Origin of the sequence: Kitasatospora albolonga, assembly GCA_002082585.1 — a bacterium.
In the GTDB taxonomy this organism is placed as follows: Bacteria; Actinomycetota; Actinomycetes; order Streptomycetales; family Streptomycetaceae; genus Streptomyces; species Streptomyces stephensoniae.
The window spans coordinates 7,405,139-7,635,824 of the sequence record CP020563.1; the positions used below are offsets into that span (position 1 = coordinate 7,405,139).

General features: G+C 73.4%; 132 protein-coding genes, 2 tRNA genes and 2 pseudogenes (1 of these 136 only partly in view). 74 read left to right on the forward strand and 62 right to left on the reverse strand.

Annotated features, from left to right (window positions below; all coding sequences use genetic code 11):
- The 3 genes in view from B7C62_32535 to B7C62_32545 are tightly spaced (at most 53 nt apart) and all read left to right on the forward strand, a layout consistent with a single transcriptional unit that may run on beyond the window.
- A protein-coding gene (locus B7C62_32535; GenBank protein ID ARF76489.1) for an acyl-CoA dehydrogenase crosses the window boundary here: on the forward strand, positions 1 to 350 show its 3' end. The gene continues 793 nt to the left of window position 1, outside the view; the window shows 350 of its 1,143 coding nt (coding positions 794–1,143); its start codon lies beyond the left edge, outside the window; the stop codon is at positions 348 to 350.
- A 53-nt stretch (positions 351 to 403) separates the two neighbouring features.
- The gene (locus B7C62_32540) at positions 404 to 1,618 is read left to right on the forward strand and encodes an acetyl-CoA acetyltransferase (GenBank protein ARF76490.1); all 1,215 of its coding nucleotides are present in this window, start codon (positions 404 to 406) and stop codon (positions 1,616 to 1,618) included.
- Positions 1,619 to 1,658: 40 nt separating this feature from the next.
- A complete protein-coding gene (locus B7C62_32545) occupies positions 1,659 to 3,836 on the forward strand; it encodes a 3-hydroxyacyl-CoA dehydrogenase (GenBank protein ID ARF76491.1) in 2,178 nt (725 codons plus the stop codon).
- Positions 3,837 to 3,860: 24 nt separating this feature from the next.
- Here the strand turns inward: B7C62_32545 and B7C62_32550 are convergent, their stop codons facing one another.
- The gene (locus tag B7C62_32550; GenBank protein ARF76492.1) at positions 3,861 to 4,592 is read right to left on the reverse strand and encodes a transcriptional regulator; all 732 of its coding nucleotides are present in this window, start codon (positions 4,590 to 4,592) and stop codon (positions 3,861 to 3,863) included.
- Between the two features lie 152 nt (positions 4,593 to 4,744).
- On the opposite strand from B7C62_32550, the gene B7C62_32555 reads away from it, so the two are divergent.
- The 3 genes from B7C62_32555 (at position 4,745) to B7C62_32565 (ending at position 7,391) form a co-directional block, all read left to right on the forward strand.
- Entirely contained in the window at positions 4,745 to 5,824 is a 1,080-nt protein-coding gene (locus B7C62_32555; GenBank protein ARF76493.1) for a cysteine synthase, read from the forward strand.
- 89 nt (positions 5,825 to 5,913) lie between these two features.
- Complete coding sequence (locus B7C62_32560) at positions 5,914 to 6,390, forward strand: Appr-1-p processing protein (GenBank protein ID ARF76494.1); 477 nt, start codon at positions 5,914 to 5,916, stop codon at positions 6,388 to 6,390.
- A gap of 128 nt (positions 6,391 to 6,518) precedes the next feature.
- Positions 6,519 to 7,391: a hypothetical protein gene (locus tag B7C62_32565; protein ID ARF76495.1), complete on the forward strand. Its 873-nt coding sequence runs from the start codon at positions 6,519 to 6,521 to the stop codon at positions 7,389 to 7,391.
- Between the two features lie 45 nt (positions 7,392 to 7,436).
- Here the strand turns inward: B7C62_32565 and B7C62_32570 are convergent, their stop codons facing one another.
- Complete coding sequence (locus B7C62_32570) at positions 7,437 to 9,008, reverse strand: peptidase (GenBank protein ARF76496.1); 1,572 nt, start codon at positions 9,006 to 9,008, stop codon at positions 7,437 to 7,439.
- 2 nt (positions 9,009 to 9,010) lie between these two features.
- Between B7C62_32570 and B7C62_32575 the strand changes: the two genes are divergently transcribed.
- From B7C62_32575 to B7C62_32585, 3 genes are all read left to right on the forward strand, one after another.
- On the forward strand, positions 9,011 to 9,247 hold the full coding sequence (locus tag B7C62_32575; GenBank protein ID ARF76497.1) for a hypothetical protein: 237 nt from the start codon (positions 9,011 to 9,013) through the stop codon (positions 9,245 to 9,247).
- Positions 9,248 to 9,325: 78 nt separating this feature from the next.
- On the forward strand, positions 9,326 to 10,711 hold the full coding sequence (locus B7C62_32580) for a carboxypeptidase (GenBank protein ID ARF76498.1): 1,386 nt from the start codon (positions 9,326 to 9,328) through the stop codon (positions 10,709 to 10,711).
- A gap of 73 nt (positions 10,712 to 10,784) precedes the next feature.
- A complete protein-coding gene (locus tag B7C62_32585; protein ARF76499.1) occupies positions 10,785 to 12,530 on the forward strand; it encodes a BCCT transporter in 1,746 nt (581 codons plus the stop codon).
- A gap of 234 nt (positions 12,531 to 12,764) precedes the next feature.
- On the opposite strand, the gene B7C62_32590 is transcribed toward B7C62_32585, so the two are convergent.
- A complete protein-coding gene (locus B7C62_32590; protein ID ARF77475.1) occupies positions 12,765 to 13,700 on the reverse strand; it encodes an amino acid oxidase in 936 nt (311 codons plus the stop codon).
- A gap of 241 nt (positions 13,701 to 13,941) precedes the next feature.
- Here B7C62_32590 and B7C62_32595 point away from each other — a divergent pair, with 241 nt between their 5' ends.
- The 3 genes from B7C62_32595 to B7C62_32605 all read left to right on the forward strand — a co-directional run bounded on the left by B7C62_32595 (position 13,942) and on the right by B7C62_32605 (position 17,940).
- Positions 13,942 to 15,138 (forward strand): sugar hydrolase, encoded by a 1,197-nt coding sequence (locus tag B7C62_32595; protein ARF76500.1) that lies wholly within the window; start codon positions 13,942 to 13,944, stop codon positions 15,136 to 15,138.
- Between the two features lie 130 nt (positions 15,139 to 15,268).
- The gene (locus B7C62_32600; GenBank protein ARF76501.1) at positions 15,269 to 16,003 is read left to right on the forward strand and encodes a carbonic anhydrase; all 735 of its coding nucleotides are present in this window, start codon (positions 15,269 to 15,271) and stop codon (positions 16,001 to 16,003) included.
- A gap of 299 nt (positions 16,004 to 16,302) precedes the next feature.
- The gene (locus B7C62_32605) at positions 16,303 to 17,940 is read left to right on the forward strand and encodes a heme ABC transporter ATP-binding protein (protein ARF76502.1); all 1,638 of its coding nucleotides are present in this window, start codon (positions 16,303 to 16,305) and stop codon (positions 17,938 to 17,940) included.
- Between the two features lie 69 nt (positions 17,941 to 18,009).
- Here the strand turns inward: B7C62_32605 and B7C62_32610 are convergent, their stop codons facing one another.
- From B7C62_32610 to B7C62_32620, 3 genes are all read right to left on the reverse strand, one after another.
- Positions 18,010 to 20,457, reverse strand: a complete 2,448-nt coding sequence (locus B7C62_32610; protein ARF76503.1) for an RNA-binding transcriptional accessory protein — start codon at positions 20,455 to 20,457, stop codon at positions 18,010 to 18,012.
- 195 nt (positions 20,458 to 20,652) lie between these two features.
- On the reverse strand, positions 20,653 to 21,519 hold the full coding sequence (locus B7C62_32615; protein ARF76504.1) for a hypothetical protein: 867 nt from the start codon (positions 21,517 to 21,519) through the stop codon (positions 20,653 to 20,655).
- Positions 21,520 to 21,733: 214 nt separating this feature from the next.
- Positions 21,734 to 22,501, reverse strand: a complete 768-nt coding sequence (locus B7C62_32620; GenBank protein ARF76505.1) for an enoyl-CoA hydratase — start codon at positions 22,499 to 22,501, stop codon at positions 21,734 to 21,736.
- A gap of 92 nt (positions 22,502 to 22,593) precedes the next feature.
- On the opposite strand from B7C62_32620, the gene B7C62_32625 reads away from it, so the two are divergent.
- Both B7C62_32625 and B7C62_32630 read left to right on the forward strand, forming a co-directional pair.
- Complete coding sequence (locus B7C62_32625; GenBank protein ID ARF77476.1) at positions 22,594 to 23,262, forward strand: HDED protein; 669 nt, start codon at positions 22,594 to 22,596, stop codon at positions 23,260 to 23,262.
- Positions 23,263 to 23,408: 146 nt separating this feature from the next.
- Complete coding sequence (locus B7C62_32630; GenBank protein ARF76506.1) at positions 23,409 to 23,864, forward strand: ATP-binding protein; 456 nt, start codon at positions 23,409 to 23,411, stop codon at positions 23,862 to 23,864.
- Between the two features lie 27 nt (positions 23,865 to 23,891).
- Here the strand turns inward: B7C62_32630 and B7C62_32635 are convergent, their stop codons facing one another.
- The 4 genes from B7C62_32635 to B7C62_32650 form a co-directional block, all read right to left on the reverse strand.
- Entirely contained in the window at positions 23,892 to 24,485 is a 594-nt protein-coding gene (locus tag B7C62_32635) for an isopentenyl-diphosphate delta-isomerase (protein ARF76507.1), read from the reverse strand.
- Between the two features lie 147 nt (positions 24,486 to 24,632).
- Positions 24,633 to 25,901, reverse strand: coding sequence for a transferase (locus B7C62_32640; protein ID ARF76508.1), 1,269 nt, complete (start codon positions 25,899 to 25,901; stop codon positions 24,633 to 24,635).
- A 282-nt stretch (positions 25,902 to 26,183) separates the two neighbouring features.
- Entirely contained in the window at positions 26,184 to 27,122 is a 939-nt protein-coding gene (locus B7C62_32645; protein ARF76509.1) for a cation transporter, read from the reverse strand.
- Between the two features lie 157 nt (positions 27,123 to 27,279).
- On the reverse strand, positions 27,280 to 28,269 hold the full coding sequence (locus B7C62_32650) for a UDP-glucose 4-epimerase GalE (protein ID ARF77477.1): 990 nt from the start codon (positions 28,267 to 28,269) through the stop codon (positions 27,280 to 27,282).
- A gap of 318 nt (positions 28,270 to 28,587) precedes the next feature.
- Between B7C62_32650 and B7C62_32655 the strand changes: the two genes are divergently transcribed.
- The 16 genes from B7C62_32655 to B7C62_32730 all read left to right on the forward strand — a co-directional run bounded on the left by B7C62_32655 (position 28,588) and on the right by B7C62_32730 (position 46,358).
- Positions 28,588 to 30,342: a transferase gene (locus tag B7C62_32655; GenBank protein ID ARF76510.1), complete on the forward strand. Its 1,755-nt coding sequence runs from the start codon at positions 28,588 to 28,590 to the stop codon at positions 30,340 to 30,342.
- Complete coding sequence (locus B7C62_32660) at positions 30,339 to 31,076, forward strand: nucleotide sugar-1-phosphate transferase (GenBank protein ARF76511.1); 738 nt, start codon at positions 30,339 to 30,341, stop codon at positions 31,074 to 31,076. The genes B7C62_32655 and B7C62_32660 overlap by 4 nt, the downstream gene beginning before the upstream one ends.
- Positions 31,064 to 32,125, forward strand: a complete 1,062-nt coding sequence (locus B7C62_32665) for a dehydrogenase (protein ARF76512.1) — start codon at positions 31,064 to 31,066, stop codon at positions 32,123 to 32,125. The genes B7C62_32660 and B7C62_32665 overlap by 13 nt, the downstream gene beginning before the upstream one ends.
- Positions 32,103 to 32,882, forward strand: coding sequence for a transferase (locus B7C62_32670; protein ARF76513.1), 780 nt, complete (start codon positions 32,103 to 32,105; stop codon positions 32,880 to 32,882). Before B7C62_32665 ends, B7C62_32670 begins: the two co-directional genes overlap by 23 nt.
- An 8-nt stretch (positions 32,883 to 32,890) precedes the next feature.
- The gene (locus B7C62_32675; protein ARF76514.1) at positions 32,891 to 33,763 is read left to right on the forward strand and encodes a glycosyl transferase; all 873 of its coding nucleotides are present in this window, start codon (positions 32,891 to 32,893) and stop codon (positions 33,761 to 33,763) included.
- Between the two features lie 101 nt (positions 33,764 to 33,864).
- A complete protein-coding gene (locus B7C62_32680; protein ID ARF76515.1) occupies positions 33,865 to 34,794 on the forward strand; it encodes an ABC transporter in 930 nt (309 codons plus the stop codon).
- Entirely contained in the window at positions 34,787 to 35,572 is a 786-nt protein-coding gene (locus tag B7C62_32685; GenBank protein ARF76516.1) for a teichoic acid ABC transporter ATP-binding protein, read from the forward strand. Before B7C62_32680 ends, B7C62_32685 begins: the two co-directional genes overlap by 8 nt.
- A gap of 433 nt (positions 35,573 to 36,005) precedes the next feature.
- Complete coding sequence (locus B7C62_32690; protein ID ARF76517.1) at positions 36,006 to 36,917, forward strand: squalene synthase HpnC; 912 nt, start codon at positions 36,006 to 36,008, stop codon at positions 36,915 to 36,917.
- A gap of 8 nt (positions 36,918 to 36,925) precedes the next feature.
- Positions 36,926 to 37,867, forward strand: coding sequence for a squalene synthase HpnD (locus tag B7C62_32695; protein ID ARF77478.1), 942 nt, complete (start codon positions 36,926 to 36,928; stop codon positions 37,865 to 37,867).
- Between the two features lie 118 nt (positions 37,868 to 37,985).
- A complete protein-coding gene (locus B7C62_32700) occupies positions 37,986 to 39,371 on the forward strand; it encodes a phytoene dehydrogenase (protein ID ARF76518.1) in 1,386 nt (461 codons plus the stop codon).
- Positions 39,368 to 40,471: a dimethylallyltranstransferase gene (locus tag B7C62_32705; protein ID ARF76519.1), complete on the forward strand. Its 1,104-nt coding sequence runs from the start codon at positions 39,368 to 39,370 to the stop codon at positions 40,469 to 40,471. The genes B7C62_32700 and B7C62_32705 overlap by 4 nt, the downstream gene beginning before the upstream one ends.
- Before the next feature lie 106 nt (positions 40,472 to 40,577).
- Positions 40,578 to 42,578 carry a squalene--hopene cyclase gene (locus B7C62_32710; protein ARF76520.1) on the forward strand — a complete coding sequence of 667 codons (2,001 nt, stop codon included), beginning with the start codon at positions 40,578 to 40,580 and terminating at the stop codon, positions 42,576 to 42,578.
- Positions 42,578 to 43,225 (forward strand): 1-hydroxy-2-methyl-2-butenyl 4-diphosphate reductase, encoded by a 648-nt coding sequence (locus B7C62_32715; protein ID ARF76521.1) that lies wholly within the window; start codon positions 42,578 to 42,580, stop codon positions 43,223 to 43,225. Before B7C62_32710 ends, B7C62_32715 begins: the two co-directional genes overlap by 1 nt.
- Positions 43,226 to 43,230: 5 nt before the next feature.
- Positions 43,231 to 44,250: a hopanoid biosynthesis associated radical SAM protein HpnH gene (locus B7C62_32720; protein ARF76522.1), complete on the forward strand. Its 1,020-nt coding sequence runs from the start codon at positions 43,231 to 43,233 to the stop codon at positions 44,248 to 44,250.
- Positions 44,247 to 45,644, forward strand: coding sequence for an aspartate aminotransferase family protein (locus tag B7C62_32725; protein ARF76523.1), 1,398 nt, complete (start codon positions 44,247 to 44,249; stop codon positions 45,642 to 45,644). Before B7C62_32720 ends, B7C62_32725 begins: the two co-directional genes overlap by 4 nt.
- Before the next feature lie 105 nt (positions 45,645 to 45,749).
- Positions 45,750 to 46,358: an XRE family transcriptional regulator gene (locus B7C62_32730; GenBank protein ARF76524.1), complete on the forward strand. Its 609-nt coding sequence runs from the start codon at positions 45,750 to 45,752 to the stop codon at positions 46,356 to 46,358.
- 276 nt (positions 46,359 to 46,634) lie between these two features.
- Here the strand turns inward: B7C62_32730 and B7C62_32735 are convergent, their stop codons facing one another.
- A complete protein-coding gene (locus B7C62_32735) occupies positions 46,635 to 47,447 on the reverse strand; it encodes a protein tyrosine phosphatase (protein ARF76525.1) in 813 nt (270 codons plus the stop codon).
- 575 nt (positions 47,448 to 48,022) lie between these two features.
- On the opposite strand from B7C62_32735, the gene B7C62_32740 reads away from it, so the two are divergent.
- Both B7C62_32740 and B7C62_32745 read left to right on the forward strand, forming a co-directional pair.
- The gene (locus B7C62_32740; GenBank protein ID ARF76526.1) at positions 48,023 to 49,033 is read left to right on the forward strand and encodes a peptidase; all 1,011 of its coding nucleotides are present in this window, start codon (positions 48,023 to 48,025) and stop codon (positions 49,031 to 49,033) included.
- A 194-nt stretch (positions 49,034 to 49,227) separates the two neighbouring features.
- Positions 49,228 to 50,055, forward strand: a complete 828-nt coding sequence (locus B7C62_32745; protein ID ARF76527.1) for an SGNH hydrolase — start codon at positions 49,228 to 49,230, stop codon at positions 50,053 to 50,055.
- Positions 50,056 to 50,058: 3 nt separating this feature from the next.
- Here the strand turns inward: B7C62_32745 and B7C62_32750 are convergent, their stop codons facing one another.
- From B7C62_32750 to B7C62_32775, 6 genes are all read right to left on the reverse strand, one after another.
- A complete protein-coding gene (locus B7C62_32750) occupies positions 50,059 to 50,979 on the reverse strand; it encodes a radical SAM protein (protein ID ARF76528.1) in 921 nt (306 codons plus the stop codon).
- A 7-nt stretch (positions 50,980 to 50,986) separates the two neighbouring features.
- On the reverse strand, positions 50,987 to 52,390 hold the full coding sequence (locus B7C62_32755) for a coproporphyrinogen III oxidase (GenBank protein ARF76529.1): 1,404 nt from the start codon (positions 52,388 to 52,390) through the stop codon (positions 50,987 to 50,989).
- On the reverse strand, positions 52,387 to 53,217 hold the full coding sequence (locus B7C62_32760; protein ID ARF77479.1) for a metalloenzyme domain-containing protein: 831 nt from the start codon (positions 53,215 to 53,217) through the stop codon (positions 52,387 to 52,389). Before B7C62_32760 ends, B7C62_32755 begins: the two co-directional genes overlap by 4 nt.
- A 31-nt stretch (positions 53,218 to 53,248) precedes the next feature.
- Entirely contained in the window at positions 53,249 to 54,355 is a 1,107-nt protein-coding gene (locus tag B7C62_32765) for a hypothetical protein (protein ARF77480.1), read from the reverse strand.
- Positions 54,356 to 54,476: 121 nt separating this feature from the next.
- Positions 54,477 to 55,430, reverse strand: coding sequence for a cytoplasmic protein (locus tag B7C62_32770; GenBank protein ID ARF76530.1), 954 nt, complete (start codon positions 55,428 to 55,430; stop codon positions 54,477 to 54,479).
- A 6-nt stretch (positions 55,431 to 55,436) separates the two neighbouring features.
- Positions 55,437 to 56,396 carry a cytoplasmic protein gene (locus B7C62_32775; GenBank protein ARF76531.1) on the reverse strand — a complete coding sequence of 320 codons (960 nt, stop codon included), beginning with the start codon at positions 56,394 to 56,396 and terminating at the stop codon, positions 55,437 to 55,439.
- Positions 56,397 to 56,616: 220 nt separating this feature from the next.
- Here B7C62_32775 and B7C62_32780 point away from each other — a divergent pair, with 220 nt between their 5' ends.
- Both B7C62_32780 and B7C62_32785 read left to right on the forward strand, forming a co-directional pair.
- Complete coding sequence (locus B7C62_32780) at positions 56,617 to 56,943, forward strand: hypothetical protein (protein ARF76532.1); 327 nt, start codon at positions 56,617 to 56,619, stop codon at positions 56,941 to 56,943.
- A gap of 76 nt (positions 56,944 to 57,019) precedes the next feature.
- Complete coding sequence (locus B7C62_32785) at positions 57,020 to 58,021, forward strand: hypothetical protein (protein ID ARF76533.1); 1,002 nt, start codon at positions 57,020 to 57,022, stop codon at positions 58,019 to 58,021.
- Between the two features lie 136 nt (positions 58,022 to 58,157).
- Here B7C62_32785 and B7C62_32790 read toward each other — a convergent pair whose 3' ends face one another.
- Entirely contained in the window at positions 58,158 to 58,769 is a 612-nt protein-coding gene (locus tag B7C62_32790) for a TetR family transcriptional regulator (GenBank protein ID ARF76534.1), read from the reverse strand.
- A 159-nt stretch (positions 58,770 to 58,928) separates the two neighbouring features.
- On the opposite strand from B7C62_32790, the gene B7C62_32795 reads away from it, so the two are divergent.
- Together B7C62_32795 and B7C62_32800 are read left to right on the forward strand one after the other, a co-directional pair.
- Complete coding sequence (locus tag B7C62_32795) at positions 58,929 to 59,372, forward strand: PPOX class F420-dependent enzyme (GenBank protein ID ARF76535.1); 444 nt, start codon at positions 58,929 to 58,931, stop codon at positions 59,370 to 59,372.
- Between the two features lie 117 nt (positions 59,373 to 59,489).
- The gene (locus B7C62_32800) at positions 59,490 to 60,698 is read left to right on the forward strand and encodes an MBL fold metallo-hydrolase (GenBank protein ARF76536.1); all 1,209 of its coding nucleotides are present in this window, start codon (positions 59,490 to 59,492) and stop codon (positions 60,696 to 60,698) included.
- Positions 60,699 to 60,873: 175 nt separating this feature from the next.
- On the opposite strand, the gene B7C62_32805 is transcribed toward B7C62_32800, so the two are convergent.
- A complete protein-coding gene (locus B7C62_32805; GenBank protein ID ARF76537.1) occupies positions 60,874 to 62,010 on the reverse strand; it encodes a hypothetical protein in 1,137 nt (378 codons plus the stop codon).
- 189 nt (positions 62,011 to 62,199) lie between these two features.
- A complete protein-coding gene (locus tag B7C62_32810) occupies positions 62,200 to 63,645 on the reverse strand; it encodes a glyceraldehyde-3-phosphate dehydrogenase (GenBank protein ARF76538.1) in 1,446 nt (481 codons plus the stop codon).
- Positions 63,646 to 63,935: 290 nt separating this feature from the next.
- Between B7C62_32810 and B7C62_32815 the strand changes: the two genes are divergently transcribed.
- Genes B7C62_32815 through B7C62_32835 form a run of 5 tightly spaced genes read left to right on the forward strand, consistent with a single transcriptional unit; the run spans position 63,936 to position 68,019 of the window.
- On the forward strand, positions 63,936 to 66,023 hold the full coding sequence (locus B7C62_32815) for an ATP-binding protein (GenBank protein ARF76539.1): 2,088 nt from the start codon (positions 63,936 to 63,938) through the stop codon (positions 66,021 to 66,023).
- Positions 66,024 to 66,028: 5 nt separating this feature from the next.
- A complete protein-coding gene (locus tag B7C62_32820; GenBank protein ARF76540.1) occupies positions 66,029 to 66,463 on the forward strand; it encodes a dynein regulation protein LC7 in 435 nt (144 codons plus the stop codon).
- Between the two features lie 2 nt (positions 66,464 to 66,465).
- A complete protein-coding gene (locus B7C62_32825; protein ARF76541.1) occupies positions 66,466 to 66,837 on the forward strand; it encodes a multi-component regulatory system-3 in 372 nt (123 codons plus the stop codon).
- The gene (locus B7C62_32830) at positions 66,815 to 67,438 is read left to right on the forward strand and encodes an ATP-binding protein (protein ARF76542.1); all 624 of its coding nucleotides are present in this window, start codon (positions 66,815 to 66,817) and stop codon (positions 67,436 to 67,438) included. Before B7C62_32825 ends, B7C62_32830 begins: the two co-directional genes overlap by 23 nt.
- Positions 67,435 to 68,019 carry a histidine kinase gene (locus B7C62_32835; GenBank protein ID ARF76543.1) on the forward strand — a complete coding sequence of 195 codons (585 nt, stop codon included), beginning with the start codon at positions 67,435 to 67,437 and terminating at the stop codon, positions 68,017 to 68,019. Before B7C62_32830 ends, B7C62_32835 begins: the two co-directional genes overlap by 4 nt.
- 74 nt (positions 68,020 to 68,093) lie before the next feature.
- On the opposite strand, the gene B7C62_32840 is transcribed toward B7C62_32835, so the two are convergent.
- Complete coding sequence (locus B7C62_32840; protein ARF76544.1) at positions 68,094 to 68,870, reverse strand: TetR family transcriptional regulator; 777 nt, start codon at positions 68,868 to 68,870, stop codon at positions 68,094 to 68,096.
- 257 nt (positions 68,871 to 69,127) lie between these two features.
- Between B7C62_32840 and B7C62_32845 the strand changes: the two genes are divergently transcribed.
- Positions 69,128 to 69,511, forward strand: coding sequence for a hypothetical protein (locus B7C62_32845; protein ARF76545.1), 384 nt, complete (start codon positions 69,128 to 69,130; stop codon positions 69,509 to 69,511).
- Between the two features lie 169 nt (positions 69,512 to 69,680).
- Here B7C62_32845 and B7C62_32850 read toward each other — a convergent pair whose 3' ends face one another.
- Complete coding sequence (locus B7C62_32850; protein ID ARF76546.1) at positions 69,681 to 70,583, reverse strand: transketolase; 903 nt, start codon at positions 70,581 to 70,583, stop codon at positions 69,681 to 69,683.
- Between the two features lie 66 nt (positions 70,584 to 70,649).
- Positions 70,650 to 71,360, reverse strand: coding sequence for a transketolase (locus B7C62_32855; GenBank protein ID ARF76547.1), 711 nt, complete (start codon positions 71,358 to 71,360; stop codon positions 70,650 to 70,652).
- Positions 71,361 to 71,487: 127 nt separating this feature from the next.
- On the opposite strand from B7C62_32855, the gene B7C62_32860 reads away from it, so the two are divergent.
- Positions 71,488 to 71,561, forward strand: a tRNA-Pro gene (locus tag B7C62_32860).
- 134 nt (positions 71,562 to 71,695) lie between these two features.
- Here the strand turns inward: B7C62_32860 and B7C62_32865 are convergent.
- Positions 71,696 to 71,872, reverse strand: a pseudogene (locus B7C62_32865) (integrase).
- On the opposite strand from B7C62_32865, the pseudogene B7C62_32870 reads away from it, so the two are divergent.
- A pseudogene (locus tag B7C62_32870) lies at positions 71,843 to 72,112 on the forward strand (IS5/IS1182 family transposase). The pseudogenes B7C62_32865 and B7C62_32870 overlap by 30 nt on opposite strands.
- Before the next feature lie 533 nt (positions 72,113 to 72,645).
- Here the strand turns inward: B7C62_32870 and B7C62_32875 are convergent.
- The 14 genes from B7C62_32875 to B7C62_32940 all read right to left on the reverse strand — a co-directional run bounded on the left by B7C62_32875 (position 72,646) and on the right by B7C62_32940 (position 107,668).
- Positions 72,646 to 73,515 carry a hypothetical protein gene (locus B7C62_32875; GenBank protein ID ARF76548.1) on the reverse strand — a complete coding sequence of 290 codons (870 nt, stop codon included), beginning with the start codon at positions 73,513 to 73,515 and terminating at the stop codon, positions 72,646 to 72,648.
- The gene (locus B7C62_32880; GenBank protein ID ARF76549.1) at positions 73,512 to 78,194 is read right to left on the reverse strand and encodes a hypothetical protein; all 4,683 of its coding nucleotides are present in this window, start codon (positions 78,192 to 78,194) and stop codon (positions 73,512 to 73,514) included. The genes B7C62_32875 and B7C62_32880 overlap by 4 nt, the downstream gene beginning before the upstream one ends.
- Positions 78,195 to 78,287: 93 nt before the next feature.
- Positions 78,288 to 78,512 carry an MbtH family protein gene (locus B7C62_32885; protein ID ARF76550.1) on the reverse strand — a complete coding sequence of 75 codons (225 nt, stop codon included), beginning with the start codon at positions 78,510 to 78,512 and terminating at the stop codon, positions 78,288 to 78,290.
- A gap of 65 nt (positions 78,513 to 78,577) precedes the next feature.
- A complete protein-coding gene (locus B7C62_32890; protein ID ARF76551.1) occupies positions 78,578 to 80,299 on the reverse strand; it encodes a hypothetical protein in 1,722 nt (573 codons plus the stop codon).
- Positions 80,296 to 82,398 (reverse strand): hypothetical protein, encoded by a 2,103-nt coding sequence (locus B7C62_32895; GenBank protein ID ARF76552.1) that lies wholly within the window; start codon positions 82,396 to 82,398, stop codon positions 80,296 to 80,298. The genes B7C62_32890 and B7C62_32895 overlap by 4 nt, the downstream gene beginning before the upstream one ends.
- Positions 82,104 to 83,303: a hypothetical protein gene (locus tag B7C62_32900; protein ARF77481.1), complete on the reverse strand. Its 1,200-nt coding sequence runs from the start codon at positions 83,301 to 83,303 to the stop codon at positions 82,104 to 82,106. Before B7C62_32900 ends, B7C62_32895 begins: the two co-directional genes overlap by 295 nt.
- Positions 83,304 to 83,440: 137 nt before the next feature.
- Entirely contained in the window at positions 83,441 to 84,433 is a 993-nt protein-coding gene (locus tag B7C62_32905; GenBank protein ARF76553.1) for a hypothetical protein, read from the reverse strand.
- 88 nt (positions 84,434 to 84,521) lie between these two features.
- Complete coding sequence (locus tag B7C62_32910) at positions 84,522 to 85,325, reverse strand: hypothetical protein (protein ID ARF77482.1); 804 nt, start codon at positions 85,323 to 85,325, stop codon at positions 84,522 to 84,524.
- A complete protein-coding gene (locus tag B7C62_32915) occupies positions 85,318 to 91,320 on the reverse strand; it encodes a hypothetical protein (protein ID ARF76554.1) in 6,003 nt (2,000 codons plus the stop codon). The genes B7C62_32910 and B7C62_32915 overlap by 8 nt, the downstream gene beginning before the upstream one ends.
- A gap of 37 nt (positions 91,321 to 91,357) precedes the next feature.
- Positions 91,358 to 92,533 (reverse strand): hypothetical protein, encoded by a 1,176-nt coding sequence (locus B7C62_32920; GenBank protein ID ARF76555.1) that lies wholly within the window; start codon positions 92,531 to 92,533, stop codon positions 91,358 to 91,360.
- Entirely contained in the window at positions 92,526 to 98,600 is a 6,075-nt protein-coding gene (locus B7C62_32925; GenBank protein ID ARF76556.1) for a hypothetical protein, read from the reverse strand. Before B7C62_32925 ends, B7C62_32920 begins: the two co-directional genes overlap by 8 nt.
- Positions 98,597 to 99,955 carry a hypothetical protein gene (locus B7C62_32930; protein ARF76557.1) on the reverse strand — a complete coding sequence of 453 codons (1,359 nt, stop codon included), beginning with the start codon at positions 99,953 to 99,955 and terminating at the stop codon, positions 98,597 to 98,599. The genes B7C62_32925 and B7C62_32930 overlap by 4 nt, the downstream gene beginning before the upstream one ends.
- Before the next feature lie 79 nt (positions 99,956 to 100,034).
- Complete coding sequence (locus B7C62_32935; protein ARF76558.1) at positions 100,035 to 106,676, reverse strand: hypothetical protein; 6,642 nt, start codon at positions 106,674 to 106,676, stop codon at positions 100,035 to 100,037.
- Between the two features lie 119 nt (positions 106,677 to 106,795).
- On the reverse strand, positions 106,796 to 107,668 hold the full coding sequence (locus B7C62_32940) for an L-proline cis-3-hydroxylase (protein ARF76559.1): 873 nt from the start codon (positions 107,666 to 107,668) through the stop codon (positions 106,796 to 106,798).
- Between the two features lie 632 nt (positions 107,669 to 108,300).
- Between B7C62_32940 and B7C62_32945 the strand changes: the two genes are divergently transcribed.
- Entirely contained in the window at positions 108,301 to 108,966 is a 666-nt protein-coding gene (locus B7C62_32945) for a hypothetical protein (GenBank protein ARF76560.1), read from the forward strand.
- Between the two features lie 209 nt (positions 108,967 to 109,175).
- Here the strand turns inward: B7C62_32945 and B7C62_32950 are convergent, their stop codons facing one another.
- Genes B7C62_32950 through B7C62_32960 form a run of 3 tightly spaced genes read right to left on the reverse strand, consistent with a single transcriptional unit; the run spans position 109,176 to position 112,242 of the window.
- The gene (locus B7C62_32950; GenBank protein ARF76561.1) at positions 109,176 to 110,054 is read right to left on the reverse strand and encodes a cobalamin/Fe3+-siderophore ABC transporter ATP-binding protein; all 879 of its coding nucleotides are present in this window, start codon (positions 110,052 to 110,054) and stop codon (positions 109,176 to 109,178) included.
- Positions 110,051 to 111,199 carry a hypothetical protein gene (locus B7C62_32955; protein ID ARF77483.1) on the reverse strand — a complete coding sequence of 383 codons (1,149 nt, stop codon included), beginning with the start codon at positions 111,197 to 111,199 and terminating at the stop codon, positions 110,051 to 110,053. Before B7C62_32955 ends, B7C62_32950 begins: the two co-directional genes overlap by 4 nt.
- 8 nt (positions 111,200 to 111,207) lie before the next feature.
- Entirely contained in the window at positions 111,208 to 112,242 is a 1,035-nt protein-coding gene (locus tag B7C62_32960; GenBank protein ID ARF77484.1) for an iron ABC transporter permease, read from the reverse strand.
- Between the two features lie 774 nt (positions 112,243 to 113,016).
- Here B7C62_32960 and B7C62_32965 point away from each other — a divergent pair.
- The 6 genes from B7C62_32965 to B7C62_32990 all read left to right on the forward strand — a co-directional run bounded on the left by B7C62_32965 (position 113,017) and on the right by B7C62_32990 (position 128,126).
- Positions 113,017 to 113,877 carry a hypothetical protein gene (locus tag B7C62_32965; GenBank protein ID ARF76562.1) on the forward strand — a complete coding sequence of 287 codons (861 nt, stop codon included), beginning with the start codon at positions 113,017 to 113,019 and terminating at the stop codon, positions 113,875 to 113,877.
- Positions 113,874 to 119,225 (forward strand): hypothetical protein, encoded by a 5,352-nt coding sequence (locus B7C62_32970; GenBank protein ID ARF76563.1) that lies wholly within the window; start codon positions 113,874 to 113,876, stop codon positions 119,223 to 119,225. Before B7C62_32965 ends, B7C62_32970 begins: the two co-directional genes overlap by 4 nt.
- Positions 119,222 to 120,457, forward strand: a complete 1,236-nt coding sequence (locus B7C62_32975) for an AAA family ATPase (protein ID ARF76564.1) — start codon at positions 119,222 to 119,224, stop codon at positions 120,455 to 120,457. The genes B7C62_32970 and B7C62_32975 overlap by 4 nt, the downstream gene beginning before the upstream one ends.
- Positions 120,458 to 120,832: 375 nt before the next feature.
- The gene (locus B7C62_32980) at positions 120,833 to 125,179 is read left to right on the forward strand and encodes a hypothetical protein (protein ARF77485.1); all 4,347 of its coding nucleotides are present in this window, start codon (positions 120,833 to 120,835) and stop codon (positions 125,177 to 125,179) included.
- Complete coding sequence (locus tag B7C62_32985; GenBank protein ARF76565.1) at positions 125,176 to 127,152, forward strand: hypothetical protein; 1,977 nt, start codon at positions 125,176 to 125,178, stop codon at positions 127,150 to 127,152. The genes B7C62_32980 and B7C62_32985 overlap by 4 nt, the downstream gene beginning before the upstream one ends.
- Positions 127,149 to 128,126, forward strand: coding sequence for a hypothetical protein (locus B7C62_32990; protein ID ARF76566.1), 978 nt, complete (start codon positions 127,149 to 127,151; stop codon positions 128,124 to 128,126). The genes B7C62_32985 and B7C62_32990 overlap by 4 nt, the downstream gene beginning before the upstream one ends.
- A gap of 124 nt (positions 128,127 to 128,250) precedes the next feature.
- Here the strand turns inward: B7C62_32990 and B7C62_32995 are convergent, their stop codons facing one another.
- Positions 128,251 to 128,745 (reverse strand): ATP-binding protein, encoded by a 495-nt coding sequence (locus B7C62_32995; GenBank protein ARF76567.1) that lies wholly within the window; start codon positions 128,743 to 128,745, stop codon positions 128,251 to 128,253.
- 298 nt (positions 128,746 to 129,043) lie between these two features.
- Here B7C62_32995 and B7C62_33000 point away from each other — a divergent pair, with 298 nt between their 5' ends.
- The gene (locus tag B7C62_33000; GenBank protein ID ARF76568.1) at positions 129,044 to 131,104 is read left to right on the forward strand and encodes a phospholipase C, phosphocholine-specific; all 2,061 of its coding nucleotides are present in this window, start codon (positions 129,044 to 129,046) and stop codon (positions 131,102 to 131,104) included.
- 92 nt (positions 131,105 to 131,196) lie between these two features.
- Here the strand turns inward: B7C62_33000 and B7C62_33005 are convergent, their stop codons facing one another.
- The 3 genes from B7C62_33005 to B7C62_33015 form a co-directional block, all read right to left on the reverse strand.
- On the reverse strand, positions 131,197 to 132,108 hold the full coding sequence (locus B7C62_33005) for a hypothetical protein (GenBank protein ID ARF77486.1): 912 nt from the start codon (positions 132,106 to 132,108) through the stop codon (positions 131,197 to 131,199).
- A gap of 109 nt (positions 132,109 to 132,217) precedes the next feature.
- On the reverse strand, positions 132,218 to 132,853 hold the full coding sequence (locus B7C62_33010) for a DNA-binding response regulator (GenBank protein ARF77487.1): 636 nt from the start codon (positions 132,851 to 132,853) through the stop codon (positions 132,218 to 132,220).
- 83 nt (positions 132,854 to 132,936) lie between these two features.
- Positions 132,937 to 133,890, reverse strand: coding sequence for a sensor histidine kinase (locus tag B7C62_33015; protein ARF76569.1), 954 nt, complete (start codon positions 133,888 to 133,890; stop codon positions 132,937 to 132,939).
- A 349-nt stretch (positions 133,891 to 134,239) separates the two neighbouring features.
- Between B7C62_33015 and B7C62_33020 the strand changes: the two genes are divergently transcribed.
- Complete coding sequence (locus tag B7C62_33020) at positions 134,240 to 134,548, forward strand: hypothetical protein (protein ID ARF76570.1); 309 nt, start codon at positions 134,240 to 134,242, stop codon at positions 134,546 to 134,548.
- A 163-nt stretch (positions 134,549 to 134,711) separates the two neighbouring features.
- On the opposite strand, the gene B7C62_33025 is transcribed toward B7C62_33020, so the two are convergent.
- From B7C62_33025 to B7C62_33035, 3 genes are all read right to left on the reverse strand, one after another.
- Positions 134,712 to 136,676, reverse strand: coding sequence for a hypothetical protein (locus tag B7C62_33025; protein ID ARF77488.1), 1,965 nt, complete (start codon positions 136,674 to 136,676; stop codon positions 134,712 to 134,714).
- Between the two features lie 180 nt (positions 136,677 to 136,856).
- Positions 136,857 to 137,207, reverse strand: a complete 351-nt coding sequence (locus B7C62_33030; protein ID ARF77489.1) for a hypothetical protein — start codon at positions 137,205 to 137,207, stop codon at positions 136,857 to 136,859.
- 295 nt (positions 137,208 to 137,502) lie between these two features.
- On the reverse strand, positions 137,503 to 137,982 hold the full coding sequence (locus tag B7C62_33035) for a hypothetical protein (protein ID ARF76571.1): 480 nt from the start codon (positions 137,980 to 137,982) through the stop codon (positions 137,503 to 137,505).
- Between the two features lie 111 nt (positions 137,983 to 138,093).
- On the opposite strand from B7C62_33035, the gene B7C62_33040 reads away from it, so the two are divergent.
- On the forward strand, positions 138,094 to 140,748 hold the full coding sequence (locus tag B7C62_33040; GenBank protein ID ARF76572.1) for a hypothetical protein: 2,655 nt from the start codon (positions 138,094 to 138,096) through the stop codon (positions 140,746 to 140,748).
- Positions 140,749 to 140,798: 50 nt separating this feature from the next.
- A tRNA-Pro gene (locus B7C62_33045) sits at positions 140,799 to 140,872 on the forward strand.
- 155 nt (positions 140,873 to 141,027) lie between these two features.
- Here the strand turns inward: B7C62_33045 and B7C62_33050 are convergent.
- Both B7C62_33050 and B7C62_33055 read right to left on the reverse strand, forming a co-directional pair.
- Positions 141,028 to 142,605, reverse strand: coding sequence for a long-chain fatty acid--CoA ligase (locus tag B7C62_33050; protein ARF76573.1), 1,578 nt, complete (start codon positions 142,603 to 142,605; stop codon positions 141,028 to 141,030).
- A 7-nt stretch (positions 142,606 to 142,612) separates the two neighbouring features.
- Positions 142,613 to 144,157 (reverse strand): amide synthetase, encoded by a 1,545-nt coding sequence (locus B7C62_33055; GenBank protein ID ARF76574.1) that lies wholly within the window; start codon positions 144,155 to 144,157, stop codon positions 142,613 to 142,615.
- 210 nt (positions 144,158 to 144,367) lie between these two features.
- Between B7C62_33055 and B7C62_33060 the strand changes: the two genes are divergently transcribed.
- The 10 genes from B7C62_33060 to B7C62_33105 all read left to right on the forward strand — a co-directional run bounded on the left by B7C62_33060 (position 144,368) and on the right by B7C62_33105 (position 208,821).
- A complete protein-coding gene (locus B7C62_33060; GenBank protein ARF76575.1) occupies positions 144,368 to 145,612 on the forward strand; it encodes a 5-aminolevulinic acid synthase in 1,245 nt (414 codons plus the stop codon).
- Positions 145,613 to 146,069: 457 nt separating this feature from the next.
- A complete protein-coding gene (locus tag B7C62_33065) occupies positions 146,070 to 160,751 on the forward strand; it encodes a polyketide synthase (GenBank protein ID ARF77490.1) in 14,682 nt (4,893 codons plus the stop codon).
- A 16-nt stretch (positions 160,752 to 160,767) separates the two neighbouring features.
- Positions 160,768 to 176,211, forward strand: a complete 15,444-nt coding sequence (locus B7C62_33070) for a polyketide synthase (protein ARF76576.1) — start codon at positions 160,768 to 160,770, stop codon at positions 176,209 to 176,211.
- A gap of 37 nt (positions 176,212 to 176,248) precedes the next feature.
- Entirely contained in the window at positions 176,249 to 188,143 is an 11,895-nt protein-coding gene (locus B7C62_33075; GenBank protein ID ARF76577.1) for a beta-ketoacyl synthase, read from the forward strand.
- Between the two features lie 130 nt (positions 188,144 to 188,273).
- Positions 188,274 to 198,869 (forward strand): polyketide synthase, encoded by a 10,596-nt coding sequence (locus B7C62_33080; GenBank protein ID ARF76578.1) that lies wholly within the window; start codon positions 188,274 to 188,276, stop codon positions 198,867 to 198,869.
- A 31-nt stretch (positions 198,870 to 198,900) separates the two neighbouring features.
- On the forward strand, positions 198,901 to 205,383 hold the full coding sequence (locus B7C62_33085) for a polyketide synthase (protein ARF76579.1): 6,483 nt from the start codon (positions 198,901 to 198,903) through the stop codon (positions 205,381 to 205,383).
- 17 nt (positions 205,384 to 205,400) lie between these two features.
- On the forward strand, positions 205,401 to 206,270 hold the full coding sequence (locus tag B7C62_33090; protein ARF76580.1) for a 3-hydroxyacyl-CoA dehydrogenase: 870 nt from the start codon (positions 205,401 to 205,403) through the stop codon (positions 206,268 to 206,270).
- A gap of 25 nt (positions 206,271 to 206,295) precedes the next feature.
- A complete protein-coding gene (locus tag B7C62_33095; GenBank protein ID ARF76581.1) occupies positions 206,296 to 206,577 on the forward strand; it encodes a methoxymalonate biosynthesis protein in 282 nt (93 codons plus the stop codon).
- On the forward strand, positions 206,570 to 207,685 hold the full coding sequence (locus tag B7C62_33100) for an acyl-CoA dehydrogenase (GenBank protein ARF76582.1): 1,116 nt from the start codon (positions 206,570 to 206,572) through the stop codon (positions 207,683 to 207,685). Before B7C62_33095 ends, B7C62_33100 begins: the two co-directional genes overlap by 8 nt.
- 35 nt (positions 207,686 to 207,720) lie before the next feature.
- Complete coding sequence (locus B7C62_33105; GenBank protein ID ARF76583.1) at positions 207,721 to 208,821, forward strand: hypothetical protein; 1,101 nt, start codon at positions 207,721 to 207,723, stop codon at positions 208,819 to 208,821.
- 42 nt (positions 208,822 to 208,863) lie between these two features.
- Here the strand turns inward: B7C62_33105 and B7C62_33110 are convergent, their stop codons facing one another.
- Entirely contained in the window at positions 208,864 to 209,526 is a 663-nt protein-coding gene (locus B7C62_33110; GenBank protein ID ARF76584.1) for an SAM-dependent methyltransferase, read from the reverse strand.
- A gap of 159 nt (positions 209,527 to 209,685) precedes the next feature.
- A complete protein-coding gene (locus tag B7C62_33115) occupies positions 209,686 to 211,569 on the reverse strand; it encodes an AfsR family transcriptional regulator (protein ARF76585.1) in 1,884 nt (627 codons plus the stop codon).
- A gap of 578 nt (positions 211,570 to 212,147) precedes the next feature.
- On the opposite strand from B7C62_33115, the gene B7C62_33120 reads away from it, so the two are divergent.
- The 4 genes from B7C62_33120 (at position 212,148) to B7C62_33135 (ending at position 215,578) form a co-directional block, all read left to right on the forward strand.
- Positions 212,148 to 212,909, forward strand: coding sequence for a thioesterase (locus tag B7C62_33120; GenBank protein ARF76586.1), 762 nt, complete (start codon positions 212,148 to 212,150; stop codon positions 212,907 to 212,909).
- Positions 212,910 to 212,943: 34 nt separating this feature from the next.
- Complete coding sequence (locus tag B7C62_33125) at positions 212,944 to 213,297, forward strand: LuxR family transcriptional regulator (protein ID ARF76587.1); 354 nt, start codon at positions 212,944 to 212,946, stop codon at positions 213,295 to 213,297.
- A 242-nt stretch (positions 213,298 to 213,539) separates the two neighbouring features.
- Positions 213,540 to 214,502 (forward strand): malonyl transferase, encoded by a 963-nt coding sequence (locus tag B7C62_33130; GenBank protein ARF76588.1) that lies wholly within the window; start codon positions 213,540 to 213,542, stop codon positions 214,500 to 214,502.
- Positions 214,499 to 215,578 (forward strand): arylcarboxylate reductase, encoded by a 1,080-nt coding sequence (locus tag B7C62_33135; protein ID ARF76589.1) that lies wholly within the window; start codon positions 214,499 to 214,501, stop codon positions 215,576 to 215,578. Before B7C62_33130 ends, B7C62_33135 begins: the two co-directional genes overlap by 4 nt.
- Before the next feature lie 45 nt (positions 215,579 to 215,623).
- On the opposite strand, the gene B7C62_33140 is transcribed toward B7C62_33135, so the two are convergent.
- Positions 215,624 to 216,187, reverse strand: coding sequence for a hypothetical protein (locus B7C62_33140; protein ARF76590.1), 564 nt, complete (start codon positions 216,185 to 216,187; stop codon positions 215,624 to 215,626).
- A gap of 257 nt (positions 216,188 to 216,444) precedes the next feature.
- Here B7C62_33140 and B7C62_33145 point away from each other — a divergent pair, with 257 nt between their 5' ends.
- Positions 216,445 to 217,563, forward strand: a complete 1,119-nt coding sequence (locus B7C62_33145; protein ID ARF76591.1) for a 12-oxophytodienoate reductase — start codon at positions 216,445 to 216,447, stop codon at positions 217,561 to 217,563.
- A 25-nt stretch (positions 217,564 to 217,588) separates the two neighbouring features.
- On the opposite strand, the gene B7C62_33150 is transcribed toward B7C62_33145, so the two are convergent.
- The 6 genes from B7C62_33150 to B7C62_33175 all read right to left on the reverse strand — a co-directional run bounded on the left by B7C62_33150 (position 217,589) and on the right by B7C62_33175 (position 222,350).
- Positions 217,589 to 217,993: a hypothetical protein gene (locus B7C62_33150; GenBank protein ID ARF76592.1), complete on the reverse strand. Its 405-nt coding sequence runs from the start codon at positions 217,991 to 217,993 to the stop codon at positions 217,589 to 217,591.
- 93 nt (positions 217,994 to 218,086) lie between these two features.
- Positions 218,087 to 218,596 (reverse strand): DNA mismatch repair protein MutT, encoded by a 510-nt coding sequence (locus B7C62_33155; GenBank protein ID ARF76593.1) that lies wholly within the window; start codon positions 218,594 to 218,596, stop codon positions 218,087 to 218,089.
- A gap of 82 nt (positions 218,597 to 218,678) precedes the next feature.
- On the reverse strand, positions 218,679 to 219,578 hold the full coding sequence (locus B7C62_33160) for a hypothetical protein (protein ARF76594.1): 900 nt from the start codon (positions 219,576 to 219,578) through the stop codon (positions 218,679 to 218,681).
- Positions 219,575 to 220,612: a hypothetical protein gene (locus B7C62_33165; protein ARF76595.1), complete on the reverse strand. Its 1,038-nt coding sequence runs from the start codon at positions 220,610 to 220,612 to the stop codon at positions 219,575 to 219,577. Before B7C62_33165 ends, B7C62_33160 begins: the two co-directional genes overlap by 4 nt.
- Positions 220,613 to 220,670: 58 nt before the next feature.
- Positions 220,671 to 221,468 (reverse strand): short chain dehydrogenase, encoded by a 798-nt coding sequence (locus B7C62_33170; protein ARF76596.1) that lies wholly within the window; start codon positions 221,466 to 221,468, stop codon positions 220,671 to 220,673.
- Between the two features lie 243 nt (positions 221,469 to 221,711).
- Entirely contained in the window at positions 221,712 to 222,350 is a 639-nt protein-coding gene (locus B7C62_33175) for a TetR family transcriptional regulator (GenBank protein ARF76597.1), read from the reverse strand.
- Positions 222,351 to 222,523: 173 nt separating this feature from the next.
- Between B7C62_33175 and B7C62_33180 the strand changes: the two genes are divergently transcribed.
- Together B7C62_33180 and B7C62_33185 are read left to right on the forward strand one after the other, a co-directional pair.
- A complete protein-coding gene (locus B7C62_33180) occupies positions 222,524 to 223,456 on the forward strand; it encodes a hypothetical protein (GenBank protein ID ARF76598.1) in 933 nt (310 codons plus the stop codon).
- Complete coding sequence (locus B7C62_33185) at positions 223,453 to 224,481, forward strand: hypothetical protein (protein ARF76599.1); 1,029 nt, start codon at positions 223,453 to 223,455, stop codon at positions 224,479 to 224,481. Before B7C62_33180 ends, B7C62_33185 begins: the two co-directional genes overlap by 4 nt.
- A gap of 3 nt (positions 224,482 to 224,484) precedes the next feature.
- On the opposite strand, the gene B7C62_33190 is transcribed toward B7C62_33185, so the two are convergent.
- The gene (locus B7C62_33190; GenBank protein ID ARF77491.1) at positions 224,485 to 225,015 is read right to left on the reverse strand and encodes a PadR family transcriptional regulator; all 531 of its coding nucleotides are present in this window, start codon (positions 225,013 to 225,015) and stop codon (positions 224,485 to 224,487) included.
- Between the two features lie 47 nt (positions 225,016 to 225,062).
- Positions 225,063 to 227,078, reverse strand: a complete 2,016-nt coding sequence (gene fadH, locus B7C62_33195; GenBank protein ARF76600.1) for an NADPH-dependent 2,4-dienoyl-CoA reductase — start codon at positions 227,076 to 227,078, stop codon at positions 225,063 to 225,065.
- A gap of 277 nt (positions 227,079 to 227,355) precedes the next feature.
- Here fadH and B7C62_33200 point away from each other — a divergent pair, with 277 nt between their 5' ends.
- Positions 227,356 to 227,913 (forward strand): RpiR family transcriptional regulator, encoded by a 558-nt coding sequence (locus B7C62_33200; protein ARF76601.1) that lies wholly within the window; start codon positions 227,356 to 227,358, stop codon positions 227,911 to 227,913.
- A 194-nt stretch (positions 227,914 to 228,107) separates the two neighbouring features.
- Entirely contained in the window at positions 228,108 to 228,467 is a 360-nt protein-coding gene (locus tag B7C62_33205; GenBank protein ID ARF77492.1) for a hypothetical protein, read from the forward strand.
- Here B7C62_33205 and B7C62_33210 read toward each other — a convergent pair.
- Positions 228,419 to 230,554 (reverse strand): hypothetical protein, encoded by a 2,136-nt coding sequence (locus B7C62_33210; GenBank protein ARF76602.1) that lies wholly within the window; start codon positions 230,552 to 230,554, stop codon positions 228,419 to 228,421. The two genes, B7C62_33205 and B7C62_33210, sit on opposite strands and share 49 nt — an antisense overlap.
- Positions 230,555 to 230,686 lie beyond the last annotated feature (132 nt).

Genomic DNA, 230,686 nt, shown 5'->3' on the forward strand with positions numbered 1-230,686 from the left:
ACGTCAAGGAGCGCGAGGCGTTCGGCCGCCCGCTGGCCAAGCTCCAGCACATCCGCTTCGAGATCGCCGAGATGGCTACCGAATGCGCGGTCACCCGCGCCTTCCTGGACCGCTGCATCATCGACCACTCGGACGGGACGCTGGACGCCGTCCACGCCTCGATGGCCAAGTGGTGGGCCACCGAACTCCAGAAGCGCACCGCCGACCGCTGCCTCCAACTCCACGGCGGCTACGGCTACATGAGCGAGTACAGGGTCGCCAAGGCGTTCACCGACGGCCGTATCCAGACCATCTACGGCGGCACCACCGAGATCATGAAGGAGATCATCGGCCGCTCGCTGCTCGCCTGAGCCCTCCCGGCTCCCCGTCTCTTCCTCACCACCACCCTCGAAAGGCAGCTGTCTTGAGTACCGAAGCATTCGTCTACGACGCGATCCGCACCCCGCGCGGCCGGGGCAAGGCCAACGGCTCCCTGCACGGCACCAAGCCGATCGACCTGGTCGTCGGCCTCATCCACGAGATCCGGAACCGCTTCCCGGACCTGGACCCGGCCGCCATCGACGACATCGTCCTCGGCGTGGTCAGCCCGCTCGGGGACCAGGGCTCCGACATCGCCCGGATCGCCGCCATCGCGGCCGGGCTCCCCGATTCCGTGGCCGGGGTCCAGGAGAACCGCTTCTGTGCCTCGGGCCTGGAGGCCGTCAACCTGGCTGCGGCGAAGGTCCGTTCGGGGTGGGAGGACCTCGTGCTGGCCGGGGGCGTCGAGTCGATGTCCCGGGTGCCGATGGGCTCCGACGGCGGGGCCTGGGCGATGGACCCGATGACCAGCTTCGAGACCGGCTTCGCCCCGCAGGGCATCGGCGCCGACCTCATCGCCACCATCGAGGGCTTCAGCCGCCGTGACGTCGACGAGTACGCCGCCCTCTCCCAGGAGCGCGCCGCCGCGGCCTGGAAGGACGGCCGCTTCGCCCGCTCCGTCGTCCCCGTCCGGGACCGTAACGGCCTCCTCGTCCTGGACCACGACGAGCACCTGCGCCCCGGCACCACCGCCGACTCGCTCGCCGGACTCAAGCCCTCCTTCGCCGCCATCGGTGACCTGGGCGGCTTCGACGCGGTGGCGCTGCAGAAGTACCACTGGATCGAGAAGATCGACCACGTCCACCACGCGGGCAACTCCTCCGGCATCGTCGACGGCGCCGCCCTCGTCGCCATCGGCTCGAAGGAGGTCGGGGAGCGCTACGGCCTCACCCCGCGCGCCCGGATCGTCTCCGCCGCCGTCTCCGGCTCCGAGCCCACCATCATGCTCACCGGCCCCGCCCCCGCCACCCGCAAGGCGCTCGCCAAGGCCGGGCTCACCATCGACGACATCGACCTCGTCGAGATCAACGAAGCCTTCGCCGGGGTCGTCCTGCGCTTCGTCAAGGACATGGGACTGAGCCTGGACAAGGTCAACGTCAACGGCGGCGCCATCGCGCTCGGCCACCCCCTCGGCGCGACCGGCGCGATGATCCTCGGCACCGTCATCGATGAACTGGAGCGCCGCGACCAGCGGTTCGGCCTGGTCACCCTCTGCGTCGGCGGCGGCATGGGCGTCGCGACCATCGTCGAACGCATCTGACCTGTTCCCGGCCCCACCTGTTTACGGAGAGAACACCGACATGACGACCGAGAGCACCACCATCCGCTGGGAACAGGACGAGACCGGCGTCGTCACCCTCGTCCTCGACGACCCCAACCAGTCCGCCAACACGATGAACCAGGCGTTCAAGGACTCCATCGCGGCCATCGCCGACCGCGCCGAGGCCGAGAAGGACTCCATCCGCGGCATCATCTACACCTCCGCCAAAAAGACCTTCTTCGCGGGCGGCGACCTCAAGGACATGATCAAGGTCGGCCCCGAGAACGCCCAGGCCGCCTTCGACACCGGCACCGAGATCAAGCGCTCGCTCCGCCGCATCGAGACCCTCGGCAAGCCCGTCGTCGCCGCCATCAACGGCGCTGCCCTCGGCGGCGGTTACGAGATCGCGCTCGCCTCCCACCACCGGATCGCGCTCGACGCCCCCGGCTCCCGCATCGGCCTCCCCGAGGTCACCCTCGGCCTGCTCCCGGCGGGCGGCGGCGTCACCCGTACCGTACGCCTCATGGGCATCGCCGACGCGCTGCTCAAGGTGCTCCTCCAGGGCACCCAGTACACCCCGCGGCGCGCTCTGGAGAACGGCCTCGTCCACGAAGTCGCCGCCACGCGCGAGGAGATGCTCGAAAAGGCCCGCGCCTTCATCGACGCGAACCCCGAGTCCCAGCAGCCCTGGGACGTCAAGGGGTACAAGATCCCCGGCGGCACTCCGTCGAACCCCAAGTTCGCCGCCAACCTCCCCGCGTTCCCGGCCAACTTGAAGAAGCAGATCGCGGGCGCGCCCATGCCCGCGCCGCGCAACATCCTCGCGGCGGCCGTCGAGGGCTCCCAGGTCGACTTCGAGACCGCCCTGACCATCGAGGCCCGGTACTTCACCGAGCTGGTCACCGGCCAGGTCTCCAAGAACATGATCCAGGCGTTCTTCTTCGACCTCCAGGCCGTCAACTCCGGCGCCAACCGCCCCAAGGACATCCCCGAGCGCCCGGTCCGCAGGGTCGCCGTGCTCGGCGCCGGGATGATGGGCGCGGGCATCGCCTACTCCTGCGCCAGGGCCGGGATCGACGTCGTCCTCAAGGACGTCTCCACCGAGGCCGCCGCCAAGGGCAAGGCATACAGCGAGAAGCTGCTCGCCAAGGCGCTCTCCCGGGGCCGTACGACGGAGGCCGAGCGCGACGAACTGCTGGCCCGGATCACCCCGACCGGTGACGTGGCCGACCTCGCGGGCTGTGACGCGGTGATCGAGGCCGTCTTCGAGGACACCGCCCTCAAGCACAAGGTGTTCCAGGAGATCCAGGACGTCATCGAGCCCGACGCGCTGCTCTGTTCCAACACCTCCACCCTCCCCATCACGGTCCTCGCCGAGGGCGTCTCGCGCCCGGCGGACTTCATCGGCCTGCACTTCTTCTCACCGGTCGACAAGATGCCGCTGGTCGAGATCATCAAGGGCGAGCGCACCGGCGACGAGGCGCTGGCCCGCGCCTTCGACCTCGTACGGCGCATCAAGAAGACGCCGATCGTCGTCAACGACTCGCGCGGCTTCTTCACCTCGCGCGTCATCGGCCAGTTCATCAACGAGGGCGTGGCGATGGTCGGCGAGGGCGTCGAGCCCGCCTCGATCGAGCAGGCCGCCGCCCAGTCCGGCTACCCGGCCAAGGTGCTCTCCCTGATGGACGAGCTGACCCTGACCCTGCCCCGCAAGATCCGCAACGAGACCAAGCGGGCGGTGGAGGAGGCGGGCGGCACCTGGCCCGGCCACCCCTCGGACGAGGTCATCGACCGCATGGTCGACGAGTTCGGGCGGCCGGGGCGCAGCGGGGGAGCGGGCTTCTACGACTACGACGAGGAGGGCAGGCGCACCGGCCTCTGGCCGGGCCTGCGCGAGCACTTCACCACCAAGGCCGACGCGGACGTCCCCTTCGAGGACATGAAGGAGCGGATGCTCTTCTCCGAGGCGCTGGACAGCGTCCGCTGCCTGGAGGAGAACGTCCTCATCTCGGTCGCGGACGCCAACATCGGCTCCATCATGGGCATCGGCTTCCCGCCGTGGACCGGCGGCGTGCTCCAGTACATCAACGGGTACGAGGGCGGCCTGCCCGGATTCGTCGCCCGCGCGCGGGAGTTGGCCGAGCGCTACGGCGACCGGTTCCTGCCGCCCGCGCTGCTGCTGGAGAAGGCGGAGAAGGGCGAGACCTTCCACGACTGAGGCCGTGGTGCGCCGCGTTCACCGTCACTCGGCGGTGAACGCGGCCCGCAGCTGCTCCTTGAGCGACCGCTGAAAGGCCGTCACCAGCGCCTGGACGACGATCGGTTGCATATGGGCCGACAGCGACTTCATCGCGGCCACATGCTCCGGATCGCCCTCCCGCTCCCGGTACGGATTCCACACCTCGTCCCGGAACAGCCGGGTCATCTCCTGGGCGGCGGAACGGGTGTGCTCCAGCAGGACGGTCCGGGCCGCGAGGATCGTCTCGTGCGCGATCGGCACGTCCAGCAGCTCCACGCCGAGCCGCAGCAGCCCGAGATCCACCCGGTACGCCGTGCCGTCCCCCTCGGGCCGCACCAGCACCCCCATCGCCGCCAGCCGGTCCACATCCGGCTCGGTGAGCGCCCGCCCCGCCCGCTTCTCCAGCTCGGCCCGGGTCAGGTCCTCGGCCGTGTCCGGCGCCCAGGACGCCACCAGGGCGCGGTGGATCGCCAGATCGTGGGCGCTGAGGTCGGGCGGCAGCTGCTCCAGATACCGTTCGATCGCGGCGAGCGTCATGCCCTGGCGCTGGAGCTCCTCGATCAGCGCGAGCCGCGAGAGATGGTCGGCCCCGTAGTGCCCGACCCGGCGCGGCCCGATGACCGGGGGCGGCAGCAGGCCCCGGGTGCTGTAGAACCGCACGGTACGCACGGTGACTCCGGCGCGCGCCGCCAGCTCGTCCACCGTGAGCGTGGGCTCGTCGGTCCCCGTCGCCATCTCTGCTCCCCGCGATCGAACCTCGTATCGGACAGTTCCACTGTCTCACCACTGCTGTGAAAGTCTCCGGCACCGGAGCCGCGCCGTCCACCCCGGTGCGTCGCGGTGCAGCGGCCGGGGCTCGCCCGAACCGGTGCGATTAAAGTCTGGTCATGACTGAGGAGCGCTCCGACGCGTGGGCCGCCGAGGCGATTCGGCGGGTGGGCATGCGGGGCCCGCAGACAGTGCCGACACCGCTGCGCAGACTTCCGCTCCCCGGGATTCGGGGCATCGAGGTCTACCTCAAGGACGAGTCCGCGCACCCCACCGGCAGCATGAAGTACCGCTTGGTGCGGGCCATGTTCCGCGAGGCGATCGCGGGCGGCGCCATCGAGGCAGGCACGCCGGTGATCGCGGCGACGAGCGGAGCGGTCGCCGTCGCCGGAGCCCACTTCGCGAGCCTGCTGGGCCTGGACTTCACAGCCGTCGTACCGGCCCGGACGCCCGGGGAAGTCCTGGCCAGGATCGAAGGGGAGGGCGGGCGGTGGCAGGTGGCGGAGCGGCCGCCCGCCGCCGTGCAGGAGGAGGCGAGGGCGCTGGCCGAGCGGCTCGGTGGCCACTTCCTCGACCACTTCACCGACGCGGAGCGGGCGGTGGCCGTGTGCGGTGAACCGACGATCGCCGACGAGATCTTCGTTCAGCTGGGCCGGGAGCGGCATCCGGTACCGGAGTGGATCGTCACCGGCGCCGGAACAGGAGCGACCTCCGCGACGGTCGGACGCCACCTGCGGCGACACGGCCATCCGACCCGGCTGACCGTGGTGGACCCGGAGAACTCCGCCTACTTTCCCGCATGGGCGAGCGGGTGCGGCGACTACACGACCGGGATGCCCTCGCGGATACCCGGCATCGGCCGTCCACGGACCGAACCCGGTTTCCTGCCGACGGTGATCGACCTGATGATTCCGGTACCGGACGCGGCGTCCGTCGCGGCCCTGCGGTGGCTCCGTACGGTTGCCGGGATCGAAGCCGGACCGGCGACCGGTACCAATGTCTGGGGGGTGTGCCACCTGGTGGCACGGATGCGCGAAGCGGGGGTGCGGGGCAGCGTCGTCACCCTCATCGGCGACACCGCCGGTCCGTACCTGAACACCCACCTCAGCCCGTCCTGGGTCCGTGCGCGGGGCCTCGACCCCGCACCGTACGAGGCTGACATCGAGCGTTTCTTCCGCACCGGGGAGTGGCCGATCTGAGAGCGGCGCAGGTGATGCCCAGGCGCGGACGGTTCTGCTGCTGACAGCCGCCCGGGCCCGTTGTCAGTGCCGGACCGTACGGTGAAGTCATGTCGGGGATCACGTATGTACGAGGGGACGCCACGGCCCCGCAGGGCAAGGGCGTCAAGGTGATGGCGCACGTCTGCAACGACCTGGGCGGCTGGGGCAAGGGGTTCGTGCTGGCCGTATCCCGCCGCTGGCCCGAGCCGGAGGCCGCCTACCGCCGCTGGCACCGCGAGCGCGCGGGCAACGACTTCGGCCTGGGCGCGGTGCAGTTCGTCCAGGTCGGACCGCATCTCTGGGTGGCCAACATGATCGGTCAGCGCGGGATGCGTACGGGCAGCAAGGGGGTGCCCGTGCGGTACGAGGCGATCGACGCGGCCCTCGGCACGGTGGCCGTCCGGGCGGGCGAGCTGGGGGCCTCCGTCCATATGCCGCGCATCGGCTGCGGGCTGGCGGGCGGCACGTGGTCGCGCATGGAGCCGATCATCGAGCGGCGGCTGATATCCGCCGGCCTGCCGGTGACGGTGTACGACCACGACTGACCGGGACACCGGCCGCCCCGGGCCCCGCCCCGGAGCCCCGCCCCTCCGCTCCTTCCGCCCGCGAGGGATCATGGAGGGGAGGAGACGGGCAGCGTACGGCGGGCCCGCCAGGATCTCGGGAGCACCGGATGAGCAGCGCGAACGACCCCCTGCCGCCACCGCCCGGCGGGGTGCTCTGGAGCCTGTCCGGCGACCTCCGGGCCCTGCTCATGCTGCCCGCCGCCCTCACCCTCCAGGTCGCCCACCCGGCCGTCGGCGCGGGCGTCGACGAACACTCCGTCTTCCGCACCGACCCGTGGGGGCGCGGCGAGCGCTCCCTGAGCTCGCTCCAGCTCTGGGTGTACGGCGGTACGGAGGCCGCCGAGGAGGGCCGCAGGCTGCGTCGGCTCCACCGGACCATCCGGGGCACCGACACCCGGGGCCGCACCTACCACGCGCTGACGCCCGCCAACTACGCCTGGGTGCACGCCACCGGCTTCCCCGTCTACCGGCACGCGGCGCGCTATCTGATCCGGCCGATGACCCCCGCCCAGGAACGCGCCCTGTACGCGGAGTGGCTCCAGGTCGGCCGCGTCCTCGGCATCCACGACCGGGACATGCCGCAGACCATCGAGGAGTTCTGGCCGTACTGGGAGAAAATGCTCGCCGGGGAGATCGAGGCGACCCCGGTCGTGCGCGAACTGGTCGACGTCGATCAGCCCGTGCCGCCGCCGGACCGTGGCCCGTGGCCGCTGCGGACGGTCCTGCGGGCCCTGTGGCCGGTGCTGCTGCCGCCGCTGGCCCGCGGTCGGCGGTTCGTCACCATCGGGCTCATGCCGCCGGACGCCCGCGCGGCGATCGGGCTGCCGTGGTCGGCGGCGGAGGAGCAGCGGTTGCGGCGGCTCTGCGCGGTGCTGCGGGTCGTCGTCCCCGTACTCCCGGAACGGCTGCGGTACCTGCCGAGGGCGCGGGCGGCCCGCGCCGCGCACGCCGCCGGGAACCGGAACCGTCGGAACGGCTGAACTCCGCCGCTCCGACGGCCCCTGATTCAGCGCGTGCGGCGCACATCAGCGGTGGTCGTGGCCCCCGTGATCCCGGTCCCCGTGGCCATGACCCCCGTGATCCCGCTCCCCGTGGTCGTGGATCGTGTTCGTCGCCGCGATCTTCTTCCAGGAGGCGGGGCGCTCGACCCGCGCCGCCGCCCGGGACGACAGCGCGTTCTCCGCGATGCCCGCCGAGGCCGCCGCCGGGAGCGCGGGCCGCTTCGGCTGGTACAGCCAGGTGTCGAACAGCGTGGCCAGCGGCTTGCCCGAGACCCGCTCCGCGTACCGCAGGAAGTCGCCCACGGTCGCGTTGGAGTGCGCCTTCTCCGTCGGCCACCCCTTCAGCAGCGTGAAGAACGTCTCGTCACCGACCTCGTTGCGCAGCGCCTGGAGCGCCAGCGCGCCCCGGTCGTAGACGGCGATGTCGAACTGCTTGTCCGGGCCCGGGTCGCCCGGCTTCACCTTCCAGAACGGGTCGTTCGCCGGGCGCTGGGCGTAGACGTAGTCCGCCAGCTCCTGCGCGGTGCCCTCGCCCTCCTTCTCCGACCAGAGCCACTGGCTGTAGCGGGCGAAGCCCTCGTTGATCCAGATGTCCTTCCAACCGCTCACCGAGACGCTGTTGCCGTACCACTGGTGCGCGATCTCATGGACGACGACCGAGACGTTGGCACCGTTCGCGAACTGCCGGGGGCTGTAGAAGGGCCGCGTCTGGGTCTCCAGGGCGAACCCGCTCGTCACGTTGGGCACATAGCCGCCGAGCGCGTTGAACGGGTACGGGCCGAAGACCTCCGTCAGCCACTCCGCGACCTCGGTGGTCCGCTCGATGCTGGCACGCGCGGCGCCCGCGTTGGCGCCGAGGTCCTTGCTGTACGCGTTCAGCACCGGCAGGCCGTCGGCGGTCCTGTCCGTCGTGATGTCGAACTTCCCGACCGCGAGCGTCGAGAGGTACGTGGCCTGCGGTTTGTCGGAGCGCCAGTTGAAGCGGGTCCAGCCGAGCCGGGAACTCTGCGAGACGAGGACCCCGTTGCTGATCGCCTGGGTGCCGTCGGGCACGGAGACCGAGATGTCGTACGTGGCCTTGTCGAGCGGATGGTCGTTGCTCGGGTACCACCAGACCGCCGACTCCGGCTCCTGGGCGGCCACGCCGCCGTCCGGCGTCCGGGCCCAGGCGGTCCAGCCGTTGATCTTCAGCTCGGAGGGCTTCCCGGCGTACCGGACGACCACCGAGACGTCCTTGCCCTGGGCCAGGCGGTCCGCCGGAGTGACCTCCAGCTCCTGGTCGCCGCTCTTCGCGAAGGCTGCCTTCCTGCCGTTGACCCGCACCTCGGAGACGGTGAGCCCGAAGTCGAGGTTGAAGCGGGTCAGCTCCTGCGTGGTGGTGGCGAGGATCGTCGCCGTGCCTTCCAGCAGGTCGGTCCTCGGCTCGTACTTCAGCCGCAGGTCGTAGTGGGAGACGTCGTAGCCGCCGTTTCCGCTGGCCGGGTAGTAGGGGTCGCCGATACCCGGGGCACCCACGGTGCCGGTGGCGGCCGATGCCGGGATCGCCAGCACAAGGGTGGCCGCCAGTGCGCTGGGGACGATGAATCTGCGGTGCACGCATGCTCCAAATCGTCGTGAGGGTCCGGCCGGTGGCGGAGGATGGTCCGCCGGGCCGGGAGGGCCGGACGGAGGTGTTCCGCCCGGTGGAGGGGACCGGGCGGGGGGTGGTTCCGACCGGTCGCTACGAGGCTAGACAGACCCCGGGGCAGGACGGTCGATTCCGGGCATCCCTGTCACACGATCGCCATGCCCTCGTCACGACTGGTAGTGATCGCCCCCTGTCGCCCAGGAGTTGACCGGGGTAACGTCCGCAACGCCGACAGACCGGCGGGCATCGCGGTGTCCGCAGCTCGCGCCCCGGGAGGCAGCCGCTGATGACCCCTCGCATCACCCGCGCGCTCCGTATGCTCAGCCCGCACCCCTGGCTCGGACCGGCCTCGGGACCCGGCCGCCCGCCGTCCGGTGCGCCGCGCCGGGGCCCGGCGGTCCTGCGCCGGGGCGCCGCCGCGGCGGTGCTCGCCGCGCTCGCCGCCCCCTTCGCGATCGCACCCGCCGAGGCCGCGCCCCACCCGCCGCGCACCGGGTTCGAGACGAGCCACGGGGCGCGCTGGACCGGGCCGGGGGAGGAGCAGACGTTCCTCGGCGCGGTCGACCGGGGGAGCGACCGGGTCGCCGTCGAACGGATCGGGACCACCAAGGAGGGCCGCCCCCTCCAGCTCGTACGGATCGGAAAGCAGCGCCCCGCCACCACCACCGTCCTCCTGGTGTGCAGTCAGCACGGCGACGAGCCCGCCGGGCGCGAGGCATGTCTGACCACCCTGCGCGACCTGGCCTTCGCCCAGGACCGGGCCACCCGCGCCTTCCTGTCCCGTACGACGGTGCTGGTGCTGCCCACCGCCAACCCGGACGGGCGCGCCGCCGATACCCGGGGCAACGCCGACGGCGTCGACGTCAACCGGGACCACATCGCCCTGAAGACCGCGGAGGGCCGGGCCATCGCGGCCGTCGTCCGCGACGAACGGCCCGATGTGATCTACGACTTGCACGAGTACGGCGCCACGCCCCCGTACTACGACAAGGACCTCTTCGTCCTGTGGCCCCGCAACCTGAACGTGGTGTCCCCCGTCCACGGCGTCTCGCGCGTCCTCTCGGAGCGGTACGTACGCCCCGCCGCGACCCGCGACGGCTACAGCAGCGGCCACTACGGCATCTGGACCGACCCGGTCACCGGCGACCCCATCAAACAGACGGCCGGTGACGGGCAGGAGCGCATCCTGCGCAACGCCTCCGGCCTCAAACACGCGGCCGGCCTCCTCATCGAGTCGCGGATCGACGCGCTGAGCGAGGCGGAGAAGGCCGACCGCTCCCTCAACCAGCGCCGCAGGGTCGACTCCCAGCGGACCGCGCTCGGCGGTCTCTTCGACTTCACCGAGGAGCAGCGCGCCCGCCTCCGGGCGGCCACCGTGCTTTCGCGCGCGGCCGGGTTCGCGGACCGGGGCCCCGTCTACCTGGGCGGCGCCGACAACGACCCGGCCGGGCCCGGCGAGATCCTCACCGACCCGCCGTGCGGCTACCGGCTGGACGCGGCCCAGTACGCCGGGGTGAAGGACGAGCTGGCGCTGCACGGCGTACGGTCCCACCGGGACGGAGATGGCGCATATGTGCCCCTGCGTCAGTCGGCCAGGAACCTGATTCCGCTGCTTCTCGACCAGCGAGCGACATATCCCCTCACATATGGTCAAGCCAACACCACTTGTTGATCCTTCTAGAACGTAGGCAGGTGTGGTACTGCCTACGAAGAGTGTTTTTCGGACTCGGTGAAAGGTGCCATTTGTGTCCCAGGACGACCAGTCAGCGGAGGGCCGGGAGGAGCTGTCGGTCACCGCGGACCTTCCCCCCGAACCGGTCAGCACCCGGGCCCCGACCACCGACCGGGTGGTGTTCGGCGTCACGGCGGTCCTCACCCTCGCCTTCGTCATCTGGGGAGCGACCGCCACCTCATCGCTGGAGACCGCGTCCGGCAAGCTGCTCAACGGGCTCATCCACAACGGCGGCTGGGCCTTCATGCTCGCCGCTTCGGGGTTCGTGATCTTCGCCCTGTGGCTGGCCATCAGCCGGTACGGGAAGATCTCCCTCGGCCAGGAGGGCGAGCAGCCGGAGTTCCGGACCATCTCCTGGGTCGCGATGATGTTCAGCGCCGGTATGGGCATCGGGCTGATGTTCTGGGGTGTGAGCGAGCCCCTGGCCCACTTCCGCACCCCGCCGCCCGGCACCGACCCCGCCGACCCGGCCGAGGCCATGCAGACGGCGATGGCCACCACCCTCTTCCACTGGACGCTGCATCCCTGGGCCATCTACGCGGTGGTCGGGCTCGCCATCGCGTACAGCGCCTACCGGATGCGCAGGCGGCAGACGATCAGCGCGGTGTTCGAACCGCTGATCGGCAAGCGCCACGCCCGCGGAGGCGTCGGGCGCTTCATCGACATCCTGGCCATCTTCGCGACGCTCTTCGGCTCGGCGGCCTCGCTGGGCCTCGGCGCGCTCCAGATCGGCAGCGGAATCCAGGAGCTGGAGTGGCTGGCGAAGGCGGGCACCGGCCTCCTCGTCGCCATCATCGCCGTACTGACAGCGGGCTTCGTCGCATCCGCGGTCTCCGGTGTGGAGAAGGGCATCCAGTGGCTCTCCAACATCAACATGGTGCTGGCCCTGCTGCTCGTCCTCTTCGTCTTCATCGCCGGTCCCACGATCTTCGTGCTCGACCTGGTGCCCACCTCGCTGGGCGCCTACATCAGCGACCTCGGCCAGCTCGCCGGACGCACCGAGGCGACCGGCGGCGGTGAGGTGGCCGACTGGCTCGGCGGCTGGACCGTCTTCTACTGGGCCTGGTGGATCTCCTGGACGCCCTTCGTCGGCATGTTCATCGCCCGGATCAGCCGGGGCCGTACGATCCGCCAGTTCGTCGGCGGCGTCATCCTGGTCCCCAGCACCGTCAGCCTGATCTGGTTCGCCGTCTTCGGCGGTACGGCCATGAAGCTGGACGAGGCGGGCAAGCTCACCGGCGCCGACACCCCCGAGGCCCAGCTCTTCGGTGTCCTCCAGGAGTACCCGATCGCCACCGTGACGAGCATCCTGGTGATGATCCTCGTCGGTATCTTCTTCGTCTCCGGCGCCGACGCCGCCTCGATCGTCATGGGCACGCTCTCGCAGAAGGGCGTCCTGGAGCCGAGCAAGTGGGTCGTCATCTTCTGGGGTGTCGTGACCGGGGCCGTGGCCGCGATCATGCTGCTCATCGGGGACGGCAAGGAGAACGCGCTCGAAGGGCTCCAGAACCTCACCATCCTGGTCGCTGCCCCCTTCGTCGTCGTGATGATCGGCATGTGCGTGGCTCTCATGCGGGACCTGCGCAGGGACCCGCAGATCGTCCGCCAGGAGTTCGGCGTCGAGGCGGTCGAGTCCGCGGTGATCGAGGGGCACGCCAAGTACGACGGCGACTTCGAGATCCGTATCGGCCCCGGCACGGCCGTCACCACGGACGAACGCCACAAGGAGGTCCGGATCGACAAGCGCCCCGAGAGCTGAACCGGGGCCGGGGTGCCGTCGGGCGGTGGCCGCCCGCCCGACGGCACCCTGCGCGGCGGCGGGCCTGACGGTGCGCCGCCGCGTGGCGGCGCACCGCGGGGCGGTATCGCGTACAGCGCCGCGTGGTGGTGTTCCGCGGGGCGGTATCGCGTACGGCGGTGGCGCGCCCGGCACCACCGAGCGCGCCGGCACCCCGTACGGCACACACCGCGCGGCAGCGGCGAACGCGGCGGCTCAGCCCACCAGGGCGGCCGCCGCCCGCGCGCAGCCCCAGGCCACGGTCACGCCCGCGCCGCCGTGCCCGTAGTTGTGCACCAGCAGACCGCCGCCCGGCAGGGCCTCCGCCCCGATCCGCACCCCGCCCTCCCGCACCGGCCGCAGCCCCACCCGGTGCCCCAGCACCCGGGCGCCCGCGATCTCCGGCCGGACCCGCGCACACCGCGCCACGATCTCCCGGGCCGTCACCGGGTCGGGCTCCCGGCGCTCGTCGTCCGCCTCGGCCGTACCGCCCAACACCAGACCGCCCGGCTGCGGGAAGAAGTACGTCGTCGCGGCCGACGCCGAGTCCGCCTCGGTGAACCACTCCTCGACGCCCGGGTTCTCCACCACGACCAGCTGCCCCCGCACCGCCCGCACCCCCGCGTCCGGCACCAGCTCGCGCGCCCCGAGCCCCGTGCAGTTCACCACCACCGGGCTCCGCTCCGCCGCCTCCCCGAACCCGGCCGCCGCCCGCCGCTCCACCGCACCGCCCGCCGCCACCAGCCGCCGCTCCAGCCAGGCCAGGTGCACCGGCATGTCCAGCAGCGGCAGCACCACCCGCAGCCCCTCGGCCACCTCCACCGCCCCCTTCAGCTCCGCCGCCCAGGGCCCCAGCGCCGCGAACCGCTCACCGGAGTGCACCCCCGCCACCAGCCGTACGCCGGTCTCCCCGGGCCCGGCCGCCGCCAGCTCCTCGTACACGGCAAGGGTCTCCAACGACCAGGCGCCGACGCGCTCGGCCGGCTCGATCCGGTACGGCCACCACAACGCGCCCGCCACCGCCGAGGTCGTCGCCCCGGCCGGATCGCGCGACCAGACCCGCACCCGCAGCCCGCGCTCCGCCAGCGTCACGGCGGTGGTGAGGCCGATGACCCCACCACCCACCACGATCGCATCCGCCTCCTGAGCCACTTCCGCCTCCACTGTGCCGACCGTCCTCTCGCTGCACGGACGCTAACGGAATCCGGAATCCCGGGGCCAGGGCGCGGTGGCAGGCACGGGACGGGTTCGAGGAGTTTCCGGCAGGCTCGTTGACAGTTGTTGGCGGCGGCGGGATTCTGAGAGCGCTCTCAGAATCCAGGTGATGTACCCCAGCTCCATCCCCGGATTTCCCCGTTCCACCCACGGATTTCACCCGATGAGGAGGACGAGCATGCCCGCTCCATGGAGAGGTCTCGCTTCGCTGACCGCCGCGCTGGCCCTGGCCCTCGGTCTGACCACCGGCCCCGGCGCGACGCCCGCCGAGGCCGCGGTGCCCGCCACCATCCCGCTGACCATCAAGAACGACTCGGGACGCGCCGACCAGATCTACATCTACAACCTCGGAACGCAGCTCTCCACCGGCCGTCAGGGCTGGGCCGACGCGAACGGCACGTTCCACCCCTGGCCGGCCGGGGGCAACCCGCCCACCCCGGCGCCGGACGCCTCGATCGTGGGGCCGCGCAACGGGCAGTCGGTGACGATCCGGATGCCGAAGTTCTCCGGCCGCGTCTACTTCTCGTACGGTCAGAAGCTCGTCTTCAAGGTCACCACCGGTGGCCTCGTCCAGCCCGCGGTCCAGAACCCGAGCGACCCGAACAGGAACATCCTGTTCAACTGGACCGAGTACACGCTCAACGACGCGGGCCTGTGGATCAACAGCACCCAGGTCGATATGTTCTCCGCCCCGTACGCCGTCGGAGTCAAGACGCCCAGCGGCTCGGTCAAGAACACCGGCCGGCTCAAGGCGGGCGGCTACAACGCCGTTCTCAACGGGCTCAGGAACCAGCCCGGCGGATGGTCCAACCTCATCCAGACCCGGCCCGACGGCACGGTCGTACGCGCCCTGTCCCCGGGGCACGGCGTCGGTGCCGGTGCCCTGCCGACGGGCATCATGAACGACTACATCAACCGGGTCTGGAGCCGCTACAGCAGCTCCGTCCTCACCGTGACCCCCTTCGCGCACGAGCCGAACACCAAGTACTACGGCCGGGTCTCCGGGAACGTCATGAACTTCACCAACGGCGCGGGCGCCGTCGTGACCTCGTTCCAGAAGCCGGACTCCGACAGCGTCTTCGGCTGCTACAAGCACCTGGACGCCCCCAACGACCATGTACGCGGCCCGATCTCCCGCACCCTGTGCGCGGGCTTCAACCGCTCCACCCTGCTGAACGGCACGAACCACCCCGACAACAACGCGGCGAACTTCTACCGGGACTCCGTGACCAACCACTACTCCCGCCTCATCCACGCGCAGATGGTGGACGGCAAGGCGTACGGCTTCGCCTTCGACGACGTCGGCGCGCATGAGTCGCTGGTCCACGACGGCAACCCGCAGGAGGCGTTCATCACGCTCGACCGGTTCAGCTGACCCCCGCTCCGGGGCGGGTGGTGTGACACGTCCGGCTGTGTCACACCACCCGCCCAAGAGATGGTCAAGGTGTGACCAAGGCATGCCAGGTGCCAACTCGCGGCGCCGGTAAGGGGGTTAGCGTCCGCTCGTGAACCTCGCCCGATCTGCCCGGACGGCGCCGACCACGCGCCGCACCCTTCTCCGTGCCTCCGCCGCCACCGCGGCGGCCGGTGTACTCGCCGCCGGGTCCTCGCCCGTGGGCGCCACCACGCGAGCGCCCGCCGCACCCCTGGCGAGACCCACGACCCCCGGCGCGGCGCTGAAGGAACTCGCCGCCGGAAACCGCCGCTGGCGCACGCTGCGCCAGCGCCATCCCCACGAGGCCGTCGCGGTGCGCCGCGCGCTGGTGTCCGGCCAGTCGCCCTTCGCGCTGATACTCGGCTGCATCGACTCCCGCGTCCCGCCGGAGCTGGTCTTCGACCAGGGGCTCGGTGATCTCATGACCGTCCGCTCGGCCGGTGAGGTGCTGGACGAGGCGGTGCTCGGCAGCATCGCCTACGGCGTCCTCGAACTGGGCATCCCGCTGGTCGTGGTCCTGGGCCACCAGTCGTGCGGCGCGGTCGCCGCCGCCGTACACGCGGAGGAGACGGGGGAGCACCTGCCCGCGCACATCCAGTACGTCGCCGACCAGATCAGGCCCGCGATCGACCACGCCCACCATGGTGCCGCCCGGGTGGACGCCACGGTCAGCGCCCAGGTCCGGCTGGTCCGGAACCGGCTGGCGCGCGAGGCCGACCTCGCGGCGAAGGTGGCCGCCGGAAAGCTGGCGGTGGTGGGCGCGCGGTACGAACTGAACACCCAGCTGGTCCACCGCATCGACTGACGGCCGGTCGTCGGGCGAGCGGCTGCCGCTGCCCGGCTCGGCCGGGAGCGGACCCGCAGCCGCCCGGCGCGGCCAGGCCCGGGACCGGGCTGCCACCGTCCGGCACGGCCGGCACAGGACCTGGACACGGCCGGGCGGCACCGGACGGCCGGGCGAGCCGCCTCCGCCCGGCCCGGCTGGGCGGCGATGACCGCGCGCCCGGCCCGGGCCGCGTCCCGGTGGCCGCGCGCCCGTGGCCGGGCAGCGCCCGCACCGCCCGGCGTGGACACGGGGACGCGGCCATTAGAATCGGCCCCCTGATGACTGCCACCCTCGTCGCCAAGGACCTCGCCGCCGGACACGGTGACCGCACCCTCTTCGCCGGACTCGACCTCGTCGTCGCGCCCGGGGACGTGATCGGTCTCGTCGGAGTCAACGGCGCCGGAAAATCCTCCCTGCTCCGCCTGCTCGCCGGGCTCGACCGCCCCGAGGAGGGCGAGCTGCGGCTCTCCCCGCCCACCGCCACCGTCGGCCACCTCCCGCAGGAGCCCGAGCGGCGCGAGGGCGAGACCGTGGCCGCGTTCCTGGCCCGCCGCACCGGGGTCGCCGACGCCCAGCGCGCCATGGACGAGGCGACGGAGGGCCTGGTCTCCGGGGTACCCGGCGCGGACGACGCGTACTCCGAGACCCTGGAGCGGTGGCTCGCCCTCGGCGGCGCCGACCTGGAGGAGCGGGCCGCGCAGGTTGCCGCCGAGCTGGGGCTCACCGTCAGCCTGGAGCTGCCGATGACGGCTCTCTCCGGCGGCCAGGCGGCGCGCGCCGGACTCGCCTCCCTCCTTCTCTCCCGCTATGACGTCTTCCTGCTGGACGAGCCCACCAACGACCTGGACCTCGACGGCCTGGAGCGCCTGGAGCGCTTCGTCTCGGGGCTGCGCGCAGGCACCGTCGTCATCAGCCACGACCGCGAGTTCCTGATGCGCACGGTCACCAAGGTGCTCGAACTCGACCTCGCCCAGCAGCAGATCAACCTGTACGGCGGTGGGTACGGGGCCTATCTGGAGGAGCGTGAGACCGCCCGTCGGCACGCCCGCGAGGGGTACGAGGAGTACGCGGACAAGAAGGCCGCCCTCGAAGCGCGCGGCCATATGCAGCGCTCCTGGATGGACAAGGGCGTCAAGAACGCCCGCCGCAAGGCCACCGACGGCGACAAGCTCGGCCGCAACGCCCGCAGCGAGGCGAGCGAGAAGCAGGCGGCGAAGGCCCGGCAGACCCAGCGCATGATCGAGCGCCTCGATGTCGTCGAGGAGCCGCGCAAGGAGTGGGAGCTGCGGATGGAGATCGCCACCGCCCCGCGCTCCGGCTCGGTCGTGGCGACCCTCCGCGAGGCCCAAGTGGTGCGCGGTGACTTCTCGTTCGGCCCCGCCTCGCTCCAGATCGACTGGGCCGACCGGGTCGCCATCACCGGCGCCAACGGGGCGGGCAAGTCCACCCTGCTCGCCGCCCTGCTGGAGCGGCTCCCGCTCGACTCCGGCCACGCCGCGCTCGGTTCGGGCGTCGTGGTCGGCGAGGTCGACCAGGCCCGGAAGCTCTTCCTCGGCTCCCAGTCGCTGCTGGAGGCGTTCTGCGCCGCCGTGCCCGACGAGGAACCCGCCGAAGTCCGCACCCTGCTCGCCAAGTTCGGGCTCAAGGCCGACCATGTGATGCGCCCGGCCACCAGCCTCTCGCCGGGCGAACGCACCCGCGCCGCCCTCGCCCTGCTCCAGGGCCGGGGCGTCAACCTCCTGGTGCTCGACGAGCCGACGAACCATCTGGACCTGCCCGCCATCGAGCAGCTGGAAGCGGCCCTGGAGAGCTACACGGGCACCCTGCTGCTGGTCACCCACGACCGGCGGATGCTCGAAGCGGTCCGCACCACGCGCCGCATCGAAGTGGCGGACGGCCAGGTCAAGGAAGTCTGAGCACGGTTACGGGGACCGGGAGGGGCGGACCGTCCACACGGCCCGCCCCTCCCGAGAGCCCACCGGAGCTCAGCGACCCCGGCCGCCACCGCCCTGCTTCGGGTCGGACGTCAGCCCGGCCCGCCGCAGCGCATCGGCCATCGCGCTGTTCGCCGGAGCCGGAGCACCCTGACCCTGCCGGGAGCCACCGCCGCCACCGCCGCGCCGGTCCCGGCCGCCGCCCTGACGGCCCTGGCCGCCGCCGGACCCCTGACCGCCCTGCCCCTGCCGCTGCTTCGGCGGCCGGGCGCCCCGATCGCCGCGCCCCTGACCACCGCCGGAGCCGCCGCCCGCGCCCGGCTCGTCGTCCAGCCGCAGCGACAGCGAGATCCGCTTGCGCGGGATGTCCACGTCCATGACCTTGACCTTCACGATGTCCCCGGGCTTCACGACCTCGCGCGGGTCCTTCACGAACGTCTTCGACAGCGCCGACACATGCACCAGGCCGTCCTGGTGGACACCGATGTCGACAAACGCGCCGAACGCCGCCACATTCGTCACGACGCCCTCCAGCACCATGCCGGACTCCAGGTCGCCGAGCTTCTCGACGCCCTCCTTGAAGGTCGCCGTGCGGAAGGCGGGCCGGGGGTCGCGCCCCGGCTTCTCCAGCTCCTTCAGGATGTCCGTCACGGTCGGCAGACCGAACGTGTCGTCCACGAAGTCCGCCGCGCGCAGCGACCGCAGGGTGTCCGTGCTGCCGATCAGCGCGGCGACCTCGCCGCCCGTCGTCTTCGCCATCGCCCGCACCACGGGGTAAGCCTCCGGGTGCACGCTGGAACCGTCCAGCGGATCGTCGCCGCCCCGGATGCGGAGGAAGCCCGCGCACTGCTCGTACGCCTTCGGGCCGAGCCGGGCCACGTCCTTGAGCGCCTTGCGGGAGCGGAAGGGGCCGTTGGTGTCACGGTGCGCGACGATGTTCTCGGCGAGCCCGGAGCTGATCCCGGAGACCCGTGAAAGCAGCGGTGCGGAGGCGGTGTTGACGTCCACACCGACGCCGTTCACACAGTCCTCGACAACCGCGTCCAGCGAGCGCGAGAGCTTCACCTCGGACAGGTCGTGCTGGTACTGGCCGACGCCGATCGACTTCGGGTCGATCTTCACCAGCTCGGCCAGCGGGTCCTGGAGCCGCCGCGCGATCGAGACCGCGCCGCGCAACGACACGTCCATGTCGGGGAGTTCCTGCGAGGCGAAGGCCGAGGCGGAGTACACCGAGGCGCCCGCCTCCGAGACCATCACCTTGGTGAGCTTCAACTCCGGGTGCTTGTCGATCAGTTCACCGGCGAGCTTGTCCGTCTCGCGGGACGCCGTACCGTTGCCGATCGCGATCAGGTCGACCGCGTGCTCCTTCGCGAGGCGGGCGAGGGTCGCCAGCGCCTGGTCCCACTTGTTGGCGGGCACATGCGGGTGGATCACCTCGGTGGCCACCACCTTGCCGGTGGCGTCGACGACCGCGACCTTCACCCCCGTACGGAAACCGGGGTCCAGGCCCAGCGTGGCCCGCGTCCCGGCCGGGGCGGCGAGCAGCAGATCGCGCAGGTTCGACGCGAAGACCCGTACCGCCTCGTCCTCCGCCGCCGTGCGCAGCCGCAGCCGCAGGTCGATGCCCAGGTGCACCTGGATACGGGTCCGCCAGGCCCAACGCACCGTGTCACCCAGCCACTTGTCGGCCGGGCGGCCCCGGTCCGCGACGCCGAAGCGGCGGGCGATCATGTTCTCGTACGCGGACGGGCCCGGCTGCCCGGCGGCCTCGGGCTCCTCCGGCTCCAGGACCAGATCGAGCACGTTCTCCTTCTCGCCGCGCAGCATCGCGAGCACCCGGTGCGAGGGCAGCGCGGTGAACGGCTCCGCGAAGTCGAAGTAGTCGGCGAACTTGGCGCCCGCCTCCTCCTGCCCCTCGCGCACCTTCGCCGCCAGCCGCCCCCGGGTCCACATGCGCTCGCGCAGCTCACCCGTCAGGTCCGCGTCCTCGGAGAACCGCTCGGTGAGGATCGCCCGCGCGCCCTCCAGGGCCGCCGCCGCGTCCGCCACGCCCTTGTCGCCGTCCACGAACGCGGCAGCGGCGGCGAGCGGATCGACCGACGGGTCCCCGAGCAGGCCGTCCGCCAGCGGTTCGAGCCCCGCCTCCCGGGCGATCTGGGCCTTCGTCCGCCGCTTCGGCTTGAACGGCAGATAGATGTCCTCCAGGCGCGCCTTGGTCTCGGCACCCCGGATCGCGGCCTCCAGCGCGGCGTCGAGCTTGCCCTGTTCGCGTACGGACTCGAGGATCGACGTCCGCCGCTCCTCCAGCTCCCGCAGATACCGCAGCCGCTCCTCCAGCGTGCGCAGCTGCGCGTCGTCGAGCGATTCGGTCGCCTCCTTGCGGTAGCGCGCGATGAACGGCACGGTGGACCCGCCGTCGAGCAGCTCGACGGCCGCCCTGACCTGTCGCTCACGTACGCCGAGCTCCTCGGCGATCCTGCCTTCGATGGACGTCGTCACGGTTCTTCCCGACTCGCCTTCTCGTACTGGCTGTGCTGGCCGTGCTCGCGGTGCGGTGAGCACGTTCTTACCGGGGGTGGTGATCCCCTTCGCCTGCATTGTGCCGGGTGGCCGGGGCCGATGTCGCCCGGCCTCGGCGAACACGCCCGGAGCCCCCGGTGCGGCGCGCTGGGGGCTCCGGTGCGGCGGCGGGGGTCAGCGCCCGGTCGCCCAGGCCGGGAACGCGCCCGCCGAGGCCGCCGCGAACAGGAAGCCGCGCGCCAGCTCGGTGAGCCGCTCCACGCCGTCCGCGCCCAGGTGCTCGTACGGGGCCCGGTCCATCCGGTCCGTGGCCTCCTCCACCTCCGCGCGCAGCGCCGTCCCCGCACCGGTCAGCGCCAGTTCCTCGCCCGCCGCCAGCAGACCGCGCTCCCGCAGCCGCTCGGAGCCCGCCTCCCAGTCGGTGCGGCGCCAGCCCCGCGAGGAGAGGAGCCAGCGGATCGCCATGCCCTTGCCGGTGGCGGTGTGGCTGACGAGTGACTCCAGCGGGTCCAGACCGGCGGCGAGCAGCGCGGCGAGGTGCGCGTCGCCCCGGTGTTCGCGCAGCAGCGTCGCCGCGTGCCAGAACGCCAGGTGCGGTTCATCGGGCACCGGCAGTTCGGCGTGGGCGGCGTAGAGCGGCCGGGCGTGCGGGGTGCAGGCTTCGGTGGCGCGCAGCGCGAGCCGGGCCGCCTCCGCCATCTCCTCGGAGGCGACGGCCTCCTCGCCGAGCAGCCGCCGCAGTGTCGCGTCCGCCGCCCGCCACCGGGCTTCGAGCACCTGCTCGGGCGTGGCCACGGACCAGACGGCGGGCACGTGCCGCGCCACCAGGGCGGGGTTGAAGTTGTAGAACGTGGCGGTGACGGTGCCCGCCCCCACCGCCCCGAAGGCGGCGGCACGGGTGGCGAAGTAGACGGCGCTCGGGTCGTCGAGGCCGAGCTTGCCCATCTCGGCTCCCAGGTCGGGGGAGAAGAAGAGGCACGAGTGCAGCGGGTTGACGGCGTTGTGACAGCGGCGTTCCGCGCGGGCCGGGAGAGTACTCATACCCGCACGTTACCGACTGGTCGGTACGGCGAGAACCCCGGGGACCGGGACCGTGACCGGAACCGCGACAGACCCGGCGCCCGCGACCGGCCCGGTGACCGTGACTGTGACCGGAACCGCGACGGCCCCGGCGACCGCTACCGGTCCGGCGACCGCGACAGCCCCGGCGCCCGTGCCCGGCCCGGCGCGCACCGGAATGCGAAGCGCCCCGACGTCACCCGGTGGGCCCCGTGGTGTAGGTGAAGTCCGGTGTGCGCCGCTCCAGGAAGGCCGCGACCCCTTCCGCCGTGTCGCCGCTGGAGCGCGCCTGACCGGCCCAGTACGCGTCCCGGTCCCGCCTCCCCGCCGCGAACTCCTTCGCCGCCGCCTGCGTCAGCTGCGAGCGCGAGGCCAGGACCGCCGCGTACGCCGCCACCCGCCCGTCCAGGCCGCCACCGTCCGGCAGCACCTCGTCCACCAGGCCGGTGCGCAGGGCCCTCTCCGTACCGATCAGCTCACCGGAGAAGAGCAGGTGCTTCGCCGTGCCCGGACCGACCAGGGCCACCAGCCGCCGGGTGGAGGAGGACGGGTAGACGATGCCGAGCTTGGCCGGGGTGACGCCGAAGAGGGCGCCCTCCTGTGCGAACCGCAGATCGCAGGCGGCCGCGAGCTGGCTGCCGCCGCCCACGCAGTAGCCGCGCACCGCCGCGAGCGTCGGCCGGGGGAAGGCGGCGAGCGCCTCCTCGGCCGCCACCGCCAGGTCCTGGGCGTCCTCCGCGCCCTCCCGCAGCGTGGAGATGTCGGCCCCGGCGCAGAAGGTGTCCCCGGCGCCCGTCAGCACCAGCACCTGGACGGCCGGGTCGGCGGCCAGCCGTTCCAGCAGCTCCGGCAGGCTCCGCCACATCGCGGCGGTCATCGCGTTGCGCTTGGCGGGGTGGCTGATCGTGACGGTGGCGACTCCGGCGTCGACGGAGGTGAGGAGCTGGGGTTCCGTACGGTCCATGCGCCGGATGCTATCCGTACGGTTCGAACCTATGATCAAGAAGGGGTCGCGAAGCGGACACGCACCGTAAGGAGCTGTCGATGAACGGACCCATCGCCGAGGGCGGAAAGCATGGAGCCGGAAAGCACGGAGGCGGAAAGCGCGGCCCCGGAGCCGAGGGCCGGAAGCTCAGCCGCAGTTTCGGCTGGCTCGCCCTGCTGGGCACCCTGCTGGTGATCGCGGGCGTCATCGGCCTGATCTACACCGGCGTCGCCACCCTCACCTCGATGCTGCTCTTCGGCTGGCTGCTGCTGATCGGCGGCCTCGTCGGGCTGGCGCACGCGATCGAGTCGCGCGGCACCAACTACTTCTGGCTGGGCGTCGTGGTCGCCGCCCTGAACCTCGCCGCCGGTGTGGTGGTGATCCGACACCCGGAGGGCACCGCCGAGGCGCTGACCATGTTCGCCGCGCTGCTCTTCCTGACCGGCGGGGTGTTCCGGCTGGTCGGCAGCGTCGTCGTACGCGGCCCGCAGATGGGGTGGACGCTGCTGCAAGGGGCCTTCGGGCTGCTGCTGGGCCTGCTGGTGCTGTTCGACTGGCCGCACAGCAGCCTGTACGTTCTCGGGGTCTTCTTCTCGCTGGCCCTGCTCTTCGACGGCCTCGGGCTCATCGCCATCGGGATCGGCGGCCGGCGGATCGTCAGCCTGGTTTCGGATCGGCTCGATGTACCTGGCCCGACTACGGACAGTCCGCCCAAGGCCCCGGGAAACGGACAGAAATAGTCCACTGCCCGGCATCACTGCGCACCTTCGGTCAAATAGCGCCGATACACAGCTATTTCCGATCAGTGGCACGGTATGGACCAAGCCATTCCCAACACTCTTTACTCGACGGTCAGTGCAGTGCGAGTGAGAGCTGGTGCCGGACGATGGAGAGCCTCGGGAGCCCCCCTGCCGATCCCGTTTCGTACGAGGGGGTGTGGCGTTTCACCGCCCCCGCCGTCGATGTGTCGGTGCCCCGGGCCCGGCACGCCGTGCGCGACCTCCTGGGCCGCCAGGGCGTGCCGATCGAGGAGGACATCCTCCAGGGGCTGCTGCTGATCGTCTCGGAGCTGGTCACCAACGCGGTCAAACATGCGGCGCTGCTCTCGCCGGAGCTGGCGGTCGAGGTGGCCATCGGCGCCGACTGGGTCAGGGTGTCGGTCGAGGACAGCCACCCCTACCGGCCCACCGCGCTGGAGACGGACTACGCGCAGACCGGCGGTCGCGGGCTGCTGCTGGTCAAGGAGGTCACCGCCGAGGCGGGCGGGAGCTGCGACGTGGAGCACACCGCGAGTGGCGGCAAGATCATCTGGGCGGCGCTGCCGTTGAAGACGCAGCTCTGACCGCCCCGTACCGGGTGCCGCCGCCGGTCACCAGCCCGCGGACGGCCCCGTCAGCTCACGGATCGCCGGACGCGCCGCGTCCAGCACCGTCATGAACCACGCCGAGAACGGCGCCTGCGCATGACGCCGGGCGAGCTCCGCCGCCGTCACGAAGGCCGTCTCGCCGACCTCCTCGGGATCGGGCTTCAGCTCCTCCTGCGCCATCCCCACGAACAGGTGGTTGAACTCCTGCTCCACCAGGCCCGAGGCCGGGTCCGGGTGGTTGTAGCGGACCGTGCCCGCCTCCGCGAGCAGCGAGGGCGCGATCCCCAGCTCCTCGTACGTACGCCGGGCGGCCGCCGCGAAGGGGGCCTCGCCCGGGTAGGGGTGCCCGCAGCAGGTGTTCGACCAGACACCGGGGGAGTGGTACTTGCCCAGCGCCCTGCGCTGGAGCAGCAGCCGGCCCTGCTCGTCGAAGAGGAAGACGGAGAACGCGCGGTGCAGCTGCCCGGGGGCCTGGTGGGCCGCCAGCTTCTCCGCGGTGCCGATGGTGGTGCCGTTCTCGTCGACCAGTTCGAGCATGATCGCTTCTGCGGTGCCGTTCGACGAGCTGTGCGTCGCGGTGGCTGGTGTGGTCGGCATACCCATCCTTCGCTTTGGTCCCCGGCCTCGTGCGCCGGACCCCTGGAGTCCGGTCAAGTCTGCCGTACAAAAGCCGCTTGTCCGTACTTCAGGTCCGGGCATGTCCGTCCCGCCGCGCCCGGCGAGCGCGGCGGGACGGACGGGCCGTCAGACCCCGAAGGCCGCCGGATAGCGGATCATGCCCGCCGGAACCGGGACGGAACCGTCCAGCACCAGCGCCATCATCGCCTCGTCCGGCACCGCGAAACCGGGCCGGATTCCGTAACGGGACGCCGGTACGCAACCGAAGCGCGTGTAGTACGCGGGATCGCCGAGCACCACCACCAGCGCCTCTCCGCGCACCCGGGCCGCATCGAGCGCCGCCCGCACCACGGCCTGCCCGGCCCCCTGCCGCTGGTATGCGGGCGAGGTGGCCACCGGGGCCAGCGCGAGCGCCGGGGCGTCCCCGATCCGGCACCGGGTCAGCAGCGCGTACGCCGCCACGGACCCGTCCGGCGCCTCGGCGACGTACGACAGCTCCGGCAGCCAGGCGTCCGCGTCGGCCCGCAGGGCGTCCACGAGCCCGGCCTCGTCCGGGGTCGGGAACGCGGCCGTGTTGACCGCGCGCACGGCCTCCCGGTCCGCCGCCGTCTCCGGCCGGGTGGTCCAGCGGGGGTCGGCCGGGCGCAGCACGTACGCGGCGTAGCCGTACTCCGCGCCGTACGCACGCCGTACCGCCAGCTCCTCACGGGTGGCCGCGAGCGCCCACTCCATGCCGGGAGCCGCCGGATCGGCGCTCTCCACCCGCTCGGCGAGCGGGACGTAGTACGCGTCCCAGTCGCTGTCGGGCTGGAGCAGCACGGCCGGGACCGTGCAGCCCGCGGCGACGGCCGCCGCGGTGGTCTCGGGCAGGGTGCGCAGGGAGCCGTTGCGGTCCCAGAACGCGCGCGCCCCGGCCGAGGGGGTGTCGGTGGTCCAGACGCACTCGGAGACCACCATCGCGCCGCCCGGGGCGAGCAGCCGCTGCCAGTCCCGTACGGCGGTGGCGAAGCCGATGCAGTACGCCGAGCCCTCGGCCCAGATCAGGTCGAAGGAGCCGGGCGGGAACGCGGGGCCGGTGAGGTCGCCCATGTCCGCGCGGACCGTACGGATGCGGTCGCCGAGGCCGCGGGCGTCGGCCGCCTCGCGCAGCTCGTCCAGGAACGGCTGGTGCAGGTCGACCGCGGTCACCTCGGCGCCCGCCTCGGCGGCGAGCAGCAGGGCGGCCCGGCCGGGACCGCAGCCCAGGTCGAGGACGCGCGGACGGTCGGGAAGCGGACCGGCCAGAGCGAGCAGCCGACGCGTGGTGGCGTCGGAGCCGGGGCTCTGCCGGGGGAGACGGTGGTGCAGGGTGAAGAACGCCTCGGTGTGCGAGGCGTCGTCGGTGTGGTCGGTCAACGTGGGAACCCTTGAGGTGTGAGGGCCCCGACTCGATCCGGAAAGAGAAGAGGGCGGACCTAGCCGGAAACCCGGGAGTTGAAGGAAGAACGATTGCTGCGCCGGGAAGGCGTCGTCGCGACCGTCATCAACCTCAGCTCCTCTCGAAAGGGTCCCGGTGCTCCCGGGAGTCGTCCACCGCGAGACTCGAACGTCTCGGCGAACATACTTTAACACCGCCGCCGGGCCCGGCTCCGTGGCGGAGGGGCGGGCCCGGCGGCGGGGAACACGGCCTCAGCGGCCTCAGTGGCAGTACGCCTCGTGCGCCGCGTGACCGATCGGCTCCAGCTGGAAGGTGCAGTGCTCCACGTCGAAGTGGTCCCCGAGGCAGCCCTGAAGTTCGTGCAGCACCTTCTCGTGCCCTATCGAGTCGAGCATCTCCTGGCGCACCACCACATGCGCGGAGAGCACCGGCATCCCCGAGGTGATCGTCCAGGCGTGCAGGTCGTGGACGTCCAGAACGCCGGGCAGGGCCGTGATGTGGGCCCGTACCTCCGCCATGTCCACCCCCTTGGGCGCCGCCTCCAGGAGCACGTTCAGGGTCTCCCGCAGCAGCTTGACGGTCCGGGGGACGATCATCAGACCGATCACCAGGGAGGCGATCGGGTCGGCTGCCTGCCAGCCGGTCGCCATGATGATGCCCGCCGAGACGATCACGGCGACCGAACCCAGGGTGTCGGCCAGCACCTCCAGATAGGCGCCCCGCACGTTCAGGCTCTCCTTCTGCCCACGCGTCAGCAGAGAGAGGGAGACGATATTGGCCACCAGACCGACGGCGGCGAACGCGATGGCGAGCCCGCCCTTGGTCTCGGCCGGGGTGATGAACCGGTCGACCGCCTCGAAGACCAGATAGCCGCCGACCCCCAGCAGCAGCAGGCAGTTGGCGAGCGCCGCCAGGATCTCGGCGCGGGCGAAGCCGAAGGTGCGGTTCGGCCCGGCCGGACGGTTGGCGAAGTGGATGGCCAGGAGCGCCATCCCGAGCCCCAGGGCGTCGGTGGCCATATGGGCGGCGTCGGCGATCAGGGCCAGCGAGTTGGACAGCACCCCGCCGACGATCTCCATGACCATCACGCTCAGCGTGATCCCCAGGGCGACGCGCAGTCTGCCCCGGTACGCGGCGGCCGCCGTTCCGGTCGGAGGCGGACCGCCGTGCGTGTGCCCGTGATCGTGCCCAGCCCCCATGCGAAACGCCTCCAGGTCCGTTCGACGGCGCCGGGCGGAACCGCCCGACGCCGACCAGTGAACTACGGGTGGGGGGTATGGGGCAACACGGGACTGAACACCGTTGTCATCTGCTCTGACCTGCGGAAACGTTCCGCAGGTCAGAGCGGTGGGGTGATCATTTACGGGTGTCGGGGAGCGCCTCCGGATGACGCAGGCACCACCCCTCCCAGGCCGACTCCACCATCGAGCGGACGTCCCGGCGGGCCGCCCACTCCAGCTCCCGTACCATCCGCGCGTCCGACGCCACCGCCCGCGCCGCGTCCCCCGCACGGCGCGGTTCCACGACCGGCTCCACCGCGTGCCCGGACACCTCCAGGATCACGTCGATCAGCTCCCGTACCGAGACGCCCTCGCCCCGGCCGACGTTCAGCGTCAGATCGCCGCCCCCGCCGACGGCCAGCTTCCGGGCGGCGGCGAGGTGGGCCTCGGCCAGATCCGCCACATGGATGTAGTCGCGGATACAGGTGCCGTCGGGTGTCGGGTAGTCGGCGCCGAAGATCCGGGGGGCCTCGCCGCGCGTCAGCCGGTCGAAGACCATCGGGACGATGTTGAAGACCCCGGTGTCCGCGAGCTCGGGCGCGGCCGCGCCCGCCACGTTGAAGTACCGCAGACAGGCGGTGGAGATCCCGTGCGCCTTCCCCGTCGCCCGCACCAGCCACTCACCCGCGAGCTTGGTCTCGCCGTACGGGTTGATCGGCAGGCAGGGCGTCTCCTCGGTGATGAGATCCACATCCGGTACGCCGTAGACGGCCGCCGACGACGAGAAGAGGAAGCGCGGCACACCCGCCGCGACCACGGCCTCCAGCAGCACGGCCAGCCCGGCGATGTTCTCCCGGTAGTACAGCAGCGGCTGCTCCACCGACTCGCCCACCTGCTTCTTCGCCGCGAGATGCACCACACCGCTCACCGCGTGCCCCGCGAGCACCCGGTCCAGCAGCGCCCGGTCCGAGACCGAGCCCTCCACCAGCGTGACGGCGTCCGGCAGCCGGTCCACGACACCCGTCGAGCGGTCGTCGAGCACCACGACCCGCTCTCCCGCCGCGACCATGGCATGCGCCACGTGTGCCCCGATGTAACCCGCCCCGCCTGTGATCAACCATGTCATGAAGGCCACCCTAAGCGTCCTCCTCCGCGAGGCCCGGCGGGCGGTTTGTGGGCCGGGGCACCCATCGATGATGATGATCGCGAACGGAACGGGCCCCGGCAGGTCCACCCGAACGGCGCACAAACGGGTGGTGAACTCGGCCTTCCATTCATCCGATAGCCTCAGCCGACACGCCTCCGGCCCGCCTCGTGGCCGTGCCGCCGTGTGTCGTCCACCGTCAGTGCCAAGGAGTGAGTTCGTCTGTCGACCGCCATCCTCACCGGTACGCCGGTACCCGGGTCGTCACTCGCGGACGACCTGCGGTCCCTGGGCTTCGACGTGCAGAGCGCCGCCGACGCCGGTGACGCCGCAGCACTCCTCGCCGCCGTCCCGGCCGGCCGCCGGGTCGCGCTCGTCGACCCGCGTTTCGTGGGCCACCTCCACGCGCTGCGGCTCGCGCTGACCGACCCGCGCTTCCCCGCCGCCACCGTCACCGGGGCGCTCACCGCCCAGCCCGAGGCCCGGGGTGCCCTGCTGCGCGCGCTGCACCGCACCACCGCCGCCGTCGGCGCGGGCGCCCCCGTCGTCGACCCGGACACCGACCCGGCGCCCGAGGACCGCACCGTCCCCGGCCGCATCGCCGTCGCGCTGGAGGCCGAGGGCGTCGCCGTACAGCGCCCCGCCCTCGGTTCGCTCGTCGCGGCCGTGCCGACCGGCCCCGAGCAGGAGGCCGCCGCCGTGGCCGGGCTCACCTCGGTCGACGACGAGGCGGTACGGCTGCGCAGCGCGGTCAAGGCCCACGACGGCTTCTTCACCACCTTCGCCATCAGCCCCTACTCCCGCTACATCGCCCGCTGGTGCGCCCGCCGCGGCCTCACCCCGAACCAGGTCACCACCGCCTCCCTGATCACCGCGCTCATCGCGGCGGGCGGCGCGGCCACCGGAACCCGGGGCGGCTACATCGCCGCAGGCATCCTGCTGCTGGTCTCCTTCGTGCTGGACTGCACCGACGGGCAGCTGGCCCGCTACTCGCTCCAGTACTCCACGATGGGCGCCTGGCTGGACGCCACCTTCGACCGGGCCAAGGAGTACGCGTTCTACGCGGGCCTCGCCATCGGCGCCGTACGCGGCGGTGATGACGTCTGGACCCTGGCGCTCGGCGCGATGGTCCTCCAGGCGTGCCGCCATGTCGTGGACTTCTCGTTCAACGAGGCCAACCATGACGCGGTCGCCAACACCAGCCCCACCGCCGCCCTCTCCGACCGGCTCGACAGCGTCGGCTGGACGGTCTGGGCACGCCGGATGATCGTGCTGCCGATCGGCGAGCGCTGGGCCATGATCGCGGTCCTCACCGCGTTCACCACCCCCCGGACCGTCTTCTACGCCCTGCTCGTCGGCTGCTCCCTCGCCGCCTGCTACACCACGGCGGGCCGCCTCCTGCGCTCGCTGACCCGCAGGGCCGAGCGCACCGACCGCGCCGCGCGGGCCCTCGCGGACCTGGCCGACTCGGGACCGCTCGCCCAGGGGGTCGCCGCCGTCGCCCCCGGCCTCCGGGGCGCGTTCACGGCCCCCGCCGCGGCCCTGCTCGGGGCCCTCGCGATGATCGGCTCGGCGCTCTTCCTCCCGTACGGCAGCTGGCTCACCGTCGCCGCCGCCGGTGTGTACGTGATCCTCTCCGGCCTCGCCGTCGCCCGCCCCCTCAAGGGCGCGCTCGACTGGCTGGTGCCGCCGTTCTTCCGGGCCGCGGAGTACGTCACGATCCTCGTGCTGGCCGCCCGCAGCGACGTACCGCACGCCGTTCCCGCGGCCTTCGGGCTCGTCTCGGCCGTCGCCTACCATCACTACGACACGGTGTACCGCATTCGCGGAGGCACCGGCGCGCCGCCCCAGTGGCTGGTGCGGACGATCGGTGGACACGAGGGCCGTACCGCGCTGGTGGCCGTCCTCGCCGCCGTACTCACCCACGCCTCAGGTTTCACCACGGCTCTCACCGCCCTCGCGGTGGCCGTGGCTCTGGTGGTGCTCGTGGAGTCCATCCGCTTCTGGGTGTCCTCCTCGGCCCCCGCCGTACACGACGAAGGAGAACTCGCATGATCGGCCTCGTACTGGCAGCCGGTGCAGGACGACGTCTGCGCCCCTACACGGACACGCTCCCCAAGGCGCTCGTCCCTGTCGACGGCGACAGGACGGTCCTCGACCTCACGCTGGCCAACTTCGCGGCGGTCGGGCTCACCGAGGTCGCGATTGTCGTCGGCTACCGCAAGGAGGCCGTCTACGCCCGCAAGGCCGAGCTGGAGGCGACGTACGGCCTCACCCTCACGCTGATCGACAACGACAAGGCCGAGGAGTGGAACAACGCCTACTCCCTGTGGTGCGCCCGTGATGTCATCAAGCGCGGCGTGATCCTCGCCAACGGCGACACCGTGCACCCGGTCTCCGTCGAGAAGACCCTCCTGGACGCCCGCGGCAAGGGCCAGAGGATCATCCTCGCCCTGGACACCGAGAAGAGCCTCGCCGACGAGGAGATGAAGGTCATCACCGAGGAGGGCAAGGGCGTCCAGCGCATCACCAAGCTGATGGACCCGGCCACCGCGACCGGTGAGTACATCGGCGTCACCCTCATCGAGGCCGAGGCCGCCGAGGAGCTCGCGGACGCGCTGAGGACCACCTTCGAGCGCGACCCCGACCTCTACTACGAGGACGGCTACCAGGAGCTCGTCAACCGCGGCTTCACCGTCGACGTCGCCCCCATCGGCACCGTGACCTGGGTCGAGATCGACAACCACGACGACCTCGAGAAGGGCCGTGAGATCGCGTGCCAGTACTGACCCGGCTCATTCCGTCCCCGGTCGTCGTCGACATCCGGCGCGGCGCCATGGACGATCTGGCGGGTCTCCTGGCCGATCAGCGGATCTCCTCCTCGGGCAAGCTCGCCATCGCGATCAGTGACGGCTCGGGGCGCGCCCTGAAGGAGAGGCTCGCCCCGGTCCTCCCGGGGGCCGACTGGTACGCCGTCTCCGACGGCACGATCGACTCCGCGGTGAAGCTCGCCGACGGCATCAAGGGCAACCGGTACGACGCGGTGGTGGGCCTCGGCGGCGGCAAGATCATCGACGTGGCGAAGTACGCCGCGGCGCGGGTCGGGCTGCCGATGGTCGCCGTCGCGACGAACCTCTCGCACGACGGCCTCTGCTCCCCGGTCGCCACCCTGGACAACGACAACGGGCGCGGCTCCTACGGGGTCCCCACCCCGATCGCCGTGGTCATCGACCTCGACGTGATCCGTGAGGCGCCCGCCCGCTACGTCCGTTCCGGCATCGGCGACGCGATCTCGAACATCTCCTGCGTCGCCGACTGGGAGCTGGCCCACGAGGTCAACGGCGAGGAGATCGACGGGCTGGCCGCCGCGATGGCCCGGCAGGCAGGCGAGGCCGTGCTGCGCCACCCCGGCGGGGTCGGCGACGACGCCTTCCTCAAGGTGCTGGCCGAGGGGCTCGTGCTCACCGGCATCTCGATGTCGGTCGCGGGCGACTCACGTCCGGCGTCCGGCGCCTGCCACGAGATCAACCACGCCTTCGACCTGCTGTACCCCCAGCGCGCGGCCAGCCACGGCGAGCAGGTCGGCCTCGGCGCCTGCTTCGCCATGCATCTGCGCGGTGCCCGTCAGGAGTCCCTCCTGATGGCGTCGATACTGCGCCGCCACGGTCTGCCGGTCCTGCCCCAGGAGATCGGGTTCAGCGCCGACGAGTTCGTCAAGGCCGTCGACTACGCGCCGCAGACGCGCCCGGGACGCTTCACGGTCCTGGAGCACCTCAACCTGTCCATCGACCAGATCAGGGACGCGTACGACGACTATGCGACGACCATCAGTAGCTGAACTCCGCCCGGTCGTGCACCCCCCCGGGGTCAAGGACCGGCGCAGCGGCGAGCACTGGGCCGGGCGCATGTACATGCGGGAGGTCTCCCTCCGCGTGGACCGCTACCTGGTCAACACCCGCATCACGCCGAACCAGGTCACGTACGTCATGACGCTGGCCGCCGTCCTCGCCGCCCCGGCCCTCCTGGTGCCGGGCATCCCGGGCGCCCTGCTCGGTGTGCTGATGGTCCAGCTCTACCTGCTGTTCGACTGCGTGGACGGCGAGCTGGCCCGCTGGAAGAAGCAGTACTCCCTCAGCGGGGTCTACCTGGACCGGGTCGCCGCCTACCTGTGCGACGCGGCGGTGCTCGTCGGCCTCGGCCTGCGCGCCGCCGACCTCTGGGGCGAGGGCCGCACCGACTGGCTCTGGGCGTTCCTGGGGACCCTCGCCGCGCTCGGCGCGATCCTGATCAAGGCCGAGACGGACCTCGTCGGCGTGGCCCGCCACCAGGGCGGGCTGCCGCCGGTCAAGGAGGCGGCCTCCGAGCCGCGCTCCTCCGGTATGGCGCTGGCCCGCCGGGCGGCCGGGGCGCTCAAGTTCCACCGGCTGATCCTCGGTATCGAGGCATCACTGCTGATCCTCCTGGTGGCGATCCTGGACACCATCGGCGGCGACCTCTTCTACACCCGCCTCGCCACGGCCGTCCTGGCCGGTATCGCCCTGCTCCAGACCCTGCTGCACCTGGTGTCCGTCCTGGCGTCCAGCAGGCTGAAGTGACCTCTGCCATGAAACTGGGCGCGGTGATCATCACCATGGGCAACCGCCCCGACGAGCTCCGCGCCCTCCTCGACTCGGTCACCGCGCAGCACGGTGACCGGATCGAGGTCGTGGTGGTCGGCAACGGGGCCCCGGTCCCGGACCTCCCGGCCGGGGTGCGGACGGTGGAGCTGCCCGAGAACCTGGGCATCCCCGGCGGCCGCAACGCAGGCATCGAGGCGTTCGGCCCCTCCGGCGCCGAGGTCGACGCCCTGCTCTTCCTGGACGACGACGGGCTGCTCCCCAACCGGGACACCGCCGAGCTCTGCCGACAGGCGTTCGCGGCGGACCCGGGGCTCGGGATCATCACCTTCCGGATCACCGACCCGGAGACCGGTGCCACCCAGCGTCGGCACGTGCCCCGGCTCCGGGCGGCCGACCCGATGCGCTCCTCGCGCGTGACGACCTTCCTGGGCGGCGCCAACGCGGTACGGACCAAGGTCCTCGCCGAGGTCGGCCCGCTGCCGGAGGAGTTCTTCTACGCCCACGAGGAGACGGACCTGGCCTGGCGGGCGCTGGACGCGGGCTGGATGATCGACTACCGCGCGGACCTGGTGCTGCACCACCCCACCACCGCCCCCTCCCGGCACGCGGTCTACCACCGCATGGTGGCCCGCAACCGGGTCTGGCTGGCCCGCCGCAACCTGCCCGCCCCGCTGGTGCCCCTCTATCTCGCGGTCTGGCTGCTGCTGACCCTGGTCAGGCGGCCGTCGCCGCCCGCCCTGAAGGCATGGTTCGGCGGTTTCCGGGAAGGCTGGTCGACGCCCTGCGGACCTCGCCGCCCGATGAAGTGGCGTACGGTGTGGCGGCTGACGAGGCTGGGCCGCCCTCCGGTCATCTGAGAGGCTTTCCTCTGAGAGCATGAGGCGTATTTTCTTTCCGGAACCTGTCCGCCTGAGCCGCGCCCGCGACTGGCTGCGCGTGAAGACGAGAGTTTCAACTTGTGAGTGACACGACCCACGACGGTGGGGTAGCCCTCGGGACCCCGCCGTCCGCCGACGAGGGCCTCGGCGCGGCCCAGCTGGCCGCCAAGTACGGCCTGACCGTGAGCGGCGCCCGGCCGGGGCTCCTCGCCTACATGAGACAGCTCTGGGGCCGACGCCACTTCATCCTGGCCTTCTCCCGGGCGAAGCTGACCGCTCAGTACAGCCAGGCCAAACTGGGCCAGCTGTGGCAGGTGGTCACCCCTCTCCTGAACGCGGCTGTCTATTACCTGATCTTCGGACTCATCCTGGGGACCCGGAAGGGCATCCCCGAGGACGTCTTCGTACCGTTCCTGGTCACCGGCGTCTTCGTCTTCACCTTCACCCAGAGCTCGGTGATGGCGGGCGTCCGCTCCATCTCCGGCAACCTCGGCCTGGTCCGGGCCCTGCACTTCCCGCGCGCCTCGCTGCCGATCTCCTTCTCGATCCAGCAGCTCCAGCAGCTGATGTTCTCGATGATCGTGCTGCTCTCGGTGGTCATGATCTTCGGCAGCTATCCCTCGCTGTCCTGGCTCCTGGTGATCCCCGCCCTGATCCTCCAGTTCTTCTTCAACACCGGTCTGGCCCTCGTCATGGCGCGGCTCGGCGCCAAGACCCCCGACCTCGCGCAGCTGATGCCGTTCGTCACCCGTACCTGGATGTACGCCTCGGGCGTCATGTTCTCCATCCCGGTGATGCTCGCGGACAAGCCTGCGTGGATCGCCGACGTGCTCCAGTACAACCCGGCGGCGATCTACATGGACCTGATCCGCTTCGCCCTGATCGACGGCTACGGCTCCGAGAACCTGCCGGACCACGTCTGGGCCGCCGGCCTCGGCTGGGCCGTGCTGCTGGGCGCCGTGGGATTCGTGTACTTCTGGAAGGCAGAGGAACGGTACGGCCGTGGCTGAGGACAACAAGCAGGGGCGCGTCCCCACGGTCATCGCCGACGATGTCCACATCGTCTACCGGGTCAACGGAACCGGCGGCGGCCGGGGCAGCGCCACGGCGGCGCTCAGCCGCATGCTGCGCCGCGGCAAGGGCGAGCAGCGCGGAGTCAGGACGGTGCACGCCGTACGCGGTGTCTCCTTCACCGCCTACCGGGGCGAGGCCATCGGCCTCATCGGCACCAACGGCTCCGGGAAGTCGACGCTGCTGCGGGCCATCGCGGGCCTGCTGCCCACCGAGTCCGGCCATGTCTACACCGACGGCCAGCCCTCGCTGCTCGGGGTGAACGCGGCGCTCATGAGCGACCTGACCGGTGAGCGCAATGTCGTGCTGGGCGGTCTGGCCATGGGCATGAGCCGGGAGGAGATCCGCGAGCGCTACCGCGAGATCGTGGACTTCTCCGGGATCAACGAGAAGGGCGACTTCATCACCCTGCCGATGCGGACGTACTCCTCCGGCATGGCGGCGCGCCTGCGCTTCTCCATCGCCGCCGCCAAGAACCACGACGTCCTCATGATCGACGAGGCGCTCGCCACCGGTGACCGCAAGTTCCGGGTCCGCTCGGAGGAGCGCATCCGCGAGCTCCGCAAGGAGGCGGGCACCGTCTTCCTGGTCAGCCACAACAACAAGTCGATCCGGGACACCTGCGACCGGGCGCTCTGGCTGGAGAAGGGCGAACTCCTGATGGACGGCCCCACCGACGAAGTCCTCAAGGCGTACGAACGCGAGACGGGCAAGTAGTTTCCCAGCCATCCGTGGCCTCCGCCGGAACCGGTCCGGCGGAGGCCACTGCGGTGTGCCGGAGCGGTGGAGCGGGGTGCGGGAGACCACCCGCAGTACGCCTCGGGGGGTGATCTCCTCCCGGCGGATGACGTCAATCCGCCGACGTACGGCGAAGGTTGACAGGCGGTCCGGTTCCGGCCCCGCAGGCGCCCGACCCCGCCGCACCCCGGTGAGCTGTACAACGTAAGCTGTAGCGGTGCTGATTCATGGCAAGTGGGGCGATACGCCCCAGGCGCTCCGCCCGCTGTGCCGCAGTGCACTCGGAAGAACGAGCGGCGTGTCCGAAAAGGGATGTTTTGGGTCAGCAGTGTAGAACGGGAGATGTGACGGCAATGACGGAAAATCTCCAGCTCCGACGTGGTCCCGCCGTCCCCGCGCCGGGTGGTCCGCAGTGACTTCCACCTCGCAGGCGCGCACCGGCGACGCCACCCTCGAGAAGGCCGCGTACGAGAACTTCCCCGTGGCCCCCTTCTTCCTGCCCCGTGCCTGGCGCGACGACCTGATGGCCGTCTACGGCTACGCCCGGCTCGTCGACGACATCGGCGACGGCGACCTCGCCCCCGGCGGCGCCGACGCCCGCCACCTGGGCCTGGAGCCGGAGCAGAGCGACGACCGGCTCGCCATGCTCGACGCGCTCGAGACCGACCTGCACCGGGTCTTCGCCACCACCGGCCGGGAGCCGCACCACCCCCTGCTGCGCGCCCTGCGCCCCACCGTGCGGCGCCGCGCGCTCACCCCCGAGCCCTTCCTCGGCCTGATCGAGGCCAACCGGCAGGACCAGAAGGTCCGCCGCTACGCCACCTACGCGGAGCTCGCCGCCTACTGCGAGCTCTCCGCCAACCCGGTCGGCCGCCTGGTCCTCGCCCTCACCGGCACCACCAGCCCCGAACGCGTACGCCGCTCCGACGCGGTCTGCACCGCGCTCCAGATCGTCGAGCACCTCCAGGACGTGGCCGAGGACCTGGCCCGCGACCGGATCTATCTGCCCGCCGAGGACCTGGACCGCTTCCGGGTCACCGAGGCCGACCTCGCCGTACCGTCGGCGGGCGCCTCGGTCCGCGCCCTCATCGCCTACGAATCCGAACGCGCGAGCGAGCTGCTGAAGGAAGGCGTCCCCCTGGTGGGCAGCGTCGACGGCAGACTCAGGCTCCTCCTCGCCGGATTCGTCGGCGGCGGGCGCGCGGCCCTCACGGCGGTCTCCGCCGCCGGGTTCGACGTCCTGCCGGGGCCGCCCAAGCCCACCAAGCCCACCATGCTGCGCGAAGTCGCAGTCGTCCTGCGAAGAGCGCGTAGAGAGGGGTGAGCCGGACCGTGGAGGGACAGACGACGTCCATGCCGCCGCCGGTACAGGCCGCATACAGTTACTGCGAGGCCGTCACCGGACAGCAGGCCCGCAACTTCGCCTACGGCATCAGACTGCTGCCGTACGAGAAGCGCCAGGCCATGTCGGCGCTGTACGCCTTCTCCCGTCGGGTCGACGACATCGGCGACGGCGAACTGGACGCCGGGACCAAGCGGACCCGGCTGGAGAGCACCCGCGAGCTGCTCGACCGGATCAGGCACGGCAAGGTCGACGAGGACGACACCGACCCGGTGGCCGTCGCGCTCTCCGACGCCGCCCGCCGCTTCCCGCTGCCGCTGGAGGGGCTCGACGAGCTGATCGACGGCGTCCTGATGGACGTCCGGGGCGCCACGTACGAGACCTGGGACGACCTGAAGACCTACTGCCGCTGCGTCGCCGGTGCCATCGGCCGCCTCAGCCTCGGCGTCTTCGGTACGGAGCCGGGGGCGCCCGGCGCCGAGCGGGCCTCCGAGTACGCCGACACCCTCGGCCTCGCCCTCCAGCTCACCAACATCCTGCGGGACGTCCGCGAGGACGCGGGCAACGGGCGCACCTACCTCCCCGCCGACGACCTCGCCAAATTCGGCTGCTCCGCCGGATTCCACCGCACCACCCCGCCGCCCGGCTCCGACTTCGCGGGCCTCGTCCACTTCGAGGTGCGCCGGGCCCGGGCCCTGTTCGCCGAGGGATACCGCCTGCTGCCCATGCTGGACCGCCGCAGCGGCGCCTGCGTCGCCGCCATGGCCGGGATCTACCGCCGCCTCCTGGACCGGATCGAGCGCGACCCGGAGGCCGTCCTGCGCGGCCGGGTCTCGCTGCCCGGCCACGAGAAGGCGTACGTCGCGGTGCGCGGCCTCTCCGGCCTGGACGCCCGCCACGTCTCGCGGCTGACCGCCCGGGGGCGGGCCTGATGCGCCCCGGCCCGCAGGCCGCCCGGACAACCCTCCGGTGGCCCGACGCGTCCATGACTGCGACGATCGCTTCCGGGGCGACCCGGCGATCGGTGACGGCCCGGCGAGAGGGGCAGGCATGAGCGAGGAGACCCCGCGCCCCGTCGCGGTCGTCGTCGGAGGAGGACTCGCCGGTGTCACGGCGGCCCTCCGCCTCGCCGACGCCGGACTCGACGTCACCCTCCTGGAAGGCCGCCCCCGCCTCGGCGGGCTCGCCTTCTCCTTCCAGCGCGGCGACCTCACCGTCGACAACGGCCAGCACGTCTACCTGCGCTGCTGCACCGCCTACCGCTGGTTCCTCGACCGCGTCGGGGCCGCCCACCTCGCCCCCCTCCAGGACCGCCTGGACGTCCCCGTGCTGGACGTCGGCAGGCCCGCCGGACCGCGCCTGGGACGCCTGCGGCGCACCGGCCTGCCCGTACCGCTGCACCTGGCCGGCGGTCTCGCGGCCTATCCGCACCTCTCCCTCGCCGAGAAGGCGAACGTCGGCCGCGCCGCCCTCGCGCTCGGCCGCCTCGACCTGGCCGACCCGGAACTCGACCGCATCGACTTCGCCACCTGGCTGAAGCAGCACGGCCAGTCCGAGCGCACCATCGAGGCCCTCTGGGACCTCGTCGGCGTCGCCACCCTCAACGCCACCGCGCCGAACGCCTCCATGGCGCTCGCCGCCAAGGTCTTCAAGACCGGCCTGCTCTCCGACCCCGGCGCCGCCGACATCGGCTGGGCCACCGTCCCCCTCGGCGAACTGCACGACACCCTCGCCCGCAAGGCCCTGGACACCGCCGGGGTCCGCACCGAGCTGCGCGCCAAAGTGTCCTCCCTGACCCGCACCGAGGACGGCCGCTGGAGGGTCGAGAGCACGGGGGAGCGGATCACCGCCGACACCGTCGTCCTGGCCGTGCCCCAGCACGAGACGCACGACCTGCTGCCCGCGGGCGCCCTGGACGAGCCGGACCTGCTCCTGGACATCGACAACGCGCCCATCCTCAACGTGCACGTCATCTACGACCGCACGGTGCTGCGCCGCCCGTTCTTCGCCGCGATCGGCTCCCCGGTCCAGTGGGTCTTCGACCGTACGCACTCCTCGGGGCTCAAGGGCCCCGGCCAGTATCTGGCGGTCTCCCAGTCCGCCGCCCAGGACGAGATCGACCTGCCCGTCGCCGAGCTGCGGGAGCGCTACCTCCCCGAGCTGGAGCGGCTGCTGCCCGCCGCCCGCGGCGCGGGCATCCGGGACTTCTTCGTCACCCGTGAGCGCACCGCCACCTTCGCGCCCGCCCCGGGCACCGGCCCGCTGCGCCCCGGCCCCCGCACCCGGCTGCCCGGCCTGCACCTGTCGGGCGCCTGGACTGCCACCGGCTGGCCCGCGACGATGGAGGGTGCCGTGCGCAGCGGCTCCCGGGCCGCCGACGCCGCCCTCCAGGATCTCGGCCGCCCCCATGGACATCCGCCGCAGGAGGCGGCATGACCCGTACCACCGGAACAAGAGGAGAGTCAGTGACCCCGGCGAATCCGGCTTCCGACACCGTGGACCAGACCACGGACGTCACCGCGCTTCTGGAGCGCGGACGAGTCCTGTCAGCGCCGGTGCTGCGGGCTGCCGTGGACCGGCTGGCGCCGCCCATGGACACCGTCGCGGCCTACCACTTCGGCTGGATCGACGCCGAGGGACGGCCCTCGGACGGCGACGGCGGCAAGGCCGTGCGCCCCGCGCTCGCCCTGCTCTCGGCCGAGGCCGCGGGCGCCCCCGCCGAAGCGGGCGTCCCCGGCGCCGTGGCCGTCGAGCTCGTGCACAACTTCTCGCTGCTGCACGACGACCTGATGGACGGCGACGAGCAGCGCCGCCACCGCGACACCGTGTGGAAGGTCCACGGCCCCGCCCAGGCCATCCTGGTCGGCGACGCGCTCTTCGCCCTCGCCTACGACCTGCTGCTGGAGCTCGGCACGGTCGAGGCGGGCCGCGCGGCCCGCCGCCTGACCACCGCGACCCGCAAGCTCATCGACGGGCAGGCGCAGGACATCTCCTACGAGCACCGCGAGCGGGTCACCGTCGAGGAGTGCCTGGAGATGGAGGGCAACAAGACCGGCGCCCTGCTGGCCTGCGCGGTCTCCATCGGCGCGGTGCTCGGCGGCGCCGACGACCGCACCGCCGACACCCTGGAGACGTACGGCTACCACCTCGGCCTCGCCTTCCAGGCCGTCGACGACCTGCTCGGCATCTGGGGCGACCCGGAGTCCACCGGCAAGCAGACCTGGAGCGACCTGCGCCAGCGCAAGAAGTCCCTCCCGGTCGTCGCCGCGCTCGCCGCGGGCGGCCCGGCCTCCGAACGGCTCGGCGAACTGCTCGCGGCCGACGCCAAGAGCAGCGACTTCGACAGCTTCTCCGAAGAGGAGTTCGCCGCCCGCGCGGCGCTCATCGAGGAGGCGGGCGGCCGCGAGTGGACCGCGCAGGAAGCCCGTCGGCAGCACGCGGTCGCCATCGAGGCGCTGCACGCCGTCGACATGCCGCACCCCGTACGGGCGCAGCTCACCGCGCTCGCGGACTTCGTGGTGGTGCGGAAGAGGTGATCAGCACCCGCATATGACTCGCAGTCGCCGGCCGGCGCCCCGACCCGGGCGCCGGCCGACGGAGACCCCAGCACAGCAGAGGACCGACTGCACGAAGGGGAAGCTCATGACAGCGACGACCGACGGACCCACCGGGGCCGCGAACCTCTCCGCGCCCACGGCAGGACATCCGGACCGCACGACCCCCGCCCCGGACGAGGTGCTCGCCGCCGCCCGACGGGCCGCGGAACGCTCGGTGGAGCACCTCCTCGGCAGACAGGACGAGCAGGGCTGGTGGAAGGGCGACCTGGCCACCAACGTCACCATGGACGCCGAGGACCTGCTCCTGCGCCAGTTCCTCGGCATCCAGGACCCGGAGACCACGCGGGCCGCCGCCCTCTTCATCCGCGGCGAACAGCTCGGTGACGGCACCTGGAACACCTTCTACGGCGGACCCGGCGACCTCTCCGCCACCATCGAGGCGTACGTGGCCCTGCGGCTGGCCGGGGACCGCCCCGACGAGCCCCACATGGCGCGCGCCGCCGGCTGGATCAGGGAGCAGGGCGGGATCGCGGCCGCCCGGGTCTTCACCCGGATCTGGCTGGCCCTGTTCGGCTGGTGGAAGTGGGACGACCTCCCCGAACTCCCGCCCGAGCTCATGTTCCTCCCCAAGTGGGTCCCGCTCAACATCTACGACTTCGGCTGCTGGGCCCGGCAGACCATCGTCCCCCTGACCATCGTCTCCGCGAAGCGCCCGGTGCGGCCCGCCCCCTTCGCCCTGGACGAGCTGCACACCGACCCCGCCCGCCCCAGCCCGCCCAGGAAGCTCGCCCCGGCGGCCAGTTGGGACGGCCTCTTCCAGCGGCTCGACAAGGGGCTGCACCTCTACCACAAGGTCGCCCCGCGCCCGCTGCGCAGGATCGCGATGAACGTGGCCGCCCGGTGGATCATCGAACGCCAGGAGAACGACGGCTGCTGGGGCGGCATCCAGCCCCCGGCCGTCTACTCCGTCATCGCCCTGCACCTGCTCGGCTACGACCTCGACCACCCGGTGATGCGCGCCGGACTGGCCTCGCTGGACCGGTTCGCCGTGTGGCGCGAGGACGGGGCCCGCATGGTCGAGGCATGCCAGTCGCCCGTCTGGGACACCTGCCTGGCGACCGTCGCCCTGGTCGACGGCGGACTCAGACCCGACCACCCCGCACTGGTGAGAGCCGCCGACTGGATGCTGGCCGAGGAGATCACCCGGCCCGGCGACTGGTCCGTACGCAAACCCGAACTCGCCCCCGGAGGCTGGGCGTTCGAGTTCCACAACGACAACTACCCGGACATCGACGACACCGCCGAAGTCGTCCTGGCGCTGCGCCGGGTGCGCCACCCCGACCCCGCCCGGCTGGAGGCCGCCATCGAGCGCGGGGTGCGCTGGAACCTCGGGATGCAGTCCCGCAACGGGGCCTGGGGCGCGTTCGACGCCGACAACACCAGCTCCTTCCCCAACCGCCTGCCGTTCTGCGACTTCGGCGAGGTCATCGACCCGCCGTCGGCCGATGTCACCGGCCATGTCGTGGAGATGCTCGCCGTCGAGGGGCTCGCCCGGCACCCCCGTACGCGAAGGGGCGTTGAGTGGCTCCTCGCCGAACAGGAGGCGTGCGGCGCCTGGTTCGGCCGCTGGGGCGTCAACTACGTCTACGGTACCGGGTCGGTGGTGCCCGCCCTGATCGCCGCCGGACTGCCCGCCGCCCACCCCTCGATCCGCCGGGCGGTGGAGTGGCTGGAGTCCGTGCAGAACGACGACGGCGGCTGGGGCGAGGACCTGCGCTCGTACACGGAGGAGAAGTGGATCGGGCACGGTGAGTCCACCGCCTCCCAGACCGCCTGGGCCCTGCTCGCCCTGCTCGCCGCGGGCCGCCGCGAGAGCCGGGCCGTCGCCCGCGGGGTCGGCTGGCTGACCGGCGCCCAGCAGGCCGACGGCTCCTGGGACGAGCCGTATTTCACCGGCACCGGCTTCCCCTGGGACTTCTCCATCAACTACCACCTCTACCGCCAGGTCTTCCCCCTGACCGCGCTCGGGCGTTACGTGTACGGCGACCCGTTCGCCGACCGTACGGGAGCGGACCGGGGCGCCTGATGGGCGGCGCACCGGGGCCCGCGGGCCTCCAGGCGCCGCTGCTGGTCGCCTGCGCGCTGGGCATCGAGCAGGCGGCCCTGCGCAGCGGCAAGCGGCCCGGAGGCCCGGTACGGGTCCTGCGGACCGGCATGGGCCCCCGGGCGGCGGAGGCGGCCGTGGCGGCCCTCCTCGCCCCCGGTGGCGTACCGGACGCGGCCGTCATCGCCTCCGGCTTCTGCGCCGGGCTCGCCCCCGGGATGCACCCCGGTGACCTGGTCGTGGCCGAGGAGACCCGGGACGCCGACGGTGCCACCCCCTGCACCGGCACCGGGCTGCTGGTCGCCGCCCTCGCCCGGGCCGTCCCCGGCCGTACCGTCCACACCGGCCCGCTGACCGGCTCCGACCACGTCGTACGCGGCCCCGAGCGGGCGGCCCTGCGGGCCACCGGGGCCATCGCCGTGGACATGGAATCCGCCGCCACACTGCGTACCGCCCTGTGCCACGGGCCGCGCCCGGTTGCGGCCGTCCGGGTGGTCGTGGACGCTCCAGAGCATGAGCTCGTCCGTATCGGCACGGTTCGCGGTGGAATATCGGCCTTCCGTGTTCTCCGAGCAGTCCTTCCGGCTTTCTACGAATGGCACCGATCTTTACTGCTCCCCAGGAGGTGAGCCAGATGGCCATGCCGCTCCGCCAGTCCATCAAGGTCGCGACGTATCTCTTCGAACAGAAGCTCCGCAAGCGTGAGAAGTTCCCGCTGATCGTCGAGCTGGAGCCGTTGTTCGCCTGCAACCTCGCCTGTGAGGGCTGCGGCAAGATCCAGCACCCGGCCGGTGTCCTGAAGCAGCGTATGCCGGTCGCGCAGGCGGTGGGCGCGGTGCTGGAGTCCGGTGCCCCCATGGTCTCCATCGCCGGTGGCGAGCCGCTGATGCATCCGCAGATCGACGAGATCGTGCGCCAGCTCGTCGCGAAGAAGAAATACGTCTTCCTCTGCACCAACGCGATGCTCATGCGCAAGAAACTGGACAAGTTCACCCCCTCGCCCTACTTCGCCTTCGCCGTGCACATCGACGGACTGAGGGAGCGGCACGACGAGTCGGTCGCCAAGGAAGGCGTCTTCGACGAGGCGGTGGCGGCGATGAAGGAGGCCAAGCGGCGCGGCTTCCGGGTGACGACCAACTCCACCTTCTTCAACACCGACACCCCGCAGACCATCATCGAGGTCCTCAACTACCTCAACGACGACCTCAAGGTCGACGAGATGATGATCTCGCCCGCCTACGCCTACGAGAAGGCGCCCGACCAGGAGCACTTCCTCGGCGTCGACCAGACCCGCGAACTCTTCAAGAAGGCGTTCGCGGGCGGCAACCGGGCCCGCTGGCGGCTCAACCACTCGCCGCTCTTCCTGGACTTCCTGGAGGGCAAGGCGGACTTCCCGTGCACCGCGTGGGCCATCCCCAACTACTCGCTCTTCGGCTGGCAGCGCCCCTGCTACCTGATGAGCGACGGTTACGTACCGACGTACCGTCAGCTCATCGAGGAGACCGACTGGAGCAAGTACGGCCGGGGCAAGGACCCCCGCTGCGCCAACTGCATGGCGCACTGCGGCTACGAGCCCACCGCCGTCCTCGCGACCATGGGGTCGCTCAAGGAGTCGCTGCGCGCGGCACGGGAGAGCGTGGGCGGCAACCGGTGACGGACGGCGGGCCGGGCGGCTTCGACCTGGGACGGCTCCTGGCGGAGCGCGGGGCCGAGCGGTACGAGCTGCATGCGCGCCATCTCAACCACCAGCTGCCGCGCATGCTGCACACCATCGGCTTCGACAAGGTCTACGAGCGGGCCGAGGGCGCGTACTTCTGGGACGCCGAGGGCAACGACTACCTGGACATGCTCGCCGGGTTCGGCGTGATGGGCCTCGGCCGGCACCACCCGGTCGTCCGCAAGGCCCTGCACGACGTGCTCGACGCCCGGCTCGCCGACCTCACCCGCTTCGACTGCCAGCCGCTGCCCGGGCTGCTCGCGGAGAAGCTGCTCGGCCACAGCCCGCACCTGGACCGCGTCTTCTTCGGGAACAGCGGTACGGAAGCGGTCGAGACGGCGCTGAAGTTCGCCCGCTACGCCACCGGGAAGCCCCGCGTCCTCTACTGCGACCACGCCTTCCACGGGCTGACCACCGGCTCCCTCTCCGTCAACGGCGAGAGGGGCTTCCGGGACGGCTTCGCCCCGCTGCTGCCCGACACCCCGATCGCGCTCGGCGACCTGGACGCGCTGCGCCGGGAGCTGAAGCGCGGGGACGTGGCCGCCCTGGTCGTCGAACCCGTCCAGGGCAAGGGCGTGCACGCCGCGCCGCCCGGCTTCCTGTACGAGGCGCAGGAGCTGCTGCACCGGCACAAGGCGCTGCTGATCGCGGACGAGGTGCAGACGGGGCTGGGCCGGACCGGTGACTTCTACGCCTACCAGCACGAGGAGGGCGTGGAACCGGATCTGGTGTGCGTCGCCAAGGCGCTCTCCGGCGGCTATGTCCCGGTCGGCGCCACGCTCGGCAAGGACTGGATCTTCCGCAAGGTCTACTCCTCGATGGACCGGGTCCTCGTCCACTCCGCGAGCTTCGGCTCCAACGCCCAGGCCATGGCGGCGGGGCTCGCGGTGCTCACGGTGATGGAGGACGAGGAGATCGTCGCGGGCGCCCGGCGGACCGGCGATCTGCTGCGGGAGCGGCTGACGGCCCTGGTGGACCGCTACGAGCTGCTGCACGAGGTGCGCGGGCGCGGGCTGATGATCGGCATCGAGTTCGGGCGGCCCTCCTCGCTCAAGCTCCGCAGCCGCTGGACCATGCTCCAGGCGGCCCGCAAGGGACTCTTCGCCCAGATGGTCGTGGTGCCGCTGCTCCAGAAGCACCGCATCCTCACCCAGGTCTCCGGCGACCACCTGGAAGTGATCAAGCTGATCCCGCCGCTGATCATCGGGGAGGCGGAGGTGGACCGCTTCGTGACGGCGTTCACGGAGGTCATGGACGACGCGCACAGCGGCGGCGGGCTGATGTGGGACTTCGGCCGGACCCTGGTGAAGCAGGCGGTGGCCAACCGCTGATGTCAGGGGTGTCGGGGGCATCGGGGATGCCGGGGCATCGGGCGGGGAATTTGCCTCCTGGGCAATTTATTTGCCCGGGAGGAAAGTTCCTGGCCCAATAGAGGCATGAACCCTCCGGACGAAGGGGCGGCCGACGAGCTCCCCGGCGTCGCACCCCGACTGCGCGACCTGCGTCGCGGACGCGGTCTCACCCTGGAGACCGCCGCCCAGCGGGCCGGACTCTCCCCGGCCCACCTCTCCCGGCTGGAGACCGGCCGCCGCCAGCCCTCGCTGCCCATGCTGCTGGGCCTCGCCCGTATCTACGGTACGACGGTCTCCGAGCTGCTCGGCGAGAAACCGCCCGAGCGGGACGCGATCGTCCGGGGCGGCGCCTTCGAGGGGGCCGAGGCCGACGGCTGGATGTACCGCCGGGCCGGTGGCTCCGGCCGCGCCATGCAGGCGCTGCGGGTCCGTGTCCCGTACGGCGCCCAGGGCGATCTGGTCCGGGTGCACCCCGGTGAGGAGTGGCTGTACGTCCTCGGCGGGCGGCTGCGGGTCGCGCTGGGGGAGACCGTGCACGATCTGGACCCGGGCGACAGTGCCCACTTCGACTCGCTCACCCCGCACCGGATCGCGGCCCTGGACCGGGGCGGGGCGGAGCTGCTCTTCGTCCACTCCCTGCTCCAGAGCCCGGCGGCCGAGCTCTGCCTCGGCAACGCGCTGCACACGCGCTGACCCCCGCGTCCCACCGGATACTCCGTACCCACCGGCCGCGAGGCCGGCAGAGAGGACCGTCATGTCCGATTCCGAGCACTATGACCCGCTGAGCCCGAGGCGCCCCAAGCCCGCCGCGGACGCACAGGAGCGCCGGATGCCGCGCGGCCTCGTGATCCGGCTCTTCGCCTACCTGGTGGTCGGCCATGTGATCGCGGCCTTCCTCTACCTGCTCTTCGTGGTGGCGGGCGCGGAGTGAACCCGTAAGGGCTGTCCCGCCGGCCGGCCGTGGGCCGCTCAGCCCTGGTCGAGCAGTCGCTCGCGCAGCCGCTCCCGGGTCTCGGGGGAGACGTTCAGTCCCTCCGTCAGATAGCGCTCCGTCGTGCCCCAGGTCTCGTCGATGGCCGCGAACGCCGCCGCGAGGTACTCGGGCTGCGCCCCGAAGAGCGGGTTCAGGAGCTCCAGCACCTCGGGCGACATCCCGACCTCGGACATGTCCGTGCGCTTCACCTTGTACCGGCGGTGCGGATCGTTGGACTTGAGGTAGTCCGCCTCGATCGCCTCGCGCTCGACGCCGACCGCGAGCAGTGAGACCGCGATCGACAGACCCGCCCGGTCCTTGCCCGCCGCGCAGTGCATCAGGGCGGGCACGCTGTCCTCCGCCAGCGCGTGCAGGACGCGGCTGTGCTCGGCGGTGCGGTCCACGATGGTCGCGCGGTACATGTGGAGCATCCGCTCGGTGGCCTTGCCGTTCGCCAGGACCGAGCGCAGCTGCTCGATGTTCCCGTCGCGCACCAGCCGCCAGAACTCGGCGCCGTCGGCCGGGTCGGAGAGCGGAATGCTGACATTGCGGACACCGGCCAGCTCGATGTCGTACCCGTCGAGCCGGTGGTCGGCGGAGTTGCGGAAGTCGAAGACGGTGTGCAGCCCGAGCCCGCCGAGGAAGAGCGCGTCCTCGGCGGTGGCGTGCGCCAGGTGACCGCTGCGGTAGAGCCGGCCGAAGGCGGTGCGCCGGCCGTCCGTGGTGGGGAGGCCGCCCACATCGCGGAAGTTGCGGACTCCGGTCAGTGCGGTCTCGGTCGGCGGGACCTGCGGCACCTGCTGCGTCACGGTAGCTCCTGGAATGTCTGGAATCGGCGCTGCTCTCCGGCGAGGGCGCTCCCGTGACGATACGACATCGATTCACCGGAAAATCGGCAGCCTGCTGACAGGATGTCAGGGGCGGCGCCGACGGCATGTCCGTATTGGTGCATTTCGCAGAACATGCCCCGCTAATGGGGGAGATGGGATTCCGTGGGTGAGCGGGATCATATCCGTGACGGACCGTGGCGGGCGAGGCCCGGAGGTTTCCCGGTATCCGTACGGAAAGCCAAGATCCGTAATCCACGGAGGGTGACGGGAAATCCGGAGCGGAATTGAACCGGTGATTCCGGCAGGCAACCGACGGCTTGTTCCCGTCGTCCTCACTCGTTTACGGTCACCGTCAATCCGGACGGACCGCCTAATCCTGCCGCCGCCCGGAATTCGCACCCACCCACTCACGTGTGGCAGGAGCGGGGGAACCAGGTAAGCCGCCGGCCCGGAGCGATCCGGACCGGCTAGGGGTGAAGTCGCCATGCGGCGGCCGGGCATCTCCAGCTCGAACCCGACAGCTCACCTCGCAGGCGCCGGAGAGGAACTTCCCCATGCCCGCAAAGGGTAAGCACCGTCGTACCAAGTCCGGCCCGATCCACCGCGGCGTCCTCGCCGCGGGCACCGGCGGCGCCGTACTCGCCCTCCCGCTGATCGGCGCCACCGGCGCGCACGCCGCGGAGAAGGCCGCCCCCGCCGTCAAGCCCGCCGCCGCCACGGCCGCCGCCGCGCAGAGCGCACCGCAGGCCGCGCCCGCCACGGCGAAGACCGCCCCGAAGACGTACTCCGTCGTCTCCGGCGACCACCTCTCGAAGATCGCCGCCGAGCAGCAGGTCAAGGGCGGCTGGCAGAAGCTGTACCAGGACAACCGGTCGACCGTCGGCGAGAACCCCAGCCTGATCTTCCCGGGCATGAAGCTCACCCTCGGTGCCAAGGCGTCCGGCTCCGCCACGCCTTCGCAGACCCAGAAGTCCGCTCCGGCCCCCGAGGCCGCCGCTCCGAAGGCCGCGCCGAAGAAGGCGCAGCCCGCCCCCGAGGCCGCGCCGAAGCAGGCCCCGAAGGCCGCCCCGAAGGCGGACGTCATCTCGGCCGACGAGTCCGACGCCGCCGCGCAGTCCGGCACCTCCCCGCAGACCGGCTCCGCCGAGTCCACCGGTTCCGGCTGGACCGCCCCGCTGGCCAACGCCCAGGTCACCACCCAGTACCGCGCCTCCGGCTCCAGCTGGTCCAGCGGCTACCACACCGGCTCCGACTTCCGGGCCGCCTCCGGCACCCCGATCCGCGCCATCGGCCCGGGCACCGTGGTCTCGGCCGGCTGGAGCGGTTCGTACGGCAACGAGGTCGTCATCAAGCACGAGGACGGCATGTACTCCCAGTACGCCCACCAGTCCTCGCTGAGCGTCTCCGCAGGCCAGACCGTCACCGGCGGCCAGCAGATCGGCCTCTCCGGCTCCACCGGCAACTCCACCGGCCCGCACCTCCACTTCGAGGTCCGCACCGGCCCGGGCTACGGCTCCGACGTCGACCCGGTCGCCTACCTGCGGCAGCACGGCGTCTCCCTCTGACCCGGGGACGGCCGTCACGGACCGCATGAAGTGACCGGGACGGCATGAAGTGATCGAGGGGCGGTGCGCAGCGGCGCACCGCCCCTCCACTTATTCCGGCTTTACCCAAATCTGACCGGGTGGTCTATCTCACCACCCGTCAACCCCGTATTACGGTCGCGTAGGTCACATTGAACGGTGCAGGATATGACCTTGTGGCAGACGATTCGAGAACCCAGCAGCAGAACATCATCGGGTCGTACGCGGCGATCGGGGACAGCTTTACCGAAGGCGTCGGAGATCCCGGCCCCGACGGCACCTTCGTCGGCTGGGCGGACCGCTTCGCGGTTCTCCTCGCCGACCGGCTTCCGGACCCCGACGCGGCGACGACCCCGGACGGAACCCGGCACGGGAATTTCCGTTACGCCAATCTCGCCGTACGCGGACGCCTCCTCGACCAGATCGTCGAGGAGCAGATTCCCCGCGCCAAGGAACTGGCCCCCGACCTGGTCAGCTTCTGCGCGGGCGGCAACGACATCATCCGGCCCGGCGCCGACCCCGACGATCTGGCCGAGCGCTACGAGAAGGCCGTCGCGGAGCTGACCGAGGCGGTCGGCACCGTCATGGTCACCACCGGGTTCGACACCCGGGGCGTTCCGGTGCTGCGCCACATGCGCGGCAGGATCGCCACGTACAACGTCCATCTGAGGGCCATCGCCGACCGCTACCACTGCCCCGTGCTCGACCTGTGGTCGCTGCGCTCGGTCCAGGACCGGCGCGCGTGGGACGCCGACCGGCTCCACCTGTCGCCCGAGGGCCACACCCGCGTCGCGCTGCGCGCCGCCCAGGTCCTCGGCCACGACGTCCCGGCCGACCCGGACCAGCCCTGGCCGCCGCAGGCCCAGCGCACCCCCTTTGACGAGCGGCGCGACAACATCCAGTGGGCGCGGGAGTACCTCGTGCCGTGGATCGGGCGGCGGCTGCGCGGCGAATCGTCGGGCGACCACGTCGAGGCGAAGCGGCCGGACCTGCTGCCGCTGTAGACCTCAGGGGCCGAGCAGGGGGAGCGTCCGCCGGGACGGGCCCGGCACCGCGGGCCCGTCCGGCGCCGGGCCCGCGGTGCCGGGCACCGCCGGTATCCGCTCCAGGACGCCGCCCGCGAACACGTCGTACAGCGGCAGCGTCTCCAGGTGCACATAGCCGATGTGGCAGTCGCAGACGGCGAGCGGACAGGCCCGCGGGCGAAGCGCCCGGCGGTAGCTGCCGTCGTACAGGTTGCCCAGCTCGGCCTTGACGAAGTGGCAGCGTCGCACCGTCCCCTCGCCGTCCACCGAGATCACCGACTCGCCCGTCCGGCAGGGCAGCCCCGCCGAGCGGTGCGGATGCCTGCTGTACGGGAAGAGCGGGTCCAGCTCGGTCCACCGCTCCGCCTCCTCGTCGGTGTACGTCCGCCCCTCGGCGGCGTTCACCCAGAGGTAGACCTCGGCGGGCAGCGCGGCCCGCAGCCGCCTGGCCTCTTCGAGGTGGGCCTCGAACCCCACCACGCCCACGCTGAACCGGATGCCCCGGGCCGACAGCTCACGGCACTTGCCGAGAAACCGCTCGTACGGGGTCTGCCCCGGGTGGTACGTGCACCAGAGCGCGATCCGCTCCGGATCGGCGTCCGCGAGCCAGGCGGTGCGGCCGCTCAGATTGGTCTGGATGGCCACCCGGCCGATGTGCGGGAGATGCGACAGCTCGGTCAGCGCCCGCCGGTACCAGGACCGCACCAGACCCTCGCCCCACGGGGTGAACAGCACGGAGAGCCGGTCGCCGGTCTGCGCCGCCGCCCACCCCGTGAACCGCTCCAGCGCCTCCCGGTCGGAGGTCAACTGCGCCCGGCTGTCCCGCCGTTTGGCGAACGGGCAGTACGGACAGTCGTAGTCGCACGAGGCCAGCGGGCCCCGGTAGAGGATCGTCAGGTCCACGGCCCGCTCACTTCCGCTCGTACGCGGCCATCGCCGCCCGCACTCCGGGCGAGAACAGCGCGGGCCCCAGCGCGTCCGAGTGCGCCAGGCCCAGCGGCGAGAGCCGCAGCACCCCGTCCGGGGCACGGGTGTCCAGCCAGCCCCGGGCCGCGAACTCCGCCAGCTCGGCGGGGAAGTCCGCCCACGGGTCCGTACCGAAGCGGGCGCGGTAGTCGGCCACGGGGAGACCGGCCGCCTGGAGGACGGACTGAAGGAGGTGGCGCCTGCGGGCCTCGGCCGCGTCGACGTACCGCCCGACCTCGGCCCGGGAGAAGTCCTCGGTGGCGGTGAAGGAGTCGATGATGGAGCGGATCTCCCGCATGTCCACCGCGTAGTCGAAGGAGTAGTGCAGGGCGGAGGTGTAGGAGCGGGCCCCGCAGCCGAGTCCGATCATGCCGTCGGTCTGGCAGGCGTAGTCCTCGGGGCCCTCCTGGGGTGCGTCGGCCCGGCGGAACATCCGCATCGACACCTGCTCGTAGCCGTGCGCCAGCAGATGGTCGCGGCCCACCGCGTAGAGCCGCAGCCGCTGCGCGTCCCAGGCCGCCTGCTCCAGGGCCTCCGCCTCCGGGCCGGTCACGCCCGCCGCGCCCAGCCGGTGCAGACCGGTCAGCGGGCGGACATACAGCGGGTAGAGATACAGCTCCTCGGGCTCCCAGGCCAGCGCGGCGTCCAGCGAGGTGAGCCAGGTGCGCTCGGTCTGGCCGTCGATGCCGTAGATCAGGTCGATGTTCAGCACGGGTATCCGGACGTCCCTGATCCGGCCGAGGGCGCCCTCCACCTCGGCCCGGCGCTGCGGGCGGACGGCCGCCCTCGCCTCGGCGTCCACGAAGCTCTGCACCCCGATGCTGATCCGGGTCGTGCCCCGGTCGGCCAGCACCGCCAGCCGGTCGGCGGTCGCGGTGGACGGCGAGGTCTCCACCGACAGCGGCACCGCGAGCAGGTCGGCGCCCATCCGCTTCTCCGCCATGTCGCAGAGCCGCTCCAGCTCGCCCGCCGTCAGGAAGGTCGGCGTCCCGCCGCCGAAGGCCGCCGCCGCGAACCGCACCGGCTCGTCGTCGCCGAGCGCGTCCCGTACGGCCACGGCCTGCCGGTCCAGGGCGTCGAGATAGCGGGTCGTCAGCTCCTCGGGCGCGCCGATCCGGGTGAACAGGTTGCAGAAGCCGCAGCGGACCTCGCAGAACGGTATGTGGAGGTAGAGGGAGAGGGCGTCCTTGCGTTCCCCCGCCCACAGCTCGCGCAGCACGGGCCGGTCCGGCAGGGGGCGGTAGGCCGTCTTGTGCGGATAGGCGTAGACGTAACTCTCGTACGGCCGGACGGCGGGCGGTGCGGAGGCGTCGGCGGTGGTGGCCGACGCGGTGGTGGCGGTGGTCATCGGGCGGCCCCCGGTTCGTGCGGTGCGGGTGGTTCCAGGAAGAAGTGGGCGTACGGGACGGTCCAGACGGCCTCGTGGCCGAGCCGGTGACCGGTGTAGCCGTCGTCGCCGTACGTGGTGCCGTGGTCGGAGCAGACGATGGCGAAACACCGGCGGCGGCTGCTCGCGGCGGCGAAGAGGCGGCCGATGTGCCGGTCGACATACTCCAGAGCGGCCGCGTGCGTGGCCCGGGAGTCGCCCGCCTCGCGGGTCGCGCCCGGGGTGTGGAACCAGTTCGGCTGGTGCAGCGCGGACACGTTGACGAAGAGGAACAGCCGCTGCTCGTGCGGAAGCCCGGCGACGATCTCCTCGGCCCGGGTCACCTGCGCCTCGAACGAGGTCGGCGACGCGACGCCGAACTCCGGCTCCCAGTGGCTCTCCTGGAACATCCCGGGCAGCACCGACCCCAGGGCACCCTGCCGGTTGAAGAACCCGACGCCACCGACGCACACCGTGCGGTACCCCTCGGCGGCGAGCCCCGACACCAGGTCCGGGGTGTCGAAGACGAATGTGCCGTCCGCCGTCGTCTCGCTGCCCGCGAACCGCGCCGCGAACAGCCTCGGATGCGGGCCGGGGGCGGCGGGCGTCGGCAGGAACCCGGCGAACATCGCCTGGTGCGAGGCATAGGTGAAGCTGCCCGGCGCGTGCCGCTTCTCCCACACGCCGCCGGGCAGACGGGCGGCCAGATGGGGGATGCGCCCGGCGGCGGCCAGCTCCGCGGCGACATCGTGGCGCAGGGTGTCCAGGGTGACCAGCAGCAGGTCATGGCTGCCCACGACCTCAGCCATGTCGGGCTCGGTCATATCGGGGCGTGCGGGGTCAGGGAGACGTGACGGCATGGTCGTTCCTCGTTCGGTCCAGTACGGCGGCGACCTGCGCCGCATAGGTGTCCAGCCCCTCGGCGCCGCTGCCCGGCAGACCGGTCAGCCCGGGAAGCAGATCACCGAAGGCGTTGACCTCGCCGACGGCGAACCGCCGCCAGCCGGCCGCGGGCAGCAGATCGACGCCCACGCACAGCGTCCCCGGGAAGCAGGCGGCGGCCCGCTCGCACACTGCCAGCGCCTCGCGCCAGGAGCCGCCCACCGCCGCCACGGCGGCCCGGACCTCGTCCAGATCGCCGCGCGCGCCCCCGAGATGCAGGTTGGTCATGGGGGAGCGGCTCGTCCGGACGACGGCGTGGGTCGCCCGGCCGCCGACCACCACGATCCGCAGATCGGCGGCCCGCCCCCGCTGGGACGCCTTCGGCAGCCAGCGCTCGATGTGCAGCCCGTCCGGGGCGAGCGCGTCCACGACGGCGCCCACCTCCCGCTCCGTGCTGTACCGGCGGACCCGGAGCGAGTTGAACAGCCGCCCCTCGGCGTCCCGTTCCACCGAGGTGATCGCCCGGACCCGGCCGGGACCCGCCGTCTCCACCGCCAGCACCCCCGAGGCGGAGGAGCCGTGGGCGATCTTCACGAACGCCCGGGGCATCCGGTGCTCCCGCATCAGCGCCCGTACGTCGGACCAGCCCCGCACCTCCGGAGCGCGCGGCCCGGAGGTGGGCGAGGCGGGCACCGCGACCCCCGCCGACTCCAGAAGGGCGTGGCAGAGCCGCTTGTCGAAGAGCGTGGCCAGGTCACCGGGGGAGGCGAGCAGCTCGGCACCGGCCGCCGAGGCCGCCCGCGCCACCTCGCCCACCGCCGCGAGGAACCCGGCATACCACCGCGCCGACCCCTCCACCCGGGTCGGGTCGTCGACCCCGCGCAGCAGCCGCTCCACCTCCGCGTCCTCGCCGGGCGAGTCGATCCGCACGGTCTCGCCCGCCCCGAACACCGCCTCGCCGCCCAGCACCTGGAGCCAGGACACCACCCGGGGCGGCTCCAGCCCGGCGGCGCGCACGGCCTCCCGGAAGAAGGCGACCCGGCGGTTCTCCGGATTGCCCACGATGGTGAAGCGCGGGGCCGCCGTGCTCCCGGGGCCGCTTGCCCCGGGGCTACTTGCCCCGAGGCCGCTCGTCCCGGTGCCGCCGGTCCCGGGCCCGTCCGTCCCGAGGCCATGTGTCCTGGGGCTACTCGCTGACGGCGACATAGCGCTCCGGTTCCTCGTCGTCGCCCTCGTCCCGGTAGTCGTCCTCGGCCTCGCCTGCCTCGACCACGGCCGGGGCGCACGCCGCCCTGATCCGGTCGAGCACCGGGTCGGTCAGGTAGTGGTGGCGCAGGTCGAGCGTGGTGAGGTGGTTCAGCGGCTGCCCGTTCAGCAGCGCTTCGCCGCCCGTGTCGCTGAGGGTGCCCATGGACAGCGCGAGGGTCTCCAGCTGGGCGACCACGGGCGCGGACGCCACGGCGGCGGCGATCTCGTCCTGGAGCTCGCTGTTCTGGAGGCCCAGATGGCGCAGCCGGGGGAACGTGCCGCCCGACAGGACCGGTCCGATGTCCTCGACCGTGGCGTCCGCTCCGTACCAGGAGCTGCCGAACCACAGGTCCAGCCGCTCCAGCGCGGGCAGTTCGCTCGCGGCGACGGCCCGCACCAGATCGCCGGGCAGCCCGCCGGACTCGAAGCGCAGCGTCTTCAGCGCCGTATGACGGATCGGCCGCAGCGCCAGGTCCTCGTCGCCACAGCCGCGTACAGCCAACTCCTCCAGCAGCGGCAGTGCTTCGAGCACCGGGGTGATGTCGCACATGGGCAGCCACGACACCTCGCACTCCTGGCCCACCACATCGGCGAGGAAGAGCCCCCGCAGGGCGGGGAAGCGGTCCGCGTGGGCGACGATCAGATCCCGCACCGGGGCGAACGGGGTGTACTCCGCATGCCACCAGGGGCCGATGAGAAGCGCCCGGACCCGTGTGGTGTCCACGGTCTCCAGGAACTGCTCCCACAGGAAGGCGAAATCCGTCTCCTCCCCGTAGACGCACTCCAGCCGCCAGGCCACCGCGTCGACGGCGGGCAGGGGCACGGACGGCGCCGGAGCGTGGACCGGCAGGCCGTGGAAGTGCTCAGGATGATCAATACCGATGTACGTCATGACGCCTCACTCCGACACGGCGGTGTAGCGGCCCTCGACGCCGCGTCCGCCCCATGGCTCGTTCCGCTGGGACAGGTCCACGCACACCCCGTCGGGCTCCAGGGCCGAGCGGACCCGCTGCTCCATCGCCTGGGTGAGGAAGTGGTGGTGGAGGTCGAGCAGCTCCAGATGGGTGAGCGGCTGCCCTTCGAGGAGTGCCGCCGCACCTTCGTCGCCCAGCGTCCCGTTCGACAGGTCGAGCGTCCTGAGCCGCGCCACGACCGGCGCCGAGGCGAGAGCCGCCGCGATCTCGTTCGCCACCTCGCTGTTGCGCAGGCCCAGGTGGTGCAGGCGGGGGAACCGCGTGCCCGAGAGCAGCGGTGCGAGGTCCGCCACCTCGGTGTCGCCCTCGTAGGCCGACACACCGAGCCAGAGGTCCAGCCGCTCCAGCGCGGGCAGTTCGCTGTCCAGCACCCCCCGGACCACCTGGACGGGCAGACCGCCCGCCTGGACGGTCAGCGCCCGCAGCCGCTCGTGCTTCACCGGCGGGAAGACCAGACCGGTGCCGCCCCGCGCCCCGAGCTCGGTCAGCGCGGGGAAGGCGGCCAGCAGCGCCGTGACATCGGACTGCTGAATCCAGGTGATCTCGGCCTGCTCCGACTCCAGATCCCCGACGAACACCGCCTCCAGCGAGGTCAGCCGGTCGGCGGCGTCGATCACCAGGTTGACCGGGACCGAGGAGTCCTCCTCGTACGCCTCGCCCCACTGGCCGATGATCAGGGCCCTGACCTCGGCAACGTCGACCGCGTCCAGGAAATCGGCGAACTCCTCCGCCCAGGGCCGGTCCCGGCCCTCGTCGCCGTACGGATCGACGGAGACGCGCCAGGCCACGGCCCCGGCGGCGGGCCGGGCGGCCGGATCGTCCGTGTGCTGGAAGTCGACGGCCGGAAGGCCGCCGAACTCGTGCAGATGCTGCGCACCGTACATGGCCCTGAGCTCCTGATCCTGGGGACGCTGATGTCCGCAAGGTTTATCAAGCCGCACTGACAACGCCACGACCGGGACCGGCTCGGGACCGGCTCGGCACCCGCTCCGGCCTCGCCCCGGACCCGCTTCCGAGCCCTTGCGACCGTCCGTTGTCAGACCCTGCCCGTAGCGTTTTTCCCGTGGACGGCACAGCGGGTGCCGTGACCGAGGGGAGACGTCTGTGTACCGGCAGGGCGATGTACTGATCATGGCGCTGGAGGAGTCGGCGGTGCCCGCCCCCTTCCTGAAGGCCCCGGACGAACTGCGCGACGGGCGGGGGCGGCTGGTGCTCGCACTGGGGGAGGTCACCGGGCACGCGCACGCCGTGCAGGGCCCCGGCCGGCTGATCCGCGAGGCGGGTCCCTTCGGACCGATGCTGCTCCATCTCCCGGAGGGCGGGCGGGTGGTGCACGAGGAGCACGCCACGATCCCGCTGCCGCAGGGCTGGTTCAGGGTGGTGCGCCAGCGGGAGTACGCGCCCGGCGCGATCCGCATCGTCGCGGACTGACCTCGCCCGGAGCCACCGGTACAGCACGTACGGACACCGACATCAGACCGAGCATGACAGGGGACGGGGACAACCGATGCAGCACGTGAATTCCTGGCGGGACGTGGCGGCGGCGACCGGCGCGGCGGACCGGGCCGCCGCCGAGGAGGGTGTGCGGCACGCCTACCGCACCGCCGGACTGGCCGAGCCCGGGCAGATCGTCTGGGCGCAGTCGCCCCGGGCGGCCGTCGGGATCGTGGAGAAGCTGGCCGACGCCGGACGGTCGGTGCGCGAGGAGGTCCGCACCCGGCCGTGGGCCGAGGAGCGCCGCCGGATGTACGACGAGCTGGGTCCGGCGGGCTGGTCGGCCCTCTGGTCCGCCACCGGCGCGCAGCTCTGGGAGACCACGGCCGCGCTCGCCGAGCGCATACGGTCGGGGGTCGTCGCCGACCTGGCACCGAGGCCCGAGGATGAGGGAGCCGTGCGCCTGGTGCTGCTCGACGCGGTGCTCGGCCAGCACGACGCCGCCTGGCTCGCCGCCTTCGACGGCCGCGGCGACCGGCTCACCGGCCTGGCCGAGGTCGCCCGGAACGCCGGCTGGTGGTGGCCGTACGAGAACGCCGTGGTGATCAGCGAGCGGCCCCAGGTCCTGCACCGCGACGAGGCGGGGCGGCTCGACCACGGGGAGGGGCCGGCGCTCGCCTACGGGGACGGGTTCGCCCTGTACGCGTGGCGTGGCATGCCGGTGCCCGCCGCGTTCCTGGAGGAGCTGGCGTCCCTGACCCCGCACCGCATCCGGGAGGAGGAGAACGCGGAGCTGCGCCGCGTGATGCTGGAGTACTACGGCTACGACCGCTACCTCACGGAGTCGGGGGCCCGGCCCGTCCACCGCGACGAGACGGGCATCCTCTGGCGCATCGCACTCGACGGGGACGAGGACGTGGTGATGGTCGAGGTGGTCAACTCCACCCCGGAACCGGACGGCACCCACCGCACGTACTGGCTGCGCGTACCGCCCGCGACACGGACCGCCAAGGAGGGGGTGGCCTGGACGTTCGGCCTGGAGGGTGCCGCCTACGCCCCGGTGCGCCAGACCTGAGCCGTGAGCCGTCAGTGGCCAGCTGCTGTGGCCAGCCGTGAGTCGCCGACCGTCAGCCGTCAGCCGTGAGCCGTGAGCCGTCAGCCGTCAGCCGTCGGATGGCCGGTCCGTCGGCCGGTCGGCCGACCGCGGTCGCTCAGCCGGTCACTGCGGCGTGGTCGATGCCCAGCTCATGGGCGAGCGCCTCGTCGGTCCAGCGCAGCATCGTGGCCCGGGAGAGCGGACCCGCGTACGAGGTCATCTGGACGGCCAGACCGTCCAGCAGGGCGGTCAGCCGCCAGGCCGCCGCCACCGGGTCCTCGCACCGGAACTCACCGGCCGCGGCGCCCTCCTCGATGACCTCGGCCAGCGCCGCCTTCCACCGCTGGTCGAGGTCGCCCGCGACCTCGCGCAGGGCGGGCTCCCGCAGGGCCGCCGCCCACCCCTCGATCCACAGCCGCCACCCCTTGGCCTGCCCGGTGGGCGCGTACCACCGCACCGCTGCCCGCAGCCGCCGTACGGCGGTGGTGCGACGGGCCAGCAGCTTGCGGAGATGGGCGAGATCGGCCTCGGCCGCGTAGGCGAAGGCCGCCGCCACCAGCCTCTCCTTGGTCGAGAAGTGGTAGAGGACCAGCGCATTGCTCACGCCCAGCGCGGACGCCACATCGGCGATCCGCACGGCGGAGGCCCCGCGGATCTCGATCTGCTCGACCGTCGCCCGCACGAGCTCCTCACGCCGTTCCGCCACGTTCAACCGGACTCTTGCCACGCGACCACCCTAGTCAATGCTCCGGTAACTCCCGGTCACACCCGGTCACCGGATTCCCCGCCGTCACCTGCATGACGCGATGGGGGTTCCCGGATGTGACACCCCCCGAGGAGCAGGCCGGGCCGGAATCCTCGGGGCGGCAAGCACGTTGGACCCTGCATGACGTCATTCGAACCGGCACAGGAAGCACTCCTCCGCCTTTTGGGCGAGCACGACGGGGGAGTGCTCGTCACCCAGAAGCGGGACGGGCGGCCCCAGCTGTCCAACGTCAACCACGCCTACTACCCCGATGAGCAGGTGATCCGGGTATCGATCACCGAGGGCCGGGCGAAGACCCGCAACCTGCGGCGCGACCCCCGCGCGAGCTACCACGTCACCAGCGACGACCGCTGGGCCTGGACCGTCGTGGACGGCACCGCCGAACTGACCCCGCCCGCCGCCGGACCGGAGGACGCCACGGTGGAGGCCCTGATCACGCTTTACTACGACGTGAAGGGGGAGGAGCACCCGGACTGGGCGGACTACCGGCGGGCCATGGTGGAGGACCGCAGGGTCGTGCTCACGCTGCACATCGAGCACGTCTACGGGCAGCCGCGTGGCTGACGCGTCCCACCGGACCCGTCCGGCCCACCGGGCCCGCTGCCCCGTTCACCGCGATCCCCTCGCCCTGTCGGACAGTCCGACGATAATGGGACGACACCGACTCCCCCAGGAGATGTTGTGACCGGCGCCGACTACTTCCTCCCCTTCCGTACGAAACTGCGTTCGATGCGCACCGAGTCCTTCGGGGCCGATCCGGCCGGAGCGCGGATGCAGCGCATTCTGGGCTCGCCGAACTTCGCCGACGGCGTCTTCCAGAACCCGCTGGGCGCCCGGACCAGGCCGTCCGGCTCCACGCTGGAGTTCGCCAAGATCTACTTCCAGAAGGAGCAGCGGGTCCGCAGGGCGCCGGCGGGCGCCGTCCCGGTGCACGCCACCACCCTCGCCGATCTGGCCGCACCGCCCGCCACCGGGCTGCGGCTCACCTGGATGGGGCACTCCAGCGTCCTCGCCGAGATCGACGGCCGCCGGGTCCTGTTCGACCCGGTCTGGGGCGACCGGTGCTCCCCGTTCCCGTTCGCCGGACCCAAGCGCCTGCACCCGGTGCCGGTGCCGCTGGCCACGCTCGGCTCCGTCGACGTGGTGGTGATCTCCCACGACCACTACGACCACCTCGACCTGCCGACGATCCGCGCGCTGGCGGGCACGGACACCGTCTTCGCCGTGCCGCTCGGGGTCGGCGCCCATCTGGAGCGCTGGGGAGTGGCCCCCGACCGGCTGCGCGAGCTCGACTGGAACGAGACCGCGAAGGTCAACGGGATCAGCCTCACCGCTACCCCCGCGCGCCACTTCTGCGGCCGGGGCCTGCGCAACAACCAGCACACCCTGTGGGCCTCCTGGGCCGTCACCGGCCCGGAGCACCGAATTTTCCACAGCGGTGATACGGGCTACTTCCCCGGTTTCCGGGACATCGGCGCCGAGCACGGCCCCTTCGACGCCACGATGATCCAGATCGGCGCCTACTCGGAGTACTGGCCGGACATCCACATGACCCCCGCCGAGGGGATGCGTGCCCATCTGGACCTCCAGGGCGGACGCCCGCACGGAGTGATGCTGCCGATCCACTGGGGCACCTTCAACCTGGCCCCGCACGCGTGGGCCGAGCCGGGGGAGTGGACGAAGGACGCCGCCGAGGAGGCCGAGCAGGCGGCGGCGTTCCCCCGGCCGGGCGAACCCTTCGAGCCTGCCGGAACGCTCCCGGTGGAGCCCTGGTGGCGGGCCGTCTCCGCACCGATGGCGGCCCCCCGGTGGCGTACGGCGGCACCGGAGACGGTCCCGGGCGGCGCACCGGTCGTACGGCGGGATCTCGATGTGGCGGGCGAGCGCTGACGGACGGGGGGAACGGGGTCGGCGGCGGGAGAGCCGCAGCCGGGGAGCGATGCTCGTGGCACCGCTCCCCGGCTCCGGTAAGGCTCTGACCTGACCTGACCTGACCTGACCTGACCTGAACCGATCCGACCTGAACCGGTCAGGTTCGGCGTCCTGGGCCGATCGGCAGGGGCCTCTAGCCGCTCTCCGTCGGTGCGGGCTTGCGGGCCGGTTCGCGTTCGTCGGTCAGTGCGGGCGGCATCGGTGAGGGCCCGCCCGACGGGGTGCAGGTCTCCTTGCCCTTGATCACACCGCAGGCCCGTGCGGAGGCCGGATAGGGCGCCTCGATCATGGGGGAGTAAGTGTCGTTCTCGTACGTCACCGAGCGCTCGTTGCTGACCCCCCGGGAGCTCTCCACCCGTGCCGTGTCATCGACATGGGCATCGGTGATCCGGGCCCAGGCGGCCCGGCAGCGCGGGCTGTAGCGCAGCTCGATGTAGGTGCGGCCCGACCAGGTCGCGGCGGACGTCCAGGCCCCGATGTGGCACCCCATCCGCTGCGAGTCCTTGTCGCGGCATTCGAACTCCAGGCAGAGGGGGTCGCCCTGGGCCTTCTCCCGGTTCTGGCCCTCGGCGTTGTCGCCGCCGAATATCCAGCCCCCGATCAGGATTCCGGCCACCAGCGCCGTGCAGGCGGAAGCCGCGGAGACGAGCGTCATTCTCGTCCGGGACGGCTGGGGCGCGCTGTCCGGAGCCCCCGTTCCCACCGGAGCGCCGGGCGGTGTCCCCGTAACCCCTCCCGGTGCGTCACCGTCCCCCGGGATCAACGGACTTGTCGGCCTGGTCGGCCTGGTCGGCGGGGCGAGCTCTCCGGTGGTCTCCCCGGCACCGGTCGCCGTATCACCTGATGCCTGAACCTCCGGCCTCTGAGCCCCCGGCCTCTGAGCCCCCGGCCTCTGGACGTCCGGTCCCTGAACGTCCGGCCCCGGGCCCTCGTGCCCCCGGCCGTCGTGCGGCAAGGCTCCACCGGGCGCGGGCGGTTCACGGTGGAGCAGGGTGTTCCGGAAGCTGGGTCTCCGGCCGTCCTGCTCCTGCTCGCGCAGGCTCAGGAGCGGGGCCGCCGGGACACCGACGGCCGCCGCGAACTCGTTGACCGCCGTTCTCGGCGGCAGGGCCTTCCCGTTGAGGTAGCGCTCCCAGGAGGACCGGCTGTAGGAGGTGCGCTTGGCCAGTGCACTGAGCGTCAGGCCGCGCCGCGTACGCAGTAAACGCAACTGAGCTGCCAGGGAACCGCGGTTACCATGCAATTCATCCATATCATGTCGGTCTGTCATGAATTGGGCTTCCTTGCGCTCAGAACTGTGCAGGGCGAAGCCCCATTCTGTCCCGGAGTGCCTCACGTCCTGCAACAGGCGGCGGTGTGGAGCCGGACACGAGCGGGCCGGCACCCCGGGTACGGGGGTGCCGGCCCGCGAGGCCGTGCGGTGGCGCGGTCCTCTCCTGCCGGAGGGGCCGTCTCCCGGTCAGACGGCCGGGGCCGGGTACGTCGGGTACTCCACGCCGGAGACGTGCTGGACGACCCGGATGACCTGGCACGAGTAGCCGAACTCGTTGTCGTACCAGAGGTAGAGGATCGCGTTGTCACCGTCGACCTTGGTGGCGCCCGCGTCGACGATCGAGGCGTGGCGCGAGCCGATGAAGTCGCTGGAGACCGCGTCGGGGGCGCTGATGAAGTCGATCTGGCGCTTGAGCGGCGAGGCCAGCGAGACGTTGCGGAGGTAGTCGAGGACCTCCTCGCGGGTGGCCTCACGGCCCAGGCGCAGGCTCAGGATCGCGATCGAGACGTCGGGCACCGGGACGCGGATGGAGCTGCCGGTGATCGGCGCGTCCAGGTCGGGCAGCGCCTTGGCCACGGCCGACGCGGCACCGGTCTCGGTGATGACCATGTTGAGCGCCGCCGAGCGCCCGCGCCGGTCGGAGCTGTGGTAGTTGTCCAGCAGGTTCTGGTCGTTGGTGTACGAGTGGACGGTCTCCACGTGGCCGCGCAGCACGCCGTACTCGTCCGCCATCGCCTTGAGCGGCGGGACGATCGCGTTGGTGGTGCAGGACGCGCAGGACAGGATCTGCTCGTCGTCCTTGATCGTGTCGTGGTTGACCCCGTGGACGATGTTGGGGACGTCGCCCTTGCCCGGAGCGGTCAGGACCACCTTGGCGATGCCGGGGCGCAGGTGGTTCGAGAGCCCCTCGCGGTCGCGCCACCTGCCGGTGTTGTCGATCAGGATCGCGTCCTTGATCCCGTACTCGGTGTAGTCGACCGACGTCGGGTCGTCCGAGTAGATCACCTTGATCTCGTTGCCGTTGGCGATGATCTTGCTGTTCGCCTCGTCGACGGTGATCGTGCCCGAGAACTGGCCGTGGATCGAGTCGCGCCGCAGCAGTGAGGCGCGCTTGACGATGTCCTGGCCGGAGCCCTTGCGTACGACGATGGCGCGCAGCCGCAGTCCGTTGCCGGAACCGGCCTTCTCGATGAGGAGCCGGGCGATGAGGCGGCCGATGCGGCCGAAGCCGTAGAGCACGACGTCCCGGGAGTCGCGGCGCTCGATCTTGTTGGCGCCGGTCGCCCCGGCGACGGCCTCGGCGGTGAACTCCTCGACCGACAGGCCGCGGTCGTCGGCCCGGTAGGTCGCGGCCAGCATGCCTATGTCGATCTGGGAGGGGCCGAGATCCAGCGTCGTCAGTGCCCTGAGGAACGGCATCGTCTCGGTGACGGACAGCTCCTCACCGGCGATCTGCCGGGCGAAGCGGTGGGTCTTGAGGATGCTGACCACCGACTTGTTCACCAGGGAGCGGCTGTGCAGCAGGACATTCACGTCCTGCTCACGGTGCAGCTTCCCGATGATCGGGATCATCGACTCCGCGATCTCCTCGCGGTGCATCCAGTTGGTGAACGAGTCGTCATTGACAGTCACGTGTTTATCTTTCGAGCTAGGCGGCGCTCATATGGTAGCCGTACCGGTCTGCTCATCGTTCAGGTGGTCCCGCCCCCGGAGGTCGGCGACGGTTCACCTCGGTGTCAATGCGGCGTAATCGGGCGCCCGTGCGAGAGGTCATACCAGAGCGGGACGGATGGCGGGCAAGTTCCGCAACTGCCCGTCGCGCACAGGTTATTCGCGACTACCGTGTGTGCCCGGTGATCAACGCGGGGCTCCCAGACCGACAGGAACGCCGATTCCTGGTGCCCCCTGTACTGAGGACGCTGATGTCTCAACTTCGCGCACCCGCCGCGCGACCGGACCGTCGCGAGGGCGGGCGGCACGGCCGCCCCGGCGCGCGTGCCCACTCGGCCACGAGCAGGCCGCGCGCCGACCGGTCCTCCCCCGAGGCCCGCATGCGCCCCCAGCTGTTGCGCACCGCCCTGCTCCCCACCGTCGCCGCCCTGCTCAGCGGTGCGGCGGCCGTCATCTTCACGATCCGCGACGGCGCCGTCGACCCGTCGCCGAGCCTCTGGGCCGCGCTCGGCGGATCGGCCGCCCTGGCCGTCGCCGCCGTCGCCGCCGCCTACCTCGGCGCCCACCGCGTGGCCGGTGGCGTCCTCGACCGGGCGCTGACGCTCCGCCGTGCCAGCGCCCAGGGCCAGGCCGAGCTCCAGCGGGTGGTGGAACAGCTCCGCGCCGGAGAGCCCGTCGGCCCCCGTCGGCCCCCGCCGCCACCCTCCTCCGACGGCGACGCCTTCGACCTGCTCGCCCAGGAGATGGGGCGGGCCCAGGACGCCGCGGTGAGCGCCGTCGTCCAGGCATCGCAGCTCTTCAGCTCCGCGGGCAACGAACAGAAGGTCGAGGTCTTCGTCAACCTCGCGCGGCGCCTCCAGTCCCTTGTCCACCGCGAGATCCAGATCCTCGACGAGCTGGAGCACGAGGTCGAGGACCCCGATCTGCTCAAGGGCCTCTTCCACGTCGACCACCTGGCCACCCGCATCCGCCGCCACGCGGAGAATCTCGCCGTCCTCGGCGGGGCCGTCTCCCGGCGCCAGTGGAGCAACCCGGTCACCATGACCGAGGTGCTCCGCTCGGCCATCGCGGAGGTCGAGCAGTACCCCCGGGTCAAGCTCGTCCCGCCGATGGACGGCACCCTGCGCGGCCATGCCGTCGCCGACGTGATCCACCTGCTGGCCGAACTGGTCGAGAACGCCACGGTGTTCTCCGCCCCGCACACCCAGGTCCTGCTGCGCGTCCAGCGCGTCACCGCCGGTATCGCGCTGGAGGTGGAGGACCGGGGCCTCGGGATGCCGGACCACGAGCAGAACCGGATGAACGCCCTCCTCTCCGACCCCGACCGGGTCAACGTCGCCCATCTGCTTCAGGACGGCCGGATCGGCCTGTTCGTCGTCTCGGCCCTGGCCCGCCGCCACGGCATCGCGGTCCGCCTCCAGAGCAACATCTACGGCGGTACGCAGGCGGTGCTCGTCCTGCCGCAGAACCTCCTCGGGGCCGATCCCGACACCGCCGCCGCGCCCGGCGCCGCCCCCGTACCGCCGCCCGGAGCCGTGCACCGGCCGCCCGCCCAGGACGGGCCGTCCGCACCTCCGGCGCCCGTACCGGCGGGCCGTACGCCGGCGGTCCACGCGGCCCCCGCCGGGCACCCGCGCGACGCCCAGGCGCCCGGCTCGCACGCACACGCCGCGCCGGAGAGCCGCCCGCCGCAGCCCCGCGGCGAGGCGCCGCCGCTGCCCCTGCGCGCCGAGCGGGCCGACCGCCCCGCGCCCGCCGCATCCGCCCCGGACCGCCCGGCGCCCGCCGGGTCCGCTCCCGACCGGCCCGTACCGGCCGCGCCCGCCCCGTCCGCCCCCGGCAGCTCCGTACCGGCCGCGTCCGCCCCCGAGCGGCCCGTGCCGGCCGCCTTCACCCCGGAGCGGGTCGACCGGCCCGGCCCGCCCGCCGCCCGGCCCGAGCTGCCCAAGCGGGCCAATCAGGAACACCTCGTTCCGCAACTGCGGGAGGCACCCGCGCCCCGGGTCGAGGACGAGCACGCCCTGCACGACCCGGGCCTCATGGCCGCCTTCCGGCGCGGTGTCGACCTCGCCGAGGCCCAGAACGCCCAGGAGGAGGAGGCGAACGCCGGATACGGCGATCCCGGCGGTACGCCCACCGCGCTCGACGCCCCCCTGGAGACCCTCGCGCCCCTCCCCGTACGTGGAGCCGCCGCCCAGGCCGGAGCGCCCGCGCACCCCGGCCACCAGCAGACCGCCCACCCGCAGTCCGTCCGCCCGGCCGGGGCGTTCGCGGCCGACCCCTTCCTGCCGGGCCACGCCGTGCCGGAACCCCGTAAAGACACGACCTTCAAGGAGTAGACACGATGGCGAGCGACATGGCGTCCGGTCAGGTCTCGGACCTGGACTGGCTGCTGAGCGGACTGGTCCAGCGCGTGCCCTACACGCGCAGCGCGGTACTGCTCTCGGCCGACGGGCTGGTGAAATCCGTCCACGGCATGGACCCGGACAGCGCCGACCACATGGCCGCCCTGGCCGCCGGGCTCTACTCCCTCGGCCGCAGCGCCGGGGCCCGCTTCGGTGACAACGGCGACGTCCGGCAGGTGGTCGTCGAGCTCGACTCCACCCTCCTGTTCGTCTCCACCGCGGGCTCCGGCACCTGTCTGGCCGTCCTGGCCGGACGCGAGGCGGACGCGGCGGTGCTCGGCTACGAGATGGCGATGCTGGTCAAGAGCGTCCGGCCCTATCTGATGACCCCGCTGCGGCAGCCGGCCGGGGCCCCGTTCACCCCGGGGCTGTGAGGATGCCGGCCCCGCAGGACGGGCCCCTGCTCGACGACGCGGCCGGCCGGCTGATCCGCCCGTACACCGTCAGCAACGGCCGCACCCGGCCGTCCACCGGATTCGACCTGCTCTCCCTGGTCATGGCCACGGGCATCGAACCCGACATCCACCTCGGCCCCGAACACACCGTGGCCCTCGGGCTGTGCGACGGGCCCATGTCCGTCGCCGAGATCGCCGCACACCTCAAGCTGCCCGCGGTCGTCACCAAGGTCCTCCTCTCCGACCTGGTCGACTGCGGGGCGGTCACCGCGCACGCCCCGGCTTTCCACGACACACCCACCGACCGATCCCTGCTGGAGGCAGTGCTCGATGGTTTACGACGACAGCTCTGACCGCACCGGAACCACCGAGTTCTTCCCCGTGGCCCTCAAGGTCCTGGTCGCGGGCGGATTCGGCGTCGGCAAGACGACCTTCGTGGGCGCGGTCAGCGAAATCGCCCCGCTGAGCACCGAGGAACTGCTCACCCAGGTCAGCGTGGGCACCGACAACCTGGAGGGCGTCGAATCCAAGACGTCCACCACCGTCGCCATGGACTTCGGCCGCATCACGCTCTCCGAACAGCACGTCCTGTACCTGTTCGGGACACCGGGCCAGGAGCGGTTCTGGTTCATGTGGGACGAGCTCTCCCAGGGCGCCCTCGGAGCCGTGGTGCTCGCCGACACCCGGCGGCTGGCGGAGTGCTTCGCGGCCGTGGACTTCTTCGAGCGGCGGGGCATCGGTTTCATCGTCGCGGTCAACGAGTTCGACGGCGCCTACCGCTACGAACCCGACGAGATCCGGGCCGCGCTCGACCTCGGACCCGAGGTGCCCGTGGTCCTGTGCGACGCCCGGATCGCCAGCTCCAGTACGGGGGCGCTCGTCACCCTCGTACAACATCTGATCAACGCCACCTCGGCGCCCGCACCGCTCCATGCCTTCGGAGCCCACCAGTGACGTCCTTCGCCACCGGCCGGATGCTGCTGACCCCCGCCGACCGGGACGGCCCGGCCCGCGCGGAGCGGCTGCGGAGGCTGGATCTCGGTGAACGCCCCGACGCCTCGTTCGACGACTTCGACGCCTTCGCCGACAAGGTGGCCGAGGTGACCGCCTCACCCTTCTCGATGGTCAACTTCATCGACGAGAACCGGCAGTTCTTCGCGGGACTGCACACCCCGGCCGGGAACCGGGGCGGCCAGGAGCTCGGGGCCGTCGCGGCGGGCGGTCCCCGCGGCGCCCGGTACATGGCCCGCGACCACGGCTACTGCCCGCACGTCGTCGTGCGGCGCAAGGCCCTCGTCCTGGAGGACGTCTGCGACTATCCCCGGTTCGCCGGAAATCCGGTGGTCGACGACATAGGCGTCCGCTCCTATCTCGGCGCTCCGCTCATCGACCGTACGGGCATCGCCCTCGGGACCGTCTGCGCGGTCGACACCGTGCCGCGCCCCTGGGGCCGTGCGGGACTGGACACCATCAAGTCCCTCGCCCAGGAACTCGTCCGGCAGATCGACCACCGGGAGGGTTATCGCCACCCCTGACCCGCTTCCCGGGGATGTACGGACCGGAGTGAGGCCGGACGGCCTCACTCCGGCTCACTCCGGCTCGCTCCGGCTCACTCCAGTCCGAACGCGTCCGCCAGCAGCTCCATCTGGGCGCCCAGCAGCGTCGAGCCCCGGTGCGCCATCCCGGCGAACTGCCCGGCCACCTCCAGGCTCACCGAACCGTGCAGCTGGGCCCAGGCCAGCACCGCGCCCGCCAGCGCCGAGGCGGCCCGGTCCGGCCCGGCCGCCGTGGCTTCGGGGGCCGGGACGTCAGCGGCGTCAGCGGTCCTCGGGGCCGCCGTGGCTTCCGGGGCGTACCGCGCGACCCACGCCCCCACCGACTCCTCCGCCGCCAGCCAGGCCGCCATCTCGTCCACCGTGGCGGCCACCGCCGCGCCGGGGCTCCCGGTGGCGAAGAGCGGCAGGAACGGGCCCAGCACCGCACGGGCCCGCTCCAGGGTGCCGGCCGGGGCGACATGGCCGGGCACCGGGGCGCCCTGGATCAGCAGATACCGGTGGGGTTCGGCGACCGCCCAGGCGCGGTACGCCTCGGCCAGGTCGTGCAGCCGCGCGCGGACGCCCCGCGACCCTCTCGCCGAGCGGGCCGCCGCCCGTGCCATCGCGGTGGCGGCATCGTCGTACGCGTCCCTGATGAGGGCGTTGAGCAGATCGTCCCGGTTGGCGAAGTAGCGGTAGAGGGCGGGGCCGGACAGGCCCATCTCCTTGGCGATCCGGGTCAGCGCGAGGGCGCCGCCGCCCTCCGCGAGCTGCCGCAGCGCCACACCCTTGATCTCCGCGCGGGTCTGCTCCCGGTACCGGGCGCGCGGTCCCTGCTGGGCCCGTTCCATCGCGGCACCCCTTTCGCCGGCCGAGCTGACCCCTGTTACAGATTCTCACAAGCGTTATTGCGATGGTTCATCGTGAGGTTTTCGGCCTTTAACTGAAGCGATGAGAGGGAACTGATCTTCCGGGGGCATCCGCTCCGGTTCGGCGGTGGATGTCGGCGGTGAATGTCGGCGGTGGCTGCCGGGGGTGGATGTCAGTGCCGGGCGTTACGGTCGAATCCCGGCCATGGCCGCCGGGCCCACCGGATCGGAGTACCGGGATGACCACCAGGAAACACGCCCCCGTCACCGCCGCCGACGTGCGCTCGGCCGCGCTGTCCCTGCCCGACACCGCCGAGAAGCTCGCATGGGGGCAGCCCACCTTCCGGGTGGCGGGCAAGATCTTCGCCTCCCTGGGCGACGACGACACGGCCATGGGGGTGAAGTGCCCCAAGGAGGACCGGGCGGAGCTGATCGCCACCGAGCCCGAGAAGTTCTTCCTGAAGGAGGGGCACGACGACCACTACGCCTGGATGCGGGTCCGGCTGGCCGCCCTGGAGGACGCCGGGGAGCTCGCCGCCATCCTCACCGACGCCTGGCGCCAGGTCGCCCCGCGCCGACTGCTGGCGGCGCATCCGGAGCTGGAGCTGCCGGAGGGAGGGTGAGGGTTCCTGGTGAGTACGGGGAGGAGGGCGACCGGGACCGCCGATCCGCGCCCGTGGACCACCGGCGGGCGGATCAGGTCCGCGGACCACCGGCGGATCGGACCCTTGGACCACAGCCGGACCGGACCCTTGGACCACAGCCGGATCGGCCCCTTGGGCCACCGGCGGATCAGGTCCGCAGAAACCCGGTGATCCGCTCCCGCAGGCCGCGCGGGTCGAGCCCGTGTGCCACCAGATGCTCGTCCATCCCGCCGTACCTGCGCAGCTCGGCGCGGCCCACCCCCAGGCCGAGGACCCGGTGGGGCACCTCCGCCAGGGCCTCGTTCGCCGCAGTGGTCGAGGTGCCCGCCAGATAGGGCTCCACGATCACCACATCGGCGCCCGGCCCCGCACCCACGGCCCGGCGCAGGCCCGCCGCGTCGAACGGCCGCACGGTCGTCGCGTACAGCACGTTCACGTCCAGCCCCTCGGTGGCGGCGAGGACGTTGTCGAGCATCGGGCCGACCGCGACCACGGTCCCGCCCCGCCCCTCGCGCACCACGGGGAACCCGGCGCCACCGCCCACCGCCCGGGCCGTCCGGTTCTCCTGGAGCGAGAGGCGTACGTACACACGGTCGTCGCCGTCCACCGCTTCCCGCAGCAGCGCCTCGGCCTCGTCCGGATGGCCCGGTACATGGACCGTCCAGCCGTCGAGGGTGTCCAGGAGCGCGACATCGCCCGGCGCCATATGGGTGAAGCCCCCGGCGGGCCAGTCGTACGAGCCCCCGGCGCTGACCAGGACGCCGCCCACCCCCTGGTGCCCGAAGTCCAGCTTGACCTGCTCGAACGGCCGCTCCACCAGGAAGCTCGCGAAGGTGTGCACGATCGGCCGCATTCCTGTCAGCGCCATTCCCGCTCCGGCGCCGATCAGCAGCTGCTCCCTGATGCCGACGTTGATCACCCGGTCCGGATGGGCCCGCCGGGCCGGGGCGAAGCCGTCGGCGCTGATATCGGCGAGCACGACGGCCAGCCGGGGCTGCTCGTCCAGCAGCTGTGAGGCGGTGGCGATGAAGCGGTCACGCATGGTGTCCATGAAGGGGTCCTCCGGGGAATCCGCCGGTCCTGGACCGGCCTGAGCTGCGGTTCGGGGCGGTGGGCGTCAGCCCTTGGGCTCGACCCGGGCGACCACGGCCCGGGGTCGGCCCGGGTGGGGCGCGGTGAACGCCGCGTACAGGGCCTCGTGGTCGCGGCCGTCCACCGTGGCCGTCGACCAGCCGGCGGCCTCGAACCGGGAGGCGATACCGCCGGGCCAGCCGTGGGTGGCGGAGGCGTTGTCGATCACCAGCGTGTGCAGCTGTTCGAGACCGGCCGGGCCTGCGTGGGCGATGGCCTCGTGGTTGCTGCCCTCGTCCAGCTCGGCGTCGCCCATCAGCACCCACACCCGGGGGTCGGTGAGCCCCTGGGCCCGCAGCCCGAGGACGGTCCCGACGGCCAGCGGCAGCCCGTGCCCCAGCGACCCGCTGCCGATCTCCGCGCCCGGGACGAGCAGCCGGTCCGGGTGGTGGCCGAGCGGCGATGCGTACGTTCCGAAGCCGCTCAGCACCTCCTCGTCGAAGAACCCGTGGGCCGCGAGGACGGCGTAGTACGCCATGGGGCCGTGCCCCTTGGAGAGGAGGAAGCGGTCCCGCCCGGGATCACGGACTGTTTCCGGTGTCACGCGCAGGACCCTGCTGTACAGCACCCACAGCGCGTCCGTCGTGGAATGCGCGGCGGGGGCGTGCTTTTCCGCGCCGGTCATGAGGGTGATCAGGCGGTCGAGGCCGTCGAAGCCGGGGAGGCCGCGCGGTGGGGCGGCGGTCGTGTTCGTCATGACACCGAGCGTTCAACATCAACCAAGGTTGAGGTCAAGCGGGAAAGGGGTTCGTGACCACCTGCTCGAGTGCGGTATTGTTCTCATGCGCGTTCGGCCAGGGGGAAACCCCAGGTCAGGCGGGCATCGGGACGTGGCGCAGCTTGGTAGCGCACTTGACTGGGGGTCAAGGGGTCGCAGGTTCAAATCCTGTCGTCCCGACTGGAGACAGTCGTAGATCAGGGCCGGTTTCGGAGCAATCCGAAACCGGCCCTGGAGCGTTTTCGGGGACCAGGTGGGGACCAGGGAGGAACCGGTCGGGACCAGCTGGAGGTCCGCCGTCCCTGACCGGGGCAGCGGGTCATGACGACGGGGCCCGGCAGTGAGCGTGGTGCGCGCAGCGCGCTGAAGTGGGCGGAGAGCGCCGCCCTGGCAGCCGTGATCTTGCGGATGTCCGGGTGCAGGTAGCGCTGGGTGGTGGTGAGTGAACCGTGGCCGGCGATCCTGCGGAGCACGTGTACGGGGACCCCGGCGCCTTCTTCCGACGCTGGCGCGTCCACGGTCTGGTCCGCGAGTTCCACGACCGGCTCGGCCGCACGGTCCGCGAGCAGGCCGGGCGGGACCCGGAGCCGAGCGCGGGCGGGATCGATTCCCAGTCCGTCGAGGCGGACGCCGTAGTCCACCACAACGGCCGCGGATTCGACGGCGGCAAACTGATCAACGGCCGCAAGCGGCACGCCGTGGTCGACACCCTCGGTCTGCTGCTGGGGGTCCCGTCGGGGCCCTGACGGGGACCAGCTCACCACACCGTCCACGTCGGGACTCAGGTAGTCAGCCGACGGAAGCAGATACGCAGGGCAGCAATCCCGACGAAGGCGAGGGAGAGTTCGGCCTTGTAGCGCCGGTGGACCTGGCGGCAGCCGGCCAGCCAGGACACGGTCCTCTCGACCCCGCGGCGCCCGGAACCGCCCTGCGGTGGTAGGGGGCGCCGACCTGTTGCCACGTTCCTGACCATCCATCACCTGCACGTGGTGAGGCATCGGGGCGGCTGCCCGGTGTCCCTCCCCGATTCTGCAGGCGCAGCCTGGGGAGTGCATCGCGTACGTCGAAGCCGTCGTGAGGGGCATCCGGCGTACGCGACAAGCCTGACCGCGGTGCTGGGGAACCGTGAGCGGGGTGGGGCCGGGCCCCCGGGCGTGGGCCCGGTAGGAGGCCGCGGATCTCCGGGCAGTAGTGCTGGAGGCCCCGGACGAGACAGGCGGGGGCCGCGCGAACCGGTCGACGAGGGCCGGCGGCCCCGCGCGGCTCACGGCCCGGTGGTCCCCGCAGCCTTGTGACGTCGTCCCCACGAACGGCCGAGGGAGTGGTCGGTGAGAAAGTCCACCAGCAGGTCGTTGACCTCCTCGGGGCGCTCCAGGTAGCCGAAGTGCCCGGCATCCGCGACAACTTGGCAGCGGGCCTGCGGTATGGCCCCGGCGACCTCGACGCCGAGGTGCGGCGGAGAGAGCCGGTCGTCGGCGAAGGCGATGACCAGGGTGGGAGCGGTGATCCAGCCCAGTTCGGAGACGCTGTCGGGGAAGTGGGTCAGCGCGGCCTCGAACTGTCGTCGTACTCCTGCCGACGGTATGGGGGGCGCCATGCTCAGTATGCCGAGCCAGTCCTCGGCTGCGACCTCGTCGCGCAGGCTCGCAGGGGAGAGGTTGGCAAGTGCGCTGAGCGCCACGGACACCTCCGTGGGCAGTTCCAGGCCCTGCTGCTGGACCGCGATCTGGGCGTGCGCGAAGGTGGTCAGAGCGGCGTCGGTCCGCCCTCTGGTCGCCAGCAGAGCGAGCCGGTCGACCAGTTCCGGCCGGGTCATGGCCAACCGCTGGGCCATTCGGGCGCCGAGGGAGGTGCCGACCACGTGCGCGGTACCGCCTGCGACCTGCTCGATGACGGCGGCGAGGTCGTCGGTGAGATCGGCGAGGGTGAACCCCTCGGGGCACTCCGAGCTGCCGCCCACCCCCCGGTTGTCGAACGTGATCACCCGGAAGCCGGCCGCGGCCAACGCCGGCACCTGGTACGGACGCCACACCCTGCCGGGGGAGCCGGCACCCATGACCAGGACGACCGGCTCGCCACTGCCGGTCTCCTCGTAGGCGAGGGTGATCCCGCCCGCGTCGATGGTTCCGCTCATGCCTCGTTCCCTTCCTGCCGCTGGGAGGCCCGGGCCAGGACGGCCAGGGCCCGCACCCAGTACTGGGCCAGCTCCTTGATGTCGGCGGTTGCCACGACCTCGGGGTCGTGGCGCCAGGCCGCCTCGAACTCCGGTCCCTCAGAGCCCGGATGCACTGCTGTGATGAGCTCCAGGGCGAACGCCTGCCGGAGCCCGGGTTCGCTGTCCTCGGGGAACTCCCGGACCAGCGCCTCATCGGCGACCGCGGTCCACGGGCGCCTCGCCGCGCTGTCCGGGGCCGTGCGGTCGATACGGCCCAGATAGCTGAAGAGGATGTCCGGCCCGGCGCCGTCGGCCGCCGGTTCCGGCGAGTGGTCGAAGCCGCCGTGGGGTACGGCGGCCAGCTCCTCGCGTACGGAGGACAGCAGCCGCAGGGCCTTCGACGTGTCGCGCTCGGCCTCCTCCAGAGTGGTGCGCCGCGCGGCGCGGTCGATCACCAGCGGATGGAGCACGTTGAACCAGCCGACCGTGCGCGAGGTGTCCACCGGAGTGCCGTCCGGCGCCTCCAGATACGGCTCGATCAGCTCGTCGCGACGGCCATGGCCCTCCCGGACCAGAGCCAGACCGCCACCGCTGTCGGCAACGGCGGAGTGGGCGGCCCGCCAGGTCGCCTCCGCCAGAGCCGTGGCCGCGAGGAGCGCCGCCTCGGGAGCGGCGGCCAGGTGCCGCAGCAGGACCGCTGTCGAGTCCGGGTCCGCGCGGACCCGGTGGGAGCGCAGCGAACCCCGTGTGCCGACAGGGGGCCAGGGGGCCGCCGGTCCGAGCCGGGGCGCCCCGGCAACCGCCTTCCGGACACCCTGCCAGTACTGTTCCTGCCGGCGCGGCTCCGGACCTCGGGCACGGCGGGCCAGCCCTCGGGACCAGGCCGCCATGGAGGTGTGCTCCGGCGGAACGTCGGGCACGACGGTCTCACCGCCGCCGCACGTGCTGGCGTCGGCGGCGGCCAGGTCCGCCAGGATGATCTGCCAGGAGACGAGGTCCGCCGCGGCGTGGTGGACAGCCAGGAACAGCAGGGTCCGCCCCGTGCGGGTCTCCCGCAGCAGCACGCCCGCCAGCATGGCGCCGTCCGCCGGGTCCAGCCGGTCCCAGGTGCGCCGCGCCGCGGCGAGCACCACGGGAGGCGTCAGTTCCTCGTGGGACTCCTCGGTGAGCATCGTCGGCGGCCTGCCGTCCGGCCCGGCCCCGGGCGCGCGGTTCACCAGCCGCAAGCGGCCGTCCGGCCCGTTCACCGTGCGGGCCGACAGCTGGGGGTGCGCCCGGCGCACCGCGTCGAGCAGCCCCTCGGCCCGGTCCAGTCCGAGTCCCGGCGCCACGGTGACCAGCTGCGAGAGCGCGAAGCGGCGGTAGTCGCCCAGCCCGTGCAGCCAGTCCAGGACCGGGGTGGCCACCTCGTCGACGGCCTCGTCGCTGACGGCCGGCCGAAGGGTCCGGGCCGGGGCCGGGGTGGCGTCGATGACCCGGGCGAGCTGGGCGACGGTGCGGTGCACCATCACCTGGCGCGGAGTGCAGGGCAGCCCCGCCCGGCGCAGCTCGCCGACGAGGGAGATGGTGGAGATGCTGTCCAGGCCGTGATGGAAGAGATCCTCCTCGCAGCCGAGGTCCCGGGCCTCCAGAAGGTCCCGTGCCACCCGGTGGACGGTCTGCTCGGTGGCGGTACGGGGAGGTCGGCCGGTGCCGCCGGGCGCCTGGTCCCCGGTGGGCCTGGGCAGCGCCCTCAGGTCGGTCTTGCCGTTGACCGTCAGCGGGATACGGTCCAGCACTGTGACGCGTGCCGGGATCAGGTAGGCCGGTACCCGCCCCGCCAGTTCGTCGCGGAGTGCCACCGGGTCCAGGGGCCGCCCCGCCTCCCGGAGTGCGCGGGAGGCGACCACGTACGCGGCCAGGGCCTTCCCCTGCCCGCTCGCGAACGGGACGACGACGGCCTTGGCCACATCGTCGCTCGCCTCGAGCGCGGCCACCACCTCGGCGAGTTCCACCCGGTAGCCGCGGATCTTGACCTGCTCGTCCGCGCGCCCCAGGAAGATCAGCCGGCCGGCAGCGTCACGGCGGACCACGTCCCCGGTGCGGTACAGACGCTCCCCGGTCTCCGGATCGGGGACGAAGCGCTCGGCGGTCAGCGCGGGGCGGGACTCGTAGCAGCGTGCCACCTGGAGTCCGCCCAGATACAGCTCGCCCCGGGTCCCCAGGGGTACGGGGTGGAGGTCGGGCCCCAGGACCAGCGCGCGGGACCCCGGGGCCGGCCTGCCGATGGAGGGTTCCTCCCCCGCCCGTACGCGGGCGTTGACGGCTTCGACGGTGATCTCGGTGGGGCCGTAGAAGTTGTGGACGCGGGTGTCCCGCAGCGTGGCGAGCGTGTCCCAGGTGGCGCGGGAGATCTCCTCCCCGCCGAGCGCCAGGATGCGCAGCGGGCACCGGCCCTCCTCGATCAGCCCGGCCTCGGTCAACCGGGCCAGCATCGACGGTGAGGTGTCCAGCATGTCCACTCCGCGCTCGCGGATGCCGCGGACCAGCCGTGCCGGGTCGTGCTGGTCCTCCTCGTCGAAGAGCTCCAGGGTGTGTCCGCTGAGCAGGGCCAGCTGCGGCTGCCAGGCGGCGTCGAAGGCGAAGGACCAGGAGTGCCCGACCCGCAGCGGCTCCGTGGTCCCCGCGGTGACCGGGCCGTAGATCTCGGCCCGGTGGGCGTACAGCAGGGTGGCCAGCCCCTGGTGGGTGGCCACCACGCCCTTGGGTTCGCCGGTGCTCCCCGAGGTGAAGACGACGTGAACGGCCTGGTCTGGGTGGGTGTGGCCGGGGAGTGGCGCGTCAGCGCCGGGAACGTCGGCGTCACGGGGGGTGCCGGGGGCGCAGCGCGGGCCGGTCCACCAGTCCTGCTGCCCGGGCAGGGCGATCAGCAACCGGGCGTGGGCCAGGCGTGCGATGGTGGCGTTGCGGTCGGTGGGCGCGGCCAGGTCGAGCGGGACCAGCGTGCCGCCGGCCTTGAGTACGGCGAGGAGCGCGGCCGGATAGTCCCGGGTGCGCGGCAGTGCGACCGCGACCCGGGTCTCGGGACCGACGCCGAGGGCGCGCAGTCGCCGGGCCAGGGTGTTGGACCAGCGGTCGAGTTCGCCGTACCGGACCTCGGACCGGCGGTCGCGGACGGCGACCCGGTCCGGGTGCCGGGCGGCGGCCCGCTCGAACTCCCGGTGCACCCCGTGGTCCGCCTCCCGGGGCGCTCCGGGGGCCGGGTCCCCTTCACGTCCTTGGGGGGAGGCCGGGAGGCGGGGGCCGTCGGCCAGGAGGGCCAGCTCGGCGCGCTCCCCGGGGAGGAGGACGGTCAGGTCCCGGTGGGTGCGGGAGAGGTCGGCGGCGATGTCCTGCACGGTCTGGAGGAAGCGTTCGGCCAGCCGGCCCGGGTCGAGTCCGCCGAGGAGGGCGTCGATGTGGTCGACGTTGACATAGAGCCGGTCGTCCAGGAGGAAGGGCACGACGGTCAGCGGGTAGTGCGTGTAACTGTCCATCGAGACCGGCGACATGGTCACCCCGCCACCGAGCCCCAGGGTGTCGCGGGCAGCTCCCTTGGGTGTGTTGTGGAAGATCATCAGCGTGTCGAAGAGGTTGCCGCGGCCGTTCGCGCGCTGGATCTCGCTGAGTCCGGTGTAGCCGTGGGACCGTTGCCGGGCGGCATCGCGCTGGATGCGCCGGCACAGCTCGATCAGCGGTTCGCCGGGGTCGAGGGTGACGCGGGCGGGGATGGTGTTGATGAACAGGCCGATGGCGGACTCGATCTGCGGTACTTCCTCGGGCCGACCGGAGACGGTGACGCCGAACACGACGTCCTCACGCCCCGTCAGCCGGTTGAGCAGGACGGCCCAGGCGGCCTGGGCGACGGTGTTGACGGTGAGGTTGGCCGCGCGCACCCGGGACAGCAGCGCTTCCAGGGGCGGCCCCTGGAGGGACCGCATGGTGAGGGCCGCCCGGTGCGGCTCGCCGTCCACCCGGGAGCGGGCGGCCACGACGGTCGGCTCGTCCACTCCGCTCAGGGTCCGCGCCCACTCGGCGAGTGAGTCCGCGCCGTCCTGACGGCGCAGCCAGCCGATGTACTCGCGGTAGGCGGGATGGGGCTCGACCGGCTCGCGGCTGTCCTCGGAGTAGGCCGCGGCGAGTTCGTCCCAGAAGACGGGGACCGACCACCCGTCGATCACGATGTGGTGGAAGACGCAGAGCAGCCGGTGGTGCCCGGGCCCGAGCCGGGCGAGGGTGACGCGCAGCGGCGGTCCGGCGGTCAGGTCGAACGGGGCCTCGCGTTCGGTCTCGACATGGGCGTCGAACTCCTCGGGCGTCATCCTGGAGACGCTCCAGGGCACTTCGACGGCCGCGGGCACGAGCTGTACAGGGTGGGGCAGATCCTTGTCACGGAAGGTGGCCATCAGCTGAGGGTGGCGGGTGAGCACCGTGCGCAGCGCGCGGTGCAACCGCTCGGTGTCCAGCGGTCCGTGGAAGTCGGTCAGGACGGCGATGGCGTAGCCGTCGGCCTCGGGCCCGGCTTCCGGCCCGTCGGTGTCGGGGTGGTCGTGGTGGAGGCGGTTGAGTGAGTACAGCCCTTGCTGGAGTGGGCCGAGCGCCAGGATGTCGGCTATGTCGTGCCTGCCGGTGAAGGACACCGCGGGTTCCTCGTCGTTCGCTGGGGGAGGTGGGTCGTCGTCTTCGGGCGGGGGTGGGGGAGGGGGCGGCACCCGCCGCCCCCTCCCGGCGTGTCACCCCGCGCTGTCGGCGGCCATGGCTTCCCGCAGGCTGCGGGGGCGCATGTCGGTCCAGGTGTTCTCGATGAACTCCAGGACCTCCGGCCGGGTGGCCTCGCCGTAGACGGACCGCCAGCCCGGGGGGATCTCCCGGAAGGCGGGCCACAGGGCGTACTGGTCCTCGTCGTTGACCACCGCGTGGAAGCGGCCGTTGTCGTCGTCGAAGGGGTTGGTGCTCATGGGATGACTCCGTTCTCTGTGGGGATCGGGTTGGGGTTCCGGGCCGGCCGGAGGACCGGGCGGGCTCATCCGGCGCTGGTGAGACGCCAGGCGGCGGCCTGGCGGCGGCAGTCGACGAAACGGCTGTAGACGCCGTCGAGCCGCAGGAGTTCCTCGTGGGAGCCGGACTCGGTGATGCGGCCCCCGTCCAGTACCAGGATGTGGTCGGCGTTCTCGACGGTCTCCAGCCGGTGGGCGACGACCAGCACCGTGCGGTCGGCGGCGAGCCGGGTGACGGCCTGCTGGACCAGCCGCTCGTTCACGGCATCGAGCGAGGAGGTGACCTCGTCCAGCAGCACGATCGGAGCGTCCTTGAGCAGGGCGCGGGCGATCGAGACCCGCTGGCGCTCGCCGCCGGAGAGCGTGGCGCCGCCCTCTCCCACGCGCGTGCCCAGACCGTCGGGCAGCCGGGCGGCGATCTCGTCGACGCGGGCCAGGCGGACCACCCGGTCCAGCTCGTCGGGACCGGCACCGGGCCGGGCACGCAGGATGTTCTCGGCGATGGACTCCTCGAAGAGGTACGGATGCTGGGACACCAGGGCGATGTGGCTCAGTAGCCGTTCCGTTCCCAGCTCGCGTACGTCCCGGTCGCCGACGAGTACCGTGCCGCTGTCCGCGTCGTGGAAGCGGGCGATCAGGGAGAGCACGGTCGACTTCCCGGCGCCCGAGGGCCCGACCAGCGCGGTCAGGGTGCCGGGCTCGGCGCGGAAGGACAGCGCGCGCAGGACCGTGCGGTCCCGCGTGTAGCCGAAGTCCACCTCGCGGAACTCCACGGACGGCGGCCCGGGAGCGGCGGGGCGGTCGGGCTCCGGAAGCGGCGGGGTGTCCAGGACCTCGCGGAAGCGCCGCAGCCCCACGGCGGCGATGCGCAGGCCGCCCGCGACCTCGGCCACGGCCGTCAGCGGTTCCACGAAACGTACGGCCAGCACCATCACGGCGATGAGCATCCCGATGTCGCCCTCGCCGCCGAGGGCGAGCATGACGGTGAGGGCCAGCACCGCGGTGAGTACCGCCTGCAGAGCCAGGAAGAGCGGCGCGGTGGCGGCCGAGTTGCCCAGGACCATGCTCCGGGCCCCCGCGTCCTGCTCGGTGAGGGCCCGGTCCAGGGGAGCACCGCCGCCGTACGCTCGCAGTACCGGCTGCTGTCGCGCGTACTCCAGGACCCGTTCGGAGGCGCGGTTGGTGCCGGCCTCCCAGGTGCTCTCGACGCGCTCGATGACACGGAGGTAGAGGCGGTAGGCGAGCAGCGGCAACGGGGCGCCGAGCAGCAGGGCGAGCCCGACCTGCCACTGCACGGCCAGGGTGACGACGACGATGGTCGCCGGGGTGACCACCGCGGCCACCACCGGGGCCACCAGGTGGGCGGGGGCGGTGGCCACGTCGAGGGCGGTCTTGGTGACGAGCCGGTTGACGGTCGCGGCGCGCCCCTCGGCGAACCATCCGAGCGGTATACGGGTCAGGGCTTCGCCCAGCCGGGTGTGGAGCAGCCGCAGCAGGGCGCTGGAGAGCTCACCGGCGTGGCGGTGGTTGCGGAGCAGCACCGCGTGGTGGGCCAGCACCAGGCCGGCCAGGGCCGCGGCCCAGGTCCACACCGCGTCCCGGTCGTCGCTGAACAGGGCGCCGAGCAGGGGGATGAGGGTGCATCCGGCGAGCCCCTGGAGTACCGCCGCCGCGCCGACGCGGATCAGCAGGGCCCGCAGCCGGCGGCGGCCCGGGGGGTCGAGCAGGGCGAACAGGGAGCGGATCATCGGTTCGACAGCTCGCTTTCGGTGGTGTCGTCGGGCCGGTGGAGCTCGTCGCCGCCCCGGTGGGCGGCCCACAGGGCCGCGTAGTCGCCGCCGTTCGCCAACAGCTCGTCGTGGGTGCCCTGTTCGACGACGCGGCCGTCGTCGAGCACCACGATGGTGTCGGCACCGCGTACGGTGTGCAGCCGGTGGGCGATCACCAGGAGGGTCCGGCCCGCGCTCAGCGCGCTGAGCGCCTGCTGGATGGCCGCCTCGCTGTCGGGGTCCACCGCCGAGGTGGCCTCGTCGAGGACGAGCAGAGGCCGGTCGGCGAGGATGGCACGGGCGATGGCGATGCGCTGGCACTCGCCGCCGGAGAGGACGGCGTCGTCGCCGATGACGGAGTCCAGACCTCGGGGGAGGCGTTCGATCACCTCGGTGAGCTGTGCCGCGGCGGCCGCGCGCAGGACCTTGGTGTCGTCGGCGCCGGGGCGGGCCAGCCGGATGTTGTCCCGGACGGAGACACCCAGCGGCGTGGTGTCCTGGAACACGAAGCCGATGTGGGCGTAGAGGTCTTCGAAGGAGAGCGCCCGCAGGTCGGTGCCGCCCAGGGTGATCCGTCCGGCCGACGGGTCGTGGAAGCGGGCGGCCAGCTTGGCGAGGGTCGACTTGCCCGCCCCGGAGGCACCGACGAGAGCGGTCATGGTTCCGGGGCGCAGCGTCAGGTCGACGCCGCGGAGGACGGTGCGGTCGCCGTAGTCGAAGTCCACGGACTCCAGACGCAGGGTGGCGTCGGCGTCCGGTGCCGCCGCGGCCTCGACCGGGGCGGGGAGGACGGGCTCGGCGAGGATCTCCCGGACCCGGGCGGCGGCGCCCCGGGCCGCGAGCAGGGCGTGGTAGTTGAAGCCCACGGCGAGTACCGGCGCGGGTATCGCCAGCCCCAGGACGACGAAGGGCAGCAGCTCCGCCGGAGCGCCGAGGTGTCCGGAGTGGACCAGAGCGGCCCCGGAGACCACCGTGGTCAGCAGCAGGGTCATCGGCGAGAGGGCCAGTTCCATGAAGGTCGCCCCGGCGGAACTGGAGCGCATCCAGTCCCGGTGGAGGCCGTCGAACTCCTCGGCGGCCTCCCGGTAGGCGTCGTGGGCCCGGCCGAGGGTGCCGAACGTCTTGACCTCGGTGATGCCGTCGGTGAACTGCACGGCGACGGACCCGAGGCGCGCCTGGGAACCCGCGTACTCGATGAGCTTCTCCGTGGTGCCCCGGGTGGCGATCCTGAGGCCGAGCAGTCCGGCCGCCACCGGGACCAGGGTGATGAGGGTCATCAACGGGTCGGACAGCAGGAGGTAGCCGACGATCACGGCCGGTACCACCACCGCGGTGGTCAGCTCCGTGACGGAGTGCGCCACCAGATGGTGCAGGGAACCGACGTCGTCCTGGACGGCCTTCTTGACGAGGCCGGAGTTCCGCTGGGTGAACCAGCCCAGCGGAACACGGCCCAGGTGCCCGACGACCCGGCGGCGGAGCAGGGACCCCAGCCGTACATCGGCCAGGTGGGAGATGGTGGAGGCGCCCAGCAGCAGCACCAGCCGCAGGGCCAGCGCGGCGGCGGCGACGGTGACGGCGGTCCAGGCCCGTCCCTCGTCGATGGGATCTCCGGTGAGGCCGGGCAGCAGGATACGGGCGAGTTCCACCAGGCAGACCAGCGGCACCACGGAGGCCGCGGCGGCCACCGCCGAGCACAGCGCGGTGAGGACGAGCCGGCCGAGGACGGGGCGCAGCAGGGCACCCAGGGTGGTGGGTACGGGTGCCGGGCCCGAGGGAGGCGTGTTCACCGGGCGGCTCCGTCCTGCTGGACCGGGCTGGGGTCGGCGTCTGTCGCGCGTCGGCCGCGGAAGGCCAGGGTGATCAGGACCAGGGCGAGCGCCGAGGCGGTGGCGGTGGCGGCGGGCAGCCAGCCGGCGCCGATGTGGGCGACGATCACACCGCCCAGAGCACCGCCGATGGCTATGCCGAGGTATCCGAAGCTGGTGTTGAGGGCCAGGGCCTGCGCGGTGAGGTCCCCCGCCACCTCGTGCAACCGGGTCTGCACGGCGGGCGCGCTGAGGTAGGCGGTGACGCCCCACAGGGCGATCAGCGCGAGCACCACCGCCGGAGGGACGGGGCGCAGCAGCCACAGCGTCCCGAGAGCCACCATCAGCAGGGTGAAGACGCCCAGGCCCCAGCGGATGGTGCGGTCGGGGCCGAGCCGGTCGGTGGCCCAGCCGCCCATGAAGACCCCGACGGTGCCCGCCGCCCCCAGCACGGCGAAGGCGAGGGCACGTACGCCGTCCGGCTCGGTGAGCACCCCTTCCAGGAAGGGCACCAGGTAGGTGAGCAGCATGACGGAGCCCATGATGGCCAGGCCGCCGCCGGTCAGGGCCAGGAGGATGGGCCGGGCGGCGAGTGCCCGCAGCTGCCGGCGGATGGGCAGGGGCGGCTTGGGCGCGGTGGCGGGCAGCGACACGGCCACCAGCACCAGGCACACCGCGCCGCAGGCCGCCATCGCGCCGAAGGTGGCCTGCCAGCCCCAGGTGGTGCCGATCCAGCTTCCGAGCGGGACACCGAAGGCGATGGAGCCGGTGACCCCGACGGCGAGCGCGGACAGGTAGCGTCCGCGTCTGGCCTCAGGGGCGAGTTCCACGGTGACGGCGAAGATCAGGGGAGTGGCGGCGGCCGCCGCGAGGGCGGCGGCGATCCGCAGTGCGGCCATCGCGGCGTAGTGGTCGACGGCCGTCGCGGCGAGGTTGGCGAGGGTGAACACGGCGAGGGCCGCGATCACCACAGTCCGGCGCGCGGTGGAGGCCAGCAGCAGGCCGGCCACCGGAGTGACGACGGCGATGGTGAGGGAGAAGACCGTCACCAGTTGGCCGGCCATCGCCTCGGAGACGGAGAGGCCGGCGGCGATCTCGGGCAGGATGCCCGCGATCACATGATCGTCGGTGTAGAAGGTGAATATGGTCAGGAAGAGCACGGGGAGCCACAGCGGTATCGCCGCGCTCCTTCTCTTCGTGGTGTCGGTGGCCATCGCCGGCTGTGTCTCCTCGGCCTGTCGTCTCGGCTGGTGGCGCGGTGCCCCCGGGTCGACGGGGGCACCGCGTGTCCGCTGCGGTGCAGCGGCTCCCGGAGTCAGACCCCGGTGGCTTCCAGGTAGGCGGCCCAGATCTTCTGGATGTTGTCGGCCGAGCTGAGCTCACCCTTGCCGGAGGCAAGCGCGCGCAGGTCGTGGGCGGAGGCGTAGAAGGCGAAGCCGGACATGCCGAACCAGACGTCCGCGTCCGGGGTGACGACCTTTCCGGTGGCGGTGAAGGACGGCTTGTCGGTCAGTGCGTCCGGGGTGTAGAACTCGCCGCGCGGGATGACGATGAGCTCGGCGTCCTGCTCCGGCAGGTACTCGTCCGACAGCGGAACCGAGTAACCCTCCACCTTCTTCTGCTGGAAGACGGGGCGGGTGAAGCCGGCCTCGGCGATCAGGGTGGAGATGGGCACGTGCGGCGGCATGGTGAAGTCGTTGGCACCGAAGGAGTTGCCCAGCAGGGAGAGGGTGCGCTCACCCTTCACCGCGTCCGCGGCCTCGCCCAGCACGGTCTCGGCCGCGGTGATCTGCCGCTTGCCGGTCTCCTCCTCCCCGAAGAAGCCGGCCGTCCGCCGCACGATCTCGCGCCACTCGCCCTCGATGGGCAGAACGACGGTGGGCGCCAGGCGGCTGAGGCTCTTGTAGTTCTGCCCGGTGGCCCCGGCCGCACCCGTACCGACCAGCAGGTCGGGCGAGTCCTCGGTGAGCTGTTCCAGTTCGGGTGTCTTGCCGACCTCGATCTTGCGCAGCTCCACCCCGTTGGCGGTGAGGATCTCCTGGGCCCGGGGCTGCGCGCTGGCCAGGTAGACCGCTTCGGGCTTGATGCCGAAGGAGAGCAGGGTCAGCCCGGCGACCTCGTCGAGGGCGATGACGGCCTTCGGCTTCGTGGGCACCTTCACGGTGCCGAGGTCGTGGGTGATCTCACGGAGGGCCGGTTCGCTCTGGCTCTTGGCGGCCTTCGCGGGCGCGGGGTCGCCGCCGCCGCAGGCGGTCAGCAGGATCGGAAGGGCCAGCGCGACTGCGGCGAAGGCTCTGCGAGTTCTCATTCTGGGGTTCTTCACTTTCGTAGTGGTGCGTTGCCGCAGGGTGCGGCAAGGGGATTCCCGCGTGGGCGGTGGTCGGTGGGTGGTGCGGTCACGCCCGGGCGCCGGCGTTGCCGAGCATCCGGTTGACACGCTGGGCCAGTGGTCTGGGCAGCCGGGACACCGCCGCGATGAAGACCTTGTTGCGCAGTCCCGGCAGTGAGAACGGGCGTCCGCGCGCCGCGTCCGCGAGACACCGGTCGACGACGTCGTCCGGGTCCATCCACCAGCCCTCGGAGACCTGGCGGACATCGATTCCGGCACGGGCGTGGAACTCGGTGCGCACGAAGCCCGGGCACAGCACCATCACCTGTGTTCCGGTCCCCCGCAGGGCTTCGTTCAGCCCCAGGGAGAAGTACCGGGTCCACGCCTTGGAGGCGGCGTAGGTGGACCCCCTGCCCGGGATCAGGCCGGTGATGGAGGACAGGTTGACCACGGTGCCGCCGGCGCCGTCGAGCATGGTCCGCACCGCGGCGTGGGTGAATTCCTGAGGCGCTGTCACATTCACGGCGAGCTGCTCCTCCAGAACCTTCCGGTCCAGTTGCCAGAAGCTTCCGGAGACGCCGAAGCCCGCGCCGTTGACCAGGAAGTCCACGCCCTCCTCGATGCGCTCGGTGACCTTCCGCCGGTCGGCGGCGGCCGTGAGGTCGGCAGGGAGCACCGTGCACCTGGCCCCGTGGCGCTCCTCGGCCCGCCGGGCGACCTCAGCCAGCCGCCCGGCGTCGCGGGCGACCAGGACCAGATCGTGTCCGTCCCGCGCCAGCCGGTCGGCGAAGGCCGCCCCGAGACCCGAACTGGCCCCGGTGATCAGGGCGCACGGCCGGTCCCGGCGCGCTTCGGCAGCCGAGTCAGCCATCGGCATGGGAGCCCTCCTCCAGGTAGGCGTCCAGGTCGTCGTCGCTCATCGTGGAGACCTCCCGGTACAGCTCGGCGATCTCCGCCAGCCGGTCGGGGTCCTTCTCCGTCCGGCGCAGATGAGCGGCGAACTCGTCGGCGCTGCGGGTGGCGAAGACGCCGCCGGGGCGGATGCGCGCACCGGCCAGCACTTCGCGGAGTTCCACCACCACGCGGGAGACGGTGAGCGAGTCGCCGCCCAGCGCGAAGAAGTTGTCCTCGGGGCCGACCGGTACACCGCCCAGATGGCGTGACCAGATCTCACGTACCAGCCACCGCAGGGCGTCCTCCGGTTCCGCCGGGGTTCCCTCCGGCGCGGCGGCACCGGCTCCGGCCTGCTCCTGCTCGTACCGGCGTGCCAGCGCCTCGCGGTCCACCTTCCCGTTGCGGGTGGTGGGCAGCGTGTCCACGACGACGATCCGCTGCGGGCGCAGATGCGCGGGCAGCCCCCGCCAGGTCGCGGCCCGGACGGCCTCGGCCGCTTCCAGGTGGTCGGCGTCGCCGTCGACCACCACGAAGGCCGCCAGCCCCCGGACGGCGTGCCGTTCGCCCGGTGGCAGGGTCAGCACGGCGGACCGCCGTACCCCGGGGCAGCCGTTGAGGAAGGACGCGAGCTCTCCGGGCTCGACCCGGTGACCACGGATCTGGACCTGGTCGTCCTTGCGGCCGATGAACTCGATGAGGCCGTCCCGCCACCGGCCCAGGTCGCCGGTCCGGAAGTAGGTCTCGCCGGTGGCGGGGTCCGTGCAGTGGCGACCGCGGGCGTCGAGGGGCCCGGCCAGGTATCCGGGTGTCACCCCGACTCCGGAGACCAGCAGTTCGCCCGTCGCCCACTCCGGGCGGTCCGTGAGACCGTCGCCGACGACCCGGTAGCGGGTACGGGAGATGGGGCGGCCGTACGGGACGGTCGTCCACGCGCCGGTATCGGCGTCCGGGTCGGGAACGGGGTGCCAGATGTTCCAGCCGGTGGTCTCGGTGGGGCCGCCGATGCTCACCGGCAGCACCTCGGGCGCGGCCCGCCGCAGGCGGCGCAGTACCGGGCGGGGCACCCAGTCACCACCGGTGAGGACCAGCCGCAGGGACTCCAGGTCCGGCCCGTCCCCCGCACCGTCGAGCAGCATCTCCACCACGGCGGGGGCCGCGCACAGCGCGGTCACCCGGTGGCGGGCGACGGTCCGCGCCCACTCCTGAGGATCGGTGGCGCAGCCGCGCCCCGCCAGGACGGCCGTACCTCCGGAGCCCAGGATCACGAACAGGTCGAACAGCGACAGGTCGTGGTGGAGCGAGGCGAGGGCCAGCGATGTGTCGCCGGCGGTCAGCCCGAAGGAATCGATGGTGTGCTCCACACAGTTGGCCAGCCCGCCGAGGGTGATCGGCACCCCCTTGGGCTCGCCGGTGGACCCCGAGGTGAAGAGCACGTAGGCCAGATCCTCCGGACCCCGCCCGTCGGCCGGAGGGGGGCCGTCCGGCGGCGCGGCGTCCGGCCGGACCGCGGAGACGTCCACGGCCCGCACGCCTTCCGGGGCGGCGAGCCCGGCGATCCGGGCGGTCGACGCGTCGGTGACGACCAGGCGGACACCGGCACGGCGCAGGACGGCGGAGATGCGTTCGGGCGGCATCTCGTCGTCGAGGGGCAGATAGGGGTGGCCGGCCTCCAGCACGCCGAGGCAGGCGGCGTACTGGAGCCAGCCGCGCTCCAGCAGCACCGCGACCGGCTCGGTCGGGGAGGCCGACGTGCCACGGGCCGCGCCGACGGCCTCGGCCACCGCCCGGCAGGCGGCGGCGAGTCCGCCCCTGGTCACGGTGAGTCCGCCGTCGACGAGGGCGGGTGCGCTGGGATCGGCGGCGGCCAGCTCGGCGATCACGGTGTGCGGCCGGACACCGGCGGGCTCGCGGTGCGGTCCCCGGTCCCGCTGCCCGGCCTCCTCCGCGGTGAGAGCGGGGAGCGGACGGGCCGACCAGGCGGAGCCGTCACGGGCCAGGGCTTCCAGCTGCCCGGTGAGCAGACGGAAGACACCGTCCACCACGGGGAGCGGGAAGAGCTCCTCGACCACATCCCAGTTGAGCACCAGGGCCCCTTCGCGCTCCCGCAGCAGCAGGTCCATCCAGACCTGTGGGGTCTGGCTGAGCGCGAAGGTCTCGTGGAGCCTGCCGTCGAGGACCCGGTCCACGCCGTCGCCGACCCCGAGCTCGCTCGTCATCACCACGGGGGCGAGCGCCCCGGTGACACCGCCCCGGCGGCGGATCAGCTCACGGGTGACATCCATGCCGCTGAAATGGCGGTGGTCCAGGTCGCTCACCAGCCGGTCGCGTATCCGGGCGGCGAGTTCCTCGAAGGAGAGGACGCCCGAGGTGTCGACCTCCAGCAGGGTGAAGGAGGCGAACTCGCCCAGGACGTCGTCCATTTGGGGGTGGACGGGGTGCCTGCTCATCTGCGGCACGTTGAGGACGAAGCGCGGCTCGTCGGCCCACTGGGCCAGGGCCCAGGCGTAGGCGGCCAGCACCACCCCGGTGGGGGTGAGGCCGCGCTCGGAGGCGGCCCGGGACACCCGGGACCACCGCTCCGCGTCGACGACATGGCGGCGGTTGACGAAGACCGGGGCGCCGCCGGACATGTCCGGGTCGCCGCGCCGCGGCAGCCGGGGCCCCTCGGGGAGGGAGTCGAGCCGCCGGTTCCAGTAGGCGGCGGCCCGCCGGTACTCGGGGGTGTCGCGGATACGGGCGACGGTGGTGACGTAGTCACGGAACGAGGGTGTCCCGGGGCGTACGGCGGCCTCGCCGCGCAACGCGGCGGCCCAGGAGTCGAAGAACACCTGGACTCCCCGCGCGTCGGCCAGCAGCGCGTCGATACTCACGCACATCCGCAGCCGTCCACCCGGCAGCCGCACGAAGACCACACTGAACAGCGGGAAGACGCCGGGCGGACGGGTCTCGTGGGAGAGCCGGTGACGCACGTGATCGGCTGCCGCCGGGTCGGCGACGGCGTCCACGGTCTCGCAGCGGTAGGGAGGCACGTCGGCGGCGGGGAGCACCCGCTGGGTCATGGTGTTCTCGTCGAAGACGGTACGCAGCATGTCGTGGGCCCCGATGACCTGGCGCAGGGCCCGCTCCGCGTCCTGGACGTCGAGGCCGCCCGTGTCGCCCGGGCCGGCCGCCTCGCGTCCCTCGTACTCGAGATAGAGGTGGCAGGCGACGCCACCGCCCTCGATGTCGCTGCCCCGGCCGACGAGGTACGCCTGCTGCTGGTCGAGCAGGTCGAAGGGTTCGAAGCGCAGGTCGGGGCGTGCGACGAGGGTGAGCCCGCCGTCGTCCTCCCGGACGTCACGGGAAAGGCTGTCGACCAGGGCGGCGAAGTCCCGCAGCCGAGGGTGGGCCGTGATGTCCCGGACGCCGACACGGACCCCGAGCCGTCCCCGTACGGCGGCGATGACCGCGATGGCGGCCAGCGAACTGCCGCCCACCTGGAAGAAGTCGTCATCCGGGCCGGGTTCACCGGTCCCGATGGCCTCGGCCCAGATGCGGGAGACCTCCCCGACGGTTCCGCCCACGTCGGCGGGGACCGACGGCCCGGCGACGGCCTCGGGTTCGGGCAGCGCCGCCTTGTCCACCTTTCCGCTGGGGGTCAGCGGCAGCGCGGTCAGCAGCACCACGGCGGACGGCACCAGATACGGGGGGAGCGCGGCGGCCAGCCGGTCGCGCAGCCGGTCGGCCAGGTCCGGGGCCGGACCGGCGGCCGGGACCACGTAGGAGACCAGCACCTTGGCACCGCCCGCGGTGGTACGGGCCGCCGTGGCGGCGTTGGCCACCTCGGGCGCGTCCAGCAGACGGGCGGTGACCTCGTCCGGCTCCACCCGGTGCCCGCGGATCTTGGTCTGGAAGTCGGCCCGGGCGACGTACGAGAGCTGCCCGTCCGGAAGGAGCCGCACCAGGTCCCCGGTGCGGTACATGCGGGAGCCGGGAGGGCCGAACGGATCGGCGACGAAGCGTTCGGCGGTCATCGCGGCACGCCCCAGGTAGCCGCGGGAGAGCTGCCGGGCGGACGCGTAGAGTTCGCCGACCGCGCCCACCGCCACCGGCCGCAGCCGCTCGTCGAGGACATAGGCGGAACAGGTGTCGAGGAGCGGGCCCAGCCGGACCGGGCCGCGCGCGTGGCCGCGCCCGCCCCGGGACAGCGGGAAGCCGGTGATGACGTGGGTCTCGGTGGGGCCGTAGTGGTTGTGCAGGGTGACCCGGGGATTGGCGTCCAGGAAACGGGCTATCCAGTCGTTCATCACCAGCGGCTCGCCGGACTGGTAGATGTGCCGCAGGTCGGGCAGCGCGGTGGCGGTCTCCCGCGCGGCGCGGCACACCTCCTGGAGCATGACCTGGGGACAGAAGTACTCGGTGACGCGCTGTCGGGCCAGCAGCCGCACCAGCGCCTCGGGGTCGGTGCGCTCCTCGTCCTCCGGCAGCACCAGGCACTTTCCGGCGGCCAGGGCGGTGAGGATCTCCTGGCTGGCGACGTCGAAGTTGAGGCTGGCGAACTGCAGGACCCGGCCGTCCGGTTCGGCGGTGGCGGTGCGGCTGTGCCAGTCCACCAGGTTCCCGATGGCGCCCACGGTGTGCACCACGGCCTTGGGGGTGCCGGTCGACCCGGAGGTGTAGAGCACGTACAGGGCGTCGTCGGGCCCGGTCCGCGCCCAGTGCTCGTCGGCTCCGGCCGTGCTCGCGCCGGTGGTGGAGTCCGGTGCGTCCACCGCGATGGTGGTGAGCTCCGGGTAGGCGGCCAGGGTGGAGCGGTCGCCGAGCACGGTCCGCACCCCTGAGTCCCCGGCCATGTAGCCGAGGCGGTCGCGCGGGTAGGAGGGGTCCAGCGGCAGATAGGCGGCGCCGATCCGGAGGATCGCGACGATCGCGACGACGGCGTCGGCCGAACGGGGCAGCGCGACCCCGATGACGCTGCCGCGCCCGTGGCCGTGGCGCCGCAGCAGCCCGGCCAGTGCGGCGGAGCGTTCCCCCAGCGCCCGGTAGTCCATGCGGCTCCCGCCCCGGATCACGGCGGGGGAGTCGGGTGTTCCGGCGATCCGGCGGGCGATGCGGACGGGCAGCGGCGTGGCGTCCGGCGCGGGCAGGGACTCGCCCCGGACGATGCGCGCGGCGAGCCGGTCGGCGTCGGCCCGGGGAACGGCGGTGACGTCGTGGTCGACGACGGCGGTACGGGCGCCGTCGTCCCCGATGCGCACCTCGACGGCGAGCGGGTAGGCGTGCCGGGGGTCCTCGCTGTGCTCCTCGACGGTGACCGTACGGCCCGGACCGGCGGCGTCCTCGGCGATGTCCAGTCCCCAGGACCGGTTCACCAGCAGCAGGGACCCGCCCTCGGGGTCGGCCCCGTGCGCTGTGTGCCAGGGTGCCTCGGTGAGGTGGTCGGAGGCGTCGCGGACGTCTCCCGGCGAGGCCGCCGGCATCAGGGTCGAGAGCCAGGAGAGCAGGCGCTCCGCCGGGACCCGATCGGGTACGGCGGCGTGGACGCGCCGCCGCTCGGCGAACCTGGGCCGGGGCGGGGCACCGGGGTCGGCCGAAGAACCCGGGACCGGGTCCGGCGCCGCGGACGGCGAGCCCTCCCTCAGCCCGGCGCACAGGGCGGTGGCCGCCGCGTACGGAAGGTGGGCGGTGGCCGTGGAACGGGACGCGGCCACCGAGACCAGATGGGTCTCCCAGGGCTCCGCGGGGCCGGCCGGCATCCGCACCACGCGCAGGGTCCAGTCGCCGTCCGGGCGGGACAGCGCGTCGTGCCACTGCTCCCGCTGCAACTCCCGGAAGGCGGACAGTGCCGCGGCCGGCTCCTTCCCGGAGAGGTCGGCGGTGACGGTGTGCGCGGCGGGGCGGCTGCCCCCGGCAGCGACGGTCGCCCAGTGCCCGGCGGGCACTTCGCCCCGGAGCCGCAGCACCAGATGAGCTATCGGCATGCCCATGGTCACTCTGCCTCCGAACGATGACGTGACACAGTTGCGCTCCTCAGAAGATGGAAAGGTCGAGCGGCTCGCCGGCCAGATGCCTGCCGACGGATTCGGCGGCGGGCGCCCGGCCGGGCGGGTGAAAGGCCAGGGCCCGGGCGGCGGCCAGCAGATAGGCGGGGTCCGGGCCGGTGACGAAGGCGAGTCCGCCGAGCAGCCGGGCCAGCCGGGAGCACAGCTCGGGCAGGCGCTCCTCCACGTGCAGCCGGGCCAGCAGGGCTGCGGCCATGGCCTTCTCGGCGGAGGCGCCCGTGTCGAAGGTCTCGGCCGCGGCGGCGCAGGCGGCCCGGCAGGCGTACAGATCGGCCGCGGCCTCCCCCAGCGCCCGGCGATCGGTCCGCGAGGCGTGCGCGGCCCGGTCGAACAGCGCCTGGGCGGTGCCCAGGTAGGTGCCGCAGGCGAGGATCTCGAACCAGATCCAGGCCCGGGTCTGGAGCTCGTCCATGCCGCGCTCGGGGTGTCCTCCCGGCAGCAGCATCACGGCGGGCACCCGCACGTCGTCGAGGACGATCTCCTCGCTCTCGGCTGCGGCCAGCACGGGGCTGTTCCAGAACGGCCGCACCTGGATTCCGTCCAGGCCGGCGGGGATCACCGCCAGGGCGACCGTACCGTTCCGCTCGTCCTCGGAGCACACCCGGACACTGGTGGTGAGGATGTCCATGGAACGGGCCAGGCTGCAGGGCTTCTTGGCGCCGCTCAGCAGGAACTCCTCCCCTCCCGCGACGGCGGTGGCGGTGGTCCGCGGCACGAGGGCGTCGTCGCCCCGGCGGGCCTCGGAGGAGGCCGAGGCGAGCAGACGGCGGTCGCGGGCGACGGCGGCCAGCAGCGACCACTGCGGCGCGTCGTCACCCACATGGACGCGCAGGTACTCCACGAAGGAGACCACCGCCAGGTGGTGCATCATCGTGCCCACACCGAGCGAGGGGGAGCGGGTCGCGAGCGCGGACTGCACCCGCAGCGCCCCGCCGCAGTCCAGGCCCAGGCCACCGTGGCGGGCCGGGATCAGCAGCCCGGGACCGCCCGCCTCGCGGAACAGGGACAGGACCGGGCTGCCGGCCGATTCCAGCTCGGCCAGCGGGTACCCGGCCAGCCGGTCGAGCAGGCCGGGGAGCTGCTCCTCGGTGAACGCGGCGTCGGCCGCGGTCAGTTCGGTCCATCGTGGTGCTGTCTCAGGCATCGCGCCGCTCCTCCTCGGTGGTGGTCAGGTGGTCCCGCACCCAGCGGGCGAGCCGTCGCGGGGTGTCGTGCGTCCGGAAGACATCGATCGGCACCGGAACACCGAGCGAATCCCGGATGCGGCGACGCAGATCGACCGTGGTCAGCGAGTCCAGCCCCAGGTCCCGGAAGGACCGGTCTCCCTCCTCGGCCGCCCGGCCGACGGGGAGCTGGAGCACCTCGGTGATCCGGGCCAGTACGGCTGCCTCTGCGTCCACCGGGGCCGTCTCCGGGCCGTGGGCGGTCCCGGCGGCGGGCGGTGGCGGAGGGCCCGGCCGGAGCGGGCGGACGGGGGCGTCCGTCCGGGTCCAGTACCGCTGGTGCCGGAAGGGCGTGGGCGGCAGTTCGGCGGCCCTGCCGGTCCCCGTGCCGTCCTGCGGACGGGGTTCCGGCCCTCCGGGCGACGCGTCGGCCCAGCGGACCGGGACGCCCTCGGCCCAGGCATGGCCGAGCCGGGCGAGGAAGTCGCGGTAGCCGCCCTCGTCACGGCGGAGGCTGCCGACGACGGGTGCGGGCCGCTCCCCGAGACCGTCCAGCACCGCGGTGATCGGCGCGGTGAGCACCTCGTGCGGGCTGACCTCGACGAACGCGGTGGGGCGGCTGCCGCTGACGGCGGCCACCGCATCCGCGAACCGGACGGTGCCGCGCAGGTTCTCGTACCAGTACCCCGCGTCCACCTCGGTGCCGGTGAGCCACTCGGCCCGGGTGGTGGAGAAGAAGGGGGTGCGGGCCGGGCGCGGCACGATTCCGGCGAGCCGGTCGGTCAGCGTGCGGGCCACCGGCTCCACCATTGCGGAGTGGGAGGCGTAGTCGACGGCGACCGTGACGGTGCGGATTCCCGAGCGCCCGCAGTGGTCGGCCAGTTCGGCGACGGCTTGTGACGGCCCGGAGACCACGGTGCTGCCCGGACCGTTGCAGACGGCGACCTCCACGGAGCCGTCACCGCGCTCGGCCAGCAGCCGCCGGGTCGCGTCCTCGTCCAGGCCGAGCACGGCCATGGCGCCCGTACCCGCCAGGGAGGAGAGCGACCGCGCCCGGGTGGCGACCACGGCGGCCGCGTCCTGAAGGGACAGAGCACCGGCCGCGTAGGCCGCCGCCACCTCCCCCTGGGAGTGGCCCAGCACCAGGTCCGGCTCCACTCCGCCGTTCCGCCACAGCGCGGTGAGCGCGGCCATCATCGTGAACAGCGCCACCTGGACGCCCTCCAGGGAGTTCGCGACAGCGGCCGGCTCCTCCCCGGCGAGCAGACGGGTGACGGAGAACCCCACGTGGGGAGCGAAGGCGTCCGCGCAGCGGTCCACTTCGCGGGCGAAGACCGGGCTCTCCCGCAGCAACCGCCTGCCCATACCCGGCCACTGGGAGCCCTGGCCGGGGTAGACGAAGGCCACGGCGTACTCGCCGTGCGCGACGCCACGTGCCACACCCTCCAGCGGTGCCCGGGTCCGCGCCGCCTCCAGGCCGGCGAGCAGTCCGGCGCGGTCGTGCGCGACGACGGCGGCCCGGTGCGGGAGCGCGGCCCGGCGGGTGGCAAGGGTGCGAGCGGCCTCCGACAGCTCCGTGCCCGGCTCGGCCAGCGCCCCGCCCAGTCTGCCCAGCTGGGTTTCGAGCGCCTCCCGGGAGGCGGCGGAGACGACGAACGGCAGGGGAGCCCGGGGCGAAGGGGATTCCGGCCGGAGCCCCGGACTCCGGTCCGCGGCCGGGTCCGGGCCGGGTTCTTCGAGGATGAGGTGGGCGTTGGTGCCGCTCATGCCGAAGGAGGAGACCGCGGCCCGCCGGGTCCGGCCGCCCCGCGGCCACGGGACCGGCTCGGTGAGCACCCGTACGGTGTCGGACGGCCAGTCCACCTTGGGCGTCGGCTCGATCCCGCGCAGGGTCGCCGGGAGTTCGGCGTGGCGCAGTGCCTCGACGACCGTGATGACCCCGCCGATTCCGGCGGCCGCCTGGGTGTGGCCGGTCAGTGCCTTCAAGGAGCCGATGAGGAGGGGCCCCGGGCCGGCCGCCGGAGCGCGGTCCGGGTCTGCCCGGTGCGCGCCGTAGCTGTCGAACAGGGCCTGCGCTTCCACGGCGTCGCCCAGCACGGTCCCCGTTCCGTGCGCCTCCACGGCGTCGATGTCCGAGGGGCGCAGGCCGGCATCGGCCAGCGCGCGCTCGATGACCCGCCGCTGCGCGGTACCGCTGGGTGCCGTCAAGCCGTTGCTGGCGCCGTCCTGGTTGACGGCACTGCCCGCGACGACGGCCAGTACGGGCAGGCCCCGGCGGCGCGCCTCGGAGCGGCGGGTCACCACCACCACACCGGCACCCTCGCTCCACACCGTGCCGTCGGCATCCGCGGAGAAGGGGCGGCAGCGGCCGTCGGCGGACAGTCCGCCGAGCCGCTGGAAATCCCGGTACATCCTGGGCGTGGACATCACCGTGACCCCGCCGGCCAGAGCGATGGAGCACTCCTCCTGCAGCAGCGAGCGGACCGCGAGATGCAGGGCGACCAGAGAGGAGGAGCAGGCGGTGTCGACGGTCAGCGCCGGTCCGGTCAGGCCCAGGTGGTAGGCGACACGCCCGGAGAGGACGGCGCCGGAGGTGCCGGTCAGCCCGTGTCCGCCCAGTTCGTCACCGGCCTCGTACGCGGCCTGCGCGTAGTCGCCCGCCATCGCTCCGAGGAACACCGCCGTCTCGGTGCCGCGCAGGGAGTGGGGGTCGATCCCGGCACGTTCCAGCGACTCCCAGCACAGCTCGAGCATGATGCGCTGCTGCGGGTCCATGGCGCGGGCCTCGCGCGGCGAGATGCCGAAGAAGGGGGCGTCGAAGCCGGCCACGTCGGTCAGGAAGCCGCCGGCTCGCACCTGTATCCGCTCGTCGGACCAGTGCTCCCCCCGGTCGTCGGGGAAGGCCCCGACGGCGTACGGCCCCGAGGACGCCAGTCGCCACAGTTCCTCGGGGGAGGACACCGCGCCGGGATAGCGGCAGGCCGTCGCGGCGATGACCACCGGATCGGACGCCTGCTCCGAGCCGGTGGAGCGCCGCACCGGTCGTACGGGGGCCGGGGGGCGAGGCGGTTCGCCGTGGCCCTGCCCGAGACGGGCGGCGATGTGCTCGGCCAGCGCCCGGGGGGTGGGGTGGTCGTAGACGAGCGACGCGGCCAGGTTCAGGCCGGTGCGCGAGGCCAGTTCGGCACGCAGCTCCAGGCCGCCCAGCGAGGTCGCCCCCAGGTCGGCGAGCGGTGTGTCGGCCGACCGGGTGTGGATGTCGGCGATGTCCAGTACCTCGGCGATCACCGTACGCACCAGGGCCAGCGGGTCCCGCGGCGCCCCGTCCGTCGGCCCGGCGGCTCCGGCGGATGTCCCCGGCGGGCGGGGCGCGTCCGTGGTCCGCCCGCCGGAGCCGTGGTCGCCTCCGGTGAAGCGGTACGTGGGCAGGGGGGTCCAGCCGGGGGAGCCCATACCCGGCAGGGCATGCCACCGTACGGTGTGGCCGTGGGACCCGGCGAGCGTGAGCGCGTCCAGGAAGGCGGCGTACTCGGAGCCCTCCTCGTGGCCGAAGGAGGCGGCGGCCATGTCGGCGCCGTCCTCCTCCGCGGCTCTCACCAAGGGGGTCAGCGTCCGGGTGGGACCGAGTTCCAGGCAGAGCCCGATGCCGTCGGCCCGCAGCGTGGCGAGGCCGTCGCCGAAGCGGACGGTGTGGCGGATGTGCCGTACCCAGTAGTCGGCGGTGACCAGGTCCCCGCCCGAGGCGAACCGCCCGCTCAGGTTGGACAGCACCGGACGTGCCGGGCTGCGGTAGGTGACCGCGGCGGCGGTCGCGCGGAACTCCTCCAGCACCGGTTCCATGTGCCGGGAGTGGAAGGCGTGGCTGACGGGAAGACGCCGGGTGCGGTACCCACGGGCGCGAAGAGCCTCCTCGCAGGCGAGCACGGGACCACGGTCCCCGGAGACGACCGTGGAGGCGGGCCCGTTGAGAGCGGCGATCTCCACCTCGGAGCCGAGGGCGGCGAGCGTCTCCCGCACCTGGCTCTCCTCCGCTCGTACGGAGACCATCGCGCCGACGGGCTCGGCCCCGGCCATGGCGGCACCGCGCGCGACCACCAGCCGTACGGCGTCGGCCAGGTCGAGGACGCCCGCGACATGGGCGGCGATCAGCTCCCCGACCGAGTGGCCGCCCAGGGCGTCGGCCCGGACACCGAGGTCCTCGGCGTATCCGTTGAGCGCCACCCCGTGGGCGAACAGGGCGATCTGGGTGTAGCGGGTGTCGTGCAGCGGGTGGTCCTCCGGTGCCCCGTCGCGGACCCGGATCAGCTCGCGCAGCGGAACGCCGAGCAGCGGGTCGGCATGGGCCGCCACGGCGTCGAACCGTGCCGCGTAGCCGGGCAGTTCGAGCAGTCCGCCGCCCATGCCGGGCCGCTGGGCGCCCTGCCCGGGAAAGAGGAAGGCCGTACGGGTACGAGCCCCGGCGCCCCTGTGCACGGACCGCCCGGGGGTGCCCCGCGCGATCCGGTCGAGGCGGCCGGTGAGTTCGGCGGCCGAGCGTGCGGTGAAGGAGGCGCGCTCGGACAGCCGGGCGCGTCGCGTGGTGAGGGTACGGGCCACGGAGGCCAGGGCTCCGGGACGGTCCAGCAGCTCCCCCCGCGCCTCGGCCCAGTCGCGCAGGGCGGCCGCGGTGGCGCGCAGTGAATCGGGGGAGGCCGCGGACAGGGTCACGGGGACGGCCTCCGGGGCGGGCGCCGCCGCCCCGGAGGAGAGGACCGCGGGCACCGGTGGCGGGGCGAGCACCACATGGCAGTTGGTGCCGCCCATCCCCAGCGAGCTGACACCGGCGAGGGCTCCCGGCGGCAACGGCACGGAGGACGCGGGCACGGTGATGCCGCCGTCGGCGAGGCGGCGGGCCAGGGCACCGCCCCGGTGCCCGGCCGTGCCCGGCACCGTTCCCCGGGCGACCACCAGCACGGCCTTGACCAGGCCGAGGAGTCCGGCCGCGCCCTCCAGATGGCCCACGGTGGTCTTGACCGAGCCGACAGCGGGTCCGGTGCCGCCGGGGCGGGCGAAGACCTGGCCGAGGGCGTCGGCCTCGGCCTGATCGCCGACCGGGGTACCGGTGCCGTGGAGTTCGACGAAGCCGACGTCCCCCGGGGCGGCCCCCGCGGCGGCGCAGGCCCGCAGGATGGTCCGGGCGTGCGCCCGGGCGTCCGGCACCAGCGGAGTGCCGGAGCCGTCGTGGGTGACGGCGCTGCCCCGGAGCACGGCGTGCACCCGGTCACCGTCGCGCAGCGCGTCGGCGAGGGGGCGGAGCAGGACGGCCGCACCGCCCTCGCCGCGTACGTATCCGTCGGCGTCGTCCTCGAAGAGGGTGGCGCGGCCGGAGGGCGACTGGCCCCCGAACGAGGCGGTGGCGGCGGCGTTCTCGGTGGAGAGGTTGAGGTTGACGGCGGTCACCAGCGCTCCGGCGCAGTCGCCCGCCCGGATGGCCTGCGCGGCATGGTGGACCGCGACCAGTGCGGAGGACTGCCCGGTGTCGACGACGACGCTGGGGCCGTGCAGCTTGAAGGCGTGGGAGACGCGGGCGGCGATCATCGAGGGCGCGGTGGCGGCCAGGGTGCCCGGTCCGACGGCGCCGCGGCGGCGTGCGGCGTGCTCCATCGCCCAGTCGGCGCCCATGGAGCCGACGAAGACGCCGAGGCCGTGCTCGCGCGGTGCCGAGGGGTCCTGGCCGGCGTCCTCCAGCGCGGCCCAGGCCAGCTCCAGGGTCCACCTCTGGTGGGGGTCGATGGCGGCGGATTCCCGGTCGGACATGTGGAAGAGACGGGCGTCGAAGCGCCCGGCGTCCGGGTGGTAGGAGCCCTGTGCGACCCGTGCGCGTACATCGGCCGGTACCTCCGCAGTCGCGAAGCGGCCTTCGGGCGCGCGGCCGTCGGGGCGGTGGCCCCCGGCCAGCAGGCGCCACAGCTCGTCGGGGGTGTCGGCGCCCGGCACCCGGCAGGCGAGGCCGACGACGGCGATGTCCTGGCGGCCCTGCGGCGAGGTCGCCTGTTCGGTCTGTGTCATACCGGCTTGCCGCCCTCCGGCAGGGAGATCTGCGGCCGTGCGGTGGGCGCGGGAGTGCTCCGGTCCGCCGCCAGGACGCGATCCGACAGCAGCCCCAGGGAGCTCAGGTTGGCGAACCCGGGGCCCTGCGCGTAGGCGGCGAGGGTGGGCAGCAGCAGCTTGGGCAGCAGGCCGTCGACGGAGAGGTCCACGCGGATGAGCCGCTCCAGGGCTTCCGCGGTCTCCGGTCCGTCGCCGACGACGGCCGCGAGGGCGGCGCGGGCCCGGTTCCCCAGCAGGTCCAGGAACCAGTCGGGCCGGGCCCCGGTGGCGTCGATGACCACGTCGAACCGGCACGTGTGCTCGGCCCGGCCCGGGTTGTGCAGCGTCAGTTCCACCTGGGCGCCGGCACGGCGCACGGCGGTGACGGTGCCCTGCTGGTACAGCACCGCCGCCTCGGTCGCGATCGCCTCGATGGCGCGGGGCGAGTACACCCCCCGGTCGGTCCGGGCGATGACCTCGCGCCGGTCCCGCTCCGGCAGTTCGCGCCAGCGTTCGGGGCTGGAGTAGAGGGCGTTCTCGAAGAAGCCCTCACCACGGCTGAAGACAACGGGGTACGGGCTGATCACGGTGGTCCGCCCCGAGTGCTGGCGGATCAGGTCCTCGACGACGGCGGCGGCGGTCTCTCCGCCGCCGACCACGGCGACGCTGGGGTCGACCAGAGTGGTGTCCAGACCGAGCCGCCAGAACTCCTCGATGCTGCACACCGCGTCGCTCGCCAGCCGGCCGTCGTGCGGGCCCGGGCCGCTGATCATGACGCGGTCGGCCCACAGGACGGCAGACCCTCCGGCACTGCCCTCGACCGTGACCTCCCACTGGCCGCCGGAGGTCTCCAGCCCCCGCACCCAGCCGCTGACCAGGGGGAAGTCGATGTTCTCGGCGGCCCACCGCAGATAGGCGGCCCAGTCCACGTGGCGCGGGCTGGGGCGTCCGGCGTCGACCCAGGCCGCGTAGCGGCCGGAGGACACCAGGAACGCCGTCCAGGAGAACTCCTGCATCCGCGTGTTGACCGCGGCGTCGATCTCCGCCCCGTGTCCCCGGGAGGCGTAGGGGAACCCCAGGTCCTTCTCCGGGCTGGTGGACAGCCGGGGGCGGCCGTTGGTACGGCCGCCGACGGCCGTCCAGTTGGCACCGACGTCGTAGGGTTCGACGACCAGCACCCGGGGCGCGTCCACGCCCAGCTCTCTGAGCACCTGGCTCTTGGCCGCGGTGGCCAGCGCCTTGGGGCCCGCACCGACGACGCAGATCAGCCCCCGCGTCTCGGGTCTCCCGGCGCCGAAGCGCCGTTCGGCGTCCTGAAGGGAGAGCGACTCCATGGGCTTGCTGCTCCAGCTTCCGTATGGTCCCGCCGGAGGCGGGGGTGTGTGGGTGTCAGGGGGTGTCGCGGCGGCCATGTCAGGCTCGCTTCCAGCTGCCGAGCAGCGCCTGGAGGGTGTCCTTGTCGAGGCCGGAGACCTCGGTGTCGGCGGCCGGTGTGCCTGGGGCGGTTCCACGGTCGGGGGTGTCGTCCTCGGCGGCGCGCTCGCACGCCTCGGCCAGTTCGGCGACGGTGGGGTTCTCGAAGACCATCTGCGCGGTGACCCGCAGCCCCTTGGCACGGGCCCGGCTGGCGAGTTGGACGGAGATGATGCTGTCCCCGCCGAGGGCGAAGAATCCGTCCTCCCGCCCGATGTCCGCCGTGCCGAGAACATCGCTGAAGAGCGCGGCGACGGCCTCCTCGGTGGCGCCGCGTGGGGGCTGCCGGGTGCCGGAGGTGCGCGGGTCGGGCAGGGGCAGAGCGGGCCGGTTCAGCTTGCCGGAACCGGTCAGCGGCATGGCGTCCAGCACGGTGAGCACCGACGGATGCAGGTAGAGGGGCAGTTCCCTCGCCAGGTGCTCGCGGACGGAAGCGAGTGCCGCGTCCCGGTCGGAGCCCGGGTCGGCCAGGGTGACGTACCCGGCCAGCAGAGTGGAGTCGTTCTCCAGGTGGGTGCGGGCGGCGGCCAGCGCCACCTCGGGCGCCATCCGCATGACGGCCTCGATCTCACCGAGCTCCAGCCTGATGCCGCGCACCTTCACCTGGTGGTCGGTGCGGCCCTCGAAGAGCAGCCGGCCGTCCCGGCTCCAGCGGGCCCGGTCCCCGGTGCGGTACAGCAGGGCGCCGGGGGTGTCGGCGTAGGGGTCGGGCAGGAAGCGGGCGGCGGAGAGGCCGGGGCGCTTCCAGTAGCCGCGGGCCGGCTGGTGGCCCGCGGCGTACACCTCGCCGGGCACCCCGGGCGGGCAGAGGTTGAGGTGACGGTCCAGGACCAGCACCCGGGCGCCGGCCACGGGGGTGCCCAGGTGCAGTCCGTGACGGTGCATCGGCCCCCGTACGACGCCGCCGCTCAGCTCGGTGGCACCGTAGTTGTTGACGATCTCCGCGTCCGGTGCGGCGGCCCGCAGCCGTCGCAGCAGGGCCTCGGTCATGGGCTCGCCGCTGCTGATCCAGCGGGGCACCGAGCGAACCGCCTCCGGTGAGACACCGATCAGCGCGTTGATGGCGGTGGGAACCGCGGTGACCTGCCCGATCGGGTTGTTCTCGATCAGGCCGGCCAGACTGCCCACGTCGCGGGCCTCGGCCTCGTCGGCGACGATGAGACGGGCCCCCGCGATCAGGCCGGCGAGGATCTCGCAGCCCCCGTCGTGGAAGCTCAGCCAGCCCTGGCAGAGCCGGACGTCGGGCTCCGGGACGGGGTAGTGCACCGGCTGCCAGGCCAGCCGGGCGGCGTAGGCCCGCTGGGTGCCGATCACCCCCTTGGGAACCCCGGTGGACCCGGAGGTGTAGAGGAAGTAGGAGATGTTCTCCCCCCGGGCCCGGCGGGACACCTCCTCAGGCAGCCGTTCGTCGGGCTGCGCGGCGAGTTCGGCCACCGCCTCGGCGCCGTCCAGCGGGATCAGCGGGATCAGCGGGGTCGCGGAGGTGCCGGGCAGGCCGGCCAGGGCGTCGGAGCGGGTGAGCACGGCGACGGGGGCTGCGTCGCCGATCATGTACTCCAGCCGCTCGGCCGGGAGCCGCAGGTCCAGCGGCAGGTACGCGGCTCCGGTCTTCACCACCGCGAGCAGCGCGACCACCATGTCGATGGAGCGGGGTACGGCGATGGCCACGAAGCGGTCCGGCCCCGCGCCGCGCGCCAGCAGCAGCCGGGCGAGCCGGTCGCTGCGCCGGTGGAGTTCGGCGTAGTCGATGGTGCGGCCCGCGCACTCCACAGCGGTCCGCTCCGCACGGCCGGGCAGGCCGAGCGCGGCCCTGGACCGCTCGATGAGCTCGGGCAGGGTCTCGGCGCGGTCGGGGGCCGCTTCGGGCCCGCGGCTCCATTCGTCCAGGATCAGCCGCCGCTCCGCCTCGGTGACCAGTTCCAGGGTGTGCAGCCGACGGCCGGGCTCCGTGCCCATGGTGCGCAGCACCAGGCCGAGGCGGTCGGCCAGCTGCCGCACGGTGGCCTCGTCGTAGAGGTCGCGCCGGTAGATGAGCTCCCCGCCCCAGCCGCCGGACCGTCCGTCGGGCTCGAAGTTGACGGAGAGGTCGTACTTGGCCGTAGTGGTGTGCTGCGGCAGCGAACGCCAGCGCAGTCCGCCGGCTTCCCGGAGGAGGTTCTCCTCGTCCCGCAGCTGGACCAGTACCTGGAAGAGCGGGTTGACGCTCAGCGAACGCTCGGCCCCGGCGGCTTCGACCATGCGCTCGAAGGGCAGCTCCGCGTGGTGGTAGGCGTCCACGGCGCGGGCCCTGGCGCGGCGCACGATCTCGTCCAGGGTCGGGTTCCCGGTGAGGTCGTTGCGTACGACCAGCAGGTTGACGAAGAGCCCGACCGCTTCGGTCACCGCCTCGTCGGGCCGGTTGGCGACGGGGGTGCCGAGCGGTACGTCGTCGCCGGCGCCGAGCTTGCACAGCAGGGTGGCGACGGCCGCCTGGAGCACGATGAACGGCGTCGCCCCCGTTGCCTCTGCGAGCCGTTCGACGCCTCGGCGGACGTCGGCGTCGAAGGAGAAGGGGACGACGCCGCCGGCCGGGTCGGGCCGGACCGGGCGGGGGCGGTCCGTGGCCATGGCGGTGTCCTGCGGCAGATCGGCCAGGTAGCCGCGCCAGAACTCCGTCAGAGGGCCGGCCGATCCGTCCGCCGCGTCCAGCCGCTCCCGCTGCCACAGCGCGTAGTCGGCGTACTGGACGGGCAGCGAGGGCAGCACCTGGGCGCCGCCCTGGCCGGCGCCGTCCAGCCGGGCGGCGTACGCGCGGGTGAGGTCGTCGACGAGCAGGCTCGCCGACACCTCGTCGCACACGATGTGGTGGAGCAGCAGGGAGAGCACATGGTGCTGCTCGGACACGCGGAACAGCGTGGCGCGCAGCGGCCGTTCGCGGGTGAGGTCGAAAGGATGCGCGGCGGCCCCGGCGAGGGCGGACTCAAGGTTCTCGGGCTCCGTCCCGGTCACCGGCAGTTCGACGCGGTGGTCGTCCAGGACCTCCTGGCGGCCGACCCCTTCGTGGTCGGGGAAGACGGTGCGCAGGCTCTCGTGGCGCAGCAGCAGATCACCGAGAGCGCCCCGCAGGGCGTCGGTGTCGAGCGGGCCGGCCAGATCCAGAGCGATGGGCACGTTGTACGTGGTGCTGTCCGTCTCGATCCTGTCCACGAACCAGATGCGCTGCTGGGCGAAGGACAGCGGAACGGTCTCCGGGCGGTTGCGGGCGGCCGGCGGGGCGGAGTCGCGGGCCCGGTCGTCCGTGGCGCCGTCGCGGACCAGCCGGGCGAGCCCCGCGGGGGTGGAGTGGGTGAAGGCGTCCCGTACGGCGACGACGGTGCCGTACCTGTGGCGGAGCCGCGACAGCAGGCGGGTGAGCAGCAGCGAGTGGCCGCCCAGTTCGAAGAAGGAGGTGTCGGAGCCGACGCGGCGTCCGCCGACCGTCGGCGCGTCGGACTCCGCCGGCTCGGCGGCCGGTTCCCCGGCCGGCGCGAGGAGTTCGGCGAAGAGCGCGGCGATCTCGCGCTCCAGGACGTTGTCGAGGGGGCGGAAGGCGGCGGTCTCCTCCGGCGGGGCCTCGGGCAGCGCGCGTCGGTCGGTCTTGCCGGCCGGGGTCAGCGGCAGCTTCTCCAGGACGACGAAGGAACCGGGCACCATATGGGCGGGGAGCGCGGCGGTCAGCCGGGCACGCAGGGCCGGCAGGTCGATGTCCCGGCCCTCCGCCGGGGTGAGGTAGGCCACCAGCCCGGTCCCGGTCTCCGCCTGTTCACGGGCGACGACGACGGCTTGCTCCACGCCGTCCTGGGCGCGCAGCGCCACCTCGATCTCGCCCGGCTCCACCCGGAAGCCGCGGATCTTGACCTGGTCGTCCGCCCGGCCGACGAACTCCAGTTCACCGTCCGCGCCGAAGCGCGCCAGGTCCCCGGTGCGGTAGAGCCGCTGCCCGGGGGTGAGCGGGCTGGGCACGAAGCGTTCGGCGGTGAGCGCCGGGCGGCCCAGGTAGCCCCGGGCCAGCGAGCTGCCCTCCAGGTAGAGCTCTCCCGTCTCGCCCGGTGGGGTGAGACCGAGCGCGGAGTCCAGGAGCAGCGCGGTGTTCCCCCACTTGGGCCGCCCGATGGGAACCGTGCGGTGTCCCTGCGGGCTCTCGACCCGGTAGCCGGTGACGGACTGGGTGGTCTCCGTGGGGCCGTAGTAGTTGCCGAGAGTGAGCCTGCCGCCGTTGCCGAACCGGGCGCGTACCCGGTCGGCCAGTTCTCCGGGCAGGGCCTCGCCGCCGACCGGCAGCCAGCGCAGTGAGGTCAGTGGCCTCTGCGGCGCTGCCGCCGCGAGATAGTTCAGGAAGGACGGTACGGCGTGGACGACGGTGGCCCGCAGAGCGTCCACCTCAGCGAGGAGCAGGTCGAGGTCGCCCTCGGCACCGGCCCGGGGCACCAGGACTTCGCCGCCGACGCACAGCGGGCCCAGCAGCTCACCGAGGGAGACGTCGAAGGCGGGCGAGGCCAGCTGGAGCCAGCGGACTCTCTCACCTTCGTCATGGGTGCTCCGGAAGTGGCCGGTCAGCCACTCCAGATGGTCGCCGAGGGCGGCGTGGGTGGTGCCCACTCCCTTGGGCGCGCCGGTCGACCCCGAGGTGTAGATGACGTACGCCAGGTTCTGCGGACGCAGCGGGCGCACCCGGTCGCGGTCTCTCAGCTCGCCCGGGCCCGAGAACTGTTCCAGCTCGGTGTGCCAGGCGGGGGAGTCGACGACGGTCCGCGGTACGGCGCCCGCGGGTACCCGGTCGTCGGTGGCGGCGCTGGTGAACAGGTGCCGGGGGGCCGCCTCGGCCAGCAGGCGCGCCAGACGGCCGGCGGGATGTGCGACGTCGAGGGGCAGCAGGGCCGCGCCGGACTTCAGGACCCCGAGCGCGACCACGGCGCTGTCCGCGGTACGTCCCAGTGCGCAGGCCACCAGGTCCTCGGGGCCGATGCCCCGGGCGGCGATCCAGCGGCCGACGGCTGCCGCGCGGTCGTTGAGCTCCCGGTACGTCAGCGTGGACCCGGCTGCGCGCACCGCGACCGCGTCCGGCCGTGCGGCGGCCTGCGCCTCGATCCGGTCCGTCGCGGAGCGCCAGGGTCCGATGAACGCCGGGGAGCTCCCCTGGCCCAGAAGCAGCTCGCGTTCCTTCTCGGTGACCAGCGGGAGTTCGGCCAGGGAGGTACCGGGGGCCCGCAGGGCCGCTCGCAGGACCCGGAGGGCGGTCCGTGCGAAGGAGTTGATCCGGCCGTCGGGGAAGGCGTCCTCAAGGTATTCGAAGCGCAGGACCCAGCGGCCGTCCGGGGTGCGTCGGGCCATCACGGACAGGGGGACCTGCCCGATTCCGCCCCGTGCCGCCCGGGCCTCGACCGCCACACCGGGCAGTGCCAGATGGACTCCGGCGTCCTCGATGCCGAAGCTGACCTCGATGGGCCGGGCCCGTCCGGAGGCACCCAGCAGCCGTACCGCCTCGCTGTAGGGGAGGTCCTGGTGCTGAAGGGCGTCGGTGACGGTCTGTCCGGTGCGCTCCGTGAGGCTGCCCAGGCCGTGGTCGGCGGGGACGGAGAGGGGCAGCAGCACGACGTTGCCGAAGTAGCCGAGGGACCGGGCGCAGAGCTCGCTGTCCCGCTGCGTCACCGGGGTCCCGATCACGGCCCGGTCGTTGCCCGTGTGGTGGCGCAGCCCGGCGGCGAAGGCGGTGAGCAGGACCACGAAGGGGGTGGTGGAGTGCTGTCGGGCGAGTGCCTCGACCGCCCCGGACAAGGCCGGGTCGAGGGATTCCTCGTGGAAGCGGCAGACACCTGTGTGGTCCTGGGCCACCACACTGCCGAGCCCGGTGGCCGGGTCCGCGCCCGCCAGGGCCTTCGTCCAGTACCGCTGGAGGGCGGGCAGCGCCGCCGAGTGCTCCAGCCGCATGGCGTGGGCGGCCTCCGCGTAGCGGACCGCCGGGGCGAGGGAGTGTCCCCGGTAGGCGGCGGCGAGGTCGTCGAAGAAGATCGCCCAGCAGGCGTCGTCCCAGGCGATGTGGTGGGCGACCAGCAACAGAGTGTGGTGCTCGGGGCCTTCGGCGTACAGGGTCAGGCGTACCGGGTGCTCGGCCTCCAGGTCGAAGGGGGTGCGCAGTTCGGCGGCGATCAGCGCGTCGAGGTCGCCGCCCCGGGCGTCGGTGACGGTCACCGGCAGCGTCTCGGCCGACAGGTCGGGGACGGCCAGCAGTTCGCCCGTGGCGCTCAGGGTGTAGCGGGTCCGCAGGATCTCGTGGTGACCGGCGACCGCGCGGGCGGCGGCGGTCAGGGCGGGGATGCCGATGGGCCCGCGCAGGGTGAGGGCGGTGCCCACGTTGAGGGCGGCACCGGTGGCGTCCGCGGCGTGCTGGAGCCACAGCCGTTGCTGTGCGGGGCTCGCCGGAGTCTCGGCCCCGGGTGCGAAGGCGACCGGTGCGGGCTCCGCTCCTCCTCCTGCCGCGCCGCCGCTCTCGGCCATGCGCTTGCGCAGCGCCGCCAGCCTGCGTCTGCGGTCGCGTTCCGCCGCAGCGGTGTCCGTCGGGCCCATCGTGTGCCTCTCCTCATCGCTCTCTCCCCGGCAGGGGGTGTCCCGTCCCGGCTGTGTGCTCCGTCGCTCCGAGGGCCGTCATGGGGCGCCTGATCGCGCCCCATGACGGCCCGTGTCCCTCAGGACCAGGAGTTCAGCGAGAAGCGTTCGCTCAGCGTGCGGGCGCCGATGGCGTAGTCCCGCAGCTCCAGGGCGTTGCGTACGAGCAGGTCGTCCCCGGAGGACTCGGCGATCGAGCGGAGCCAGCTGTAGGTCTCCTCGGCGGGCACGTCGTAGCGGAAGTGCACCTTGGAGAGGAGGAAGAGGAACTCCTTGAAGTTGGAGCGGTCCACGACCTCACCGAGCTTCAGGATCGCCTCCCGGCGCTCGGCGGGGAGCTGGGGGCGTTCGATGATCCGAGGCTCGCCGCCGGGCTGGTGGTAGGACTTGTCGCGGAAGATGTCAGCCTCCTCGTACGGACCGTCGAAGGCGAAGTCGACGCAGAGCATCTGTCTGCTGTCTCCCGAGAAGTTGGCGGCGGCGTGCACCGCCCCGGCGTCCAGGAACCAGATCTCCCCGGGGCGCATGTTGAGCACGGCGTCGTCCTCGGAGTGCAGTGCGGCGGAGTTGGGTTCCAGGAACATCAGGACCCGGAAGTACTGGTCCGCGTCCCGCTCCAGCTCGACGAAGTCCCGGTGGGGGATCACCACCGCGTCCACCAGGTTGCGGGTGCGGACCATGGTGATCCGGTCGGTGTCGAAGATGCTCTCCACCAACTCCCGCAGGTAGCCGGTCCTTTTGCCGTGCTCGGTGAGCTGGGCGGGCTCGGACGTGTCCCGGTACAGGTCGTCCTGGGCGTCACCGCTGGCGTTCCACAGCGGGAGGTTCTTCCAGTACCCGTTGCTGAATTCGTCGTAGCCCTCCTCCCCGCGGGGAACGGAGGCGAGATAGGCAAGGTCCGGGGCGAGCCGGCGCTCATCGAGTTCTATTCGTCCGAGGATGTGCGATCGCACGTGGAGAACACCCTTTCTGGCACAGGTTGGTGGCCGCGCGGGGCGGACGGGGGCGTCTGCTTCTCCGTCAGCGCTGTGATCGCGCGTCCGGGGCGGCACCTGACATCACGGACTGGGGTCCGGCCGACCCTCCGTGCGGAATGGCACGGGCGCTCACAGGGCCGTGCCGGGGACGACGTGGTGCAGGAGCACGTGAATCCCCTGCCAACTGTCATTTGCATTGGTCGAGTTGGCTGATTCGGGACGCTAGCCGACTGATCGTTACTTTGGCAAGCCTTACCTAAGTTGATCAGTCGCTGTGTGTGAATGTCCCACTACAGGTGCCCCTGTGAGGCCATGGGGCGTGGCGCCTCCCGGCGCTCCTGCCGGGGTGTCGACCCCCGGAAACCGGTCGTACGTGATCTGCGCCTCACTGGAGCGGACTTGTTTCCGCCTCCCGCCTTACTGAAGAATCCGCGGCAGCCGCCTCGCGACGTCCGGCCCCGTCCCGAGTGGTTGCCCCGCGTGGCCCGGGCTCCGCCCGTGCCACGTACCGCAGGGTGGACGGAGCGCGGCCGACGGACCGGCAGGCGTGAACGTCCCGTGCAGGAGCCCCGCACCCGGACATCCGCACTCCCCATGGAGCCATTCCCGTGAATGCCACCGCCCCTGTACTGCCCCGCTACACCCCTGACGGGCTTCCTGCCTCCTGGCTTGCGGTCCCGCCGCCGCCCACCGGCTTCCACCGAGGTGAACTGCACTTCCGTGAGGCCCGCACGGACAACGGCGACATCGAGATGATCTGCGAGTGGATGAACCGGCCGCACACCGCCAAGGGCTGGGAGTACGACTGGCCGCTGGAGCGCTGGGACGCCCATATCAGGGCCCAGCTGCGCACCGGCTACTCACGGCCCGTCGTCGTGGAGCGGCACGGCCGCCCCATCGCCTACATGGAGTTCTACCGGATGGCCCAGGACATCGTCGGTCACCATTACCAGGCCCGGCCGCACGACCTGAGCGTCCACCTGGCGATCGCGGACCTGGCCGACACGGGCCAGGGGCTGGGTTCACGAATCATCGGGGACATCACCGAGGAGTTCCTGGAGCGGGACCCCGCCTGTGACGCCGTGGTGTTCGAACCCGACGCGGCCAACTCCGCCTCCCGCAAGATGATCGAGAACAACGGAGCCTCGCTGCTGGGCGAGGTGAAGGTGCGCCACCGTCACATCGCGCTGTACGTAAGGGTCCGCGACGGACAGCCGCTGCCCCGGATCGGACAGCCCGTTCGGACGCCCTCGGCCGACACCGACGCCGGCTGAGGCGGCGCGCCGCACTGAAGGAGCCCGTACGAGGCCCACTCCGTCCCACCGGCGGGAGTGGGCCCCGTGCCGCGTCGGTCTGGCGTGCGGGCTCGTGAACCGCACGGAAGCGGTGCCGCCCGCCCCCGGGTAGCAGAGGCCGCGTGCCCCGCGGAGCGCAGACCGCGCGGCCTGCCCGTCGCCGCAGCCCCAGCCCGTACGCCGTCCCGTCAGCCGCTTTCCTCCGCACAGCGGCTGAGCGGGATCACCAGAGGGGAACCGGTCTCCTCGTCGTGCCGGACCCGGGCGCGCAACCCGAAGACCTCTGCGAGCATCCCCTCGGTGAGGACGTCCCGTGGCGCACCCTGCGCCACGACGCTCCCCTCCTTCAGTGCCACCAGGCGGTCCGCGTAGCGGGCCGCCAGCGTCAGATCGTGGAGCACCAGCACCACGGTGCGCCCGATGTCCCGGTGCAGCGTCCGCACCAGGTCCAGAACCTCCACCTGGTGCGCGAGGTCGAGGTGGTTGGTCGGTTCGTCCAGCAGCAGCAGCTCGGTGTCCTGGGCGAGCGCCATGGCGATCCAGGCGCGTTGCCGTTGCCCGCCCGAGAGTTCGTCCAGGTTCCGTTCCGCCAGCTCGTAGATGCCGGTGGCTCGCATCGCACGAGCCACGGCCGCCTCGTCGTCGCTGGTCCAGCGCCGGTACCAGTTCTGATGGGGATGCCGGCCCCGGGCGACCAGGTCGGCGACGCTGATGCCTTCGGGGGCGACGGGGGACTGCGGCAACAGGCCGACCAGGTGCGCGACCTGACGGGTCGGCATCCGGTGTATCGGGGTACCGTCCAGCAGCACCTCGCCGGCGCGTGGTTTGATCAGCCGCCCGAAGGCCCGGAGCAGAGTGGATTTGCCGCAGCCGTTGGGGCCGACGACCGCGGTGAACGAACCGTGGGGGATCTCCAGGTCGAGCCCCTCGATCACCGGGTGCTGCCCATAGCCCAGGGTGAGCCCCCGCGCTCGCAGCCGTACGGGAGCGGGGTGCGCTCCGGCCGCTTTCCGCCCCTGCGGCGCGGGCACCTCCGCCGCCTCGCCCAGCTTGATGGTCCCGGTCATGGGGTACGTGCCTTTCCGCTGCGAACGAGCAGGTAGAGCAGATAGGGAGCGCCGAGGGCCGCCGTCACGACACCGACCGGCAGCTGCAGATCACCGAAGGCGGTACGGCCCAGCACATCGGCCCACACCGTGACGGCCGCCCCCAGCAGGCAGGAGGCGAGCAGCGGCGGCGTGCCGGTGCGGGCCAGCCGCAGGGCCATCTGCGGTGCGGCCAGAGCGACGAAGGCCACCGGCCCGGCCGCCGCGGTCGCGGTGGCGGTGAGAAGCACGGCGATGAGCAGCAGGGCGGCTCGGGCCGCGGTCATGCGCACCCCGAGGCCCCGCGCGGTGTCCTCGTCGTAGGCGAGAGCCCCGAAGGTGAAGGAGAGGACCAGGGCGATGGGCGCCAGAACGGCCAGCACCAGGAAAGTGGTGCGGACGGTGGACCAGCCAATGCCCTGGTCGAGGCTGCCGTTGAGCCAGACCAGCGCCCGGCCGACCTCCGTGATGTCGGCCTTCACCAGCAGCCAGGAAAGCGCGCTGCCGAGGACCGCGTTCACGCCGATGCCGACCAGCAGCACCCGGTAGCCGGAGATTCCCCGCCGCACCGAGAGCAGGTAGACGGCCAGGGCGGCGGCCAGAGCGCCGACCACGGCGGCGGCGGGAACGCCGATGTCGGCCAGCGGGTCGCTGACGCTGCCGTAGGAACCGCCCAGGACGATCACGGTGACGGCGCCGACCCCGGCCCCGCTGGTGATCCCGAGGACGTCGGGGCTGGCCAGGGGATTGCGTGCGATTCCTTGGACGATCGCTCCCGCCAGTCCGAGCGCGCCGCCGATCAGGGCGCCGATCAGGGTGCGTGGCAGGCGTAGTTCGAAGATGACGAAGTCATGATCGGGCGTGCCCCCGCCCAGCAGCCGCAGGGCCACCTCCCAGGCGGAGAGGGAGCTGCTGCCACGGGCGGTGCTCACGACCACGGCCGAGGCGAGCGCCGCGGCGATCAGCAGCGGCACCAGGATCTGCCGGGGGCGCCAGCCGGCGGAGAACGGGCCGACGCGCAGGGGCCTGCGGCCGGGAACGGTCGGCCGGTGGAGGCGACCGGGGCCGTTCCGCTCGGCGCCGACGACGGGCTCCCCGGGTGCCGGGGAGTGCGGTCCGGGTGTGATGGGGAGGGTCAAGGCGTCACCGGCTTCCGGCGGCTCACCAGGTGGATGAAGACGGGGGCGCCGATCAGCGCGAGCATGATGCCGACCTGAAGCTCCCCTGGGCGGGCGACGAGACGGCCGAGGGTGTCGGCGAGCACCACGAGGGAGGCGCCGAGGAGCCCCGAGTAGACGAGAATCCAACGGTAGTCGGGCCCGGTGAAGTACCGGGCGATGTGGGTGGCGACCAGACCGGCGAAACCGATCGGACCGCAGACGGCGACCGCGGTGCCGGTCAGTACGGTGATGGCGGTGATGCCGACCACCCGGGTCAGCCCCACCCGCAGGCCCAGCGACCGGGCCACGTCCTCGCCCAGCGACAGGGCGTTGAGCCCGCCGGCGTTCGCGGCGGCCAGCACCAGGCCCGCCGCGACGAAGGGGATCATCTGTACGACGAGTTCCACCGGCCGACCGGAGACCGTGCCGACCGTCCAGAACCGGTAGACCCCCAGGGCCTGCCGGTCGATCAGTACGATCCCCGCGGTGAGTGCCGTGAAGAGGGCATGGGCCGCGGCGCCCGCCAGTGCCAGGGTGACCGGAGTCGCGCCGCCCCGGGCGAGCCGCCCCACCGTGTGGACGAGCAGGCCGGCCGCGGCGGCACCGGCGAATCCGAACCACACGTAGCCGTGGAGGCCGGAGACGCCGAGCAGGAACACGGCGACGACCACACAGGTCCCGGCTCCCGCACTGATGCCCAGAACCACCGGATCGGCGATGGGGTTCCGGGTGTGACCTTGCATCAGCGCGCCGGCCACCCCCAACGCGGCACCGGCCACGAGCCCGAGCCAGGTGCGCGGCAGGCGCAGATCCCGGACGATGATGTCCGCCTCCAGGCCCTCCGGGCTCCACAGGCCGTGCCAGACCTGGCCCGGGGTGAGCGGCTTGGACCCCAGGGCTATGGAGAGCAGCACGGCCAGCGCCACCACTCCCAGCAGCACGAGAAGTCCGGCCCAGCGACGCTGGCCTCCAACTCCACTCAGCCGCTGCCGAGTTGGCCGAACCTCCAGGAGGGCCCGGGGCGCAGGGCGCGATTCTGTCACGATCTTCTCCACCCCGAAATGATCAACTTAGGTGAGCCTACCCTTATGTTGCACTCTTTGGGAAGAACGGCCCCACCCGACGCCAGGAGAAGGGGAGTTGCTCTGCCGTACCGTGGCTGCGGCGATCGGGAAGTGCTGCGCTTCCCACCCGACTTCCCCGTCGGCCCGGCGATCGGGGCGTCGGTGCGGATCTGGCCGTCATCCGATCCGGCCGTCATCTGATCTGGCCTCCATGCCGGTGGTCGGTCCGTGGTCCTGGGTGGTTCAGGTACGGCGTTCCTCCATCGCCTTGTGCCTGTCGGACTCCTCGGCCGTCGCTTTCGTTCGCAGGGGCAGGGGCAGGGGCAGGGGCAGGGGCAGGGGCGCCGCGACCGGAGTGGTGACTCCGTCGGCGGTGCGCCGACGGATTGCCATCCACGGGGTGTGGCTGCCAGAGCGATCCTCACCGCCAGGGCGGCGATCCTGGGGACCCGTGGGAGACCGGCTGGGGGGCTGGCGTTTCTCGGCCTGTGAGCAGCGGCTGTGCCGACGGGGCGGCATCGGGGCGGGTTCGGCAGCGCGCTGTGTGAGGCGGTGACCCTCCCCGGGCGCCCGGTCGTACGGGAAAGCGGAGGGGCCCGGCCTCATTGTCAGTGGGGGCGCCTAGAGTCTCTTTCACTCGTCACGGTGCGTTGCCATCGGCGGGTCTCATCAGCGTGCCGCCGCCCGGCGGCGCCGTACGGAGCACGGGGAGAACAGCGCATGGGGTGGGTACCGGCGGGCGACTACGAAGTCGCCTTGGAGGCGGGCAAGGTGGTCTGCCGCAACGGGAAGGGCCGACGGCTGAAGTCCGTCCCGGCCAAACTGAAGGACGACCCGGCGGTCGTCGGTCTCCGGCAGCTCACCGAGTGGCTGGAGCGGCACGAACGCCGGTGCCTGACCGACGTGGAGCAGTGGATGGTGCGCTCGCTGCCCGTCCCCACCGCCGTCCTCGCCCGGGTCTGGCCCGACCCGGCGTGGCAGGCGGCCCTGCGGGACGTGGTGGTGACCGGCGTGGACGGCGGCGTCGCCGGGTTCCTGCGCGATGTCGACCCCGACCGTGGCCTCGGCCTCGTGGACCTGGACGGTGACACGGTCCGCATCACCCCGGACGTGGTGAGCGTTCCGCACCCCGTCCTCCTCGACGACCTGGACGAGCTGCGGGAGTTCGCGGTCGAGCTGGGGGTGAGCCAGCAGGTCGAGCAGCTGTTCCGCGAGGTGTGGCGCCGCCCGCCCGGCCTCGCCCCGGACACCGTCTCCGTGGACACCTACGCCGGAGGCGTCTTCAAGGAAATGCGGTTCCTGCACGGCCGCGTCACCCAGCTCGGCTACCGGTCGCGCGGCGGCTACGCGGTCTGCCCGGTCGTCGAGGACGGTGCCACCGTCGAGGCCCGCATCTGGATCGGCGAGCACGACGGATACGGCGAGTACGGCACCGAGACGGGCCCCCTGGGCTGGACCGACCCCTCGGGGCGCGCGCTGACGGCCGCCGAGGTCGGCCCCGTCGCGTGGTCCGAGGGCATGCGCATGGCGGCGGCGCTCCACGCCGGCCGCGACGTGGCGGACGAGGAGCGGGCGGCATGAGCACCACGACGACGAACACCGACGCGAGCGACAACGTGAACAGTGACGTGAACACCGGCACGGCGGCACTGCCCGCCCAGGCCCGCGGCCGTACCACCGGAACCCCCGCCGCCGAGGCCCGCGCCGCCGCTCTGCTGGACGCGGGCGCCGTCCTCCCGGCCGGCACCACCGACCGGGACGACGCCGACGCGCTGACCGCGCGCACCTACACGCACCCCGCCCTCGGCGACCGCCCCGTGGTCCGCCTCGTGCCCGGCACCCTCGGCGAGGCCGAGGACCTGGCCCTGGAGTTCCTCGGGCTCTCCCGGACCGCCGAGGCCCCGGTCGTGGGCCAGGTCCGCCGCGAGACGCTGGGCTTCCCCGCCTGGGCCCTGGTCAACGACCCGGCCAACGGGCACCACGCCCTGGCCCTCGTCAAGGACATCGAGCGGCTGGGCCGCCAGGCCAGGACCCGCGCCGGTGCCGCCAAGGAGGGCTTCGACGCCCTGGGCACCCGGCTCGGCCGGGCCGTGCCCCACTTCCTCCCCACCTATTACGAGCAGGTCGCCCGCCTCTTCCTCCAGGCCGAGAACACCACCTACGCGGCCTCCTTCTTCGGCAAGGCCCGCGAGGCCGAGCGGGTCCACGGCCTCGTCGTGGACGAGGACCGGCAGCGGGCCGTCTTCCTGGAGTTCGCCTTCGCCGGCGCGCTGACCGTCAAGGCGCTGCGGCAGTACGTACGGGACCTGGTGGCCCGGCTCGACCCGGCGGGCGCCTGGGCGCAGTTCCGCCGTCTGCTGGTCGAGCGCTGCGCCGCGGGCATGCCGCCCTACGCGGCGCTGCCCCAGGACGTACGTGCCCTGGTCAAGGCCGCCGGGCTGAACCGCGAGAGCGCCGAACGCGAGCTGGTGGCCGACCTGATCGGCTCCCCGGGAATCGTCCGCGCGCCCGCCTCCTTCTGGACGGCCTACCGCCCCGCCGTCGTCGCCCTCGCCCACCGGGACCCGGCCGTACGCGCCCGGCTCCTCGGCTTCTTCCCGGAGACCTTCACCGAGAACGGCGGCCGGGACGAGGAGGGCGAGCGCGGCTGGCTCGCGCTGCTGGCCGAGTCCGGCGCCGAGGAACTGCTCACCGTCCTTTCCGGCGACGCGTACGGCAGCTCCGACGCCTCCGGCAGCTCCAGTGACCTCGGCGCCCCTGGCGCCCCCGGCGCCCCCGGTGCTTCCGGCGCCTCCGGTGCGGACGGGGCGGCCGTCTCTCCGGCGGACTGGCTCGGACGCTGGGAGGCACACCGCAAGCGCTACCGGGGCACCGCGGGCCGCAGCCCGGAGACCCTCGCCCTGGTCGCCCGAGCGGCGGACCGGCTGCGCGCCGACGGACGCCCCGTCGAACTGTTCCAGGGCCGCTGGCAGCGCACCGCCGACCTGGACATCCTCGACCTCTGCCTCGCCTCCGGCATCCCCGTCGCCGAGCCGGACGACGAGGACCCGGGCACCCGGCAGTCCCCGGGCTTCGCCCTCGGCCCCTGGCTCACCGACACCGCCCCCGGCGCACGGGACCTCGCCGCCCTCGCCGGACACCCCGCCTTCCGCGCCCTGCTGAGCCGTACCGTCGGCGAGCTCGGCAGCGGACGCGGCCAGCGGGTGAGCGACGCCGGTATGGCGAAGCTGGCGGCGCACCCGGTGCTCTCCGGCATCTTGCGCGAGTGGCTGACCGCCCGCGCCGAGGAGTACACAGCCGCCAAGGGGCTCCCCGGACTGCAGTCCACCCTCAACAAGCTCTCGGGGTTCCGCGCCGTGGTCGCCGAGGCCGCCCCGGAGGCCGTGCGGCTCCTCAAGGACCACGATGTGGTGCCCCTGCTCGCCGCCACCCTGCGTACCGGCATCCTCGACGAACTGGGCTGGCCCGCCCTGGACGAGACCTACGCCGAACTCGCCGCGGAGGTGGCCGCCGCCTCCGCCTCCGCGGGCAACCGCCACCGCCGCTCGGAGAGCGTCGGCGTCACCGGCGCCTGGCCCGCGCTGATCCTGAACACCCTCGAACGCGCCGTCGTCGTCGGCCCCGAGGGCGTCCTGCTGCGCCACACCCTGCGGGCCCCCGCCACCCTCGACCACTGGCGGACCTTCGCCTTCCGCTACGTCGACGGCGAGCTGCTCGTCCTGTGGTGGGAGGACGGCAAGCAGCGCGGCTACTGGTCGAACCGCCCCGCCGAGGTCTTCACCGTCGGTGGCGAGCAGATCCCCCGCTGGGGCCACTCCGGCGCCTCCGACGAGGTCTGCCTGCCGCTGCCCGGCGGCGGCCGTGCCACCGGCGGCAAGGCCCTGCACGCGGGCGACACCTCCCTCCCGCCGCAGCGCGCCGTCATCTCCGACGGCACCGGCCACTGGCGCGACGGACACCAGGGCCGTGAGCGCGTATGGCTGGAGTACGACCCCGCCACCGGCACCCACGGCCGCGCCTCCCTGCCCGCCTTCCTCCGCTCCGGCGTCCAGGACGGCACCCGGCTGCTCACCGAGCACTGCCAGGTGCTGCCCCTCCAGCCCGGCCTGGAGACCACCCCGTTCGGCACGGACGGCACGGTCCTGGGCCGCTGGGTCCGCCGTACGGTCACCGAGCCCGGCACCGCCGCCCCCGCCGACGGCCACCGGATCGTCGCCGGGACCCCCGACGGCCGCACGGTGACCCTGCCGTACCCGCTCTGCGCCGACTGCGCCCCGGTGCCCCTCGGCGCCCTCGCCCTGCCCGGCGGATCGCGGCCGGTCCTGGCCCTGCACCACCGCTCCGTCGAAGCCCGCCCGGCGGACACCGACGGCACCGGCGGCCACCTGTGGTCCGTCACCCCGGATTCCTCCGGCCGCAACGACGCGGCGGGCACCCCTTATGTGCCGCCCGTCGCCTACTGGCACGCCCTGCGCCCGAGGGACGAGCGCGGCTCCGGGGCCCTGCGGACCCTGACCGATTCCCGGGCGGAGGAGCTGATCAAGGAAGTCGCCGCCGCCGTCACCCGGCACCTGGAAGCGTTCCGGGCCGTCCAGGAGTACACCGGCCCCTCGTCGCGGGAGCTGAGCCAGGAGGCCGTCGCCCGGGTCCTGCCCGAGGTGACCGACGTACGGCTCCTCGCCGGGGTCACCGGCCTCGTCCGCAACGCGGTGGACCGCGCCGTCGCGGCCGTACGGTACGTGGAGCCGCCCCAGCCCGCCCAGCCCGCCACCCCCCGGAACACCGCGCGCACCCAGGGCATGTTCTTCGACCACGCGCCCGAGCACGCCGACGACACAACCCTGCGGGAAGCCACCGCCTTCGGCTCCGAGCGCATCTACGGCGGCTGGTGGGGAGGCGGGCCCCGGTGGATCACCATCCGGCAGATCCTCGCCGTCAACCATGTCCTGGGCGGTGAACCGGCGTTCGGCCCGCCCGTCCCCTCCAAGGTTCCCTTCACTCCCGTGGACGGCTGGCAGCGGGACGAGTGCACCGTGCCCGGCGGCTCCCTGTCCTGGCTCTCCCTCCTCGACACGCTGCCCGAGCTCGCCTACCGGGCCACCTCGCCCGCCGTCTCCGCCGAGCACCGCGCCGGGCTCCTGGTGCTGCTGGACACCCTCGCCGCCGGTCCGCTGGCCGACCCGGCGGGCACCGTCCGGCAGGTGCAGCTCGTCGAGCCGTACAGCGGCACGCCCGGACAGGGACGCCGGGAGGCCGTGCACCGCCTCGGCCAGGTGCTGCGCAAGGGCACCCGTACCGTCGTGATCATCGCCGAACACAGCCGGAACACTCTTGACGAAGTCTCCTGCTGGCTGGCCGTCGACCACGACCCGACCGGCGCCTTCGGACCCGTCCCCGGCTTCACCCTGGACCGTGAACACATCCACCGCCAGGGCATCGCCCGTGACCGGCTGACCCGGCTCACCGCCCTCCTGCGGGAACAGGGCCCCGCGCCCTGGCGCCCGGAGGCCGCCGAGGCGTTCCACACCGCCACCGGGATCGGACCGCTCCAGGCCGTCGCCCTGCTGTCGGCCGCCGTCCAGGAGCCCGGCGCCGATGTGCTCGCCCTGCTCGGCACGAAGACCCGGGCCTTCGAGGCCGCCCAGGCCAGGCTGGACGCCCTGCCGAGGGACGAACGGCACGCCCTGCTCAGGGCGTTGCTGCCCGTGGACCCGGCCGAACTGTGGACCAAGGGTCCGGACGTCGCTGCCGCCACCGAGGTCTGGCGGGAGCGCCTGTCCTCCCTCGTCCGCGTTCCCGAGGAGCTGGACCTCGACCTGTCGGGCACCACGCCCGGCGCCGTCGACCTGGTCCTCAACGCGGGCTCCCGGAGCTGGCTCACCCACGGCACCGACGTCCCGGACGGGACCGGCCGCCCGGGCCTGCGCCGGGTCGGCGCACGGGGTGCGGTCGCCTCCGCCCTGACCGCGCTGCGGACCCTCGCCTACACCCTGCCGTACGGGCACCCCCTGCGGGCCCACCTGCCCACCGGGCTCGCGGCCCTGCGCAACCGCCTCACCGACCCGGCGCTGGTCCTGGACCTCGGTCTGGACTGGACGGAAGCGGGCCAACCGATCGGCGTCCCGATCCGCGCCGCCCTCGGGCTCCCCGAGTCCGGCGGGGCGGGCGCGGACGGACTGGTCAGGGCCGGTGCGGCGCTGCTCCTCGGGCCCGGTTACGGCAACAACGAGAAGCTGCTGATCCGCCCGGCCGGTCTGACGGGCCCCGACGACCCGGCCTTCGGCCTCGTCGAGGGCACGGCCTCCGTCCAGGCCAACAGCGACCTCTTCGCCCTGCGTGCCCTGCTCGGCGATGAGATCGAGGCGCTCGTCTCGGCGGGCCTCCCGGAGGGCTCTCGGGGCGCCGACGGCAGGACGCCTTCCGGGGGCACGCCCTCCGAAGGCTCCCCGCATTCCGGCGGCTCCCCCTACCACCCGGCGCAGGACCCGACCCGCGCGGTGCCGGACCTGGTGGCGGAGGCCGCCGGGACCCTCGGCCTCAGCGCGGACGCCGCAGCCCTGTATCTGATGCTGCTCACCCTGCCCGACCCGACGGACCGCAACTGCGTCCGCTGGACGGAGTGGAAGCCTGCCCGCGTCAAGAAGGCCAGGGCGGAACTCGCCGCCACCGACCTCGTCCTGGAGGCGAAGCGCTCCCGCGCCGGCCGCACCCTGTTCCTGCCCTGCGGCTGGATGGAGCGCAACGCCCCCGCGCTGCCGCTGGAGACCTGGAAGGAAGGTCTGTACCCGGTGACCGGCGGCGTCCGCACCGTGCCCCACCTCCCCGTGCCCGCGCTGTTCGCAGCCGCCTGGGCCCGGGTGCGCGGCGGCGACGCCCCCGCCTTCGAAGAACTGGACACCCGCACCACCCGGAAGGGCCGCCGCCGATGACGAGCGACATCACCACCCCCACCAGCAGCGACACGGGCGGCACCGCCGCGGCCGGTGTCCCCGACCAGGCGGCGGCGCCCGGCCGGGAGCACCGTCAGGTCACCCCGCCCGAGGACCGGTACGCCACCGAACTGGCCTTCCTCGCCGCCCACGACACCGGCCCCCGCCCGCCCGGCTGGCGGCTCACCCCGCGCGCCGTCGTCACCTTTGTGACGGGCAGCGCGGGGGAGGCGCTGAGCCTGCCGAAGGGCGCCCGCCCCGACGCCGGGGTGCCGCGCCGCCTGGTGATCGAGCAGAAGTTCGTCGGCGAACGCGCCCTGGTCGAACGGTGCGTGGTCACCCTCGCAGGGGAGCGCGGACTCCTCCTCGTGGGCGAGCCCGGCACCGCCAAGTCGATGCTCTCCGAGCTGCTGTCGGCGGCCGTCTGTGGCACCAGCGCGCTCACCGTGCAGGGCACCGCGGGCACCACCGAGGACCAGCTCAAGTACGGCTGGAACTACGCGCTGCTGCTCGCCCAGGGCCCCACCGAGCAGGCGCTCGTGCCCTCCCCGGTGCTCACGGCCATGACCCGGGGAGCGGTCGCCCGCGTCGAGGAGGTCACCCGCTGCCTGCCCGAGGTCCAGGACGCCCTGGTCTCCCTGCTGTCCGAACGGCGGATCGCGGTCCCCGAACTCGCGGGCAGCGAGGGCGCCCAGGTGCACGCGTCCCCCGGCTTCACCCTCATCGCCACCGCCAACCTGCGGGACCGGGGCGTCTCGGAGATGTCCGCCGCGCTGAAGCGGCGCTTCAACTTCGAGACGGTCGGCCCGATCGGGGACGTGGACGCCGAGACCGCCCTCGTCCGCCGCCAGTCGCGCGCCGCCGTGGAACGCGCGGGCGCCGCCTACCAGGTGGACGACGCGGTCCTCGAAGCGCTGGTCACGGCCTTCCGGGACCTGCGCGGGGGCCGCTCCACGGAGGGCTGGGAGGTGGAACGCCCCTCCACGGTGATGAGCACGGCGGAGGCGGTCTCCGTCGCGGGCTCCCTCGGCCTGGCCGCCGCCTACTTCCCCGGGGACCGGGATGTGCTCTCCCTCCTGCCCGGCCATCTGCTCGGCGTCGTCCGCAAGGACGACCCGGCCGACGCCGCACGGCTGCTGGGGTACTGGGACGGCCCGGTGCGCAGGCGCGCCGAGCAGGGGTCGGCCACCTGGCGTGCCCTGTGGGACCTGCGCGCGGTGCTGGAGAACTGACGGATGAGCGAGTCGACCACGTCCGAGGAACGGGCGACCACGCCGGAGCGGCGGGGGGCCGCCCCGGAGAAGTGGACGGGCGCAGCTGAGGAGAGGGTGGCCGCTTCCGAGAAGGCGGCCACCGCTCCCGAGTCGCGGGTGACCGTCCCGGAGCGGCTGACGGCCGACTCCGAGGAGCAGACGGGCGCCATCGCGGAGCGGGAGGCTGCACCGGACGGCCGGACGGCTGTCGTCGGGACGCCGCGGCGTCCCGACGGGCCGACGCGGCGGGCCTCCGGGCCGACGCGACCGGTTGCCGAGACGACGCGCCGGGCCGCCGTGACGACGCGCCAGCCGGTCGCCGAGGCGTCGGCCGCTGTTCCACCGCAGGGGTCGGTGGCCCGGCCCGCCACCCCGGAGGCCGCGGTGGCGGCGCTCGCGGCGGACGGGCCCGGGCTGCCGTTCCTGATCGGGGTACGCCACCACGCGCCCTCCCTCGCCGCCGCCGTCCCGGCCCTGCTGGACGCGGCGGCGCCCGACGTCCTTCTCGTCGAGCTGCCCGCCGAGTTCCAGCCGTGGCTGGGCTGGCTCGCCCACGAGGAGACCCGGGCCCCGGTGGCGCTGGCCGCCGTACCCGCCGGTGGCCCGGGAGCGGGCGGCGAACAGGGGCCCGCCTTCTACCCGTTCGCGGACTTCTCGCCCGAACTGGCCGCCCTGCGCTGGGCGGCCCGGAACGGGGTCCCGGCCGTGGCCTGCGATCTCCCGCTCGCCGACCGGGCCTGGGCACGGGGCGGCCCGGACGCGCCCGCCCCCGCGCCGGGCGCCGACTCCATACCCGTACCGGGGGAGGACTCCGCGCCCGTACCGGGGGAGGGCCACGGGCTGTCCGCCGCCCTCCGGTCCCGGCTCACCGGCCGTGACGGCGACGACCTGTGGGACCGCCTGGTGGAGGCGCCCGCCCCCGGTTCCCCACCCGAGGCGCTCCGCCGCGCCGCCCTGCTCACCGGCTGGGCGCTGCGGCACGAGGCCGAGGCGCGGCGCGGTGTGGACGGCACCGACCTGGTGCGCGAGGCATGCATGCGCGAGCACATCGCCGAGGCCCTGGCGAACGGGCAGCGGCCCGCCGTGGTGGTGGGCGCCTTCCACACCCCGGCACTGCTGCCGTACGCCGCCGGGGCGGCCACGGCCCCCGCAGTGGATGCGCCGGACGCGGCCCAGGCTCCGGAGGATGCACCGGACGCCCCGAGCGCCTTGGCGGATGCACCGGATGTGCTGGATGTACCGGATGCACCCAAGGTCCCGGCGGGACCGTCGGACGCACCGAACGCCCCCGCAGGCGCCCCCGATGCCTCCGCAGCAGGGGCACCGGACACACCCAGCACCCCGGTGGACGCAGCGGCTGCCTCCGTAGGCGTCTCCCTCACCCCCGCAGACGCACCGAACGCTCCCGCGCGTGAGCCCGGCGCGGGTGCGACGGAGGTGGGTGCGACGGGCACGGGGGCGACGGAGGCGGGTGCGACGCGGGCGGAGACCTGCACCGTCTCCCTGATTCCGTACACCTACCCCCTGCTCGACTCCCGTTCCGGCTACCCGGCCGGTATCCGGGACCCGGAGTGGCAGCACACCGTCCTGGACGCCGCCGGGGACCCGGCGGCCCTCCACGAGGCGCTGATCCGCACCGCCGTCCGCGTCTGCGCCGACCTGCGCGGACAGGGCCATCCCTACGGCCCGGCGGACGGCCGGGAGGTCGTCCGGGTCGCCGGAGACCTGGCCCGGCTGCGCGACCTGCCCGCCCCCGGCCGAGGCGAACTCCTCGAGGCCGTGCAGACGGTGCTCGGCCGGGGCGAGACCTACGGCACGGGCCGCGCCGTCGCCCACGCGCTCGAACGCGTCCTCGTCGGCACCCGTACCGGACGCCCCGCGCCCGCCGCCCCGCGCAGCGGTCTCGGCCCCGCGGTGGAGGCCGAGACCGAGGTGCTGTCCCTGCCCGGCCCGGCGGACGCGCACGAGAAGGCCCCGCGCGACCTCCGGCTCGACCCGGCCCGCTCCGCCCTGGACGGGCGCCGCGAACTGCTGCTGCGACGGCTGACGGTGTGCGGCATCCCCTACGCGCAGGAGCAGGAGGTGACCGGCGCGGCGGGCTCGGAAGGGCTCACCACACGCTGGCAGGTGCGGTGGACCCCGGCCACGGCCGCGATGCTCACGGCTGCCGGAGCCCGTGGCGTCACCCCGGCCCAGGCGGCCGAAGGTGTGCTGCGCGGGCGGCACGCCACCGAACGCGCCGAGGGCGGACCGACGGCCGCACAGGTCGTACGCGGCCTCACGGAGGCCGTGACGTGCGGGCTCCCGGCCCTGGCCGACGAGCGCCTGACGGAGCTGGCGGCCGTACTCCCCGCGAGCGGGACCCTCCCCGAACTCCTCGCCGGGCTCGACCTCCTGGACCGTGTCGCCGCAGGCCACCTGCCCGGCCTGGGAGCGCCCAGTGCCCCATCGCCTTCCAAGGCGTCCCCGGACGCCCTCGCGCCCCTCCCCACCCGCATCGCGCACGCGGTGGAGCTCCTGACCTCGGCGGCGGTCCGTCAGGTCGACGGCCTCACCGGTTCCGAGGAGCCCGAGGACGCCCGGGCGCTGCTCGAACTGGCGCAGCGCGCGGACCGGGTGGGCGGTATCCGGCTCGCCGACGCCCTCGCCCGGCTGGCCGCTGACGGCACCCCGCTGATCGCCGCGGCCGCCGGAGCCGTCCGGGTGCTCACGGGTCACGAGCGGGCCGAGACCTTCGGAGTACGTGTCGCCTCCTGGGTGGACGCGGCGGTGGACGGTTCCTCCCGGGCCGCTCTCACCGCCCGCCTCACCGGCGTCCTGACGGCGGCGGGCCCGCTCCTGACCGTCGGCGTCGCCGCCCTGGACCCGTTGCTGCACCGGGTCGTCGAGCTGGAGGACGCCGCGTTCCTGGCCCGGCTGCCCGCCCTGCGCGGGGGCTTCGACACCCTGAGCCCGGCCGCCCGGGACCGGCTGCTGGACACCGTCGAGGAGCGCCTGGGCGAACGGGTGGACATCGCCGACGCCGACGACCCGGTCGAGTCGGCACGCCGCGCGGTCGCCGACCTAGCGGCCCGCGATCTCCTGACCCGCCTCGGCCTGCCGGTGCCGTCCCCTGTGGACACCGAGGGACACGCGCCCTCGGCCCACGCCACCGCGCCCGCACCGCCGACCGCTTCCGCGCCTGTGGCCGCCTTCACCACCGTGCCTCGGCCTGCGGCCGCTTCCGCGCCCGTGCCGCCGCCGTCGACCCCGGCCTCCAGCTCCGACGCCACCACCGGGACCGCCGGGCCGAGCGGCCCCGAGCCCGCCACCATCACCGGGACCGCCGGGCCGAGCGGCTCCGAGCCCGCCACCATCACCGGGACCGTCCGGCCGAGCGGCCCCGAGCCCGGCACCGACACCACCACCCCGGCTCCCGCCGACCCGGCGCGCTCCCGTACCGCCGGAACCGCCCCAGCGACCGGTTCCGAGGCCGTCCCCGGCACCATCACCGGGACCGTCACAGGGCCAAGTTCCGGGAACGGCACCGACGCCGCCACCGGGACCGCTGCCCCGCCCACCGGCCTCGGGACCGCCACCGCCACCGTGCGGACCCTCGCGCCCGCCGACCGGTGGCGGCTCGTCCTCGGGCGGCGGCCCGACCAACTGCCCTCCGGGGCCGCCCGCCTGGCCACTGCCCTGGACGAGCTCTACGGCGCCGGGCGCGGCGAGGGCTCCCGTGGCGGGCTGCCCATGTCCGGCCGGGGCCGTGGTGGCAGGGAAGCGCCGTTCCCCGGTGTCCGCGAGTGGTCCGAGGAACTCGCCGCGCTCTTCGGGCCCGGCGTCCGCGAGGAAGTCCTGGCCGCCGCTGCCGCGACCGGGCGGCAGGACGTCCTCACCGAACTCGACCCGGCCGCCGCCACCCCCTCCGTGGAGCTGCTCCGCACGGTCCTGCGCTACGCCGGTGGCCTCCCCGAGGCGCGCCTCGCGGCGCTCCGGCCGCTGGTCCGCCGCCTGGTCGACGAGCTGACCCGGCAGCTGGCCACCCGGCTGCGGCCGGCCCTCACCGGCACCATGCTGGCCCGGCCCACCCGCCGCCCGGGCGGACGGCTGGACCTGCCGCGTACGCTGCGTGCCAATCTGGCCACCGCCCGCCGCACGGCGGACGGCACGCTCCAGGTCGTCCCCGAGAAGCCGGTGTTCCGCAGCCGCGCCCGCCGGTCGGCCGACTGGCGTCTGATCCTGGTCACCGACGTCTCCGGGTCCATGGAGGCATCGACGATCTGGTCCGCGCTGACCGCCTCCGTACTGGCCGGGGTGCCCACCCTGAGCACCCACTTCCTGGCCTTCTCCACAGAGGTCGTCGACCTCACCGGCCATGTGCACGACCCCCTCTCCCTCCTCCTGGAGGTGAGCGTGGGCGGGGGCACGCACATCGCCGCCGGGCTGCGGCACGCGCGCAGCCTGATCACGGTGCCCAGCCGCACCCTTGTCGTCGTCATCAGCGACTTCGAGGAGGGTGCCCCGCTCGGCGGACTGCTGTCCGAGGTACGGGCCCTGGTCGCCACCGGCTGCCATGTCCTGGGGTGCGCCAGCCTCGACGACGCAGGCCGGCCCCGCTATTCGACGGGCGTCGCCGGGCAGCTCGTGGCCGCCGGTATGCCCGTGGCGGCCCTCAGCCCACTCGAACTCGCCCGCTGGATAGGGGAGAAGACCGCATGACCGCCGCCCAGTTGCCACCCGTCGCGCCGGAGGTCACGGCCACGCTGGTGGAGGACCTCTCACCCCGGCTGCGCAAGCGGCTGGACGCGGCGGTCGCCAAGCTCTCCGCCCGCCCGGCGCACCGAGACGGGGACACGGTGACGATCGCGGTCGACGACGACACCGAACTGCGCCTCCACGCTCCGGGCGGCGTGGTGGCCACGGTGGACGCCATCACCTGCGGCTGCCTCCTCGCCCCGGCCTGCGTCCACCGCGCTGCCGCCGCCTCCGCCGCCCCTGCGGCGGACCCGCTCTCCGGACCTGACTCCGACGCGGCCTCCGACCCCGGCTCCGATGCGGCCCCCGGACCCGGCTCCGACGCGGCCTCCGACCCCGGCTCCGTGGCGGACCCGACCCTCGGAGCCACCCCCGCCACGCCCCGAGAACCCGCCCCCGCACCAGCCCTCACCCTCGCGACGGACTTGGCAGCCCCCGCGCCCACCCCGGTAGCCCCCGAAGAGGCAACCCCCGCCCAGCGTGAGGCTGCCGCCGCCCTCTGGTCGGTGGGTGCCGCCGTGCTGGAGGCGGGTGTGGACGGGGCCGGTGCTGTCGCCCAGGCGGCACTGCTGCGCGCCGCGCACACCGCCCGGCTCCGGCAACTGCCGCGCGGCGCGTCCGCCGCGCTGTCCGTCGTCACCCTGCTGCGCGCGGCCCGCGCCGGGGACCCCTCCTACCGCACCGCCGACCTCGTCACCGCCCTGGCCGAACTCCTGGGCACCGCACACCGCGTGGGTACGGCCACCGGCGCGGAGCTGGCCGCCGTACGGGGCCGTGCCCGCCGCCCGTACAGCCCGGACGGCTCCCTCCGGCTGTACGGCCTGTTCACCGAACCCGTGGTCACCGACTCGGGCCACGGCGGCGCCCGCACCTGGGTCGCCGCCCCCGACGGCCGGCTCTGCACGGTCGGCGACGTGGCACCCGGCGGGGTGGGGCGCGCCCTGGGCGTGGCCGACCGCACCGTGCGCCTCGGGGACACTGCCCTCACCCACCGCGAGCTGGGCCGGGCGGGCCTCGCGGTCTCCGGGGCGACGGTCTCGCCGGACGGCCGACTGGGTGCGGGGAAGGGCGTCAAGGCCGTCACCGCCCGGGGCGCGGCCTGGACGGAACCGCCCCTCGCCGCGCTGTGGGAGACACCACCGGCCGAACAGGCCGCCCGCGCCCTGCGGTCCGTCTCCCGCTACGCGGAACCGGACGGCGGCGGCAGCGATCTGCTCTTCCTGGACGTCGAAATCCTGGGCGCGGTAAGGGAGTCGGGCGGCGTCTGTCTGCTCGCGCGGTGCGACGGCGGGGTCCTCGTCCGCCTCGCCGTCGCCGATGACGACCCCGCGCTGGCCCACCGCGACAACCTGATGCTCCTGGCCGCGGCGCCGGGGGCGCGGCTGCGGATCATCGGCCGCCTGGTGCCCGCCCCGCACCCCCGGCTGACCCTGCTCGCCTGCTCGCACCCCACCGGGGAGTCCACGGTCGACCTCGGCTTCGACCGCCTGCGCCGCGCCGACCTCCCCGATCCGGGCGCCCCCGTCCGCTCCGCCCCGCAGCTGCCCGGCGGCCCCGGCGCGGGGTCACCCCTCCATCTCCTGGAGCGCCGCGTCGAACAGGCCGTCCCGGCGGGTCGTGCCGCCCTCGGCCTGCTCGGCGATGTCTCCGCCGAGGCCCGCCGCCTGCGCCGCGCGGGCCTTCCCACGGCGGCTGGTCTGATCACCGCCCTCCGCGCCTCGGCGGCCCGGCGCGAACGCGATCTCTTCGGCCGTCTCCTCCCCGCCGACACCGACGGCTTCGCCGCCCACTGGCTCGCCGCCGCCCGCTACACGGCCGCCGTCTCCGAGTCCTTGTGCGCGGCGGCCTGGGAACCGGGACCAAGCCCGGGTTTCTGTACGGACACCCCCACAGAGGTCACCGCCACCACCACCCGACTCGCCGAAAGCCGCCGATGAGCACCCCGCGTACGAAGTTCCTCGCCGGTGCGGCGGCCGTCGCCCTCCTCGTGGGCGGCGGCGCACTCGCCCTGTCCCTGCGCGGGGGCGACGAGGCCGCCCCGCAGACCTCCTTCTGCTGGGGCAGCCTCACCCGTGACGACGTCTCCGCGCTCGTCGTGGAACCGCGCGAGCGGTACACGTCCAGGGAGAACGACGCCGCAGAGACCCTGCTCTCCTTCTGCGATGTGGACAACGAGTTCACGCTGACCATCGAATCCCTGCACTCCGCCGAGAGCGTCTGGGGCACCGCCGACGAGATCGCCGCCGTGTCCCCGGTCCGTGCCCCGATCCCCGGTGCGCCCGGGTGGGTCAACAGGACGTTCGCAGGGGTCCTGCTGCCCACCGACTGCGCCGACGCCCTGGCCAAGTCCGCGCCCTATCTCCAGATCCAGGCGACGAACGACCAGGAGGAGACCTGGCGGAACGGCGCCCTGCAGAAGCGGATGGCCGCCGTCCTCACCACCGCCGCCGACCGGCTGGCCGGGACACTGGGCTGCTCCGGCACCGCCCCCAGGACCTCGCCGGGGACCGCCCCGCCCGTGCTCGAGCACGAGGCGATGGACCCCACCCGGGCGTGCGGCATCAAGGGCTTCGCCCCGCTGAAGGCATCGGCCACCGCCGGATTCACCCAGGCCGTCACCGAGGGCGACTTCCGCCTGTGGAGCTGCGCTCTCGGCTCCTCGGACGAGGACCGGCACAGCCTCGTCCACTTCACCGTCACCCAGGAACCCGCCCTGGTCGAGCGGCACCGCGCCGACAACAAGGACCGGTCCGCCCTGCTGACCTGCGCGGGCAGGCCGACGCTGGTCCAGGTCGGGCACTTCTACGGGCTGAAGGAGAGTCCCGGCCGCGACGACCTCCGTCCGGACGCCGACCTGCTGACCGGCCTGACCGACGCGGTCGCCGACCAGGCCGGTTGCGAGCGGGAGTGACCCGTGGGAGTGCTGCCAGGGCAGTGAGCGACCCGGAGCCGCGGAGCGCTGCCAGGGCAGTGGGGCGCCCCCCCAGAGCCGCGGAGCGCTATCAGGGCAGCGAGCCTCCCAGAGTTGCGGAGTGCTACCAGGACACCTGACCGGCCGGATCGCCGTGCGGATCGTCGAGCAGCGACATCTGCACGCGGACGCGCTTGCCCACCGGCTCGCGGCGCACCTCGAAGCTCCGGCAGACCATGAGGACGATCTCCAGACCGTGCTGCCCGGCCCGCCGGGGGTCGGCCTGGGAGGCGGCGGGGAGCACCGAGCCCGAGTCCCACATGGTGATGGTCAGCAGGTCCTCGTCCGCTTCCAGGTCCAGCAGGCACGGGCCCGGCGCGTACTTGCAGACATTGGTGGCCAGCTCGCTCACCACCAGTTGCGCGACATCCATCGCCCGCGCCGATACGGGCAGACCGTGCAGTGAGCGGGCGTCGGCGAGGAACTCCCGTACGAAGCCCCGGGCACGGGCGATCTCGCCCGAACCCATGTCGTACGCGGCGCTGTCCCGCACGGCGCCCGTGCTGCCGGTCTCCGGCCGGTCCTGCCCGGTCCCGCGGCTCTCCATCAGCTGTTCCATGACCCGTCCCCCGCCGGGACAGCTGCCCCGCGCAACTGTCGCAGCACCCGTCTACCCCCGGCCGAACCGTTCAGACCTGATCCGGGCGAACATTTTCGGCTCGCGGACGACCGCTCCTTCCGGCCTGCGGATGACCGCTCACCCGGTCCGCGGAGGACCACCCCCGGTCCGCCGATGACCGCCCTTGACGGGCCGTACCCTCCGCATTCACCGGCCCGTCACGGCCTCTTCCTTTCTGTTCGATTCTCTTGGAACATTCTGTTCGCTTCTGTTCCCCCCACTCCAAGAGGCCCCACGCATGAGTGAGATGAATCGGCGCCGCTTTCTCCAGCTCGCCGGTGCGACCGCGGGATTCACCGCCCTGTCGGGCAGCATCGACCGCGCTGCCGCGATCCCCGCCCACCGGGCCGCCGGGACGATCGAGGATGTCGAGCACATCGTCGTACTGATGCAGGAGAACCGCTCCTTCGACCACTACTTCGGGGCGATGAAAGGGGTCCGCGGCTTCGGCGACCCCCGGCCCGTGACCCTGCCGAGCGGAAAGCCCGTCTGGCACCAGGCCGACGCGGCGGGCAAGGTGACGCTGCCGTTCCACCCGACCGCCGACGACCTGGGCATGCAGTTCCTCCAGGGCCTCAACCACGACTGGCCGGGCGGCCAACGGGCGTACAACGGAGGCCGTTACGACCGGTGGATACCGGCCAAGACCCCCACCACCATGGCCTACCTCACCCGTGAGGACATCCCCTTCCACTACGCGCTCGCCGACCGCTTCACCATCTGCGACGCCTACCACTGCTCCTTCATCGGGGCCACCGACCCCAACCGCTACTACCTCTGGTCCGGTTACACCGGCAACGACGGGGCGGGCGGCGGCCCGGTGCTCGGCAACGAGGAGCAGGGCTACGGCTGGCGGACGTACCCCGAGCGGCTGGAGGAGGCCGGGATCTCCTGGAAGGTCTACCAGGACATCGGTGACGGGCTGGACGCGGCGGGCCACTGGGGCTGGATCAACGACGCCTACCGGGGCAACTACGGCTGCAACTCGCTCCTCTACTTCCACAACTACCGCAACGCCAAGCCCGGCGACCCGCTGTACGAGAAGGCGCGCACCGGCACCGACGTGTCGGCCGGCGGCGGTTACTTCGACGCGATCGCCGCCGACGTACAGGCCGGGAAGCTGCCGCAGATCTCCTGGGTCGCGGCCCCCGAGGCGTTCAGCGAGCACTCCAACTTCCCCTCCAACTACGGCGCCTGGTACATCGCGGGGCTGCTCGACGCCCTCACCTCCGACCCCGAGGTGTGGAGCCGTACCGCCCTGTTCATCACGTACGACGAGAACGACGGCTTCTTCGACCACGTCGTCCCGCCCTACCCGCCGTCGTCCGCCGCCCAGGGCCTCTCCACGGCCGACACCACCACGGAGATCCACCCGGGCGGACCCTCGTACGGCCCCGGTCCCTACGGGCTCGGCCCGCGCGTACCGATGTTCGTCATTTCGCCCTGGAGCACCGGCGGTTACGTCTGTTCCGAGGTCTTCGACCACACCTCCGTGCTCCAGTTCATGGAGCAGCGCTTCGGTGTGCACGAGCCGAACATCTCGCCCTGGCGGCGGGCGGTCTGCGGCGACCTCACCTCCGCCTTCGACTTCGGCCGCACCGAACCCGCCCCCGACGACCTGCCGGACACCTCCGCGTATGAGCCCCCGGACCGCGAGCGCCACCCCGACTACCGGCCCACCCCGCCGGCGGTCGGCACCATGCCCGTACAGGAACCGGGCAGCCGCCCCACCCGGCCGCTCCCGTACGAGCCGTACGTCGACGGGGCGGTCGACCCGGCCACCGGGAGGATCGCGCTCACGTTCAGCCCCGGTACGGCCGTCGGCGCGCAGTTCTACGTCACCTCCGGCAACCGCACCGACGCCCCCTGGACGTACACGGCGGGCGCGGGCAGGACGCTCACCGACAGGTGGAACTCCGCCTACTCCGGCGGCAGCCACGACCTCACCGCGCACGGCCCGAACGGTTTCCTGCGGACGTTCCGGAGCCCGGGAACCACCGCCGGGCCCGAGGTCACCGCGCGCCACAACGCCACCAGCGGCAACCTGGACCTCACCCTCACCAACTCCGGTGCCACGGACGCCGTCCTGACGATCACCAACGCCTACGGGGGAGCGGCGCAGACGGTCACCGTACGGCCGGGGTCCACGGTGTCGCGCACGGTGGACCTGCGGGCGGGGCGGCGCTGGTACGACGTGTCCGTCACCGTCGGCGGCGAGCCGGGATTCCTGCGCCGGTTCGCGGGCCATGTCGAGACGGGAGCCGCGGGAGTCAGCGACCCGGCGACGGCCACGGGCTGAACGTACGGGCTGGACGCGCATGCTCCGTGCGACGGGAGCCGGGCGGGACCTCGATCCGGTCCCGCCCGGCTCTCCTGCCGTACGCGGTGGGCTCAGGCGGCTCCGCCGTTGCCCGCGCCCGCACCTGGAGCCGCCTTGATGCCCCGGACGATCTCGTCCATGACGGACAGCTTCGGCGCGTCCTTGTTGATGTCGAAACCGGACCGGACCACGACGAGCATGTCCTTGGAGGCGGGGGAGGGGAACACCAGCGATTCCACGTAACCGTCGTCGCCCTTCTCCGTCACCACCTTCCAGCGCACCGCGTAGCCCTGCCTGCCCGCCACGGTAACCGGGCCGGACTTCAGCTCCTCGTGCGAGGTGAGCTTCCCGTAGGCGTCCCCGCCGTAGGACTCCTCGGCGTTGACGGCGATGTCCTTCTTGGCCGCCTCCTCAGGAGTTCCGGCCGTCAGCTTCAGGGCCACGGCAGGGGCCGAGAACACCCCTCCCCGTACGCACGTCTTGCTGGAACCGCCGGGGCAGGGGTGCTCACCCGTCGTCAGACCGGCGCCGATCGGTGCCGACTTGCCCGTCCACCCCTTGGGCACCGGCATGCTGATCCCGGCGGCCAGGTCCGTCGCGTAGCCCGGTTCCTCCGGCGGCATCTGCTCGCCGGGGTGCCCGCTGCCCCCGTTCTCCTCGTCGCCGCCCTCGTTCCCGCCGTCCTTGTTCCCGCCGTCCGGTGCGCCGGACCCGCCGGGGGCGGACGGGGTGGCGGACGGTGAGGAGGCCGCCGTGCCCGGCCGCCCGCCGTCGTCCTCACCCAGCAGGTAGATCCCGCCCCCGATCGCGGCGAGCACCAGGGCGCCGACGGTCACGCCGACGCCGATACGGATTCCGCGCCGACGGACCGCGACGGGCGACGGGCGGACATGGCCGGTCCACTGCGCTCCGTCCCACCAGCGTTCCTGGGCGGGGCCTTTACCTGAATGCCCGGGGTCTGGGTGCCAGCCGGGCGGGGTCATGTGGGTCACGGGTGCACCTTATGCGGGCCGGGTGAGAATCGTATGAACCGACCACGGTGTGACGGTCGGTGCGGCAGCTTCCGCGACGGCCCGTGCGACGGCGGTACGGTCACGGTTCGATCAGGCCCGCGCGGATCGCGTACCGGGTGAGCTCCAGCCGGTCGCGCAGCCCGAGCTTCTGGAGCAGATTGGCCCGGTGCCGCTCCACCGTCTTGACGCTGATGACCAGCAGCTCGGCGATCTCCTTGGAGGAGTGTCCCTCCGCGACCAGTTTGAGGATCTCCTCCTCGCGTTCGGTGATCGCCCGGGCCGGCAGGTCCTCGCCCTCCCTGGCCCGGTCGAGGAAGTTCCGGATGAGCGCGGTGACCGCCCCCGGGTAGAGGAACGGCTCGTCGCGCATCGCCGCCCGGCATGCCTCGACCAGGTCCCGGTCGGCGACGGACTTGAGGACGTACCCGGCCGCGCCCGCCTTCAGCGCCTCGAAGAAGTACTGCTCGTTGTCGTACATCGTGAGCATCAGGATGCGCAGGCCCGGCAGGACCCGGGACAGCTCGCGCGCCGCCTGGAGGCCCGTCAGCCGGGGCATCGCGATGTCGAGGATGGCCAGATCCGGCCGTTCGGCGCGGGCCATCTCGATGGCCTCGGCACCGTCGCCCGCCTCGGCCACGACCGTGAGGTCCGGTTCGCCGTCGAGGATCAGCCGGACCCCCCGGCGTACCAGGGCATGGTCGTCCGCCAGCAGAATCCGGGTCGGTGCGGCGGAGGGCCGGGACGGAGCCGGGGCCGGGGAGGAGTGAGGGGGAGGGAAGGAGGAGGAGTGGGGCATGGTCAGCGGCTTCCGTTCCGGACGGGCACATCGAGACGTACTTCGGTACCGCCCTGCGGGCCCGGGCCGATGAACAGCTCGGCGCCGATCAGCAGGGCGCGCTCGCGCATACCGCGCAGCCCCGCGCCCTCGAGGGCGTCCCCGAGCCCCCGGCCGTCGTCCCGGATGCGCAGCTCCACCCCGCACGGACTGCGGAGCAGCGAGAGTTCGACCCGTGAGGCACGGGCGTGGCGGACCGTGTTGGTGAGCGCCTCCTGGGCGATCCGGTAGACCACCAGCTCGGCCTCGGCGTCCAGCTCGGGGAGGTCCTTGCCCGTCTGCCGGCGGATCGTCAGCCCGTCCGGCTTCGGGGTCTCGGTGATGAGGGCCGTGAGCGCGCTGACCAGCCCCAGCTCCTCCAGCACCCCGGGGCGCAGCCTGCGGGCGATCCGGCGGATCTCGTCCAGGGAGCCCCGGGTGATTTCCTGGACCTGCCGCAGCTCGTCCCGGAGCGGCTCGGGGGCCTGGTCGGCGACGCGCTTCAGTTCGAGCAGGACCGCCGTGAGGGTCTGGCCCACCTCGTCGTGGAGCTCCTGGGCCACCCGGCGGCGCTCGGCCTCCTGCGCGGAGAGCGCACGCGCGCTGCTGGTGGCGCGTTCGGCCTCCAGCCGGTCGAGCATCGTGTTGAACGTCTCGATCAGGGCGGCGATCTCCCCGTGCCCGGCCACCTCGGGGCGCGGGCTCGGGCGCAGCAGATCGGTCGTGGTCATCGCGCGGGTGACCCGCTGGAGCGGAGAGAGGCCCAGCCGCAGCAGGGCCGCGTTGGCGGCGAGCATGAAGGCGATCCCGCCGGTCAGGATCATCGCCTCGGTCAGCAGGACCGGCGTGGAGACGGTGATCGGCCCGAGCAGCAGCAGGGCCCCCGCGGCGACCAGCACAGCGGCGTTGAGCAGGAAGATCCGCCAGAACAGGGACAAGGGAGCACGGCCTCCATCGGACGTCGGAAGAGCTGCGGGCGGTGGTGCGCGGGCGTGCGCGGGCGGGGGAGGGGCTGCGAGTGGTGGTGTGCGGGCGTTGACAGCCTCCACTATCGTCGCTGCGCGCGGGAAACACGCCGTCGCCCGGACGCCTCCGCCCGCCGGGCCGCCACCCATCCACGACGCCGCATCTACATGGTGCACGGCCCGGATATGGGTGCTGCCCCCGATGGCCCTTCCCGGTACCCCCGCCGATCATGAGCTCAGGGCCCCGGGGGCCCTGCCCGTGCCGCATCACGGGGCCGGCGCTGGTGGGACCGAGAGGTCTCCGTACCGGGAGGGAGACACCATGCCCACGTACGACGAACAGCTGCGCGCCCTCGAGGAGCAACTGCGTCGCGACGATCCCGGTTTCGCGGCGGCGATGTCCGAAGGCACCCCGCGCAGCCCCCGTGAGTACCGAAGGCGCAACGCCTGGCTCTGCATGGCCTTCGGACTCACCGCCCTGGGCATGGGCATCGCCATCGGCCACGGTCTCCTGATCGCCACGGGCCTGGTGGCGGCGGGAGCCGCCTCCCACCTCCTCGACCCGCAGCGCGGCCGCCGACGGGGCAAGGACACCCCGGGCAACGGCAGGAGCACCCCCGGCACCGACTGACCCGCGGCGCCCGCACCGCCGCGTCCCGGCCCCCGCATGGGCCGCCCGAGGCCCCGACCGCCGAACCGGTCGGGGCCTTCGCGCGCCCGGGACGAGACCGTCGTACGGTCCCTTCCTGCGGCCTCTCCTGCGGTCCGGCGCCCGCCATCCGGTCCGGTCCCGGTTACGCGTGGTCCACCGCGACCGTCCCCCGGCCGAAGGCGATCCGTGTCCGCGTGCCGTCCTCCGCCCAGCGGACCTCGACCGTGACACCGTCCGGACCGGTTCGTCGTCGTACCTCCACCTCGTCCACGACCGTCTCCAGCGGATCGGCGGAGGGGGCGGGCCCGGCGGTGGGCCGCGGTCCGGAGGGCGGCTCCGGCGGCTCGGCGGTGAGCGACGCGAGGGCCACCAGGACGGCCGTCCCCGTCGCGTCGGCGGCCAGCCGGGGGAGCACCGCCCAGCGGGTGAACGCCGTCCCCTGCGGAGCCCGTACCTCCTCCCGCGTCTCCCAGCCGTGGAGCCCGTACAGCTGGGAGCGCACCGGCCCCCCTGGCTCCGTCGCCCAGCCGGTCAGCTCGGCCCGTGCCCCGTCCGGCGCCCCCAGCACCCGGTGCACCCGCAGCTCGTGGCGGCCCCGCGCCACCGTCACGCTCTCCACCCGGAGCCCGGGGACGGTGGGGGAACCCGGGAACACGGGCACATGCCAGGACCCGGCCCAGCCCCAGCCGTCGCCGTGGCCGGCCCCGAGCGGGTGGATACGGCGGCGGGCGCTGCGTACCCCGTCGACCGTCACCGACAGGTGGTTGTCCGCCGTGTTCGCCGCCGAGGTCGGTCCGGTCGCGGTGGAGTAGGCGAGCCGCGCGTAGTGCGGGTCGGCGTCGGCCGCCGACTCGCCCTCGTCCGGGCGGACATGGTCGCTGCCGTGGTTGTGCAGCCGTACGATCCCGTCCGCCCGCGTCGACTGCACGAGGAACCCGGGCGCCGGTACGGACAGCACCCGGTCGGGGCCCTCGCTCGGCGCCGCCTCCTCCGCCGACGCCCACAGGGGGTGCCCGGCGGGGGCCAGCAGCGCGACGAACGCCTTCGACGCCCAATACGGCGACGCGGGACCCGAATAGGTTTGCAGTGTCGCCGTGTGCGGCCCGTGCCAGCCGAGGTTCAGCAGACCGTCGGTGCCGCTCGCACCCCGCTCCAGGAAGTACCGCAGCGACCCGTTGACCAGCCGCCGCGAGACCCCGGGGGCGAGCGGTGTGTGCCCGGACACCGCTCCCAGGGCGATGCCCGCGCTCGCGGCGAAGCGGTAGGTCAGCGAGCGCCCGAAGTACAGCGGGGCCCCGTCGCCGCCGAACATCAGCGAGAAGCTCTCCAGGTGCTCGCGCAGCCGCGCCCCGTGGAGCGCCGACGCCTGCCCGTCGCCCGCCAGATGGGCGTCCAGCACCGGATACAGGTGCAGCGCCCAGCCGTTGTAGTGGTCGAAGGCGCGCCCGTCCCCGTCGGCGTACCAGCCGTCGCCCCGGTACCAGCCCTCCAGGAGCTCCAGCGCGCGCTCCCGCGCACGCGCCGTCTCCGCGTCTCCGCGCCCCACCGATTCCAGGAACCCGGCGACCGTGTAAGGGAAGAGGTGCCAGTTGTTGCCCGACGGAAGGTGGCGCAGCGCACCCCGCAGCCACTGTTCCGTCCGGTCCCGCACCCCGGGCTCCAGCCGGTCCCAGAGCCAGGGCCGGGTGAGCCGCAGCCCGAGCGCGACGGAGGCGGACTCCACCATGGGCTGCCCCTGCACCGTGTGGTCCAGGACGAGCGGCCAGGACTCCGCGTCGTCCCGCCCCGGGGTACGGGTCCCGGACGCGAGGCCCCGGGCGTAACGATCCAGCCAATGGTGCGGGTCCTCGCCCCCGGCCCCGGCGACCCGGAAGGCGGCCGCCAGGAAGGTCCGCGCGTACCCCTCCAGCCCGTCGGAGCGCACCCCGGAGTGCGAAGGAGGCCCGGGCAGGTCGAGCCGCGCCCCGCCGGGAGTGGCCCACCGCCAGGCGGCGTGCAGCAGCCCGTCGGCAGCGGCCTCCCAGTGCGCCCTGGTGTACCCGGTGTACGGGCTCGACGCCCGGTCCTCCGGGGGGAGTTCGAAGGCGAGGGCGGGGAAGGTCGTCATACGGGTGGCCAGGCCCTTCGTGGCGGACGGACGCGATGACGCGGTGACGCGGTACGCGGTCGGCACCGGGAATCCTGATCGAGTGATCGAAAACGGTCAAGAGATTGACCAAAGGTGGGTCGAAGTGATCAAACGATCAGGCGCGGCTGTCCTCAAGCGCCTCGCACGGGGCCTCGGACCTCAGGGAAGCAGCAGCCAGTCCGCACCCACGGCGGCCACCAGACCGACCCCGAGCAGCCAGCTGCCGAGCCGGGTACGGCCGTTCCTGCTGAGCTCGATCACCAGACCGCACAGGATGAGCGCGAGCCCGTACACACCGACGACCAGCACCGACGACCGGCTCGCGATGTGCAGGGCGAGGACCACGCCCATCGCGACCATGCCCACGGAGGAGAGGACGATCCGCAGCCGCCGGGCCTGACGCGGCGTCAACCTCTTCCCGGAGCCGGAGCCCTCGCTCCCGTGCGCGCCCTCCGCGCCCTCGGTGTCCCCCGTACGCTCCGCGCCCTCCGCGCCTTCCGTGCTCCCCACGGCCCCCGAGCCCGGCGCGTCACTCTCGTTCGTTCTCCCGCCGGGCTCCGCATCGGCAGCATCAACCGCATCAGCGGTATCGGTGACCTCGGCGGCCTCGGCTATCGGGGATTCGGTGCCCCGGTCCCGGCTCTTGCGCTGGTCCCGGTCCTGGTCCTGGTCAGAAGTGCTCATGGAGCCGGATCGTAATGGCTGCGCGGCGGCCCGGTTCGCGGACCCGGACGTTCCGCCGCCCGCCCGGACCGCAGGAGCACCGCCCGGACCGCAGAGAGACTCCGCCCCGCCCCTTACCCGGCTATCCCAGCAGCCGGGGCGCCTCGGCCGCCGCGTCCACCGTGGGGCCCGTCTCCACCCGGCCGGCCAACTCCCGGGCCCAGGCGATCAGTCCGCCGACCTCGATCCCGTACGGCCGGGACTCGCCGTACGGGGTGAGCGCGCCCGCGCCCCGGCGCAGCAGCCGCGCCCCGCCCGCCGTGTTGCCGCGCGCCCCATGGGTCAGCCCCACCGCCACCTGTGCGAGCCCCCGCCACAGCTCGCGCTCGCTCGAAGGCCCCGACTTCCAGGCGTCCTCGAACACCTCGTGGGCGTGGAACGGCATCCCCGCGTCCAGCAGCCGCTGCGCCTCCCGCAGGGTTTCGGCCGGTGTGCGGACGACGCCCTCCGGCTGCCGATCGACCCCGGGCGCCCCGTACGGCAGCGGGCGCCCCAGCCCGTCCCGGGGGCGCGCGTTGCGCGCCCGGCCCTCGGTGTCACGGTCCCTGCGCGTCTCGTTCACTACTCGATTGTGCCTCGTACCTGCAGGGAATCGGCCGAACCCTGTCGGTGAGCACCCGCGCACGACTAGGCTCGGCCGACGTCACTGCATGCCATTTGGGGAAGGGTGGGCATGAAGCCGTCCCGGCCGTTGTACGAGCGTGAACCGGAACTCGCCGCTGCCGCGAAGGCGGTGGACGATCTGTGCGGAGCGCAGGCCGTCGGCGGGCTCGTGGTCTTCAGCGGGGAGGCGGGGCTCGGCAAGACGGCCCTCCTCGCCGAGATCCGGGCGATGGCCGCCGACCGCTGCACCATCTGGTCCGCCCGGGGCGGCGAGACCGTCACCTCCGTACCGTTCCATGTCGTACGGCAGTTGCTTCAGCCCGCGCTCGACCAGTTCCCGGCCGACGAGAAGCGGTCCCTGTTCGGGGACTGGTACGACACCACCGCGCCCGCGCTCGGCCTCGCCGAGCCCAGCGGCCCGCAGCCCGACCCGCAGGGTGTCCGGGACGGCCTCGACTACGTCGTCGCCCGGCTCGCCTCCCGCCTCAGCCACCGGCCGTTACTGCTTCTGGTGGACGACGCCCACTGGGCGGACGGCGAATCCCTCACCTGGCTGGCCTCGTTCACCGCCCGCCTCGGTGAACTGCCGCTCCTCGTCGTCCAGGCGTACCGGCCGCAGGAGATGGCCGAGCGCAACGCGAGCTATGTCGCCGACCGCGAGGCCGAACGCGGTTCGGACGGCGACAGCACGGTCACCCGGGTCGCCCTGCGCGCGCTGACCCCGGACGCCACCGCCGAACTGGCCCGCGCCGCCCTGGGCGAGCACGCCGACGACCCGTTCTGCCGCGAGGTGTGGGCCGTCACCGGGGGCAACCCGTACGAGGCCGTCGAGCTGGTCGCCAAGGTCCAGGACCAGGAGCTGGCGCCGGTCGAGGAGTCGGCCGGGCAACTGCGGGAGCTGGGCGCCTCCGCCCGGGGCAGCGGGCTCGTCGCCCGGCTGGAGCGGCTCGGCACCAACGCCAACCGGTTCGCCTGGGCCGCCGCCGTGCTCGGTACCGACATCTCCCAGGAGCTGGCCGCCACCCTCGCTGGGATGAGTCCGGCGGAGGCCGCCGACTGCACGGCCCGGCTGCGTGACGCCCGTATCGTCAGCGGTTTCGACCCGCTGGAGTTCGTCCACCCGCTGATCGCGACCGCCGTCTACCGCTCGATCCCGCCCGCCACCCGCACCGCGATGCACGGCCGCGCCGCCTGGGCCATCACCCGGGCCGGTCTCGGTGCCGCCGCGGCCTCCCGGCATCTGCTGGAGGTCCACCCGGACGACGACCAGGAACTGGTCGCCCAGCTCCGCGAGGCCGCCGGCCAGCACCTCGCCGTCGGCGCCCCCGAAGCGGCCCGGCGCTGCCTGGAACGGGCCCTGGAGGAGCCGCCCCGGCCCAAGGACCGCGCGGTCCTGCTGTACGAGCTCGGCTGCGCCACCCTGCTCAGTTCCCCGCCCACCACCGTGCAGCACCTGCGGGCGGCCCTGGACATGCCGGGGCTCGACGACGGCCTGCGGGTCGACGCCACGTTCCGGCTCGCCGCCGCCCTCGCCCACAACAACCAGCTCAAGGACGCGGCGCTCTCCCTGGCCGCCGAAGCGGCCCGTACGGCTCCGGGACCCGGCCTGATGCGGTTGCAGGCCGCGCACTTCATGTGGGAGGGCATGCAGGTCACCGAGGACGACGGCCGGGCCCGCTCCCGCCGTCTTGCCCGCAACGCCGACCATCTCAAGGGCCGCGACAACCCCGAGCGGGCGCTGCTCACCCTGCGGGCCTTCGACGCCATGCTGCGCGGCGAGAACGCCCAGCTCATCGTCGACCTGTGCGAACGCGCCCTGATCGACGGCAGCCCCGCACGCGGCCTCGGCTGGACCGACTCCGAGTGGGGCTTCGAGCTGCCCACCATGGTCGGCATCACCTACGCCTTCACCGACCAGCTGGACCGGGCCGAGAGCCTCTTCGGTGAAGCCGTGCGGGCCTTCGAGATCTCCGGCTGGAGCGGGGCCCACCTGGCGTTCGCCCACACCCTGCTCGGTATGGTCCACCGCCGTCGCGGCCGTCTCGCGGAGGCCGAGGGCTTCCTGCGCGAAGGGCTCCGCCTGGCCGACCGTGTCGGCTCCGGCCTGCCCGTCCACTGGGACGCGGCCTGCCTGCTCATCGACACGCTGCTGGCCCGGGGCCGGATCTCCGAGGCCCGCGTGATCGCCGACCGCTACCGCTTCGGACCGCCCTACCCCAGCGCCATGGTGCTGCCGGACGGCCCGTGCATCCGGGGCCGCCTGCTGCTCGCCGAAGGCCGTAAGGAGGAGGCCATCGCCGAGCTCGAGGCGGCGGGCGCCGGCCTGGAGGCGCGCGAACGGTTCAACGGCATCTGGGCGCCCTGGGCCGGTGACCTCGCCCGGGCGCTGGCCGACGACGACCCGGGCCGTGCGGCGCACCTCGCGGCCCGCGCCCGGGTGCACGCCGAACGGTTCGGCACGGACACCGCCATCGGCGAAGCCCTGCGCTGCGTCGCACTCTTCGCACCGCCCGAGGAGGCGGAGCAGCTCCTCGCCGACGCCGTCCGCCATCTGGAGCGGTCCTCCTCCGCCTACGAGCACGCGCTCGCCCGGGTCGACTACGGGATCGCCATCGGCTCGCACCGGGAGCTGGCCCGGGCCCAGAAGCAGGCCATGGCCTGCGGAGCCGAGGGGCTGGCGGCCCGCGCCCAGCAGGCGCGGACGTCGATCCGGTCCTCGGAGTGAGGTAATGTTTGTCCTGCGACGCCGCCCCGGGCAACCGGGCGGAGGAGCATCGGGACGTGGCGCAGCTTGGTAGCGCACTTGACTGGGGGTCAAGGGGTCGCAGGTTCAAATCCTGTCGTCCCGACTGGAGACAGTCGCAGATCAGGGCCGGTTTCGGAGCAATCCGAAACCGGCCCTGAAGTCGTTGCATCTCCCGCGACTCCAGGGCGCTTCGCAGCACCTGGCGCAAGTCGCTGAGTGCTTCCTCCCCTGACGAGGCGCGACCGCTCGGGCTCGCACTCAGCGCGGCCGCGGCGGCCCGTCCGGTGGCCTGTGCGGGGCCGCCGTGGTCAGCCGGGCGACCAGCTCCCGTTTCAGGACCTTGCCGCTGGGGCCGAGGGGGAAGGCGTCCACGAACTCCACCCGGCGCGGGTACTTGTACGGTGCCATCCGCTCCCTGCTCCAGGTGACGATCTCGGCGCCCAGGGCCGGGCCCGGCACTGTGCCGGGGCGGGGTCTCACCACCGCGCACACCTCCTCGCCGTGGACGGGGTGGGGGAGTCCGACGACGGCTGCCTGGGCGATCGCCGGGTGGTGGGCCAGGACGTCCTCCACCTCGCGCGGGTAGACGTTGTACCCGCCGCGCAGCACCACGTCCTTCTTGCGGTCGACGACGGAGAGGTAACCCTCGTCGTCCTTGACGCCCAGGTCGCCCGAGCGGAACCAGCCGTCCACGATGGCCTCGGTGGTCGCCTCCGGCCGGTTGAGGTAGCCGGCCATCACGTTGTGCCCCCGGATGACGATCTCCCCCGTCTCGCCGACGGGCAGCAGCTCGATCCTGTCCTCCACCTCGGCTCTGGCGATCTCGACCTCGACGCCCCAGATCGGCCGGCCCACCGTGCCCGGCCGGAGCGGCCACGCCTTCTGGTTGTAGGCCACCACCGGGGAGGTCTCGGTGAGTCCGTACCCTTCGAGGACCGGGCAGCCGAACGTCTCCCGGAACGCGTCCAGGACCGCCACCGGCAGCGCGGCGCCGCCGGAGAACGCGCGGTCGAGCGCGGGCCTGCGCGGGTCGGCGCGGGCCGCGTCGAGGAGGGCCGTGTACATCGTCGGGACCCCCATGAACACGGTGCAGCCCTCCCGCACCATGAGGTCCAGCGCGCCCGGCCCGTCGAACCGGGGCATCAGCACCAGGGTCGCCCCCGCCCGGAAGCAGGTGTTCATGCCGCAGATCTGACCGAAGGTGTGGAACAGCGGCAGACAGCCGAGCAGGACGTCGTCCGCGGTGAAGTCGAACGGCGACAGCATGGTCGTGTCGACGTTCATCACCACGTTGAGATGGGTGAGCAGGGCGCCCTTGGGGCGGCCGGTGGTGCCGGAGGTGTAGAGGATCACCGCGATGTCCTCGGGCGCGCGCGGCACCTGACGGTCGATCGGGGTGCTCCCTGCCGCGAGCGCGTCCAGCCGTGGCGCGGATGACCTTTCCTCTTCCATGACGGTGAGTACGGGCGTGCCGGTGGTCTCCGCCGCCCTGCCGCCCTCGGCCAGGAGCGGGGCGGCGCAGATCAGTGCCGCCGCCCCGGAGTCCTGGAGGACGTACGCGATCTCGTCCGCCCGGAGCAGGGCGTGGACCGGGACCGCGATCGCGCCGAGCGCGAGCACACCGAAGTAGGCCGACGGGAAGTGCGGTGTGCTGGGCAGCAGCAGCGCCACCTTGTCGCCGGGGCCGATGCCCCGCGCGCGCAGCGCCGCCGCGTATCTCCGTGCCTCGTCCCAGAGTTCGCGGTAGGTGATCTTCCGCGCACCGGACACGACCGCCGGGTGCTCCGGTCGCCGTAGCGCGGATTCGGCGAGGATGGACGCCACAGAGAGGGTCACGGGCGTCTCACCCGCTCGCTTCCACGGCGAGGCGCGCCTTGTCCGGTTTGCCGACGCCGGTGAGGGGCAGAGCGGGGCGGATGTGGATCTGCGCGGGAACGTGCTTGGGCGAGATGGCGGCCCGGATGTGTTCCGCCAGTCCGCCGGGGGTGGCCGTGCCCGCCTCGCGGAGCACCACGGCGGCGTGCAGGTGCTCGATCCGGTCCCGGTCCCGGACGCAGAAGACGGCGGCCTGCACGACATCGGGATGGGCCAGGAGGGCGTTCTCCACGGTCACCGGATGGATCTTGATGCCATTGGTCTTGATCACCTCGCCGATCCGGCCGCGCAGATGGAGGTAGCCGTCACCGTCGACGAAGCCGAGGTCACCGGTGTGCACCCAGCCGTCCCGTACGGTCCGGGCGGTGAGTTCGGGCTCAGCCACGTACTCGCTCATCGTGAACGGCGACCGTACGCAGACCTCGCCGGTCTTGCCGGGCGGCAGGTCGCGGTGGTCCTCCGGATCGGTGATCCGGACCCAGTCGGGCATCGGCCGGCCGACCGTGACCCGCAGCCGGGGATCGAGGTGCTCGGCGGGCGAGAGCATGCTGACGAAGCCCGCCTCGCTGGTCGCGTACACCTGGATCAGTACGTCCCCGAAGACCTTGACCGCCTCGCCCAGCCGTTCGGGGGACGCGGGGGAGCCCACGTACGTGACCATCGTGAGGCTGGAGAGGTCGGTCGAGTCCACCTCCGGATGGTCCATGAGCAGATACAGCTGGGGAGGGGAGAGCAGCATCCGGGTGATCCCGTGCCGCTCGACGCAGCGCAGCACATCACCCGGGTCGAAGCCGTCCCGCAGGACCACCGAGCCGCCGGACGCGAGTGAGTCGTCCGCTGTGGCGCCGCTGGAGTGGCTCAGCGGCAGGCAGGCCAGATAGACCGACCGCCAGCCCATCTGCAATCCGGCGGAGATGAAGCCGTTGCGGGCCCGGAAGTCGAAGGCGATGCCCTTCGGCTCACCGGTCGTCCCGCTCGTGTACGTCACCACCGCGGGCCGGTCGGGTCCGATCTCGACGGCGTCCAGGTCCAGAGCGTCCGGGTCCCCGGCCGTCAGGTCCAGGACATCGGGGCCGAGTTCGCCGAGTGCGGCGAGGGTGAGCGGGGTGCCCAGCCGCTCGCGCAGCTCACGGGCGGCCGCGAGGTTCTCCGCGTCGACGGCCAGATACGTCGCACCGGTCTCCCGGAGGACCTTGAGCTTGGCGTCGGCGGCCAGATGGTCCGCCGGGTCGACCGCGTTGGTGGTGTGCAGATGGACCACCGTGGCCCCGGCCAGATTCGCGGCGTACCGCAGGACCAGGGTCGGGGCGGTGTTGGTGACGGTCAGGATGGCGACCACCGCCCCGCCGTCGGTCCCGCCGGTGTGCCGGTGCAGGACCTGCGCGGCCGACCGGACCAGAGTGGTCAGCTCCGCCGCGGTGAGCGTCTTGTCGCGCCAGGACAGGACGACTTTCTCCGGTTCCGCGGAGATCACCTGAAGGATCTGGCTGACATACGTTTCGTTCGACGGCATAGGAAACTCCAGTGGTGCCGTGTCGAGGAATTTCCGCAGAGCCTACAACAAGCAAATCAGGTATACCAGGAGTGCGAATTCAAGAAACGGGTGCGCGGGCGGTTTCGAATTGTCGCAGGCCGCGCCATCGAAGTGATATGCCGCCCTGAGACAATACCCTCTACCGGTTCGGCCCCCGCATCGGTTCGGTCTTCGGAGAAAAGGGTCTTCATGAACCATTACCTGGAGCACTTCTCGCGGAATATGGGGGAAGGTGGGGTACCGGAGGCGAAACGGGAGTTCCTCGAGATCGGCCGGCTCGCCGGGAAATTTCCGGCGGCCCGGAGCCTGCGGGACGGGGTCACCTCCGAGATCAGCGTGTGGTGCAGCAACGACTACCTGGGAATGGGCCAGCACCCGCTGGTACTGGCGGCGACCCGCGAAGCCCTCGACGAGTACGGCGCCGGCTCGGGCGGCTCCCGGAACATCGGCGGGACCAACCACTACCACGTGCTGCTGGAGAAGGAACTCGCGGATCTGCACGGCAAGGCGGACGCCCTTCTCTTCACCTCCGGGTACACCGCCAACGACGGAGCCCTCACGGTTCTCGCGGGCCGCCCCGAGAACTGCGTCGTCTTCTCCGACGAGATGAACCACGCCTCGATCATCGACGGACTCCGCCACAGCGGCGCCGAGAAACGCATTTTCCGCCACAATGACACGGCGCATCTGGAGGAGCTGATATCCGCCACCGATCCCGACCGGCCGAAGATGATCGTCATGGAGTCGGTCTATTCGATGGGGGGTGATGTCGCCCCGCTCGCCGAGATCGCCCGGATCGCCCGTGAGCACGGTGCGATGACCTTCCTCGACGAGGTGCACGCGGTCGGGATGTACGGGCCGGAGGGAGCCGGTATCGCCGCGGGCCTGGGCATCGCGGACGAGTTCACCGTCATCATGGGGACGCTCGCCAAGGGGTTCGGTACCACCGGGGGATACATCGCCGGTCCCGCCGAGCTGGTCGACGCGGTGCGCGGCCTCTCCCGTCCCTTCATCTTCACCACCGCCCTGCCCCCGGCGGTCGCGGCGGGCGCGCTCGCCGCGGTCCGGCATCTGCGCACCTCGGAGGAGGAACGCGACCGGCTCCGCGAGAACGCGCGGCTGACGCACCGGCTGCTAAGGGAACACGGCATCCCCTTCGTCTCCGACGGGTCCCACATCGTCTCGATCTTCGTCGGGGACGACGCACTCGCCCGGCGCATCTCCGCGCTGCTGCTGGCCCGCCACGGCATCTACGTCCAGGCCATCAACGCGCCGAGCGTGCGCGTGGGCCAGGAGATCCTCAGGAGCGCACCCGGCGCGGTCCACGAGTCCGCGGAGGTCGAGGGGTTCGTCGCGGCACTGGACGGGATCTGGCGGGAACTGGGGGTGACGCGGGCTCAGGGCCCGCACGGGTCTCCCGTAACGGACGGCTGACCCGCCCCACGGGGCGCGCGATTTCTCCGCCGCCCCATGCGTGGCCGTGGCGCGCGGCTCTCTTCAGCGCTCCGCGAGGCGTGGGCAGCTCTCTTGCGCGCTCCGCGAGGCGTGCGCGGCTCTTTCGCGTCGCTCCGCGAGGGGTGCGCGTGGCTCTCCTGCGTCGCTCCACGCCGCTCTCCCGCGTCCTCCGCGACCCGCCCCCACGGGGTGTGCGCGGCTTTCCTCCACCGTTCCGTGACCCGCCCGCTCCCCGTACCCGCGTCCTGTCGCGGCCTGCGCTATCGGGCCGCTATGCGACGTCGGCAAGATCGACGTCGCAGGTCCGGTGGCGGTACACGCCGGGCATGACGAAGGCGTCCCGACCGACGCGCGACCCGTGACCCGTGGGAGCGGGCACCCCGCCACGGTCCGGTGACTGATGGTCCTGCTCGCCGTGAAGGAGTCCGAAAACACGATGGCGCACCCCGACGGTACGGAAGCACCGCTGCTGTGGACGCTGGCCGGCAGCGGCAAGGAGTCGCTGGCGGCCGGTGCGCGCGGCCTGCACGCGTACCTGGCCGGTCGTGACGACTGGAGCCCCCAGGACATCGCGCTCACCCTCGCGCGCACCGCTTCCCGGGGGAGCCGACGGGCGGCACTGGTGGCGGACGGCCGGGACGGATTCCTGCGGCGGCTGGACGCGCTCGCCGACGGCAGGAGCATGCCCGGCCTGGTGGAGGGCGCCGCCGGGGCCGGTCGCCGGGTCGCCTTCGTGTTTCCCGGACAGGGCGCGCAATGGCCCCGGATGGCGGTGGACCTGCTGGACGCCTCCCCGGTGTTCCGCGACCGGATGGACGCGTGCGCGCAGGCCCTCGAACCGTTCCTCGACTGGTCGCCCATCGACGTGCTCCGCGACCCGGACGCGCCGGGCGCACCCGCCGGGGACCGGGCCGACGTGGTGCAGCCCCTGCTGTTCGCCGTGACGGTGTCGCTCGCCGCGCTGTGGCGCTCCCACGGTGTGGAACCGGCCGCCGTGCTCGGCCACAGCGTCGGCGAGGTCACCGCCGCCGAGGTCTCCGGAGCGCTCTCCCTGGACGACTCCGCGCGGGTGGTGGCCCTGTGGAGCCAGGCCCAGGCGACCCTGGCCGGGCAGGGCGACATGGTCTCCGTCATGGCCCCGGCCGACGAGATCGAGCCACGGCTGCGCCGCTGGGAGGGCCGCCTCGTCGTCGCCGCGCACAACGGCCCCCGGTCCGTGATCGTCTCCGGCGACCGCGACGCCGCGGCCGAACTCCTTGACGGCCTGGCCGCCGACGCGGTGCACGCACGGCGGATCGCCGTGGGCCTGGCCGCCCATTCCCCCCACATCGACGCGATCATCCCCCGGATGCGCGCCGACCTCGCCCCGATCCGCCCCCGTACACCGCGGCTGCCGTACTACTCCGGACTGACCGGCGGACGACTGGACGCCCCGGTACTGGACGCCGACTACTGGTGCCGCAACCTGCGCAACCCGGTCAGGTTCCACCAGGCGGCCGGGGCCCTGCTGCGGGACGGGCACGGCGTTCTGCTGGAGGTCAGCCCGCACACCGTACTGACCTCCGCCCTCACGGACTGCGCGGAGGAACACGGCGCGCAGGCCGCCGTCCTCGGGACGCTGCGCCGGGACCAGGGCGGCCCGGGCCGGTTCCTGACCTCGCTCGGCGACCTGTACGTACGCGGAGTCACCCCGGAACGGGAAACACTGTCCGCCGAGGAGCAGGTCACGGCCCGGGACCTTCCGGCGGCTGTCCTGGCGGCGCTCGCGGAAGCCGGTCCGGCGGACACGGACGGGCCGGACGGCGCGGGCGGTGACGGGGACGCCGCCACCGCGTTCCGCGCGGAGCTGGCCGGAATGGACGTACGGGAGCGGCGCGCCGCGCTGGCCCGGCTGGTGGGCGAGGAGATCGCCGCGCTGACCGGGCGGTCCGACCCCGTACCCGCCGAACTGGCCTTCCTCGACCTGGGATTCGACTCCGTCACCGCCGTGGAGCTGCGCAACCGGCTGGGCGCGGCGACGGCGCTGCGCATCCCGGCCACGGTCGTCTTCGACTGCCCGACCCCGGCGGCCCTGACCGCGTACCTCTGCGCCGAGATCAGCGGCGACCGGCCCGACACGAACCCGGACGCGGACGGGCCGGTGCGACGGCCGGTGGACGACGACCCCGTGGTGATCGTCGGGATGGGCTGCCGCTACCCCGGCGGTGTCGGCAGCCCCGACGAACTCTGGAACCTGGTGTCCGCAGGCACCGACGCCGTGTCCGCGCTCCCCGACGACCGGGGCTGGGACACCGCCGGACGGTACGACCCCACGCCGGGGACGCCGGGCCGGTACTACCAGCGGGAGGCGGGCTCGCTCGCCGGTGCGGCCGAGTTCGACGCGGAGTTCTTCGGCATCTCGCCGCGCGAGGCCGCGGCGATGGACCCGCAGCAGCGGCTGCTGCTGGAGACGACCTGGGAAGTGCTGGAGCGGTCCGGGATCGACCCCGCCACCCTGCGGCGGACCCCGACGGGCGTCTACGTCGGGGCGATGACCATGGACTATGGCCCCCCTCTCGAACAGGGCGCCGACGAGGGCGGCCACCTGCTGACCGGCAACACCGGAAGCGTCGCATCGGGCCGACTGGCCTACACCCTCGGGCTGGAGGGAGCGGCGGTCACCGTGGACACGGCGTGCTCGTCCTCGCTGGTGGCCCTGCACCTCGCGGTACGGGCGCTGCGCTCGGGCGAATGCTCACTGGCCCTGGCCGGCGGAGCGACCGTGATGTCCACGGTCGGCATGCTCGTGGAGTTCAGCCGTCAGGGCGGTCTCGCCCCGGACGGCCGCTGCAAGGCGTTCGCGGCGGCCGCCGACGGCTTCGGCCTGGCCGAGGGCGTGGGGATGCTGCTGCTGGAGCGCTTGTCGGACGCACGGCGTCACGGTCATCCGGTCCTGGCGGTGGTACGGGGTTCGGCCACGAACCAGGACGGTGCGAGCAACGGTCTGACGGCACCGAGCGGCCCGTCCCAACAGCGGGTGATCCGTGCGGCGTTGGCCGATGCGGGGCTGGTGGCGTCGGACGTGGACGTGGTGGAGGCGCACGGTACGGGGACGCGGTTGGGTGACCCGATCGAGGCGCAGGCGTTGCTGGCGACGTACGGTCAGGACCGGCCGGTGGACCGTCCGGTCTGGATCGGCTCACTGAAGTCCAACATCGGCCATACCCAGGCCGCGGCGGGTGTGGGCGGTGTCATCAAGTCGGTGCTGGCGATGCGGCACGGGGTGATGCCGAAAACGCTGCATGTGGACGGTCCGACGCCTGAGGTGGATTGGTCGGCCGGGGCCGGGCAGTTGCTCACGGAGTCCCGTACGTGGGATGACGCGGGCCGTCCGCGCCGGGCCGGGGTTTCCTCCTTCGGTATCAGCGGGACCAACGCGCACGTGATCCTGGAGGCTGTCCCGGCCGAGGCTCCTCCGGCCGGGGCGGTGGAGGATGCCTCGCGTCCTGGGGCGGTGGTGTGGCCGGTTTCGGCGCGCGGTGCGGAGGCTCTGCGGGCACAGGCGGGCGCGTTGGCGGCACGGGTGCTGGCGGAGCCCGGGCTCGATGTGGCGGACGTGGGTTACTCGCTGGCGGTGGGGCGTGCGTCGTTCGAGCACCGCGCGGTGGTGGTGGGCGGGGACCGGAGTGAGCTGCTCCGTGGGGTGAAGGCGCTGGCGGAGGGGCCTTCGGCAGCGGTGTCCGGCGGCGGAGTGGTTTCCGGCCGTTCGGTGGTGGTGTTTCCGGGTCAGGGGTCGCAGTGGGTGGGGATGGCTGCGGAGCTGTTGAGGGAGTCGGAGGTCTTCGCCGGGCGGATGGGTGAGTGCGAGCGGGCGTTGGCGCCTTATGTGGATTGGTCGTTGGGGGAGGCGTTGGGGTCGGAGCGGTTGTTGGCTCGGGTTGATGTGGTGCAGCCGGTGTTGTGGGCGGTGATGGTGTCGTTGGCGGAGGTGTGGCGGTCGTTCGGTGTGGTGCCGGATGCGGTGGTGGGTCATTCGCAGGGTGAGGTTGCGGCCGCGTGTGTGGCGGGTGGGTTGAGTTTGGAGGATGGGGCGCGGGTGGTGGCCTTGCGCAGTCGGGCGGTGGGGGTGTTGGCGGGGCGGGGTGGTATGGCGTCGGTGCCGTTGCCGTGTGATGTGGTGCGTGAGCGGCTGGGCGTGTGGGGTGGCCGGTTGTCGGTGGCGGCGGTGAACGGGCCTTCTTCGACGGTGATTTCGGGTGATGCCGACGCGGTCGCCGGGCTTGTGGAGGAGCTCACCGGTGAGGGCGTCCGGGCCCGTCGTGTCGAGGTGGACTACGCGTCGCACTCCTCGCATGTGGAGGAGATCCGCGAGCAGTTGCTTGTCGACCTGAAGGACATCACCCCGCGTTCGGGCTCGGTGCCGTTCTATTCGAGCGTGACCGGTGGCCTGTTGGACATGAAAGCCCTGGACGCCGAGTACTGGTACCGGAATCTGCGCGAGACCGTCGAGTTCGGGAAGGCGACGGAGGCGCTGTTGGGGGAGGGCTTCCGGTTCTTCGTCGAGGCAAGTCCACACCAGGTGTTGGGTGTTGCGGTGGGGGAGTCGGTCGAAGCGGCTGGTGTGGAGGCCGCGGTGCTGGGGACCCTGCGGCGTGATGAGGGCGGGCCGGAGCAGGTGCTGCGTGCGGTGGGGCGCGCGTGGGAGCGCGGGTTGGGAGTCGACTGGTTGGGGGCGTTCCCCGGGGCTCGGCGGGTCGAGTTGCCCACGTACGCCTTCCAGCGCAGCCGCTACTGGCTGACCGCCCCCGCCGCCGTCCCGGCCGCCTCCGCCGAGGACCGCTGGGACGAGCTGGAATCACAGGACCCCGCCCGGCTCGCCGAAACCCTCGGGGTCGGCCGTGCGGCCCTGGACGAAGTCCTGCCCGCCCTGGCGGCCTGGCGCTCCGTCAGAAGCCGTGAGCGCAAGGCGGAATCCTGGCGCTACCACGTTGCCTGGGCACCCCTGTCGGTCGCACCGGCGGACGGTCTCGCCGGTCGCTGGCTCGCCCTGCGCCCCGAGGGCGACGAGGCGGCGGCCGTCCTGGACACCCTCGGCGAGGCCGGGGCCGACCTCCTCCCGTGCGTCGTCGCCGATCCGGGCGCGACCCGCGGACAACTGGCCGCCCTGCTCACGGAGACCGCGGAGACCGCCGGGGAGCAGCCGATCGCCGGAGTGCTGTCCCTCCTCTCCTGGGAGGAGCGCCCCCACCCCGACCACCCGGACCTGCCCGGCGGTCCCGCGCTCACCCTCGCGCTGGCCCAGGCGCTGGAGGACGCGGGCATTGACGCCCGGCTCTGGACGCTGACGAAGGGAACGGCGGTCCTCGGCGGCGCGGAGCGGCCCGGACACGTCGGTCAGGCCGCGTCCGCCGCCCTGGGCCGGACGCTGGCACTGGAGCACCCGCATCGCCGGGGCGGTCTCATCGACCTGCCCGAGGCGCTGGACGTACGGGCCGCCCGCCGCCTGTGCGCGGTGCTCGCGGGAGCCGTGGCCGACGAGGAACAGGTGGCGGTGCGCTCCACCGGGGTCCACGGACGCCGCCTCCGGCCCGCCCCGCCGTCCGTACCGCCGAAGGCCGGTGAGGGGGGCGCGGCCGACCGGGCACGTACGCGTCCGCGATGGCAGGGTACGGTCCTCGTCACCGGTGGCACCGGTGGCGTCGGCTCGCACACGGCGCGCTGGCTCGCGGGCCGGGGCGCGGAGCGGCTGCTGCTGGTCAGCCGTCGCGGTGCCGACGCACCCGGTGCCGACGCGCTGCGGGCGGAACTGACCGCGCTGGGCGCCGAAGTGGCCTTCGCGGCCTGCGACATCGCCGACCCGGCCGCGCTGGCGGCGCTGATCGCCGACATCCCGGCGCGCCACCCGCTCTCCGCCGTCATCCACGCGGCGGGCGTCCTCGACGACGGTGTGCTCGACGCGCTGGACCCCGCGCGGCTCGCCGTGGTGCTGCGCGCCAAGCTGACCGCCGCACGCAACCTGCACGAGGCCACCGCGGATCTCGACCTGTCGGCCTTCGTGGTGTTCTCCTCGGTGATGGGCGTCGTGGGCAACGCCGGGCAGGGCAACTACGCCGCCGCCAACGCCGCCGTGGACGCACTCGTCGCCGCCCGCCGGGCCGCTGGGCTGCCCGGTACGTCCGTGGCCTGGGGAGCCTGGGCCGGGCCGGGCCTGCTGGCGGACGAAGTCGCCGCGCGGCTAAGGGACTTCGGCATGCCGGTGATGGAACCCGAAACGGCCGTCACCGCGATCGGCCGGGCACTCGAGGAGGACGACGCGCTGGTCCTGGTCGCCGATGTCGACTGGCGGCGCTTCACCACGGGCATGGGCCTGCGGGCCGCCGCCCTGCTCGACGGGATACCGGACCCGGCCGCCGCGAGGCCCGCCCCCGGCACCACCGCACCGTCGGCGGCCCGGGAAGGCGGCGGCTCCGCGGACGACCTGCGGCAGCGGATCGCCGCACTGCCGCGCCACGAGGACCGGACCAGGGCCCTCACCGAACTCGTACGTACCCACGCGGCAGCGGTCCTGCGCCATCCCGACGCCGACGCGGTCCGGTCCACGAAGGCGTTCTCCGCGCTCGGCTTCGACTCGCTGACGGCGGTCGAGCTGCGCAACCGGCTCGCCGCCGCCACCGGACTGGCCCTGCCCGCCGCCGTCCTGTTCGACCATCCCACGCCCTCGGCACTGGCCGACCGGCTGCTCGCGGACCTGGACCTGGGCCCGGACCTGAACCTGCCGGACGTGTCGAGCGGCACCGCCGGGTCCGCCCGGTCCGTCGGCGCCGAGGCGGGCCGGGCGGCGGAGTCCGGCAGCGGCGAGCCGATCGCGATCGTCGGCATGGGCTGCCGCTTCCCCGGCGGGGTCGTACGGCCCGAGGACTTCTGGCACCTGGTCTCGAAGGGCATCGACGCCGTCGGCGACTGGCCGTCGAACCGGGGCTGGGACACCGAGGGGCTGTACGACCCCGACCCGGACCGCCCCGGCACCACGTACAGCAGGCAGGGCGGCTTCCTGCACGATGTCCCCGAGTTCGACGCGGAGTTCTTCGGCATCTCACCGCGCGAGGCCCTGGCCATGGACCCGCAGCAGCGGCTGCTCCTGGAGACCGCCTGGGAAGCGGTCGAGGGTGCCGGGCAGGACCCGACCGCGCTGAAGGACCGGCAGATCGGCGTCTACATCGGTACCAACGGCCAGGACTACTCCGCGCTGCTGGAGGGGGCCGAGGGAATCTCCGAGGGCCACCTGCTGACCGGGAACACGGCCAGCGTGCTGTCGGGACGGCTGTCCTACGTCCTCGGCCTCCAGGGGCCCTCGCTCACCGTCGACACCGCGTGCTCCTCCTCGCTGGTGGCGCTGCACCTGGCCGTGCAGGCACTGCGGCGCGGCGACTGCGAGCAGGCCCTCGCGGGCGGGGTGACGGTGATGAGCACCCCGCGCCTCTTCGTGGAGTTCAGCCGCCAGCGCGGGCTCGCCGCCGACGGGCGGTGCAAGGCGTTCTCGGCGGAGGCGGACGGCACGGGCTGGGGCGAGGGCGCCGGAGTGCTGCTGCTGGAACGCCACAGCGACGCCCTGCGCCATGGCCACCCCGTACTCGCGCTGATCAGCGGCACCGCCGTGAACCAGGACGGCGCCAGCAACGGGCTCACCGCCCCCAACGGCCCGTCCCAGCAGCAGGTCATCCGTGCCGCCCTGGCCGACGCCGCGCTGCGGGCCGACCAGATCGACGCGATCGAGGCCCACGGTACGGGGACGAAGCTCGGCGATCCCATCGAAGCGCAGGCGCTCCGGGCCGTCCACGGACCCGACCGCCCGGCGGACCGCCCGCTGTGGCTCGGCTCGGTGAAGTCGAACATCGGGCACACCCAGGCCGCCGCCGGGGTGGCCGGGGTGATGAAGATGGTGCTGGCCATCCGCCACGGCGAACTGCCCGGAACCCTGCACGCCGGTACGCCCAACCCTCACGTGGACTGGTCCGGCGGCGGCATCCGCCTGCTCACCGCGCACACCCCGTGGCCGGAGACCGGGAGCCCGCGCCGGGCGGGCGTGTCGTCGTTCGGCATCAGCGGCACCAACGCCCACGTGATCATCGAGCAGGCCCCTGCCATCGCGGCCGTGCCCGCCCTGGACCGGGCCGATGCTCCGGATCTGGCTGATGGTCTGGGCGGGGCTGATGATCTGGGCTGTACCGAAGCTCCGGATCTGATCGGCGCTCTGGGCCCGGCCGACGCTCAGGACCGGACCGGCACCCCGGACGTGCCCGCCTCGGACACCGCTCCCACCGCCCCCACCGCCGCGACAGCCCTCGCGGCGGTCACCGCCACCCCCACCGCCCGCCGTACCGGCCCGCCCGTACCGCTGCTGCTCTCGGCCAGGACCCCCGATGCCCTGCGGGCCCAGGCCGGCCGGTTGCTGAGCCGGCTCGATGCCGACCCGGACCTCGAACTGGCGGACGTCGCCTACTCGCTCGCCACGGGACGCGCCCCGCTCGAACACCGGGCCGCCGTCCTGGGGCGGAACCGGGCGGCCGTCCGGAGCTCGCTCACCGCGCTCGCGCGCGGCACGTCGGCGGGTCGGCTGCTCACCGGCGGCGCCGTGCGCTCCGGCCGGACCGCCTTCCTCTTCCCGGGGCAGGGCAGCCAGCGGGCCGGAGCGGGTGCGGAGCTCTACCGTGACGACCCGGTGTTCGCCGACGCCCTCGACGAGGTGCTGACCGGCCTGGACCCGCATCTCGACCTCCCCCTGCGCGACATCCTGTTCGCCGAACCCGGAACGCCCGGTGCGGAGTTGCTCGACCGCACCCGGTACACCCAGCCCGCGCTGTTCGCCCTGGAGACGGCGCTGTTCCGGCTCGTACGGCACTGGGGTGTGCGGCCCGACCTGCTGATGGGGCACTCCATCGGTGAACTCGCCGCCGCCCACGCGGCGGGCGTCCTGGACCTGCCCGACGCCTGCGCGCTGGTGGCGGCCCGGGGACGGCTGATGGACGAACTGCCCGGGGGCGGGGCGATGGTGGCGGTGGAGGCCACCGAGGACGAAGTGCGCCAGGCCCTGCTGGACGACCGCACCGGGCACCCCGCCCCGGAGCGGGAGGCGGACCGGGACGGGGTGGACATCGCCGCCGTCAACGGGCCCGCGTCGGTGGTCCTGTCCGGTGACGCGGACGCGGTACGGCGCCTGGCCGGGGCGTTCCGCTCCCGGGGGCGGCGGACCCGCCGCCTGAGCGTCAGCCACGCGTTCCACTCCGCCCGGATGGACGGGATGCTCGACGCGTTCCGGGAGGTGGCCGAGTCGCTGACGTACCACGCTCCCGGCATCGAGATCGTCTCCAACCTGACCGGGCGTACGGCCACGGCCGCGGAGCTCCAATCCCCCGACCACTGGGTACGCCACGTCCGGGACACCGTGCGCTTCCTGGAAGGGGCCCGTCGACTGCGGGCCGAGGGCGCGACGACGTACCTCGAGATCGGACCGGGCGGAGTGCTGTCCGGCATGCTCCATGGCTGCCTCTCCGATCCCGATCCCGATCTCGACTCCAGCCCCGGCCCCGGCCCCGAGGTCACCCCCACGCCTGCCCCCGGCCCCGGCGACACCGGGACGGTGCCGCTGCTGCGTGACGGCCGTGCCGAGCCGGACGCGGTCCGCACCGCCCTCGCCTCGCTCCACCTGCGGGGCGTGGAGGTGGACTGGTCGGTGGGCTGGAGCGGCACCGACGTACGGCGGGTCGACCTGCCCACCTACGCCTTCCAGCGCAGGCGCTTCTGGCCGGAAGCCGCCCCGGACCCGGCCCCCGCCGCCTGGCGCCGCCGGAGCACCGCGGTTCCCGCCGGTCCCCGCCGCCACCGCATCGCCTGGGAGCCGCTCACCGTACCCGCTGAGCCCCGCCTCTCCGGCCGCTGGCTGCTCGTCACACCGGACGGGCCCGGCGCCGAGGACACCGCACTCGCCTGCGAACAGGCCCTCGCCGGACATGGCGCCGACGTGGTCGTGATCCGGGTCGGGACCGCCGTCGAACGCGCTGAACTGGCCTTGCTGCTGCCGGAGTTCGGCACCCTGGAAGGCGTCCTGTCCCTGCTGGCCCTGGCCGAGGACTCCCACCCGGACCCGCAGACGCCGGACGCCTGCCTGACCGGCACCCTGCTGCTGCTCCAGGCCCTGGGCGACAGCGGCATCGACGCCCCCCTGTGGTGCGCCACCCGTGGCGCGGTGGCGGCCGACGGCACGGAGGAGGTCCGTCCCGGGCAGGCCCAGGTATGGGGCCTGGGCCGGGTGGCGGCACTGGAGCACCCGCTGCGCTGGGGCGGCCTGGTCGATCTGCCGGACCCGCTGGACGGGCCCGCGCTGGACGGGCTGTGCGCGGTGCTGGCCGGACGGGACGGCGAGGACCAGGTGGCGGTACGCGCGCCGGTACCGCTGGGCCGTCGGCTCGTCCCCGCGCCGGAGCCCGCGACACCCGCGCCCGCACCGTGGACGGTGCGCGGCACGGTCCTCGTCACCGGCGGCACCGGCGGCCTCGGCGCCCAGGTGGCGCGCTGGCTCGCGGAGCGCGGGGCGGAACACCTCGTCCTGCTCAGCCGACGGGGCCCCGAGGCCCCCGGCGCCGACGGGCTGACCGACGCCCTGGCGGCACTCGGCGCCCGAACCACCCTGCTGGCCTGCGACGTTGCCGACCGCGCCGCGCTGGAACAGGTCCTGGAGCGGCTGCGCGACGCGGGTGACACCGTACGGGCCGTGGTGCACACCGCCGGACTCACCTCGGACACCCCGCTGATGGACTGCACACCGGAGGAACTGGCCTGGCTGACGGCGGCCAAGACGCGCGGCGCGACCCACCTCGACGCCCTGTTCGACGGCCAATCCCTGGACGCCTTCGTGCTGTTCTCCTCGATCTCGGGCACCTGGGGCAGCGGCGGCCAGGGCGCGTACGCGGCGGCCAACGCCTACCTGGACGGCCTCGCCGCCGCGCGGCGCGGCCGGGGCCTGACGGCGACCTCGGTGGCCTGGGGCCCCTGGGCCGGAGCGGGCATGGCCGCCGGTGCCGTGGGCGAAGGGCTGCGCCGCCACGGACTGGTGCCGATGGCTCCCGACGCGGCGCTCTCCGCGCTCGGCCTGGCGCTCGCCCTGGACGAGGGCGAACCGGTCGTCGCCGAACTCGACTGGAACCGCTTCGCGCCCACCTTCGGTTCGGTGCGGGACAGCGCGCTGCTGCGCGGCCTGCCGACCCTCCCGGAGCCCCGGGCGGCGGCGGACGCCTCCGCCGGGTCCGGACCCGGTACGGGCGGTGAACCGCCGTGGCGGCACCGGCTGAGCCGGCTGTCCGAGCCCGAGGGCCGCAAACTGCTGACGGAACTGGTCCGGAGCGAAGCGGCCGCCGTGCTGGGCCACGACTCGGCCGCCGGGTTCGCCGCCGACCGCCCGTTCCGTGAGGTCGGCTTCGACTCGCTCACCGCCGTCGAACTCCGCAACCGGCTGGTCGCGGCCACCGCCCTGCCGCTCGCGCTCACCTCCGTATTCGACCACCCGACGGCCGCCGACCTCGCCGCGCACCTCTTCACCGAGCTCAAAGGCACGGAACCGGACGCCGATGGCACGACCGGTACCAGCGGCGCGACCAGCACGGCCGAGGCTGGCTCCGCAGCCGTCGTCGGTGCCGCCGCCGGGCCCGTGGCGGCCGATGAACCCCTGGCGATCGTCTCCATGGCCTGCCGGTTCCCGGGCGGCGTCCGCTCGCCCGACGACCTGTGGCGACTCGTGGCCGACGGAGTGGACGCGGTCACCGCGCTGCCCGACGACCGGGGCTGGTCGCTGGAGACCCTCTACGACCCCGACCCCCTGAACCCGGGCACCTTCTACACCACCGGGGGCGGATTCCTGGACGGGGCGGCCGAGTTCGACGCGGAGTTCTTCGGCATCTCCCCGCGAGAAGCACTCGCCATGGACCCGCAGCAGCGACTGCTGCTCGAAACCAGCTGGGAGGCGCTGGAGCGGGCGGGGCTCGATCCCGCGTCGGTACGCGGCAGCGAGGGCGGCGTCTACGTCGGCGTCGCCGCCCAGGGGTACGGCACCGGCCCGCAGAACCCGTCCGACGAGGTCGAAGGACACCTCCTCAGCGGCACGGTCACCAGCGTCGCTTCCGGCCGCGTCGCCTACACCCTCGGACTCGGCGGCCCTGCCGTCACCGTGGAGACGGCCTGCTCGTCCTCGCTGGTGGCCCTGCACCTGGCCGGTCAGGCACTGCGCGCCGGTGACTGCTCGTTCGCCCTGGTCGGCGGTGCCGCGGTGATGGCGAGCCCGGACGTCTTCGTCGAGTTCAGCCGCCAGCAGGGCCTGTCGCCCGACGGCCGCTGCCGCTCCTTCGCCGAAGGGGCCAACGGTACGGGCTGGGGCGAAGGGGTGGGCGTCCTGCTCGTGGAACGCCTCTCCGACGCGCGCCGCCTCGGGCACCCCGTACTGGCCCTCGTACGGGGGACCGCGGTGAACCAGGACGGTGCCAGCAACGGCCTCACCGCCCCGAGCGGCCCCGCACAGCAGCGGGTGATCAAGGCCGCGCTGGCCACGGCGGGGCTGTCCGGCGCCGACATCGACCTGGTCGAGGCGCACGGCACCGGCACCGTACTCGGGGACCCGATCGAGGCCCAGGCGCTGCTGGCCACGTACGGCCAGGACCGGCCCGCCGAACGGCCGTTGTGGCTGGGGTCGTTGAAGTCGAACATCGGGCACACCCAGGCCGCCGCCGGGGTCGCCGGGGTCATCAAGACGGTTCTCGCCCTGCGGAACGGTGTTCTCCCCGGCACCCTGCACGCCCAGGAGGCGTCCAGCCGGGTGGACTGGTCGGCCGGTGCCGTACGGCTGCTCGCCGACGCCCGCCCCTGGGACGCCCCGGACGGGGGCCGGCCGCGCCGGGCCGGTGTCTCCGCGTTCGGCATGAGCGGCACCAACGCCCATGCCGTCCTGGAGGAAGCCCCCGCCGCCGACCGCATCCTGAAGGAAGCACCGGCTGCCGACGGCCTCTTGGAGAAGGCACCCGAAGCCCCCGCCGCCGACCGCATCTTGGAGGAAGCCCCCGGCGCCCCGGAGCCCCACGGCACGCCCGGCGAACCGTCCGATGACACCGGGACCACGGTTCCGTGGCTGATCTCCGCCATGACCCCCGAGGCCCTGCGCCGACAGGCGCGCCGACTGGGCGAGCATCTGCGGGCCCACCCCGACGGGGGCACCGCCGGCCCGGCCCGCGCGCTCGCCACCACCCGCCCCGCCCTGCCCTTCCGGGCCGCCGCCATCGGCCGCGACCGCGACACGCTCCTCGGCCGGCTGGACGCCCTCGCGGCGGGAGAACCCGCGCCCGACACCGTACGGGACCGGGTGCGCGGCGGCCGTACGGTCTTCGTCTTCCCCGGCCAGGGCTCGCAGTGGGCCGGCATGGCCGTGGCCGCGCTCGACACCTCCGAGACGTTCGCCACCGCCATCGCCGCCTGCGAACGGGCGCTCGCCCCGCACACCGACTGGTCCCTGACCGAGGTGCTGCGCGGCGCGCCCGGCGCCCCGGCGCTCGACCGCGTGGACGTCGTCCAGCCGGTGCTCTTCGCCGTGATGGTCGCGCTGGCCGCGCACTGGCGCGACACCGGGGTCACCCCGGACGCGGTCGTCGGCCACAGCCAGGGCGAGATCGCCGCCGCGTGCGTCGCCGGAGCGCTGTCGCTCGACGACGCGGCCCTCGTCGTGGCGCTGCGCAGCCGGGCGCTGCTGAGGCTGGCGGGACGCGGCGGCATGGTGTCGGTCGCCGCCTCCGCCGAGCGGACCACGCGTCTGCTGCCCGCGGGCGGACGGATGTGCGTGGCCGCGGTGAACGGCCCCGGAGCCGTGGTCGTCGCCGGGGAGCCCCAGGAACTGGCCGCCCTGCTCGCGGCCTGCGACCGCGAAGGCGTACGGGCCAAGGCGATCCCGGTGGACTACGCGGCCCACTCGGCCCAGGTCGCCGAGATCGAGGACGAACTGCGGGAAGCCCTCACCGGGATACGCCCCCGCGCCTCGGCCGTCCCGCTCCACTCGACGGTGACCGGCGAACCCGTCGCCGGAGAAACGCTCGACGCCTCCTACTGGTACCGCAACCTGCGCGAGCCGGTCGGCTTCGCCGGGGCCACCCGCACCCTGCTGGAGGCGGGTCACACCCTGTTCGTCGAGGTCAGCCCGCACCCGGTGCTGCTCGCCGGGATCGAGGAGGTGGCTGCGGAGGCCGGGCGCGAGGTGTCGGCGGTCGGTACGCTGCGGCGCGGCGACGGCGGCCGGGACCGGCTGCTGGCCTCACTGACCGAGGCATGGGCGGCCGGTGGCGGCCCGGTGGACTGGTCGCCCTGGACGGGAGCCCCGGGGCCGGACGCCCCGCCCCTCCTCCCGCTGCCGACCTACCCCTTCGAACGCGACCGGTACTGGCTGCCCACACCGGGCCGGACGGCCTCCGCCGCGGCCCCGGTCACCACCGGGGTACCGGCGGAGGCCAACGGCGAGGGCACGGCGGAGGCCGTACGGGACGACGACGGCGCCCCCGCCGTACGACTGGCCGCCCAACTGGCCCCGCTGGACCGGCAGGCACGCCGCCAAGCGGTCCTCGACCTGGTCATCCGGCACGCGGCGGCGGTCCTCGGCCATTCCGGAGCCGGTCCGGTGCGCCCGGAACGCTCCTTCTCCGAGGTCGGCTTCGACTCGATGCTCGCGGTCCGGTTCAGGAACGCCCTGTGCGAGGCCACCGGGGTGGCCGTCCCGCCGACGGTCGTCTTCGACCACCCGACGCCCGAGGCGCTCGCCGCCTACCTGGACGCGGAGCTGTCCGCCGCGCCCGAACCGCCCTCGCCCCTGCTGGCCGAACTGGACCGGCTGGCCGAACTCCTCGCGGCCGTACCGCCCGGAGCCGTCGATACCGACGGGGTCGGCAAACGGCTGGACGAACTGCTGCGCGGCTGGGACCGGCGTACCGGCACACCGGGTGGCGAGGAACCACCACCCGGCCCGGTGGACGACAAGGCCACCGCCACCGCCACCGCCACGGAAACGGCGACAGCGGACGAGCTGTTCGCCCTGCTCGACAACGACTTCGGCAACGCCTGAGAGAGAGCTGGCACTGATGTCCGACTCCGACGACAAGAAGCTGCTCGACTACCTCAGGCGCGCCACCGCGGACCTCGGTGACGCCCGGAAGCAGCTGCGCGAGGCCGAGCAGGCCCGCCACGAACCGATCGCCATCGTCTCGATGGCCTGCCGCTACCCCGGTGGCGCCCACACGCCCGAGCTGCTGTGGGACCTGGTCTCCCGGGGCACCGACGCGATTTCCGCCTGGCCGGTCAACCGGGGCTGGGACCTGGAGGGCCTCTACGACCCCGACCCCGAGAAGCCCGGCACCTCCTACACCCGGCACGGCGGCTTCCTCCACGACGCGGCCGATTTCGACGCGGAGTTCTTCGGCATCTCGCCGCGCGAGGCCCTGGCGACCGACCCCCAGCAGCGGCTGGCCCTGGAGACCGCCTGGGAGGCGGTCGAGCGGGCCGCGATCGACCCCCGTACGTTACGGCGCACCGGCACGGGCGTCTTCCTCGGCGCGATCGGCAACGGCTACGGCGCGGGCTCGCGCCACCTCCCCGACGTCCAGGGCCTGCTGGACACCGGGACCGCGAGCAGCGTGGTCTCCGGCCGGATCGCCTACACCCTGGGCCTGGAAGGGCCCGCCGTCACCGTGGACACGGCCTGCTCCTCCTCCCTGGTCGCCCTGCACCTGGCGATCAGGGCCCTGCGGGCGGGCGACTGCACGCTGGCCCTGGCCGGCGGGGTGTCGGTGATGGCGACCCCCGACGCGTTCGTGGCGTTCAGCCGCCAGCGCGCGCTGTCCGCCGACGGCCGCTGCAAGGCGTTCGGGGCCGACGCGGACGGAACCGGCTGGTCCGAGGGTGTCGGCGTGCTGCTGCTGGAGCGGCTGTCGGACGCGCGCCGCAACGGACACCAGGTACTGGCCGTCATCCGTGGCTCGGCCACGAACCAGGACGGGGCGAGCAACGGCCTGACGGCGCCGAGCGGCCCGTCCCAACAGCGGGTGATCCGTGCGGCGTTGGCGGACGCGGGGCTGGTGGCGTCGGACGTGGACGTAGTGGAGGCGCACGGTACGGGGACGCGGTTGGGCGACCCGATCGAGGCCCAGGCGCTGCTGGCCACGTACGGGAAGGACCGGCCCGCTGACCGGCCCCTGTGGCTCGGCTCGTTGAAGTCGAACATCGGCCACACCTCGGCGGCGGCCGGAGTGGGCGGCGTCATCAAGATGGTGCAGGCGATCGAGCACGGCGAACTGCCCAGAACCCTGCACGCGGACCGGCCGACACCCATGGTCGACTGGGCGTCGGGAGCCGTGGAGATCCTCTCCGAGTCCCGAGCCTGGGACGACACGGGACGCCCGCGCCGGGCCGGGGTGTCCGCCTTCGGCGTCAGCGGCACCAACGTCCATCTGATCCTGGAACAGGCCCCGGCGGCCCCGGCGGCTTCGGCGGAGGAAGCCGAACCGGAAGCCGAGCAGGTGGCCGAACCCGCTGCCGACGGTGACGTGTACCCGCTGCCCTGGGTGCTCTCGGGCCGTACCGACCAGGCGCTGCGCGACCAGGCGGCCGGGCTGCTGGCCCACCTGAGCGTCGGCCCCGAACCCCTGCGGGCCGCCGCCACCGGCCGCGCCCTCGCCCTCACCCGTACCGCCTTCGAGCGACGGGCCGTGGTCGTGGGAACCGATCGGGACCGGCTGATCGACGGCGTGAAAGCCCTGGCCGAGGGCCGCTCGGTGCCGGGGCTGGTGCGGGGCGACGGGGTGTCGTCGGGGCGGTCGGTGCTCGTCTTCCCGGGGCAGGGGTCGCAGTGGGTGGGGATGGCTGCGGAGCTGTTGGGGGAGTCGGAGGTCTTCGCGGCGCGGATGGGTCAGTGCGAGCGGGCGTTGGCGCCTTACGTCGACTGGTCGTTGACGGAGGCGCTGGGGTCGGAGCGGTTGTTGGCTCGGGTTGATGTGGTGCAGCCGGTGCTGTGGGCCGTGATGGTGTCGCTCGCTGAGGTGTGGCGGTCGTTCGGTGTGGCCGTGGACGGGGTGGTCGGCCATTCGCAGGGGGAGGTTGCCGCCGCTTGCGTGGCGGGTGGGTTGAGCTTGGACGACGGGGCGCGGGTGGTGGCGTTGCGTTCCCGTGCGGTGGGGGTGTTGGCGGGGCGGGGTGGTATGGCGTCGGTGCCGTTGCCGGTGGACGTGGTGCGGGAGCGTATCGCCCTGTGGGCGGGCCGGTTGTCGGTCGCCGCGGTCAACGGCCCGTCGGCGACGGTGGTTTCCGGTGACGCGGACGCCGTCACAGCCCTGGTGGACGAGTTGGTGGGGGAGGACGTGCGGGCGCGGCTGGTCGAGGTGGACTACGCGTCGCATTCCTCCCATGTGGAGGAGATCCGTGAGCAGTTGCTCTCCGCCCTGGAAGGCATTACGCCTCTTTCCGGTGCGGTGCCGTTCTTCTCGACGGTGACGGGGGGCTGGCTGGATACGAAGGGTCTGGACGCGGAGTACTGGTACCGGAATCTGCGCGAGACCGTTCAGTTCGGGAAGGCGACGGAGGCACTGTTGGGGGAGGGCTTCCGGTTCTTCGTCGAGGCCAGCCCGCACCCCGTGCTCACCTTCGGTGTCCAGCAGACCGCCGACCGGGTCGACACCGCCGGTTCCGCGCAGGGCCCCGCCGTGGTCGTCGGCACGCTGCGGCGCGGCGAGAGCGGCCTCGACCGCTTCCTGACCTCCTTGGGAGAGGCCCACGCGGGCGGCCTGTCGCCCGACTGGGACCGGGTGTTCGCCGGGCACCGTCCGGGTCCGGACGGCGTCTCCCTGCCCACCTACCCCTTCCAGCGCCGCCCGTACTGGCTGGAGGACACCGGCCCGGCGGCGGGCGGCCCTTCCCGTACGTCAGCGGAGGGTGACGACTTCTGGGACGCCTTGGGCGGGGGCGACCTGGACCGGTTCACCACGGCCCTCGGGGTGGCCCCCGAGGACCCGCTGAACGTGGTGCTCCCCGCCCTCGCCACCTGGCGGAGCGAGCGCACCGAGCGTTCGGTGGTCGACTCCTGGCGCTACCGCGTGACCTGGCGCGCCCTGCCCGAGGGCCCTCCGGCCGTCGCGCTGGACGGCAGTTGGCTCGTCCTGTCGTCGGACGGTCAGCCTGAGGACGGGGTACGCCGGTCCGAGGCGACCGTCCACGTCATGGAGCGGGCCGGGGCCTCGGTGGTCCATGTACGGCTCACCGAGGCGGAGGCCGACCGCGCCGTGCTGGCCGACCGGCTCCGCGCCTCTCTCGACGCGCTGCCCGGCCCGGTGACGGGCGTGCTGTCGCTGCTGGGCCTTGACGAGCGCCCGCACTCCGCGCACCCCTCCGTCCCGTTGGGCACCGCCCTCAACCTGGCCCTGGTGCAGTCCCTCGGTGACGCCGGGATCGACGCGCCCCTGTGGTGGGCGACCCGGGGCGCGGTGTCGGTCGGGGGTACGGACACCGGGAGCGCGGTCAGCGCCGCGCAGAGTCTGCTGTGGGGGCTGGGCCGGGTCGCCGCGCTGGAGTTCCCGCAGCGCTGGGGCGGTCTGATCGACCTCCCGGAGGTCCTCGACGCGGCCACCGCCCCCCGGCTGTGCCGGGTGCTGGCGGGCGAGGCCGGGGACGAGGACCAGGTGGCCGTACGGGCCACCGGCTGCCACGGCCGGCGGCTGGTCCGGTCCGCCCTGGGCGACACCGCGCCGGGGCGGAGCTGGCGGCCCGGGGGCACCGTGCTGATCACCGGCGGTACCGGCGGGATCGGCGCGCAGATCGCGCGCTGGCTGGCCCGGCGGGGCGCCGCACACCTGGTGCTGGTCAGCCGGGGCGGAGCGGACGCGCCGGGTGCGGCTGAGCTCTCCGAGGAGCTCACCGCCCTCGGTACCAGGGTCACCCTGGCCTCGTGCGATGTCGCCGACCTGGAAGCCCTGCGCGCGCTGAAAGACGGCCTCGAACAGGACGGCCACCGCATCAGCACCGTCTTCCACGCGGCGGGGGCCGGGCTGCTGGTTCCCCTGCCCGACACCGACATGGACGAGTTCGCCGACACCCTCCACGCCAAGGCGGGCGGGGCCAGGAACCTGGACCTGCTCTTCGACCGGGACACGCTCGACGCGTTCGTGCTGTTCTCCTCCATCTCCGGGGTGTGGGGCAGCGCCGTCCACGGCGCCTACGCCGCCGCCAACGCCTGCCTCGACGGCCTCGCCGAGGACCGCAGGAGCCGTGGCCTCGCCGCGACCTCCGTGGTGTGGGGGATCTGGGACCCCGAGGGCGGGGGCGGGATGGCCGCCGAACTGGTGGAGGAGAACCTGCGCGGCCATGGCGTGCTCTTCATGGAGCCCGCCGTCGCGATCACCGGGCTCCAGCAGGTCCTGGACCACGACGAGACAGTGACCGTGGTCGCGGACATCGACTGGGACCGCTTCGCGACGGTGTTCACCTCGGCGCGCCCGAGCCCGCTGATCGGTGAACTTCCCGAGGTACGGGCTGCGTTGGCAGCCGAACAGGCGACCGGCGGAACCGGGGCCGAGGAGACCTCCTCGGCGCTGCGCGACCGGCTGGAGCCCCTCCCCGTGGCTGAGCGGACCCGGGTGCTGGTCGACCTGGTCCGCACCCACGCGGCCGCCGTGCTCGGCCACGGCTCGCCGGACGCGGTCACCCCCGGCCGTGCCTTCCGCGACCTGGGCTTCGACTCCCTGACCGCCGTGGACATGCGCAACCGGCTCAACACCGCCACCGGCCTGCGGCTCCCGGTCACCGTCGTCTTCGACTACGCCTCCGCGACCGCGCTCGCCCGGCACCTGGAGACCGGACTGCTGGGCGCCCGCGAGGAGCCCGCCACCGTCAGGCAGCTCCCGCCTGCGGCCCCCGCCGAGGACGACGACCCCATCGTGATCGTCTCCATGAGCTGCCGCTACCCCGGAGGCGTACGCACCCCCGAGGACCTGTGGCGCCTGGTCGCCGACGGGCGCGACGCCGTCTCCGGGCTGCCGTCCGACCGGGGCTGGGACCTCGACGCGCTGTACGACGCGGACCCCGACCGGCCCGGCAGGAGTTACGCCGCCGCAGGCGGATTCATCCGGGACGCGGACCGGTTCGACCCGGCCTTCTTCGGGATCTCCCCGCGCGAGGCCCTGGCCATGGACCCGCAGCAGCGGCTGCTGCTCGAAACCTCCTGGGAGGCGATCGAGCGCGCCGGTATCGACCCGACGACCCTGCACTCCACCCCGACCGGGGTCTTCGCGGGCGCCTCCTACCAGGGGTACGGCGGCACCCTCAGCGAGGTCCCCGAAGAGTTGGAGGGCTTGTTCATCGCGGGCATCTCCACCAGCGTCCTGTCCGGCAGGGTCGCCTACCAACTCGGCCTCCAGGGGCCCGCCGTGACCGTGGACACGGCCTGCTCCTCGTCCCTGGTGGCGGTCCACCTCGCCGCGCGGTCGCTGCGCTCGGGCGAATGCTCGCTGGCCCTGGCGGGCGGCGTCACGGTGATGGGCACCCCGCTGTCGTTCACCGGCTTCAGCAGGCAGCGGGGGCTCGCCGAGGACGGGCGCTGCAAGTCCTTCGCCGCCTCGGCCGACGGCTTCGGCATGGCCGAGGGTGTGGGCCTGCTGGTCCTGGAACGCCTCTCGGACGCCCGCCGCAACGGCCACCCGGTGCTCGCGGTGCTGCGCGGCTCGGCGATCAACCAGGACGGCGCGAGCAACGGGCTGACCGCGCCCAGCGGCCTGGCCCAGCAGCGGGTGATCCGCGACGCGCTGGCCGACGCCCGGCTGACGGCCGCCGATGTGGACGCGGTGGAGGCGCACGGCACCGGGACCCGTCTCGGCGACCCGATCGAGGCCGACGCGCTGCTGGCCACGTACGGTCAGGACCGGCCCGCCGAAAGGCCGTTGCGGCTGGGGTCGTTGAAGTCGAACATCGGGCACACCCAGGCTGCCGCCGGGGTCGGCGGCATCATGAAGATGGTGCTGGCCATGGGGCACGGCGAGCTGCCGCGGACCCTGCACATCGACCGGCCGTCCCCGAACGTCGACTGGACGGCGGGCGCCGTCGAGCTGCTGACCGAGGCCGCGCCCTGGCCGGAGACCGGCCGCCCGCGCCGGGCCGGAGTCTCCTCGTTCGGCCTGAGCGGCACCAACGCCCATGTCGTCATCGAGCAGCCGCCCGCCGAGCCCGCGCTCATGTCACCTGCTGTGCCGATGGGGCCCGAACCCGCCGTCGTATCCGAATCCGCTGTCACGTCCGACGTGCCTCCCGTACCCGCCGTCGTACCCGAACTCACCGCCGGGTCCGGTGCGGAGGACGCGGGCACTTCGCAGGCCGTCGTCCCCTGGGTCCTGTCCGGGCGGACCGCCGACGCGGTGAAGGCCCAGGCGGAGCGGCTGCACACGTACCTGACGGAGCATCCGGAACTGTCGCCCGTCGACATCGGCCACTCCCTGGCCACCACCAGGACCGCCTTCGAGCACCGCGCGGCCGTCGTCGGCGACGACCGTACGGCCCTGCTGGGCGGCCTCGCCGCGCTGGCCGCCGGAGAACGCGCACCCGGCCTGGTCGAAGGCACCGTCGCCCGGCCGTCCAGGACCGTCTTCGTCTTCCCCGGCCAGGGCTCCCAGTGGGCCGGTATGGCCCGGGAACTCCTCGACCACGCCCCGGCCTTCGCCGACCGGATCGCGGCCTGTGAACGCGCCCTCGCCCCGCATCTGGACTGGTCGCCGCTCGCGGTCCTGCGGGAGGAGCCCGACGCGCCCCCGCTGGACCGGGTGGACGTGGTGCAGCCGGTGCTGTTCGCCGTGATGGTGTCGCTGGCCGAGCTGTGGCGGGCGCACGGGATCGTCCCCGACGCCGTGGTCGGCCACTCCCAGGGGGAGGTCGCCGCCGCCTGTGTGGCCGGTGCGCTCTCGCTGGACGACGCGGCCCGGATCGTCGCCCTGCGCAGCCGGGCCCTGCTGGCCCTGACCGGACGCGGCGGCATGCTGTTCGTGCCGCAGCCCGCCGAAGCCGTACGCGAAGCACTCGCCGCCCACGACGGGGCACTCGACATCGCCGCCGTCAACGGGTCGACGTCGGTGACGGTCTCCGGCGACCCGGCGGCGCTGGAACGGCTCAGCGAGCGGTACGCCGAGGAGGGCGTCCTGACCTGGCCGGTTCCCGGAGTGGACTTCGCCGGACACTCGCCCCAGGTGGAGGAGATCCGGGAGGAGCTGCTCACCCTCCTCGGCCCCACCGCGCCCCGGACGTCCGCCATCCCGTTCTACTCCACGGTCAGCGGCGGCCCCGTGGACACCCAGGGCCTGGACGCCGCGTACTGGTACGAGAACCTGCGCCGCCCCGTGGAGTTCGGACGGGCGGTCGACGCGCTCATCGCCGACGGACACCACACCTTTGTCGAGTGCAGCACCCACCCCGCGCTGACCGTCTGGCTCCAGCAGGCCGTCGAAGCGGCCGGGGTCGGCGACGGAGCCGTCGTCGGCACCCTGCGCCGTACCGAGGGCGGCCCCGGCCGCTTCCTCACCGCGCTCACCGAACTCCACGTACGGGGACTGCCGGTGGACTGGGGCACGGTGTTCGCCGGAACCGGCGCCCGTACGCGGCACCTGCCCACGTACGCCTTCCAGCGGCAGCGCTACTGGCTGGAGGCCACCGCCCCCGACCGGTCCGCCCCCGACCGGTCCGCCCCCGACCGGTCCGCCCCCGACCGATCCGCCACCGGCACGGCCGGCACTGGCACCGGCACCGGCCCGGCCGACTCCGGCTTCTGGGAGGCCGTCGACCACGGGGACCTGGACGCCCTCGCCACCACCCTGCGGGTCGAGGACGGGGAACTGCGGTCCTCCCTCGCCTCCCTGGTGCCCGCCCTCGCCGCGTGGGCGCGCGGCCGGGCCGACGACCGGACCGCCGACAGCTGGCGCTACCGGGTCGCCTGGAAGCCCCTGCCCGCCCCCGAACCGCCCCGGCTCAGCGGCAGTTGGCTTGTCGTCGCCCCGGCCGGAACCGCCGACGACCCGGCCGTCACGTTCGCCGTGGACTCCCTGCGGGGACACGGCGCCACCCCCGTCCTGGTCGAGGCGGGCCCCGACGCGGCCGACCGGACACGGTTCGCCGCACTGCTCCGCGACGCCCACGACCGCACCGACGGGCCGCCCGCCGGGCTCCTGTCGCTGCTCGCCCTGGCCGAGGAACCCCACGGCGGCGGATCGGCGCTTCCCCGCGGCCTCACCCTGACGGTCGCCCTCCTCCAGGCCCTGGGCGACCTCGGCACCGACGCCCCGCTCTGGTGCGCCACCCGGGGCGCGGTGTCGGTCGGCCGCTCCGACCGGATCGGCAGCACGCTCCAGGCCCTGGTCTGGGGGCTCGGCGGGGTCGCCGGTGTCGAGTACCCGCAGCGCTGGGCCGGGCTGGTCGACCTGCCGCGACAGCTTGACGACCGGGCCGCGACCCGGCTCGCCGAAGCGCTGACGGGCCCCGACGGCGAGGACCAGCTCGCGGTACGCGCCACCGGCCTCTACGGCCGCAGGGTCGTCCACGCCGGACTCGGCGACACCGCCCCCGTACGCGACTGGACTCCCGAGGGCACGGTCCTGATCACCGGCGGCACCGGCGGCCTCGGCGCCCAGATCGCGCGGTGGCTCGCCCGTACCGGCACCGCCCACCTGCTGCTCACCAGCCGACGCGGCGCACAGGCACCGGGGGCCGATGACCTCCTGGCCGAACTGCGCGGCCTCGGCGCCGCCGTCACCGCCGTGGCCTGCGATGTCGCGGACCGCGACGCACTGGCGGAACTGCTCGCCGGTATCCCGGCCGAGCGCCCGCTGCGCGCCGTGCTGCACACCGCGGGCGTCCTCGACGACGGGGTCATCGACGCGATCACCCCCGAACGCGCGGCCGGGGTCCTGCGCCCCAAGCTCGACGGCGCCCGCAACCTCGACGAGCTCACCCGGGAGCTCGACCTCACCGCCTTCGTGCTGTTCTCCTCGCTCGCGGGCACGCTCGGCGGCACCGGCCAGGGCAGTTACGCCGCCGCCAACGCCTACCTCGACGCCCTGGCCCGGCACCGCCGCGACCTCGGACTGCCCGGCACCTCGGTGGCCTGGGGCCTGTGGGGCGGCGACAGCCTCGCCTCCGGAGCGGTCGCCGAACGGCTGATCCGCGACGGCCTGCCCGCCATGGACCCCGCCACGGCCACGGTCGCGCTGCACCGGGCCCTCGACCACGACGACACGGCCGTCCTCGTCGCCGACTTCGCCTGGGACCGCTTCACCCGGGCGTACACCGCGCTCCGGCCCAGCCCCGCCCTCGGGGACCTGCCCGAGGTACGGGAGGTGCTCGACGCCCCGGGCGGGCCCCGGAGCACCGCCGACGGCGACGGGCCGCCCGCCCTGCGGCTGGCCGAACTGCCCCCGGCGGAACGGGACCGGGCGCTGCTGGACCTGGTCCGCCGGGAGGTTGCCGCCGTGCTCGGCCACCCCGGGCCCGAGGCGGTGGGACCCGACCAGGCGTTCAAGGACATCGGCTTCGACTCGCTGACCGCCGTCGAACTGCGCAACCGCCTCGCCGCCGCCACCGGCCTGCGCCTGTCGGTGACCCTGGCCTTCGACTACCCCACGGCCACGGACCTGGCCGGACACCTGCGCGCCGAACTGTCGGGGGCACCCGCCACCGAGGCGCCCGACACCCCCCGGCGGGTGCCCGCGGCCGTCGCGGTACCCGAGGACGAGGCGATCGCCGTGGTCGCCATGAGCTGCCGCTACCCCGGCGGCGTCAGCACCCCCGAGGAGCTGTGGGAGCTCGTCGCGAACGGGCAGGACGCGATCACCGGCTTCCCCACCGGACGGGGCTGGGACCTGGACGGCCTCTACGACCCCGACCCGGAACAGGTCGGCAGCACCTACGCGCGGGAAGGCGGCTTCCTCCACGACGCCGACCGCTTCGACCCGGCCTTCTTCGGGATCTCCCCGCGTGAGGCGCTGACCATCGACCCCCAGCAGCGGCTGCTGCTGGAACTCTCCTGGGAGGCGTTCGAGCGGGCCGGTATCGACCCGCTGTCGCTCAAGGGCAGCCCGAGCGGCGTCTTCGTCGGATGCAGCCACCACGACTACGGGTCACGCGTCACCGAACCCTCCGAGGAGTTCGAGGGCTACCTCGGCATCGGCAGCGCGGGCAGCGTGGCGTCCGGGCGGATCTCCTACAGCCTCGGCCTCGAAGGCCCCGCGGTGACCGTCGACACGGCGTGCTCCTCCTCGCTGGTCGCGGTCCACCTCGCGGCCCGGTCGCTGCGGTCCGGCGAATGCTCGCTGGCGCTGGCCGGCGGGGTGACCGTGATGTCGACACCGGGCGCGTTCGTGGAGTTCAGCAGGCAGCGGGTGCTCGCCGAGGACGGCCGCTGCAAACCGTTCGCCGCCGCCGCCGACGGCACCTCCTGGGCCGAGGGCGCCGGACTCCTCGTCCTGGAACGCCTCTCGGACGCCCGGCGCAACGGCCACCCGGTCCTCGCCCTCGTACGCGGCTCCGCCGTCAACCAGGACGGCGCCAGCAACGGCCTGACCGCCCCCAACGGCCCCTCTCAACAGCGGGTGATCCGCGCGGCGTTGGCGGACGCGGGGCTGACCGCGTCCGAGGTCGACGCGGTGGAGGCGCACGGCACCGGGACCCGTCTGGGCGACCCGATCGAGGCCCAGGCGCTGCTGGCCACGTACGGCCGCGAACGCGGTGCGCACGAGCCGCTCTGGCTGGGGTCGCTGAAGTCGAACATCGGGCACAGCCAGGCCGCCGCCGGAGTCGCGGGCATCATCAAGATGGTGCAGGCCATGCGGCACGGCGAGCTGCCGCGCACCCTGCACGTCGACACGCCGACCCCTCACGTGGACTGGTCGGCCGGAGCGGTCCGGCTGCTCACCGACGACACCCCGTGGCCGGAGACCGGGCGCCCCCGGCGGGCCGCCGTGTCATCGTTCGGCGTCAGCGGCACCAACGCCCACACCATCCTGGAACAGCCCGTCGAACCGGCTCAGGCCGCCGACTTGGTGCAGGCACCGGGGGACACCTTCGCCGCGCCCGGCCTTCCCGACGCGCCCGGCCTTCCCGACGCGTCCGGCCTTCCTGACGTGTCGGGACGGGCCGGGGCTGCGGCGCCCGCTGCTCCCGACGCGTCCGAACCTGCCCCGGCCGCCGCCCCCGCGCCGACCCAGGCAACCATCCCCGACCCGTCCGGCCAGGCCGGGTCCACCGCCCCTGCCCTGCCCTGGCTGCTCTCCGCCCGCAGCGCGGACGCGCTGCGGGGGCAGGCCGCCCGGCTGCTGCGGTATGTGGAGCGCCACCCGGCCCTCACCGTCGCGGACCTGGGCCGCTCCCTGGCGCTGAACCGCAGCGCCTTCGAGTACCGGGCCGCCCTCACCGGCACGGACCGGCAGGCCCTGCTCCAGGGGCTCACCGCCCTCGCCGCCGGAGAGCCGTCGGCGGATCTGGTGAGCGGTGTCACCGGCCCGGCCGCGAAGACCGCCTTCCTCTTCCCCGGACAGGGCAGCCAGCGCACCGGCATGGGCGCCGGACTGTACGCGCGCTTCCCCGTCTTCGCCGACGCCTTCGACGCGGTCTGCGCGGAACTCGACCCGCTGCTCGACCACCCGCTGCGGGAGGTGATCGACGCGGGCCCCGGCGACCGGTGCCACGGTCTGCTGGACCGTACCGAGTACACCCAGCCCGCCCTGTTCGCCCTCGGCGTCGCCCTGTTCCGGCTCGTCGAGCACTGGGGCGTACGTCCCGACCGGCTGCTCGGCCACTCCGTGGGCGAGCTGGCCGCCGCCCATGTCGCGGGCGTGTTCACCCTGCCCGACGCCGCGCGGCTGGTCGTCGCGCGGGGACGGCTGATGCAGGCCCTCCCGGAGGGCGGCGCGATGGCCGCCCTCGCCGCAGGGGAGGAGGAGGTACTGCCGCTGCTCGCGGGCCGCGAGAGCGCCGTCGGTCTCGCCGCGGTCAACGGCCCGGCCTCGACCGTGATTTCGGGCGACGCGGCGGTGGTCGACGAGATCGCCGCCGTACTCGCCGCGCGCGGGCGCAAGACCCGTCGGCTGCGCGTCTCCCACGCCTTCCACTCGCCCCTCATGGAGCCCATGCTCACCGAGTTCCGCGAGGTCGCGGCCCGGATCGTCCCGGGGGAGGCCACCGTCCCCGTCATCTCCGACCTGACGGGCGAGCCGGCCACTGCCGAGCAACTCGGCTCACCGGACTACTGGGTGGAGCACGTGCGCGGCACCGTCCGCTTCCAGGACGGCGTACGTCACCTGGAGCGCGACGGTGTCACCGCGTTCCTGGAACTCGGGCCCGACGGCGCGCTCACCGCCCTGGGCCAGGACTGCCTGACCGGAGGCACCGGAGCCACCGGAGGCACCGATACCGCTGACACCACCAACAGCCCCCTGCTGCTGCCCCTGCTGCGCAAGGACCGGCCCGAAGCGCCCGCGGCGACCACCGCCCTGGCCCGGCTGCACGTCGCGGGCGTCCCCGTGGACTGGAGCGCCGTCCACTCCGGCGGCCCGTCCCGCCCCGCCGTCGACCTGCCGACCTACGCCTTCCAGCGCGGCAGCTACTGGCTGGCGGCCGGTCCGGCCACCGCGGACCTGCCCGCCGCCGGACTCCGGAGGGTCGACCACCCGCTGCTCGGCGCCGGAACGGAACTCGCGGACTCCGACGGCTTCCTCTTCACCGGCAGGTTCTCGGTCCGCAGCCACCCCTGGCTCGCCGACCACGGCGTCTACGAGGGCGTGCTGTTCCCCGCCACCGCGTTCCTGGAACTCGCGGTCCGCGCGGGCGACCAGGTGGGCTGCGGCCAGGTCGAGGAACTGACCCTGGAAGCACCGCTGGTGCTCCCGTCGGGCGGAGCCGTCGCCCTCCAGCTCACCGTCGGCAGCCCGGACGCCTCCGGCACCCGCCCGCTGAGCGTCCACGCCCGGGCCGCCGACGACGGCCCCGACGCCCCCTGGACCCGGCACGCGAGCGGTCTCCTCACCTCCGCCGAGGACTCCGGCCCGGCAGAACCGTCCGACCTGACGGACCAGGCGGACTTGGGCGACCCTGCCGCCTGGCCGCCGCCCGGAGCCGTCCCTCTCGACACGGAGGGCCTGTACGACCGTTTCGCGGACGGCGGCTTCGCCTACGGCCCCGCCTTCCAGGGCCTGCGCGCGGCCTGGCGGCTGGGCGACGAGGTGTACGCCGTCGCGAGCCTGCCGGAGGAGCAGCGGCCGGACGCCGCCGCGTTCGGCCTGCACCCGGCCCTGCTGGACGCCGCCCTGCACGCGCTGGTCTTCGACGTACTGGAAGGACCCGCGCAGGGCTGGCTGCCGTTCTCCTGGAACGGGGTGCGCCTGCACGCCTCCGGGGCTACCGAGCTCCGGCTGCGGCTGACCCCCACCGGCCGCGACGCCGTCGCCGTACGGGCGACCGACGCCGCCGGGCGGCCCGTGGTCTCGGCCCGCTCCCTCGTCCTGCGGCCCGTCTCGCCCGACCGCTTCCGGGCCACACGCGCCGGACACCACGAGGAACTGTTCCGCCCCGAGTGGCACCCCCTGCCCGAGCGCACCGGGACGGGGGCGGACACCGTCTCCGACCCGGAGTCCTGGACCGTGCTCGGCACCGGGACCCCCCTGCCCGGTGCCGTGCCGCTCCCCGGCCGTACGGTCACCGGCCTCGCCGCGCTCTCCGCCCTGCTCGACGCGGGCGAGCAGCCGCCCCGGGTGGTCCTGGCCCCCTGCCCGCCCGGACCCGTCCCGCACGCGCCGCCCGGCACCCTCCGCGACACGGTCCACGACGGCCTCGGCACGGTCCTCGCCCTGCTGCGCGGCTGGCTGGCCGACGAGCGCCTGACCGGCTCCCGGCTGGTCCTGGTCACCGCGGGCGCGGTGCCGGTGACCGGCGACGACGTCCCGGACCCGGCCCTGGCCGCGCTCTGGGGCCTGGTCCGCTCGGCGCAGACCGAGAACCCCGACCGCTTCGTCCTGCTGGACCTGGACGCCCACGAGACCCCGCCCGCCGTCCTCGCCGAAGCCCTCGCCTCCGGGGAACCCCAGCTCGCGATCCGGGCCGGGGCCGTCCACATCGCCCGGCTCGCCCGCGTACCGCTGGCCGCCCCCGGCCGCACCCCCGGCTGGTCCGGCGACGGGACCGTCCTGATCACCGGCGGCACCGGCGCCATCGGCGCCCACATCGCCCGCCACCTGGCCGCCGAACACGGCGTCCGGCACCTGCTGCTGACCAGCCGCAGCGGCCCCGCCGCCGACGGCGCGGCGGAACTCATCGCCGAACTCGCCGCCCTGGGCGCGCACGCCGAAGTCGCCGCCTGCGACGCCGCCGACCGCGACGCCCTGGCCGCCCTGCTGGCTGCCGTGCCTCCCGCACACCCCCTGACCGGGGTGATCCACGCGGCCGGTGTCCTGGCCGACGGCGTCGTCGCCACCATGACGCCCGAGCAACTGGACCTGGTCCTGCGCCCCAAGGTGGACGCGGCCGTCAATTTGCACGAACTCACCGCCGGGCTTGACCTCTCCGAGTTCGTCCTGTTCTCCTCCATCGCCGGAGTCTTCGGCGGCATGGGGCAGGGCAACTACGCCGCCGCCAACGCCTTCCTGGACGCACTGGCCCACCGGCGCCGCGCCGACGGGCTGCCCGGCCGCTCCCTCGCCTGGGGCCTGTGGGCCAACAGCACCGGGATGACCGGCGGGCTCACGGAGGCGGACCTGCGACGGATCGCCCGGGGCGGGATCATCGCCTTCGAACCGGCCCAGGGAGTGGCGCTGTTCGACACGGCCGCCACCCTCGAAGAGCCGGTGCTCCTCCCGCTGCGGCTCGACACCGCCGCCGTCCGCGCCCAGGCCGCCACCGGCGGCGTCCCCGCCCTGCTCCGGGGCCTGGTGCGCCCCGCCGCCCGGCGGGCCGTCGCGGGTCCCGCCACCGGTACCGGCCCCGACGGGCCCGAAGCGCTGAAGCAGCGCCTCGGCTCCCTGGACGAGCCCCGGCGCGGCCGGGTCCTCCTCGACCTGGTCCGCACCCACGCGGCCCTGGTCCTCGGCCACAGCGGCCCGGCCGAGGTCGAGCCCGGACGCGGTCTGCTGGAGGTCGGCTTCGACTCGCTGACGGCGGTGGAACTGCGCAACCGGCTGCGCGCCGCCACCGGCCACCCCCTGCCGGCCACCCTGCTCTTCGACCACCCCACCCCGGCCGCGATCGCCGCACACCTCGCCGCCGAACTGGTCCCCGACGCCGCACCCGGCCCGGTCCCCGGCCTCGCCGAACTGGACCGCCTGGAAGGCGCCCTCGACGGCGGTGTCGACGACCCGGCGGACCGCGAACGGCTCGCCGGACGGCTCCGGGAACTCCTGGGGCGCCTCGACCCGGCGGCCACCGCGGGCGACGGCACGGCGGGCGGCTCCCTCGAGGACCGCATGGACGGCGCCAGCGACGACGAACTCTTCGACCTCATCGACAACGAGCTCGGCCTGTCATGACCCCGAACCGACACGCGAACCAGGACGGCGGCTCCCGATGGTGAACGACGACAAGCTGAGGGACTACCTCAAGCGGGTGACGGCGGACCTGCACCGCACCCGCCGACGCCTGACCGAAGCGGAGGAGGCGGGCCGCGAACCCATCGCGGTCGTCGCGATGAGCTGCCGCTACCCCGGCGGCGTACGGTCCCCCGAGGACCTCTGGCGCCTGGTCACCGACGGCACCGACGCCATCACCGGCTTCCCCCGCGACCGGGGCTGGGACCTCGACCACCTGGACGACCCGGACCAGCTGCGCGAGGGCACCAGCCACACCGCCCTGGGCGGCTTCCTCGACGACGTCGGCCACTTCGACCCCGGCTTCTTCGGCATCTCCCCGCGCGAAGCACTCGCGATGGACCCGCAGCAGCGGCTCCTCCTGGAGACCACCTGGGAGGCGTTCGAACGGGCCGGTATCGACCCCGCGACCCTGCGCGGCAGCAGGACCGGCGTCTTCGCCGGGGTGATGTACCAGGACTACGCGGTACGGCTGCGCCAGGTCCCCGACGACGTGGCCGGTTACGTCGGCAGCGGCAGCTCCGACAGCGTCGCATCGGGCCGCGTCGCCTACACCTTCGGCCTGGAGGGCCCGGCGGTCAGCGTCGACACCGCCTGCTCCTCCTCGCTGGTCGTCATCCACCTCGCCGCCCAGGCCCTGCGGTCCGGCGACTGCACCCTGGCCCTGGCCGGGGGCGCGATGGTCATGTCGACCCCCGTCCCGTTCGTGGAGATGAGCCGCCAGGGCGGCCTGGCCCGGGACGGCCGCTGCAAGTCCTTCGCCGCCTCCGCCGATGGCACCGGCTGGGGCGAGGGCGTCGGCCTGCTCCTGCTGGAGCGCCTCTCCGACGCCCGGCGCCACGGCCACCCGGTCCTCGCCCTGATCCGTGGCACCGCCGTCAACCAGGACGGCGCCAGCAGCAGGCTCACCGCCCCCAACGGCCCCGCCCAGCAGCGCGTCATCCGCCACGCCCTGGCCAACGCCGGGCTCACCCCCGCCGACGTGGACGTGGTCGAGGCGCACGGCACCGGCACCCCGCTGGGCGACCCGATCGAGGCCCAGGCCCTGCTGGCCACCTACGGGCAGGACCGCGCGGACGGTCAGCCGCTGCTCCTCGGCTCGCTCAAGTCCAACATCGGGCACACCCAGGCGGCTGCCGGAGTCGGCGGGGTCATCAAGACCGTCCTCGCCCTGCGGCACGGCACCGTCCCGCCCACTCTGCACGCGCAGGACCCCTCCCCGCAGATCGACTGGACGGCGGGCGCGGTACGCCTGGTCACCGCGAACACCCCCTGGCCCGAGACCGGACGGCCACGCCGGGCGGCGGTCTCCTCCTTCGGCGTCAGCGGCACCAACGGACATGTCGTCCTGGAGCAGGCGGACGAGCAACAGGCGGACGCCCCCGGACACCCCGCCGAGCACGGAGAACAGGACGCCCAGGGCAGCGCCGTCGCCCCCGCCGTCCAGGACACCGCCCGGCACACCCCGGCCCCGTACGGCACACCGCCCCCCGTCCTCCCCTGGGTGCTCTCCGGACGCACCGCCGAAGCCCTGCGCGCCCAGGCCGCACGGCTCCGCGACCACCTCGACGCGCACCCTGGACCCGGCCCGGCCGAGGTCGGTCACGCCCTGGCCACGACCCGCGCCGCGCACGAGCACCGGGCGGTCCTGATCGGGGCCCGCCCCGAGGAGTTCCGGGACGGCCTGGACGCCCTGGCGGCCGGACGCACCGTCCCCGGCCTGGTCAGCGGCACCGCCGGAACCGGCGGACAGGTCGCCCTCGTCTTCCCCGGGCAGGGGTCCCAGTGGGCGGGCATGGCCGTCGAACTCCTCGACTCCGCCCCCGCCTTCGCCGCCCGTGTCGCGGAGTGCGAGGCCGCCCTGGCCCCCTACGTCGACTGGTCCCTGGAAGCCGTGCTGCGCGGCGCCCCCGGCACCCCGCCGGCCGAACGCGTCGACGTGGTGCAGCCGGTGCTGTGGGCGGTCATGGTCTCCCTCGCCGAACTGTGGCGCTCCCACGGCATCACCCCCGGCGCCGTCATCGGCCACTCCCAGGGCGAGATCGCCGCGGCGTGCGTCGCCGGAGCCCTCTCCCTGGACGACGCCGCACGGATCGTCGCCCTGCGCAGCCGGGCCATCCTCGCCCTGGCCGGTCGCGGCGGCATGGCCTCGGTGGCCCTGCCCGCCGAACAGGTCGCCGAATACCTCGCCCCCTGGGACGGCCGGCTTTCCGTCGCCGCCGTCAACGGCCCCGCCTCCACCGTCGTCTCCGGCGACACCGACGCCCTCGACGCGTTCCTGGACCGGACGACGGACCTGGACATCCGCAGCAGGCGCATCCCCGTCGACTACGCCTCGCACAGCGCCCACGTCGAGGACATCCGTACGGAACTCCTCGACCGGCTGGACGGGGTGACCCCGCGTCCGTCCGCCGTCCCCTTCTACTCCACGGTCAGCGGCGCCCTGCTGGAGGACACCTCCGTCCTGGACGCCGACTACTGGTACCGGAACCTGCGCGGCACCGTCCGCTTCGAACAGGCCACCCGCGCCCTGCTCGCGGACGGCTACCAGGTCCTCCTGGAGAGCAGCCCGCACCCGGTCCTCACCGTCGGGATGCTGGAGACCGTCGAGGACGCGGGCGCCGACGCCACCGCCCTGGGCACCCTGCGCCGCGACGACGGCGGCCCGCGCCGGTTCACCGAGTCCCTGGCCGAACTCCATCTGCGCGGAGTCTCCCCGGACTGGGACACCGTCTTCGCCGCCCGCCGCCCCGGACGGGTGGAACTGCCCACCTACGCCTTCCAGCGCGCCCCGTACTGGCTGGAGGACGGCGCCGCGCCCGCCGCCGACGTCACCTCCGCCGGACTGGCCCCCGCCGGCCATCCTCTGCTGGGCGCCGTCGTGGTCCTCGCCGACAGCGACGGCCTGCTCCTCACCGGCCGCCTGTCGGCCCGCACCCACCCGTGGCTCACCGACCACGCCGTCGGCGGCCGGGCACTGCTCCCGGGCACCGCCTTCCTGGAACTCGCGCTCCAGGCCGGAGCCCGCGTCGGCTGCCCCCGGGTCGAGGAATTCACCCTGGAAGCCCCCCTGGTGCTGCCCGAGCACGGCGGCACCGTACTGCGCCTCACCGTGGGCGCCCCCGACTCCCAGGGCCACCGCCCGCTCAGCCTGCACTCCCGGCCGGACACCCCCGCCGACGGCGACCCCGACGACTCCGGCGACGAGCAGTGGACCCGGCACGCCGAAGGCGTCCTGGCCCCGGACGGCGCGCCAGCAACTGAGGCCGACGAGCCGATGCCCTGGCCGCCGCCCGGCGCCGAACCCCTCGCCCTCGACGGGCTGTACGACCGCTTCGCGGCGGGCGGATTCGCCTACGGCCCCGCCTTCCAGGGCCTGCACGCGGCCTGGCGGCGCGGCGACGAACTGTTCGCGGAGGCCGTCCTGCCCGCCCCCGACGCCGACCGCTTCGGCCTCCACCCGGCCCTGCTGGACGCGGCCCTGCACGCCACCGGAGCGCCCGGCGCCCCCGGCGCGGACGCCCACCCCGAGGGGCGGCTGCCGTTCTCCTGGAACGGTGTGACCCTGCACGCCAGCGGCGCCGGGGTGATCCGTGTCCGGCTTGCCCCGGCCGGACACGACGCGATGACGCTCGCCGTCTCCGACGCGACCGGCGCCCCCGTGGCGACCGTGGACGCGCTGGTCCTGCGGCCCGCCGGAACCCTCGCCCTCGGCGCCGACCGCGCTCCTCAAGGCCGCCGCCACCAGGACCTCTACGCCACGGAATGGATCACCGCATCCGCGCGCGGCAGCAACACACCCGTCCACCGCACCGCCGACCTGGCCACACTGCTGGCCGCCGTCGACGCCGGAGCCCCGGTGCCCGAAACGGTCCTGCTCATCTGCGCGGAGCCCGAGTACGCGACCGGACTGGCAGCGGCGGTCCGCGCCGCCGTCCACCAGGCCCTCACCGACGTACGGACCTGGCTGGCCGACGACCGCTTCGCCGGGTCGCGCCTGGTGTTCGCCACCCGGGGCGCGGTCAGCGCCGGGGAAGCCGGGGAAGGGGAGGACGTACGCAACCCCGCGCACAGCGCGCTCTGGGGACTGGTCCGCTCGGCCCGCTCCGAACACCCCGGGCGCTTCGCCCTGCTCGACCTCGACGCCGACGACGAGCACGGCACCTCCCCGGGCGTCGCCGCCGCCCTCGCCTCGGGGGAACCGGAGTCCGCGGTGCGCGGCGACGACATCCGCGTACCCCGGCTGGTCCGGGTCCTCAGGAACGACCCGGACCAGCCGGAGGACGCGCCCCGGCCCCTCCCGTCCTTCGACCCGGACGGTACGGTCCTGATCACCGGCGGCACCGGCCTGCTCGGCTCCCACATCGCCCGCCACCTGGTCACCGCGCACGGCGTCCGGCACCTGCTGCTGCTCTCCCGCAGCGGCCCGGCCGCCGCCGGAGCGGAGGAACTGCGGTCCGAACTGGCCGAGTTGGGAGCCGAGACCGCCGTCGTCACCTGCGACGCCGCCGACCGGGACGCCCTGGCCGCCGTACTCGCGGACCTCCCGCCCGCCCACCCGCTGACCGCCGTGATCCACACGGCGGGCACCCTCGACGACGGCGTCGTCACCGCGCTCACGCCCGAACGCGTGGACGCCGTCCTGCGCCCCAAGGCCGACGCCGCCCTCCACCTGCACGAACTCACCCGCGACCTCGCCCTCACCCACTTCGTCCTCTTCTCCTCGGCCGCGGGCACCTTCGGCGGCCCCGGACAGGCCAACTACGCCGCCGCCAACGCCTTCCTCGACGCCCTCGCCGACCGGCGCCGGGCGGCGGGACTGCCCGGCCAGTCGCTGGCCTGGACCCTGTGGGAGCAGCCCAGCGCCCTCACCGGACACCTGGACGCGGACGACGTACGGCGCCTCGCCCGGTCCGGGATGCCGCCGCTCTCCACCGAGCGGGGACTCGCGCTCTTCGACGCCGCCCTCACCGTGGACCGGGCCGCCCTCGTCCCGATGCGCCTCGACACCGCCGCCCTGCGGTCCGCGGCCGCCGACGGCACCCTGCCGCCGCTGCTGCGCGGCCTGGTGCGCACACCGCCGCGCCGGGCGGCCACGGGCACGGAGGCGGCGGCCGACGACAACGCCCTGCGCGGGCGCCTCGCGGCCCTCGACACCGGCGGACGGACCCGGCTGCTCGTCGAGCTCGTCCGCACCCACGCGGCGGCCGTCCTCGGCCACCCCTCCCCGGACACCCTCGACCCCGGACGGGCCTTCCGCGAACTGGGCTTCGACTCGCTGGCCTCGGTGGAGCTGCGCAACCGCCTGAACGCCGCCACCGGCCTGCGGCTCCCCGCCGGGCTGGTGTTCGACCACCCGACCCCGGCGGCGCTCGCGGACTTCCTGGGCGCCGGACTCACGGACACGGCCCCCGTGGTCACGCCCTCCGTACCCGCGAGGCCGACCGACCGGCATCAGGACCCCGACGACGACCGGATCGCGATCGTCTCCGTGGCCTGCCGTCTCCCCGGCGGTGTCCGCTCGCCCGAGGATCTGTGGCGGATGCTGGCCGAGGGCCGCGACGGCATCTCCGGGTTCCCCACCGACCGGGGCTGGAGCCTGGACACGCTCTACGACCCCGATCCCGACCGCGTCGGCACCTCCATCACCCGCGAGGGCGGCTTCCTCCACGACGCGGCCGAGTTCGACGCGGAGTTCTTCGGCATCTCGCCGCGCGAGGCCCTGGCCATGGACCCGCAGCAGCGGCTGCTCCTGGAGACCACCTGGGAACTCTTCGAGCGTGCGGCCATCGACCCGTCCACCCTGCGCGGCGCCCCGGTCGGCACGTACGTCGGCCTGATGCAGCAGGACTACGCCGCCCGGCTGCTGCCCTACATCCCCGAGGACGTCGAAGGGTTCCTCGGCACCGGAAACTCGGGAAGCATCGTCTCCGGACGCCTGGCCTACTTCTTCGGCCTGGAAGGCCCCGCGGTCACCGTGGACACGGCGTGCTCGTCCTCGCTGGTGGCCCTGCACCTCGCGGTACGGGCGCTGAGGTCGGGCGAATGCTCGCTGGCCCTGGCCGGTGGCGTCAACGTGATGTGCAGCCCCGAACTCTTCGTCGAGTTCAGCCGTCAGGGCGGTCTCGCCCCGGACGGCCGCTGCAAGTCCTTCGCCGCGGGGGCCGACGGAACCGCTTTCGGCGAAGGCACGGGCATGCTGCTGGTGGAGCGGTTGTCGGACGCCCGCCGCAACGGACACCCGGTGCTGGCGGTGATCCGTGGTTCGGCGGTGAACCAGGACGGTGCGAGCAACGGTCTGACGGCACCGAATGGTCCGTCCCAACAGCGGGTGATCCGTGCGGCGTTGGCCGATGCGGGGCTGGTGGCGTCGGACGTGGATGTGGTGGAGGCGCACGGTACGGGGACCAGGCTGGGTGACCCGATCGAGGCGCAGGCGCTGTTGGCGACGTACGGTCAGGACCGGCCGGTGGACCGTCCGGTCTGGATCGGCTCACTGAAGTCCAACATCGGACACGCCTCGGCAGCCGCCGGTGTGGCGGGGGTCATCAAGTCGGTGCTCGCCCTGCGGCACGGGGTGATGCCGAAGACGCTGCATGTGGACGGTCCGACGCCCGAGGTGGACTGGTCGGCCGGGGCCGGGCAGTTGCTGACGGAGTCCCGTACGTGGGATGACGCGGGCCGCCCGCGCCGGGCCGGGGTCTCCTCCTTCGGTGTCAGCGGCACCAACGCCCACGTCATCCTCGAACAGGCCCCGGACGCCCCGACATCCGCCGCGGACAGGCTCGTTGACGGGCCCGGGACACCGGAGACCGAAGCACCGGAGACCGTGCCCGTCGCCGTCCCCCTGCTCCTCTCGGCGCGCACTCCGGACGCGCTGCGCGCCCAGGCCGCGGCGCTGTCGGCCCGGATCGGGGACGGATCGGGCGTCCGCGCGGTGGACGTGGCCTTCTCCCTGGCCACGGGCCGCAGCGCGCTGGGACACCGCGCGGCGCTGGTGGGCACGGAGGAGAGCCTCGCCGACCACCTGACCGCACTGTCACAGGGCGCTGCGGTGTCCGGCGGCGGGGTGGTTTCCGGCCGTTCGGTGGTGGTGTTTCCGGGTCAGGGGTCGCAGTGGGTGGGGATGGCTGCGGAGTTGTTGGGGGAGTCGGAGGTCTTTGCGGGGCGGATGGGTGAGTGTGAGCGGGCGTTGGCGCCGTACGTCGACTGGTCGTTGACGGAGGCGTTGGGGTCGGAGCGGTTGTTGGGTCGGGTTGATGTGGTGCAGCCGGTGTTGTGGGCCGTGATGGTGTCGCTGGCGGAGGTGTGGCGGTCGTTCGGTGTGGTGCCGGATGCAGTGGTGGGTCATTCGCAGGGTGAGGTTGCGGCCGCGTGTGTGGCGGGTGGGTTGAGCCTCGATGACGGGGCGCGGGTGGTGGCGTTGCGTTCCCGTGCGGTGGGGGTGTTGGCGGGCCGGGGTGGCATGGCGTCGGTGCCGTTGCCGGTGGGCGAGGTGCGGGAGCGTCTTGTCGGATGGGGTGGCCGGTTGTCGGTGGCGGCGGTGAACGGGCCCTTGTCGACGGTGATTTCGGGTGACGCGGACGCGGTCTCGGAGCTGGTTGACGGGCTTGTCGCTGAAGGGGTGCGGGCGCGGTTGATCGAGGTGGATTACGCGTCGCATTCCTCTCATGTGGAGGAGATCCGCGAGCAGTTGCTTGTCGACCTGAAGGACATCACCCCGCGTTCGGGCTCGGTGCCGTTCTTCTCGACGGTGACGGGGGGCTGGCTGGATACGAAGGGTCTGGATGCGGAGTACTGGTTCCGGAATCTGCGGGAGACCGTCGAGTTCGAGCAGGCGACGGGAGCGTTGCTGGCCGATGGTTTCCGGTTCTTCGTCGAGGCAAGTCCGCATCCGGTGCTGGGTGTGGCGGTGGGGGAGTCGGCGGAGGTGGCCGGTGTGGAGGCCGCTGTGCTGGGGACCTTGCGGCGTCAAGAAGGCGGCCTGGGGCAGGTGTTGCGTGCGGTGGGGCGTGCGTGGGAGCGGGGGTTGGGAGTCGACTGGTCGGGGGCGTTCCCGGGGGCTCGGCGGGTCGAGTTGCCCACGTACGCCTTCCAGCGCAGCCGCTACTGGCTCGACGTTCCGACCACGAGCTGGGACGTCGCCTCGGCGGGTCTCGCCACGACCGGGCACCCGCTGCTCGGTGCGGCGGTGCAGGTCGCGGACTCCGATGAGCTGCTGCTCAGCGGCCGGATCTCGCTGGACACCCACCCCTGGCTCGCCGACCACGCGGTGTCGGGCGTCGTCCTCTTCCCCGGCACCGCCTTTCTCGAACTCGCGCTGCGCGCCGGGGCCGAGGCGGAGTGCCCGGTGGTCGAGGAACTCACCCTCGGATCGGCGCTCGTGCTCCCGGACGAGGGTGCGGTCCACCTCCAGCTCCGGGTCGGTGTGCCCGACGGCGACGGTCGGCGGAGGCTCAGCGTGTTCGCCCGTACGACCCGGGACGCCGAAGCGCCCTGGACCGAGCACGCCACCGGCACCCTGGCGCCCCGGCCCGCCGGGGACCCGGCCGGTCTGCTGAGCTGGCCGCCGGCCGGTGCCGAACCCGTGGACACCGGCGACCTCTACGAGCGGTTCGCCGAGGCAGGCCGCCACTACGGCCCGGCCTTCCGCGGCATCCGTGCCGCGTGGCTCCGCGACGGCGAGGTGTTCGCCGAGGTAGTGCTGCCGGAGCCGCAGCACGCCGACGCCGCCGGATGCGCGCTGCACCCCGCACTGCTGGACGCGGCCCTCCAGACCGCCGCGCTGCTGCCCGACCAGGACGGCCGGGCCCGGCTGCCCTTCAGCTGGAACGGGGTGACCGGCGGGACCACCGGGGCCACCACGCTGCGTGTACGGCTCGCCGCCGACGCGCCGGACGCCGTGACCCTGCACGCCCACGACCTGTCGGGCCGTCAGGTGCTCGGAGTGGAGTCCCTGTTGCTGCGGGCTCCGGCCGAGGGCGGGCCGCTCTCCGCGACCGCCCACGCCGACCTGCTGTACCGCCTCGACTGGACCCCGGCCACCGGCCCGGCCGACGGCACCGCGCCCACCTGGGGCGCCCTCGGCGGGGCCGTTCCGGGCGCGGTGTCCTGGCAGGATCTCGACGCCCTGGGGGCCGCCCTCGGAGCGGGCGCCGTCCTCCCCGAGGTGATCGTGGCGGCGGTCGCCACCGCCGACCTGCCCGACGCCGCCGACCGGGTCCGCGCGACCGCGCACCGGGGCCTCGCCCTCGTACAGCAGTGGCTGGCCGACGAGCGGTTCGCCGGGGCCAGGCTCGCCCTGCTCACCAGGGACGCGGTCCGCACCGGACCGGTCGACCGGCCCGTCGATCCCGCCCAGGCCGCCCTGTGGGGCCTGGTGCGCAGCGCGCGGGCCGAGCATCCCGGGCGCTTCGTCCTTGTCGACGCGGCCGGGACCGCCGAGCCGGGGGACCTGCTGCCGGGGGCGCTCGCCGCCGGGGAACCCGAACTGGCGCTGCGGACCGGCCCGCCGCTGCTGCCCCGGCTGGTCCGTGGCGGACGGGCGGACGGCACGCTGTCCCTGCCGGACGGTGCCGCCTGGCGGCTCACCACCGACGGCCGGGGCTCTCCGGAGGACATCACGGCGGAGCCCGCTCCCGAGGCCCTCGCCCCGCTGGGCAAGGGCGAGGTACGGATCGCGGTGCGTGCCGCCGGGCTGAACTTCCACGATGTCATCGCCGCGCTGGGCCTGGACCCCGACCCCGAACAGCAGGGCCTGGGCAGCGAGGGCGCCGGGACCGTCATCGAGGTGGGCCCGGGGGTGGACGACCTGGTGCCCGGGGACCGGGTGATGGGGATCTTCGGGGGCGCGTTCGGCCCGACTGCCGTCGCCGACCGCCGTACCGTCGCCCGGATACCGGCGGGCTGGTCCTTCGCCCGCGCCGCGTCCGTGCCGGTGGTCTTCCTCACCGCCTACTACGGCCTGTTCGACCTCGGAGGGCTGCGGCGCGGGGAATCGGTACTGGTCCACGCCGGGGCGGGCGGTGTCGGCATGGCGGCGGTGCAGCTCGCCCGGCACACCGGGGCACGGGTGTTCGCAACGGCCTCGCCCGCCAAGTGGGACGTCCTGCGGGCCGGTGGACTGGACGACGCGCACATCGCCTCGACCCGGACCACCGACTTCGCCGAGAAGTTCCTGACGGCCACCGAAGGGCGCGGCGTCGATCTCGTACTCGACAGTCTGGCCCGGGAGTTCGTCGACGCCGGTCTGCGGCTGCTGCCGAACGGCGGCCGGTTCGTGGAGATGGGCAAGACCGATATCCGCGACCCCGAGGCGGTCGCCCGGCAGTACCCCGGGGTGCGCTACCGGGCGTTCGACCTGATGGAGGCTGGTCCGGAGCGGATCGGCGAGATGCTCACCGACATCCTGCGCCTGTTCGAACAGGGAGTGCTGCGTCCCCTGCCCGTCACCGGCTGGGACGTCCGGCAGGCCCCGGCCGCCCTGCGCTCCCTCAGCCGGGCCCGGGGCGTCGGCAAGAACGTCCTGCTGCTGCCCGCTCCGCCAGACCCCGAAGGGACCGTCCTGGTCACCGGGGCCACCGGCACCCTGGGACGGCTCCTGGCCCGCCACCTGGTCGTCGCGCACGGCATCCGGCACCTGCTGCTCGCGGGCCGCCGGGGCGGCTCCGCCGACGGAATGCCGGAGCTGGTAAGGGAGTTGACCGGGCTCGGGGCGTCGGTGACCGTCGCCGCCTGCGATGTCGCCGACCGCGCCGCGCTCGCCGCCCTGCTCGGGTCGGTGGACGCCGGGCACCCGCTGACCGCCGTCGTCCACGCGGCCGGTGTCCTGGACGACGCCACGGTCACCGGGCTGACCCCGGACCGGCTCGACCGCGTCCTGCGGCCCAAGGCGGACGCGGCGCTGGCCCTGCACGAACTCACCCGGGACCTCGATCTCGCGGCGCTGGTCCTGTTCTCCTCGGGCGCCGCCCAGTTCGGCGCGGCCGGGCAGGCGAACTACGCCGCCGCCAACGCGGTCCTCGACGCCCTCGCCGCCGAACGCCGGGCCGAGGGGCTGCCCGGACTCTCCATCGGCTGGGGCCTGTGGGAGGAGCGCAGCGAGATGACCGCCGCGGTGACCCCGGGCCGGGGCGCCGGGGCGGGCGCGCTGACCTCGGCGGAGGGCCTTGCCCTGTTCGACGCGGCGCTGGGCTCCCCGTACGCCTACCGGCTCGCGGCCAGGATCGCCCCGTCCGCGCTGCGGGCGGACGACCGGCTGCCCGCGGTGCTCCGTGGCCTGGTCCGCCCTGCCCGTACCGGTGCCGGTAGCGCCTCCGCCGCGGAACCGGCCCGTTCGATGGCGCGGCAGCTCGCCGAGCTGCCCGAGGCCGAGCTGCACCGGACCCTGCTCGACCTGGTGCGCGGCACCGCCGCCGCGGTGCTCGGTCACAGTTCGCCCGACCTGATCCGCGCGGCCCGCCCGTTCAAGGACGTCGGCTTCGACTCCCTCACCGGGGTCGAACTCCGCAACCGGCTGGTCTCCTCGACCGGGCTGCGGCTGCCGCCCGCGCTCGTCTTCGACCACCCCACCCCGGAGGCGCTGGCCCGCCACCTCGCCGAGCGGGCCACCGCCGCCCGCCCGACGGGCGACGCGGCGGTCCGGGCCGGGCTCGACGCCCTGGAGAACCTGCTCGACGCCCTGCCGCCGGGCGGCGTCAGCGACGAACTCGCCGCCCGGATACGGGACGTGCTGTCCCGCCCGCTGCCCGGCGGGACACCGGCCACCGCCGCCCGCCCCACGGACGGCGCGGACGACCTGGCTCCCGAGCTGATCGAGGCGGCCAGCGACGACGAGATGTTCGACTACATCGACCGGCAGTTGGGGTCCGGATGACCAGGGCACCGGTCCGCGCACCTCACGCCGTCCGGGTGCTTTGCGCTGTCTGTGCACCCCGCGCACTCCGAGACGAGATCCGAGCAGCAGCCCGAGACGAAAGCAGCGGTGTCCAGTGAGCGACCAGAGGATGCGCGAGTACCTCAACCGGGTGACCATCGACCTGCGGAACACCCGGCAGCGGCTCCGGGAGGCCGAGGCCCGTACGAGCGAGCCCATCGCGATCGTGTCCATGGCCTGCCGCTTCCCCGGCGGTGTCCGCACCCCCGAAGACCTGTGGGACCTGCTCGCCGAGGGCCGCGACACCGTCGCGGCCGTCCCCGGCGACCGGGGCTGGGAGACCGTCTGGCCGTCCGGCGGTACGGTCCCCGGGCAGGGGGCGTTCCTGGACGGCGCGGCCGACTTCGACCCGGAGTTCTTCGGCATCTCGCCCCGTGAGGCGGTCGCGATGGACCCGCAGCAGCGGCTGCTGCTGATGGCGTCCTGGGAGGCCGTCGAGCAGGCCGGCATCGACCCGATCACCCTGCGGGGCAGCCGTACCGGGGTGTACGCCGCGGCCATCGACCAGGGGTACGCGACGCTGGGCCCCGGTGCCGCCGAAGCCGTCCAGGGGTTCCTGATGACGGGGAACTCGATGAGCGTGATGTCCGGGCGGGTCTCCTACGCGCTCGGTCTCGAGGGCCCCGCCGTCACCGTGGACACCGCCTGTTCGGCCTCGTTGGTGGCCCTGCACCTCGCGGCGCGGGCCCTGCGGGCCGGTGAGTGCTCGCTCGCCCTCGCGGGCGGGGTCAGCGTGATGGCGCTGCCCGCGGTGTTCGTCGAGTTCAGCAGGCAGGGCGCGATGTCCCCCGACGGCCGCTGCAAGCCGTTCGCGGCGGCGGCGGACGGCACCGGCTGGGGCGAGGGCGTGGGGATGCTGCTCCTGGAGCGGCTGTCGGACGCGCGCCGCAACGGCCGTACGGTGCTGGCCGTGCTGCGCGGCTCGGCGATCAACCAGGACGGCGCGAGCAACGGACTGACGGCGCCGAACGGCCCGTCGCAGCAGCGGGTGATCCGGGCGGCGCTGGCGGACGCGGGGCTGACCGCGTCCGAGGTGGACGCGGTGGAGGCGCACGGTACCGGCACCACGCTGGGCGATCCCATCGAGGCCGATGCGCTGCTGGCCACGTACGGTCAGGACCGGTCCGCCGAACAGCCCTTGTGGCTGGGGTCGCTGAAGTCCAACATCGGGCACACCCAGGCGGCGGCCGGGGTCGCCGGGGTCATCAAGACGGTCCTCGCCCTGCGGCACGGTGTCCTGCCGCGCACCCTGCACGTGGACGCGCCCACCCCGCACGCCGACTGGTCATCGGGCGCCGTCGAACTCCTCACCGAGGCCCGCGACTGGCCCGCCGTTGACCGGCCGCGCCGGGCCGGGGTGTCCTCGTTCGGCATGAGCGGCACCAACGCGCACGTCGTCCTCGAACAGGCACCGGAACCGGAACCGGCCGAACAGGCACCGGGACCGGCCGAGCAGGCACCCGAGTCGGAACCGGCCGACGGATCGGGAGCGGTGACCGACGCGCCGGAAGCGCGGACTGACGGGCCGTCGGTGGAGCCGGACCCGGCGGGCCCGCCCGGAGCCGCGCTGCCCTGGGTGCTGTCCGGCCGTACCGCCTCCGCGCTCGGGGACCAGGCGGCCCGGCTGCGTGCCCGGTTCGCCACGGACGCGTCCGTACGGTCGGCCGACATCGGGTTCTCGCTGGCGACCACCCGGTCCGCCTTCGAACACCGGGCCGTCGTGATCGGCGACGGGCACCACGCACTGCTGAACGGGCTCGCCACCCTGTCCGGACCGGGCGGGGACCTCCACCTCCCCGTCGGCCTGGCTGCGGATTCCGCTGCCCCGGCCCCGGCTGTCGGCCGGGCTTCGGATGCCGCTTCCGCCGACATCGTCACCGGCACCGGCCGGGTCGTCGAAGGCCGGACGGCACTGGTCTTCCCCGGCCAGGGCTCCCAGTGGGACGGCATGGCCCGGGACCTGCTCGCCACCAGCCCCGCCTTCCGGGACCGCCTCGCCGCCTGCGACGCCGCCCTCTCCGCCCATGTCGACTGGCGGCTCCCCGCCGTCCTGGAGGGGGCGCCCGGGGCCCCCTCCCTGGAACGGGTGGACGTGGTGCAGCCGGTGCTGTGGGCGGTGATGGTGTCCCTGGCCGCGCACTGGGAGTCGTGGGGCGTCCGGCCCGACGCCGTGGTCGGGCACAGCCAGGGCGAGATCGCCGCCGCCGTGGTGGCGGGAGCGCTGAGCCTGGAGGACGGGGCGAAGGTCGTCGCCCTGCGCAGCCGGGCCATCCGGGCGCTGGCCGGGCTCGGCGGCATGGTCGCGGTGCCCCTGCCCGAGGACGAGGTCCGCGCCGCGATCGCCCCCTGGGCCGAGAAGCTGTCGGTGGCCGCCGTCAACGGGCCCGCCGCCGTGGTGGTCTCGGGGGAGCCGGGGGCCCTCGCCGAACTGCTCGCCCACTGCGCCGCACGGGGCGTACGGGCCCGGTCCGTACCCGTGGACTACGCCTCGCACTCGGCCCAGGTCGAACGGATCAGGTCCGAGGTGCTGGTCGCGCTGGACGGCGTACGCCCGCTCCCGGCCCGTACACCGCTGTTCTCCACCGTCACCGGCGACCGGCTCGACACCACGGCCATGGACGCCGACTACTGGTACCGCAACCTGCGCGGGACCGTCCGCTTCGACGCGGCCGTACGCTCCCTGGTCGAGCAGGGCCACGAGGTCTTCGTCGAGGTGTCGCCGCACCCGGTGCTGACCATGGCCCTCCAGGACACCGCCGAGGCCACCGGAGGCGCGGAGCCGCCCGTGGTCGTCGGCACCCTGCGCCGTGACGACGGCGGACCGCGCCGGGCCCTGCGCGCGGCCGCCGAACTATGGGTGGCGGGCGTGGCCGTCGACTGGTCCGCCGTGTACGCCGGTAGCGGCGCCCGCCCGACCGCCCTGCCCGGATACCCCTTCCAGCTGCGGCGCTACTGGCTGGAGCCGGAGACGGCGCCCGGCACCGGACCGGCCGCCGCCGACCCGCACGACACGGCCTTCTGGCACATGGTCGACCACGACGACCCGGCCGAGATCGCCGCCCGCCTCGCCGTCGACGAGGACGCCCTCACCCCCGTACTGCCAGCCCTGCGCGGCTGGCGCGAACAGCGGCGCGACGAGAGCGTCATCGACTCCTGGCGCTACCGCATCGGCTGGCAGCCCCTGCCCGACCCACAGGCCGCCACCCCGGCTGCCGGGACCTGGCTCGTCGTGCTGCCCGCCGGAGACGACGACACACGGGTACGCGGCCCGCTGCTCGCCCTCGCCGAAGCGGGCGCCACCGTCGTCACCGCGGAACTCACGGCCGACGCCGTCCGCCGTACGGACCTCGCGGACACGCTCGCCACCGCCCTCGGCGGCCTCGTCCCGACGGGCGTGCTGTCGCTGCTGGCCACCGCCGACCGGCCCCACCCCGACCACCCGGCCCTGCCCACCGGGACGGCCCTCACCGTCGCCCTGGTGCAGGCCCTGGGCGACCTCGGCCTCACGGCCCCCCTCTGGTGCGCCACCACCGGGGCCGTGTCGACGGGCCCGGACGACCCGGTCACCCACCCCCGCCAGGCGCTGGTCTGGGGCACCGGACTGGTGGCCGCGCTCGAACTGTCCGCCCGCTGGGGCGGCCTCATCGACCTGCCCCCGGAGCTCGACGCCCGCGCCAGGACCCGGCTCGCCGCCGTACTGACGGCCTCCGTCCCCGGCCCGGACGGCGTCGGCCGCGAGGACCAGCTCGCCCTGCGCCCCACCGGCATCCTGGCCCGCCGCCTCCGGCGCGCCCCCCGGAGCGACAGCCGTACGAACCGTACGAACCGTACGAACCGCTGGAAGCCGCGTGGCACCGTCCTGCTGACCGGCGGCACCGGAGCCGTCGGCCCGCACCTCGCCCGCTGGCTGGCCCGCAGCGGCGCCACCCACCTCGTCCTGCCCGGCCGCCGCGGCCCCCAGGCACCCGGCGCGGCCGAACTCGCCGCCGAACTGGCCGCCCTCGGCGTACGACTGACCCTGCCCGTCTGCGATCTGTCGGACCGCCAGGCGGTGGCGGAGCTGCTCACCGGCCTGGAGACGGCGGGCGACCCGGTCACCGCGGTCGTCCACGCGGCCGCCTTCGTCGCGCTCGCCCCGCTGGACGGCACACCGATGTCCGCGTTCGAACAGATCGTCGCCGCCAAGGCCGCAGGCGCCGAACACCTCGACGCCCTGCTCGACCGCGAACTCGACGCCTTCGTCCTGTTCTCCTCGATCGCCGGAGTCTGGGGCAGCGGTGACCACGGCGCCTACGCCGCCGCCAACGCCTACCTCGGCGCCCTGGCCCAGCACCGCCGGGCCCGCGGCCTCACCGCCACCACCCTCGACTGGGGCATCTGGCAGGCCGAGAACCCCTGGCAGGACCGCGTCGCCGGAGAGGACGCCGACCTGTTCAACCTGGAACAGCACGGCCTGCCCCGGATCGCCCCCGACCTCGCCGTCCAAGCCCTGTGCCAAGCGCTAGACGACGACGAGACCGTCCTCACCGTCGCCGACGTCGACTGGGAGCGGTTCGCCGCCGTCTTCACCTCCACCCGCCCCAGTCCGCTGCTCACCGGCATCCCCGAGGCCCGCCGCGCCCTGGAGGCCGCGACCGGCGACACGGAGGCACCCGCCGCCGCCCTGCTGCGCCAACGGCTCGCCGCCCTCGCCGAATCCGAGCAGCACCGCCTGCTGCTCGACCTGGTCCGCACCCATGCCGCAGCCGTCCTCGGCCATGCCACGGCGGACGCGATCCGGCCCGGCAAAGCCTTCCAGGACATGGGCTTCGCCTCCCTCACCGCAGTCGAACTCCGCAACCGGCTCAACGCCGCCACCGGACTGCGACTGCCGTCCACCCTGATCTTCGACCACCCCTCGTCGACCGCGCTCGCCCAGGAGATCCGCGCCGAACTGCTCGGCCGACAGACCACCGACCCGCACCTCCCCGAGCCGGACTCCTCCGTCCCGGACCGCTCCGTCCCGGACTCCTCCGTCCCGGACCGCTCCGTCCCGGACTCCTCCGTCCCGGACCGCTCCGTCCCGGGCGCTGCCGCGCACCTGTCCGCACCTGCCGACGAACCGATCGCGATCGTCTCCATGGCCTGCCGCTTCCCCGGCGGCATCGGCACCCCCGAAGAGCTGTGGCGCCTGCTCGCCGACGGCGGCGACGCCGTCTCCGACCTCCCCACCGACCGGGGCTGGGACATCGAGGCCCTCTACGACCCCGACCCCGACCACCCCGGCACCTCGACGACCCGGCGGGGCGGCTTCCTCCACGACGCGGCCGATTTCGACGCGGAGTTCTTCGGCATCTCGCCGCGCGAGGCCCTGGCCATGGACCCGCAGCAGCGGCTGCTCCTGGAAACCACCTGGGAGGCGATCGAGCGCGCGGCCATCGACCCGGACGCCCTGCGCGGCAGCCGCACCGGAGTGTTCACCGGCGTCAACTACGCCGATTACGCGGCCGTCGTCGCCCAGTCGGAGGAAGGAGACGGCCACCTGCTCACCGGCAGCGCACCCAGCGTCGTATCCGGCCGGGTCGCCTACACCCTGGGCCTCGAAGGCCCCGCAGTGACCATCGACACGGCTTGCTCCTCCTCCCTCGTCGCCCTGCACCTCGCAGGCCGGGCGTTGCGCGGGGGAGACTGCTCGCTCGCCCTGGTCGGCGGCGTCGCCGTGATGGCGACCCCCGGCGCCCTCATCAGCTTCTCCCGTCAGCGGGGGCTCGCCGAGGACGGCCGCTGCAAGGCGTTCTCGGACGACGCGGACGGCATGGGCATGGGCGAGGGCGTCGGCGTGCTGTTGCTGGAGCGGCTGTCGGACGCCCGCCGCAACGGACACCCGGTCCTGGCGGTGGTACGCGGCTCCGCCGTCAACCAGGACGGCGCCAGCAACGGCCTCTCCGCCCCCAACGGCCCCTCCCAACAGCGGGTGATCCGGGCGGCGTTGGCGGACGCGGGGCTGACGGCGTCCGAGGTGGACGTGGTGGAGGCGCACGGCACCGGCACCACTCTCGGCGATCCCATCGAGGCCCAGGCGCTGCTGGCCACGTACGGCCAGGACCGGCCCGCCGACCGGCCCCTGCTGCTCGGCTCCCTCAAGTCCAACCTCGGCCATGCCCAGGCGGCATCGGGGGTGGCAGGGGTCATCAAGACGGTGCTCTCCATGCGGCACGGGCAGGTGCCCCGCACCCTGCACGTCGGCAGGCCCTCCGGCCATGTCGACTGGACCCGCGGAGCGCTGGCCCTCGCGACCGAGCAGCAGCCCTGGCCGCTCCACGGCCGCCCCCTGCGGGCCGGGGTGTCCTCCTTCGGCCTGAGCGGCACCAACGTCCACACCATCCTCGAACACGCCCCCCTGGAGAACGACGCCCCGACGGCCGAGCGCGTCCCCCTGTCGGCGGTTCCCTGGCTGCTGTCGGCGAAGAGCCCGCAGGCCCTGCGCTCCCAGGCTGACCGTTTACGCCGTCACCTGGACGGCAGCCCCGTACCCGACCCGCGCGACATCGGGTCCGCCCTGCACGCCCGCACCGCCTTCGAGTACCGGAGGGCGCTGATCGGAGAACGGGACCAACTCCCCGCCCTGCTCGGCCAGATGGCCGACGACGACTCGGGAGCGTGGGACGGCGGACGTACGGTCGACGGTCGTTCGGTGCTCGTCTTCCCGGGTCAGGGTTCGCAGTGGGTGGGGATGGCTGCGGAGTTGTTGGGGGAGTCGGAGGTCTTCGCGGCGCGGATGGGTGAGTGCGAGCGGGCCTTGGAGCCGTACGTGGATTGGTCGTTGACGGAGGCGCTGGGGTCGGAGCGGTTGTTGGGGCGGGTCGATGTGGTGCAGCCGGTGCTGTGGGCGGTGATGGTGTCGTTGGCCGAGGTGTGGCGTTCGTTCGGTGTGGCGGTGGACGGGGTGGTGGGTCATTCGCAGGGGGAGGTTGCGGCTGCGTGTGTGGCGGGTGGGTTGAGTTTGGATGACGGGGCGCGGGTGGTGGCGTTGCGTTCTCGTGCGGTGGGGGTGTTGGCGGGGCGGGGTGGTATGGCGTCGGTGCCGTTGTCGGTGGACGTGGTGCGGGAGCGTATCGCCCCGTGGGCGGGCCGGTTGTCGGTCGCCGCGGTCAACGGGCCTTCTTCGACGGTGATTTCGGGTGACGCCGACGCGGTCTCCGGGCTTGTGGAGGAGTTCACCGGTGAGGGTGTGCGGGCGCGGCTGATCGAGGTGGACTACGCGTCGCATTCCTCCCATGTGGAGGAGATCCGTGAGCAGTTGCTCTCCGACCTGGAAGGCATTACGCCTCTTTCCGGTGCGGTGCCGTTCTTCTCGACGGTGACGGGGGGCTGGCTGGATACGAAGGGTCTGGACGCGGAGTACTGGTACCGGAATCTGCGCGAGACCGTTCAGTTCGGGAGCGCGACGGAGACGCTGCTGGCTGATGGTTTCCGGTTCTTCATCGAGGCAAGTCCGCATCCGGTGCTGGGTGTGGCGGTGGGGGAGTCGGCGGAGGTGGCCGGTGTGGAGGCCGCTGTGCTGGGGACCTTGCGGCGTCAAGAAGGCTGCCTGGAGCAGGTGTTGCGTGCGGTGGGCCGTGCGTGGGAGCGGGGGTTGGGGGTCGATTGGGCGGGGGCGTTCCCGGGGGCTCGGCGGGTCGAGTTGCCCACGTACGCCTTCCAGCGCAGCCGCTACTGGCCCGAGCCGGCGCCCACCACGGCGGCCGACGTGGGCTCGGCCGGGCTCGACTCCGCCGACCATCCCGTCCTCGGAGCCGCCACCGAGCTGGCCGACACGGGTGAACTGCTGCTCAGCGGCCGGTTGTCGCTGCGCACCCACCCCTGGCTCGCCGACCACGCCGTGGCCGGTACGGTCCTGCTGCCCGGCGCGGCCTTCGCGGAACTCGCCGTACGCGCCGCGGACGAGGCCGGATGCCACACGGTGGAGGAACTGACGCTCCAGACACCGCTGTTGATCCCCGCCGACACCGCCGTACGCCTGCAAGTACGGGTCGGCGCGGCGGACACGCACGGCAGCCGCTCCCTGGACCTGTTCTCCTGCCGTGAGGACGCGACGACCCCGCAGTGGACCGCGCACGCCACCGGCGTACTCACCGCCGACGCCGCGAACCGCAAGCCGCCGCCCGCACCGGACGACCCCGGCTCCTGGCCCCCGCCCGGCGCCGTCCCGGTCTCCGTCGATGACCTGTACGAGCGGTTCCACGGCTCCGGCTACGGCTACGGACCCGCCTTCCGCGGGCTCACCAGCGCCTGGCGCCGGGGCGACGAGATCTTCACCGAGGTACGCCTGCCCGAGGACCAGCACCGGTCCGCCGCCGCCTTCGGTGTGCACCCCGCCCTCCTGGACGCCGCCCTCCAGGGGCTGTTCCTGCGTGCCCGGCCGGAGAGCGGACCGGACCCGGACCGGCCGTCCGCCGGACTGCCGTTCTCCTGGAGCGGAGTCAGGCTGTACGCCTCCGCGGCCACCGCGCTCAGGGTACGGCTCGGCTTCCGGCCGGACGGTTCGGTGGCGATCGACGCGACCGACCCGAACGGCCTCCCGGTCGCGTCGGTCGAGGCGCTCGCCGTCCGCCCGATCGATCTCGACGCCCTCCGCCCGGGCGGAGGTCCGGAATCCCTCTACCGGGTGCAGTGGTCGGCGGTGCCCGACACCGCACCCGTCGGCCCCCTCGGACCCTGGGCCGTCCTCGGCGGCCGGTCACTCTCCCCGGACACGGACAGCCATCCGGACCTGGCCGCGCTCGGTGCCGTGCTGGACGGGGGAGCGCCGTCGCCCGCCGCCGTGCTGGCCTGGTGCGACCACACCCCGCGCCTCTCGTCCCCGCCCGACGCCGCATCCGTACACACCGCACTGGACGACGCCCTGCGGCTCGTCCAGGAGTGGCTGGCCGACCCGCGTTGGGACGACGGCACCCGCCTCGTACTCGTCACCCGGGGCGCGGTCTCCACGGCGGCCGGTGAGGAGGTTACCGATCTGACCGGCGCCGCTGTCCGTGGTCTCGTCCGCTCCGCCCAGTCCGAGCACCCGGACCGCTTCCTGCTGATCGACACCGACGACCCGGCCGCCGTGACCGGCCTGCTGCCCCGGGCCCTGGCCGCAACGGAACCCCAACTGGCGATCCGCACCGGACAACTCCTCGCCGCCCGCCTCACCCGGGCCACCGTCACCACGAACCCGAACCCTGGCACGCACGCGCTCGCGGACCCGAACCCGGGCACGGACGCGCACCTCCGTACGGGCGTGCTCACAGACCCGGACTCGGCCTCGGCCCCCGGCACCCCGTCCCGTATCGCCGTGCCCGGCGGAACCGTCCTCGTCACCGGAGCGGGCGGCGCGCTCGGCGGTCTGGTGGCCCGGCACCTCGTGACCGCGCACGGCGTACGGAACCTGCTGCTCGTCGGCAGGCGCGGTGCGGGCGCCCCGGGCCTGGCCGACCTCGCCGCCGACCTGCGCGGTCTCGGTGCCCGGGTGGACGTGGCGGCGTGCGACGTCGCCGACCGGGACGCGCTCGCCGCCCTGCTCGACGGCATCCCCGCCGACCGTCCGCTGAGCGCGGTCGTCCACGCGGCCGGAGTCCTGGACGACGGGACCGTCGAGTCGCTGACCCCCGCGCGGATGCGCCACGTCCTGCGGCCCAAGGTCGACGCGGCTCTCCACCTGCACGCCCTCACCCGTGATCTGCCCTTGTCGGCCTTCGTCCTGTTCTCCTCCGCGTCCGCCACCGTCGGCAACGCCGGTCAGGGCAACTACGCGGCCGCCAACGCCTTCCTCGACGCGCTCGCCCAGCACCGCCGCGCTCTGAAACTGCCCGCCCAGTCGCTCGCCTGGGGCCTGTGGGAACGCCGTAGCACCATGACCGGGACGCTGACCGCCGCCGACCTGCGGCGCATGTCCCGGGGCGGCACCGCGGCCATCGGCAGCGAAGAAGGTCTGGCGCTGTTCGACGCGGCCCTCACCCTGGACGAACCACTGCTCGTACCGGTCCGGATCGACCTCGGCCGGCTCCGGGCGGCCGCTCGGACCGCACCCGTCCCGGCCCTGCTCTCCGCCCTGGTCCCCGGCGCCGTACGCCGCCCGGCCTCCGGGGCGGACGCCGCCGAAGCCGACTCGCTGCGCCGCCGCCTGACCGGCCTCCCGCCGGAGGAACGCCTCGCCACCCTGCTCGACCTGGTACGGAGCCGGGGCGCCGACATCCTCGGCCACGGCGGAGCCGGGGCCATCGACCCGGACCAGCCGTTCAAGGACCTCGGCTTCGACTCGCTCACCTCCGTCGAACTCCGCAACCGGCTCGGCGCCGCCACCGGCCACCGGCTGCCCGCGACCTTGGTCTTCGACCATCCCACCCCGGCCGCCGTCGCCGCCTACCTCAGCAGGCGCCTGGTGCCCGACGGGCCGGGCGGCACCGACGTCAACGCCAGGGCCGCCCGGACGCCGGACCGCGAGGACCACGAGATCAGCTCCCTGCTCGCCACGATCCCGCCCGCCGCTCTGCGCCGGGCCGGTCTCCTCGACGCGCTCCTGGACCTCGCCGACCGGCCGGAGACACCGGCTTCCGCCGCCGACGGCGCCGAAGGCATCGACGGCATCAAGGACATGGCCGTCGACGAACTCGTCCGGATGGCCCTGGGCGGCGAACGTGACTGACCGACAGCCGCAGAAGGAGAAGCCGAACCCCATGCCCACCGACACGGACCAGGTGGTCGCCGCCCTGCGCGCCTCGCTGCTGGACAACCAGCGTCTGCGGCAGGAGAACCGACGGCTCCGCGACGACTGTGCCGAGCCCGTCGCCGTCGTGGCGATGAGCTGCCGCTACCCCGGCGGCGTACGCACCCCGGAAGACCTGTGGGAGCTGCTGCTCAAGGAACGCGACGCGGTCTCGCCGTTCCCCACCGACCGGGGCTGGGACGTTGAGGGCGGCTTCGACGCGGACCCCGACGCCCCCGGCACGTTCTACGTCCGGGAAGGGGGCTTCCTCCACGACGCGACCGGCTTCGACCCCGGTTTCTTCGGCATCTCCCCGCGCGAGGCCCTGGCCATGGACCCGCAGCAGCGGCTGCTGCTGGAAGCGTCCTGGGAAGCGGTGGAACGCGCGGGCATCGACCCGACGACCCTGCGCGGCAGCCGTACCGGCGTCTACACCGGGGTGATCTACGGCGAGTACGCGTCCCGGCTCGACCGGGTGCCCGACGAGGTGGAGGGCTTCCTCGGCACCGGCAGCATCCCGAGCGTCGCCTCGGGCCGGATCGCCTACACCCTGGGCCTGGAAGGCCCGGCGGTCACCCTGGACACCGCCTGCTCCTCCTCCCTGGTCGCCGTCCACCTCGCCTGCCAGGGGCTGCGCTCCGGCGACACCACGCTCGCCCTGGCCGGCGGGGTGACCGTGATGGCCACCCCCGGGCTGTACGCCGGATTCAGCCGCCAGCGCGGTCTGGCACCCGACGGACGCAGCAAGTCCTTCTCCTCCGCGGCGGACGGAGCAGGGTTCGGGGAGGGGCTCGGCCTGCTCCTGCTGGAACGGCTCTCGGACGCCCAGCGTGCCGGTCATCCCGTCCTGGCCGTCATCCGGGGCTCGGCCGTCAACCAGGACGGCGCCAGCAACGGGCTGACCGCCCCGAACGGGCCCGCGCAGCAGCGCGTGATCGGCCAGGCGCTCGCCCGCGCCGGACTCGCCCCGTCGGAGGTCGACATGGTGGAGGCGCATGGCACCGGCACCGTGCTCGGCGACCCCATCGAGGCCCAGGCGCTGCTGGCCACGTACGGCCAGGACCGGCCCGCCGACCGCCCGCTGCGGCTGGGATCGCTGAAGTCCAACCTGTCCCACACCCAGGCCGCCGCGGGCGTCGGCGGGGTGATCAAGTCGGTGCTGGCGATACGGCACGGCGTGATGCCGCGCACCCTGCACGTCGACCGCCCCTCGCCCGGCGTCGACTGGACCGAGGGAGCCGTCTCCCTGCTCACCGAGGCCGCCCCCTGGCCGGAGACGGGACGGCCGCGCCGGGCCGGAGTGTCCTCCTTCGGCGCCAGCGGGACCAACGCCCACGTCATCCTCGAACAGGCCCCCGCGGCCCCGACGACCGCCCCCGCCCCGGCCGATGCAACGGCCGCCCCCGACAAGCCGGTTGACCAGTCCGCCGCGCCGGAGCCGGTGCCCGCCGCCGTCCCCTGGATACTGTCGGCGCGCACTCCGGACGCGCTGCGCGCCCAGGCGGCGGCGCTGCACGAGCGGGTGGTGGCGGAACCGGGGCTGAGCGTCGTGGACGTGGGTCATTCGCTGGCGGTGGGGCGTTCGCGGTTCGCGGAGCGTGCCGTGGTGGTGGGGGCGGACCGGGATGAACTGCTGGCCGGTGTCGCCGCCCTGTCACGGGGTGACCGCTCGGCGGGCGTGGTGGTCGGCGGTGGGCAGCCCCCGGGCCGTTCGGTGCTCGTGTTCCCGGGCCACGGCTCGCAGTGGGTGGGGATGGCTGCGGAGTTGCTGGGGGAGTCGGAGGTCTTCGCGGAACGGATGGCGGAGTGCGGGCGCGCCCTGGAGCCGTACGTCGACTGGTCGTTGGCCGAGGCGCTGGGTTCGGAGCGGTTGTTGGCGCGGGTCGATGTGGTGCAGCCGGTGCTGTGGGCGGTGATGGTGTCGCTGGCTGAGGTGTGGCGTGCGTTCGGCGTCGTACCGGACGCCGTGGTCGGCCACTCCCAGGGCGAGATCGCCGCCGCCTGCGTGGCGGGTGGGCTGAGCCTGGACGACGGGGCGCGCGTGGTCGCGCTGCGCTCCCGTGCGGTGGGAGAGCTGGCGGGCCGGGGTGGCATGGCGTCGGTGCCGTTGCCGGTGGACGTGGTGCGGGAGCGCATCGCCCCGTGGGCGGGCCGGTTGTCGGTGGCCGCCGTCAACGGCCCCTCTTCGACGGTGATTTCGGGCGACGCGGACCCGGTCGCGGCACTGGTGGAGGAACTTCTTGAGGAAGGGGTGTGGGCGAGCCGCATCGAGGTCGACTACGCGTCGCACTCCTCACACGTGGCGGAGATCCGCGAGCGCCTGCTGTCCGACCTGGACGGCATCACCCCCCTCCCGGGCGCGGTGCCGTACTACTCCAGCGTCACCGGCGGCCTGCTGGACACGAAGGCCCTGGACGCCGAGTACTGGTACCGCAACCTCCGGCAGACGGTCGAGTTCGAGCAGGCGACCCGCTCGCTCCTCGCGGCCGGACACCGCGTCTTCATCGAAGTCGGCCCCCAGCCCGCCCTGATGTACGGGATCGAGGACACGGCCACCGAAGCGGGCGCCCCGGAGACGCTGGTGCTCGACACCCTGCGGCGCGGGGCCGGAGGGCTCCGCCGGTTCCGGACCGCCCTCGCCGGGGCACACGTCCGGGGCCTGCGCGTCGACTGGGAGCGGCTGTTCGCGGGAACCGGCGCCCGGCGGGTGGACCTGCCCACCTACGCCTTCCAGCGCCGCCGCTACTGGCTCGACGCCCTCCCGGCCGACCGGGACCCGGTGGCCACCGGCCAGTCCGCCGTGGACCACCCGCTGCTCGGCGCCGAGGTCGACCTGCCCGACGACGCGGGCACCCTCTTCACCGGCCGGATCTCCCCGGCCACCCACCCCTGGCTCGCCGACCACGCCGTGGCCGGAGCCGTGATCGTGCCCGGCGCGGCCTTCGTGGAGCTGGCCGCGTACGTGGGCCGCCGCCTCGGCTGCGCTCTCGTGGAGGAACTGACCCTCGCCGCCCCGCTGCTGCTGCCCGGCGGTGCCGCCGACGACCACGCCGTACACCTGCGCGTACGGGTGGGTGCCGAGGACTCCACGGGGCGGCGGCCGGTGGAGTTCCACTCCCGGCCCGAGGCCGCCCCCGGCGCCGCCGCCCCGCCCTGGACCCGGCACGCGACCGGCACGGTCGGCCCCCAGGACCCCGTGGCCGACGCAAACGACACGACCGACGGGAACAGCACGACAGACGGGAACGACACGACCGACGGGAACGACACGACCGCCAGGAACGGCACACCCGCCGGGAACGAACCGGCCGGAGCGTGGCCCCCGCCCGACGCCGTCCCCCTGGACGTGGACGCCATGTACGGGCTCCTCGAAGCCCGGGGCGTCGCCTACGGCCCGGCGTTCCGGGGCCTGCGCGCCGCCTGGCGCACCCCGGACGCGATCCACGCCGAAGTGGCCCTGCCCGACGGCCTCCCCGGCACCGGGGCGGACGGGTTCGCCGTGCACCCGGCCCTCCTGGACGCGGCCCTCCAGACGACCGGTCTGCGCGGAGGCACCGGGGCCGAGGAGCCCGCCGACGGCGTCCCCCTGCCGTTCTCCTGGCAGCGCGTCGCGATCGAGCCCTCCGACGCGCCGGTCCTGCGCGTACGGCTGCGCCCCGACGGCCCCGACGGCCCCGACACCGTCGCCGCGCGGATCACCGACCCCTCGGGGCGTACGGTGGCGACGGTCGGCGCGCTCACCCTGCGCACGGCGTCCACCGCCGCGCTGCGGGCGTCCTCCGGCTCCGTCTTCCACGTCGGCTGGACGCCGGTCACCGCCGGGCCCGGCCCGCGCCCGGTCACCCGCTGGGGACTCCTCGGCCCGCGCGACGAGCGGCTGCTGCCGGTCGGCTTCCCCGCCGAACCCCTGCCCGCGACACCGGACGCGATGCTGCTGGTCTGCCCCCCGACCGCCGGTACCGGGACCGTGACCTCGGCCGGTGAGCCGGGGGACGCCCCCGCCCGGGAGGCGGACCCCGAGGCGGTGCACACGGTCGTGTCCGGGGTCCTGGACCGCCTCCAGGCCCACCTGGCCGACGACAGCACCGCCCGTACGCCCCTGGTGGTCCTCACCCGGGGGGCGACCGGACCGCTCGGCGTGCGACCGGCGGACCTCGGCGCGGCGGCCGTCTGGGGCATGCTCAGGGCCGCTCAGCTCGAACACCCCGACCGGTTCGTGCTGCTGGACACCGAAGGGCCGGACCCGGACGGCCTCGGCGGTACGCTCGCCGACCTCCTCGCCACGGGCGAACCCCAGGCGGCCCTGCGCGACGGTGTCCTGTACGCGCCCCGACTGGTCCGGCCACCGGCCCCCACCACCGCCGAGGCCCCCGCCTCTCCGGAGGCGACCCGGCCCGACGGCCCGTTCGGGCCGTCCGAAGGGACCGTACTGCTGAGCGGCGGCGGCGCTCTCGCGGCCGTCCTGGCGCGCCACCTGGTCGCCGCGCACGGAGTACGCCACCTCCTCGTGCTGAGCCGTCGCGGCGCCGACGCCCCGGGGCTGCCGGAGCTGACGGCGGAGCTGGCCGAGGCCGGAGCCGAACTGACCTCCGTACGTTGTGATGTGACCGATCGTCAGGCGCTGGCTGCCGTGCTTGCGGCCGTCCCCGAACATCATCCGCTGTGCGCCGTGGTCCACACCGCCGGAGTGCTCGACGACGGTCTGCTGGACGGGCTGACGGGGGAGCGGACGACCGCCGTCCTGCGGCCCAAGCTCGACGCCGCCCACCACCTCGACCGGCTGACGCGCGGGGCGGACCTCTCGGCGTTCGTCGTCTTCTCCTCCGCCGCGGGCGTGCTGGGCAGCCCCGGCCAGGCGTCCTACTCGGCCGCCAACGCCGCGCTCGACGCCCTCGTCGCGGAACGCCGGAGGCTCGGCCTCCCCGGCCTGTCCCTGGCCTGGGGGCCCTGGGAGCGGGTCAGCGGGATGACGGCGGAGCTCGGCGGCGCCGAACGGCGGCGCATCGACCGGCGCGGCGCCCACGGCCTCTCGGACGAGGAGGCCATGGCCCTGCTGGACACGGTGTGCGCCGTGGACGCCGTCCCGCCGGAGGACGGGAGCCCCGTCGTCCTGGCCCACCTCGACCTGACCGTGCGCGGCGACGGCCCGGTGCACCCGATGCTGCGCTCCCTGGTCCGGCGCGCCCCGGCCGGGACGACCGGGGCGCAGGGGACACCGACCGCCGCAGCGGCGCTGCGGCACCGGCTCGACACCGCCGCCGACGCGCGGGAACGCGAGCTGGTCCTGCGCGAACTCGTCCTCGCCCAGGCCGCCGAAGTCCTCGGCCACACCGACTCCGGGGCGTTGTCCGCGACGGAGCCCTTCCTCTCCGTCGGATTCGACTCGCTGACGGCGGTCGAGCTGCGCAACCGGCTGGCCGCCCTCACCGGACTGCGGTTACGGCCCTCCGCCGTCTTCGACAGCGCCACCCCCGCCGCGCTCGCGGCACGCCTCGCCACCGAGGCCCGTACGGAAGACACCCCCCGGCCCGCAACGGCACCGGCACCCGTGACCGGCACCACCGCATCCAACGCCGCCGCCACATCCAGCAGCGACACCGACACCGACGACCCGGTGAGCGTGCTGTTCCGCCGGGCCTGCGCACTCGGCCGGATCGACGAGGGCATCGCCCTGCTCAAGAACGCCTCCGCCCTCCGCCCGGCCTTCCCCGACGGCGGCGACCTCGCGGCCGCAGGCACCGGCCCCCGGCTGCTGCGCCTGAACGAGCGCGCCGACGCCCCCGTACTCGTCTGCTTCGGCTCCATCGTCGCCCTCGGCGGCGCCCACCAGTACGCCCGCTTCGCCGCCCGCTTCCGGGACCGCTACGCCGTCACCGCCCTGGACGCCCCCGGGTTCACCCCCGAGGAGGAGCTGCCCGCCGACATGGCGGCCCTGCTGGACTTCCAGGCGACGACCCTGCTCCGGGAACTGCCCGGGCGGACGCTCGTCCTGGCCGGTTCCTCCTCCGGCGGCACGCTCGCCCACGGAGTGGCCGCCGCGCTGGAACAGCGCGGCGAGGGCCCGGCGGCCGTGGTGCTGCTGGACACCTACCTCTCCGACAACCAGGGCATCACCCAGTTCAACGACGTCCTGCTGGGCGGCATGTTCGCCCGCGAGGACCGGGCGGCCCCGATGGACGGAACCCGGCTGACCGCGATGGGCGGCTACTTCCGTCTGCTCGACGACTGGACCCCACCGGCGGTCCGCGCCCCGCTGCTGCTGGTCCGCGCCTCCACCCCGCTCGGCCGCCCGTCCGCCGAAGCCGGTGACTGGCGCTCGTCCTGGGCCGGTGCCGACACCGTCCTCGATGTTCCCGGAGACCACTTCTCGATCATGGAAGAACATGTCGCGACCACCGGCGACGCCGTCGCCGACTGGCTCGGCACCACCCTCCGCACCCCCGACGACCTGTGAAGACGAAGGAGAACCCGTTGACCCCGGCCCCGTACGACGACCCGCCCCCGCGCCCCGCCCTCACCGTGCTGGGAGCCGGGGTGATGGGCGTCGGCATCACCGTCCTCGCCCTCGGGCACGGCCTGCCGGTCCACCTGGTCGACATCGACCCTGAACGGCTCGACCGGGCCGGGGAGCTGATCGACGGTGAACTCCGGCTGGCCGAGCTGATGGGCGCCCTGCCCGCCGGGACGCTCCCCGGCACCCTGGCCACCGGTACCTCGCTCAAGGCAGCGGCCCAGGCCACCGCCGTCATCGAGGCGGTCACCGAGAACGCCGCGGCCAAGGCCGCCGTACTGGCCGAGGTCTCCGGACTGGTCCGGCCCGGCACCCTGCTGATCACCAACACCTCCTCCATCCCCGTCGACGAACTGGCCGGGGCCCTGGAACGGCCGGAGGAACTGGTCGGCACCCACTTCATGAACCCGCCCTACCTGATCAAGACCGCCGAGGTGGTCCGGGGCGCCCGGACCGGGGACTCCGCGATGGCCGCCGTGGCGGCCCTGCTCACGGCGGTACGGCGACGGGCGGTCGTCGTCCGGGACGCACCCGGCTTCGTGACCAGCCGCATCCTGCACCCGATGATCAACGACGCGGCCCGGGTCGTGGAGGAGGGCACCGCGACTGCCGAGGACGTCGACGCCCTGATGCAGGGCTGCCTGGGACACCCCACCGGCCCGCTGCGCACCGCGGACCTGATCGGCATCGACAACCTCGTCGACTCCCTCACCGTGCTCCACGAACGCACCGGCGACGACGGCTGCCGCCCCACCGGACTGCTGCTCCAACTGGTCCGGGAAGGGCGGCTGGGCCGCAAGTCCGGGCGCGGCTTCTACGACTACACCTGATGAACACCCCGACGAGGAGACGGCCATGACCACAGCGAACACGCCCAACACCCACGACCTGGAGAAGGAACTGCTGGAGTTCCTGGAAGAGCGCACCGGAACCGCCTGGGACGCCGACACCGACCTGTTCGACGCCGGCGGCCTGTCGTCCCTGTTCGCCATGCAGGTGGTGGTGCACCTGGAGAAGACCTACGCCATCGCCGTCCGCGGGGCGGACCTGCGGCTGGACAACTTCCGTACCGTACGGCGGATGGCCGAGCTGGTGGACCGGCTCCGGGTGCCCGCCGCCGGAGGCCGGCATGGGTGAGGACCTGAGCGGTGCCATGACCTCTCTCACCCTGCGGGTCGGCGATCTGGCGGGGGAGTGGGACCGGGTCGGCCTCATCCCGCTGGAGCTGCTCCGCGAACTGGGCGCCGAGGGCAGGCTGTGCGCCGAAGTCCCGGAGCAGTACGGCGGCTGGGGGCTCAGCAGCCTGCACAGCGGCGCGTACACCGCCCATGTGGGCGGCCTGTGCAGCTCGCTGCGGAGCGTGATGACCTCCCAGGGCATGGCGGCGTGGACCGTCCAGCGCCTGGGCACCGCCGAGCAGGCGGCCGACCTCCTGCCCCGGCTGACCGGTGGGGCGCTGGCGGCGGTCGGCTTCAGCGAGCCCGGCGCGGGCAGCGATCTCGCGGCGATGACGACGACCGTCCGCCGCGACGGCGACACGGTCGTCGTCGACGGACACAAGAAATGGGTGACCGCCGCCCACTACGCCGACCTGCTGGTCGTCGTCGGCCGCCAGGAGGACGGCGCGGTGGCCGTCGTGGTGCCCACCGGCACGCCCGGCGTCAGGATCGAGCGGATCGCCGACCCGCTCGGCTGCCGCGCGGCCGGACACGCGGACGTCCACCTCGACGGGGTGCGGCTGCCCGCCGACAGCGTCCTGGGCGGTCACGGGCTGCCGACCGCCCTGCTGGTGACGACCGCGCTGGCCTACGGGCGGATGTCCGTCGCCTGGGGGTGCGTGGGCATCCTGCGCGCCTGTCTGGCGGCGGCCACCGCGCACGCGACCGTACGGGAGCAGTTCGGCAGACCGCTCGCCGAACACCAGCTCGTCGCTGGGCACATCGCCGACCTCTACACGGCCGAACAGGTGGCCACGCGGGTCTGCGAGCACGCCAGCCGCTGCTGGGACGAAGGGTCCCCGGACCAGGTGGTGGCGACCGTCCTGGCCAAGCACGTCAGCGCGACCCAGGCCGCCCGGGGCGCGGCGACGGCCGTCCAGGTCCTGGCCTCGGCCGGGTCCCGGGACGGGCACACGGTGGCCCGGGCGTACCGGGACGCCAAGCTGATGGAGATCATCGAGGGCAGCAGCGAACTGTGCCGGCTGATGCTGGCCCAGCACGCCCTCTCCGCCCCGGGGGCACCGTGAGCGGGCCCGCGTCCGACGAGACGAGGAAGGACGACATGGCCGAGACCGTCAAATGCCTGGTCTGGGACCTGGACGACACCCTCTGGCAGGGCACCCTGCTGGAGGACGGTGAGGTGCACCTGCCGGACGAGGTGCGCAAGGTGGTGATCGAGCTCGACTCCCGCGGCATCCTCCAGTCCGTCGCCAGCCGCAACGACCACGAGCACGCCTGGGCCCGGCTGGAGGCGTTCGGCGTGGCCGAGTACTTCGTCCTGCCGGAGATCGGGTGGGGCGCCAAGTCCGAGTCGGTGCGCCGGATCGCCGACCGGCTGAACTTCGCGCTCACCACCATTGCCTTCGTCGACGACCGGCCCGCCGAACGGGCCGAAGTGGCCTTCCACCTGCCCGACGTACGGTGCTACCCGGCCGAGCAGGTCCTCGCCCTCCCCGACCTCGCCGAGTTCACCCCCGCGACCAGCACCGTCGACTCCCGGCGCCGCCGTCAGATGTACCAGGCGGGCTTCCGCCGCGAGGCCGAGCGGGCGGCCGCACCCGGCCCCGACGAGGAGTTCCTGCGCTCCCTGGACCTGAAGATGCGCATCGGCCGGGCCACCGGTGAGGAGCTGTCCCGGGTCGAGGAACTCACCCTGCGCACCAGCCAGATGAACGCGACCGGGGTCCACTACCCGGACGCGGTGCTGCGCGGCCTGATCACCGACCCCCGGCACGAGGTCCTGGTGGTCACCCTCACCGACCGGTTCGGCCCGCACGGCGCGGTCGGCGTCCTGCTGCTGGAGCGGCACCCCGGCCTCTGGCACCTCAAGCTGCTCGCCACCTCCTGCCGGGTCGTCGCCTACGGTGCCGGTGCGACCCTGCTGAACTGGCTGGCCGACGCCGCCGCCCGGTCCGGGGTCCACCTCGTGGCGGACTTCCGGGCGACCGAACGCAACCGGATGATGGAGATCGCCTACCGGTTCGCGGGCTTCGAGGGCCTGGACGAAGCCGTGTGCCCGTGCGCCGCCGTCCTCGTACCGGCTCCTGAGGACACCGGACTGGAGCGCCTGCACCTGGCCCCCGGCCCCCGCGTGGTGTCCACCGTCATGGACGTGGACGCACCCGACCTGAGCACGCCGGAAGGGGGCCCGGGAACGCCGTGACCGCCGCGGCGGCCGGTGCTCCCGGGCCCCGGACCGCCGCCCTCAGCGCTTGCGTACGAGGGTGATTCCGTCGGCCATCACCAGCAGCGACAGTTCCACCCGGGGGTCCTCGTGCAGCACCCGGTTCAGGGCCCGGACCCCGGCGGTCTCCGGGTCCACGGCGGCCGGGTCGGTGACCCGGCCGAAGAAGAGGGTGTTGTCGACCACGATCAGACCCCCGGCGCGCAGCAGCGTCAGCGACGCTTCGTAGTAGCGGACGTAGTTGGCCTTGTCCGCGTCGATGAACACCAGGTCGAAGCTCTCCGGCCCGCGCTCCGCCAGGAGCGTGTCCAGGGTCGCGGCGGCCTCTCCGATCCGCAGGTCGATCCGTGAGTCGACCCCGTCCCGCTTCCAGAAGTCGGCGCCGATGGACGGCCACCGGTCGTCGATGTCGCAGGAGACCAGCAGACCGTCGGCCGGGAGCGCGCGGGCCATGCACAGGGTGCTGTAGCCGGTGTAGGTGCCGATCTCCAGCACCGCCCGGGCACCCGTCAACCCGACCAGGAGGGCCAGTAGTTGGCCCTCCTCCGCCATCACCTGCAGGGCGGTCCCGCCCGGCAGCTCCGCGGTGGTCTCCCGCAGCTCCCTGAGGAGGTCGTCGTCACGGAGGGAGACCTCGCGGACGTAGGCGAGCAGGTCGTGGGTGGCTGCTGTCTGGTCGGCCATGGCGCGGGGGTCCTCTCGAAGGAGATCAGTGCGAAGGAGATCGGGTGGGAAAGGGTCGGGTCGCAGAGCAGCGGGTCGCAGAGCAGCGGGTCGCGAAGGATCGGGTGCAAAGGATCGGGGCAAGGGGGGCGATGGGTGGGGGCGGTGCCGCCGGGACGGTCATCCGGCGCGCATGTACGAGCGGCCGTGCCGCCGTACGGCGACCGCCTGCGCCCGCTCGCGGGCGTACGCCCGGAGCAGCGCGTCCAGCCGGTAGAGACCCCCCGCGGGCGCACCCAGCAGATTCGCCTCGACCAGGGAGTCCAGGGCCTCTTCGGCCTGCGCCTCGGAGCAGCCGAACAGCACCGCGACCTTGCCGCTGGAGACCGAGGACGCCCCGTCGGCCCCCAGCGCGGCCAGCACCTCGGCGGGGTCGATCCCGGCCGGAGCCGACCGCCGGAGCCCGGCCACCTCGGCGTCCAGGCAGGGCCGGACACCGGCATCGCCCGCGCACAGCTCGTCCAGCGGCCGGGGGGCCTCCGTGAGCCGCCGGGCCAGGTGCCCGATGCTCCAGTGCGGGCGCTCCAGCAGCCGGGTCCCCGCGATCCGGATCGCCAGCGGCAGACCCGCGCAGACCGTCACCACCGTACGGGCCGCCCGCTGTTCCCCGCCGACCCTGGCCGCGCCGACGATGCTGCCCAGCAGCTCCAGCGACCCGGCCTCGTCCAACGGGCCGAGCAGAAGGGTGCGCGCCCCCTCCAGATCGGCCAGCCGCCGCCTGCTGGTCACCAGCAGCCTGCTGCCCCCGCTGCCCGGGATCAGCGGCCGCACCTGCGCGGAGCTGGAGGCGTTGTCGAGCACCACCAGCAGACGGCGGCCCGCAGTGAGCGAGCGGTACAGGCTCTCCCGCTCCGACTCCTCCCCGGGGATCTCGTCCCGGGGCACACCGAGGTCCGCCAGGAACCGCGGCAGCACCGCCCGGGCGGTCAACGGCCGCTCCGCTCCGCCGAGATCCGCGTACAGCTGGCCGTGCACCGAGGAACCGCGCATGGTGTGCGCCGCGTGCAGGGCCAGGGCGCTCTTGCCGACACCGCCCCGGCCGGTCACCACCGCCGTCGCCACCATGCCCGCGGGCATCGTGCCGGTCGTGAGGAAGTGCCGCACCCGCGCCAGCGCGTCGGAGCGGGCCGACAGCGGCAACGGCACCGAGGGAAGCTGCGCCGGATCGGGCCAGCCGGACCTTTCCCGGGCCGTGGCGGGCGCCGGTACGACGGCCGCCTCCGGGGCCGCCGTCGGCTGCTCCACCGGGTCGGGCGTACGGGGCCGGTCATGGGCCGAGAGGATGTGCCGGTGGACCTCGCGCAGATCGGCGCTCGGCTCGGCCCCCAGCTGTTCGACGAGCAGTACCCGGGTACGCCGGTAGAGATCCAGGGCCTCCGACTGCCGTCCCGAACGGAACAGCGCCAGCATCAACTTGCCCACCAGGGCCTCCCGTAAGGGATGCTTCCGCACCAGCCGCACCAGCTCCGGCACGATCTCGGCGTGCCGCAGCAGCGCCAGCTCCGCGTCGAACCGCAGCTCCATGGTCTGCAGACGAAGCTCCTGGAGGTAGCGGCCCTCCACATCGCGCAGCGTCCGCGACGGGATGTCCGCCAGCGGCTCCTCCCGCCACAGGGCGAGTGCCTCGGCCAGCTCGGCGGAGGAACCCTCCAGGTCCCCGCGCTCGGCCAGCTCCGCCGCGCGTCTGCGGTGGGCGGTGAACTGGCCGAGATCGCTCTCGTGCTCGCCGAGTTCGAGGAGGTAGCCGGGGGCCCGGGTGAGAATGCGGGCGGAGGCGTGCTCGCCCAGCGACTGCCGCAGGCGCATCACATAGGTGCGGACGGTCGCGGCGGCACTCGGCGGCGGGGCGCCGTCCCAGACGTACTCGGTGATCCGGTCGACCGAGATCACCCGGTTGGCGTTGAGGAGGAGCGCTGCCATGACCACGCGCTGCCTCGGCGCCGACACGTGCACCTCACGCGCGTTCAGCCGGACGGAAAGCGGGCCCAGCAACAGGAAGTTCAAGGGGGAGTCCTCTTCGTCGCACGACCGGTGGGCAAGACTGCTTCCAGCGTCTTAGGTGACCATGTAAGGGTCAACGCGCTCCTGTCGTGTCTAGATGTATTCCTAGAGCGAGGGGTCTTGCGCTCGTGCCGGGTTTACGCTGCGCGGCACTGCCGTTACGGCCCCGAGTCCGCCGCTCCGGGGGGCCGGAAGCCGTGGCCGTACGGGAGGAACAGCGGGGCCACCGCCAACGGTCCGCCCGGCCCCGGCCCGACCGTTGCCGCGGAGCTGGAGCCGGAGCCGGGCCAATCCCGCAGGATTGATCCGCACCGCAACGTTCTCGCCATTTACCGCGGAAGCAGCCGTAATTGAACGCGGACCTGCGTGGCCGGATACGCTCAGATGCGTACTTGCTGACATTCCGACGGGCATGGCAGGCTGTCATATGCGGTGCCCTGACTTGCCGATCACCGTCGCTCGGCGCTCCCCGCATTAGCGATTGCTGGCCGACCCACCGGTGCGGAGGATGTCCCCGTGATCACCGACCACCGCTCGCCGGCCCCGCGCGGATAAATTCGAGAAAGGATTAAAAGGCCGACATGACCTCGCTCTCTTTAGACAGCGACCTGTGGTGCCGTCGCTTCCATCCCTCGCCGACGGCCACGCGCCGACTGGTCTGCTTTCCGCACGCCGGCGGCTCGGCCAGTTTCTACTTCCCGGTATCCGCCGCACTGCGCGGACCGGTCGACCTTCTCGCCGTGCAGTACCCCGGCAGGCAGGACCGCCGGGAGGAACCCGGCGTCCAGGACCTGCACCGCATGGCCGACGACGTGACCGAGGCGCTGCGCCGCTGGGACGACCTCCCCCTGACTCTCTTCGGACACAGCATGGGCGCGCTCGTCGCCTTCGAGGTGGCCCGGCGGATCGAGCGCGCGGGCGGCCGGATCGACCACCTCTTCGTCTCCGGCCGCAAGGGGCCGTCCGCGGACCGGCCCGAGCTCTCCCACCCGCTCGACGACGAGGGCATCGTGGCGGAGGTCAGGGCCATGAGCGGCACCGACGCCCGGCTCCTGGAGGACGAGGAGCTGCTGCGGATGGTGCTGCCCGCGCTGCGCGGCGACTACCGGGCCCTGGGCGCCTACCGGGCCGACCGCGACGCCGCGGTCACCTGCCCGGTCACCGCTCTGGTGGGGGACGAGGACCCCTGGACACCGGTCCCCGAGGCCGCGCACTGGCGCGACCGCACGACGGCCGCGTTCGACCTCAAGGTCTTCCCCGGCGGGCACTTCTACCTCAGCAGCCGGGCGGACGAGGTGACCGGCATGCTCCGTGACCACCTCACCGGCACGCTGCGCACCTGAGACCACGGACGACAGAGAAGGGGGGGACCGGGGAGTGACACCGTCAGCGACCTCTGAAGAGACCAAGCCCGCACCGCGGCCGCCGAGGTCCGGGCCCGTCGGCGACACCCGCCCGGCGGGCGGGGGCCCGTCCGCCGGTACGGGCGTCCGGCGGCTGACCGCCGTGGACGTCCGCATCCTGGAAGGTGTCGCGGTCGGCACCCCGACCGTCCGGCTCGCGGCATCGCTCTATCTGAGCCGGCAGGGCATCGAGTACCGCATCGGGCTGATGATGCGCCATTTCCAGGCCACGAACCGGGCCGCTCTGATTTCCCGGGCACACTCGCTCGGTGTGCTGAGCGTCGGGGCATGGCCACCTCGTGTCCTCCCGGAATTCCTCGAACCCTAGAAGAGAGCACCGAAGCCCACCGGAGAAAGGGCCGAAAAGATCCCTTCCGAAGGTGGGAAACGCACTCCACCGGTATGCTGCCGGAGATTTTCCCAGACCTGGATATCGTCTCGATATCGCGCCATGAGACAGATGGCCGACCGCCGGATTCCGCGCCATTGCGCTCTCGGGCACACCTCCGCTCTACTGCACCTGGGCCGCACCACCGCCCCTTCCATTCACACCAATCCACAGGAGCTGTCATGAGTCTGGGGTACCTGTTCGGCGGTGGCGTCGGGACCGAGCCGCGGGGCCTGGAGCTCTACCGGACCTACGAGACCGTGCGGAGCTGGTACGAACAGGTCTCCGCGTGGACCGGGCTGACGGTCGGACAGATCCTGGAGGAGGACCTCCCGGCCGCCCAGGAGGAGCGCCAGAGCGTCGGCACCGTCCGTGAAGCCGCTCTCGCGATCGGCGTGCACGACGTACTAGCCTCGTTCGACCTGCGCCCCGCGGCCATCGGCGGGCTCAGCCTCGGCGCGATGACCGCCAGCTGTCTCGCCGGAGCGCTGGAGCGGCGGGAACTGTTCGAACTGCTGGCCGGTTCCCGTGAGGCCCCGGAACCGCCCGCCGAGGCCCCGGGGCAGGGGATAGCCATCGCCTTCGGCTCCCTCGCCGAGGGCGCCCCCTCCCACCCGGGCGAGAACGTCCCCGGCATCCACCTGGCGGGCGACTTCGGGCCCACGGCCGACGGTACCCAGCGCATCATGATGCTCGCCGGCCACACCGAGGCACTCGGCGCTCTCGCCGCCGGGGCCCCACCGGGAACGGTCGTACCGCTCCCCGGACGCACCATCGCCGTCCACACCCCGCTGCGCCGGCCCTACCGCGACTTCATGGCCCCGCGCATCGACGCGATCCCCTTCACCGACCCCGAACTCCCGCTGCTGTCCTGTCTGGAGCCCAAGGTCCTGCGCACCGCGGCCGACGTCAGGGACCTCTTCCAGCGCAACTCCACGGACCCGATCAGCCTGGTCGACGTCTACGGCGGGATGAAGGAGCAGGGCGTACGGCTCGGGCTGGTGATGGGCCCCTCGATCCCCGAGGGCATCCTCGCGTTCCCCTTCCCGGTGGTGCACATCGAGCAGCCCGAACACATCGAGCAGGCCCTGACCACCGCCTACGACCTCGGTATCGACCTCTCCGGCGCCCCGGCCCTGTCGTGACCGCCGCCACCCGCGCCGACCCGGACGCCCAGATCGCGCGCTGGCTCGACACCGACCTCGACGAGTGGACCCGCACCGTGGTCCGACGCCACTTCGACCCGGTGTCCGGCAGCCCCTACTGGCTCGGTCAGGCCCCCCGGCTGGACTTCGACCCCCGCGACATCACCCGCTACGACCAGCTCGGAGCCTTCGGCCCGTTCCCGCTCGACCGGCTGCGCGAGGAGGACCCCGCGGACCTCGTCCCGCTGTCCGTGCCCCGGCCGCTGGCCGGACGGGTCTGGGACAGCGGAGGCACCACCGGCACCCCCTGCCGGGCGTTCTACACCCCCGACATGCTGCTGCACCGGGCGGTCTGGCGCCGCTGGTCCTTCGTACGGGAAGGGTTCGCGCCCGGCCGCACCTGGCTCCAGGCCACCCCCACCGGACCGCACCTGATCGGAAACGGCGTCCGGGAGGTGTCCGAACTCCACGCCGGGCAGGTGTACGCCGTGGACATGGACCCCCGGTGGGTCAAGCGCCTCATCCGGGCGGGCCGCCTGGCCGAGGTCAACGACTACACCACCCACCTGCTGGAGCAGATCACCGACGTCCTCAGGCAGGGCCGGGTCCACTACCTCAACACCACCCCGGCCCTCCTCCAGGCCCTCTGCAGGCACCGGCCCGAACTGGTCGCGGCCCTGGACGGCGTACGCCTGAGCGGCACCCAGATCAGCGCCGACATGTACCGGACCTTCACCACCGCCCTGCGGGGCGGGATCTGCGGACTGACCTACGGCAACACCTTCGGCAACGCGGCCTGTCTGGACATCGAGCAGGACGGCGAGCTGATCAGCTACGTCCCGAACTATCCGCAGATCACGATGGCGGTGGTCGACAAGGGCGACCTCTCGACCCCGGTCGCCCCGGGCACGGTCGGCCGGGTACGGCTCACCGTGCTCCACGAGGACCTCTTCCTCCCCAACATCCTGGAACGCGACCAGGCGCTCCGCCACCCGACCGGCCAGTGGCCCACCGACGGCGTCGCCAACATCCGCCCCCTCCAGACCACCAACTCCTCGCCCGAGGGGCTTTACTGAACCCTCGCCCCGAGCGGACGGCGGGGTGCCGGGGCGTGATCCCGCTCAGTCCGAGCAGTCGGCCGTGGAGCCGTCGGCGGTGGAGCCGACGGACACGCGGTAGCCGGTTCCGGAGGCGAACTCGGGCCCGGGCCGGTGCCCTTCGTCCTTCAGGATCTCCTCCGTCAGGAAGTAGACGTCCAGCGTCACCGTGCTGCTGCCCTTGCCGAGGGTGAAGCACAGACTCTCCGCCCGGTTTGCCTTGGGCGACCCCGGGGCGGTCCTGGACGGCTTCCAGCCGTCCTGCTTCGCCGCGGTCCGGTAGTGCTCGATCACATCGGCCCTGCCGCCGGGGAACACATAGGTCCGGTCGGCGTACAGGTGCGCCTCGCCGCTGTCCTCCCAGCAACCGGAGTCGAGGTCCTCGAAGCCCCGGGGGACGACGGCCCCCTCGGGCCGGGAGCCGAGGACGGCGTGCGACTCCAGCTCCGCGACCCGGCTTTCGGTGCCCTCACAGCTGACGAACAGCGAAGAAGCCCCGGCAATCTGACAGCCGGTCAGCACCCCGCCCGCGACGGCCGCCGTCAGCAGCGCGGCGGCACAACGGCCGGTTCGGGTGCGAAGGGTCATATCTGCTCCTGGAGTCGGCAGGCCGAGGCGGCCGGATGCCGTTCTCCGGAACCGGCCGAACAGGGCCGCCTGTCACGCATGGCCGGTGACGGTATCACGATGATCTTCCGCCGGACCGTAAGGCTGTTCGAGCCCGTCGTACGGGCAAGGAGACCTTGGCCACATCCGGGACGCGGTCGGGATGCCTTCACGGGGCCCGGGTGTTGGCGAGGAACGGACCTCATGGACCGCTGACGCGCCTACGAACAGGACTTGATGTGACCGACCTCCCGACCGGCCGTCCGGCAGCCGCTCTCTCGCGTCCGTTCTCGGTGCGCGGGCTCACCTCGCGCAACCGGATCGCCATGGCCCCCATGACCCGGCAGTTCTCTCCCGGCGGAGTCCCCGGCCGGGACGTGGCGGACTACTACACCCGCCGGGCCGCCGGAGGGGTGGGCCTGATCATCACCGAGGGCACGTACGTCGGCCACGACTCCGCCGGGACCAGCGACCGGGTTCCCCGCTTCCACGGCGAGGACGCCCTCGCGGGCTGGGCCGATGTCGTGGAGTCCGTACACGGGGCGGGCGGGGCGGTCATTCCGCAGCTCTGGCATGTGGGCGTCACCCGCGCCGAGGGGGCGCCGCCGGTGGCGGACGCCGAACCGGTGGGGCCCTCGGGCGTCTCCCTGACCGGGGAGCCCAAGGGGCGCGCTATGACGCAGAAGGACCTCGACGATGTCGTCGCCGCGTTCGCGGACGCCGCCGGGGCCGCCGAGCGCCTCGGCTTCGACGGCGTCGAACTGCACGGGGCCCACGGCTACTTGATCGACCAGTTCCTGTGGTCCGGCAGCAACCGCCGTACCGACGCCTACGGCGGCGACCTCGTCGCCCGTACCCGGTTCGCGGCCGAGATCGTCGCGGCCTGCCGGGCCGCCGTGTCCGACACCTTCCCCCTCTTCTTCCGGATGTCCCAGTGGAAGATCGACGCCTACGAGGCCAGGCTCGCGGAGACCCCCGCCGAACTGGACGCCCTGCTCACGCCGTTGGCCGAGGCCGGTGTCGATGTCTTCCACGCCTCCACCCGCCGCTACTGGCTCCCGGAGTTCGAGGGCTCCGATCTGAACCTGGCCGGCTGGGTGAAGAAGATCAGCGGCAGTCCGACGCTCACGGTCGGCTCGGTCGGCCTGGACGGTGACTTCTTCGGAGCCTTCGCGGGCAACGGCTCCGCAGTCACCGGCATCGACCGGCTGCTGGAGCGGATGGAACGCGACGAGTTCGACCTCGTCGCCGTCGGCCGCGCGCTGATCGCCGACCCGGAGTGGGCGGCCAAGACCCTGCGCGGCCGGGGCGAGGACATCACGCCGTTCGGCGCGGAGATGCTCACGACACTGCACTGAGCCGTTCGGGGTGCCCCGAGGGGGCTCAGGCGAGGAGTTTCGCCTTGGCCCTCTCGTACTCCTCCGCGTTGATGGCACCCCTGTCCCTGAGGTCGGCCAGCTTCGCCAGATCGCCCACATGGCTGGTGCCGGAGGAGGAGCCCTCGCTGTTCGCGGCCTCCCTCACGTACTGCCGGAAGGCGGCCTCGGAGTCCTTGGCCAGCTTGGCGTCGCGCTCCTGCATGCTGCGGCCCCGCACGATGAGGTAGATCAGCACGCCCAGGTACGGCAGCAGGATGACGAGGACCAGCCAGCCCGCCTTGGCCCAGCCGTTCAGCGAGTGGTCCCGGAAGAGGTCCGTCACCACCTTGAACAGCAGGAAGAACCACATGACCCAGAGGAACAGGTACAGCATGGTCAGGAAGAGGTTCAGGAGCGGGTAATCGTCCATGGGGCCAACTCCGTTCGCGCGGATGGTCCCTCATTCATACGCTCAGTCCCTTTCCTCCGCATCCGTAGCCGGTCTGCGAGGAGGGCGCTCGGGTCAGTTCCCGTCCCGGTCCCCGGCGATCCGCAGCAGGTGGGCGGGCGGGTGGTCGAGGGCGAGGTCCGGGCGCCAGGCCGCCAGGATCTGCGCCGACGGGGTGAACAGGGGGGCGGGCAGCTCCTCGGGGGCGGTCCACCGCCAGGCGCTGATCAGATGCGGCTCGGTGATCTCCGGAACCCCGGAGTCCAGGCGTACGAGCGCCCCCATGCTGATCCGGTTGATCCCGCCGATCACGTCGTGGAGCATCGCGAAGACCTCCACCGCCCCCGCGTCCACCGCGAGACCCGTCTCCTCGCGCAGCTCACGCACCGCTGCCGCCGCGACCGACTCGTGCGTCGGGTCGACCTTGCCGCCGGGCAGCTCCCACGTACCGCTGTGGTGCCTCCCCAGCAGCACCCGTCCCTGCCCGTCCTCGACGATCACGCCGACTCCCAGGGCCGCCTGTGCCGTGGGCGGGCGCGTGTTGCGGGCGGGGCCGGTGAGGGCATCGGTGGTCTCGGTGGGCATGGTGCTGGGTCTCCGCTCTCCGGGGCCTCTTACGGGCCGGTGTGTACGGAACACCGTAACGACACCGAGGTTCTGGTCCCGCTCAGACGACCAGGCGCAGCGCGGTCGCGGAGACGCCGAGCCGTACGCTCTGCCCCCAGGTCAGCTCCAGCGCGTCGGTCTCCATCCCGTCCCCGAAGACCACCATCCGGTCTGACTCCACGGTGAGCCGCAGCCCCTGGCCCCGGCCCAGTTCGCCGGAGACCAGCGAGGTGCCGGTGGCGGGCGAGGGCCATGCCTCGCGGACGAACCAGAGGAGGCGGGGGTCGCCCGGCGCGGGCAGCGGTACGGTGCTGCCGCGCTCCAGCCACAGCGAGCGCAGCCAGCCGGTGGCGCCCGTTCCGGTGCCGACGAGGACCCCGGAGGACGCCTGGGCCTCGGAGGGGGAACCGTCGCCGTCGGGGGCCAGGCGGTAGCGGGCCGTCTGGTGGCCGGGCGGGCCGAGGTAGATCTCGTTGAGCGCGACCAGCCGCTGGGTGTCGTCGGCGACCGCCTCGACCATGGTCAGCGCCTCCACCCCGCCCCCGGTGGCCGTCGCCGCGCGCAGCAGGGCCGCCGCGTCGGCGCGGCGGTGGCGGACCAGGACACCGGGGTTGCGCCCGGGGTCGGTGTCGATGCCCACCACCGGCTGCCCGGACAGGTACTTCGCGGCATTGGCCACCAGCCCGTCCTGGCCGACCACGACCACCACGTCCTCCGGCGCGAAGAGGAAACGGTCCAGGTCCGCCCGCTCCACCCGGGTGGAGCGCCAGGTCAGCGGCACGGCCGCCGCGACATCCCGCAGAGCTTCCCGCGTACGGTGGTGGCGCCGGGCCACCTCCTCGATCGAGCGGCCCCGGCTGGAGAGGAAGAACGCGGCCTGCCCGTGCGTACCGTGCCGGGCGAGCAGCTCCTCGTACTCGGTCCGGCGGTGTACGAGGACGGCCCGGGGCGCCAGGCTCACGCTCCCGCCCTGCCTTCCGCCCGGCCCTGCGCCCCGCCTTCCGGTCGGCCGAGCTTCGCGAGCAGCCCGGTGAGGACATCGGGGGAGAGGGTGAGGCTCTCGATGCGCGGTACGTTCTCCGCGAGCCGGGTCGCCGCCAGGGCGTGCAGCGTGGCCGGATCGACCTCGCCGTGCACCCGCAGCCAGGCGGCCTGCGCCTCGGCGCGCGCCGCACCCGTCTCGCGCGCCGCCTCTGCCTCCGCGCGCGCCAGGCGCACCTTCCGGGACGCCTCCGCCTCCGTCCGTACGCCGTCGGCCGCCGCCTTCTCCTCGGCCTCCCGGCGTGCGTTGGTGCCGCGCTGGTCGACCAACTGCTCCTCGCGCCGGGCCAGTTCGATCTGGCTCGCCAGCTCGTTCTCGGCGATGGCGCGCTCGCGTTCGACGGCCACGGCCCGCCGTTCGTAGGTGGCCCGGTCCGCCTCCTGCTGGATCTGCTCGCGCGCCGGTGTGCGCAGGGCGCGCTCGACCTCGGCCTCGGGGCGGATGGCCACGACCCGCACGGCCACCACGTCGATCCCGGTGGCGGGGAGCCTCGGCTCGGCGGCGAGACCGGTGGCGACCCGTTCGCGTACGGACGCGACCCCGTCCACCAGGGCCTCGGCCAGCGGGGTGCGGGCCAGCACGTCCAGCGTGTGCTGCTGCGCGGTCTCGGTGAGGAGGGTGGCGATCTGCTCCAGCGGCGCCCCGCGCCAGCTCCCGGTGTCCGGGTCCACGGAGAAGTCCAGCCGGTCGGCCGCCAGGGCCGGATCGCTGACCCGGTAGGTGACGGTGGCCTGCACGGTGACGTCCTGGAAGTCCGCCGTACGGGCGTGGAACGCCATGGCCAGCTCCCGGTCGTCGACCGGCACCTCGGAGAGCGCCGCGGAGAGCGACCGGTACCAGAAGCTGAGCCCCCGCCCGTCGTGGACGAGCTCGCCGCGCTTGTGGTGGCGGATGTGGGCGGTGGGCGCGGAGCGCAGATGGCGCCAGCCGAAGCGCCGGGTGATGTCGGCCATGGGACCCCCTCGGACCTTATTTCGTCAGTTAGACGATAAGGGGTGGTGGTGTATGTCGTCAAGGGGACGAGAAAGGGGGCCCGGCCGTCCGGCGGGCCAGGTGCCTGGCCGGGATCTCACCGCCGCCGTGCACGGCGAGGTCGGCGCCGTTGACGTAGGAAGAATGCGGCCCGGCGAGCCAGAGGCAGGCGTGGGCCACGTCCGCCGGGACCGCCAGCCGCCCCATCGGGACGATGCCCGCCACCGCCGCGCCGCCGTCCTCGCCGTACAGCGCGGTGGCGTTCGCGGTCCGGATGAGCCCGGCGGTGATGTGGTTGACCCGGACCCTCGGCGCCCACTCCAGGGCCAGGGCCCGGGTGAGCCCGAGCAGGCCCGCCTTCGCGGCCGTGTAGGCGGCGGTGCCCGGCTGCGGGTCATGGGCGGAGACGCTGCCGATGTTGATCACGCTGCCGCCCTCCGGCTGCTCCCGCATGACCAGGTTGGCGGCCTGGGCCACGTAGAAGGGGGCGAGGAGGTTGAGGGCGACGACCTTCTCGACGAAGCGGGGGGAGACGGTCGCCGCGTCCGCGTCGGGGGAGCCGCCCGCGTTGTTGACGAGGACGTCGAGCCGGCCGAACCGCCCGGTGGCCGCCGCCACCAGCCCGGCGGCGGCAGCGGGGTCCCGGACGTCCGCGGACCGGAAGGCGGCCGCCCGCCCGCCCGCCGACGGCGGCGCGGCGGGGGTGGTGCGCCCGCAGACCATGACCTCCGCGCCCGCGGCGAGGAAGGTCTCCGCGATGACGGCGCCGATGCCCTGGGTGCCCCCGGTGACGATCACCGCCCGCCCGCTGAAGTCGATCGGATGGCCCAGTTCCATGGTCCGCCCCTCGCCGGTGGCGCCTCGGTGCGCGCCCGCGCAATCTACCAATCGCTTGTTAGGCGGAACAGGGGCGGGCGCGCCCGGAAACACGGGCGGCCGGTGAGCTCCGAAGAGGTCACCGGCCGGCCGGGTGCGCCGCCCCCGTCCCCACGGTGCGGCGCCGGGTGGACCGTCCTCATCCGCCGGGACGGGCGGTCCACGTCTGTGCGGACCCGGGTGCGGTCGGGTCCGTGCTGTCGGTCAGGACTCCGGCGTCCCCGCCGTGAACCCGAGTCCGGGAAGGATCGCCTTCTCGACGAACCTGACGAGATACGCGGCATCCGCGTACCGCCCCTCCAGCAGGGGGCGGGCGCGCATCACGCCGAGCAACTGGGCCGCCACGTACTCCGCGCCCGGCAGGTCGGCCGCGATCTCGCCGCGCTCCTGGGCCCGCCGGACCATCGCGTCGATCGCCGCGATCTCCGGCACGATCAGCGCCTCGCGCAGGGCGCGGAGCAGCTCGGGGTTCTGGAGCGCCGCATGGCTGAGCGCGTGCATCAGCGGGGTGTCGCGCTCCGACGCCTCACCGACCGCCCGGGCGGCCTCGCGCAGGTCACCGGCGAGCGTCCCGGTGTCGATGTCCGGCAGCCGCATCCGCCGGGTCCCGTGCAGCGCGGCGACGACCAGCTCCGGCTTGGTGCCCCACTGCCGGTACAGCGTCGACTTGCCGCACCGCGTGCGGGCGGCGACGCCCTCCATGGTCAGCGACTCGTAACCGCCCTCCCGCAGCAGGTCCAGCACCGCCGTGTAGAGCTCCTGCGCCCGTTCCGGTGTGATCTTCGACCGGCGGGAGGCGGGGGCTGACTCCTGTACGGGATGTACGGAATCGGGCGACGGCATGGGTGTCCCTCCTGCGGGCGGTGAGGCTGCGCGGTGCGGCGAGGCTCTCGATACGCCAGTGTACCGATACGCCAGTGTACCGATACGCCAACGTATCGGTACACTGGCGTATCGATTCGGCACGGAGTGGACCGCGCCGTCCTGACACCGCTTCGCATCCAAGGGGGCACCGGGTGACGTACACCCGCACCGAGCCCACGGACCAGGAGCCGGACATACGTGCCCGACCGCCCCTCGTCCGCGAGTTCCTTCTCGTGGCCGGACTCTTCCTGGCCTACAAAATCGGCCGCCGGGCGGCCAACGGCCATGTCGAGGAGGCGTTCCGCAACGCCGGGAACGTCTGGGACCTCGAACGCGCGCTGCACCTTCCCGGCGAGGGCGCTCTCCAGGGGCTGCTGCTGCACAGCCAGCCCCTGATCCACGCGGCGAACACCTATTACGCCGCCGTCCACTTCCCCGCCACGGCCCTCTTCCTGGCCTGGCTCTACTGGCGCCGCCCGCTCCACTACCTCTGGTCGCGCCGCGTCCTCGCCGCGCTCACCGGCGCCGCCCTCGCACTCCACCTGCTCTTCCCGCTCGCCCCGCCCCGGATGCTCCCGGCGGCCGGACTGATCGACACCGGCCAGGTCTACGGTCCGACGGTGTACGGGGCCACGCCCGCGACCGACACAATGGCGAACCAGTTCGCCGCGATGCCCTCGCTCCACGTCGGCTGGGCCGTGATGGTGGCCGTCGGCCTGATCGCCGCCACCCGGTCCCGGTGGCGGTGGCTCTGGCTCCTCCACCCGGCGATCACGCTGTTCGTCGTCGTGGGCACCGCCAACCACTACTGGCTCGACGCGATCGTGGCCGCGGCACTGCTGGCGGTGGCGCTCGCCGCGCTGCGACTGCCGCGCGCGGCCCGGAGCGCAACGGGAGCGGACGCGGTGCCGGAAACGTACGCCCCCGAAACAGCCGCCGCTCCAGGCGCCGAGGCCCCGGCGCGGACCTCCGTCGGCACCGAGACCCCGGCCCGGACCCCCGTCGGCGCCGAGACCCCGGCCCGGACCCCCGTCGGCGCCGAGACCCCGGCCCGGACCCCCGTCGGCACCGGAGCCGTCCGATGAGCGGCACAAACGCCACTCTCGTCGCCGTCGCGCTCTCCCTCGTCTCCGCCGGGGCCTACGCCGCTGCCGCCGTGGCCCAGTCCCGGCTGGCCGGGCGCACCCAGCCCTCCACCGGGGTGCTGCGGCTGCTCGGCCGGGGCGCCTGGTGGTCGGCGGTCGGGCTCAACGCCGGAGGGGCGCTGCTCCATGTCGCCGCGCTCAACTACGGCCCGCTCACCCTGGTCCAGCCGCTCGGCGCGCTCACCCTCGTCGTCGCCGTCCCGCTCGGGGCCCGTGCCGCCGGACGCCGGGTCGGGCGCACCGAGTGGCGGGGCACGGCCCTGACCCTGCTCGGCCTCGGCGCGCTGCTGCTGACGGCGGGCGGCTCCGCCCCGCACGACACCCTCACCCTTCCCGAGGCCCTCGGCGTCGGCGCGGCCACCATGGCGGTCGTCGCCGGGCTCAGCCGCCCGGGGGCCCGTCCGGGGCTGCGGCACGCGGCGGCCTCCGGCATCACGTCGGGCGTCGCCTCCGCGCTCACCCAGACCCTGACGGTCGCCGTCACCGACCACACCACGGGCCCGCTGTTCAGCTGGCGGCTGCTGACGGTGGCGCTGCTCGTCTCCGCCTTCGCGATGGGCGGCCTGCTGCTGTCCCAGACCGCCTACCGGGGCGGCCTCGGCGCACCGCTCGCCGTCGTCACCCTCGCCAACCCGGTCGCCGCCGCCGCGATCGGCCTCGCCCTCCTCGGCGAACGCCTCCAGGGCGGGCCGGTCAGCCTGGCCCTGGCGCTCCTCGGTACGGCGGCGGCCGTACGCGGGGTGATCCTGCTCAGCCGGGCGCAGGCGCGGAGTGCGGAAGGGGCTGCTCTGCGCGGCGAGCGCAGTACGGACAGCCCGGACGGCGGGGCCCTCACGCACAGCACGGGCGCCCCGGCGGACCCCGTCCCCTCCCGGGTCGTCATCGGCAGCCCCCGCCCCGCCGAGACCACCCCGCTCGGCGCCGAACTCCTCACCGTACGGGCGGGCGCACCGCCCCTCCCGTGACGGTCAGCCGTCCAGGTCGGCGATGGCCCGGGTCAGCCAGCCGATCCAGAACGTCTCCAGGTCGATACCGCCCCGCAGCACCAGATACCGCAGCCGCCCCTCGTCCGTCGTCGGCGCGGGGGTGAAGTCCCGCTCCTCGATCTCCCGGTACTCCGCCAACTGCCGCTCATGGAGAGCGAGATGGCGGCGCAGCTCGGCGCCCATCCCGCTCGCCCCGACGACCGCCGCCGCCCGCATCCGCAGCAGCAGCGGATCGCGGACCGGGCGCGGGTCCTCGGGGAGCGCCACCCAGGCCGCCAGCTCCTCGCGGCCGGCGGGGAGCACCTCGTACTCCTTCTTCTGCCCCCGGGCCGGTGTCGCCGTGGGCAGCGCCCTGATCCGTCCCGCCTCCTCCAGTTTTCCCAGCTCGCGGTAGATCTGCTGGTGGGTGGAGGACCAGAAGTAGCCGATCGACCGGTCGAACCTGCGGGTCAGTTCGAGACCCGAGGACGGCTTCTCCAGCAGAGCGGTGAGAATCGCGTGCGGCAGTGACATGACGTGCATCCTAGGGACGGGGGTTCACCGGGCCGCGGGACGAGGGCTCACAGCGTCGCGGCCAGCTCCGTGCCCTGGCGGATCGCCCGCTTCGCGTCCAGCTCGGCCGCCACGTCCGCGCCGCCGATCAGATGGACCGGGCCGCCCGCCGCGCGCAGCTCCTCGTACAGCTCGCGGCGCGGCTCCTGGCCCGCGCAGAGCACCACGGTGTCCACCGGCAGCACCCGCCGCTCGCCGTCGACCGTGAGGTGGAGGCCCTCGTCGTCGATCAGGTCGTAGGAGGCGCCCGCGATCATCTCGACGCCGCGGTGGCGCAGTTCGGTGCGGTGAATCCACCCCGTCGTCTTGCCGAGGCCCGCGCCGACCTTGGTGGTCTTGCGCTGGACCAGGTGGACGGTACGGGGCGTTTTGGGCCGCTCGGGGGCGCGCAGCCCGCCGCGCTCCTCGTACGCCGTGTCCACACCCCACTGCCGGAAGAACGTCTCCGCGTCCAGGCTCGCCGCGTCGCCGCCGTCCGTGAGGAACTCCGCGACGTCGAAGCCGATACCGCCCGCGCCCACGATCGCGACCCGGTCGCCGACCGGTGCCCCGTCGCGCAGCACGTCCAGATAGCTGACCACGTTCGGGTGGTCCGTGCCGGGGATCGCGGGGGTACGCGGCTCGACGCCGGTGGCGAGGACGATCTCGTCGAAGCCGTCCAGCGTCCCGGCGTCGGCCCGGGTGGACAGCCGCACCTCGACGTCCAGCTCCGCCAGTCGCGTACGGAAGTAGCGCAGCGTCTCGTTGAACTCTTCCTTGCCGGGCACCCGGCGGGCCACGTTGAGCTGTCCGCCGATCTCGTCCGCCGTGTCGAAGAGGGTCACCGCGTGACCCCGCTCGGCCGCCGTGACCGAGCAGGCGAGCCCCGCCGGACCGGCACCGACCACGGCGACGCGTTTACGGGTCCGGGTGGGGCTCAGGACGAGCTCGGTCTCGTGGCAGGCGCGCGGATTGACCAGGCAGGAGGTGATCTGGAGGCTGAAGATGTGGTCCAGGCACGCCTGGTTGCACCCGATGCACGTGTTGATCGCGTCCGCCCGGCCCGCCGCCGCCTTGGCGACGAACTCCGGGTCGGCGAGGAACGGCCTGGCCATCGAGACCATGTCCGCCCGGCCCGAGGCGAGGACCTCCTCGGCGACCTCGGGGGTGTTGATGCGGTTGCTCGTCACCAGCGGTACGGAGACGGCCCCGCGCACCCGCTCGGTCACCCAGGTGAACGCCGCGCGCGGCACGGAGGTGGCGATGGTGGGGATGCGCGCCTCGTGCCAGCCGATGCCGGTGTTGATGATCGTCGCGCCCGCCGCCTCGATCTCCTTCGCCAGCGTCACGACCTCCTCCAGCGTCGAGCCGCCCGGCACCAGGTCCAGCATGGAGAGCCGGTAGATCAGGATGAAGTCGCTGCCGACCCGCTCGCGCACCCGGCGCACGATCTCCAGGGGGAGCCGGATGCGGTTCTCGTAGCTGCCGCCCCAGCGGTCGGTGCGGTGGTTGGTCGCGGAGACGATGAACTCGTTGATCAGATAGCCCTCGGAGCCCATGATCTCGACGCCGTCGTACCCGGCGTGCCGCGCCAGCTCCGCCGCCCGTACGAACTCCTCGATGGTCTCCTCGACCTGCTCGTCGGTGAGGGCGTTCGGGGTGAACCCGCTGATGGGGGCCTTGAGCGCGCTCGGGGCCACCAGGTCCGGGTGGTGCGCGTACCGGCCGAAGTGCAGGATCTGCATCGCGATCCGGCCGCCCGCCGCATGCACCGCCGAGGTGATCACCCGGTGCTGCTCCGCCTCCGCCTCCGTCGTCATCTTCGCCCCGCCGGGGAAGGAACAGGCCCGCTCGCTGGGGGCGATGCCGCCGGTCACGATGAGGCCGACACCGCCCCGGGCGCGCTCGGCGTAGAAGGCCGCCATCCGCTCGAAGCCATGCTCGGCCTCCTCCAGGCCGATGTGCATCGAGCCCATGAGTACCCGGTTGGGGAGGGTGGTGAACCCGAGGTCCAGCGGGCTCAGCAAGGTCGGGTACAGGCTCATCCGGGTCTCCTCCGCACGGGGTCGTCACGTCCTCGTCCGGATCTCGTCCGGATTCTCGGGCGTACGAGGGCGTCGTGTCAGTTGTAGACCACCGCGAACCGCTTATGCAACAAGTTGCACAATGATCTGTGTCGCACCGGGGGCCTTGCGGCGCCGGGCCCGTGCCCCGTACGGCGTACTCTCCCGGGCCCGCCCGCCACCGGCCGACGAGAGTGGGTCCCACAGCCAAGGGCCTTGCGTCCGGATCAGGCCCGAGCCCCTCACCACGGGAGTCCCCATGGTCTGCGTCAACCGGCGTGATCTCGGTCTGCTCGCCCTGCGCGTCGGCACCGGAGCGGTGCTCGCCGCCCACGGCAGCCAGAAGCTGGCCGGCTGGTTCGGCGGCGGAGGCATCCAGGGCACCACGGCCGCGATGGAGGCCATGGGCTTCCATCCGCCCAAGCACAGCGCCGTCGCCGCCGGACTCGGCGAGGCGGGCGGCGGGGTGCTGCTGGCCCTCGGGCTGGCCACGCCCGCCGCCGGTGCCGCTGCGGCGGGCGCGATGGCGGGGGCGGTGGCCGTGCACGCCCCGGCGGGCTTCTTCGCCCAGGGCGGCGGTTACGAGTACCCGGCGTTCCTCGGCTTCACCGCCGCCGCCATCGGGCTGGCCGGACCCGGCCGGTACTCCGTGGACCATGTCACCTGCCATGTCTTCGACCGGCCCTGGATGGTCGCCCTCGCCTTCGCGGGCAGCGCGGCGGCCGCGGTCGCGGTGGTCGGCAAGCGGGCGAAGGGCGCGAAGGGCGGCGGGGGCGCTGAAGGGCAGTCCGACGAGACACGGGAGACGGACCGATGAACGAGGACTCCCCGTCGTACGACCGGTCCCGGCCCTCCGCCGCGCCGTCGGCCGCCCCCGGCCAGGCGCCCCGGAGCGCCCCTGGCCAGGGGGACGCGCCGTGGCAGCGGGCGGACGGGCCCACCGGACCCCCTCCGGTGCCCGACCCGGAGGGCCTCTGGGCCACCGGAGGGGTGCTCCTCGCCGGGGTGCTCATGGTCTGCCAGGGCGTGGTCGTGGCCCTGGAGGGCATCGCCGCCCTGGCCGACGGCGATGTCTACGGCACGGTCGGCGACTACCTCTACCGCTTCAGCCTCACCGGCTGGGGCTGGATTCACCTGGTGCTGGGCGTCTGCGCCGTGATCACCGGCGCCGGGCTCCTCAAGGGCGTGGCCTGGGCCCGGTTCGCCGGTATCTTCCTCGCCTGCCTCAGCCTCTTCACCCACTTCCTCTTCCTGCCGTACGCGCCGGTCTGGTCGGTGATCCTGATCGGGCTGGACATCTTCATCCTCTGGGCGCTGTGCGCCTACCGGCCCTCACCCGGAGACCCCGCCCCGGGCGCCGCACTGCGCTGACCGTCCGCGCCCTCCCGGCTCAGCACACCCGGCCACCAGGACTTCGGCCCGATGTCCCGGACCAGCGCCGGGACGAGGAGCGAGCGGACCACCAGGGTGTCCAGCAGGACACCGAAGGCGACGATGAACGCGATCTGGACGAGGAACGCCAGCGGGATCACGCCCAGCGCGGCGAACGTGGCCGCCAGCACGACACCCGCCGACGTGATGACCCCGCCGGTCGTGGTCAGCCCGCGCAGGATGCCCTCCCGGGTGCCGTGGCGCAGCGACTCCTCGCGGACCCGGGACATCAGGAAGATGTTGTAGTCGACGCCCAGGGCCACCAGGAACACGAACCCGTACAGCGGCACCGAGGAATCCGTACCGCTGAAGCCGAACACATGGGTGAACACCAGCGAGGAGATCCCCAGCGTGGCCAGGAAGTTCAGCGCCACCGTGGTCACCAGCAGCACCGGCATCAGCAGGGACCGCAGCAGGAAGACCAGGATCACCAGGATGATCGCCAGCACCACCGGCACGATCAGCGTGCGGTCGTCCTCGGCCGTGCGCTGGGTGTCGTACTGCTGGGCCGTGTAGCCGCCGACCAGGGCGTCCGAACCCGGCACCGCGTGGACCGCGTCGCGCAGGGCGGCGACCGTCTCCTTGGCGTTGTCGCTGTCGGCCGCGTCCTGGAGGGTCGCGTCGATCCGGACCTTGCCGTCGACGACCAGAGGTTCGCCGCCGGGCCGGCCGCCCTCGCTCACCGGCGCCACCGAGGCCACCCCGTCGGTACGGGTCGCGGCCTCGCTCACCTCCTCCAGCCGGTCGGCCGCCGCGATGATCACCGCCGGATTGCCGGAGCCGCCGGGGAAGTGCTCGCCCAGCGTCTGCTGGGCGGCCACGGACGGGGCGTCGTTGACGAAGATCTCATCGAGCGGCACGCCCTTGGAGGTGAGCGTGGGGGCGAACGCGGCACAGGCGATCAGGGCGGCCAGCGTGATCGCCCAGACCTTGCGGGGGGACCGGTCGACCAGGGCGGCGACCTTGCTCCAGATGCCGTGGCCGTCGGTGCCGTCCTGGGCGGGCCGGGGCTTAGCAGGCCAGTACGCCCTGCGGCCCAGCAGCACCAGGGCGGCGGGCAGGAAGGTGAGGGCGCTCAGGACCGAGCAGACGATGCCGATCGCACCCACCGGACCGAGCGCCCGGTTGTTGGTGAGGTCGCTGAGCAGCAGGGCGAGCAGCCCCGCGGCCACGGTCGCGGCGCTCGCCGTGATCGGCCCGAAGGACTCGCGCCACGCCACCCGCATCGCGGCGAACCGGTCGCCGTGGACGGCGATCTCCTCCCGGAACCGGGCGGTGAGCAGCAGCGCGTAGTCCGTCGCTGCGCCGATCACCAGGATCGACAGGATGCCCTGCACCTGGCCGTCCACCCGCACGATGTCGTGGTCAGCGAGCACATAGACGATCGCGCAGGCCAGCCCCAGGGCGAACACGGAACCGAGGATGATGAGGAAGGGGAGCAGCACGCTGCGGTACACCAGCAGCAGGATGACGAGCACCGTGATCAGGGCCACCGCGAGGAGCAGCCCGTCGATGCCCGCGAAGGCGTCGGACAGATCGGCCTGGCTGGCCGCCGGACCCGCCAACTGCACGGTGGCGCCCGGCACTTCGGCCCCGGCCTCCTCGACCTCCGCCAGCACCGTCGGCAGCTCGTCCCCCAGGTCCGGGCTCAGCTGCACGATGCCCTGGAGCGCGAGCCCGTCCTCGGAGGGCAGCGCGGGCGAGGCCCTCCCGACGACCCCCTCGGCGCCCGCGAGCGAGGCCAGGGCACCGGTGGCGGCTTCCCGCTGCGCGTCGCTCACCGGCGCGCCCTCGTCCTTCGACGTCCATACGAGGATGACGGGGAGGGTCTCGTTCTGCTGGAACGCCTTCTGCGCGTCGATGACTTGCGTGGATTCGGCGTTCCGGGGCAGGAAGGACGCCTGGTCGTTGGTGGCGACCTCGCCGAGCTTGCCCGCGTACGGACCGAGCCCGCCGCCGATACCGAGCCAGGCGATCAGCAGGACGACGGGGATCAGCCAGCGGGCCGACCGTGCAGGGGGGAACATGCCTCTCCCGGGGGTGCGAGGGGTATCTCAACGGTGAACAATCTCAATCGTTGAAATACATTAGCGGAGTGCTCGCGGGGGAGCCGAGCGGGCCCCCGCGCGGAAGGTCCGGGGAGGCCGGGGAGCCGGGCG

Coding starts and splice junctions, on each gene's coding strand:
- B7C62_32545 (ARF76491.1), top strand. CDS start 1,659: ATGACGACCGAGAGCACCACCATCCGCTGGGAACAGGACGAGACCGGC.
- B7C62_32550 (ARF76492.1), bottom strand. CDS start 4,592: ATGGCGACGGGGACCGACGAGCCCACGCTCACGGTGGACGAGCTGGCG.
- B7C62_32555 (ARF76493.1), top strand. CDS start 4,745: ATGACTGAGGAGCGCTCCGACGCGTGGGCCGCCGAGGCGATTCGGCGG.
- B7C62_32560 (ARF76494.1), top strand. CDS start 5,914: ATGTCGGGGATCACGTATGTACGAGGGGACGCCACGGCCCCGCAGGGC.
- B7C62_32565 (ARF76495.1), top strand. CDS start 6,519: ATGAGCAGCGCGAACGACCCCCTGCCGCCACCGCCCGGCGGGGTGCTC.
- B7C62_32575 (ARF76497.1), top strand. CDS start 9,011: ATGCTCCAAATCGTCGTGAGGGTCCGGCCGGTGGCGGAGGATGGTCCG.
- B7C62_32580 (ARF76498.1), top strand. CDS start 9,326: ATGACCCCTCGCATCACCCGCGCGCTCCGTATGCTCAGCCCGCACCCC.
- B7C62_32595 (ARF76500.1), top strand. CDS start 13,942: ATGCCCGCTCCATGGAGAGGTCTCGCTTCGCTGACCGCCGCGCTGGCC.
- B7C62_32605 (ARF76502.1), top strand. CDS start 16,303: ATGACTGCCACCCTCGTCGCCAAGGACCTCGCCGCCGGACACGGTGAC.
- B7C62_32615 (ARF76504.1), bottom strand. CDS start 21,519: ATGAGTACTCTCCCGGCCCGCGCGGAACGCCGCTGTCACAACGCCGTC.
- B7C62_32620 (ARF76505.1), bottom strand. CDS start 22,501: ATGGACCGTACGGAACCCCAGCTCCTCACCTCCGTCGACGCCGGAGTC.
- B7C62_32630 (ARF76506.1), top strand. CDS start 23,409: ATGGAGAGCCTCGGGAGCCCCCCTGCCGATCCCGTTTCGTACGAGGGG.
- B7C62_32635 (ARF76507.1), bottom strand. CDS start 24,485: ATGCCGACCACACCAGCCACCGCGACGCACAGCTCGTCGAACGGCACC.
- B7C62_32645 (ARF76509.1), bottom strand. CDS start 27,122: ATGGGGGCTGGGCACGATCACGGGCACACGCACGGCGGTCCGCCTCCG.
- B7C62_32650 (ARF77477.1), bottom strand. CDS start 28,269: ATGACATGGTTGATCACAGGCGGGGCGGGTTACATCGGGGCACACGTG.
- B7C62_32660 (ARF76511.1), top strand. CDS start 30,339: ATGATCGGCCTCGTACTGGCAGCCGGTGCAGGACGACGTCTGCGCCCC.
- B7C62_32670 (ARF76513.1), top strand. CDS start 32,103: ATGCGACGACCATCAGTAGCTGAACTCCGCCCGGTCGTGCACCCCCCC.
- B7C62_32675 (ARF76514.1), top strand. CDS start 32,891: ATGAAACTGGGCGCGGTGATCATCACCATGGGCAACCGCCCCGACGAG.
- B7C62_32700 (ARF76518.1), top strand. CDS start 37,986: ATGAGCGAGGAGACCCCGCGCCCCGTCGCGGTCGTCGTCGGAGGAGGA.
- B7C62_32705 (ARF76519.1), top strand. CDS start 39,368: ATGACCCGTACCACCGGAACAAGAGGAGAGTCAGTGACCCCGGCGAAT.
- B7C62_32710 (ARF76520.1), top strand. CDS start 40,578: ATGACAGCGACGACCGACGGACCCACCGGGGCCGCGAACCTCTCCGCG.
- B7C62_32715 (ARF76521.1), top strand. CDS start 42,578: ATGGGCGGCGCACCGGGGCCCGCGGGCCTCCAGGCGCCGCTGCTGGTC.
- B7C62_32720 (ARF76522.1), top strand. CDS start 43,231: ATGGCCATGCCGCTCCGCCAGTCCATCAAGGTCGCGACGTATCTCTTC.
- B7C62_32730 (ARF76524.1), top strand. CDS start 45,750: ATGAACCCTCCGGACGAAGGGGCGGCCGACGAGCTCCCCGGCGTCGCA.
- B7C62_32740 (ARF76526.1), top strand. CDS start 48,023: ATGCCCGCAAAGGGTAAGCACCGTCGTACCAAGTCCGGCCCGATCCAC.
- B7C62_32755 (ARF76529.1), bottom strand. CDS start 52,390: ATGACCACCGCCACCACCGCGTCGGCCACCACCGCCGACGCCTCCGCA.
- B7C62_32760 (ARF77479.1), bottom strand. CDS start 53,217: ATGGCTGAGGTCGTGGGCAGCCATGACCTGCTGCTGGTCACCCTGGAC.
- B7C62_32770 (ARF76530.1), bottom strand. CDS start 55,430: ATGACGTACATCGGTATTGATCATCCTGAGCACTTCCACGGCCTGCCG.
- B7C62_32775 (ARF76531.1), bottom strand. CDS start 56,396: ATGTACGGTGCGCAGCATCTGCACGAGTTCGGCGGCCTTCCGGCCGTC.
- B7C62_32785 (ARF76533.1), top strand. CDS start 57,020: ATGCAGCACGTGAATTCCTGGCGGGACGTGGCGGCGGCGACCGGCGCG.
- B7C62_32795 (ARF76535.1), top strand. CDS start 58,929: ATGACGTCATTCGAACCGGCACAGGAAGCACTCCTCCGCCTTTTGGGC.
- B7C62_32805 (ARF76537.1), bottom strand. CDS start 62,010: ATGACAGACCGACATGATATGGATGAATTGCATGGTAACCGCGGTTCC.
- B7C62_32815 (ARF76539.1), top strand. CDS start 63,936: ATGTCTCAACTTCGCGCACCCGCCGCGCGACCGGACCGTCGCGAGGGC.
- B7C62_32820 (ARF76540.1), top strand. CDS start 66,029: ATGGCGAGCGACATGGCGTCCGGTCAGGTCTCGGACCTGGACTGGCTG.
- B7C62_32825 (ARF76541.1), top strand. CDS start 66,466: ATGCCGGCCCCGCAGGACGGGCCCCTGCTCGACGACGCGGCCGGCCGG.
- B7C62_32830 (ARF76542.1), top strand. CDS start 66,815: ATGGTTTACGACGACAGCTCTGACCGCACCGGAACCACCGAGTTCTTC.
- B7C62_32840 (ARF76544.1), bottom strand. CDS start 68,870: ATGGAACGGGCCCAGCAGGGACCGCGCGCCCGGTACCGGGAGCAGACC.
- B7C62_32845 (ARF76545.1), top strand. CDS start 69,128: ATGACCACCAGGAAACACGCCCCCGTCACCGCCGCCGACGTGCGCTCG.
- B7C62_32850 (ARF76546.1), bottom strand. CDS start 70,583: ATGGACACCATGCGTGACCGCTTCATCGCCACCGCCTCACAGCTGCTG.
- B7C62_32855 (ARF76547.1), bottom strand. CDS start 71,360: ATGACGAACACGACCGCCGCCCCACCGCGCGGCCTCCCCGGCTTCGAC.
- B7C62_32875 (ARF76548.1), bottom strand. CDS start 73,515: ATGAGCGGAACCATCGACGCGGGCGGGATCACCCTCGCCTACGAGGAG.
- B7C62_32885 (ARF76550.1), bottom strand. CDS start 78,512: ATGAGCACCAACCCCTTCGACGACGACAACGGCCGCTTCCACGCGGTG.
- B7C62_32890 (ARF76551.1), bottom strand. CDS start 80,299: ATGATCCGCTCCCTGTTCGCCCTGCTCGACCCCCCGGGCCGCCGCCGG.
- B7C62_32905 (ARF76553.1), bottom strand. CDS start 84,433: ATGAGAACTCGCAGAGCCTTCGCCGCAGTCGCGCTGGCCCTTCCGATC.
- B7C62_32910 (ARF77482.1), bottom strand. CDS start 85,325: ATGGCTGACTCGGCTGCCGAAGCGCGCCGGGACCGGCCGTGCGCCCTG.
- B7C62_32920 (ARF76555.1), bottom strand. CDS start 92,533: ATGCCTGAGACAGCACCACGATGGACCGAACTGACCGCGGCCGACGCC.
- B7C62_32925 (ARF76556.1), bottom strand. CDS start 98,600: ATGACACAGACCGAACAGGCGACCTCGCCGCAGGGCCGCCAGGACATC.
- B7C62_32930 (ARF76557.1), bottom strand. CDS start 99,955: ATGGAGTCGCTCTCCCTTCAGGACGCCGAACGGCGCTTCGGCGCCGGG.
- B7C62_32935 (ARF76558.1), bottom strand. CDS start 106,676: ATGGGCCCGACGGACACCGCTGCGGCGGAACGCGACCGCAGACGCAGG.
- B7C62_32950 (ARF76561.1), bottom strand. CDS start 110,054: ATGACCGGGACCATCAAGCTGGGCGAGGCGGCGGAGGTGCCCGCGCCG.
- B7C62_32965 (ARF76562.1), top strand. CDS start 113,017: ATGGGGTGGGTACCGGCGGGCGACTACGAAGTCGCCTTGGAGGCGGGC.
- B7C62_32970 (ARF76563.1), top strand. CDS start 113,874: ATGAGCACCACGACGACGAACACCGACGCGAGCGACAACGTGAACAGT.
- B7C62_32975 (ARF76564.1), top strand. CDS start 119,222: ATGACGAGCGACATCACCACCCCCACCAGCAGCGACACGGGCGGCACC.
- B7C62_32985 (ARF76565.1), top strand. CDS start 125,176: ATGACCGCCGCCCAGTTGCCACCCGTCGCGCCGGAGGTCACGGCCACG.
- B7C62_32990 (ARF76566.1), top strand. CDS start 127,149: ATGAGCACCCCGCGTACGAAGTTCCTCGCCGGTGCGGCGGCCGTCGCC.
- B7C62_32995 (ARF76567.1), bottom strand. CDS start 128,745: ATGGAACAGCTGATGGAGAGCCGCGGGACCGGGCAGGACCGGCCGGAG.
- B7C62_33000 (ARF76568.1), top strand. CDS start 129,044: ATGAGTGAGATGAATCGGCGCCGCTTTCTCCAGCTCGCCGGTGCGACC.
- B7C62_33005 (ARF77486.1), bottom strand. CDS start 132,108: ATGACCCCGCCCGGCTGGCACCCAGACCCCGGGCATTCAGGTAAAGGC.
- B7C62_33020 (ARF76570.1), top strand. CDS start 134,240: ATGCCCACGTACGACGAACAGCTGCGCGCCCTCGAGGAGCAACTGCGT.
- B7C62_33025 (ARF77488.1), bottom strand. CDS start 136,676: ATGACGACCTTCCCCGCCCTCGCCTTCGAACTCCCCCCGGAGGACCGG.
- B7C62_33040 (ARF76572.1), top strand. CDS start 138,094: ATGAAGCCGTCCCGGCCGTTGTACGAGCGTGAACCGGAACTCGCCGCT.
- B7C62_33055 (ARF76574.1), bottom strand. CDS start 144,157: ATGCCGTCGAACGAAACGTATGTCAGCCAGATCCTTCAGGTGATCTCC.
- B7C62_33060 (ARF76575.1), top strand. CDS start 144,368: ATGAACCATTACCTGGAGCACTTCTCGCGGAATATGGGGGAAGGTGGG.
- B7C62_33065 (ARF77490.1), top strand. CDS start 146,070: ATGGCGCACCCCGACGGTACGGAAGCACCGCTGCTGTGGACGCTGGCC.
- B7C62_33070 (ARF76576.1), top strand. CDS start 160,768: ATGTCCGACTCCGACGACAAGAAGCTGCTCGACTACCTCAGGCGCGCC.
- B7C62_33075 (ARF76577.1), top strand. CDS start 176,249: ATGGTGAACGACGACAAGCTGAGGGACTACCTCAAGCGGGTGACGGCG.
- B7C62_33080 (ARF76578.1), top strand. CDS start 188,274: ATGCGCGAGTACCTCAACCGGGTGACCATCGACCTGCGGAACACCCGG.
- B7C62_33085 (ARF76579.1), top strand. CDS start 198,901: ATGCCCACCGACACGGACCAGGTGGTCGCCGCCCTGCGCGCCTCGCTG.
- B7C62_33095 (ARF76581.1), top strand. CDS start 206,296: ATGACCACAGCGAACACGCCCAACACCCACGACCTGGAGAAGGAACTG.
- B7C62_33100 (ARF76582.1), top strand. CDS start 206,570: ATGGGTGAGGACCTGAGCGGTGCCATGACCTCTCTCACCCTGCGGGTC.
- B7C62_33105 (ARF76583.1), top strand. CDS start 207,721: ATGGCCGAGACCGTCAAATGCCTGGTCTGGGACCTGGACGACACCCTC.
- B7C62_33110 (ARF76584.1), bottom strand. CDS start 209,526: ATGGCCGACCAGACAGCAGCCACCCACGACCTGCTCGCCTACGTCCGC.
- B7C62_33120 (ARF76586.1), top strand. CDS start 212,148: ATGACCTCGCTCTCTTTAGACAGCGACCTGTGGTGCCGTCGCTTCCAT.
- B7C62_33130 (ARF76588.1), top strand. CDS start 213,540: ATGAGTCTGGGGTACCTGTTCGGCGGTGGCGTCGGGACCGAGCCGCGG.
- B7C62_33140 (ARF76590.1), bottom strand. CDS start 216,187: ATGACCCTTCGCACCCGAACCGGCCGTTGTGCCGCCGCGCTGCTGACG.
- B7C62_33150 (ARF76592.1), bottom strand. CDS start 217,993: ATGGACGATTACCCGCTCCTGAACCTCTTCCTGACCATGCTGTACCTG.
- B7C62_33155 (ARF76593.1), bottom strand. CDS start 218,596: ATGCCCACCGAGACCACCGATGCCCTCACCGGCCCCGCCCGCAACACG.
- B7C62_33165 (ARF76595.1), bottom strand. CDS start 220,612: ATGGCCGACATCACCCGGCGCTTCGGCTGGCGCCATCTGCGCTCCGCG.
- B7C62_33170 (ARF76596.1), bottom strand. CDS start 221,468: ATGGAACTGGGCCATCCGATCGACTTCAGCGGGCGGGCGGTGATCGTC.
- B7C62_33175 (ARF76597.1), bottom strand. CDS start 222,350: ATGCCGTCGCCCGATTCCGTACATCCCGTACAGGAGTCAGCCCCCGCC.
- B7C62_33185 (ARF76599.1), top strand. CDS start 223,453: ATGAGCGGCACAAACGCCACTCTCGTCGCCGTCGCGCTCTCCCTCGTC.
- B7C62_33190 (ARF77491.1), bottom strand. CDS start 225,015: ATGTCACTGCCGCACGCGATTCTCACCGCTCTGCTGGAGAAGCCGTCC.
- fadH (ARF76600.1), bottom strand. CDS start 227,078: ATGAGCCTGTACCCGACCTTGCTGAGCCCGCTGGACCTCGGGTTCACC.
- B7C62_33200 (ARF76601.1), top strand. CDS start 227,356: ATGGTCTGCGTCAACCGGCGTGATCTCGGTCTGCTCGCCCTGCGCGTC.
- B7C62_33205 (ARF77492.1), top strand. CDS start 228,108: ATGGTCTGCCAGGGCGTGGTCGTGGCCCTGGAGGGCATCGCCGCCCTG.
- B7C62_33210 (ARF76602.1), bottom strand. CDS start 230,554: ATGTTCCCCCCTGCACGGTCGGCCCGCTGGCTGATCCCCGTCGTCCTG.